The organism is Streptomyces sp. CB02056 (assembly GCF_001905545.1).
In the GTDB taxonomy this organism is placed as follows: domain Bacteria; phylum Actinomycetota; class Actinomycetes; order Streptomycetales; family Streptomycetaceae; genus Kitasatospora.
Genome location: NZ_LIPD01000004.1, coordinates 456,545 through 681,671, shown reverse-complemented (window position 1 = coordinate 681,671; position 225,127 = coordinate 456,545). Strand labels below are relative to the sequence as shown.

Here is a 225,127-nt window from a genome sequence, read left to right as displayed (position 1 = left end):
GCCTTCGACGAGGCGCAGCACCTGCCGGGCCTGCGGATGGTGGCGGCGATGGAGCGCAGCGCCGACGGGCTGCTGGAGGTCGCGGACACCTTCACCCGGGGCGCGGGGGTGGCGACCGTCGGCTCGGGTGTGCTGGGCGGCCTGATCGGGCTGCTCGGCGGGCCGGTCGGCGTGCTGCTGGGCTTCGCGGCCGGCGCGGCGCTCGGCAACGCGGCCGAGGAGCACCAGGCGAGCGAGGGCGGCGCCGGGCTGATCATGCTCTCGCCCCGGGTGCCGGACGGCGGGGCGCTGCTCGCCGTGGAGCTCCGGGAGTCCTCGCCCGCCCCGGCGGACGAGCTGGCCGCCCGGCACGGGGCCTCGGTCGAGCGGATCGACGCGCGCGAGTTCGCCGAGCAGGTCCGGGCGGCCGAGCAGAAGGCGGACGACGCGGGGGCCTCCTGAGCGGCACGGGGCCTTCTGAGCCGCGCGGGGGCCTCCTGAGCCGCGGGGGCCGTACGGGACCGGGCGTCCGGTCCCGCACGGCCCCCGCCGTCACTCCGCCCGCAGCGCGTCCACGGTGCGCGCCCGCGCCGCCCGTACGGCCGGGAGCAGCGCGCCGAGCAGGGCGATCGGCACGCCGCCGAGGCCGAGCAGGACCAGCGCCGGGGTACCGAAGACGTCCAGCGCGGCGGGCGGGAAGTTCAGCCCGGCGCTGTGGCCCATCGCGGGCACCGTCAGGCCGTGCAGCAGCAGCCCCACCGGCAGGCCGAGCGCACCGCCGACGGCACCGGTCAGCAGGACCGAGGCGAGGACGACGCCCACGGTCTGGGCCGGGGTCATGCCGAGCGCCTTGGCGACGCCGGTGTCCCGGGTGCGCTCGCGGATCTCCAGGACGACGGTGTTGAACACCCCGAGCCCGGCGACCACGAGCAGCAGCAGGGTGAGCGTGGCGGTGAGCGAGTTCAGGGCGGCGATCGAGCCGCTGGAGCCGTGCGGCCCGCCGGTGTCGGCGGTCATGTGTGCCGGGGCGAGCGCGGCGGTGAGGGCGGCGGCGTAGCCGGCGCGGTCGGTGCCCGGCTTCAGCTTGACGAACCAGAAGTCGGGGGTCGGGGCCGTTCCGGGCGGGTAGCTGCCGGCGTCGGTGAGCAGTTCGTTGGTCTGCACGTGCGGGTCGAAGACCTCGCCGACGATCCGGACGGTGACGGCCCGGCCGTGGGTCGTGAAGGTCACCTGGTCTCCGAGGTTGACGGAGGCCTCGGTCAGGAAGGTGGACGGGGCGACGGCCTCGCCCGGGCCCCGGTACCAGCGGCCGCTGACCATCTTGTAGCCCGCCCAGGACGAGTCGCCGTCGAAGGCGGTCACCGTGGTGGCGCCGGCCACCCCGGGGACGGTGACGTCCTCGGTGCCGTTGCCGAGGTACCCGGCGGTGCCCGGCTGGGCGTCCAGCGCGGCGGTGACGACGGCCCGGTCGGCCGGGACGGGCCTGGCCGGCACCGTTCCGGGCGGGCCGTCCGGCCGGACCGGGTGCACCGCGACGTCCCCCGCGTCGCGGGTCTTCGCCTCCTGCACCCAGCTCATCGTCCCGCCCATGCCCACCGCGAAGACGGCCGCCGCCGTGCCGAACAGCACTGCCGCGAGCATTCCGGCCGCGCGGGCCGGGCGGGCGAAGGGCTGGGCGAGGCCGAGGCTGAGCGGCCTGGGCAGCGGCAGCCGGGCGGCCAGTGCGGCGGCGCGGGCGGCCAGGACGTCCCGCCGGGTGCCGCCCGCGGTCCGGCCGACGGCGAGCGCGTCCACCGTGCGCAGCCGGCCGGCCCGGGCGGCGGCGGCCCAGGCGACCAGCGCGACGGCGGCCAGGGTGCCGCCGGCCACCGCGACGTCCACCCAGGGGACGAGGCCGGAGGTGTCGGTGCCGTACAGCGAACCGGTGGTGGCGAGCACCGGGACGGTCAGCGCGTTGCCCACGACGACCCCGAGCAGGGTACCGGCGGCGGCCGGGACCAGCGCCTGGGCGACGTACGCCCGCACCACCTGGGCGGGGGTGCAGCCGAGCGCCTTGAGCACGCCGATCCGCCGGGTGGCGGTGCCGACCGCGCCGGCCACCACATTGCCCGCGACCAGCACGGACATCGCCATGCCGAGCAGGCCGAAGGCGACCATGAAGGGCAGGAACAGCGCGGTGTTGCGGTCCGATCCCTGTTTGGCGGTGAGCCAGGACTGGGCGCCGGTGAGCGCCCCGGCGGGGGCGGCGGCGGTGACGGCGGCCCGGTCGGCGGCCATGGCGTCGGCGCTGCCGGCGTCGCTGAAGCGGTAGAGCATCTGGTAGCCGGGGGTGCTGCCGGGCGCGGTGAGGGCGGTGACGGTCTCCGGGGTCACCCAGGCGTCGGCGGTACGGCTGACGGAGCGGGCGAGGCCGACGACCTTGAGGGTCGGCGCCCCCGGCAGGCCGGGCACCCGCAGGCTGCCGCCCAGGCCCCTCGGCTGGTCGTGGTATCCGGCGTCGACCACCACCTCGCCCGGCCGCTGCGGCCAACTCCCTTGGACCAGGGTGACGTTGTCGACGCCGACGGCGGCCGAGCCACGCCCGGCGACGGTCATCGGCCCCATCGTCACCCCGGGCGGCATGCCCAGGCCGGGGCCCGGCTCGGGGTCGACGGTGACGGTGCGGTACGGCCCGGCGGCGGCCGCCACCCCGGGGGCGTGCGCGGTGGCGGCGAGCTGGTCGGCGCTCGCCCGGGCGCCGTCGAAGCGCGCGGTGAGGTGGGCGCCGCGCTGGTGGTCGAAGGCCTGGTCGAAGGGGTCCTGGGAGGCGACCAGCAGCGAGCCGCCGAGGACGGAGCAGGTGGTGGCCACCAGGGCGGCCAGCCCGACCGCGACGGACTGCGTCCGGCGCCTGCGCACACCGGCCCGGACGACCCTGCCGAGCGCGCTCATGCCGTCACCGCCGGGCCCGGAGCCGTACCCGAAGTCGAAGCCCCGGCCGCGGCCGCACCCGAGGCCACGTCCGGCCCCGAAGTCGACCCCGGACCCGAGTCCGCCTCGACCCGGCCGTCCCGCATCCGCACGGTGCGGGTGGCGCAGTCCTCGGCCAGGGTCAGGTCGTGGGTGACGAGCAGGACGGTCTGCCCGTCCTCGTGCAGTTCCCGGAACAGCTCCTTGACGTCCTCGCCCGAGGCCGAGTCCAGCGCCCCGGTCGGCTCGTCCGCCAGCAGCAGTGTCGGCCGGTTCATCAACGCCCGTGCCACCGCGACGCGTTGGCGCTCACCGCCGGAGAGCCGGCCCGGGTGGGCGCGGGCATGCCGGTCGATGCCGAGGCTCTCCAGCAGTTCGGCGGCCCGGCGCCGGGCCTCGGCACGCGGGACGCCGGCCAGTTCGCCGGCCAGCACCACGTTGTCGGCCACGGTGAGGTCGTCCAGCAGGTTGAAGAACTGGAACACCATGCCGATCGTGCCGCGCCGGTAGCGGGCCGAGGCCGCCTCGCCCAGCCGGTCCACCCGTACCCCGGCCACGGTGACCGTCCCGGCGCTCGGCCGGTCCAGCCCGGCGACCAGGTTCAGCAGGGTGGACTTCCCGCTGCCGGACGGGCCGAGCACGGCCACCGACTCCCCCGCCCGCACGCTCAGCGTGACCCCGTCCAGGGCCGCCCGGGCGCCCTCGTAGTGACGGCTCACCCCGTTCAGTTCGATCACCGGATCGCCGCTCATGTCCCCGCTCCTCGTCGTTGCCCGCCTGGTGACGAGGACGAAGGTACGAACGGGCGGCCCGCGCCCGCGTCAGCCGTCCGCCGCACCATCGCTACCGCGTCCGGCGGACCCGGGCGCGAGGTCATCCTTCCGACGTAGTCGCCGGATGTACCCGCCGCCCGCCACCCGCGGGGCTGTCCCCCGGCGCCCGCGCCCCCCACAATGTCCCGGTGATCAACCATCCGACGGTGCGGCGGCTGCGCGCGGCGGTCCGGCTGGCCGGCGGCCCGGGCATACCGCCGCCGCCCCGGCCGACCAGGCGCGGCCTGGCCTTCGACCTGGCCCTGGCCCTCTTCCTCGCGCTCACCGGCGGGCGCTACGCGACCATCGCGCAGAACCCCGGCCATCCGGACCGGCACAGCCTGTTGCTGCTGCTGGTGCCGCTCGTCCCGCTGCCGCTGGTGCTGCGCCGGCGCCACCCGCTGGCGGTCCTCTGGGTGGTCCTGCCCGCCGCGCTGCTGGTCCGGCACGAGTCGGAGGACATCGCGTACGCGGCGGGCGTGGCGGTGATCGTCGCCGCGTACAGCGCCGCCGCGTACGGGCGCCGAGCGACGGCCCTGCTGCTGAGCCTGCCGGCCGCGACCGCCGCCCTCGTGGTGCTCTTCGCCGCGGCCAAGCTGCCGCACTTCCCCAACGGGGTGATGGCCGTCCTGGTCCTGGTGCCGGTGTTCGCGGTCGCCTACGAACTGCGGATGTGGCGCCGCCGGGTGGACGAGGGGCGGGAGCGGCTCTCCGCCCTGGAGCGCGGGCAGCTGGCCGCGCTGGAGCGCGCGGTGGAGCTCGAACGGGCCCGGATCGCCCGGGAGTTGCACGACGTCGTCACCCACAACGTGAGCATGATGACGATCCAGGCCGGGGCGGCCCGCAAGATCCTGGACACCGCCCCGGACAAGGCCCGCGAGGCGATGGCCGCGGTGGAGTCCGGCGGGCGCGCGGCGATGACCGAACTGCGGCACGTGATGGGCCTGTTGACCATCGACTCGGAGAGCGCCGGCAACCCGGCCGCCGAGGCCGACCTCAGCCCGCAGCCGGGCCTCGGCCGCCTGGAGGCGCTGGTCCACGGCGTCCGGCAGGCCGGGCTGCCGGTCGAGCTGACCGTCCGCGGCGAGCGCCGGCCCGTCCCGCCCGGGGTCGAGCTGGCCGCCTACCGGGTGGTCCAGGAGGCGCTCACCAACACCGTCAAGCACGCGTCCGGCGCCGACGCCGCGGTGACCGTCGAGTACGCCCCCGACCGGCTGCTGGTCGAGGTCACCGACACCGGCGGCCGCCCCACCGGCGCCGCCGCCACCGGCAACGGACGCGGCCTGCTCGGCCTGCGCGAACGCCTCGCCGTCTACGGCGGCACCCTGCACACCGGCCCCCGGCCGCGCGGCGGCTACCGCGTCAAGGCCCTTGTCCCCCTGGAGAGTTCATGAACGAGCAGCCGCTGCGGGTGGTGGTCGCCGACGACCAGGCCCTGGTCCGCACCGGGTTCCGGCTGATCCTGGAGTCGGAGGGCATCGACGTGGTGGCCGAGGCCGAGGACGGCGAACAGGCCGTCGCCGCCGTCCGGCGCACCAGGCCGGACGTGGTGCTGCTGGACATCCGGATGCCCGGCCTGGACGGGCTGGAGGCCGCCCGCCGGATCCTGGCGGACGGGGCGCGGCAGCCGCCGCGGATCATCATGCTGACCACCTTCGACCTCGACCACTACGTCTACGCGGCGATGGCCGCCGGGGCCAGCGGCTTCCTGCTGAAGGACGTCACCCCGGAGCACCTGGCGGCCGCCGTCCGGCTGGTCCGCACCGGGGACGCGCTGCTCGCCCCGGCGATCACCCGCCGCCTGGTCGAGCGCTTCGCCCGCCCGGACGACCCGGGCGCCGCCGCCGTCGCCCCGCACCGGGAGCTGGGCACGCTCACCCCGCGCGAGCTGGAGGTGATGGCGCTGCTCGCCCGCGGCCTCAGCAACGCCGAACTCGCCGCCCGGCTGGGGCTGTCCGAGGCGACGGTGAAGACGCACGTGGCCCGGATCCTCGGCAAGCTGGGCCTGCGGGACCGGGCCCAGGTGGTGGTCGCGGCGTACGAGACCGGGCTGGTCAGCGTGGGGTCCGCGGACGCCGCCCGGTAGCGGCGGCGGGAGCCCGGCAACGACGGCGGGAGCCCGGGGTCGACACCCCGGGCTCCCGCCGCGTCAGCCGCGGGTGCGGATCACGCCAGGTCGAAGCGGTCCGCGTTCATGACCTTGGCCCAGGCCGCGACGAAGTCCTCGACGAACTTCTCCTTGGCGTCGTCGCTCGCGTACACCTCGGCGACGGCCCGCAGTTCGGCGTTCGAACCGAAGACCAGGTCGGCGCGGGTGCCGGTCCACTTCACCCGGCCCGACTCGTCCCGGCCCTCGAAGGTGTGCGCGTCCTCCGAGGTGGCCTTCCAACTGGTGCCCAGGTCCAGCAGGTTGACGAAGTAGTCGTTCGTCAGCACGCCCGGCGTCCCGGTGAGCACCCCGTGCGCGGACCCGCCGTGGTTGGCGCCCAGCACGCGCAGGCCGCCGACCAGCACGGTCAGCTCGGGGGCGCTGACGCCCAGCAGATTGGCCTTGTCGAGCAGCAGGTACTCGGCCGGCAGCCGGTTGCCCTTGCCGACCCAGTTGCGGAAGCCGTCCGCCTTGGGCTCCAGCGCGGCGAAGGACTCGGTGTCGGTCAGCTCCTGCGGCGCGTCCACCCGGCCGGGCTCGAACGGCACCTCGACCGCCAGGCCGGCCGCCTTCGCGGCCTGCTCGACGCCGACGCCGCCGGCCAGCACCACCAGGTCCGCGAGCGAGACCTGCTTCTCGCCGGCCTGCGCGTTGAACTCCCGCTGGACGCCCTCCAGGGCGCGCAGCACCGTGGCCAGCCGGTCGGGCTCGTTGACCTCCCAGCCGATCTGCGGCTGGAGCCGGACGCGGCCGCCGTTGGCGCCGCCGCGCTTGTCGCTGGAGCGGAACGAGGAGGCGGCCGCCCAGGCGGTGGAGACCAGCTCGGACACCGACAGGCCGGTGGCGGTGATCCGCCGCTTGAGGTCGGCGACGTCGGCCGCGCCGATCCGCTGGTAGGTGACCTCCGGCAGCGGGTCCTGCCAGAGCAGGTGCTCGGCGGGGACCTCCGGGCCGAGGTAGCGGACGACCGGGCCCATGTCGCGGTGGGTCAGCTTGTACCAGGCGCGGGCGAAGGCGTCGGCGAACTCCTCCGGGTTCTCCAGGAAGCGCCGGGAGATCGGCTCGTAGACCGGGTCGAAGCGCAGCGAGAGGTCGGTGGTGAGCATGTTCGGGGCGTGCCGCTTGCCCGGGACGTGCGCGTCCGGCACGGTGCCCTCGCCGCCGCCGTCCTTGGGCTTGTACTGCCAGGCGCCGGCCGGGCTCTTGGTGAGCTCCCACTCGTAGCCGAACAGCGTCTCGAAGAAGCTGTTGTCCCAGGTGATCGGGGTGGCCGTCCAGGTGACCTCCAGACCGCTGGTGATCGCGTCGGCGCCGACGCCGGTGCGGAAGCTGCTCTTCCAGCCGAGGCCCTGCTGCTCCATGGGGGCGGCCTCGGGGTCCGGGCCGACGTTGTCGGCCGGGCCGGCGCCGTGGGTCTTGCCGAAGGTGTGGCCGCCGGCGATCAGCGCGACGGTCTCCTCGTCGTTCATCGCCATCCGGTAGAAGGTCTCGCGGATGTCGCGGGCGGCGGCGAGCGGGTCGGGGTTGCCGTTGGGGCCCTCGGGGTTGACGTAGATCAGGCCCATCTGGACGGCGGCCAGCGGGTTCTCCAGCTGGCGGTCGCCGGTGTAGCGCTCGTCGCCGAGCCAGGTGGTCTCGGGGCCCCAGTAGACGTCCTCGTCCGGCTCCCACTCGTCGACCCGGCCGCCACCGAATCCGAAGGTCCGGAAGCCCATGCCCTCCAGGGCCACGTTGCCGGACAGGATGATCAGGTCGGCCCAGGACAGGGCGCGCCCGTACTTCTTCTTCACCGGCCACAGCAGGCGGCGGGCCTTGTCCAGGCTGGCGTTGTCCGGCCAGCTGTTCAGCGGGGCGAAGCGCTGCTGGCCGCCGCCGGCGCCGCCGCGGCCGTCGCTGATCCGGTAGGTGCCGGCGCTGTGCCAGGCCATCCGGATGATGAAGGGGCCGTAGTAGCCGAAGTCGGCCGGCCACCAGTCCCGCGACGTGGTGAGGGCCTCCTGGATGTCCCGCTTGACGGCCGGGAGGTCGAGGGTCTTGAAGGCCTCGGCGTAGTCGAACTCCGCGCCGAGCGGATTGGCCACGGCGGGATTCTTCGCGAGGATCTTCAGATTGAGCCGTTCCGGCCACCACTGGCGGTTCCCGCCGCCCTGGGTGGGGTGCGGCGCGCGCCCGTGGTTCACCGGGCAGCCCTCCGCGTTCGCCTCTACGCCGGTTGCATCGTGGTTGTCAGACATGGGAATCCTTCCCTCACAAGGCGGATCACGGTGTCTTCATCTGCTACCTACGGCACCTACTGCTGCGGTCTGGCCTGGTGCGCCCCGTGGTGTTCCCGCTCGGCACCGCGTCCGGCGGTGACGGGAGTGGTGACGGGAGTCACGTGCTGCTGCTGTCCAGGCTAGCGCCGGAGCCGATCCTACGGTGGACGGAATCCAAGTCAAGAAAGACACCAAGCCCATATCCGATCGGGATCCGGAGGGCGCCGGAAGCGCATTGGTAAACTCCGGTCCTCCCCATTACCTGAATAGGTGAACCGATATGAGTGACCTCCTGGAGCGGCTGCGCGGGCGCGGCTGGCGCCTCACCTCCCAGCGGCGTGTCGTGGCCGAGGTCCTGGACGGCGAGCACGTGCACCTGACCGCCGACGAGGTGCACGCCCGGGCCGCCGAGCGCCTCCCGGAGATCTCCCGGGCGACGGTCTACAACACGCTCGGCGAACTGGTCACCCTGGGTGAGGTCGTCGAGGTCGCCACCGACGGGCGCGCCAAGCGCTACGACCCGAACGCGCACCACCCGCACCAGCACCTGGTCTGCACGGGCTGCGGCGCCATCCGCGACGTCCACCCGCAGGGCGACCCGCTGGCCGACCTGCCGGCCGAGCAGCGCTTCGGGTTCGTCGTGGCGCAGGCGGAGGTCACCTACCGGGGGCTGTGCCCGGACTGCGCGGGCTGACCGCTCCGGCGGCCGGCCGTCTGCCCTGCCCGTACCCGCTGGCCGTACCCGCTGCCCGTACCCGCTGGCCCGCCGTGCAGCGATCGGGGGCCGGGATCGCTTAGGGTCGACCAATGGCGAAGTACTTCGACGTGCATCCAGAGTCCCCCCAGCCGCGCACCATCGGCTCCGTGGCCGCCGGCCTCCGCTCCGGGGACCTCATCGCGTACCCGACCGACTCCTGTTTCGCCCTGGGCTGCCAGCTGGACAACCGCGACGGCCTCGAACGGATCCGGTCGATCCGGCGCCTCGACGACCGCCACCACTTCACCCTCATGTGCATGGACTTCGCCCAACTGGGCCAGTTCGTCCACATCGACAACAACGTCTTCCGCGCGATCAAGGCCGCGACGCCGGGCAGCTACACCTTCATCCTCCCCGCCACCAAGGAGGTGCCGCGCCGCCTGCTACACCCGAAGAAGAAGACGGTCGGCGTCAGGATCCCCGACCACGTCGTCACCAGGGCCCTGCTCGCCGAGCTCGGCGAGCCCCTGGTCTCCAGCACCCTGCTCCTCCCCGGCGAGGACGAGCCGATGACCCAGGGCTGGGAGATCAAGGAGCGGCTCGACCACCAACTGGACGCCGTGCTGGACTCCGGCGACTGCGGCACGGTGCCGACGACGGTCGTCGACTTCTCCAGCGGCGAGGCGGAGATCACCCGGCGCGGGGCCGGCGACCCCGAGCGCTTCGAGTGACGCACCGGGCACACCGGGCACATCCGGAGGGCGGTCTCAACCCCACTGGACCCACAGTGACTTGAGCCCGTTCTGGAAGTTGGAGACCAGCCGCCGCGGCGGCCGCCCCGGCACGAGCCGGAGCCCCGGCAGCCGCTCGACCAGGCAGCGCAGCGCCGACCTCAGCTGCAGGCGGGCGAGTTGGGCACCGAGGCAGAAGTGCGGGCCGTACCCGAAGCTCACGTGGTCGTTCGGGCTACGGGTGGCGTCGAAGCGGTCCGGGTCGGGGAACACCGCCCCGTCCCGGTTCGCGGAGGCGTGGTAGACCACCACCTTGTCCCCCCGCCGGATAGCCCGTCCGCCCAGCTCCACGTCCCGCGTCGCGGTGCGGCGGAAGCCTTCGGGGACATCCACGGTCCGGGTGGCGCCGTCGGCGGCGAGGCTCGCCCTCCGCCTCGCCGGACACACTGCCATCGCCGCTGGCGTCCGCCACCACGCGCGCAACGCCACCCGTACCCTGGCCATCCTCGGTATCGCATGATCGAACCGGGGACGCACACTGAACGACGACGCCCCTGGGGCCGGGCGCCGACTGGTGCTACTTGCTGGTGCGGATTTCCAGGAGCATGAAATCGCGGCCCTGCGCATCCGCGGTCTCGCCGACAGCCGTCCAGGAGTTCTTGTCGACCGGGAAGGTCTTTTCCTCGGTGCCGGTGGTCATCGCGACCTGCGCGGCGTAATCGTTTCCCTTCACTCCGAAGACCGCAGGGATTTCGAGGCTCAGGTAGCCCTTGTCCCCAGTGACCCGGAAGCAGACCTTCTCGTTCTTGTGGGAGAAGACCTCCATCAATTCAGGTGCGCCCGTGCAGGGAGCGAGGAGGATGTGGCCGTCTCCTCTCTTGAGCTTGATCTTCTGCTCCGCGAGGATTCCGTCGGCATTCGGGTAGGCGAAGTCTTCAACCGCGTACCCGGGGCCTTCATCGGCAACCACCTGCGTCGCGAGCTTATCGGGGCCGCGTTCGCCAGTCGCTCCTCCAGCAACTGCAATCCAGGTCAGAGCGCCTGCACTCAGAGCTGTGACAGTGATCCGCAGAATGGTGCTACGTACCTTCATTTTCGTCCCAGGTGTCGATTCGGTGCATGTGAACGCGCATGAGTGCGCGATGGGAAAGAGAGGCGCGCAGATTTATGGGGTGCGCCTCGGCCAGGTCATAAGGATTCTGCCGGAACGGGAGTGTAGCGACATCATGCCCTGACTGGCGAGCTCCTGAATAGAAGCAGCCAGATGCCGCCAAGCCAAGCGGATATACCGGAACATAGTCGTGCAAACTCCATATTTGGAACGCGACGTGTGCCACTCCGTCGAATGGTTGTGGCAGTTTTGCGAAAATCTGAGGACCAGATCCAGCCATCTTCCGACCGGGACGTCACCTGGGCTCCAGCCAAGGTTTTAACGACGTGTTCGCTTACATAGGGTCAGGCCACCGCCACTCCGACGATACGTCCCGGGCGGGATTCGGCCTCACCCTCGAGGATTCGCAATCAGAGAGGTCCTTCTGTGCAGCAGACTTTTTGGAGCCGGCGCCGTTTCGCCACCGCCCTCGCGGCGAGCGCAGCCGCCGTCTCCACTCCCTGGCTGTTCACCACACCCGCACGAGCAGCCCCCGGCGCCGGCACGGCCGACCCCGCCGGTGACGCCCTGTCCCTTCCGGACACGGACCGCGCCCAGGTCGTCAAGGCCTGGATCCTGGGCGGCCGTTCGGTCAGGGAGGCGGCCTCCTACGCGCTGAGCGGCACTGACCAGGAGATCACCACGTTCCTCACCGAGCAGCTGCCGAAGGCGACGCGGATCGACAACCGTGTCACCGCCTTCACCTACCTCGGCTTCGGAGGCAGGAGCATCCGCAGGGACGTCACCGCCGCCCTCAACGACGGTGACGACGCGATATCGGCCTTCATCAAGGACGGATTCCGCTCCTCGGTCACCGAGGACATGCGGGTCTCGACCCTCTCGGTGATGGCCAACGGCGGAAAGAGCGTCAAGCGCGACGGCAACACCGCGCTCAGCGCCGGAACGGACCAGGCGCTGGAGCAGTTCCTGCTCACCACTCAGTACAGTGCCAGGCTGGAGGACATGCGGGTCGAGATCATCCGCAGCCTCGCTACAGCCGGCCCGGAGCTCAAGAAGTACGCGAACCGGGCCCTGAGCGGGACCGCGGACGACGTGCAGTGGTACCTCGACACCGGCCAGCACATCGCGCGGGCCCGTGACCAGGAAGCAGCCAACATCGGGCAGCTGGTCGCCATCGTCGAGCGTGAGAGCGCACGCGCACGGGAGCAGACCGACCTGGCCGTCGAGGCCTCGGCACGTGCGACGACGGCCGCGGGCAAGGCCAAGGAAAAGGCCGAGACCGCCGCGCTCGAAGCCGAGAAGGCGCGGGACGACGGCCGTCTGGCCGCCGACGCGGCCCGCTCGGCCGCCACCGCCGCCAGCGGCGCCGCGTCCGCCGCCGGGATCGCCATCAATGCCTCCAACGCCGCCATCCAGGCAGCGCAGCGGGCGTCCTGGGCAGCCACCGCGGCCTCGCAAGCGGCAACCGCCGCCGGCTCGGCGGCCACGCGCGCCTACAACGCCGCGATCGCCGCGTCGAAGGACGAGAAGAAGACCGAAGAGGCGAAGAACGCCGCGGTCGCCGCACGCGACGCCGCCGCGAAGGCCTACAACGCGGCCAAGGCGGCCGATGACGCGGCCCTCGCTTCGGACCAGTCCGCCGACGCCGGCCTGGCGGCCGCCGACGCCGCACGCGACGCCGCCGCCGCCGCGAAGGCCTCCGCCCAGGCTGCGAACGCCTCCGGTGCCGCCCAGAACGAGGCGGCCGAAGCCAAGCGCCAGGCCGAGATCGCCTCCTCCGCGGCCAACCAGGCGACCAACGCCGCCTCCACCGCCCGGGCACTCGCCTCCACCGCCGCCCAAGCCGCGCGCACTGCCCATGTCGCGGCCAAATCGGCCGCCGAACACGCCGAGAAGGCCGCCGACGCCGCAGAGGAAGCCGTCAAGTACGCCGGCCAGGCCATCGACTTCGCCAACAGGTCCACCGCCTACGCCGACGAGGCGGTCAAGGCGGCCAACCTCGCGACCCAGGCGATCGCGGACGCGATCGAGGTCGAGAAGAACGCCCGCGCCGCCGAGGCCGCCGCACTGGAGACCGACAGACTGCAAGGTATGAAGGAGGCGGCCCAACTCACCCTGCTGGACCAGAGCGAACGCGCGGCCGCCCTGCACAAGCGCACCCAGGCGCAGCGGACCGCCCAGGCCACCAAGGACCTCATCGCCCGGGCGGAGCAGGCCCTCAGGAACAACGACCTCGCCGCTGCCGCCACCCTCGGCCGACAGGCGGCGACCGCGTTCCTGGATTCCGCGGGCACCTGGAGCCGTCAGGCCGCCCGCTTCGCACTCGCCGGATCCGAGTACGACGTCTACTCCTGGATCGACCTGGACCGCGAGCTCGCCGCCTCCCAGGACGATCGCGAGACCATCCTCTTCATCGCCCAGGTCTCCGAGCCGGCCGTCGCGAGGGCGGCGGTCCAAGCCCTTGCCGGCGGCATCCCCGCGGAAGGCGACTTCAACACCAGCGGCGTCATCAAGTCACGGGCCGAGGACAACAGGGTCAACATCCTCAAGATCCTCAACGAGAGGCCCGGCAAGGCCGTGGTCCAGGCCGCCAACGACGCCCTCAACGCCAACACACCGGAAGCCCTCCAGAAGTTCTTCGACGAGGACCTGACCAACGCCATCAGGGAGGACGACGCCGTCTCCACCATGAAGGTGATCGCCTCCGGCAACGCCTACTCCAAGGCGTACGCCCAGGTCGCCATGGAAGGCCCGGCCTGGATGCGCCGGCGCTTCGTGGATTTCGTCCAGCACCGAGCCGCCCAGCTCGACTACGACTCCCTCAGCCACGCCGCCGCCATGCAAGCGACCATCGCGGCGGCAGCCAAGATCGCCCAGGAGGCGCAGAAGGACGCGGCACTCGCTTCCAAGGTCGCGGCCGAAGCCCGAGATGCGGGGGTCAAGGCCCAGGAGTGGGCCCAGAAAGCACTGGACTCGGCCACGTTGGCCGACGGCTACGCCACCCAGGCCCGCCAGTACGCGAGCGCGGCGGACAAATCCGCCGCCGACGCCCAGGCTTCGGCGGACAAGGCCAAGGACGCCGCCAACACCGCTCAGGGTGCCTCCCGCGCGGCGAACAACTCCGCCAACATCGCCGTCGACGCGGCCCGCAGCGCGCTGGCCTCCTCCTACAGCGCCGCAGCCTCCGCCGCCAGTGCCCACCAGGCCGAGCTCAACGCCGGCCGGGACGCCAAGACCGCTGCCACCGCAGCCGCCGAAGCACGCCAGACCGCGGCCGACAAGCGCACGGCAGAGGTGCAGGAAGCCGCGCGCGTCGCCGCCGAGCAGGCGCAGAGGGACCGCGATGCGAACCGCAATCCCTCCAACACGGCGACCAACGACACGGTCAACCCCAAGGGAACCCAACCCGGCAAGGACGGATCCCAGCCCGGCCAGGACGAATCGCCGAGCAACGCCAAATGGTGGGCTGACACCGCCGACAAGGTGAGCTCGGCCGCAGGACTCCTGGCGGTGGGTTTCGGCGTCGCCTGCGTGTTCTGGCCTGCCGCGCCCGTCCTCGGCAGCATCGCCGCGGTCTGCCTCGGCGTCTCCGTCGTCGCCTCTGGAATCAGCGCGATCGCCTCGGGATTCGAATACGGCTTCGGCAGCAGCCAATTCGCCATGGCCGCCGGGCGCACGGCGCTGCAACTCGTCACCCGTGGCGGCGGAAAGGCCGTCTCCACCGTGGCCAAGCCGGTCGTCAGGACGGTGGAGAAGCTCGCCGACGCCGGCTCCAAGCTCGTCGGCGCCTTCTTCTGACAGGTCCGCCACCGCCTTCCGCTCACCTCCCAGGCGTCGGCTGATCGGCTCGTCCGGCACGGCAGCGTCTCCGGCCGACCCGGGATGAAGTGCCCGCATCCAGCCGCAGCTCACTGATACTCACCCGCTGCCCCCACGGCACGGGCGCCGAGGGAAGTGAGAGCAGGCTCAACCAGTACCGAAACCGTGCCGGACGGTCAGTGACGGATAGCTCCCAAGGCGATTCCCGTAGCCGCACCCGCCGACCCGAACGACGGACGGCGGTGCGGCTCACCTCGTCACGCAGCCCACCACATGGCGCTTGGAACGATCCCCAGCCGAGAGAAGACATGATCTCATCACGCACAAGACGAATACTTCCCGGGCTCCTTCTCGTTTTCAGCCTCACCGCGACCGGCACCGCCGTCGCCGACCAGCACACCCCGTCGGCGCACGTGCCCACGGCGTCCGGCCTCAAGGTGGGCACGGTCGACCCCAGCGGTCCGGACCGCGTTCCCACCCCCGCCAAGACCCGGCCCTTCACGGCGACTTCCGAGGAGAACTGTGAGCCCACGCGCACAGGCTCCAGCGAGCGCGGGGCGGGAGCCGTGCAGGCCTGTGTCACCATGAGCGTCGCGCCGCCGACGCCGGCCGAGCGGCGGTCTCTCGCCGCTGCTCAGCCGACCGCGCTGGCCGCCGCCGACGACGCCACCTGTGCGACGACGACCCCCGGCAACTGGAGCTACGGCCGCTTCGGCTACTGCGTGAACGGCCTGAACGTGCTGTACACGCTCAAGGACGGCAACGGCAAGGAGCTCGGCACCGGCACCCTGACCGTCGCGACCAGTGCCCTCCTGCCCGCCGCGCGCACGACGTGGGACGAGGACATCACGGTGGCCATGACCGGCGCGACCGGGGCGGTCACGTCCCTCAGCGCGAAGTTCAGGGCCGAATGCTCGGCCGGCTGCAAGGTCACCAAGCCCGCCCCCTGGTTCGGCGGGGACCTGGTCAAGGGCCAGTCCGTCAGCGGCAACGTGTCCTACTCCTCCGCCCCCGCCGCCGGAACGTCCGTCGACTTCACGACGTCGTACAAGCTGTACGTGACCTCACCCGGCGCCCAGGCCGTCGACCCGAACGCCTCCTGGAGCAATCCGGAGAAGATCCGGTGCGACGACGACGTCCGGGACACCAGCAGCTCCACCAGCAAGCCCGTTGCCGGCTGCGCCGTCCCCAGCGTCATGCCCATCGTCCGGATGAGCACGTCGACCGAGGGAGCCGCGGCGGCCGGATACCAGTGGGCCCAGAACAACCTCTCCGACGGCTGGGGCCGCAACAAGCCACTGACCCGCGCGAAGAGCGGCATGGCCGACCGCACGAGCCGCACCTGCGAGGGCTCGCAACCCTTCGAGGCCCTACCGGACCTCGTCACCGACGACACCTGTGACGACTTCCCCTTCGGGGCCAGCCATGAAGGGGGAACCGACGGCGCCCAGTGCGCCGAGATCATCCCCAACCCCAGCACCGGAACATGGGACGTCTACCCGCTGCGGAGCGTGACGGGCAGCATGCCGTGCGTGCGCGCCCACGTTCCGGTCGCGGACAGCCAGTCCGCCCGGACGCGGCTCTCCGAGGGCTTCGCCAACCAGCGTGTGGTGGAGGGCGAGCGGTTCGGTCTGGAGGTCACCGGCTCGACCGCCCCGCCTCGGGCCGCCTGCCTTCAGACTCGGCCGACAGGGTCGCTCCCGAATGGCGACGGGTGGAACAGCAACACCACCGAACCGGTCGCGCAGCGCAACAAGGACACCAACCCGCCCGGCCCGGCCGGTACCCGGCCGACCAAGGCCGAAGCCTGTCTGGGGAAGAATCCGGGCAAGGGCACCGCAGCGTCGGGTGACATCACCGGCTGGGAGGACGCACAGGAATTCGCCCGCCCCCTGGCCTCTCCCGGCACCAAGGCTCCGTACGGACTCGCCCGGTGCCACCTGATCGCCAACATCGTCGGCGGAAAGGGCCAAATAAAGGACGGCGGGCAGGACAACCTCGTCCCCTGCTGGCAGTCGGGCATGAACACGGGAACCCCCAGCATGCGGACCTACGAGTACAAGGCTCAGGAACTGGTGAAGGACGCCAACTTCGGGGAGAACGACGCCATCTTCTACGAGGTCACGCCCCACTACGGTGACATCACCAGCACGATCCCCGACGGCGTCACGATGAGCGCGACCGTCCAGCGGGCGGACGGAACGTCGCAGCCGCTGTTCCCCGACGTCTACATCCCCAACACCAAGGGCAATACTGGGTTGTACAACCTCGGCAACTAAATCCGACCGACCAGTGCCATCGGGAGCCAGAATGAGTCGTACCACCCCACCGCGGCCGCTCGACGTCACCGCGCTGTTCCCTCGGCTGGCCCCCCTGGCACGCACGGCGACCCGGTTGCACCCGCACCCCGGATCACCGTCACCGCATGACAGTTCCGTCGGCGGGCCGCTGCTGTGGCCCGCCGACGAGCCCTGGCCGCACTGCGAGGGCCCGCACGTGTGGGACCAGGTCAACACGATCCTCTCACCGCAGGACGTACGGCAGCAGCGCAGCATCCGGGCGGCCGTGGCGAGCCGCCCGAAGGGCATTCCCGAGATGGTCCGGTTCACGCCCGAAGAGCGCGCGATCGACAGCCTGATCAAAGCCGGCCGCCCGTGGCCCGACGGCCCCGTCCCCATGCTTCCCGTCGCCCAGCTGTACACGCGTGACATCCCCCGGCTGCGCCCGCCCGGCACGGCCGAGGCCGATGTGCTCCAGGTGTTGTGGTGCCCCTTCGACCACCCGGAGCACCCCAGGACCGCACTGTTCTGGCGGTCCGCCGCGGCGGTCACCCCAGTTCTCACCGCACATCCCGAGCCGCCTGCGGTCCAGTTCCCCGGCTATGTGCCGCAGCCGTGCCTGCTCTCGCCGGAGGACGTCACCGACTACCCCAACCCCCTGGAGCTGGACGAGGAGGTGCAGCAGCAACTGGCGGAGTGGAGTGCCTGGCAGGCGGCCGGGCCCGCGGTGGACAGCTCCTACGCCATCGCCCCGCAGGAGTTCTACCTGAACAAGCTGTCCCACGCTCCCGGCTGGAAGGTCGGTGGCTGGACCCGTTGGGGCCTGACCGACCCCACCCCCCGCGACTGCGACGCGTGCGGCACCGAGATGGACCCGCTGCTGACCATCTCCTCGGCCGAATGGGATCCCAGCACCGAGAGCTGGATCCCCTACGAGGACCAGTCCCGCTCCACGCAGTCCCTCACCGATCCCGAACCGTGGAACCCGACCATGCTCGACCTCGCCCGCGGCTACGACCTGCAACTCCACGTCTGCCCGGTGTCCCCGGACCATCCGCACCTCGAACTGATCCAGTAGACGCCGAGGAGCCGCGCGGCCTGCGCCGGGTCAAGACCGAAGTGGGCGGGGGTCAGTAGCGACGGCGGCGGGCGGGTGGTTGTTACCCCGAAGAGCGTGCGGCCCAGGGCCGGGGTTGCCTAAAGCTTGTTGCGGAAGTCCGGGTGTGGGCAGGTCGGTGTGTGGTCTGGCCTGATGGTTCATGCGGTTCGGGCGAGGTTGTACATGTGGGCGACGGCCTGCACCGCGTGGTGCGGGCCGTCGCCTTTCTGTCGGCGGTCTCGGAGGATCTTGTAGTTGAACACCCGGGACGGCACCGGCGCCCCCGCCCAGCGGGTCGGCGCGGGCGGCGTGGTCAGCCTCCAGGTCACCGGCGTCAAGGGCGTCCCGGCGACCGGCGTCACCGCCGTCGTCATGAACGTCACCGCCGTCAACCCGACCGGCTCCGGCCACATCATCGTCTACCCCGACGGCCGGCCCCTGCCGAATGTCTCCAACCTCAACTACGAAGCCGGAAAGATCGTCGCCAACCTGGTGACGGTCCCGGTCGTCAACGGCAAGGTCGACCTGCGCAACAGCGCGGGCGACGTCGACCTGATCGCCGACGTCACCGGCTACTACGGCGACTCCGGCTCGACCTACTCCCCCACCACCCCCGTCCGGCTGCTGGACACCCGCAACGGTGTCGGCGCCCGAGCCGGAGCGGTGAGCGGCGGCGGCGTCGTCAGCATGCGGGTGACGGGCCTGGAGGGCGTGCCGGCCACCGGCGTCACCGCCGTGGTCCTCAACGTCACGGTCACCGAGCCGACGGCGGACGGCCACCTGATCGTCTACCCGCACGGCACCGACCGCCCCGGCGTGTCGAACCTCAACTTCACGGCCGGGCAGACCAGGGCCAACCTGGTCGTCGTCCCGGTCGTGGACGGCCGGGTGACGTTCTTCAACAACTGGGGTGACACCCACGTGATCGCCGACCTGAGCGGCTACTTCACGGCCTGACCCCGTCCCGCCCGTCACGAACGCTGCCGTGCCGCCCGATCCCCGGGCGGCACGGCAGCGCCGTTTCCGGCTCCCATAATGGAGGCCGGTTCAGCGGGTCGGCGGTGGGGGCAAGCAGGTGCAGGGCTGGCAGGTCAGGAACGGGATCGACGGCAGCACCACTGTGCACGGCGGCGTGCAGCAGGCCGGGGAGATGACCTTCCACCAGTACGCGGCGCCGGCCGCCCCGGTGGAGTGGCCGGTGGTGATCGGGCGGATTCCGCCGAAGGCGACCGCCTTCCAGCCCCGGGAGCAGCTGCGGGAGGCGATCGACGAGGCGCGCGGGCAGTACGGGACGGTCGTGCTCAGCCAGGTCCTGGCGGGCGGCGGGGGCGTCGGGAAATCCCAACTCGCGGCGCACTACGCGCGCGAGGCCGTCGAGGCGGGCACGGACCTGGTCCTGTGGGCCGACGCCGCCGAGCCCTCCGCCGTCACCGAGCTGTACGCCCGGGCCGCGATGGCGGTCCAGGCGCCCGGGACGAGCAGCGATGCGGCCGAGCAGGACGCCGAGCGCTTCCTGGCCTGGCTCGCCGCCACCGAGCGCGGCTGGCTGATCGTTCTCGACAACACCACCGAGCACACCCCCGAGGAGCTGTGGCCCGTCACCAGCCGGGGTGGCCAGGGGCGGGTCATCGCGACCACCCGCCACCGGGGCGCGGCCAGTACAGGCGGCGACCGGGCGCTGGTGGACGTCAGCACCTACTCCCCCGCCGAGTCGGCCGCCTACCTGGGCGAACGACTGGAACGCGCGAAATGCGCCCGCTTCCTCGACGAACACGCGGCCGAGCTCGCCGAGGAACTGGGCCACCTGCCACTCGCGCTGGCCCACGCCGCCGCCTATATGGTCAACACCCGCCGCAGTTGCGGCCGTTACCTCGAACTCTTCCGCGACCGCTCACGCAGCCTGGACACGGTCCTACCAGCCCGCACCGGCGTCGACGGCTACCGGGGACCGGTGACGGCGGCGCTGCTGCTGGCCCTGGACGCGGCACAGCAGGAGGAGCCGGTCGGGCTCGCCGGGCCGGCCCTCCAGTTGGCGGCACTGCTCGACCCGGCCGGGCACCCGCAGGGGCTGTGGAGCACCGAGGAGGTGCTGGAGCATCTCGGCAGCGTTCGCGGCACGCCCGTCACGGCCGACGACGCGCTGGACGCGCTCGCCGTACTGCACAACTACAGCCTCGTCACGCTCACGGAGACCGCCGACCGGGAGGTGACCCTGCACGCGCTCACCGCCCGGGCTGCTCTGGACATCGGTCCGGATGTGCCGGAAGCGTGGCTCGCGGCTGCCGATGCCCTCGCCGAACTGTGGCCGAGTGCGGATTACAGCGCGCAGGGCTTGGCCGCGACACTCCGGGCCAACACCGGCGTGCTTGCCGGGCACCGCACCTCCGACCTGATTCGACCGTCGCGGGGAATTCACCAGCTCTTGTTCTACTGCGGGATCAGCCTCATCGAGGCGGGCCTCTACACCGCCAGCATCCGGTACTGGAGCAGCCTTGCCGCAGCGAGCGAGCGGGTTCTCGGCATCGACCATCCGGACACCCTCACCGCCCGCAACAACCTCGCCGCCGCCTACTCGGACGCCGGGCACACAGACGAGGCCATGCGGCTCCAGGAGGAGGTCCTCGAAGACCGCCGGCGTGTCCTCGGCGACGACCATCCCGACACCCTCACGACCCGCAACAACCTCGCCGTCACCTACCGGGGTGCCGGACGTACCGACGACGCCGTCAGCCTCTTGGAACAGGTCCTCGAAGACCGCCGACGCGTCCTCGGCGACGACCATCCGGACACCCTCACCGCCCGCCACAACCTCGCCGTCACCGAGTCGGAGACCGGGCGGATCGACGACGCCGTCGTCCTCCTGGAGCAGGTCCTCGAGGACCGCCGGCGCGTCCTCGACGCAGACCACCCCGACACCCTCCTGACCTGCAACAACCTTGCCGTCATGTACTGGGAGGCCGGACTCCGGGACCGATCGCTGGAGATGCTCCGCCAGGCAGTGGCTGATCTGGACCGCGTCCTCGGACCGGACCATCCGGACACCGCACTGGCCACGGAGAACCTTCGTGACCTGACCCAAGGACCTCAGCCCGACGCCGCCCACGACAGCAGCACCCGCAGCCCGTCGTCCGAGGCCGAGCCCGGGTCGGCGGTGTAGGTGACCAGCGCCTGTCCGGAGTCGTCGGCGGGCCGCAGCGTGTCGTAGGCGAGGTCGAGCGTCCCGGCGAGGGGGTGGCGGAAGGACTTCCGGCCGGAGGTCTTGTCGGCGACCGGGTGGTCGGCCCACATCTGGCGGAACTCCTCGCTGCCGAGGCAGAGTCGGCCGACCAGTTCGGCGAGCAGGGGGTCGTCGGGGCGGCGGCCGGCTTCGAGGTGGAGGAAGGCGACGTTCTCGCGTGCGCAGCCCGCCCAGTCGGCGTAGAGCTCGCGGGAGGCGGGGTCGAGGAAGGTGATGCGGGCGATGTTGCGGTCCTCGACGGGCAGGGCGCCGTAGTCGCCGAACAGGGCGACGGCGGCGCGGTTCCAGGCCAGGATGTCCATCCGGTGGCCCATCACCACGGCGGGGGTGTGGTGGAGCTGTTCCAGCAGGTGCAGCAGGGAGGGGCGCGGCTGCTGGCGGACGGCGGGGCGGCGGCGCGGCCTGGGCGTGGGACGGGCGAGGCGGTGGAGGTGGCCGGACTCGTCGGGGGCGAGGCGCAGGGCGCGGGCGACGGCGTCGAGGACGGCGTCGGACGGGTTGCCGACGCGGCCCTGTTCGAGGCGGGTGTAGTAGTCGACGCTGACGCCGGCGAGGTGGGCGAGTTCCTCGCGGCGCAGTCCGGCGACGCGGCGGCGGCCGCCGTAGTCGGGGAGGTCGACGTCCTCGGGGCGCAGGCCGGCTCGGCGGGTGCGGAGGAATTCGCTCAGGGCGCTGCTCGGGTTCACGTCATGGATTCTCACCCGGACGGGTGCCGCCGTGCCTGGTCCTGCCAGGACCAGGCACGAAGAGGCACTCAGCCGGTCAGCGACGGGAAGGCCGGGACGAGCCCGCCGTCGATCACGACGTCCTGACCGGTGATGTATGAGGAGCGCTCGGAGAGCAGGAAGGCGACCGTCTCCGCGACGTCCTCGGCGGTGCCCAGCCGGCCGAGCGGGACGTGGCGGCGGATCGGCTCGTGGTCGGCCGGGTCGGGGACGGCCGCGTGGAACATCTCGGTGACGATGTAGCCGGGGCTGACCGAGTTGACCCGGATGCCGCGCCCGGCGAGTTCGCTCGCGAGGGTGCGGGCGAGGCTGAGGACGGCGGCCTTGCTGGCGGCGTAGACGGCGGCGCCGGGCAGGCCGCGGTGCGGGGTCCAGGAGGCGTTGAGGACGACCGATCCGCCGCCGGCGGCGTCCAGCAGCGGCAGGGCGTGCTGGACGGTGAAGAACACGCCCTTGAGGTTGGTGGCGACGATCCGGTCGAACTCGGCCTCCGCCACCTCGCCGACCGGTTGGAAGCCGGCCACGCCCGCGTTGGCGAAGACCCCGTCGAGGCGGCCGTACCGCTCACCCACGGTGTCGGCCAGCCGGGCGAGGTCGGCGGGTACGGAGGCGTCGGCGCGGACGGTGAGCAGCCGGTCGCCGGCGTCGAGGCGGGCCGCGGCGCGGGCGAGCCGGTCCTCGTCGCGGCCGGTGATGACGACCCGGGCGCCGGTGCCGAGGAGGTGGCGGGCGGTGGCGAAGCCCATGCCGCTGGTGCCGCCGGTGACGAGGACGGCGGGGGTGGTGGCGTCGGAGGAGATGTTGTTCATGGCGTCCACCCTCGTGACCGGCGCCGGGCCGGCACCAGGCCCGGTCCGACCGTGGGTCCCGGAGGACCACCCTCCGAAAGACACCTCTGGAGAACGGCTCCGGAAAACCGCCCTCCCGACCGGGAATCGGAGCGATCACCGGGTGGTTGGGCCAAGGCGACGGTCCACTACGGCACTCGCGAAGAAGGACTTCCCATGAAGATCGGCATCATCGGCGCGGGCAACATCGGCGGCAACCTGACGCGGCGGCTGACCGCGCTGGGGCATGAGGTGGCGGTGGCGAACTCCCGCGGCCCGGAGACGCTCAAGGCACTGGTCGACGAGACCGGGGCGACGGCGGTGACGGTCCCCGAGGCCGCCCGCGGGGCACAGGTGGTGGTGGTGACGGTGCCGCTGAAGAACGTGCCGGACCTGCCCGCCGGGCTGCTGGACGGCGCCGCCGAGGGCGTCGCGGTGATCGACACCGGCAACTACTACCCGAAGGAGCGCGACGGCCGGATCGACGCGATCGAGGACGGCGGGCTCACCGAGAGCCGGTGGACGGAGCAGCACATCGGGCACCGGGTGGTGAAGGTGTTCAACGGCACCTACGCCCAGGACCTGCTGGAGCGTCCGCGCCCGGCGGGCGACCCGGAGCGGTTGGCCGTGCCGGTCGCCTCGGACGACGAGGCGGCCAAGCGGGTGGTCCGGGCGCTGGTCGACGAGTTGGGCTTCGACACCGTGGACGCGGGCGGCATCGACGAGTCCTGGCGCCAGCAGCCGGCCACCCCGGTGTACGGGCTGCGCGCCGGTGTCGAGGCGGTCACCCGGGCGCTCGCGGAGGCGTCTCCGGAGCGCCCGGCGGCCCACAAGGCCTGACCCCGCCGAAGGAGGCGGAGCCGGCAGCTCAGTGGAGCCGGCGCGCCCCCTCCGCCGGGACGGCGGTGAGGGTGCGCGGCTCCGCGTACCCGGCCGCGCGGAACGCGGCGGTGACCTCGGCGGCGACGTGTCCGGCCGCGTCCGCGTCCACCAGGGCGATGACCGAGCCGCCGAAGCCGCCGCCGGTCATCCGCGCGCCGTGGGCGCCGGCGGCCACGGCGGCCTCGACGGCGAGGTCGGTCTCCGGGCAGGAGACCCGGTAGTCGTCGCGCAGCGAGGCGTGTCCGGCGGTGAGGATCGGGCCGAGCGCGGCGGGGTCGCCGGCGTCCAGAAGGGCGACGGCGGCCTCCACCCGGGCGTTCTCGGTGACCACGTGCCGCACCAACGGAACCAGCTCCGAGGGGAGTTGGGCGAGCGCGTCGGCCAGCCCGGACGGCTGGAGCGAGCGCAGCGCGGACAGCCCGAGCAGGGCGGCGGCCCGTTCGCAGCCGGCCCGCAGCGCGGCGTAGGCGCCGTCGCCGAGGTCGTGCTTCACCCGGGTGTCCAGGACCAGCAGGGCCAGGCCCGCGCCCGCCAGGTCGACGGGCACCTGACGCATCATCAGATCCCGGCTGTCCAGGAACAGCGCGGCCCCGGGGCGGCAGCACATCGAGGCCATCTGGTCCATGATCCCGCAGGGCACGCCGACGAAGGCGTTCTCGGCCCGCTGTGCGAGCACCGCCAGCTCGGCGGCCGAAAGGCCCAGCCCGTACAGGTCGTTGTAGGCGGCGGCGACGACGCACTCCAGCGCGGCGGAGGAGGACAGCCCGGCGCCGCTGGGCACGTCGCTGTCCAGCCGGAGGTCCGCCCCGCCGACCGGGTGCCCGGCCTCGCGCAGCGCCCAGACCACCCCGGCCGGGTAGCCGGCCCAGCCGGGCACGGAGCCCGGCGCGAGGTCGTCGACCCTGAGCGCGACGAGTTCCCTCCCCTGGGCGGACCAGAGCCGCAGCAATCCGTCCCCGCTGCGGGCGGCCTGGGCGCGGACGGTCTGCGGCAGGGCGATCGGGAGGACGAACCCGAGGTTGTAGTCGGTGTGTTCGCCGATCAGGTTCACCCGGCCGGGGGCGGCCCACTCCCCCTCGGACGGACGGCCGTACAGCTGCGCGAAGTCGTTCATGCGGTGGCCTCCCGCAGCCGGCGGGCCGCGTGCTCGGGGGTGACGTCGTTGACGAAGGCGTCCATGCCGGATTCCACCCCGGCCAGGTACTTGAGCTTGTCGGCGGTGCGGCGGATGGTGAACAGCTCCAGGTGCAGGGCGAGTTCGTCCCGCTGATCGGCGGGGGCCTGGTGCCAGGCGGAGATGTACGGGGTGCGGCCGGTGCCGAAGAGCCGGTCGAAGCGGCGCAGCAACTCCAGGTAGAGGGTGGGGAATTCGTCCCGCTGGTCGGCGTCCAGCGCGGTCAGGTCGGGCACCCGGCGGTGCGGGTACAGGTGCACCTCGTACGGCCAGCGGGCGGCGAAGGGGACGAAGGCCGTCCAGTGCGTCCCGGCGAGGACGACGCGCTCGCCGTGGGCGCGTTCGGCGGCGAGCAGGTCGTCGAAGAGGTTGCGGCCGGCAGTGGCGCGGTGCTCGGCGGCGCGTGCGGCCATCCGGGCGGTGCGCGGCGCGGTGAAGGGCAGGGCGTAGATCTGGCCGTGCGGGTGGGCGAGGGTGACGCCGATCTCGGCGCCCCGGTTCTCGAAGCAGTAGACCTGCCGCACGCCGGGCAGGGCGGAGAGTTCGGCGGTGCGGTCGGTCCAGGCGTCCAGGACCAGCCGGGCCCGCTCGGGGGTGAGGTCGGCGAAGGAGGCCTCGTGGTCGGCGGTGAAGCAGACCACCTCGCAGCGCCCGGCGCCGGGGCCGCTGGTCCACAGGCCCTCGGCGGCCCGGACGGGCTCCGCGGGCGGGCCGGCCAGCGAGGGGAAGCGGTTCTCGAAGACGGCCACCTGGTAGTCCGCGGCCGGGATCTCGCTGTGCCGCCCGTCCCGGGACGGGCAGAGCGGGCACTCCTCGGGCGGCGGCTGGTAGGTGCGCGCCTGGCGGTGGGCCGCGATGGTGACCCAGTCGCCGGTGGCCGGGTCGAGCCGGACCTCGGAGCCGGGGGCCTGCGGGTCGAGCGGCCGCTCGTCCACGGCGTCGCGGCGGGCGGCCGTGCCGCCGTCGCAGGTCGTGCCACCACCGCAGGCCGTACCGCCGTCACAGGCGGCGTCGCAGGCCGCGCCGCTGTCGTAGTAGATCAGTTGCCGACCGTCCGCGAGGGTGGTCACGGTCCTGACGGTGGGCTGGGTCAGGGACGTCCCGGGCATGGCCCTTCTTCCTCTGAGCTCTGAGTGGAACACCGGAATCAACAGAAAGCTACAATCTCAAACATTATCCACCAGGGCCACGCACCGGACGTGGTCGAAGGAGGCCTCCCGATGGCTGACAGCGCCCAACCGCTCGCCGGACAGCGCCGCGTGCTGATCCTGGAGCAGATCCGCGCGCGCGGCGGGGTCCGGGTCACCGAACTGGTCCGCGACCTCGGGGTCTCGGACATGACGGTCCGGCGCGACCTGGACGCGCTGGCCCGCCGCGGCCTGGTGCACAAGGTGCACGGCGGCGCGGTCCGGGTCGAGGCGCCGGCCACCGGCGAGCCCGGGTTCGAGGCCAAGGCGCACTGGGAGCTGCCCGCCAAGGAGGCGATCGCCCGGGCCGCCGCCGCGCTCGTACCGCCGGGCTCGGCGGTCGGGCTGGCCGGCGGGACGACCACCTACGCGGTCGCCCGGCGGCTGCGCTCGGTCGAGGGCCTCACCGTGGTGACCAACTCGCTGCGGATCGCCGAGCTGCTGGAACAGCCCGCCGAGGACGGCACCCCGTCCACCGCCACGGTGATCCGCACCGGCGGTGTGCGGACCCCCTCGGACGCGCTGGTCGGGCCGGTGGCCGACCAGGCGATCCGCTCCCTGCACGTCAACCTGCTGGTCCTGGGCTGCCACGGCCTCTCCCCCGAGGCCGGGCTGACCACCCCGAACCTGGCCGAGGCGGAGACCAACCGCGCCTTCCTCCGCTCGGCCCGCCGGGTGGTCGTGGTGGCCGACCACACCAAGTGGAACGCGGTCGGCCTGGCCTCCTTCGCCGACCTGGACCAGCTGGACGTCCTGGTCACCGACGACGCCCTGCCCGCCGAGCAGCGGGCGGCCGCCGCCGGACTGGTCGGCGAGCTGATCGTGGCCGCGACGGCGGACCACACGGGCCGAACCGGCTGACGGATCCGAAGGATTCAGCCGGGCCGGCCCGAACTCCCCCGCACCACCAGCTCGGTGGGCAGTTCCAGCCCTTCCCCCGCCGCCGCCTCCCCGCGCACCTGGTCCAGCAGCCGGCCGACCAGCGCCGTGGCGATCGCCCGCAGCGGCAGCCGGACCGAGGTCAGCGCGGGGTGGAGGTGGCGGCAGAGCGGCGTGTCGTGGAACCCGGTGACGGCCACCCCGCCGGGCCCGACCACCAGCCCCTCCGCCCGGACCGCCTCGTACACGTCCAGCGCCAGCAGGTCGCTGCCGGCCGCGAAGGCCGTGGGCCGGTCGGGCCCGCGCAGCAGCGCCCGTACGGAGGCCACCACGGAACCCGCGGCCGCCGTACCGGAACTCCCCGCCCCGGAAGCCCCCACCGCCACCGCGGACAGGCCCAACCGGCGTGCCTCGGCCAGGAATCCGGCCCGCCGCGCCGCCATCCAGGGCAGCTCCTCGGCGGCCCCGAGGTAGCCGATCCGGCGGTGGCCGAGCGCCGCGAGGTGCCGCACCACCTCGGCCATCGCCGCCTCGTTGCCAATGTCCACCCAGCGCTGGGGCTCGCCGGGCCCGGTCCGGCCGAAGCTGGCGAACGGGACGCCGAGCCGGGCCGCGTGGGCGATCCGGACGTCCTCGTGCAGGACGTCCGCCAGCACCAGTCCGTCCACCTGACGGGCCGCCACCAGTTCGTCGATGGCGGCCACCGGGTCGGCCGCGCCCTGCCCCGGCCGGAACAGCAGCACCCGCTGCCCCGCCGCCCCGGCCGCGTCGACCAGGGCCTCCAGGAAGCCGGCCATCAGCGGGTTGGGGTCGAGCGGGTCGTCCACCGGGGCGAGGTAGCCGAGGGTGCGCCGGGCGCCGCTGCGCAGCGAGCGGGCCGACTGGTCGGGCTGGTACCCGAGTTCGCGGATCGCCGCGTTCACCCGGTCCAGCGTCTCCGGGCGGACCCGCCGCGGCGCGTTGAGCGCGTTGGAGACGGTCTGCCGGGAGACCCCGGCCGCCCGGGCGACCTCCTCGATCGTGGTGGCGCCGCGGCGCGGCCGGTGCGGTCCCTCGGGCATGCGGTTCTCCAGACGTGGTCGGGTGCGCGGAGCGGGCCGGGGCCCGGGGGTCGGCCGGCGGCCCCGGAGGCGGTCAGCGACGCAGGGTCAGCAGCCCGCCGCGCGGCACCGGGATCACGTCCGCCCGGTCCAGCTCGACCTCGCCCTGCCGGACGATACGCCCCCGGGCGTCCTGCACCGTCACCGCCACCTGCCCGCGGCCGCCGGTGAGCCGGACGTCCGGGTCGGCGTCGGCGTTGGCCACCAGCAGGGTGCGCCAGTCGTCGCCGGAGGCGTCCACCGGCAGCGCGGCGTACCGGGCCACGGCCACCGTGCCGGTGTCGGTACCGGCGCCGGTCCCGCCGCCGGTGCCGCGCGCGGTGACCATCGGGTAGCCGAGGTCCGGGCGGGCCGGGAGCAGCTCGCCGAGCTGGAGGGTGTCGGCGTGCTCGCGGAAGACGCCGAGCCAGAAGGCGATCGCCTCGCGCTGCTCCTCGCTCTGGGCGGCGAGGTCGACGGAGATCTGCGGCACCGAGAACAGCACGTTGATCAGGTGGCAGGCGACCTGCTCGGCCGGTTCCTCCCGGTGCCACATCAGCATGTCGGCGTGGACCGGGACGGGCCCGGCGGCCAGCCGCACGTCGATGGTCCGCTGCCGGTTCTCCTGCGGGCTGAGCGGGCAGTCGGTGGCGCGGATCATGGTGGCGTACGGCCACAGGCCGGGGCTGACGTACGGCTGGCGGTGCTCGATCATCGCCTCCGGGTTCGCGGCGGTGATCCGGCCGCGGATCGCGGCGAGCAGCCGCTCCACGCCCTCGTCCACGCTCGCGCAGTCCGCGCCGGGGCGGGCCGCCGGGGCGTCGTCGCGCTCCGCGGCCCGGGCGAACCAGTCGACGAAGTCCACCTTGAGGCCGTCCATGCCCCACTCCTCGACGGCCCGGACGAGCCGGTCGGTGAGGAAGGCCCGGACCTCGGGGTGGCGCGGGTCGGCGACGATCGCGCCCATGTGGGCGGCGTCGGCCAGCGCGAGGTGGCCGATCTCCCGGTACGCGGCGCTGTCCTTGCCGATGAACGGCAGCGCGTACCAGAGCATGTAGCGCACCCCGAGCTCGTGCACCCGCCGGACGTGGGCGGCGGTGTCGGGCAGCGAGACCGGCTCCCAGTCGCCGCAGTGGGCGTAGCCGCGGGTGCGGTCGGCGGTCATCCAGCCGTCGTCCACGATGATCACGTCCAGGCCCAGCTCCTTGCCGAGCGCGGCCTGGGTCTCGACGCCCTTGGGGGTGATGTCCTGGTGCATCGAGTACCAGGTGGAGTACGCGGGACGGCGGGCGGCCTCCGGGATGTCGGCCGTACGGCCCTCGCCCCACCAGGCGGCCAGGTCGGCCAGGGCGCGCCCGAAGTGCCGGCGCGAGGTGTCGATCCGGACGGTGAGCCGGTCGGTGGCCTGGGCCCAGAACCGGAACTCGCCGGTCTCCTCGACCACTCCGGCCCCGGCCAGCACGTCCGGGCGACCGGCCGCGAAAGCGCTCAGCGCGACGTCGCCGGTGCCGACCAGCGCGGCGATCGGCGCGCCGTTGGCCAGCGAGGTGCGGCGCGGGGCGCTCCAGGCGGCGGGCAGCCAGCCGGTGCCGCGCGGCTCGGGGGTCCAGAGGGCGGTGGCGTCGACGCAGGGCACCCGCCACTCGATCCGGACCTCGCCCGGGCCCTCGGCGGTCACCTCCACCACGCCGTCGGCGACGCCCCGGGCCGTGCCCGTGCCGCTCACCCGCAGGTCCAGCCCGTCGGCGTACAGCGGGCGCAGGCCGCCGGCGGCGGTGGGGGCGTGCGGCTCCCAGACGTCGGCCGCCGCCGCGCCGGCCGTCGTCCCGCTCGTACCGGCCGTGGCGCCGGCCGTGCTCACGGTCGTGCCGGTGTCGTTCGTCTCGGTCATGGTCAGCCCTTCGTGGCGCCGGCCAGCAGGCCGGAGATGAACTGCCGTTGGAGGACCAGGAAGAGGACCATCATCGGCAGGGTGGACAGCGCGGTGCCGGAGAGGATCGCGCCGTAGTCGGTGTTGGACTTGTTGCCGTGCAGCGTCGCCAGGGCGACCGGCAGGGTGTGCATCTCGGGGCTGCGCAGGGCGATCAGCGGCCAGACGAACTGGTTCCAGGAGCCCAGGAAGAGGAAGATCGACAGGGCCGCCAGCACCGGCCGCATGACCGGCACCACCACGCTGAACAGCACCCGGAGTTCGCCCGCGCCGTCGACCCGGGCGGCGTCCAGGAGCTCGTCCGGCAGGCTGCTCAGCGACTGCCGCATCAGGAAGATGGCGAACGGCACGCACAGGCCCGGCAGGATCAGCGCCTGGTAGGTGTCCAGCAGGCCGAAGTCCGTCATCATCTTGAACAGCGGTACCAGCACCACCTGTTCGGGCACCACGAGGGTGGAGAGCAGCAGCGCGAAGAGCAGGGTGCGGCCGCGGAAGCGGAACTTGGCGAAGGCGTAGCCCGCGAGCAGCGCCACGACCAGGGCGCCCAGGGTCTGGACCCCCGCCACCAGCAGGGAGTTGCCGACCACCCGGAGCAGGCCGATCTTCTGTTCCAGGTGGCTCAGGTTCTCGCCGAGGCTCCCGCCGGGCAGCAGCTTCGGCGGCCAGTCGAAGACCTCGGTGTCCTTGCGGGTGGCGGAGACCACCAGCCAGTAGAAGGGGGCGATCGACAGCCCGGTGACGCCGGCCAGGAAGAAGGTCAGCGGCCAGCCGCGCAGTTTCTTGAGGTTCACTTGTCCTTCTCCCCCATCAGGCGCATCTGGACGGCGCCGAGCACCGACACGAGCAGGGTGAGCGCGTAGGCGATGGCGGAGGCGTAGCCGAAGTCGAAGTACCGGAAGCCGTTCTGGTACAGGTACATGGAGACGGTCAGGGTGGCGTTGTCCGGCCCGCCGCCGGTCAGCACGTACGGCTCGTCGAAGAGCTGGAGCGTGCCGATGGTCGAGAGCACGACGGTGAACAGCAGCACCGGGCGCAGCGCGGGGACGGTGATCGAGGTGAAGCGGCGGATCGGGCCGGCCCCGTCGACCATCGCGGCCTCGTACAACTCCCTTGGTATGGACTGGAGTCCGGCGAGGTAGATGACGGCGTTGTAGCCGGTGTAGTGCCAGGTGAGCACCACGACGACGGCCATCCGGGCCCAGACGGGCTGGCCCAGCCAGTCGACGGAGGGCAGGCCGACGGCGTTCAGCAGCCAGTTGACGGCGCCGTCGTCGGCCTTGAGCAGGTAGGCGAACATCACGCCGGTGGCGACCAGGCCGGTGACCGAGGGCATGAAGACGCCGAGCCGCCACACCGTACGCCAGCGCACCAGCGCGGAGTTGATGCCGACGGCCATCAGCAGGGCCAGGCCGAGCATCAGCGGGACCTGGACGACGAGGATCTCGCCGGTGTTGCGCAGGGCCGTCCAGAACAGCGGATCGTCCAGCAGGCGCTGGTAGTTGGCGAGTCCGGCGTCGCGGGTGGCGGCGCCGGAGCCGGTGGTGAAGGAGAGCAGCAGCGAGTCGATGACCGGGTAGGCCTTGAACACGCCGAAGGTGAGCAGGGCGGGGGCGAGCAGCAGGTACGGCACGGCGCCGCGGCGCCAGCGGGCGCGGCGGAGCCGGCCGGACCGGCCGGGCCCCGCGGATCCCTTGGACCCCTGTGACCCCTCGGGCCCCTTGGCGAGGGCGGCGGGCGGACTGGCGGCACTCATGCGATACCGCGTCCCGTCTGCTGGGCGAGCTGCTTGGCGGCGTCCTGGAGGACGGCGGCCGGGTCGGCGCCCTTGAGGAAGACCTTGGTCTGGGCGTCGCTGACGAGCTTGAGGGCGCGGGCGTAGTCGCCGGAGTAGTTGGTCGGGTCCCCGCCCTCGACGGCGAGGTCGGTGAAGGTCTTGAGCACCGGCTGGCCGCCGTAGAAGGCGCTGGGGGCGGCGTACATCGGGTCGGTGTACGCCTCGGTGAGGGCCGGGAAGACGCCGCCCGCGTTGAACATCGTGTTGACCGAGGCGGCGCGGGTGAGCGCGTACTCGACGAACTTCCAGGCGGCGCGGCGGCGCGGGCTGGAGGCGGCGACGGCCAGGTGGGTGGAGTTGACCAGGGCGGTGCGCTTGCCGCCGGGGGTGACCGCCGGGGGCTTGGTGAGGCGCCAGTTGCCGCTCTGGTCGGGGAACTTCTTCTCCAGGTAGTGCGCGACCCAGGTGGGCATCGCGGCCGCCCCGAGCTTGCCGGTCTTCATCACCGGCGGCCAGCTCTGGACGCCGGGGGTGTCGCCGATCAGCCCGGCCTCGTCCAGCCGCTTGATGATCGTCAGGGCCCGCACGGCCGGCTCCGAGGCGACGGTGATCTTGCCCTGGAGGTCGAAGTAGAAGGCGCCCTGGAGCTGCATCAGGCCCTGGAGGAAGTCCAGGTCGGGGGTGGGGTTGGCGGCCCGGTTGACACCGATCAGGGCGATGCCGGGGTTGGCGGCCTTGAAGCGGTCGGCGACGGCGAGCAGGTCGTCCCAGGTGGCGAAGGTCTCGGGGTCGATGCCCGCCTTGTCGAAGTAGTCCTTGCGGTAGAAGAAGCCGAGCGCGTTGACCTCCCAGGGCAGCGCGTAGGCGTGGCCGTCCTTGCCGGTGACGACCGGCCACAGGCCCTTGGCGAACCTGTCCTTGTACGCGTCGGCGCCGAGCGCGGAGAGGTCGGCCAGGCCGCCGGGGAACTTCTCCTGGTAGCCGGGCAGGTAGTCACAGCCGATGTGCAGGACGTCGCCGAGGCCCTGGCCGCCGGCCGCCAGTCCGACGGTGATCTTGTCCCAGATGGCGGGCTCGCCGATGTCCTGGACGTCGACCTTGATCCCCGGGTTGTCCTTCTCGAAGGCCGGGACGATGCCGCGCAGGGCGTCGGCGGCGGTGGCCCAGGACCAGACGGTGATCGTGCCGGTGTCGGCGTCCCCGCCGGCGGCGCCTCCCGAGCCGGAGCCGCCGCCGCAGGCCGCGAGGGAGCCGCCGGCCGCGACGGCCAGCAGGCCGGCTCCGGAGGCGCGGAGAAGGTCGCGTCGGGAAAGGTGTGACATTGCATTCCTCTCGGTGGGGTGGCGCCGGAAGGCTGTGGTGCGAAGGGGGGTGGCGCGAAGGGTGGTGCGAGGGGGTGCTGAGCGCAGGCGGGGGTTGCTCTGCTGTTTTGAACGTTCAAACACACAAAACAAACCAGAACCAAACAGGTTCCAACGAGCGGACACAGCAAACGCCCGCCCTCCCCGTGCCGTCAAGACCTGGAGAGGGGAACGACGGGCTCCGCAACCGTTCCGTTATCAGCCGGTGGCCCGACCCGGCGGGCTGGCCCCGGATCGGTTTCCGGCCAGATTTGTCATGCATCCATCCACTTTCGACCGGCCCCGCCACCCCTCCGACTAGGGTCGCTCCAGCTTCGCGGCACGGCGCCGTACGGCCATCGCGCGGCGCTCCGCGGACCCGTCGATTGGACTGGTGAGTAGTGAACATCAAGCATCGCCACGTGCCCGGTCGTTCATGGACGGCGACGGTCCGGGGCCGGCTCGCCGCCGCGGTGGGGGTGGTCACCCTGCTGGTGGCCGTCCTCACCGGCACGGCCGCCGGCACGGCCACCGCGGCACCGGCGGCGGCACCGGTCGCCGCCGCCCAGGCCTCCCCCGGCTGGGTCTGTCCCGGCACACCCATACCGGACGGCTACGTGATCACCCAGCGCCAGCCGAGCGGGTGCAACAAGGCCGGCGCCTGGTACATCCAACCCGTGCAGAACGGCATCTGGACCTGCGCCACCTCGCCGATTCCCCCCGGCTACGTGATCACCCTCCACAACGCCACCGGCTGCAGCGGCATCGACTACTGGTACCTGGAAGTGCCCCGCGACGGCCAGTACACCTGCGCGGGCTCACCGATCCCGCCCGGGTACGTGCTCACCGGCCACATGAACTCCGGCTGCGGCAACATCGGCTCGTGGTACCAGCAACTGGCCCGCGTCGGCGAGTACATGTGCCCCTACCAGCCCGTTCCGGCCGGCTTCCGCGCCGGCACCTACAACGCGAGCATGTGCAGCGGCCTCGGGGGCTGGTACCTGCTCGCCGCCTGATCCGACCGTCCCCGGCGGGCAGCGCGCAGCGCCGAGCGCCCGGTGCCCGCCGGGGAGTCCGACCGTCCCGCGTCCCGGCCGCCCGTCAGCCGCTCACCCGGACTCAGCCTTCCGCCGACGGCAGCTCCCCGTCGGCGCCGGGGAACCGCGTCCCCGGGGTGACCGGGATCCCGCGCGACATGGCCTCGAAGTCCAGGATCGGGTGGGTCAGGATCTCCTCGACCTCGTCGGTCAGGAGGTTGCCCAGGATGAACTCCTCCTCCGCCCCCGACCCGAAGGTGACGACCTGTCCGCTCGACTGGATCATCCAGTTGAGCAGCTCCCGCTCACTGCTCTCCGCGAGGTGGATCTCCCGGCCGGGGTGGTCGCGCCGGATGCCGTCCACGACCTCGCGGACGTCCTCGACCGCCACCCCGAGCCGGCGGACCGTGTCCGGCGACGCCCGTCGGCCCCACCACTGGAAGATCACCCACTGGGCGACCGAGGGGTGCGACATGATCTCGGCCGCGAGCTCCGGCAGTTGGTGGAGGTTCTCGGCACTCGCCACGGTGTGCACCCGCACCCGGTCGAAGCCCTCGGCGTCGCACAGCGCGAGGGATTCCAGCAGCGCGTCCAGCAGCTTGCTGTCCGGACTGCGACGGAACGCCCGCTGCACGTCCGCGGTGACGGCGTCCAGCGGCAGCCGCAGCGAGGACAGCCCCCGGAGCCGGGCGAGCTTCTCGGCGGTGAGCGTGTAGCCGGTGGTGTCGAGGCCGACCTTGAGCCCGGCGGCGATGGCATGGTCGACGACGTCGAAGATCGGCGGCCACAGCAGCGGGTCACCGCCGGCCAGGACCAGGTCGGTGGTCCCGTGCGCGGCCAGCTTCCCGATGATCCGGTCCGCCTGGGCGAGGTCGATCTGCTCGGCGGCGAACGGGTTGTAGCAGCCCTGGCAGGACATCGGACAACGGTTGTTGATCGACCAGTTGACCCGCCGCACGCGCCGGCCCGTACGCGGCTGGTCGGCCCGGCCGCGGATCCCGGCCACCAGCTGGGCCAGGCGCCGGGCCTGCGGGAGGGTGGCGTCCGCGAGCAGTTCCTCGGCCCGTTCGACGGCGGCCGCGGTGGCGTTGTTCTGGAGCAGCAGGAACGCCAGGCGCCACCGCATGGCCTCGTCCGCCGGGTCCCGGACCAGGGCCTGTTCGACCCGTGAGGTCAGGGCGCCGAGGTAGCCGGGGTTGAAGTGGGCCGGCTCCAGGCGCCGTTGGAAGTCGTCGGCGATCGACCCGCGCTCCAGGGCCCGGTCGTAGCCGGCCCGCAACGGGTGCGGGGGCAGGATCTCCACGTGCTGCCGAGTGGACATGGGATGCTCTCCGGTGGGGGGTCAGTTCGAGGCGGACGGCAGCAGGACGACCATCGAGTCGGCGGACGACAGCCCCATGCTCTCGACGAAGACCGCGTCGCGGACGCGCTGCGCGACGGCGGGGTGGGTGGGGGCGTCGAGGTAGCGGGCGGTGGATTCGAGCGGGGTCAGGCCCCGTTCGGCGATCAGGGTGCGCAGGGCCCGCGGGAGGTTGTCGAGGTCGTCGCGTATCCCGGCCAGGTCGAACCGGTCGGCCAGCCGCGTCGCGGCCCTGCGGGCCTTGGCCAGGTTGGTCGGAGGGTCCTGGACGGTCGCCTTCGCCAGGTAGTAGGGGACGGGCTGCATCATCCAGGACAGCGCCGCGCGCGGATCGTCCTCGTGGCCGGGCAGGTCGAAGGCCTCCGGCCCGAGCCCGAGGCCGTCGCAGAACCACTCGGGCCGCATGCTGATCCGGTAGTGGGCGTGGCCGGCCAGCCGGAACGCCGGAAGCCGGGCGATGACGGACGTCGTCTCGATCCCGAAGGTGTCGGAGATCCGCCGCATCCTCCGCCCCACCACGGCCCGGACGTCCGGCACGTGCGCGTCCTCGCCCACGAGGTGGATCAGGTCGAGGTTGGAGACGACGTCTCCGTCCGGCCCGGTGCGGTGGTCGCCACGCGCGAGTGAACCCGTCGCCGCCACCGACATGCCGGTGACGTCGGCGAACTCACGGGCCAACTCCTGGAACAGCAGGGGGACGTCTTCGGGTCTCACGTGGCTCCTCAGGTGTCGGCGGCGACGGCGAGGAAGAGAGCTTCACGCGCTCTTCCAAGTCCTTTTACATCGTGGAGAGTTCGTATTCAGGCGCGCAGCCTAACAGCGGATCACCACAAATGGTCACGTTCGCACCAACTGCCTCATGCGATATGACCGATACGCCGACAGAATCATTCATATCCGGTCAATCGAAGGCCACTCGACGCACGTAGACCGGGAACGGGTCGGGCCCGACGAACGCGACGGCCCCCACCGCGCCGAAGTGGTACAGCCGGTGGCCGATCTCCCCCGCGGCCCGGGGGCCGAACCGACTGTTGAGGTCGGCGGCCTGGTCCGCGTCCAGCGCGAGCAGAGCGAGTCCGGCCCGGACGCGGACTTCCTCGACTTGGACAGCGATGCCAGGTACATCCAGACGTGGCAACCGCTGGTTCTGCCTGGGCTCTTGCAGACCGAGGACTACGCACGCGCCTTGCTTGGAGCGCACCCGGCGGCTGTCCGCCCCGAACGCATCGACCAACTCGTCAAAGTGCGGATGGAGCGCAAGAGCGTCCTGGTCAAGTCAGAGCCTACGCGCTTCTGGGCGATCATCTGGGAGCCAGCTCTCCGATGCCCGGTCGGTGGAACCAACGTACAGCGCGCACAGTTGGACTACCTGGTAGAAGCCGCACAACGCCCCAACGTCACCTTGCAGGTCGTCCCGCTCGATGTCGGCGCAGTCGCTGGAGCGTGCGGAGCGTTCGTGATGTTCGGCTTCACCGATTCACCGAATCCGGGGGCAGTGTTTCTTGAGACCCTGACCAGCAGCCACTATCTGGAGCAGGAAGCGGAACTGGACGGCCATGGGCTTGTCTTCGACTACCTGAGGTCATCGGCCCTGAATCCGGCCCAGTCGATCGACATGATCACCGCCATCGCGACAGGGACGTGAGTGCGAGATCAGAGAAGAGGGTGAGCACATGACCATGCCGGAGATCTCCGCCCGCGGCTGGTACAAGAGCAGCTACAGCGCCCAGGCGAACGACTGCGTAGAGACCACGCTCGTCGCCAGCAGCGGCATGGCGGTCCGGGACTCGAAGGACCCGAACGGCCCAGCCCTCGCCTTCCCCATCGACACCTGGACGGCGTTCGTCACCGCCCTCAAGACCGGCGAACTTCCCAACACGTGAGCACACCCGCGCGAGAAGTCGGCCCAGCCGACTTCTCGCGCAACCACACCCACTCGCTCAAGCGAACGGGAACGCCACCCTCAGCACCTCGACGAGGCGGGCCTTGACTGCCTCCGTATAAGCAAGCAGGGTCCGCTGCCCGCCGTCTACGAAGTCGCCGCCCTGGAGAAGCGGGAGGCACTCGCGGCGCCTGCGCGCGAGGGCAAACCCTGGATGTGGCCTTCGATCGGCTTCGGACAGCAGCCCTCGATGTAGGGCCGACGCGGCGGCTCGTCACACAGATTGCAAAGGAACTCGAATGATCGACCCGAGTCGGGACAACCTGACGCACGCGGCTTGGCGAAAGAGCAGGTACAGCGCCAACCAGGGCAACTGCATCGAGGTCGCCGACGGCTTTACCGGCACCGTTCCCGTCCGGGACTCCAAGGACCCCAACGGCCCGGCGCTCGTCTTCCCCGCCGACGCGTGGTCCGCCTTCCTCAGCGCCCTCAAGGCCGGCGAGATCCCCAACATCTAAGCGAGAGGACCTGCGCGAGAAGTCGGCCCAGCCGACTTCTCGTGCAACCGATCAGCCAGGACGCCGCCCGCCGCACGACTGACCGGAGCAAAAGCCGGAGGGTCCTGCTCCGGCATGACCCGCCCCGGTGCGGCCCGGCGGCTTCAGGGGGCCGCCGGCGGGGCGAGGTCCTTCGTCATGAAGACCCTGCTGGTGCCCGGCGGGTCGCACGGGACGTCGCCCAGGCGTCGCCAGCCGTGCTTCGCGTAGAACCCGGGCGCCTGGAAGCTGATCGTGTACAGCACCGCCGTGCGGCAGCCGCGTGCGCGGGCCTCGTTCTCGGCCCGGCGCAGGATCTCGCTGCCCAGGCCGCCACCGCGCAGCTCGCGCGGCAGGAAGAACAGGTCGAGGAAGAACAGCCCGAGTGAGGTGCGACCGGTCAGACCGCCGATCACCCGGCCGGTTCGGGAGTCGCGCACCAGGACGGCCAGCGGGCGGCGGTCGTCGATGGCGGTCGTGTCGGTGTTGAACCGGTCCAGGGCATCGGAGACGAGCGATACGTCGGTGGGCTCCGGGGCATCGGTGACCGTGAGGCCGATGCCGGGCCAGGGGTTCGGTGGGGTGATGTCGGTGGCGGGCATGAGGTTCCCAGGGCGGTTGGCGGAAGAGGTACGGGCGGAGGACGCGGTGGCCTCGGCCGGTACGGGACGATAGGGCGCGGACGCTTCGGCCCGACCCGAATCGAGACCGACGACAATCGAAGGCATGGACGATCAGCGCGAGAGCCGGGACGTCGGCGTGGACCTGGCCGTCGTGGCCAGGCTGCTGGCCGACGGCACCAGGGCGGACTTCTGTCTGGCCCTGCTGGACGGCCGGGCCTGGACGGCCAAGGAACTGGCCCGCCACGCCGGTGTCGCGGCCTCGTCCGCGACCGAGCATCTGAACGTGCTCGTACGCGGCGGACTCCTCGTCGAGGAACGGCACGGACGCCACCGCTACCTGCGGATGGCCGATCCGCGCGTGATGGCCCTGATCGAGAGCCTCGCCGCGCTCGCGCCGCACCGCGCCCCCGGACCGCGTTCGCTGTCGGGCTCGGGGCGGCAGCGGGCCCTGGCCCGGGCCCGGCTGTGCTACGACCATCTGGCCGGGGAACTGGGCCTGGCCGTCACCGACTCGATGGCCGATCGCGGCCTGCTGGACTGGGGCGCCGATCCGTCGCTCACCGCCAAGGGGGCGGCCTGGCTCGGAGACCTGGGCATCGCACTGCCCGACGCCTCCCGCAGGCCGCTGGTACGCGCCTGTCTGGACTGGACCGAACGGCGCCCGCACCTGGGCGGGGCCGTCGGCGCCGCCGTCTGCGGGCACGCCCTGGCCGCGGGGTGGCTGACCCGGATCGGAACCACCCGTGCCCTCGCCGTCACGGATCTGGGCAGACGTGAACTGCGCGAGCACCTCGGACTGCCCGCGACCACCGACATGCCGTCCCGGGACCAGGAGGCGGACTAGCGACCCCGCGACGCACGGGCCGGGCACGAACGGGGCCCGCGCGAGGAGTCGGCCGGGCCGACTTCTCGTGCTCCCTGCCGCGCAGCGCTACGGGAGCACCGGGCGCAGGACCTCGGCCACCCGGGCCTTGACCACCTCACCGTGGACGAGCGGGACGGGCCGGCCCCCGCGCTCAACCGAAACACCGAGGTCCGCCAGCACGTACAGGGCGCGCAGGGTGCGCACCGTGTTGGAGGCCCAGACCGGCATCGGCCCGCGCTCGTACGGGGCGAGGGCCTCGGCGATCGGCGACAGCCAGGCGGTCGACCGCTCCGGCGTCAGGTCGGGGCGGGTGAGGACGAGGGCCACGGCCTTGGCGAGCCGGTCGTCCTCCCGCTCCGCGAACAGGTACTCCGTCGGGGCCAGCAAACGCTCGGCGGCGAGCGCGAGCAGCGGTTCGGGGTCGACCTCGGGCCGCAGGCCGAAGGCCCCCAGCAGGTCCGCGCCGTGCGCCACCGCGTGCAGCCACCCGAGCGCGTCGTCACGGCCCCGCAGGTCGGCCTCCGCGCGGTACCAGCCGGCGAACGCGTCGACCCACTCGGACCTGACCCCGTCCTGATCCACGATCATCCGCAACACGAGCGGGGCGAACGTCCTGGCCTCGATCCGCGGATCGCTGAAGCGCCCCGCCATCAGGTCCCCGAGCGCCAGACACCGCTCGCCGTCGATCACCCCGCCCCGTATCCAGGCGTCCAGCACCGCGTACGGGTAACCGTCCCTGACCTCCGGGTCCGGATCCCCCAGAGCCACCGCCAACTCCGCGGTCAGTTCGTCCAGCCCGCGCCCCGGGGGAAGAGCGCAGTCGTTCTCGTAGATCTCACGCCAGTTCGTCACGGCCGGACCCTATCCGTGGCCGCCGAGCCCTTTCACCTGCATTTTCGCCCTCGCCGGCAAGGCCCCGACCGCTTGGATCCGATCAGCACCCGCGCGAAAAGGATCATCACTCCGATAAAATCGAGTCCGTCGAGCACAGGGACGACAAGCGGCTGGACCTGTCCAACGACGCGAACAAGTTCACCGCCTCGGTCGTGATGGGCGATCCCGGCACGGCGCCGGACACCCTGCACCTGACCGTCGTCGCCCCCTGCGTCCCGCGCGGCGCCGGCCGGGGGGCCTCCGCGAGCGGCTGACGGCGAAGCCCCGCCCGGTCCCGTGTGGGAAGTCGGCCGGGCCGACTTCCCACGCGGCCGCCGTCCGCCGTCAGCGGCCGACCTCGCGCAGGCGGAAGTCCTCGACCGTCTCGCGCCGGATCAGCAGGCGGGCCCGGCCGTCCTTCACCGCGATCACGGCCGGGCGGCCGACCAGGTTGTAGCCGGACGCCATGGACAGCTGGTAGGCGCCGGCCGCCGGCATCGCCAGCAGGTCGCCGGGGCGCAGGTCGGCGGGCAGTGCGGCGTCCCGGACGAGCACGTCCCCGGCCTCGCAGTGGCGGCCGACCACGTCCGCCCGTGTCTCCCCCGCCTCCGAGCGGCGGCCGACCAGCCGCACCGTGTACGGCGATCCGTACAGGGCCGGGCGCGGGTTGTCGCTCATGCCGCCGTCCACCGCGACGAAGCAGCGGCCGTCCGCCGTGTGCTTGACGGACAGCACCCGGTAGACCGCCACGGCGGCCGGTCCGGCGATCGCGCGGCCGGGTTCGACGATCAGCCGGGGCACGTCCAGGTCGGCCTCGGCGCAGCGCACCGCCAGCCGGTCGGTGACCCGGACGGCGAACTCGGCGAGGTCCAGCTCCTCGTCCCCGGGCAGGTACCTGATGCCGTGGCCGCCGCCGAGATCCAGTTCGGGCAGTTCGACGCCGTGCCGGTCCCGGGTCTCGGCGAGCAGCCGCACCACCGCGTCCACCGCCTCCAGGTACGGCTCGACCGAGGTGATCTGCGAGCCCAGGTGGCAGTGCAGGCCCGCCAGTTCGAGCCCCGGCTGGTCGAGCACCCGGGCGATCGCGTCGGCCGCGTCGCCGCCCTCGACGGGGAAGCCGAACTTCTGCCCGCCGACCCCGGTCCGCACCGCCGCGTGGTGCCCGGCGGCGATCCCCGGGACGATCCGGACCAGCACCTTCTGCGGCGTGTCGGCGGCCACCAGGGCGGCCAGCCGCGCGATCTCCGCCGGGCCGTCGATGACGATCCGCCCGACCCGCAGCCGCCGCGCCAGCCGCAGTTCCTCCGGGGACTTGGCGTTGCCGTGCAGGAGGATCCGCTGCGCCGGGAAGCCTGCCGAGACCGCCAGCCACAGCTCGCCCGACGAGCAGACGTCCAGGCCCAGCCCCTCCTGCTCCACCCAGTCGGCCATCGCGCTGCAGAGGAAGGCCTTGGCCGCGTACAGCACCTCGGCGTGCGGCAGCGCCCGCCGGTACGCCCGGGCCCGCCCCCGGGCCTCGGCCTCGTCCAGCACGTACAGCGGGGTGCCGAACCGCTCGGCGGCCTCGGCCAGCCCGACCCCGCCGATCAGCAGATCGGCTCCCCGGCCGGGCCGCGCCGTGGCCGGCCAGGGGCCGCCGAGCACGTCGGCGGAGACGGCTCCAGGGGCGGTCCCGGGGGTGGTGGGGACGGGCGGGGCGATGAGCTGGGTCATGGCGGCTGCTCCTCTGGGTGGGCGCGTGGGCGGCGGACGCCCTGACGGGTGTCAGTCCTCGTAGTGCATCGCGAAGCGGCAGTTCGCCGGGCGGGTGCGGTCCCGGTCGGCGGCCGGGGACGGGTCCGGCGGCTCGGGGCGGTCCCGGCGCCAGGCGGCGGGCACGAGGCGGACCGTCCGCTCCAGCGGCTCGTCGACGTCGATGACGGCGGTGACAGTGGTCATGGCGGGGTCCCTCCAGACGACGGCCCGGGCGGCCGCACCCCTCCAGTGGAGACCCTCCGCACACCGACCGCACCCGCCCTTGACGCAGGGCGTACGGCCCGGGGCCCGTCCTTGACGCCTTCCTGACAGCCGTCCGGCGGTCGGCCGGCGGCGGTGTCAGAGCTCCGTCAAGGACGGGGGTTTCGCCGCCAATCCTGTGTCAAGAGCGGCATGTCCCCCGGTTCTCCGGTGGTGGGCTGTCCGCCGTCCCCGCAGCCCCACCCGAACCCGCCGCCCCCGACGAACCGGGGCGGCCCGGAAGGTCCCCCGAGACGATGCGCCGTTCGGCCCTCACCACCCCGGACAACACCCCCGACCAGCAGAACTGGTTCCGCCGCCCGGAGCGCACCGCGGCCCCCGCGCCCGAGCCGCCGCCGAGCCACCGGCCCACCTCGCCGGGCGGCCGCCGCCGGCTGATCACCCGCCGCCAGCTGGCCGAGGCGCTGCCCGCCGCCGTCCGCAAGCTCCATCCACGCACCATGATGCGCAACCCGGTGATGCTGGTGGTGGAGACGGGCTCCGCGCTCACCACGATCAGCGCCGTCCTCCACCCGGGCGTCTTCGCCTGGGTGATCTCCTTCTGGCTCTGGCTGACCGTGCTGTTCGCCAACCTCGCCGAGGCCGTCGCGGAGAGCCGCGGCAAGGCGCAGGCCGAGTCCCTGCGCCGCGCCCAGTCCGCCACCACCGCCCGGCGGCTGCTGCACTGGCGGGTCGGCACCCGCGATCACCGCCACGAGGTCATCCCCGCCGAGCAGTTGATGGTGCACGACATCGTGCTCGTTCCGGCCGGCGAGGTGGTCCCGCGGGACGGCGAGGTGGTCGAGGGCGTCGCCACGGTCGACGAGTCGGCGATCACCGGGGAGTCGGCTCCCGTCATCCGCGAGTCCGGCGGCGACCGCACCGGCGTCACCGGCGGCACCAGGGTGCTCTCCGACCACCTGGTCGTCCGGGTCACCTCCCGCCCCGGGCAGAGCTTCGTGGACCGGATGATCGCCCTGGTCGAGGGCGCCGACCGACAGAAGACGCCGAACGAGATCGCGCTCAACATCCTGCTGGCCTCGCTGACCATCGTCTTCCTGCTCTCGGTGGTCTCGCTCCAGCCGATGGCCGTCTACGCGCACGCGCCCCAGACCACCATCGTGCTGGTCGCGTTGATGGTCGCGCTGATCCCGACCACGATCGGCGCCCTGCTCTCCGCGATCGGCATCGCCGGGATGGACCGGCTGGTGCAGCGCAACGTGGTCGCCCTCTCCGGCCGGGCGGTGGAGGCCGCCGGGGACGTGGACGTGCTGCTGCTCGACAAGACCGGCACCATCACCCACGGCAACCGACGGGCCGTCGCCCTGCACCCGCTGCCCGGGGCGACCACCGAACAGCTCGCCGAGGCAGCCCAGTTGGCCTCCGTCGCGGACGGGACACCGGAGGGGCGGTCACTGGTCGAACTGACGAACCGTCAGTACTGGGTGCCGCCGCGCTCCCCCGGCGAACTCGGCGAGCAGCAGCCCGTACCGTTCACCGCCCACAGCCGGATGAGCGGCGTCGACCTCACCTGGCCGGACGGCACCACCTGCCTGGTCCGCAAGGGCGCGGCGAACGCCGTCGCCCGCTGGGTCGCGGACTCCGGCGGGCGGCTGCCGGCGGAGGCCGAACCCCTGGTGGACCGGATCGCCGGGGCCGGCGGCACCCCGCTGCTGGTCGCCGTCCACGACCGGCACGGCGCACGGGCGTTGGGCGTGGTCGAGCTCAAGGACGTGGTGAAGGAGGGCATCGCCGAACGCTTCGCCGAGCTGCGGCGGATGGGCATCCGTACCGTCATGGTCACCGGGGACAACCCGCTGACCGCGCGCGCCATCGCCGCCGAGGCCGGGGTGGACGACTTCCTCGCCGAGGCCACCCCGGAGGACAAGCTGGCCCACCTGCGACGCGAACAGGCCGCCGGGAACATGGTCGCGATGACCGGCGACGGCACCAACGACGCCCCCGCCCTCGCCCAGGCGGACGTCGGCGTCGCGATGAACTCCGGCACCCCGGCCGCCAAGGAGGCCGGCAACATGGTCGACCTCGACTCCAACCCGGCGAAGCTGATCGAGATCGTCCGGGTTGGCAAGCAACTCCTCATCACCCGGGGCGCGTTGACCACCTTCTCGATCACCAACGACGTGGCCAAGTTCTTCGCGATCATCCCCGCGATGTTCGCGAACGCCTACCCCGGGCTGCACCACCTCAACATCATGGAGCTGCACAGCCCCACCTCGGCGATCGCCTCCGCGATCATCTTCAACGCGCTGATCATCGTCGCCCTGATCCCGCTCGCCCTGCGCGGCGTGCGCTACCAGCCGGCCTCCGCGACCGACCTGCTCCGGCGCAACCTGCGGGTGTACGGACTGGGCGGGCTGGTGCTGCCGTTCCTCGGCATCAAGGCGATCGACCTGATCGTCCAGTTCGTCCCGGGGCTGGGCTGAGCGATCGGCCGGGGGATCCCGACCGGCCCGTCAGAGCGCTGTCAAAATGTGGGCGACCCGCGTCATGGTGGTGTCAGCGGCGGTACGGACGGCTCCGTTCCGGGGTTCACTGGAGACATCCGAAGCAAGGAGTTCCGAACCGGCGGAGCCCGATGGAGAGAGCCGCCGGAGAGACGGAGGCGAACGGCCATGACCGGGACCACCCGAGTGATCGTCGGCCTGAGCGGATCACTGAGCAGTCTGGCCGCCCTCTACCACGCCGTCGGCGAGGCGGCCCGGCACCAGGCGGTGCTGGTGCCCGTGGCCGCCTGGGCCGCCAACGAACGGGACGGCCTACGGCCGCTCTCCGAACTGGAACACGCCGCCCGGCGACGCCTCGACGTCGCCTTCGACCAGGCCTACGGCGGCTACCCGTCCGACCTGGTCATCCACCCGCTGGTGGTCAACGCCGAGCCCGGCCCCGCCCTGGTCGGCGCCGTCACCGGCCCGGCGGACCTGCTCGTCCTCGGCGCCGCCACCCGCCGCCGCCTGGACCGCCTGCGGCACGGCTCGGTCGCCCGCCACTGCCGCCACCGGGCCGGCTGCCGGGTGGTCGAGGTCTCGCCCTCGGCCCTCCTCACCCGCCTCGAACTCCCGGCCCGCACCGGCGCGCCACTCCCCCTGCTGGCCCGCTGACAGATCGTCACCGGCCTTCTGCTGAGGCCCACTTGTGCTACTCCGGGACGCGCAGGTGGGCGCTCAGCCAGCCGAGGGCGGGCGGGATGAGCCGGCCCCAGGTGGTGAAGTTGTGGCCGCCGGTGTCGACCGTCTCCTGGTCGACCACCAGCGGCGGACGGGCCGCCGCCGCGAAGGCGCTGGAGTCGGCGTAGGTGCTGCCGTCCTCCTTGCTGTCCGCGAGCAGCACCGCCAGGGGCGGCATCGGCAGGTGGGCCAGGCGCCAGTCGAGGTCGGCCTCGGCGCGGCGCTGCGGGTCGCCCGCGAAGAGGTCGCCCGTCGTGACGTCCTCCGCCGCCTTGAAGTAGCCGGAGAGCGAGACGGCCGCCGGGAAGGTCCGCGGGTGCTCCATGCCCAGCTTGACCGCGCAGTAGCCGCCGGTCGAGTCGCCGACGATCCCCAGGCTGCCGGTGCCGTCCAGCACCCGGTAGGAGGCCCGCAGGTCGGCGGGCACGTCGGTGGTGAAGTAGCGCTGCGCCTGCGGCCCGTTCGGGATGTCCTCGCACTCGCTGTCCCGGGGCATGGTCGGCGAGGGCCGCATCAGCACCAGGACGGTCGGCTGCATCGACCCCTTGCGCAGCAGGTCGAGTTCGGCCGCCGGGTAGCGCAGCTTGGTGACCAGGTTGGCGGCGTCGCCGGGGAAGCCGGTCAGCACCAGCACGGCCGGGAAGTGCCGCGCCTCGCCGCCGGGTTGGAAGTACTGCGGCGGCAGGTAGACGTAGCCGTCGGAGCTCAGCCCGGTGGTCGCCCCGGGCAGCCGCACCCGGTCGAGCCGCCCGATCCGGGCCGGATCGCGGCCGACCGCCCCCGCGCCGGTGATCTCCGCCGGACCGAGCACCTGCACGCCGGCCGCGCCCGCACCGGTGCCGCTGCCCGCCGCCGTACCACCGCCCCCCGTACCACCGCCCGTCCCCCGGATCACCCCCGCGCCGTGCTCGCGCCCCAGCAGGTCGGACCAGCTGCTGTAGAACACGAAGTAGTCGTTGACGGCGAGCCCCAGCGTGACCAGCAGGGCCAGCTGGGTGACGGCGATGGTGCCGAGCCGCAGGAACATCGCGGGCCAGCTCCGGACGGCCAGCCGGGGCCAGACCCACAGCGTGCCGAGCACCGTGAACACCGCGAGCAGCGCCATCAGCGCCAGCAGCTTGTGGTTGGTGAGCCCCATCGGCCCCGACCTCCCCTACCGCCGTGAATCCCGGCCGCGGAACCCGGCTGTGGCACCCGGCGCTGTGGAACCCTGCCGCGAAGGCCGGCCGTGGAAGCGGAGCTCCGTACTCAAAGTAGCCGGTCGGACACCTCCGGGCACGCCACCGCGAGCCCGGGTTCCGCAACTTCGACAAGCCTGTCGAAGTTGGCATGCCCAGGCTATGCTGACCCGAAGCCCGCCCCTGGTCGGGCCCCTCGCCCCGTCGACGCACGCACCGCCCAGGTGCGCCCGACCGGAAGGAGGTGCGGTCGCAGCCTCCGCCAGACGGCCCACCCGGCCGGCCCTTCCCGATCGGCCAACAAGCCGTCCACATCGTTTTCTTGACGGTCCGTCAATTCTCATCCGCGATTTCACCGCCTGAACCGTGACGCGTGCCCCGGGCCGCCCACCGCCCGTTGTACGGAAGGTGAATCGCCGCGCCCGCCCGAAACCCCCGGCCGCCCCGCCGAGGAAGAGGTTCCGCATGACGACGTCCCGGACCCACCCGCGCCCCGCCGAAGCCGCGGTGCTGCTCACCGTGCTCGGCCTGCTCGTCCTGGAGGAGATCGCCCTCGGCATGGCCGAGGAGGAGGACCGCCCCGTCATCGGCGGCATCCTGATCGGCGCCTCCGGCACCGGCCTCCTGGTGGTCGGCGCGGTCCTGCTCAGCCGCTGGATCGACCTCCGCCGCCCACTCCCGCTACCCCCACCCGGCCCCAACGGCCGCGAGTACAGCGCCCGCGCCCTCGAAGGCTTCCCGATGGAGGCCGTCCGCCCCATACTGCTCGCCGAGAACGCCCCCCAGCTCGGCCACCTGTACTCCGCCTGGATGCTCGCCCGGGCCGGCCGCCCCGCCCCCTGGATCGCCCGCCGCCTGGCCATCCCCCCGGACGCCGCCCAACTCCTCGTCGACGCCGCCCGCATGGCGAGACTCGATCAGCGCCGCTGACCAGGCGCCGCACTCGCCTGCGCCACCAGGTACGGCACCAGCCCGCGCTCCGCCAGCGCCGACCGCCAGGCATCCCGCGCCAGCACCAGCTCCCCCGGCCCGTCCGCCGCCTCCCCGGCCTCCGGCCCCCTCGCCCGGGCCGCCCCCAGCAACCCCAGCCCGCCCACCAGCAGACTCACCGCACCCGCCCCGGCCGACACCCACCCGGCATCCACCAGCGCGTGCGCCAGCACCTCCATGTCCTCGACCAGCCCCAGCACGGAACCCAGCAGCAGGAAGACCACCGCCGCCCCCACCGCGATGATCGGCACCACCACCCCCAGCACCCCCCACCACCCCGACGCCCGCTCCCTGGCCGGCACGTCCACCGGCAGCCGCGCCACCGCATCGGCATCCGCCCGCAACGCCGCGTACCGCTCGTACTCCGGCGCCGCCGCGGCCAGCACGAACTCCGCGTTCTCCCGCGCCGTCCGCCGCAACCGCTCCACCCCCCGGGCCTCCTCCCCACCCACCCGCAACGCCGCCCGCACCTCCGGCGCCGAGAGCGCCCGCCCGAGCTCCGTCTCGAAGTCCGCCCGATCCTGCTGCGGCAGCCGAAGCGGCCTGTCCATGCTCGTCCCCGATCGCCGTGCGTAATGTTCTACAGAACTGTAGAACAAGGAGGCACGTTGCAGCAGCCCTGTTCACGGGTGGATTCGGTGCTCAGGAGGGGTCGGCCATGGGCACCCGGGCGAGGGCTGCACGGATCAGTTCGGCCGCGCCGAGGGCCTTGATACCCCACTGGTGGTACCACTCGGTGATCTGTGCCATCCGCTGTCCTGTCTTCAGCGAGTGCTTCAACAGACCGGCCAGGGTGACTTCCTCGATCCACGGCGTTCCGATCGACCACGATCGCGATCGGTCGAGGAGGTCGAACGCCTGGTCCGACGTAACCCCCGCCGGCAGGTCGTCGCTGGAGGGAACGATCCCGCGAGACCTCAGATGGCGAGCCAGCTCTCCGGGATGACGCTGAAGCCTGCGGGCGGCCATGATCAAGCGAGCGAACGGCACAGGATCACCCACCCGCAGGTCACTCCAGTCCATGACGCTGTCGCGCGCGAAGAGTTCCTCGTCCAATCGGGTGAGACTCTCCGGCAAGGCGATCGGAACGTCCAGACCGTAGGCCCGACACCGCTCAATGACCTCCCACAGTGAGGAATTCCTCGACGCCACCAAGGCGAAGAGCCGCTCAAAGGTTAGGTCGGCCGCATCATGCCAATGCGGACCCCCATCCTGGAACAACTCGAGATCCGCGACACAGGCATCCTCCGGGACGCGTGACACGGTGAACCCGGCTGCCTCAAGAACCTCCGCGGCCCGCTCCACCGTGATTCCCAGATCCCGCACCGCGCGCAGGAGATGATCCGGCGGCACCATTTCCGATCGTTCCAGCCAAGGACCAGTGTCCTCAAGTTCCCAACTCAACAGTGCCACAGTCTCGTCGGAGGGAATTGGCGGCAGACCAGTCGTGTCCGCCTCAAGGCCGTAGTTCGCCATCGCCACACAGACCTGGTCAATCGGAATCCCCAACACCCGGCCGGCTTTGACCAGATGCCCTGGCGGCACCGCGCCTCCCGGCTTGGGCCCGTCCCAGCGGGCGCCTTTCCCCGACCGCTTCCAGAGGAAGACGGGGTCGGTGTCGACGGCTACAGCGAGATCCACGATCTCGGGATCAAGCTCCCAGCCCGAGCCGAACAACACATCCGCCGCCTCCTTTACCGAAATCCCGTTTCGATCCGCCATGGCCAACAACTCACTGACGGCCACGGACGGATAGTCGGAGACCTGCCGGAGACTCAAACCGCGACGACGAAGAATACCTAACTCAAAAGCCCTGGCGTGAGCGCTCTCAGGAGTGACACCGAGATTCCGCGCAATTTCCGAGATCGACCTCTCATTCAGGTACGAGGGGGCCCACATCCTTTGTCCGAAGTTCTGGTGCCTTGGTGCCAACACGGCGATATCGGACGGCATCGCCGGACGCACTGCCTGGGCTGCGGGCAACTCTGGGCAGAGGCTCGCCAGTTCCGGGACCGAATCGTCCAGCCCGTGAGCCAACATTCTCCAGAGCAGAACGTGATCAGGCACGTTGCCCAGAATCGTCCCGCTGGCGAAGTCATCCAGATTTTCGAACCACTTCAGAATTCCGGCATCCGCCAGGAAGCAACCCGTACGACGGGTTTCGTACTCGATCCCGAGGAACTCAAACCCATGGCCCTGCCGGATGGCCTCGGCGGCCACCAGATCGGCAAGGTGGCAGTTCCCCTCCGTCACCTGATGGATCCACTCCATGCTCAGCACAGCCGATCCGCTCACGAACTCACCCACTGCTGCCACCAACAGTTCCCGGACCGTCTCCGATAGGTCACTGATGACGCGCCGGCGATCAACGGACAACTTCTTCGATGACAGCTTTCCAGTGAGGTTCACAACAGCGCCGGACAATCCGCGCGGCGAGACGACCCCGCGAACGACCTCCGGCTCGACCACCAGCCCGTCCACCAGCAGGGCCCCGCCGTGCTCGCACCACGTCACCTGCGCGCCCTCCGGGGCACCCGACCAGGACATCATCCGGCCCCAGGCGCTGAAGCCGAAGGACTCGCCCTGAGGCGCCTTCCGCGTTTTCAGAAGCCCCGGCTCCCAAGCGACTTCCCGGTCCCCGTGCAGCGCCGAAACCGAGAACTCCGCGACGGCTAGGAGACGTTCGAGGACATCCACACACGACCACGACTCGGCCATCTCAATGTCATCCCGCAGGTACAGCCGTACGATGGTGCCCGGATCACGGCCCTGCTCCGACCGTTTGGCGATGCGGAAGAGGTGGCTCGGGCCGTAAATGGACACATCCAGTTGCGGACCCAACTGACCCGAGGCGTCCAGGCGGCAGGTGGTGACCTGGATCTCGTCGGCGAGCATGAAGTAGCTCAGGACGCCGATGCCGAATCGGCTGTTCGGATACAGCTCGACGGGCGGGTCGACCTTGCGCCACTCGGCGCGTTCGAGCTTGAAGTCCAGCTGCTCCGCGAAGCGGGCGCCGGCGTTGGAGAAGACGCCCCTCAGCTCCTCCTCCCCCATGCCGACGCCGTTGTCCTGGCACTCCAGGTAGGCGCGGCCGTTCTCGTCCACGCCCTGGCGGAACTCGATACGACCGTCGTAGGTGAAGGTCGCGATGGGGTTGGTGCGGTCCAGGTACTCCGTGCGGGCGCGGCGGTAGCGGCAGGCATCGAGGGCGTTCTGGTAGAGCTCACGGACGGCCAGATCTCGGTCGCGGTAGAGCTCTACGCCCATCAGTAGGCTGCGCACCCTCCGTTCATCCATGCGGAAGCGGGCCCAGCCGGTGAAGGCGCCGGCGGCGGGGGCGGTTTCGTCCGAGGCGAGACGAGTGGGAAGTGGGTGTGTGGTGAGGACCCGGCGGACGGCGTGGAGGAGTTCGTCGGCCCGGGCGGTGTACTCGCGCAGTCCTTCGACTACCGCCTCGTGGTGGCACTCGGCGCGCAGTACCGGCAGGTCGTAGGAGCCGCCCCACGCGGCCTCGTCCAACGTTCGGCGCAGGTCGGTGAGGTCGACCTCGTACGGGATGCCGAGGTGTTCGGCCACGATCTCGGGCAGGGCGGTCATCTCGATGGCGGTCCCGTACGCCAGCGCGAGCAGCAGGGCCAACCTGGGCTCCCGGACGTGCTGTTCGCCGGGGGCTCGCAGGTGGTCGTCGGCGCTGAGGCTTGCCAGGTAGTCGCGGTTGCCGACGTCAGGGCCCCGACGGAGACCGTGCAGCAGGGCGCAGACGCGCTTGAGGGCGAAGGTCTCGCCGAGGTCGGCGAGCATCGGCAACTGGTCGATGATCTCCTGGACGCCCTCGGGGTCGGCGAGGTCTTCGTGCTGGTCGAGCCAGCGATGGAAGAGCCACCAACCGAGCGTGGCGGCAGAGGCGGGTCGGGTTCGGGTGCGGCCCACGAGCAGGTCGTATGACTCGATGAACTGCTCGTACGCGGCCCGGTCGACGTCGGGTTCGGGCGAGGGCGCGAGATCGGTCGGATTGATAGCGGACCTCGCCGCAGCCAGACGCAGCGCACGGACCCGGTAGAGGAGCGGCAGCACAACCAATAGCGCGGCCTCGGCCGGGTACAGGTCGAGCCGATCGTCGCCGAGCAGCCAGTCGACCCGTGAAGCGAAGCGCACCGCGATCCCGGGGTCCTGCCACGGGTCTTCGGCGAGCACCGTCTCGTCCCGCAGTCGGGCCAGTTCACCGACGGCCTTCAGGACGACGCACCGGTACGGCTCGACGTCCCGGTCCTCCCGGACGTGCCTCCAGACCCGCGACTCGGCAGCGGCCCGTACCCACGCGTCGGCCCCTTCCGGTACGGCCGAGGGCTGGCTCCCGCCCACGTAGACAGCCCCGATGTGCCCGGCCTGCACGACCGGGCCGTTCGTCGTGCCGCTCATCGTGTTCGACGTGCTGTCGACCATCCCTCGTACCCTCCCCGTCCCCATGTGCAGGGGACGAGCGTAGGGCAATAGCCCCTCACGCCACGGTCAGAATCCCGCGCATGAAGTGGTGGAACGTACAGAGGTACGAGTACCCGCCCGGCTGGGTGGGAGCGGTGAGTGTCGCGCTGCCGCCCGGGGCGATCGGGCCGGTGTCGAAGGTGCCGTCCTGGGCGGTGAGGGTGTGGGCGGTGGTGCCGGTGTTGGTCACGGTGACCGCCGTGCCCGGGCGGAGGGTGAAGTCGGCCGGCTCGAAGGAGAAGTCGCGGATCGTCACCGTCCCCGTGAAGGGGCTGGGCGACGGCGGGGCCGTGGATGGCGACGACGGCGCGACGGTACTGCTGGTCTCCTCCGGGCCCGGCACCATGAACGAGCTGACGCAGCCGGTCAGTACGGGGCCCGCGGCGAGCAGGAGGGTCGAGGCCCGGAGGAGGGTCCGCATCAGTTGGGGGTGGCGAGCAGCCTGGCCCGCTTGGAGTCGGCGGCGGCCGACGGGGTGGCGCCGATGTTGGAGACGGTGGTGGTGAGGATGGCGTCGACATCCGGGATCCAGTTGGTGGTCTTGGACTGGACGAGGACCTTCCGTGTCTGCGGCGTGCCGTCGCAGATCACGTCCGCCTCCGCGGTCCGGCTGGAGCCGAAGGCGACGGCGGTGTTGTCCTCCGGGTCTCTCTGTTCGACGGAGACGGTGAGCGAACGGGCCTCGTCCGCGATCGAGCAGAGGTACTCGACCTGTACCCGGACCCGGCCGGGGAGCTTGGGGTCGATGACGGCGTCGCCGAGGGTGACGGTGGTGGGGACCGGCTCGTCGGCACGGGCCGGTACGGCGGCCCCCGCGGCGCCGGTGAGGCCGGTGAGGGCCGAGGTGAGTACCGTCAGGATGATCCACCGCTGCACTGAAACCTCCGGTCTGAGGACGTATGGGCGTACGAACGCATTGCGGCCGACGTTAACCGGCCGGAGATCCACCCGCGCGCCCAACCGTCCGAACGTCATACCAACAGCCCAGCGCCCCGTCCGCTGCCCTCCCCAGCCGGTCCCAACCGCCCCCACCCGACCCTCGCCCGCCTGGTCCTGCGGCGCTACGACGAGGCCCGGACGGCCGGCCCCGCCCGTTGGTGTGCGTGAGAAGTCGACCTGGCCGACTTCTCACGCACGCAAGGGGAATGACGCCGGCCCGTGCCCCGGGACACCTGGGGCACGGGCCGGAAGGGTGCACTCCGCGCAGGTCACGTCGTCAGGTGGTCGAACTCCCCGGCCTTGACGCCGCACAGGAGCGCGCCGAGCGCGCCCGGCGAAGTGGCGAGGACGGTGTCGGGGTCATCGCTCTCACGAATCCGGACAGTGGCGTCGGCAACTGCTGAGACGTAGATGCAGTTGGCGGTGTCGCCGCTGAACGAGGACTTCTGCCAGCTCTGAACGGCCATGGTTCTTCCCGTCTCACATGCTCTGGGCGGTACGGCGGATCAGGTCGCGGGACGCGTCGGGCTTGAGCGCACTCGCCTCCAGCCGATCCAATACGGCTCGATACTTGATCAGCTGCGGCTCGGTGTCAATGAACTCGAATCGGTCCCCATCGACCTGGACACTGTCCAACCGCGCGACCTCTGCTGCGAAGTACACGATCCCGGCACCGGAACTGGGGTAGCTACCGGTGCCGAACGGGATGACACGAAGATCGATGTGCGGGTGCTCACTCATGGTCAACAGATATTCGAGCTGATCACGGGTAACCTTGCGGCCCCCGAAACCCATCCGCAAGGCCGTCTCATGGACGACGGCCGACAGCGGCATCGGACGGTCACCGAAGAGCACCGCCTGTCGCTTGATGCGGTGGGATACCAGGTGCTCCACTTCGGGCGGGGACAACGGCGGGACTACGTCCCGGAACAGGGCACGAGCATGCTCAGGGGTCTGGAGAAGACCAGGGATGTGAACCACTGAGACGATCCGCATCGTCTGCGTGTGGTGTTCGAGTTCCGCCAGGTCGAGCGCGCCGGCCGGGAGGATCTCGCGGTACTCCTCCCACCAGCCGCGCGTGCGGCCGCCGGTCATGTGCGTCAGCGCCTCGATCAGGGCGTCGTCCGCGCAGCCGTAGAGACGCGCCAGGGTCCGTACGCGATCCGCGCTCACCGGGTACCCGCCGGATTCGATGTTGCTGATGCGGGACTGCGGGGTGCCGTGCAGTTCCCCGGCTCGTGTGACCGAGAGTCCCGCCTGCTCGCGCAACCGGCGCAGCTCCGCGCCGAGTCGCCGCTGCCGGATGCTCGGCGGAGTCTTGCTGGGCGGCATCCGCTGTCTCCTCGCTCTCGACCGCCGTCGTCGGCGCCCGTCACCCATGGGAGTGGTAGTGATACAGATTCCTCAAAGGCGGTGGACTACATACTACCGACTGGCTACTTTTGACCCTGCGTCATGGATGCCCGCTGCCGGCGGTGACAGCAGTGCGGCGTCCAACTCCCCTACATGTAGGAGACTTCCATGAGCACTACGCCCTCGCCAAACTCCCGCCCGGCCACGCTCCGCCCGCCGGTCGAACCGACCTTCGACCAGGAGCTGTGCGGGCTCGTGCTCGACACCGCACCCCGGCTGTTCGCCGTCGTCCAGGTGTGCGGCGAGAACGCCGACGGGTGGGTCGCGGCCTGGGGGCTCGCCGACTCGGACGGCCGGAGCCACGTGATCAGCATCAATGGGCGGACGCGGATGACCCTCCCCTCGCCCGAGCGGGCCGTGCGCCACTTCTCCGGACGGCCGGGCATCACCGCCCGGCTGATCTGGCTCTCCCCACCGAAGGCCGCCACCGTGAGCCGCGCCGCTGCGGCCTGAACCTCCCCCGTACCTCCCCCTACCCGCGCTCGACGAAGGCCAGCAGGCGCTCGTTGACCAGCTCGGGCTGCTCCAGATTGAGTCCGTGTCCGGCCTTCTCGACAACCTCCGCCCGCACGCCCGGGATCAGGCGGGTGACCCGCTCCACCACCTGGCGCGGCCTCAGCAGCGCGCTGCGCCTGCCCACCAGCACCAGCACCGGCAGCTCGATCGACGCCAACTCCCCGTCCGTGAACGGCCGGGCCGGCGGGCGGCTGCCCGGCTTGTAGCTCCGCATGGCGAGCATCAGCGGTGCGATCATCTCGCGCGGCGCGCTCAGTGCCGGGTTGGCCAGCAGCCGGCCGACCGCCGGGCGCAGCGGGCGCGGGGCGAGCATGCCGAACAGGCCGCCGACCATGTGGGCGTAGAACCGCGCGGGGACCTTCTCGATCCCGCCCGGGTCGAGCGGTGCGACCGAGGCCAGCCGCTCGGGCGCGTGGATCGCCTGGTTGAGCGCCAGCCAGCCGCCGTACGACACCCCCACCAGGTGGACCCGCCCCAACCCGAGGCCGGCCAGCACCTCCCCGAGCCAGGCCGCGTTCTCCTCCGACCCGGCTGCGACGGCGCGTTGCACGCTGCGGCCCGGGTCGTCCAGGGTGTCGATCGCGTAGACAGGGTGCCGCTCGCCGAGCGCCGCGATCTGCGGGTACCAGTTGGACGGGTGCCCGGCGTGGCCGTGCAGCAGCACGATCGGCTCGCCGGTCGTCGCGCCGTAGCGGTGGACGTGGACGCTCCCGTACGCGGTCTCGATGTCGAGTTCCCGGCGCGGGCCCGGCCAGAGTTCCATCGCCCGGTCGTACGCCTCAAGGAACTTCGCCCGAGCCGGCTCGCTGACGAAGTGTCCGACGCTGGTCCTGGTCATGATCCCTCCCTGTTTGATGGTATGGTTGTACCACAAAAAGATCCGGAAGGAACCCGATGCCGAAGCTGGTGGATCACGAGGAGCGGCGGGCCCACATCATCGACGCCCTGCTCCGCTCGGCGGCGAACAGCGGCCTGCACTCCGTCACCATGCGGTCGGTGGCCATCGAGGCCGGCGTCTCAGTGCGCCTCGTGCAGTACTACTTCGACACCAAGGAGCGGTTGCTGCTCGCCGCCATGACCCGGCTGACAGCCCGCATGAGCGAACGTGTCCAGCGGCGCGTCCGCGCGATCGGCGCCACCGACCCGCGCGGCATCATCGAAGCCGTCCTGCTCGAAGCCGTCCCCACCGACGAGGAGAGCCGGGCCTTCCACCTCATCCACACCGAGTACGCGGTGCTCTCCGTCACCGATCCGGCCCTCGGCGGGCCCCGGTTCCTCGCCGCGCCCAACGAGATGGAGGCCTTCCTCACCGCCCAGCTGACCGCCGCCCAACAGACCGGAACCGCCGACCCGCAGCTGGACCCCCGCCAGGAGGCCGTCGTCCTCCTCGCCGTCTCCGCCGGCCTCGGCCTCAGCGTCCTCCTCGGCCAGCGAACGGCGGAGGCCGCCACCACCGTCCTGCGCTACCACCTCGGGCGGCTCTTCCCCGGCTAGGAATCTGTCCGGTCGATCACGTGACTCACTAGACTCTCTCCTCATCCTGGAGGGGGTGGCTGAAGCAGTGATGACTCGTGAGTCGGCCCTTGCGATGGTGCAGAAGATCATGGATGGGGACTGCTACAACGACGCCGAGATCGACCGCACGCTGGAGGCCCTGGACAGGGGCCTTGGCTGTCCGAGTGGCTACGTCAGCGACTTGATCTACTCGGCCGACGGGCCGGAGCCGACAGCGGCCGAGGTCGTCGAACTGGCCCTGGCCCACCGCCCGTTCGCGCTGTGAGAACGACAACCGCTCGGACCTGCTTCAGCCAGTGCAGCGCATCGTCACGCGGGCGGGTGAGCCGACGGCCGACGCCCGTACGGGAACCGGTGCCGCTGGCAGGATGGCGGCCATGCCGAACACCAGGCGCGTGAAGCCGCCCACCAGTTCCCGGACCGCCCCGGGAACGTCCGTCCACACGATCAAGGTCACCCTGTCCGGTTCCAAGCCCCCGATCTGGCGTCGCCTTCAGGTGCCGTCGGGCACGGATCTGCGGCGGCTGCACGACCTGGTCCAGGCCTCGTTCGGCTGGGAGGACTACCACATGTGGGCCTTCGAGACCGGGCGGGAACGGTACGGCGTCACCGATCGGGACCTGGGGATCCGCAACGCGACGGCGATGCGCCTCGACCAGATCGCCCCCGGCGTCGGCACGCGGTTCCGCTACATCTACGACTTCGGCGACAACTGGGAGCACGACATCCTCGTCGAGGCCGTAGGAGACGCCGAACCCGGTGTCTCCTACCCGCACTGCCTCACCGGCCGACAGGCCGGCCCGCCCGAGGACTGCGGCGGGATCTGGGGATACGAGTACCTCGTCGAGGTTCTCACCGACCCCGGCCACGAAGAACACGAGGAACGACTCGAATGGCTCGGCCTCGACTCGGCCGACCAGTTCGACCCCGCCGCGTTCGACCCAGCCGAGATCAACACCGCCCTGGCCGACTACACGGCCGTACTCGTCCACGACTGAAACCGGACCGCGCCCAGCCGATCGCGCTCCCACCCCCGCCGGGGGGCGATCAAGACCCTCGCAGGATCAACGCGGTGCTGCACCGGTAGTGCTTTGTCAGGTCAGTGCTGGTCTTGGCCTGGGTCAAAGCACTACAGGAGCCTGACTCTTCGGTGGGTTGGTCAGTGGACGACGAGCCGGTTCTGCTCTCCGTCGAAGATGTCAGCCAGGACGTCGGCCTCCCTCCGGTGCCCTTCGAAGAGACCCCGCCGGTCGACGTGCACGACCAGGATGTCGTGGCTGTCGATCACCTCGGAGATGCCCCGGGTCTCGATCGTGTCCGACCACGCGTTCAGGTTCCGACCGAACCACTCCGGCAGCCCGCAGGGCTCGCTCACCGCGTCCCAGAAGTCGTTCAGTGTCTCGATCCGCCGACCGCGCAGGTCGACTATCAGCTCGCTGTCCGTCATCCCAGCAGGGTAGCGAGCCGACTGCCGGCCAAGAGACACACTCCGACCGAGGAAGCCTCGAGAGTGCTACCGGCCGGCGGTGATCGACGGCTGCCCGACGGATGCCGGACCGACCCGGTCGACGCGGTCGTCAGAAGTAGCCGAAGAAGCGGTCCGACCAGGTGGGCCGCTGGATGTACGAGGGCAGTCGGCTCGGCCCGTCGTAGTCGCTCTCCAGTAGTTCCTCGGCAACCACGACATAGCCGAGTTCGACCAGCGCCCGGTTGACCCTGGCGAGGTCCGCGTCGTCCAGCTCGCCCTCGGTCCGGGCTTCCTCCGTTCCGCTGAAGGCGCCCGGGTTGTCGGCGCAGACCAGCGCCAGTGAACCGAACTTGCTGACGCAGACGACGATCCGGGTTCCGCAGACGGTCGCGTCCCCGGGAACGACGACGCGTCCGTACTCGCTGGAGTCCTGGGCGTCCTGCTCAGCCGGGCAGGGAACAGCGAAGTCGGCTTCGAGTCGAGCCACCAGAGCACCGAAGCGAACCGCGGTCCCGCGACGGTCGTAGCGCTGCGGCCACTCCAGCCACTCCGGATCATCGAGCTCGCGCAGCAGCGCCGGCAGGTCCGCTTCACTCTCGGTCATGCGCTCATCCTGGCGCGGCTGCCGCCCGCGGAACAGTCCGGGGCACCGGCACACTCGGCGCTCCCCGACCTCACCCGCCCAGGTTCAGTAGCATCAGGGATTCCGATCGTGAAGGAGTGCCGACCGCGTGAGACTCGTCTGTGACCCCGTGTACGGCGAAGTGGATCTGACGGCGTCGGCGGAGGAACTGAACCGTCTGGCGGACGCGGTGGCCGAGGGCAAGGGGCTTCTCGGCTCTACCCCCTCGCCGGACGCCGACGCCCTGGCGGGGATCGAGGTGAAGGGGACCGCCGGCCCCGGTGTCCTTGTCCATCTGGACTCCGAGCGGCAGTTCCTCGTGATCAGCGGTGACTCCGCCGGCCGGGCGGTACTCGCGGACAACCTGCGCGGCATGGCCTCCGCCGAGGACGGCGGCCACCTCCACATCGACTACTTTCCCGGGCACTTCTACCTTGCCGAGGGTTCCCTGCCGCTGGTGGTCAACAGTCCGCACGGAGGCATGCCGACCCGCTGAACCGGCCGTTGGTTGTTCGTGGTGACCGAGGATCCGACCAGCGGGATGCCCGCCGGGGCGGTGGTCGCTTCGTCAGTCCTGGAGCCGGCCGAGCAGTCTCCTCCTGAGCGGAGGTAGCGGTCCCGGAGAAAATGGATTGCCTCGGGGGCGGCGCTCACGTTGGCTGGGCAGCATGGCTGAACTGCGTACCGATCGCCTCGTGCTCCGTCGATGGCAAGACTCCGACCTTGAACCGTGGGCGGCTATGAATGCCGATCCTGAGGTTCGGGAGCACTTGGGCGACCTGCTCACCCGTGAACGGAGCGATGCCTCCGTGGCGCGCTTCCAGGCCGAGTTCGACCGGCGAGGCTATGGATGGTGGGCGGTTCAAGTGCAGGCCACGGGCGAGTTCATCGGCTTCGCGGGCTTGGACCAGGTGGATGATGACATGCCGTTCACGGGGGTAGAGATCGGTTGGAGGCTCGCTCGCTCGGCCTGGGGCCAGGGTTACGCCACCGAGGCCGCCCTGGCTGGTCTTGCCTTCGGCTTCGAAACGCTTGAACTCCCCGAGATCCTTGCAGTGACGACTGCTACCAACATCCGTTCCCAAGCAGTGATGCGCCGGATCGGCATGACCCGCGACCCGGCTGACGATTTCGACGACCCCACCGCGCCCGAAGGGCCACTGCGTCCGAACGTGCTGTACCGAATCGCGCGTGGTGTGAGGGCCTGACGCTCTCCCTCCTGGTCGGTCGACCTGCGCACACGGACAGGCTCAGCCACCACACCCCCAACGGTCGCATCGGACGTTTCCGGACATCCAACCGCTCGAACCGCTGATCCGGCGAACCTTCCCGGTCAGTACAACTAGACCAAGGCCCCCTGCTCCGCGGGCTGGCGCGGGACGCCGTGGAACACCTGGCGCGTGTGCCACTGCCGGTGGCGGTCGGCGACCGGGGGGCGGCCGGGCTGGGGGCCGATGAGCGGGCGGCCGGAGAGTGCGAGCACGTGGCGGCGGCTGGCCTCGCTGCGGCCGACGAAGCGGTCGGAGACCAGGATGCGATGGCCCTCGCCGAGGCCCAGCACGCCCTTGTCGAAGAGCTTGTGGTGCAGTGAGCACAGGCACAGGCCGTTGTCGACCTCGTCCGGCCCGTCGTGCGACCACCAGCGCACGTGCGCGGCCTCCAGCCCGACCGGGCTCGCCCCGAGGGCGCCGTCGTAGCCGCAGAAGGCGCACTGGAACTCGTAGGCGGTGAGTATCAGTTCACGCATCCGCCGGTCGCGCTGACGCCGGGCCGCGGCCTCGGGCCCGCCCACGGCCCCGGTCTCGGCCCGCTCCAGGTCGAGGCCGACCGCCTCGCAGAGGTCGGCGTGCAGGGACGTCGGGAAGTGGGCGTCCAGCAGCACCCGGGCCATCCGGCCCAGCAGGGCCGGCTCCTCGCCGAGCGCGGCCCGCAGCGCGGGCGCGAGCCTGCCGGCGGCCCCGCTCGCCCGGAGGACCCCGACCCCGCTGCCGGGACTCCCCGGCCCTTGGTCGGTGCGGACCTCCCACACCCCGTCGCTGACCAGGTGGTGGAACGGGTAGGCGGGGGTCGTCGGACGCGGCGGGCCGTACTCGACGAGCAGCCGCTTCAGCTCCTCCTCGACCGCGCTGTACCGCAGTTCGCCGCCGGCGTCCCGCTGGTAGCCGCCGAGCGCGTAGAGCAGCAGCAGCGGCTTGTGCGGCGCACGCTCGCCGCCCTTCGTCCAGCGCCTCAGCCGCGCCACCCGATCGAGCCAGTCCATGCCGGCCAGCGTAGTTCGCGGCACGACGAAGGGATCACCCGGGCCGACGGGTCTGCCCCCGGCTCCCCGAGCCGGTCGAGGTCACTCCGGCCGGAATGCGCTGGCCTCGAGCGTGGCGGGTGAGCCACGATGCCCTCTCGTGCCGGTTGAACGGGGGAGAGTCATGGCTGAGGTGGCTCCGATGGATCTTGTCGTTCTCGCTGACGACGAGGGCAACGGCGTCGGCATCACGGTCCTGGGGCGGCACCCGCGATGGTCCGGCGGGCTTGCCGCCGAGATCGCCGTGGCGACGCCCTTCGTCAGTGGGCGCATCGACCTGGTGCTGTCGGCCTCGAAGTTGGAGGAGTGGGGCCTGGCCCTGGACAAGCTCGGTGCCGGCCAGGACATCGAGTGGATGGAGATGGACAGCGGACCGTCCGTCTTCATCCAGCTCACCGGTGAGCGCGGGTGCCCCGAGGTGGTTGTCGAGGACGAGTCGGGCTCGATGGTCACCGTGCGGGTTCCGATCGACCTGCCGGAAGGGTGGATCGCGGACCACCGCGAACGCCTCCGGAACCTGCTGGACTCCTGGAGCCCGATCCCGTCAGTGTAGGGATGGCAACGGCCCGGCCTGCTGTCGGCCGGAGGCGAACTGGTCGTACTGGTCGTACTGGTCGAGGAGTTCGGCCGTCGCGGCTTGGTCCGGCGCGACCTCCAGGGCTGCGGCGAGGTGGTGGCGCGGCGGGCGGGGCCGGGTCGAAGGATCGGTGGAATTTTTTTCCGGATCGACCGGATGCCAACCACCCAACGGCGGCAGGCATTGTCGGCATGCCATCCAAAAGTGCCCACGAGAGCGGCCCGTCCCGCAAAGTTCGGACTTGCGGGCTGGAACGGCGTCGAAATGTGGTGCGCTTCTTTCTGCGGCGATTTCACGAATTCGCAGGTGGAGATGTGTGCTCCGTAGACGAAACCATGGCTCTGACCTGCGGAGATCAGCAATAATTTATATCAATCTGCACTGCTCCAACGGCCCGCACAGGACCGTCGCTTCGGAATCAGGAGGCGGTCCACACTCTGCCCGAGCGTGGGTATCCTCGTCACCGGACCCGCAGGCGGAAATGAAAATGGGCGCCGCTCCCTCGCCGGAACGGCGCCCGTATGCCTCATCGGGTTCGAAATCCGTTATCCGATCCGGAAGGCATTGCCATGCTCTCACAGGAAACACCCGCACCGACCCCGTCCCGGTCCCGGCGACTGCACCTGCGGGTGACCGCCGGCGGTCTCGGCAGCCTGGCGACGACGGTCGACCTGGGCCTCGGGTGGCGTCTCGTCCGGGCCGGGATGGGCGCGCCCCAGGCCGGGGCGATCTGCTTCGGCCTCCTGGCCGTCCCGGTGTTGGTGGCGCTGGCCGCTGTCCTGTGGTCCGCGGACCGACTGGAGGCCTCGCCCCGGAGCTGACCGAACAGGGATGGTCCGAGCACCCAGTAACGTTACTGGGTGCTCGGACTGCCCTTGCCTGGAGGGGAGTTGTCACGGATCACGTGATCCGTGACATACCCGGCCCGCCGCACCGCTGCTGCGCCGTGCGCCAGGCGGCGGTGACGGCCCGGTGGGCGGCGGCGGTGGCCTCGGGGATGTCGCCGGGCAGGTGGAGCGGGGCGCCGAGGTGGACGTGCAGGGCGGGGCGGCGTACGGGGGCGGTGGCGAGTCCGGCGAGCTGTTTGGCGGTGCCGCCCGAGCTGAGGCGGCGGGCGCCGCACTGGCCGAGCGGCACCACGGGGGCGCCGGTCGCCGCCGCGAGCCGGGCGAGGCCGGTGCGGAAGGAGCCCGGTTCCGTGTCGCGGGAGTCCCGGTGCTTCGGCAGGCCGCCCTCGCCGTAGATGAGGACGACCCGGCCGGCCGCGAGCGCCGCGGCGGCCGCGTCGAGGGCTTCGGCCGCCCGGGCCGTGCCGCGGTGGACGGGGATGTGCCCGCCGGAGCGCAGCGCTCCGCCGAGCACCGGTACCCGCCACAGTCCGGCGGTCGCCATCACCACCGGCTCGGTGCCCAGGCGGCGCAGCGCGGCCAGCACCACGCCGGGGTCGGCGGCCGAGGTGTGGTTGGCCGCGACGACGCTGCCCGGGGCGACCGGGCCGGGTGTCTCGGAGGTGACGGAGAGGCGCCCGAGGACGGGCACCAGGGCGGCGGCGATCCGGCTGAGCATGGCGGGCCCTCCGTGGCCTCCGGCGTCGTGGGACCGCCATCGTCCCGGCACACCGGCCCCGCCCGCCTGAGTAGCGGTACTCAAACGGGACCGGGTGCCGGCCGCCGGGTCAGCCGCGCTGCACGGTGACCCGGTCCACGGCGGTGCCGTCCTCGGTGAGCGAGCGCACCTCCATCCGGGCGGGCCTGCCCGCGACGGCGGGGGTCACGTCGATGGCCACCAGGCAGTAGCCGGTGTATCGGACCCTGGACCAGGTGACCTTGACGGTCTGGTTGTGGCCGCTCCGGTCGGAGACCACCATCGGCACGGGCTTGTCGTTGGCGCTCTCGTGCCCGAGGTAGGTGTCGGCGACGGGGAAGGAGTAGAGCCCGCCGCCACCGCCGCCCGCGACGACGTAGGTGGTGCCGTCCTTGACCGGGTCGACGGTGTCGCCGGAGGCGACCTTGCGGGTGGGCTTGCCGGCCCGGATGGGGTCGGTCCGCTCGTAGACGTGGTTGTGGCCGCTGAGCACCAGGTCCACCTGGTACTTGTCGAACAGCGGGGCCCAGTCCTGCTGCGCGCCGAGTTCGGCCCCGTTGTCGTGGCAGGTGGAGTACGTGCACTGGTGCAGGTAGACGACGATGAAGTCGATGCCGGTGTCGGCGCGGAGCGCGGCGAGCCGGCTCTCCAGCCACTTCTTCTGCTTGCCCTTGGTGTAGTCGAGGTTGGCGGGGGTGTTGTAGCAGACGTCGTTGCCGTCGAGGCTGATCAGGCCGACGTTCTGGTAGCGCCAGGAGTAGATGCCGGTGGACTGGCTCCAGGCGTTGTCGGGCGTGGTGAAGCGGGCGCGCATGCCGCCGTAGCCGTCGGTCCCGTACCAGGGCTCCATCTCGTGGTTGCCGATCGCCGGCATCCACGGGGTCCGCGCGGCGACGGGTTCGTTCTGTACGAAGAAGGAGTCCCACAGGCGGGCGTCGTACGCGTCGCTGGTCTTGCCGCTGCCGCCGGCGTTGGCGTAGGAGAGGTCGCCCATGTGGAGGTGGAAGGCGGGGTCGAGGCCGGCGATCAGGTTTCCGGTGGCCGCCGCGTTGTACCCGATGCCCTGGTCGCCGAAGGCGGTGAAGGTGAATCCGGCGCCGCGGCCGGGGGCGGGCGCGGTGCGGAAGCTCGCCACGTCGCCGAGCCGGGCGCCCTGGCCGGCCGGGTCGTAGCCCTGGTGGCCGACGACGTAGTAGTAGGTGGTGTCCGGGATCAGCTGGTCCAGCCGGGCGTGCAGGTAGTACTGGGTGACGGTGGTGGGCTTGACGAGGGGCTGGTCCTCGACCGGCTTCTGCCAGGAGAGCTTGCTGACCAGGGTGCGGACCTCGGCGGCGATCGGGGCGCCGTAGTCGCCGGGCTGGACGCCGATGCGGACGAACGGCGCGGTCACCGCGTCCGGCACCTGCCAGGAGACGACGACCTGCTGGGACGGGTCGGCCCCGTAGGCGAGGTGCCGGCCGAAGGGCCGCAGCGCGGACCCGGCGGTCCGCTCGCCCCGGGGCGCGGGGACGGTCGGGGCGGTGGAGGAGGTCGGGGTGACGGGGGAGGTCGGGGTGACGGGGAGGGTCGGGGTGGCCAGGGCGGTCGGGCGCGGGGCCGCCAGGGCGGTGCCCGGCAGCAGCAGGCCGCCGGCCGCGAGGGCCGCTCCGCCCGCCGCGCCGGCTCGGAGGAGGTCGCGCCGGGAGTGCCGTGGGGTCTCGGTCTCGGACATGACATCAAGTTAGGAAACTTCCCTAACCTTTGACAAGAGGTCCGGCATCACCGGACGTGTTTTCGATTCCCTTTCACGGTAGGCGAGTTGGTACGACAGCGAGGGCCCGCCGCGCACCGGGCGGCGCGGCGAGCCCTCGACGACGGGTGCGCTACCGGCGGGCGCCGGCGACCGACCGGCCCTGCGAGCCCTCGCCCTGGGAGTCCTCACCCTGGTCGTCGTCGTCCCAGCCGTCGCTGCGGTCGCGGTAGAGGGTGAAGCGGTCGTACAGCACCGGCGTCGGGAGCGGGGCGGCGGCGGTGGCCGGGACGGAGTGGTAGTAGCTGACGGTGATGGCGGTCCGGCCGCCGGGCACCGACCCCGGGTCGACGTCGAAGACCGCGACGCCGTAGGGGTAGCGGGTGTCCGGGTCGGTGACGGCGGACCAGTGGGCCTTCTCCTTGGCGTCCGGGTCGGCCTTGTAGGTGAGGCGCTGGGTGCGGACGGTGGCTTCGCGGACGCCGTCGGCGTCGGCGGGCAGGTAGACGTCGTCGTGCCCGGCGGTGCCGCCGCCGCCCAGGATCAGGTGGACGGTGCCCTGCGAGGTGTCGATCTGCCGCAGGTCGTCGTCGGCGACGGCCGGGGTGAGCAGGCCGCCGGGGGCGGTGCCGCGCACCGGGTGGGTGCGCTCGTAGTCGTGGTCGTGGCCGGCCAGCACGAGGTCGACGCAGTGGCGGTCGAGCAGCGGCAGCAGCTTCTCCCGGAGGCCCATGTCGCCGCCGTGGCTCTGGGCGGAGGAGGACATCGCGAACTGGTGCAGGTAGACCACGATCCAGTCCACCGAGCTGCCGCCCCGCGCCCGCGACAACAGCCGGTCCAGCCAGCGGAGTTGGGTGCCGTCGCTGTAACCGCTGATGTAGATCGACTGCCCGGTGGCGGGGTCGATGCTGGCGTCGTCCTCGACCGCGATCTCGTTGCCGTCCAGGCTGACGAAGAGCACCGAGCCGATCTGGAAGCCGTACCAGGTGCCGCAGTGGTCGCGGGTGCCGTTGTCCGGCAGCTCGAAGCGGGTCAGGTAGGAGGCGTAGCCGAGCTCCCCGCCACCCGCCTCGACCTCGTGGTTCCCGGGCGTGGGCATCCACGGGCGGTGGGCGGCCGATCCGGACATGTTGTTCATGAACGCGTTCCAGGCCTGCGGCTGGCGCTGCGGGTTGTTGTTGGCGTACGCGAGGTCGCCGTTGAGCAGGTGGAACAGCGGGTCGAACCCCTCGACCTGACGGACCGCCGCCGCGCCGTGGATGGAGGACTTGCTGAACACGTTGTCGCCCGTGCCGAGGTCGCCGAAGCTGGTGAAGCGGAACGCGGCCCGGCCGGGCGCGGGAGCGGTGCGGAAGGTGCCGCGGACCGGCGGGGCGCCGTCGTGCAGCACCTCGTAGACGTACGTGGTGTCGGGCCGCAGGCCGTCCAGGCGGGCGTGGTGGGTGAAGGTCTCGACCTTGTTGAGGCCGTCCACGTAGCTGCGGCTGCGCGCGTGCACCGTCCGGCCGGCGCCTTCACGCGGGGTGCCGATCCGCACCCGGGGACGGTTCACGGACGCCGCCGTCGCCCAGGAGACCGTCATCTCGCGGGAGGGCTCGTCGCCCCACTGGAGGTGGAGTTGCTCCGGGCCGGGCGTGCCGGCCACCGCCGGCTGGGTCCACAGCAGGGTGGACGCGGGCAGCGCGGCGAGCGCACCGGCCGCCGCACCGGTGCGAAGGACCGTCCTTCGAGACGTACGGGATGTGCGGGAAGTACGAGAGGGTTGTGCCACCACTGCCGCCTCCTGGGCTCGGGGAAACGCCGAGGAGGCTCCCAGCCGCACCGCACGGCCGGGTCACGCCCAGCCGTGCGGACGGCGAACGGCAGCCGAACGGCGGGTGGCCGGGAACCCTCGGTGCACGACCTTGTCCGCGGTCGGCCGGGCGGCGTGGGAGCCCCGAGGTCGCGGCGCGCGGGCCGGGGCCGCGACGACGGCTGTCGGCGCCGGAAGCGGGCGGCAGGCGCACCAGCGGCGAGGTGACGAGGCACCAAAGCGACGAAACGGCAAGGCGACGAGGAGTACGGCCGGTCGGCCGCCGACCACCAGGGTGGCCCCGGGCCGCCGCGCGGGTGACCCGTCGGACGTGTCGTCCACGGAACGCACCGTCCGGCGTGCATGGGTGGGAGTGCGCCGCCCCCGTGGACGGCGCCGGTCTTGTCCCCGAGTCTGAGAGCCGCCCATGCCTCCCACCGTTCGCCTGCGCCGCATCGTCCCGACCGCGCTCTGCGCCCTCACCGTGGCCCTCGCCGCCCCCGCGGCCCACGCCGCGCCGCCAGGCCGCGACAGCCGGTCCGACCCCGGGAGGGAGGGCGGCGGCTCGTACGACTGGGACCGCGTGGCGGCCTGCGAGAGCAGCGGAAACTGGCGCATCAACAGCGGCAACGGCTACTACGGCGGCCTCCAGTTCGACCAGCCCACCTGGCGGGAGAACGGCGGCCTCGGCTACGCCCCGCGCGCCGACCTCGCCAGCCGCGAGCAGCAGATCGCCGTCGCCCAGCTCCTGGCCGAACGTCGCGGCCTCTCCCCCTGGCCCGTGTGCGGCGCCCGCGCCACCCACGGCCAGGGCCGCGACAACGCCCCGCCGCCCCCGGCCCACGCCCACACCCACACCCACGCCGCCCCGGTCGAGTCCGAGGACGGCACCTGGACGGTCCGCGAGAACGACACCCTCGCCGACCTCGCCGAGTCCCTGCGCGTCCCCGGCGGCTGGCCGGCGCTCTACGAGCTCAACCGCGACGCGGTCGGCGAGGACCCGGACCTCATCCATCCCGGACTGGTCCTCGAACTCCCCTCCTAGGACCGGTCGAACCCGACCGCCGCCCGCGCCCGCCCAGGCGCGGGCGGCGGTCCGTCGTTCCGCCCCGGACACGCCGCCGGCCCGTCCGCTCACCAGGAGCGGACGGGCCGGGGCGGACGGACCGGGGCGTGGGGGCCGCAGCGTACGGGCCTCGCAGCGGAAGCAGGCCGTCAGCCGACGTGGACGCGCGGGCGGCGCGAGCGGTCCGGCTCGGCCTCGCGCAGCACCTCGCGGGTGACGGGTGCGACCTCGCCCTGTCCGAACAGGAAGAACCGCAGGAACTGGGCGAAGGGGCTGCCCTCGGTCCACTCGAAGTAGAGGTGCGGCTGCTGCCCGGTGCGGTCCCGGATGTTGAGCGCCAGCGCGGCGAGCGCGTTCGGGATGCTGGAGCTCTCCAGGGTGAGCACCCGGTAGCGGCCGTGCAGCACCTCGCCGCGCACGGTCAGCGCGGCCTCGAAGTCGGAGGCGTCGCGGACGGTCACCTCGACGAAGACCAGGTCGTCCTCGCCGGGGATGTCGTTGTCGGCGCGGATCTGGTGGATCTTGTCGCGGTACTCGGCGAGGTCCCGGCTGTTCGGCTCGTTGGCGATCAGCCGCAGCGGCCGGTGGGCGTAGTCCCTGATGAAACGTTCCGCCACGTCGTCCAGGGCCACGCTGGTGACACGCAGCTCGAAGGCGCGGCGCAGCCGGGAGAGCAGCGAGACCAGGACGATCCCGGCGATGAAGCAGGCGCCGATCTTCAGGCCGTCCGGCCGCTCCAGGCAGTTCAGCACGGTGGTGTAGAGGAAGATCGCCGCGATGACCGCGAAGGCGACGGTCCAGCCGCGCTCGCGCTTCTTGTGCGCGGCGATGGTCACCGCGATGGCGGCGGAGCTGATCAGCACCAGCACGCCGGTCGCGTACGCGCCGCCCTGGGCGTCCACGTCGGCGTCGAAGATCCAGGTGACCAGGAAGCCGATCAGGGTCAGCACGATCACCATCGGCCGCACCGCGCGGGCCCAGTGCGGGGCCATGCCGTAGCGCGGCAGGTAGCGGGGCAGCAGGTTGAGCATGCCCGCCATGGCGGAGGCGCCGGCGAACCAGAGGATCGCGATGGTGGAGAGGTCGTAGACGCTGCCGAAGGCGCCGCCGAGGTACTGGTGGGCCAGGTACGCCAGGGCGCGGCCGTTGGCGTCGCCGCCGGCCTTGAACTGGTCGGCCGGGATGAGCAGCGTGGTGATGAAGCTGGTGGCGATCAGGAAGCAGCTCATGATCACGGCGGCGGTGGTCAGCAGCTTGCGGGTGCCGCGGATCCGGCCGGCCGGGTTCGCCTCGGTGTCGTCGGGGTCGCCCTTGATGTGCGGCATCACGGCGACGCCGGTCTCGAAGCCGGACAGGCCGAGCGCCAGCTTCGGGAAGGTCACCAGGGCCACGCCGACCATGACGATCGGGTTGCCGTGCTGGGCGGTCAGCGCGTCCGTCCAGTCGGTGACCACGTGCGGCGCCGAGACGATCTTCCAGAGGCCGACGGCCACCACGACCACGTTCAGCACCAGGTACGTCCCGACCAGGAAGACCGCCAGGCCGATCGCCTCACTGAAGCCCTTCAGGAAGACCGCGCCGAGCAGGGCCACCAGGACCAGCGTGATCACCACCTGCTTGCCGCCGAGGAAGCCGGTCAGGTGCGGGTTCTCCACCAGGTGCGCGCTCGCGTCGGCGGCGGACAGCGTGATGGTGATCAGGAAGTCCGTCGCCGCGAAGCCGAGCAGCGCGAGGACGAACAGCTTGCCCTTCCAGAACGACAGCAGCCGCTCCAGCATCGCGATCGAGCCCTCGCCGCGCGGGCTCTCCTTGGCCACCCGCCGGTAGACCGGCAGCGCGCCCAGCAGGGTGACCACCACCAGCACGATGGTGGCGATCGGCGACAGCACGCCCGCGGCCAGGGCGGCGATGCCCGGCTGGTAGCCGAGCGTCGAGAAGTAGTCCAGGCCGGTCAGGCACATCACCCGCCACCAGCGCTGGCCGGCGGGCGTGCCGTGCGCGGCGGAGTCCCCCGCCGCCGCGCCCCCGGTCGGCGCCTCCGGGGCGCCCTCGTCGGCGGACTGCCGCGCGGGCTTCTCCGCGGTCACGTCCTCCAGCAGCCAGCTGCGGAGGCGTATTCGCGCCGACGGCGCGTCCGACTCCGCCGTCTCCGTCGAACCCGACGAAACCACCTTGCACCTCTTGTTTAAAGACCCCGTAAAAACGCCGTCGGGCGACGGCAGTGCGTCAGGCTATGCGACCGGCGTTAAGGATCCGCTACCGGGCCGCGTTAAGAAATCGTCATGACGCCGCAGGTCGGTGCCGGTGGCACGCCGGAGTGCGCCGGGTGCCGGAGACGGCGGGACCCCGAACCGGCGGAGCGGTTCGGGGTCCTTTCGGGGTGGAACCCGGGCACTTTCGCGCGGGGGGGGGAGTCCGCGATCAGGCCCGGTAGCCGAGGACGGTCATCATGCCCGTCTCCGCGTGGTAGACGTTGTGGCAGTGCACCATCCACAGGCCCGGGTTGTCGGCGTCGAAGTCGACGGCCAGGGTCGTGCCCGGCAGCACCACCGCGGTGTCCTTGCGCGGGCCGTCGCCGGGCAGCGCGAAGCTGTGACCGTGCAGGTGGACGGGGTGCCACATGGCGGTGCTGTTGCGGAACTCCAGCCGCACCCGCTCGCCCGCCGCCACCGGGTAGCGCTGCGCCGGGTCGTACCGGCGGCCGTTGAACGCCCAGTCGGCCTTCGCCATCCCGCCGGTGAGCTCCAGCCTCACCGTGCGGTCCGGCGCCTTGGCGGGCAGCCGGACGTCCGGGGCGGCCTTGAGCTGCCCCGCGGTGAGCAGCCGGCCGTCCAGCTCGGCCGGGCGGACGGCGGCGTCGGGCGCGGCGCCGCCGCCGGTGCGCAGCACGGCCAGGGCGGTGGCGTTCTTGCCCTCGGCCAGCGCGGTCAGCGGGAAGGCGCCGTCCTTGGCGGTCACCAGCACGTCGTAGCGCTCGCCCATGCCGAGCAGCAGCGCCTGGGTGGTGGCCGGTTCGACCGGGAAGCCGTCGGTGTGGGTGACGGTCAGCTCGTGGCCGCCGAGAGCGACCCGGTAGGCGGTGTCGCCGCCCGCGTTGACCAGCCGGATCCGGATCCGGTCGCCGGGCTTGGCGGTGAAGGTCTCGGGCGCGGTCGCGAGCCTGCCGTTGACCAGGTGGAACGGGTACGCGACGTCACCGGCGTCGCCTCCCAGCAGCGGGCTCTGAGCGCCCATCAGCATCCGGGACGGGCCGGCGGCGTTCGGGGTGCTGCCCGCGCCGGGCGTCCCCGCCATGTCGTGGCCCGGCATCCCCGTCATCCCCGGCATGTCGTGGCCGGAGCCGCCCGAGTGGTCCATCCCGCCCATGCCCCGGGCGAGTTCGGCGAGGACGGCGTCCGGGGTGCTGCCGTCGACGCCGTCCACCCAGTCGTCCAGGACGACGACCCACTCCTTGTCGTAGGCCAGCGGCTCCCTGGGGTCCTCGACGATCAGCGGGGCGTACAGGCCGCGGTCCTGCTGGACGCCGGAGTGCGGGTGGAACCAGTACGTGCCCGGGTGGGCGAGCGCGAAGCGGTACTCGAAGGAGGCGCCGGGCCGGACGTCGGCCTGGGTCACGCCGGGCACGCCGTCCATGTCGTTGCGCAGCGCGAGGCCGTGCCAGTGCAGTGTGGTGGGCTGCGGCAGGTGGTTGGCGAGGGTGACGGCGAGCGTGTCGCCGAGGGTGGCGCGCACCTCCTGGCCGGGCAGGCGGTCGCCGTACGCCCAGCTGCGGACGGTGCGACCGCCGAGGTCCAGGGTGGTCTCGGTGGCGGTGAGCGCGACCTTCCGCTCCGGGCCGGGCTTGCGCCGGGCCTCGGCGGCGGCGACCTCGGGGCCGTTCGGGGCGAGGTAGCCGGCCGGGGCGGCGGCTCCGGTCGTGCCGCTCGTGGGGCCGTGGTTCATGGACCCGTGGTCCATGCCCTTCATGGAGCCGGAGGAGCAGGCGGTGAGCAGGCCGGTCCCGGCGGCGGCGAGCGCGGCGCCGAGGACGGTACGACGGGTGGGTGTGCGCATGGCGGAGTGCACCTCGTGCGGTGTGTGGGTGTGCAGGACGTCGCGTCGGCCGTTCCGTGCGCGGGCGCTGCGGGGCGCGAGCGGGCGCGTGGACGTGCGCGCGGGCGCTCCAGGGCGGGCGCGGGCACGGGACGGCGGGCGCGCGCCTACTGGCGCAGCACCGAAAGCCGGGTGAGGAGTATCCGCCCGCCCCCGGGCGGGGGCAGCGCGCGGACGGCCCGCAGCAGTCGGGCCCGTACCTCGGCGGCGGCGTCGCCGCTGCGGCGCAGCAGCGGGCCGGCGAGGAGCAGCACCAGGGTCCAGCCCGCCAGGACGGCGAGGCAGACCGCCATCGGGTCCATGCCGCCGGCGATGGTCGGGTCGACGGCGGAGGCGGCCGGGATGGCGGGGTCGACGGCGGAGGCGGCCTCCATGGGCGCGGCGGCCGGGCCGTGGTGGACCGCGGCCGCGGGGTGCGCCGGGTGCACGGCCGAGGCGTGCGTCCCCGCTCCCTCGTGCCCGCCGGAACCACCGTGCCCGCCGTACCCGCCGGAACCACCGTGCCCACCGCCCGGATGGCCGAGCGTGTGCATCGTCACGATGCCGAACAGCAGCGCGGCGAGCAGCAGCAGGCGCGGCGCCCACGGCACCGGCGGACCGAACGGCCGTGACCGCACCATCCTCCGCCTCCTGTCCCCAGCCGCCGCCATGTACCCCGGCAGGGTATCCCGGCCGGACACCGCGGACCGAGCCGGGGCGCACCCCCGCGGGGGGGCTACTCCGGCCCCAGCACCGCGGCCGCCACGTGCTCGCGGAACCAGCGGTGCCCCGGATCGGCCGAGTTGCGCGGGTGCCAGGCCATCCCCAGCTCCAGCAGGGCGAGTTCCAGCGGGATCGGGAAGGTGCGCAGGCCCAGCGCGGCGACGGTGTCCGGCAGCCAGTCCTCGGGGACGAGGGTGACCAGGTCGCTGTCCCGGGCGAGCAGCATCGCGCCGGTGTGGCTGGGCACGACCACCGCCACCCGACGCCGGAGTCCGAGTTCGGCGAGCCCGGCGTCGATCGGGCCGAGCCGCTTGCCGCGCCGGGAGACGCCGATGTGGTCGGCGGCGGCGAACCGGCGGACGGTGATCCGGCGGCCGTCGAACAGCGGATGGCCCGCCCGGGCGAGGCCGACCAGGGGAACCCGGAGGAGCTGCCGGGTGCGGACCTCCGTGTCCAGGTGGCCGAGCACGCCCAGTTCGACGTCCACCAGCCCCTGCCGCAGCGCCGGCCCGTCCTCCAGCGCCTCCGGCAGGAAGACCACGTCCACCCGCGGGGCCTCCGCCCGGACCCGCTCGACGAGGGCGCCCGCCGTCCGTACCAGCATCAGTTCACCGGCCTGCAGCGTGAAGGTGCGGTCGAGGTGGACGGGGTCGAAGCCGGCGCCGGGGCGCAGCACGTCGTCGCAGCCGCGCAGCAACGCGCCGACCTCCTCCCGCAGTTCGAGTGCCCGCGGGGTCGGGACGAGGCCCTGCCCGGCGCGCACCAGCAGCGGGTCCTCGACGGCGCGGCGCAGCCGGGCCAGCATCCGGCTGACGGCCGCCGGTGAGGTGCCGAGCCGCTCGGCGGCGCGGGTCACGCTGTTCTCCTGGAGCAGGGCGTCCAGCGCCCGCAGCAGGTTGAGATCCATTGGCCGTCCGCTCCTGACCTGGGTCTTTGCATTCTGGGCAACTATCCGATGCCGATCCTTGCATGGCTCCCGCCGCGGCTGCCGACGACAGTGGAAACGACCGCGAAACCGCGGAACCACGCAAACCTCACCGAGGAGTCCTCATGTCGCAGCCCACCCGTGCCGACCGCACCGACCGCACCGGCGACGTCCTCGCCATCGTCAGCCAGAGCGGCTCGAACGTCCTGTTCTTCGACGCCGCCACCGACCGGCACCTCGACACCGTCCGGGTCCTCGCCGAACCGCACGAGCTCTGCTTCGACCCGACCCGGCGGCTGCTCTGGTGCACCAGCGCCTACCGCTCGGGCTACTACGGCGCCAACAGCGGCCGCCGCACCGAGGTGACCGTCATCGACGCCGACACCCGGCGGGTCGTCGACGTGGTCGACCTCGCCCCCGAACACGGCCCGCACGGGCTGGCCCTGGACACCGCCCGCGGCCGGCTGTACGTCAGCGTGGAGGGCGGCCCGGACCGGCCCGGCGGCGTCGTGGTCATCGACACCGGGACCCGCCGCCCGATCGGCCGGATCGACACCGAGGCGCCCGGTCCGCACTGGTTCGCCATCACCCCGGACGGCCGGACCGGCTTCGCCACCAACAAGGAGGCACCCTTCGTCTCGGTCGTCGACCTCGACCGGGGCGTGCTGACCGCCAAGGTCGAGGTCCCCGGCAGCGAGGGCCTGGCCGTCTCCCCCGACGGCGCCCGGGTCTACGTCGCCGGCCCGTACTTCTCGACCACCGCCATGCCCGCCCCGACCCCCGGCATCCGCGTCATCGACGTCGCGACCGCGTCCGTCACGGACGTCCTCCCGACGGACTCCCCGGCCCTGCCGGTCCACCTCACCCCGACCGGCAGGCTGCTGGCCGGCGAGGTGCGCAGCGTCCCCGAGGCCGGCTCGCCCCTGGGGCGCCAACTCCCCGGCCGTCTCACGGTCTTCGCCGCCGACGGTCACCAGCGGCTCGGCTCGGTCGAGGTGGGCCTCTTCCCGCTCACCGTCACCTCCTCCCCCGACGGCCGCCTCGCCTACGTCTCCTGCGCCGTCTCCTCCACCGTCGACGTCATCGACCTGGAGGCGCTGGAGCCGGTGGCCCGACTGGAGGTCCCCCGGCTCGGCGAGGCGGGCGCGCACGGCCTGGCGTACCTGCCCCGCCCCGCCTGAACCCCGGGACGGACCACGGGAGTTCGAGGACCAGGGACTACGAGGCAGCTGTCAGGATGCGGCCGTCGGCGCCCACGGTCAGATCGAGGCGCACCGCCGGCTGCCCGGCGGCCGTACCCTCGCGGCGGTAACCAAGCGTGCGGGCAGCGCCGTTCGGGCCAGCGGGGGTGACGGTCGGGGTCAGGCCGGCGATCCGGTCGGCGAACCAGGTGTCGGCGAAGGCCCGGCCGGCGGCGACGACCTGCTCCGGGGTGAGGGCGGGCGAGCCGGCCGCGTCGGCGGAGGGCGTGGCGGCGGCGACGGCGAGCAGACGGCCGCTGGGCTGCTCGATCCGGAGGTCGCCGCGGTCGGTGCTGACGTCCATGATCTGCTGGGTGAGCCCGGGGTCGGCGGTGGTCGTGGTGGTGTCCACCAGCGTGCGCGGGCCGAACACGCCCTCCGCCACCCGCTGCGCCGTCGCGATGTCGTCGGACGGCGGGGCGAAGAGGCCCGGCGAGTCCCGGTACGTGCGGATCCCGAAGTGGACCACCAGCCCCGCCCCCGCCAGCCCGACGGCGCCCAGCACCAGCCCGTGGACCAGGTCCCGGCGCAGCCTGGGCAGCCCGCGCCGCCGCGCCAGCAGCCAGCCGGCGGCGAGCAGCGTCCCCAGTAGCGCGCCGGCCGCGTTGTCGACGAAGTCCGCAGCGTCGCAGGCGCGTCCGGTCCCGAGCAGGGTCTGGACGACCTCGGTGACGGCGGACAGCACCGCGCAGCCCGCGAGCACGGTGACCGGCCGTCGGAAGAGCAGCACGCCGAAGAACGCCAGTGGCAGGTAGAGCGCGATGTTCATCAGCCCCTGCTGCGCCGTCGCGTCGGCCCACATGCCGGGCCCGATCGCGCAACTCGGCGGCCCCGAGTACCCGGTGGCCGTCGGTGTCAGCGTCACCGCCAGTTCGCCCGCCAGGCTCAGTCCCCACAGCACCGCCGTCGGGACCGCCATGCCTCTCCGGCGGGCCCACCGGGCGGTTCCGAGGGCGAGCGCCGACCCGAGGACGGCGAACACGAGCAGGAGGGCGGGGACGGCCGAGTAGCTTGCTTCGATCATCAGGTCTTCCGGGTCAAGGGTAGGCAAAGGAACGCTACCCCAGCCGTGGCACCGGCCCGCTCCGGCCCCGGACCCACCCTCAGGTCCCTCGCGAGACCGAGCCGTCCACGCGAGGGACCTGCACGTATTCCCTCCCGGGGGCGGCCGCCGGCTGTCCGCATCGCGGAACGCGGGACGGCGGCGGGCTGACACCTTCCGCCTGACCGAAACCTGCCAAGTCGACTGCCGCGCAGCTCATCCGGGGTCGGCGCGACGTCCCCTTCCTGGCCCGAAGCTGCCACGCGTTTGGTGTCACCCTGAACCCGTGTGAGCGCACCGGGGCCCGTGCGAATCTTGGGACCACCGAGGCCGCGGACGAACGAGAGCGGCCCGAAACCCCCCAGGATTCGGAGGACTTCCCCATGTTCACCTCCGCGCGTTCCCGCGGCCCCGTACGCCGGACGACGACCGGGCTCACCACCGCGCCGGTCGCCCCGCTTCCCTTCCGCCCGCTCCCGCAGGCCTTCCCGGCCGCGGTGGGCAGCGGCTTCTCCTGGGGCTGACCGGCCGGTTCCCCCCAGAGCTCCCAGGACTTCCGGTGCACCTCGTCGGCGTGCTGCTGACCGCCGCGACAGGCGGGTCGGCGGGCGCCCGGCCGACCGTCGGGGCCGTGCTCTCGGCCCTGGACAGCGTCACGTCCGCCCGCGACGGCGTCGAGCACCTCCACGTCCACATCACCCCCCGGGGTGTCCGGTTGACCTTCTACCTCGCCGGCTGCGACCTGACCGACGCCGTCGGCCGCGCCATCGCGATCGCCCACCGGGCCGTCGCCGGCCCGACGGCACTCGCCCGGTTCGCCGTCGCGGACTTCAACGTGCTCGACCGGCCCGCCGGCCCGCGGCGCGACACCCACTGACGGCCACTGACGGCCGCTGACGACCGCTGACGCCCGCCCACGACCGCCGACAGGGCCCACGGACGGCCGCTGACGCCCGCCCGGACGGCACCGCGGCCGCTCCCCCAACGGTGGCTCCCCCCACGGCCGTTGCCTCTCCCCGGCCGCCTCCTCCTGAAGTCGCTCGACCGCCATTGGAGACTCATGCGCATCACATCCGTCGGCCACGCCGGCCTGCTCGTGGAGACCAGTGCCGGGCGCATCCTCTGCGACCCCTGGTTCAATCCGGCGTTCTTCGCCTCGTGGTTCCCGTTCCCCGACAACGAGGCGATGGACACCGCCCAACTGCACACCGCGGAGTACCTGTACGTCTCCCACCTCCACCACGACCACTTCGACGCCGAGTGGCTGCGGACCCGGATGTCCAAGGACACCGTCGTCCTGCTGCCGGACTACCCGGTCCGCGACCTGCGGACGTCCCTGGAGGACCTCGGCTTCCGCCACTTCGTCCAGACCCGGGACCTCGAACCGACGCAACTGGACGGCGGCGTCCAGGTGATGGTCAACGCCCTCACCTCGCCGACCGACGGCCCGATCGGCGACTCCGCGATCCTCATCGACGACAACGGCACCCGGATCCTCAACCAGAACGACGCCCGCCCGGTCGACGAGCCCCGGATCAGGTCCTTCGGGCCGCTCGCCGGGCACTTCCTCCAGTACTCCGGGGCGATCTGGTACCCGATGGTGTACGACTTCCCCGCCCGGATGAAGCAGACCGTCGGCCGCCGCAAGCGCCGCAACGGCATGGCCCGCGCCCTGAACTACGTCGAGCAGTACGGCGCCGAGCACGTCTTCCCGTTCGCCGGGCCGCCCTGCTTCCTGGACGAGGAGCTCTTCCACCTCAACGACCTGGACGGCGACGACGCCAACATCTTCCCCGACCAGTGGGTCTTCCTCGACTTCCTCCGCGAGCGCGGGGTGACCAACACCCACCTCCTCCTGCCGGGCACCGTGGCCGAGTTGGGCCCGGACCGCAGCTGCCGGCTGGAGCAGGTCGACGAGCGGACGGTCGCCCGGATCCGCGACGACCGCACCGGCTACCTGCGCGAGTACCAGGCCCGCCGGGCCGACCGGATCCGCGCGGAGAAGGCCGGCTGGCCGACCACCCGCACCGACCTGCTGACCGGCCTGCGGGAGTGGGTGGAGCCGCTGCTGCAGTACGCCGACCGCACCTGCGAGGGCATCAACGGCCGGGTCCTGGTCGAGGTGGTGGACACCCCGGACGCGACCGGAGCCGAGGAGGGAGCCGACGGCGGGACCGGAGCCGGGACCGGAGCCGGGGCCGCACCCACCGAGCAGATCCTGTTCGACTTCCTGGACCGCCGGGTGGCCCGCTGGGCGGGCGAGGAGTGCCGCTACCGCTTCGAGCTGCCCCGGCCGCTGGTGGAGCGGATGGTCGCCGAGCGCTGCCCCGACTGGGCGAACGAGCTGTTCCTGTCCTGCCGTTTCAAGGCCGCCCGCAAGGGGCCCTTCAACGAGTTCGTGACCACCTTCTTCGCCTCCCTCTCGACCGAGCGGATGGCCTATGTCGAGGGCTACTACGCGGAGTTGAGCCAGACCGAGGAGCGCGCCCGGGCCGGCGACCACGTCGTCCAGCGGCTCTGCCCCCACCTCAAGGCGGACCTGGTCCGGTTCGGCTCCCACCGGGACGGCATCCTCACCTGCCGCCTGCACGACTGGGAGTTCGACCTGGCCACCGGCCGCTGCCTGACCAGTGACGACCGGAAGATCATCAGCGAGGCGCGGGTCAACCCGTCCGACGATGACCCGGACCTGCCCGAGATCCCCGCGGCCTGAACAGGACAGACATGACCCTTCCCCTGGTGTCGGTGGTCATCCCGCTCTACAACGACGCCCGCACACTGCCCGCCTGCCTGGACGCGGTGACCGCCCAGACCTACCCCAACCTCGAGATCGTCGTGGTCGACGACGCCAGCACCGACGACTCCGCCCTGGTGGCGGAGAAGTACCCGTGCCGACTGGTCCGCCAGGAGCGCAACGCGGGGCCCGCCGAGACCCGCAACCGCGGCGCCCGGGAGGCCCGCGGCGAGATCGTGTTCTTCCTGGACGCCGACGTCGGCCTCTCCCCGACCTCGGTCGCCGCCGCGGTGGAGCGCCTCGCCGCCGACCCGGAGACCGGGTCGGTGTGCGGCATCACCGCCAAGGAGCCGCTGCTGCCGACCACCCGGGTCGGGGACTACCGGATCCTCCAGTCGTACTACTGGCGGATCAGCTCCGAGGGCACCGTCACCCCCTGGTTCTCGGCCCTGGCGGCCATCCGCCGGTCGCTGTTCCTGGACTCCGGCGGGCTCAACCCGGCCCTGCGCCAGACCGAGGAGATCGACTTCGGCGTACGGCTGTCGGCCACCCACCGGATCGAGCTCAGCTCCGCGGTGGTCGGGCGGCACAACGACGAGGAGCAGCTGTCCGGGCTGGTCCGCAAGCTGTTCCGCCGGGCGCGCCTGCGGGTGCCGCTCTACGTGGACCACCGGGGCTTCATGCGCGGGTTCGAGACCCGCTCCCGGGCCGTCGCCGCGCTCGCCGCGGCCGGCGCGGTGGCCTCGCTACCGCTGGCCCTGGTGTCCCGCCGGACACTGCCCGCCACCGCCGCCCTGGCGGCCGGCGCCGTGCTCGCCGACCGCGGCTTCCACGCCTTCCTGGTCCGCGAGCGCGGGGTCCCGACGGCGGTCGCGTACACCGCCCTGCACTTCGCGGCGGGCACCGCGGTGACGGCGGGCGCGGCGGTCGGGGCCGGCCAGTGGCTGCTGAGCCCGCGGTTCCGGCGGCTGTACCGGCGCCAGGTGCCGCCGGTGGGCGCCGCCCGTCCGCCGCTCGCCGGTGCCCCCGGCCCGACCACCCCGCCGGCAGGCCGCCCGTGACCACCGACAGCCCCGTGACGCCCGACGGCCCCCGCCCCACCGCCCGCCCCCAGCGCGTACTGCTCACCGGCGCGGCCGGCTTCCTCGGCAGCGCCCTGGTCCGACGGCTCGGCAGCTCGCCCGTCCACCGGGTGGTCGCCCTCGACCGCCGCCCGCTGCCGCCCGGACTCGCCGCCCTGCCCTCCGTGGAGGCGGTGGTCGGCGACGTCCGGGACCGCACCCTGCTCGGCCGGCTGGCGGCCGAGGCGGACGTGGTGGTGCACGGCGCCGCCGCCCTGCCGAGCCACCCGGCGGCGGAGATCCGCTCGGTGGACGTCGACGGCACCCGCACCGTCCTGGACGCCGCCCGGCGGGCCGGGACCGACCGGGTGCTGCACATCTCCTCCACCGCGGTGTACGGCCTGCCGGAGCGCACGCCGACCCCGGAGACCCACCCGCTGGTCCCGGTCGACCCGTACAACGCCGCGAAGATCGCGGCCGAGCGGCTGTGCGCCGACTACCGCGACCGGGGCATGTGCGTGCCCGTCCTGCGCCCGAAGACCTTCATCGGCCCGGGCCGGCTGGGCGTCTTCGCGATGCTCTTCGACTGGGCGCTCGACGGCCGGGGCTTCCCCGTCCTCGGCGGCGGCCACACCCTCAACCAGATGCTGGACGTCGAGGACCTCTGCGACCTGGTGACCGCGGTGCTGACCCTGCCGGGCGAGCGGGTCAACCGGGAGTTCAACGTCGGCGCGGCCGAGTACGGCTCGTTCCGCGAGGACTGCCAGGTCGTCCTGGACCTCGCCGGCCACGGCAAGCGGGTCGTCCCGCTGCCGCTCGGCCCGGCGAAGGCCGCCCTGCGGACGCTGGCCGCGCTGCGGCTGTCCCCGGTCTACGGACGCCTCGTCCAGAAGCTCACCCGGGACTCCTGCGTCGACATCACCGACGCCCGCGAGGTGCTCGGTTTCACCCCCCGCCACTCCAACGCGACCGCCATCGAGCGCAGCTTCACCTGGTACCGCGCGAACCGGTCCGCCGTGGCCGGCACCACCGGCCGGACGCACTCCGACCGCTGGCGCGAGGGTGCCCTGCGCACGGTCAAGGTCCTCTTCTGACAGCAGCGAAGGGAACGGAAGTGAGTACTGCGAGCGAGTACCGAAAGGGCCTCATCGGCCCGCCGGTGCATCCGCCCGACGGGGCCACCGGCCCCCCGCCCGCCGACCTGCCCGAGGAGCCCGGCGGGTCCGGGCTGCCCGGGGAGCCCCGGCGCGGCTCGCTGGTGCGCGGCCTGCTCCGGCTGGTCAGACCGTTCCAGTGGCCGAAGAACGCGGTCGTCCTGGTGCTGCCCCTGCTGGCGTCCGGCGCCTCGCCGTGGCCGGCCGTCGCCGGCGCCCTGCCCGTCCTGGTCCTGTTCGTCCTCGCGTCCTCGGCCACCTACGTCGTCAACGACCTCGCCGACCGGGAGCGGGACCGCCGCCACCCGGTCAAACGCCACCGCCCGATCGCCTCCGGGGCCGTCCCGGTCCCGGTCGCGATCGTGCTCGGCGCCGTCCTCTACCTCGCCCTGCTGGCCGGCTCGGCGGCCGCGGGGGCCGCCGCCGTCCCCGTGCTCGTCTACGCGGTCACCAACATCCTGTACAGCTTCGTCCTCAAGCACGTCTCGGTGGTCGACGTCTTCGTCATCGCCACCGGCTTCGTGCTGCGGGTCTGCGCCGGCGCGATGGCGGCCTCCGTCCCGATCTCCTCCTGGTTCCTGCTCTGCGTCTTCTCGGTCTGCATCCTGCTCGGCTTCGGCAAGCGCCGGCACGAGCTGACCTCGGTGCAGGGCGGGCCCTCGGAGCTGCACCGGCCGGCCCTGCGCGCCTACTCCGTCCCGTTCCTGAACAGCATGGTCACCTTCGCCGCCTCGGTGACCGTGCTCGCCTACGTGTCCTTCCTGCAGAGCGACGCCGCGGCCGGCGGCATGCGCCAGCTGCGGATCCTGCTCTCCACTCCGCTGGCGGTCTTCGCGATCGCCCGCTACCTGCAGATCCTGCTGGTCAGCGAGGGCGGCGGCGAACCGACCCGGACCCTCTTCACGGACCGGACCATGCTCGCCGTCGGCGGACTGTGGCTGACCGGCTTCGGACTCCTGCTGGCGGTGCAGTCGTGGTGACGGCCCCTCAGCCCGGGCGCTTCGCGCTCCCCCGGCCCCGGCGGTCCTGGTTCCTCGCCGACCGGGCCGCCACCTGGCCGGTCCGGCTGCTGGCCGCGGTGAGCGCCGGGTGGCTGCTGTTCTGCGCGCTCCAGGAGGCGCTGACCGGCCGGGCCTGGTTCTGGGTCGTCCCCGGGGCCGCCCCGCCCCCGGTCCTGCTCGGCGTCCCGCTGCTGGTGCTGCTGGCCGCCCTCGCCCTCCGGCTGCGCCGCGGCCGCGGCCGGGTGCGCTGGCCCGCCGTCATGGGCGTGCTCTCGCTCGCCGTCGGGCTGGACCAGTCGGGGCTGACGCTGGCCGCGGCGACGGCCGACCGGACGGTGCCGCCCGGCGCGATCCACGTCGTCGCGCAGAACACCGAGTACTGGGGCTCCGACGTGGACCCGGACCGGTTCTACGCCTACCTCAAGGCCCAGAACGCCGACGTGTACCTGCTCCAGGAGTACCTGCACTGGGACGACGCGGCCGGCGCCGACGGCGCCCGCGAGGTGGACGACACCGCCCGGCTGAAGCGCGAGTTCCCGGGCTACCAGGTGGTCACCCGGGGCGAGTTGGTGACCCTCTCCCGGTTCCCCGTGGTGGCGCAGCCGCCGGTCGGCCCGGACCAGGAGCTGCGGGCGCGCGGGGAGGGCGACTGGTCGCGCGTCTTCGCCGGGGCCAAGGTGCTGCGCACCGACCTCGCGGTCAACGGCTCGGTGATGTCCTTCTACAACGTCCACATGCTCGTGCCGGTCGCCTACGGGATGCCCCCGCAGGACTTCCCGGCCGACGTGCACCGCCGGCAGCGGGAGCGCCGGCAGCAGTTCGACGGGCTGGTCCGGGACGTCCGGGCCAACCCCGACCCCCTGTTCATCGCCGGCGACTTCAACACCAACGCCGGCATGGGCGACCTCAACGAGCTGCGCGGCCTCACCCAGGACGCGGCGGACGCGGGCGACACGGTCCTGCCGATGTCCTGGGACGCCGGCAGCTGGCACGACTGGTGGCGCTTCGACTGGGCGTTCACCGCACACGGCTCCCGGACCCACCGCTACTCGCTGAGCAGCCCCGAGGGCACATCCGACCATCTCCGCCAGGACGCCTGGATCACCGGGCCCGCAACGGGAGGCACACATGGCTGATCCGGAGGCACACATGACCGGTCCGGAGGCACCCACGGCCGACGCACGGCCCACCGTGTCGGTGATCATCCCCAACTACAACTACGAGAAGACCATCGCGGCGGTCGTCGAGTCCGCCCTCGCGCAGACGTACCCCGTGCACGAGGTGCTCGTCGTCGACGACGGCAGCTCGGACCGCTCCCCGGAGATCGTCCGGCGCTACCCCGTCCGGCTGATCACCCAGCGCAACGGCGGGGTGTCCGTCGCCCGCAACCGCGGGGCGGCCGAGAGCACCGGGGAGATCCTGTTCTTCCTGGACTCCGACATCGCGCTGGACCCGGACGCGGTCGCGAACGCCGTGGCCCTGCTGGCGGAGCAGCCCGACCTCGGCTGCGTCCACGGGGTGGTCGGCAAGCGGGCGCTGTTCGACGACGGCCCGGTCGAGCGCTACCGCGTCCTGCACGAGTACTGGTGGCGCCGGCGGGCCACCGGCCGGGTGCGCACCGTCTTCTTCGCCATGTGCGCCATCCGGCGGGAGGTGTACGAGGAGATCGGCCCGCTGGACGAGACCCTGCGGGAGTCGGAGGACGTGGAGTACAGCGAGCGGCTGGCGGCGAAGTACCCGATCCTGCTGACCGAGCGCATCACCGGCCGGCACGACGACGTGGAGCGGCTGGGCGCGCTGCTCGGCGAGCAGTACCGGCGCTCGCAGCTGCTGGTGGCGTTCGCCGGCGCCCACCGCTTCAGCCCCGGGGCGCTCAAGGCGAACCGGATGCCGGGCGTGCTGGCCACCGCCGCCACCTGGGGGAGCCTGCCGCTACTGCTGCTCACGCCCAAGGCGGCCGTCCTCCCGGCGCTGGGCGTGGCCTGGTTCGCGGTGGCGGACCCGGGGCTGGCCCGGTTCGTGGTGCGCGACCAGGGGCTGCGGTACTACCCGGTGTTCGTCGGCTACCACTTCCTGCTGCACACCGCGCTGGTGGCGGGCGTCGCCCGGGGCGCGGTGCGGGCGCTCACCGAACGCGGCTTCCGGCGGCCGCGGCACCCGGCGTCATGACGGACGGTGTCACGGCGGACGGCGTCGCGGCGGACGGCGTCACGGCGGACGCGTCCGGGGGCGGTCCGGCCGGCCCGCCGCGGGGCCGGCGGCGGCTGCTGACCGCCGTCCTGCTGGTCGCCGGCGTCGCGGGCCTGGTCGCGGTGGCCCGCAACGACGCCTGGAGCCTGGTCACCAGGATGGCGGACGGCTGGTCCCTGGCCCTGCTGGCGGTGTCCGTACTGACGAACGTCGGCGGGCTACTGCTCGGCCTGCTGTCCTGGCGGGCCGTCCTGGACGACCTGGGGCCGCCCGTCGGGCTGTTCGGCAGCGCCCGGATCTTCTTCTGCGGGCTGCTCGGCAAGTTCCTCCCGACCCCGGTCTTCGGGCTGCTCGCGCACATCCAGCTGGGCGCCGAGCACGGGGCCACGGCCGGACGGATGGTCACCACCTACGTGGTCAGCCTGGGCATCACCATGCTGACCGCCTGCCTCGCCGCGCTCGGCATCGCGCCCGCCGTGCTCGGCGGCAACACCTGGTGGCTGGCCCTGCCGGTCCTGGTGCTGCTCTGCTTCGTGGTCCGTCCGGGCCTGATCGGCGCGGCGGTGGAGCACGGCGCCCGGCTGTTCCGCCGACCGCCGCCGTCCGGGCGCAACTCGCCCCGCGCGGTGCGGGTTTCGCTCGCCCTGGCCCTGCTGTCCTGGTTCTCGGCCGGCCTGCACCTGTGGCTGATCGTGGTCGCCCTGGGCGGGCCGCCCGGCCGCTCGCTGGCGGCCTGCGTCGGGGGGTTCGCGCTCGCCACCGTCGCGGGCACGCTGACGATCGTCCTCCCGGACGGCCTGGGCGCCCGGGAGATGGTCCTGGTGCTGTCGCTGTCGACGGTCGTGCCGGTCTCCACGGCCGGCGCGGCCGCGATCGTCTCCCGGCTGGTCTGCACAGTGGCCGAACTGGGCACCGCCGGGGTAATGATTCTGGTGACCAGGTCGCGGCGGGGCACTGCCCCGGCCGCGCCCGGCGACACCACTGCCGATCCCCCTGGAGGGAAGACTGATGCGGTACCGCAGCCTCGGAGTTGACGGCCAGTCGGCCAGCGTTCTCTGTCTCGGCGCGATGACCTTCGGCACCACCGTCGACGAGGAGACCGCGACGGCGATCCTCGACCGGTTCACGGAAGCCGGTGGGACGTTCATCGACACCTCGAACAACTACGCCTTCTGGGCGCCCGGCGCGAACGGCTACGAGAGCGAGGAACTGCTCGGCCGCTGGACGGCCCGCCGCGGCAACCGCGACGACCTGGTGCTCGCCACCAAGCTCGGCGCCCGCCCGGTGCCCGGACTGCCCTTCCCCGAGCACATCGAGGGCCTGTCCGCCCGCGCGGTGCGGGAGGCGGCGGAGGGCAGCCTGCGCCGCCTCGGCACCGACCGGCTGGACCTGTACTACGCGCACGTGGCCGACCCGGCCACACCGGTCGAGGAGACCATGGGCGCCTTCGCCGGGCTGGTCGCCGACGGCAAGGTCACCGCCCTCGGGTGCAGCAACCACAGCGCCGCCCAGCTGGCCGACGCCAACGACCTTGCCGCCGACCGGGGTTGGCCCGGCTACCGGTGCGTCCAGCAGCGCCACAGCTACCTGCGGCCGAGGCCCGACGCGGACTTCGGCGTCCAGAAGCACGCCGACGAGGCCCTGCTCTCGTACCTCACGGCGCGGCCCTCGATGGCGCTGCTCGCCTACTCCCCGCTGCTCGGCGGCTCGTACTGCCGCCCGGACCGCCCGCTGCGCGCGGAGTACGAGCGGCCGGAGACGAAGGCCCGGCTGGCCGTACTGGCGGAGGTGGCCGAGGAGACCGGCGCCACCGTCAACCAGGTGGTGCTGGCCTGGCTGATCGGCCACCCCGTCCCGACCGTCCCGGTGGTCGGCGCCAGCTCCGTCGCCCAACTGGAGGAGAGCCTGGGCGCGTTGGACCTCGTCCTCGACGAGGAGCAGCGCCGACGGCTGGACACCGCGGCCTGACCGGACCTCCCGCCAGCCGTCGGGGCCTGTCGTGCGGGACAGGCCCCGGCCCCGTGCCCGTCGGTCAGAGCCAGCCCTCCTTCGCGGCGCGCACCCCCGCCTCGAACCGGCTGCGCGCGCCCAGCCGGTTCATCAGCTGGGAGCTCATCCGGCGCACCGTGCGCAGCGACAGCCCGAGCCGCCGGGAGGCCACCTCGTCGGTGCAGCCGATGCTCAGCAGGAGCAGCAACTCCCTTTCCTGGGGCGTCAGATCGTGCTCGTTGCGGCGCGGGTCCTGGCCGAACGGCGTGCCCGCCGCCCAGAACTCCTCGAACAGCAGGGCCAGCGCGCTCACCACCCCCGGGGTCCGGACCTCCAGCGCGCCCGCGCGGCCGTCCTGCGGGTCGATCGGCACCAGCGCGGTCTCCCGGTCCACCACCACCAGCAGCAGCGGCAGGAAGGGCACCGTGCAGGCCTGCCCGCCGAGCCGGGTGAACCAGCGGACGTACTCCAGCGTCGCCGGGTCGTTGCGGAAGCTCTCCTGGTAGACGCTCCTGATCCGCACCCCGCGTTCCAGCGCCTGCCGGTCCAGCGGCTCGCTGGCGTCCATGGTGTCCGGCAGCTGGGCGCCGCCGGGCAGCAGCGACAGGCACTCGCGCTCGGCGGTGGAGGCCAGGTCCTCCAGCCGCTTGCGGACCATGTCCAGCCCCTCCAGCCGGTGGATGACCTCGTACCGCGAGGCCCGGTTGGCGTTGAACCGGGCGCTCAGCGCCGTCACCGCCTGCTCGGCGGACTCGATCTGCCGCTGGCGCCGGCTGAGGTCGGCGGTGGCCCGCGAGAGCAGGAACCCGAACCCGACGTCCGGGTTGAACGGCACCGCGTCCCGGCAGCCGTCCTCCAGGTTCACCAGGTCCAGCTCGGCCAACCGGTTCAACGCGACCCGCACCCGTTCCTCACTCCACCCCAACCGCTCGGCCATGTCGACGACCCGGAACCCCGGCTCCTCCACGATCAGCCGGTACACCGCCTCCGCCGACGGTTCGATGCCCAGCACCTCAAGCACAGCAGATACCCCCGTATGGTCCCGCTCGTCACCACAGGGAGGCTAAGCCAGCTAGCCGACTAGGTCTATACCAATATTTCTCGGATGCCCACCGTCCCGCCCCGGGGGCCGACAGCACGGGTCACGCCCCGCCGGGCAGGCGCACGGCGGGGCGGACGCGTCCCGGGCCGCGGCCGGTCAGAAGCGCCAGGCGGGGTCGTCGGCGATCGCCAGCAGCTCGTCCGTTCCCAGGCCCGCGCCGGACGCGCCGGCCCACTGCTGGAGCGTCACCGTCCGACCGTCGGCACGCTGCACGCGGACGTACTGGGAGACGCGGCCGCCCTGCGGGAAGGTCAGCGTCATCGCCTCGCCCCGGGCGCCGCCCGGGAGTTCGGCCACCTGGCAGTTGGTGCGCGGGGCCGCCTCCTGCGGCGAGGGCACGCCGGGGCGCGGCGTGACCTTGGGCAGGGCGATCGTGGCGCAGAGCGGTACGTTCGGGGCGTCGGCGGTCCGGTCGGCGCCGCCGACGAGCTCCACCTGGCCCACCGGGGACGCCCAGTCGACCCGGAAGGTGCGGCCGGGAATGTCACCGCCGCGCACCGTCGTGCCGCCGCCCGCCGGAAGGAGCCCGGCCAGGGTGGCGCCCAGCTGCTCGCTGCTCCAGCCGGTGGGCCGGCCGCCGCCGGGGCCGAAGGAGTCCGGTCGCAGCGGTTGCGGGGCGTCGCCGGCCGCGCCGGCCAGGGTCAGCGGGCCGGTCAGCGGGTCGGCGGCCACCGCCGTGCCGCCCGGGTCGTGGGCGGCACCGCCGGTCGGCAGGCCCCCCAGCAGGGCGGTCAGAGCCGCGGCGGCTGCCACCCCGGCGCCGGCCCGCACGGCCAGCCGCACGCCGCTGCGGCGTCGTCCGGCGGCCACTGCCGCGTCCACCGAGTCGGCGGGCAGTGGCGGTTCGGTGCCGAGCCCGGTGGCGAGCAGGGCCCGCAGCTCGTCCTGCCCGTCGAGGGCGTGGTCATGTGTCACAGCAGTTCCTTCAGGGGGGTAGGGGTGACGGCCAGTTCGTCGAACGGGTCGGTCTCGCCGAGCAGCTCGCGCAGCCGGGCGAGAGCCCGGAAGGTGTGGCTCTTGACCGTGCCGGCGGTGCAGCCGAGCGCCTTGGCGGTGGCCGCGATGTCCAGGTCGACCCAGAACCGCAGGACCACCACGGCCCGCTGACGCGGCGGCAGCGCGGCCAGCGCGGCCCGGACCTGGAGGCCCAGCGAGGGGTCGGCTCCCTGGCCGGCCCGGTCGGGCAGCACGGGCGTCGGGTCCTCGCGCCGCCAGCGGCGCCGGGTGTGGTCGATGCAGGACCGGGTCAGCACCCGGTGGGCGTAGGCCTCCAGGTTGGCGATCCGGTGCCGCCTTCCCCACACCGCGTACAGCTTGGTCAGTGCGGTCTGCGTGATGTCCTCGGCGTGGTGCCAGTCGCCGCACATCAGGTACGCGGTCCGCCGCAGGTGCGGCAACCGGTCCTCGGCGAAGCCGCGGAACTCCTCCAGGTCTGCGCTACGCACAGGGCGTGCCCTCCGTTCGTCTCTGCCCTCTCCGACGGAGCGGACCCGCTGCCGGGATGTCACCGGAGGGGGAAAACCCGAGGGATCTTTCTGACGGGCCGTGACATCCTCTGCGGCCCCCTGCTCCGTCGATCCAGTGGCAGGGCCGGCGAGCGGCCCGCCGAATCCAGGGCGTCGCCCCACCGAGAGGACACTATGCAAGGCATACACAGAAAAGGCCCGAGGCGGGTGGGCCGGTGGCCGGCCGTCGCGCTGGGCGCGGTGCTGGCGGGCACGGCCGTCGCCCCGGCCGGCTGGGCGTCGCCGGCCGAGGCACCCGCCGGGGGCTCCGCACCGGCGGCGGGCCGGCCGGTCCGGGTGACCCTGGTGACCGGCGACCGGGTCACCGCCCTGGTCGGCACCGACGGCGGGGTGTCGCTGGTCGCCGTACAGCCCGGGCCCGGACGCGAGGACGTGACCTTCACCCAGCGCTCCGGCGCCCCGGGCACGCTCACCCTGCTCCCCGCGGACGCCGTCGAGCCGCTGAGCACCGGGCGGCTGGACCCGCGGCTGTTCGACGTCGCCGGGCTGATCGCCCAGGGCTACGACGACGCGGGCACCGCCGAGCTGCCGCTGATCCTCGGCTCGGACCGACCCGGCGCCAAGGGGTTCGCCGCCGCCGCGCCGCCGGCCGGGGCCACCGTCGTACGCACGCTGGAGAGCGTGCACGGCGTGGCCCTGCGCGCCCCGAAGGCCCGCACGGGCGAGCTCTGGCAGCAGCTCGCCCGGCCCGGCGCCGGGCTCGCCGCGAGCGGGGTGGACAAGGTCTGGCTGGACGGCAAGGTGACCGCCGCGCTCGACCGGTCGACCGCGCAGATCGGCGCCCCGCAGGCCTGGTCGTCCGGCTGGACCGGCAAGGGCGTCAAGGTCGCGGTGCTGGACAGCGGCATCGACCGCGGGCACCCCGACGTGGCCGGCTCCCTCGGCGAGAGCTCCGACTTCACCCTCGCCGACCCGGCCCGGGAAGGCCCCACCCCAGTGGCCTCCGACGCGGACGGCCACGGCACGCACGTCGCCTCGATCGTGGCGGGCACCGGCTCCGCCTCCGACGGCCGGTTCAGGGGCGTCGCCCCCGAGGCCCGGCTGCTGGTCGGCAAGGTGCTGGACGACGAGGGCAACGGCCAGGAGTCCTGGGCGCTCCAGGGCATGGAGTGGGCCGCGGCCCGCGCGCCGATCGTCAACACCAGCTTCACCGGCGCCGCCACCGACGGCACCGACCCGCTGGCCCAGGCCGTCAACACGCTCTCCGCCCGCTACGGCACGCTCTTCGTCGCCGCGGCCGGCAACAGCGGCCGGCCCGGCACCGTCGGCACCCCCGGCTCGGCGGACGCCGCGCTGACCGTGGGTGCCGTCGACCGCGACGGCTCGCTGGCCGGCCTCTCCAGCCAGGGCCCTCGCACCGGCGACCACGCCGTCAAGCCGGACCTCACGGCCCCCGGCATCGGCATCGTCGCCGCCCGCGCCGCCGGGACGGACGGCCAGAACCCGGTCGGCGACCGGTACACGGCCATCTCCGGCACCTCGATGGCGGCCCCGCACGTCGCCGGAGCCGCCGCCCTGCTCCTCCAGCAGCACCCGGACTGGAAGGGGCCGCAGCTCAAGGCCACGCTCGTGTCCTCCGCCGCCCCGCTGGCCGGGCGCGGCGCGTACGAGCAGGGCGCCGGGCGGGTCGACGTCGCCCGGGCCACCACCCAGGAGGTGTACGCGACCGCCGAGGGCACCGGGATCCGCCTGGACGACGCGTCCGACGCGGCCCCGACCAGCCGGACCGTCACGTACCACAACGCCGGCGGCACGCCTGTCACCCTGGACCTGGCCGCCTGGTCCACCGGGCCGGCCGGCGGGTTCACCGTCGCCCCCGCCCGGCTGACCGTCCCGGCCGGCGCCAGCGCACCGGCCACCGTGACCGTGGACCCGGCCCGGATCGCCGCGGGCGCCTCGCTGACCGGCCGGGTGACCGCGACCGGCCCCGGCGGCACCGCCGTCACCACCCCGTACGCGCTCACCCGCGAGGCCGTCCGGCACGACGTCACCGTCACCGCGGTCGACCGCGACGGCGCTCCGGTGGGACCGGGCACCTGGATGACCCAGTCGATGATCGGCCTGGTCAACCTGGACACCCGGGAGTCCTTCCCGCTCCGGTTCACCGGCGGCACCGCCACCGCCCGGGTACCCGAGGGCCGCTACAACCTCGGCGGCAAGCTGGTCACCCCCGGCGCCGGGACCGCAAGCCCGACGTCCACCCTGTTCCTCCAGCCCGAGCTGGAGCTGCGCGGCGACACCAGGATCGCCGTCGACGCCCGGCAGGGCAGGCAGCTGACCGTCACGGTGCCCGGCCGCGCCACCACCGGCTGGTCGCTCTCCGCGGCCTACTGCTACCGCACCGGCGGCGACGAGGGGTGCGCCGACTCCTTCGCGGCCATCGGCCGGCCCGGCAACCTGTACGTCATCCCAGGCGGCCGACCCGGCGCCGGCCGGCTGGACTTCACGGCGCAGAGCGTCCAGAACGGCCCGCAGCAGCAGAACGGACGGCTGCCGGACCGCTACGACCTGCTGGTGCACACCACCGGCGGGCTCCCGGACCCGGCCTTCACCGTCGACCCCGGCGAGCTGGCCACCCTCAACACCCGCTACTTCGCCCAGGCCCCCGGCACGGCGGGCGACTTCAGCAGCTTCGCGGAGGCCGGCGGCGTCGGCGGCCTCAGCATCGCGGAGCCGAACTTCGCGCTGCCGGCCGTCCGCACCGAGTACTTCACCGTCAAGGACCAGCGCCGCGAGACGACCTTCGGCCAGAACGCCGGGCCCGGCGGCGAGATGGTCCCCTCCACGGTGAGCCAGAGCGGTGCCCTGCGCTGCGCGGCCGGCGAGACCTGTGCCGAGCGCTGGAACGCCGCCGTCATCGGACCCGGCCTCGCCCCCGGCCAGGGCGGCGCGGCCACCATGGCCCGCACCAGCGACGGCTTCCTCACGCTGGCGCCGCAGCTGTTCAGCGACGCCTCACCCGGCCACATCGGCTCACCGTGGACGCGGCGGCTGGACGACACCGTCCGGATCGACCTGGAGCGGGACGGCAAGCGGATCGGCAGCAGCGCACGGGAGTCCGCCGACTTCGCCGTGCCGGCCGGCGACGCCACCTACCGGCTGACCGCGAAGGCCACCCGGTCCGAGCCGTGGGCCGCGCTGTCCGGCACCGTCGAGGCGGTCTGGACCTTCCGCTCGGGAGCCGTCGCACCGGGCCCCGGCGGCGCCCCGCGCAGCACCCCGCTGCCGATCCACGCGGTCCGCTTCACCGCCCCGGTCAACCCGGACAACCAGGCGCCGCGCAAGCAGCACACGCTGCTCGCCGCCGTGGAGCGGCAGAGCGGCGCGCCCGCCGCGACCGTCGCCAGCCTGGAGGTCCAGGTCTCCTTCGACGACGGCGCCAACTGGCGCAACGCCCCGGTGCAGCCGGGCGACAGCGGCTACCGGGTCACCGTCGACCCGCCGGCCGGGACGGGCGGCTTCGTCTCGCTCAGGGCCGTGGCCCGGGATGCCGACGGCGGCTCCGTCGAGCAGACCGCGCTCCGCGCCTACCGGCTGACACCGTGAAGCGGGCTCGGTGGCCCGGGGTCTCCCCCGCGCCACCGAGCCGTCGGGCCGCCTCGCACCCGGCCCCCTTCGGCGGGCGCCGAACCCGAAGGAGTCCCTGTCCGGGACTGCTACCCGGACCGATCCCTGAGGCGCGACCCCTAAGGGCGTAGACACGCTCACCAGCGGGCATGGCACGGTTGCAGTGCAACGTCATCAGCCGTGAGAAGGTACCGATCATGAGTGCAGTGAAGTTCATCCTCAATGTCATCTGGTTGGTTTTCTGCGGCATTTGGATGGCTCTTGCCTACGTGCTCGCCGGAATCATCTGCTGTGTACTGGTCATTACCATCCCGTTCGGCATCGCCTCCTTCCGGATCGCCGGCTTCATCCTGTGGCCGTTCGGGCGGACGGCGGTGGAGCGGCCGGACGCCGGGCCGGCGTCGTGCGTCGGGAACGTGATCTGGCTGGTCTTCGCCGGGTGGTGGCTGGCGATCGGGCACCTGATCACCAGCATCCCGCTGTTCCTGTCGATCATCGGCATCCCCTTCGGGTGGGCCAACCTGAAGATGATCCCGATCTCGCTGATGCCGCTCGGCCGCGAGATCGTGCCGACGGACCGGGAGTGGGGCGCGCGGTAACCGGGACACGGACCTCGACGGCCGGCGACGGGCAGCAGCCCGCGCCGGCCGTCCGCGTTCGCGCGCGGGGGGGCGGGCGTCAGCGGCCGAGGCGGGACTCCAGGGCGCGCAGGTCCGCGGTGAGGGCGGACCGCACCGGGCGGGACATCAGCGGGCCGGCCAGGCGGAGGCCGCCGCGGACCCGGATGCGGGCGAAGGTGCCGGTCCGGGTGGGCTCGAAGGTGTAGGTGACGCGCATGGGCATCGGCCCGGCGACGGAGACCATGTCGAGCACCGTCGGCGGGTCGTGGCGCGACACGCGCAGCACGTACGAGAAGGACCGGCCCAGGAAGTGCGCGGTCCGGGTGACCTCGGCGCCCGCGCCGAAGCCGCCGGTGTCGGCCTCCCGGGTGAGGGTGGCGCTGCGGATGCCCCGGGTCCACTCGGAGTCGTGGCGCCAGTCCATCGCGTAGGCGGCGACCGTGGCGGGCGGGAGGGGGATCAGGCGTTCCACTGTGACGTCGAGCATGATCACACTCTCCCGCCGGGCGAGCCGGCGCGCTCCCCGGACTCGCCCGGGCGGAGGCGGGCCCCGGTCAGAGCCCCAGGATCCGCTGGGCCTGCGCCCGCATCTCGACCTTGCGGATCTTCCCGGTGACCGTCATCGGGAACTCCTCGACGACGTGCACGTAGCGCGGGATCTTGACGTGGGCGAGCCGGCCCGCGCAGTACCCGCGGACGGCCTCGGCGGTGAGCGGCTCGGCGCCCTCCCGCATCCGGATCCAGGCCATCAGCTCCTCCCCGTACTTGGCGTCGGGGACACCGATGACCTGGACGTCGAGGATGTCCGGGTGGGTGTGGAGGAACTCCTCGATCTCGCGCGGGTAGAGGTTCTCGCCGCCGCGGATCACCATGTCCTTGATCCGGCCGGTGATGGCGAGGTAGCCGTCCTCGTCCATCACCGCGAGGTCCCCGGTGTGCATCCAGCGGGCGGCGTCGACGGCCTCGGCGGTGCGCTCCGGCTCGCCCCAGTAGCCGAGCATGACGGAGTAGCCGCGGGTGCAGAGCTCGCCGGGTTCGCCGCGCGGGACGGTACGGCCGGTGGCCGGGTCGACCACCTTGACCTCCAGGTGCGGGCCGACCCGGCCCACCGTGGCGACCCTCCGCTCGACCGGGTCGTCGACCCGGGTCTGGGTGGAGACCGGCGAGGTCTCGGTCATGCCGTAGCAGATGGAGACCTGCGCCATGCCCATCCGCCCGATGACCTCCTTCATCACCTCGCTCGGGCAGGGCGAGCCGGCCATGATGCCGGTGCGCAGGCTGCCGAGGTCGTAACGGTCGAAGTCCGGGTCGGCCAGCTCGGCGATGAACATGGTCGGCACGCCGTACAGCGAGGTGCAGCGCTCGGCGGCGACGGCGGCCAGGGTGGCGCCGGGCTCGAAGGAGGGGGCGGGGATGACCATGCAGGCGCCGTGCGAGGTGGCGGCGAGATTGCCCATCACCATGCCGAAGCAGTGGTAGAACGGCACCGGGACGCAGATCCGGTCCTGCTCGGTGTAGGCGAGCAACTCCCCGACGAAGTATCCGTTGTTGAGGATGTTGTGGTGGGAGAGCGTCGCACCCTTGGGGAAGCCGGTCGTCCCGGAGGTGTACTGGATGTTGATCGGGTCGTCGGGCGCCAACTCGCCCTGCCGTTCGGCGAGTCGGGCCGGGTCGGCGCGCCGTCCGGCGGCGGTCACGGCGTCCCAGTCGGGGCCGCCGAGCAGCAGGACGTGCTCCAACTCCGGACAGCGGGGCCGCACTTCAGAGATCATCCCGGCGTAGTCGGAGGTCTTGAAGCGCTCGGCGGCGACCAGCAGCCGGATGCCGGCCTGGTTCAGCACGTACTCCAACTCGTGGGCGCGGTAGGCCGGATTGACCGTGACCAGGATCGCGCCGAGCTTGGCGGTGGCGTACTGGGTGAGCGTCCACTCGGCGCAGTTGGGGGCCCAGATGCCGACCCGGTCCCCCTTGGCGATCCCGAGTTCCAGCAGGCCGAGCGCCAGGGCGTCGACGTCGGCGGCGAGTTCGGCGTACGTCCAGCGGCGGGCGGTGGCCCGGTCGACCAGGGCGTCGCGCCCGGGGAAGGCGCGCACCGCGCGGTCGAGGTTCTCCCCGATGGTGTCGCCGAGCAGCGGGACGTCCGAGGTGCCGGAGGCGTAGCTGCGCGGGGTCGGCGTGGTCGGCACGGGCGGGCTCCCTGGGGACGGCGGTGCGGGACGGGGTCCATGGTCGCGGGCGCCGGCCCCGCGCCGCCACCCCCGAACGGGGGTACGGACACGGCGCTGGGGCCGCCCGTCACGGTCGACGGACGGCCCCAGCGCGCGGGGTCACTTGTTGATGCAGGTGTTGCCGAACGCCGGGTTGAGGAGCCCGATGATGTCGATCGAGTTCCCGCAGACGTTGGCCTCCAGGTTGATCGGGACCTGGATCACGTTGCCGGACAGGATGCCGGGCGAACCGATGGCGGCCCCGTTGGCGGTGGCGTCGCCGGCGGACGCGGTGCCGGCCCCGGCGAGGACCGTCACCGCGGCGAGGGCGGTGGCGGCGAAGGTGGTACGCATACGCATTGCGTCACTCCTTGTGAGCAGAGCGGGTCGAAGTGTGACGATCACACCTCGCCCACGATCACAAGGGATGCGCTCCTCCGCACGCCGGATTCGCCCGTCTAGGGCGTGTCGCCCTCCCGACCCACCGGCTCCCCGCCCTCGGGACCGGCGCCACCGAGCGATTCCAGCAGGTCCCGGGCCGGACGCAGGCCCGGCTCGGCCGCCACCGCGCGGTGCAGCAGCCCGAGGGCGAGCGGCCCCTCCCCGGCCGCCAGGGCCTCCAGTGCGCGGTTGTAGTCGATCCGTCCGGCGTAACGCAGCCGGAACAGCACGGACAGGTCCTCCCGGCAGGACGGGCAGCGCAGGGTCACCGGGTCCGCCGGAACCCTGCACAGCGGGCACGGCACCGGCGGGGCCCCAAGGGCCGCGACAGCGCCCCCGGCGCCCGGGACGGACACGGCGTCCACGGCGCTCATCGCGGCCCCGCCTCCTCCGGCCGGACCGGGCCGAGCGACTCCTGGGCCGGCTCGCTGCCCAGCTCCCGCTGCGCCTGCGCGTACAGGGCCAGCAGGTTCGACATGTGGGTGTTCACGTCCGCCATGTTGGGCGCCTCCACGGCCTCGTCCAGGCCGCGCAGCTCGGCCATGATCAGCTGGGCCAGGGCGGGCGAGACCATGCTCTGGGTCACGTAGATGTTGCACATGGTCAGCATCCGCATGGTGTGCCCGAGCGAGTCGCACAGCTCGTCCGCCTTGCGGGCCGAGCGCACCGCGCCGTCCCAGTCGGCGGCCTCCCGGCGCAGCCGCAGCTCGGCGGCCACCGACCGCAACCGGTCCAGGTCGCTCGGGTCGAGGAGCTTCTCGCAGTAGTGGATGAACAGGCTCAGGTACGCCTCCGAGCCGCGCACCCAGCGCTGGGCCTTGAGCTGCTGCTGGGCCCGCTCCAGCGCCGCGTCCACCGACTGGCCGCGGGTCTGCCCGGCCGCCAGGTCGTCCAGGGTGTCCATCAGCCGCTGCGCCTCGCGCATCTCGGCCTCGGTCAGCTCGCCGCCCCAGCGGTCGGTGAAGGACTCGATCTGCCGCTGCTGCTCCTCCACCTGCACCTTCAGCTCCGGGTCGAGGGTGACCCGCTCCAGCTTGACGGTCTTCTCGGCGCCGCCCTGGATCCGCACCGACAGCGTGATGGTGCGGTCCCGGTCGAGGCCGAAGGCGACCTCCACCGGGGTACGGCCGCCCAGGCCCTCGGGCAGCCGCAGGGTGAGGTGGCCGATCAGCTCGTTCTGCTGGGCGATCTCGTGCTCGCCCTCGTAGACCGCGACCTCCAGCCGCTGCCGGCCGCTGCCGGAGACCACGAACTCCCGGCTGACCGGCGAACTCGTCGGGTAGCTGGTGTTCTTGGGGATGATGACGGCGAGGCGGCCGTCGTTCAGCTCGATGCCGAGGTTCTTCGGGGTGATGTCGAACGGGTTGGTGACCTGCGCCAGTTCGCCGCAGCCCGGGCAGACCTCGCAGCCCGGCGGGTTCACCAGGCCGCAGGAGGCGCAGCGCAGGCCGACGTCCTCGGCGGCGGTGGTGGCCACCCTGGTGTGGCCCGGGGCGGCCGAGTTGAGCGGCTCGCCGCACAGCTCGCAGGCGGTGACGCCGGGGGCGGCCGGGGTGCCGCAGCGCGGGCAGTTGCCGCCGTGCACCACGGCGGTGGCCCGGGTGGCCTGCCGCGGGACCGTCCCGCCGCCGCCCGAACCGTCCAGCGCCTGCTCGCACTTGGGGCAGGAGGCCGCCCCGGCGTCGACCGGGAGGTGGCAGGTCGGGCAGGAGACCCGGTCGCCGCCGAGCAGGCCGGCGGCGCAGTTGGCGCAGTTGGAGGCGGACAGGTCGCCGGGGGCCCGGCACTCGGGGCACTCCACCTCGCCGACCAGCGCGGACTGCACGGCCGCGCCGAGCGCCACGCACTGCATCGGGTTGACGCCGCGCCGGATCCGGCGGGGGCCGAAGACCTCGCCGAGCCGGCGGGCGACCAGCGGGATCGCGGTCGAGCCGCCGACCAGCACCACCTCGTCGATGTCCCCGACGGTCAGGTTGGCCTGCATGATGGCCTTGTGGGTCAGCTCGATGGTGCGCTCGATCCGGGCCTCGATCAGCTCCTCGAAGCGGGCCCGCTCGAACTCCGTCTCCAGCACCAGCTGTCCGGCGCCCAGGCCCGGCAGGATGACCTCGGAGGACTCCTGGTGGGAGAGCTCGATCTTGATGGTCTCGGCGGTGGCGGCGATCTTCGGACGGTCGCGCAGGTCGGGCTGGTACTCCGCGCCGTACTCCTCCCGGATGTCCTCCAGCAGCGCGGTGGTGATCCCCCGGTCGAAGTCGTCGCCGCCGAGCAGGTTGTCGCCCTCGATGCCGAGCACCGAGACCGAGCCGGGCACCAGCAGCAGGATGGAGATGTCGAAGGTGCCGCCGCCGAGGTCGTAGACCAGGACGGTCTTCCCCTCCTCGCCCGCCTCGGAGGTGATCCCGTAGGCGAGGGCGGCTGCGGTCGGCTCGTTGATGATCCGCAGCACGTGCAGGCCGGCCATCCGGCCCGCCTCCTGGGTGGCCGCGACCTGCCGCTCGCCGAAGTACGCGGGGACGGTGATGACGGCGCGGTGGAAGGGCTCGCCGAAGCGCTGCTCGGCGTCCTCCTTGAGGCGGCGCAGGATGATCGCGGAGATCTCGATCGGGGTGTACGAGCGGCCGTTGAACCAGACGTTGACGTCGCCGTCGGTGCCCGCGGTGACCTTGTAGTCCACCTCCTTCAGGGCCGCCTGGACCTGCGGGTCCTTGAACTTGCGGCCCATGAAGCGCTTGACCGAGCGGATCACGTTGGCGCCGTCGACGGCGATCCGGCTGCGCGCGGTGGAACCCACCAGCAGCTCGCCCTTGCGGCCGCTGCCGACCACGGAGGGCGTCGCCTCCTGGTTCTGCCGGTTGAAGATGATCTCCGGCTCGCCCCGGCGCAGGTGGGCGACCACGGAGTTGGTGGTGCCCAGGTCGATGCCGAGTGTGCGGTACATGTCGTTCCCCTCTTGCCCCTCGTGGTCCTGGCTACTTCTTGCGCTTCGTCTGCCTGGCCTGCTCGGCCACGGCCTTGGCCCGGCGGCGGGCCCGGGGCGGGGCCGCCTTGGGCTGGGCCCGGGTGACCGGCGTCGCGGCTTCGGGTGCGTCGTCCGCCTCGGGTGTCTCGGGTGTCTCGGGCTTGACGGCCTCGGTGGCTTCCGTTGTCTCGAAGGCTTCGACGGTCTCGACGGTCTCGGCGACCTCGGGTGTCTCCGGCTCGGAGACCGCGGGCTCCGGGTACGGGTCCGGGTGCGGCTCCGACTCCGGTGCGGCGACCACCACTTGGGCCCGGCGCAGCACCTCGTCCCCCCAGAAGAACCCGGTCACCACCGTCCGTACCACCGTCTCCGGCGCCACCCCGGAGCGGGCCTCGGTGCCCACGATCTCGGTCAGGTCCGGGTCGGCCGTCATGCCCTCCAGCCGCATCGGCCGCACCCTGGCCTTGGCGAGCTGCCCGAGCAGCCGGCGCCGGGTGGCCTCCAGGCCGGCGCCGCGCCCGAGCGCCACCAGCTCGCGGTCCAGGCCGAGGGCGGCGAGCGCGTCGTCCACCTCGACCAGGATGCCCAGCAGTTCGCGCTGCTCGGCCCGGGCGGCCTGCTTCTGCTCCGTCAGCTTGCTCCCCAGCAGGGACGCCCGGAAGAGCAGTCGGCCGAACGCCTGCTCCAGGTCGACGTCCTCGACGCCGGGCGGGATCTCCAGCGGCCGGTGGCCGTCAACCAGGGCTTCGGCGGGTGCGTCGGTGGGTGCGTCGGTCATTCGGGGACCTCGATCTGCGGCAGCACGGACAGGTCCGCCGCGTAGCGGGCGGGGACGGGCGGTTCGGGGTCGGCGCCGCCGGGGGCGGGCTCGGTGAAGTCGGCGGCCAGCTCGGCCCGGTGGAGGGCGGGCAGGGCGGCGGGCGGCAGCGGCGGGCGCTCGATCACCAGGAGCGGCTCGACGAGTGCGGGGGCGAGCAGCTCGGCGGCCTGGTCGACCGGCTCCGGCGGGAGGGGCCGCTGGAGGTCCGCCTCCAGGCGCCGGTCCGGGTTGCGCAGCAGCGCGGCGGCCTCCTGGATCTGCTGCCGGGTGTACCGGCCGGCCCGCATCGCCGGTCCGACGGCGAGGTTGATCTCGCGCACGCCGGCCGTGAGCGGGATGCCCAGGACCTCGTACGGCGACGGTTCGTGCAGTGGCATGGCGGGCGGTCTCTCTCCTCACGGTGGCGGTGGCGGTTCGGTCGGCGCTTCGGGTGACGGCTCGGCCTGCGGCGTACGGTCTTCGGCGTACGGTCCAGGACGCTCCCGACTGCCGTGCGGTTGCCGTCAGTAGAGCGACCTGATCCGCATCTGCATGGCGTGCAGCTCAGGGTCGTCCGGGCTGTACTCGACGGCCGTGCGGGCCAGCTCCTTGGCCTCGCGCAGTTTCCGGGCGTTGGCCTGCTGGACGGCGAACGAGCCGTAGACGATGCCGAGTTCGCGGCACAGCTGGTCGGTGTCCTCCTGGGTGCCGGACAGTTCGAGCGCCTCCTCCAGCAGCTTGATCGCCGCCCGGTAGCGGCGGGCCTCGTAGTGGCTGATGGCCTTGCCGCGCCAGAGGCTGACCATCAGGCGGCGGATGTCGGTCGAGTCGTCGTAGGACCTGGCCTTCTCGAGCATCGCGGCCTGGTCCGCGAACGGCTTGTCCTGCATCGCATCCACCACGTGGTTGGCGATCAGCACCGAGACCCGGCGCGGGGCCTCGTGCTCGACCCCGCCCTCCCACTCCGGGTCGGCGCGCAGCGCCTCGGCCATCCACGCGACGGCGCGCCGGTGGTCGTCGGCGAAGGCGGCCGAGCGGGCGAGCTGGCGCAGGACGAAGATCAGGCCGATCCGGTGGTCGGGGTCGGGGTTGAGTTCGACGAGCGCCCGCCAGGCGCCGGCGGCCTCCTCCAGTTCCGCGTCGGTGGCGTCGGGGTGGCTGAGCTGGCCGGCCCGGTTGCCGAGGGCGGCCTCCAGGAAGTGCCGGGCGGTCGGGTCGCCGGGGACCAGCTCCAGGCTCTTCTCCAGCAGCCCGAGGGCGCGGGAGTAGTCCTTGTCCTCGTTGTTGATCTTGCGCGCCCACTGCGCGTAGGTGGCGCCGAGGTCGCCCCGCACCTCGGGGTCGTCGGGGGCCAACGCCAGGGCCTTCTCCAGGAGTTCGGCGGCTCCGGCCTGGTCGTCCAGGCTGTTCTTGAGCAGCGCGCGGGCGGCCCGGACCCCGGACTCGGCGGCGATCGCGGCGGCGTCGGCGGGCAGCCTGGCGCCGGGGACGGCCCGGGCGCGGGAGAGGCTGTCCAGGGCCTCGCGCCAGTCCTGGTTGCGGTGGTGCTCGCGGGCCTGGCTGACCAGGGACTCGCCGAGCAGTTCCTGCCAGTCCTCGCCGCGCCGCTGCTCGGGCACCGCGTCCAGGGCGGCGACGGCGGCGGCCTGCCGGCCCTGGAGCTGCAGGTAGCGCTGCGGGCCGAGTTCGCCGAACAGGCCGAGGGCCCGGGTGGGAGCGGGCGCGTCGGGGCCGGCCGGGCGCTGCCGCCAGGGCCGGACGGCCTGCTCGAAGGCCTCGGCCCAGCCGTCCGCTCCGGGCTCGGCGCGCAGCAGCCGGTCGAGGGTCGGGCCGAGCGCGAGGCGGCGGGCCGGGCGGCCGGGCAGGGTGATCCGGACGTCCTCCTGGGCGAGCGCGTCCGCGCAGTGGGTCTCCAGGCCGAGGCGCAGCGTCCAGGCGGTGACCTCGTCCCCGCTGCGCCCGGCGGCCCGGTCCAGGGCGCGCAGGTCGTCGCGGAGGCGGTCGAGCAGTCCGGTACGGGCGGCGGCCAGCCGCTGGGGCTCGGCGGTGCGGCCGGTGGTCCGGGCGGACTCGGCCCACAGCTCGGGCTGGTGCAGGGCGGCGACGAGGCTGCCGATCGTCCAGGCCCAGACCTCCTGGCCAAGGGCGTCAGGACCGTCGGCGGCGGCGTCGGCATCGGAGGCGGCATCGGCGGTTTCGGCAGCATCGGAGGCACCGGCGGCGAGCCGGTAGCCGGCCAGGCCGAGCGCGTGCAGCACCCGGGGGTGGGCCGGGTCCCTGAGCAGCAGCTCGCGGTAGGCCTCCCAGGCCTCGCGGTGGCGGCCGTCGAGGACGGCCTGGTGCGCCTCGTGCTCGGCGAGCAGGGCGAGCGCGCCGGCCACCCGCTCACGGCCCGGCACCTCACGCCCCGGCACCCCGTCGCCGGGGACGGGCTGGAGCGCCTGGCGCAGGTCGACGGCGGCCTGGCCGAGCCGACCGGCGGCGAGGGCGGCGCCGGCCCGGCGGACCAGGACGGCCGCGCGGGCCGCCCCGGCCTCGGCGGGCACCCCGGCCAGGGCCTCGTCCAGGCGGCCGAGTTCGGCGCGCAGCAGGGCGAGGTCGGTCCGGACGGGCACGGCCGCGGCGCCGTCGCCGAGCGCCACGGCCCAGCGGGCGAGCACCGGTTCGGCCTGCTCGGGGGTGCCGGCCCGGCGGGCGCAGTCGAGGACGGCGCGCAGCGCGGGGGCGGAGCAGCGGACGCAGCGGGGCGGGGCGGCGGCCTCGGGGGCGTGCTGGTGGTCGGGGCAGGCCTCGCGGCCGCAGCCGCCGCAGGTGCCGGTGGCGGGGCGGTCGCAGAGCGCGCAGTCGCCGGCCGGCTCCGCCGCGGCCGTGCCGGAGGTGAGGAAGTGCCGGTACCAGTCCAGGGCGGCGGCCCAGTTGCCGGCCCGTTCGGCGAGCAGGGCGCGCAGCCGGGCGGTCGCCGGGTCGCCGGCCGGGTCGGGCGGGCCGAGCAGGGCGATCGTCCGGGCCGGGCGGCCGGCCAGCAGGGCGACGGCGGCCAGGTGGTAGCGGTCGCGCGGGCCGTGGTCGGCGTCGAGCAGGGCGGCGACCGGCTCCGGGGTGCCCTCGGCCAGGGCGAGGGCGGCGCGCAGCCGGGCCTGGCGGTGGGTGAGGGCGCCGGGCAGGGTGTCGGCGAGGGCGAGTGCGGCGGCGGCGCGGCGGCGCGGTTCGGCGTGGTCGCGGCCGGTGACCAGCAGGTGGGCGGCCTCGCGCAGGGCGGCTTCGCGCAGCGCGGCGCGGTAGCCGGGGGCGTCCGGGTGCTCGGCGGTGGCCCGCTGCCAGAGTTCGCGGGCGGCCGTCGGGTCGGTGTCCAGCCGGGTGCGGGCGAGCCGGTCGCGGGCCAGGGCCCGGCGGGGGCGCAGGTCCTCGTCGTCCAGTGCCTCCCAGCGGGTGAGGGCGCCGGCCGGGTCGCCGGTGCGGGCGAGGGCGAGGCCGTGGTGGAAGGCGGCGACGGCGGTCCAGCGGGTGCCCGGTTCGGTGCCGGCCCGGGTACCGGCGGCGGCCCCGGCGGCGGCCCCGGTGTCGGCCTCGGCGCGCAGGAGCGGCTCGGCCTCCTCGGCCCGCCCGGCGGCGAGCAGGGCGGCGCCGAGCCGGACCCGGGCGGGGCGCCAGTCGGGGGCCGCGCCGAGGCCGGCCCGGTAGTCGGCGGCGGCCTCGGCGGGGCGTTCGGCGCGCTCGTGCACCAGGGCGAGGCCGAACCGGGCCGGGGCGAAGCCGGGCCGGACGGTCAGGGCGGCGGTGAACTGCTCCCGGGCCCGCTCGTCGGCGCCGAGCAGCAGGGCGAGCCGGCCGAGGGCGTAGCGGGGGCGGGGGTCGGCCGGGCTCTCGCCGGCGGCGGCCGCGAGGTCGGCCCAGGCCGCCTCGGTGGCGCCGAGGCGCTGGCGGGCCAGCCCGCGGAAGAGCAGGCCGTCGGTGCGCAGGGCCGGGCCGCGCCCCCACGGGGAGGGTTCGCCGGGGCCGCGGCGCAGCGCCTCGTCGAAGGCGGCGACGGCGGGTTCGTCGCGGTGCAGGGTGTAGAGCTGGGCGCCCCAGCGGAACCAGAGTTCGGCGCTGCCGGAGGGGGCCGCGGCGGCGAGCAGGGCCTCGGCCTCGGCGGCCCGGTCGGTGGCGCGCAGCAGGGCGGCCCGGGCGAGCACCGGCCAGTCCCGGCCGGGCAGGGCGGCGAGGGCGCGGGCGGTGGTGTCCTCGCGCTGCTCGGGGGCGCCGTCGCGGCAGCGGTGCTGGAGCCAGTCGACGGTGCGGGCGACGGTCTCGGCCTCCGCGCCGGGCTCGGGGCCGGCGGCGGTGGCCTGGAGGTGGGCGAACAGCGGGCCGAGGTCGCCGTCGGGGGCCCGCAGCCGCTCCTCGGCGAGCAGGCGCAGGCTCCACCGGGGCAGTTGCCGGGCCGGGTCGGCGAGCAGCGGGTAGGCCTCGCGGTGCAGGGCGAGGGTGGCCTCCTGGTCGCCGGTGGGGACGGTGGCCTCGGCCTGGCCGAGCAGGGCGAGGCCGCGCTGCGGGCCCAACTCCCCTGGCGCGTCGGCGAGTCGGCGGGCCAGCCGGGCGTAGCGGCGGCGGGCCTGGGCGTCCCGGCCGGCGGCGAGCCGGGCGGCGGCGGCGGCCAGTTCCCTCGCCACCGTCGCGGCGTCCAGGGCCCGACGGCGGCGGGCCAGCACGACGGCGGCCGCCGCACCGGCCAGCGCCACCACGACCAGCAGCACCGCTAACAGCGCCATGCACCGTCCCCCTGGGTTCGGACACCATCCATCCCATGACCAACTGGCTTCTGGAGATCATGAGTTGACGTCGTGTCGTGATGTTGCTCGGGCGCCATCAGAATAGGCCCTCGATCGGACAGCCGAACAGGAAAGCGCACTATCCTGGGCAGCGCGGCAGCCGTACGACAGCAGCACAGCAGCAGCTCGTCGGGAGCGGAACGGCAGCACAGCCAGCAGCGCACCGGCGGTACCTGAACCGGCGCGTCAACAGCGGTCAACCGTCGGGGGTCGAGTGTCGGAGTCGCGTTGGGTGCCCGGGCTCCGGTTCGGGCCGGAGTTCGACCCCGAGCAGTACGAACTCCTGGAGTTCCACCACCGGGGCGGCGAGGCCGAGGTGTGGCGGGCGGTCCGCACCGGGCACAACGGGCGCAAGGAACTGGTCGCCGCGAAGATCATGCTGGAGCGCGACCCGGGCGAGGTGCGGCGCTGGCTCGGCCGCTGGGACGACGTCTCGCACAACGCGCACCGGCTGGGCGTCACCGACCTGGTCGTGCCCAGCTTCCTGCTCGGCCCCTCCCCGCACCGGCCCGGCACCCCGCCCGGCGGCGCGCTGCTGGGCTACCAGATCTCGCCCTGGGTCGAGGGCGTGCCGCTGCACACCTGGGCGCGCGGCCAGCGCGGCGGCCCGCCGGCGGTGGCCGAGGTGCTGGCCCGGCTCTGCCGGATCGTCGACGAGCTGCACCGCAAGCGCTGGGTGCACCGCGACATCTCCCCCGCCAACGTCCTGGTGGACGGCCAGGGGCAGGTCAAGCTGATCGACCTGACCTTCCTCGCCCCGCTGGACCACGCCCTGACCGTCGCGGTGTTCACCCCCGGGCACGTCCCGCCGGAGGCCGAGCAGGTCGGCGGCTTCCCGACCACCGCCAAGGACCTGTTCGCGGTCGGCACCCTCGCCCGTACCCTGTTGCTGCCCGACCACGGCCGCCTGGACCACCGGCTGGCCGCCGAACAGGCCCGCGCCGAACTGCTGGCGGCGGGCTACGGCGAGGAGTTGGCGCGCTGGGCCTGCGAGCCGCTGGCCCGCGACCCGGACCGCCGCCCCGCCCCGCTCGGCCCGTGGGCCGCCCGGGGCCGTGAACTGCTGCGCGCCCACCGGCCGGTGGCCCGTACCGCAGGCCTGGCCGTGCTGCCCGACCCGGCCGGGCGCCCGCTGGTGGTCACCGGCGGCGCCGACGGCACCGCGCTGACCGGGCCCGGCAGCCCCGGCCGGGCCCTCCCGGCAGGCCAGGGCCTCTCCGCCGTACGGGAGTTGACGGCCGGCTGGGCCGGACACCCGGGCGAGCTGGTGGTCTGCGCCGAGGACCGCGGCGGCACCCTGTGGGTCGGTACGGCCGCGGGCTGGTGGGAGGCCGCGCGCGGGGTCAACGGCCTGGCGGGCGCGGTCGGTTCGGCCGGGGAGATGACGGTGTGGGCGGCCGTCGGCGGCGCGCTGCGCTCGTACCGCTGGGCGCCCGGCCGCACCCTCACCGGCCAGGAGCACCCCGGCTGCCCGGCCGACCGGGTGCTCGCCGCCGAGGAGGAGCGGCCCGGCAGCTGGCTGCTGCTGGTCGAGCACCGCGAACGGCTGCTGAGCTGGCGGCCCGGCGCCGCCCGACCGCCCGTCCCGGTGGGCCCGGCCGGTCCGCTGCGCGCCGGGGCGCTGGCCCGCACCTCCGCCGGACCGCAGGCCGCCGTGCTGCGGGCGGACGGCTCCGTCCAGCTGCACACGCTGGGCGCGGGGGCGGGGACAGCCGGGGCGGGAACGGAGGCCGGAACGGAGATCGGCGACGGCGAGCCCTCGCTCGGCCTCGCCATGGTGGGCCACCGCGGCGGCCCGACCGTCGCACTGGCCGGAGCGGGCGGCGTACGGCTGCGGCTGCCGGCCGGCGGCGCGTCCCGCCGGCCGCGCTGGTGGCGGCCCACGCTGCGCCCGGCCACCCGGGTCGCGCTGGCCATCGGCGACGACTGGCGGCTGTGCCTGGCGGCGGTGGTGGAGGGCGAGTTGCAGGTGTGGCAGGAGGACGCGGCGTACCGCTGGCAGGCGGTGGAGCTGCCGGAGGAGGGTTAGCGTCGGTGCGCTTCCGGGCAGCCCTGGAGCAGTTCGTCGGAGGGGTCAGGCCGTGGCTTCCGGGCAGCCGTGGAGGAGCTCGGCGAAGGCCGCCCTGGCGGCGTCCCGCGGGAGGATCCGTTCCGCCCGGCGGCCGTCCGGCGTGCTGATCACGTAGCGCTCGGCGTGGTACGAGAAGTCGTCCCAGGGCTCCCAGGTGTGGGCGCGCAGCAGGGTCCGGCCGCAGCGGGTGCACCCGATCCACGGGACGAGGACCAGGTCGGCCAGCTCCGGTTCGCTCCATCCCGTCACCACCTCGGCCTCGTCGCGCTCGCCGTCCAGCAGCCGTACCGGGGCGGGCGCGCCGTCGCCCGGGCAGCGCAGCAGGCCGGGGGCGAGCCGCTCGCGCTCCCCCCACTCCTCGGTGAGCACGGAGATCTGCGCCCGGTCCGTGCCGCCGATCGGGATCTGGCGGGCGAGCAGGCCCTCGACCAGCAGGCCGAGCCCGCTCTCCTGCTCGCCGACCGCCCGGCAGTCCTTGACGCCCTGGGCGGCGTCGGCGGGCAGGAGGTCGGCGATCCGGTGCCAGAGCGCGGTGTCTTCGTCCATGGGTCGGACTCTAGTCGCGGGCGATCGGCGCTGGTCGGCCAGGGTCTGCGGCGGCGGCGCGCACCGAGGCCCCGGAACCCTCGTGGGGTTCCGGGGCCTCGGCCCGGCGGTGGGAGCGGCCCGGCGGTGCGGACCGGCCCGGCGGCTCCGCGGCTCAGCTGCTCAGCGGAAGCGGCGCAGCCGGAGGCTGTTGCCGACCACGAAGACCGAGGAGAAGGCCATCGCGGCCCCCGCGATCATCGGGTTGAGCAGACCCGCCGCGGCCAGCGGCAGGGCGGCGACGTTGTAGCCGAAGGCCCAGAACAGGTTGCTCTTGATGGTGGCCAGGGTCTTGCGGGAGAGCCGGATGGCGTCCGCCGCGGCCAGCAGGTCGCCACGGACCAGGGTGAGGTCGCCGGCCTCGATGGCGGCGTCCGTGCCGGTGCCCATCGCCAGGCCCAGGTCGGCCTGGGCGAGCGCGGCCGCGTCGTTGACGCCGTCGCCGACCATCGCGACGACCTTGCCCTCGGCCTGCAGCCGCTTGACGGTGTCGACCTTGTCCTGCGGCATGACCTCGGCGATCACGTGCTCCGGCCCGATGCCGACCTCGGCCGCCACGGCCTCGGCGACCAGCCGGTTGTCGCCGGTGAGCAGCACCGGGGTCAGGCCCAGGGCCCGCAGCCTGCCGATGGCCTCGGCGCTGGTCGGCTTGACCGCGTCGGCGACCTCCAGCACGGCCCGGGCCTCGCCGTCCCAGCCGACCGCGATCGCGGTGCGGCCGGCCGCCTCGGCGGTGCGCTTGGCCTCGGCCAGCGCCTCGGGCAGGTACTGCGACCACTCGTTCAGCAGGCCCTCCCGGCCGGCCACCACGGCGTGGCCGTCCACCACGCCCTGGACGCCCAGGCCCGGGACGTTCTCGAAGCCCTCGACGGCGGGCAGTTCGCCGGCCTTGGCGGCGGCGGTGGCGATGGCCCGGGCGATCGGGTGCTCGGAGGCGTGCTCCAGGGCGCCGGCCAGGCGCAGCACCTCGGCCCGGTCCACGCCCTCGGCGGTGTGCACGGCGAGCAGGGTCATCTGGCCGGTGGTGACGGTGCCGGTCTTGTCCAGGACGACGGTGTCCACCGTGCGGGTGGTCTCCAGCACCTCGGGGCCCTTGATCAGGATGCCCAGCTGGGCGCCGCGGCCGGTGCCGACCATGAGCGCGGTCGGGGTGGCCAGGCCCAGGGCGCACGGGCAGGCGATGATCAGCACGGCGACGGCCGCGGTGAAGGCGGCGGTCCAGCCTTCGCCGGTGCCCAGCCAGTAGCCGAGGGTGGCCAGGGCGAGCATGATCACGATCGGGACGAAGACCGCGGAGATCCGGTCGGCCAGCCGCTGGGCGGCGGCCTTGCCGTTCTGCGCCTCCTCGACCAACCGGGCCATCCGGGCCAGCCGGGTGTCCGCGCCGACCCGGGTGGCCTCGACCACCAGCCGGCCGCCCGCGTTGACGGTGGCGCCGGTGACGTTGTCGCCGACCCCGACCTCGACCGGGACGGACTCGCCGGTCAGCATCGAGGCGTCCACCGCCGAGGCGCCCTCGACCACCGTGCCGTCGGTGGCGATCTTCTCGCCCGGCCGGACCACGAAGCGGTCGCCCACGGCGAGGTCGGCGATCGGGATGCGCACCTCGGCCCCGCCGCGCAGCACCGTCACGTCCTTGGCGCCCAGTTCCAGCAGCGCCTTGAGCGCGGCCCCGGCGGTGCGCTTGGAGCGCGCCTCGAAGTAGCGGCCGGCCAGGATGAAGGCGGTGACCCCGGCCGCCGCCTCCAGGTAGATGTTGGACGAGCCGTCGCCGCGGGCGATGGTGAACTCGAAGCCGTGCCGCATGCCCGGCATCCCGGCGTCGCCGAAGAACAGCGCCCACAGCGACCAGAGGAACGCGGCGGTGGTGCCGAGCGAGACCAGGGTGTCCATGGTCGCGGCGCCGTGCCGGGCGTTGGTGAACGCGGCCCGGTGGAACGGCCAGGCGGCGTAGGTGACGACCGGTGCGGCGAGGGTCAGCGACAGCCACTGCCAGTTGTCGAACTGGAGGGCCGGCACCATCGCCATCGCGATCACCGGCACCGCGAGCGCCACGGCGGTGAACAACCGCTGGCGCAGCGGGGCCAGTTCGTCGGCCGGCTCGGCCTGCCCGGCGCCCGAACCCCCTTCCGCGGCCGGGGGCTTGGGCAGCGCGGCGGTGTAGCCGGTGGCCTCGACGGTGGCGATCAGGTCGGCGACCTCGACCCCGCCCTCGAAGGAGACCTTCGCCTTCTCCGTGGCGTAGTTGACGCTGGCCGTGACCCCGTCCATCCGGTTGAGCTTCTTCTCGATCCGGGCCGCGCAGGAGGCGCACGTCATGCCGCCGATCGAGAGTTCCACCTCCGCTGAGGCGGGTGCCTGCGTAGTCATCGTCGCTCCTCGTGACGTCGTCGTGCGGTACGTTCGGCGGCCGGGCCCTCGTACCCATGGGGGGTATCGGGCGGTGCCGGGTTCATTTATACCCCTGAGGGGTATCGTCCGCAAGACCTGACGGATACCCCCTGCCCGTATTTTTCGGGGGCGGCGACTGCTTGACTTGATACCCCCATGGGGTATTCACTCGTGGGCATCGAGCGGCGTCGAGCCGCATCGAGACGCACCAAGGCGCACCAAGGCGCGTCGAGCCGCATCAAGTCGCATCACGTCGCACCGAGCCCCCGCCGGAACCCGAGGAGGACCCCATGGCCGGCTACCACAACGACAAGGACCAGCTCCTGCGCCGCCTGCGCCGCGTCGAGGGCCAGATCCGCGGCCTCCAGCGCATGGTCGACACCGACACCTACTGCATCGACACGCTCACCCAGGTCTCCGCCGCCACCAAGGCCCTCCAGTCCGTGGCGCTACAGCTGCTCGACTCCCACCTCGCCCACTGCGTCCACGACGCCATCGCGGGCGGCGGGGCCGAGGCGGACGCCAAGGTCGCCGAGGCCACCCAGGCCATCGCCCGGCTCATGCGGGCCTGAGCGCCCGGCCCGTCCCCCTTCTGTCCTGCCGTCCTGCCGTCCCGCATCACGAGGAGAAACGCCGCCATGAACACCCCGCTGCGCATCACCGCCTTCACCGCCGGGCTCGCCGCCGCCTTCGGCCTCGCCCTCGGCGTCGGCCACGCCACCGGCAACGGCCCCTCCCCCAAGCCCGCCACCGCCGCGCACGGCGGGCACGCCGGGCACGGCGCGGAGCCGACGGACGGCGGCGCCGAGCACCTGCCCGGCGGGCTGCAGGTCTCCGAACGCGGCTACACGCTCAGCGTCGAGAACCCGTTCGTGACCGCCGGCTCCCCCACCGACCTGCGCTTCCGCATCCTCGGCACGGACGGCAAGCCCGTCACCGCCTACCAGCAGCAGCACGAGAAGGACCTGCACCTGATCGTCGCCCCGCGCGACCTGTCGACCTTCCAGCACCTGCACCCGACCCTCGCCGCCGACGGCACCTGGAGCGCCCAGACCGCCGTCCCCGCCGCCGGGGAGTACCGGGTCTTCGCGGACTTCACCCCGGCCGGGGCGACCGAGGGGCTCACCCTCGGCGCCGACCTGCACGCCGCGGGCGACCTGCGGCCCGCCCCGCTGCCGGAGACCGGACGGACCGTCACCGTCGACGGCTACACCGTCACCCTCGGCGGCGACCTCACGCCCGGGCGCAGCGGCACGCTCACCCTCGGCGTCAGCAAGGACGGCCGGCCGGTCACCGACCTCCAGCCCTACCTCGGCGCGTACGGCCACCTCGTCGCCCTGCGCGCCGGCGACCTCGCCTACCTGCACGTCCACCCGGACACCGGCACCCCGGGCCCGGAGATCGGCTTCACCACCACCGCCCCGAGCCCCGGCAGCTACCGCCTCTTCCTGGACTTCAAGCACCAGGACACCGTCCACACGGCGGCCTTCACCGTGACGACGGAAGGCGCCGCCGCCCCGGCCGGCCACCAGCACTGAGCGGGCCCGTACGAGAGGTGCCGGGCGATCCCGCGGGGGGATCGCCCGGCACCTCTGCTGTTCACCCGATCGGGTGTGGAGCGGCTTGCCGGAGCACGGCGAGGAGAGAGGTTCCCGGGTGGATCTCGACTACGACCTTTCAGTACCCCACCGTGAAGCGGCGCTGGACGAAGCGCGGCAGCTCCGCCTCGTCGACCAGGGCGATCGCGGCGTCCTCCACCGATATGCGACTGCGTCCGTCCGCGTCCAGGACGAATTGGTCACCACCGGTCCGGAAACGGCCGGTACGCTCGCCGGGAGCGATGTCCTCGGCCGGGCTGAAGTAGGTCCACAGCCGATTCGAGGTTCGCAGGACGGTCAGGGCGTCCCGGTGGCCGCGCACGGCGGCCGCGTACTCCCGGGGCAGTCCGAGCGCGTCGAGGCTCTCATGGATCAGCTCGTCATGGTCGGCGCGCACCACGCCCGGTTCGACCTCCAGGCTTCCGGCACCGCCGATCACGAGCAGGCGCGTCCTGGGGTGGCTCTCCAGTGCCGTCAGCAGCGCGCGGGCGGCAGTCGCGTAGACCGTGGGGTCGGCGATGGAGCGACGGACGGTGTCGGCGAAGTCCTTGGCGGCGTTGCCCGGCTGGAATCCGCTGATCAGCACGTCCAGGCCGGGCAGCACGGCCGCGATGCTCGCCGCGTCGAGGACGTCGACGTCGGCCCAGGTGATGTTCTCGCGGGTCTCCTTGATCCGTGAAGTGTCCCGACCGAAGGCCGAGACCAGGTGTCCGCGCTGAAGCGCCTCGGTGACGACCCGGCTGCCGATGCCGCCAGTGGCGCCGATGACTCCGATGTGCATGGTTCTCCCCTCAACCCACCTGCGAATACGGCGACATGACGGACCGTCGGTCGCCACGGCGAAAACTATACGGCGTGAAGTTTCGATACGCCAACCAATCTGGTGACACTGTAGAGTGTCCGCATGGCGGCTACCGGGACCACAGGACGACGCGAGCGGCTGCGCGCCGAGACGACGGCCGAAATCAAGAGCGTGGCATTGGCGCTGATGGCCTCAGGCGGCCCCGACGCCATCACGCTGCGGGCCATCGCCCGAGAGATGGGCATGACCGCCAACGCCATCTACGGCTACTTCGCCACCCGCGACGATCTGGTCACCACGCTCATCAACGACGTGTACACCGCGCTGGCCGACGCCGTGGACGCGGCCTGGGAGGCCGCCCCCGCCAAGGACCCGGCGGTCCGGATCCAGGCATGGGCCACCGCCTTCCGGAACTGGGCCGTCGCCAACCCCGAGGGCTTCCGCCTCGTCTACGGTGACCCGGTCCCCGGCTACCACGCCCCCGAGGGCGGCGCCGCCCCGGACGCCGCGCGCCGGGTGTGCACAGGACTCGCCGCACTCGCGGCGGCTGCCTGGCCCCACACCGAACACCTCTACCGAGACAGCACGTTCGAGTGGCCCGACTTCGACCCCGGGCTCCGCGACAAGGTGCGCGAGGCCTTCCCGGATCTGCCCCCCGCCGCCGTCGCACTCGCCCTGCGCATCTGGGGACACCTGCACGGCCTGGTGTCACTGGAGATCTACGGCCACCTCCACACTCAGATGGCCAGCCCGGACAAGCTCTTCCGCGAGGAACTGGCCCAGCTCGTCCGAGCACTGGGCATCCCCCACCAGGGCTGAGCGGCTCCGCCGCACAGCCCGGATCGGGCTTGTCCCGCGGCCCGGTGAGGTGAGGAGGAGCGGAACACCGGCTCAGGACCTCGTGCGGGTCGGGGGCCTCACACCTGTCCACAACCACCAACACCTGAAAGCAGTTGCGCGAGAAGTCGGCCAGGCCTACTTCTCGCGCAAACCTTCCCGCCTCACACCACCTGCCCTTTGACGGGCCGGAACCTCCGATCCACTCCCGTCCGGCCCTCAGGCGCAGTCAGCGCTGGATCTCGGCCCGCGCCCGCTCGTCCGGCGTGCCGATGTCCCAGAAGCGGACGATTCCGTGCGCGCCGGCATAGGCGCCCGTACCACCGGTGACGGCCATGTCGAGCGGGGCGCTCGTTCCCTTCGTCCAGAGCGACTGCATGGTCAGGGAGCCGCCCTCGACCTCCATGGTGATGAGGCACTGCTTCGTCACCTCCCCACCGTGGAGCTGGACGACCTGGCACGATCCGCCCCCGCGTCCGACGCTGCGGCCGCCCTGAACGGTGGCGCCGGAGTAGACGTCCATGTCGCCCAGGCTCGGCCCGGCCTGGCCGAGGTCCAGAACCTCGTACTGGTCGTTCTGGACCTTGAGTTCGAGCACCTCGACGCGCCCCCTCCGCAGGCTGTCGGCGTCCGCGGTGCCCACTGCGGCGAATCCGATCGCGGCCGTGGCCAGCACGGCGGCGACGAACCTCCTGGCCGTCAGGTACCTGCTGCTGCTTCCGTTGGTGCCCATGGAGGCTCCCCCTTCGCTGTGAACTCGTGCGCGAACTCCCTCGACGCTATGACCCGCGAGCCGGCCTTTTCCAAGACCAATCCCGTTATCGCGCCATACCTTCGCGGGCATGATCGGCTCACAGCGGAGCCGGTCCGGTCCGGTCCGAGCGGCGGTCAGCCGGAGGACTTCACCGACTCCTCCGACAGGTCCCAGAGCCTCCGGGCGTTCTCGCCGTCCAGCGCGTAGCGCGCGACGCCTTGCAGCGGGACGCCTCGGCGGTCGAGCACCTCGGCCTCGTCGCAGGCGGCGAAGTAGCGGCCGCCGACGCCGTCCAGGAGGGGTGAGACGGCGAGCAGGACGGAGGTCGCCGCTCCCTGGGCGACCGTCTTCATCAGCTCGGGCGGGATGGTCCCGCTGCCCCGGCCGTCGGTGTGGCGCTGGAGGTTGGTGAGGATCGCGCCGGGCATCAGGGCGTTGGCGGTGATGCCGTCGTCGGCCCAGCGGCGGCTCGCCTCGACCGCGAACAGGACGTTGGCGGTCTTGGACTGGGCGTAGGCGAGCCACGGGTCGTACGGGCGGAAGGCGAAGTGGACGTCGTCCCAGACGATCGGCGACCGCTGGTGGGCGCTGGAGCTGACCGAGACGATCCGGGCGGCGCCGTCGGCGGCGAGCGCGCGGTGCAGGCCGGTGGCGAGGGCGAAGTGCCCCAGGTGGTTGGTGGCGAACTGCCACTCCCAGCCCTGCTCGGTGTACCGCTCCGGGCAGGCCATCACGCCGGCGTTGTTCACCAGGATGTGCAGCGGGCCCTGCCAGGCCTCCGCGAACGCGGCGACGGAGGCCAGGTCGGTGAGGTCCAGTCGGCCGACGTGCACCTCCCGGTTGCCGGTGGCCGCGGTGATCTCCTCGGCGACCCGCCGCCCGGCCGCCACGTCGCGGACGGCCAGGGTGACGGCGGCGCCGGTGCCGGCCAGCACCCGGGCGGTCTCCGTGCCGAGGCCGGAGGCGGCGCCGGTCACCACGGCGCGGCGGCCGGTGAGGTGGACGCCCTGCGCGACCTCGGCGGCGGTGGTCGCGAAGCCGTACGGCGTGCTGATCGCGTTCATCGGTGAACTCCTCTTCGGGGGACGGGTGTTGTCGACGCCCTCACGGTACGAGCAGGCGGTCCTGCTCGGTCGGCGGCGTGCCGCCGTACCAGTCGAGCGGGCGGCCCGCGCGGACGAGTTCGCCGTACAGGGCCGGGTCGACGGGCTCGGCGAACACCAGGTCCAGGATGTCCGCGGCCGCCACCGCCGGCGGGCGCGCCTCGCGGTAGTCGCCGAACCAGGGGCGCGAGGTCGCGGTGTCGACCATGCCCGGGCAGACGGAGGCGATCAGGATGCCGGCGGCGAGGTCGCGCTCGCGCCGCTCGGCGGCGACCGCCCGGACGGCGGCCACCTGGGCCACCTTCGAGGGCACGTTCAGCCAGCGCGGCCAGCCCGCCTCCTCGGCGGTGCCGTGGTGGATCGCGGTGCGCCAGGACTCGACGGCGTACTCCACCTGGTCGAGGGTCGCGCCGTCGAACAGGTGCCGCAGCCGGGGGTCCAGGTGACCGAGGGTGCCCAGGCTGCTGGCCACCACGAGCAGCCGGCCGCCGGGGCGCAGCACCGGGGCGAAGTCGCGCAGCACGGCGTGGGTGGCGGTGTTGGAGACGTCGATGAACTCGTCGGCGCGCTCGGACTGCGACTCGCCGGGGAGCAGCCGGGCGACGGCGTTGGACAGGACGATGTCGACGCCGCCGTGTCGCTGCCGGAGTTCGTCGGCGAGGCGGGCGAGGGCCTCGGTGTCGGTGACGTCCAGGACCCGCCCTTCGACGCGGCCGCGGGTGCCGGCCGACCGGGCGACCTGGCGGGCGGCCTCGGTGACGCGCTGCTCGCTGCGGCCGGTGAGCAGGACCAGGTCGGCCGGCCGCAGGCGGGCCGCCAGTCCCTCGGCGAGGGCCCGGCCAAGGCCCTGGTTGGCCCCCGTGACGAGGGCGGTGCGGGGATCGCTCATACCGACCACGGTAGGAACCGGCGCCTCCATGAGTCCAACGAAACTCTCGCACCTCTGCTATGCGTAGACGTCATGGACTTCACGGACGTCTCGCTGACCGCGCTGCGGGTGTTCCGGGCCGTGGCCGAGCAGGGCACCTTCACGGCGGCCGCGCAGGCGCTGGGGTACACCCAGTCGGCGGTGTCCCGGCAGATCGCCTCGATCGAACGGGCCGCGGGCGCGGAGCTGCTGGAACGGCGCCGCGAGGGCGTCCGGGTGACGGCCGCCGGGCGGGTGGTGATGCGGCACGCGACCGTCGTGCTGGAGGAGATCGACGCGGCGGCCCGCGAACTGTCCGGTCGGCCGGAGGAGGGCGGGACGGTCCGGCTCGGCTGGGTGCCGACCGCCGGCACCACGCTCGTCCCGCAGGCCCTCGCCGCGCTGCGGCGCAGCGCCCCGGGGGTACGGGTGACCAGCCGCGAGGGCGGCACCGCGACGCTGGCGCGGGCCCTGCGGGCGGGCGGCATCGACCTCGCCCTGCTCTCCTCGGCCCCGCCGTTCCGCGCCCCGGACACCGAGTCGCCGCCCCTGGTGCTGCAGACCCTCACCGAGCGCGCCCTGTGCCTGGCCGTGCCCGCGGCGCACCCGCTGGCCCGCGGGGAGTACGTCGACGTGGCCGACCTGCGCGGGCAGCGGTGGATCGCCGGGCCGTCCGCCGGGGCCGACCGGCTGATGGGGGTGTGGCCGGGGCTGGACGAACGGCCCGAGATCGCCCACACCGCCCGCGACTGGCTCGCCAAGCTGCACCTGGTGGCGGCCGGCGGCGGGCTGACCACCGTCTCCCCCGCCATGGCCGCCGCCGCACCACCCGGCGTACGCGTCCTGCCGGTACGCGGCGGCCCGCAGGAGGTGCGGCGCCTGCTGCTGGCCCGCCTCCCGCAGCCGCCCACCGACCCGGTCCGCCGCCTGGCGGCGGCGCTGCGCGCGGCGGCGGTGGCGGAGGCGAACGGCGGGCCGGAGAACGGCCGTTGAGCCCCGCGCGGGTCAGTCCGCGGGTCAGTCCGCGGCTCGTCGGTCCGCCCCGGGCGGCGGGACGGGCCCGAGGTCGGCCTCGGGCTCGCGGGTGAGGACGGCGAGCAGGGCCGGGTCCGCGTACACCTCGGCGCTGTGCTGCCACTGGGTGAGCAGGAGCTCCACCGGGGCGAGGTCGTCCGGGGCCACCGCGCCGCGCGCCGTGTCGGCCAGTTCGGTGATCAGGGTGTCGAGGTCCCCGTCGGGCAGGACGGTGCACCAGGGCAGGGCTACGGGCAGAGCCTGCCGCAGTGCGGCGGCGTCTCCGGCCCGCGCGAGCTCGGCGAGTGCTTCGGGGGTGAAGTCCACGACCGAGGAGCGTACGTGAGGAGCGGAGGATCGAGTGCGGGCGCGAGTGGTCAGCGGCCCGGGCGGCAGGGGGCGGGGGTGCCACGGGCCGGGTCGGCGGTGACGGCCGCCGCGACGGTGCCGGCCAGACAGGCGATCAGGCAGCGGGTGACGGGGTGGCGTACGGCGCGCAGCAGGGCGGGCGGGCGTGTGGCGGGGGCCGGGTGGTGCGTCATCGAGGGCTCCTTCGTGGGGGGGGTACGGCCGTCGGGGGCCGCGTCGGTGGACGCGGCCCCCGACGGGGCGGACGGGGTGGTGGGCGGCCTCACGCGGCCGTCGCGGACTTCGTCCCGGCCGCGTCCGCGCGCCCGGGGCGCGGGGTGCGCAGGGTGGCCGCCGCGAGCAGGCCCCCGGCCACCGCGATCGCCGCGGCGCCGAGGAAGGCCGCGGAGAAGCCCGAGGTCAGACCCTGGACGGTGGCGTCCGGGGTCCGGGCGCCGGCCAGTGCGGTCATCGCGGCCAGGCCGAGCGCCGAGCCCACCTGGTAGCCGGTGTTGACGATGCCGGAGGCGAGGCCGCCGTCCTCCGGGGGCGCGCTGGAGATCGCGGTGCCGAGGGAGGGGATGAAGGCGAGCGCCATGCCGGTCGCGGCGAGCAGGGAGGCGGGCAGCACGTCGGTCCAGAAGTTGCCGTCCGGGCGGGCCAGCGAGAGCCCGGCCAGGCCGGCGCCGAGGGCGAGCATGCCGGTGACGACCAGCGCCTTGGGGCCGAAGCGGGCGATCAGCCGGGGCGCCAGGGTGATCATGATGCCCATGATGGCGACGGTCATCGGCAGCAGGGCCGCGCCGCTGGCGAAGGCGCCGAGGTGGAGGACCTGCTGGAGGTAGAGGTTCAGGAAGAACCACATCGGCACCCAGGCCGCGGCCAGCAGGAACTGGGCGAGGTTGGCGGCGCCGAGGTTCGGCACCCGGAAGATGCCCAGCCGCATCAGCGGCTCGCGGCGCCTGCCCTGGACGACCAGGAAGGCGGCCAGCAGCAGGGCCGCGCCGGCCAGGGTCAGCAGGGTCGACGCGGAGGCCCAACCCGCCTCCGGGGCGCGGACGACGGCGTACACGGCGGCGGCCAGTCCGGCGGTGACGGTGAGCGCGCCGACGAGGTCGATGCCGCCGCGGCGCCGGGGCGCGGAGGGCATCAGCGCGGGAGTGGCGAGCAGCGCGACCGCGGCCACCGGGATGTTGATGTAGAACACCCAGGGCCAGTTGACGTACTGGGTGATCAGGCCGCCGAGGAAGACGCCCGCGGTGCCGCCGGCCGGGGCCGCCGCGCCGTACAGGGCGAAGGCCTTGGTCAGTTCCTTCGGGTTCCCGCCGAAGAGCGTCATCAGCAGGGTGAGCGCCGAGGGGGCGATGAGGGCGGCGCCGAGGCCCTGGACGCCGCGGCCGGCCAGCTCGGTGGGCACGTTCCCGGCGAGGCCGGCGAGCAGTGAGCCCGCGCCGAGGACCGCCCAGCCGGCGCTGAACAGGCGGCGGGCGCCGAGCAGGTCGGAGAGCCGTCCGCCGAGCAGGAGCAGGCCGCCGAAGGCGACCACGTACGCGTTGAACACCCAGGACAGGTCCTCCTGACCGAAGCCGAGGGCGTCCTTCATCCTGGGCAGGGCCACCCCGATGATCGAGGTGTCCATGATCACCACGAACTGCGCGGCGGCGATCAGCGCCAGTGCGCGCCACCTCCGGGGGTCGGGCCCGGTGCTGTCGGTTGCCATCTCTTGCTCCCTTTCTGTGAGGGGTATCGGCCGGAGGCGGTGCCTCGCGGCGATCGCCGGGGATCGTCAACTCGCAGGACGGGCACGGTGGATGTGCCGGTCGACGACCCCGGTGAGGACGACCGAGAACATACCCTAGGGGGGTAGGGTTTAGTCAACGGAGCCGGGGCGGCGGGGAACGGGGCCCGGCGGCGGGAGGCAGCCCGCGAGGGCGGGGAATCCGGCGTCCACCGGCGGGGTTTCACCAGGCGTCAGCACCCGCCTCGTGAAGGGCCCTCCGTGCGCGCCATCCAGATCGACCGTTTCGGCACCCCCGAGGTTCTCGACCTCGTCGAGACCCCCCGGCCCGCGCCCGGCCCCGGGGAGGTGTTGGTCCGGACCGTCGCGAGCGGCATCAACCCCGTCGACGACAAGACCCGGGAGGGGGCCATCGGCGAGGGCACTCCCCCGCTGCCGACGACGCTCGGCTGGGACCTGGCCGGCGTCGTCGTCGACGGCGGCGACAGCCCGCTGGAGGCGGGGGAACGGGTCATCGCCATGTCCCACCAGCTCGGCACCACCCGCGGCACCTGGGCCGACCTGGTCGTCCTCCCCGCGGCGGCGGTGGCCGTCGCGCCGCGGGCGGTCAGCCTGGTCGAGGCCGCCACGCTGCCGCTGCCCGGGCTGACGGCCCTGCAGACGCTGGACTGGCTGGCGGTGTCCGCCGGCGAGCGGCTGCTGATCGCCGGTGCCGCCGGCGCGGTCGGCGGACTCGCCCTGCAGATAGCCCGGGCGCGGGGCGTCGAGGTCGACGCCCTGGTCTCCCGCGACGCACAGGCCGGCTTCGCCCGCGAGCACGGCGCGGGGCTCGTCTCCACCGACCCCGCCGCCTTCCGGGGCGGCGGCTACGACGCGGTCTTCGACACCTTCGGGGCCTTCGTCACCGACGCGGTCGCGGACGGCGGCCGCTACGCCTCGATCGCCACCCAGGCCGGCCCCGTCCCGGACCTCTCCGCCCGGGGCGTGCGCACCACCGTCCACCAGGTGCGCGAGGACGGCGCCGGGCTGGCCGAGTTGGCCCGGCTCGTCGACGCCGGCGCCCTGCGGCCGCGGGTGCACGCCACGTACGGGCTCCAGGAGATCCGGGCCGCGCACGAGCGGTTCCGCGAGGGCGGCCTGGCCGGGAAGATCGTCGTGACGTTCTGACCGCCGCCCTCGGCCGCCTCACCCGCGAGCGGCCCTCGGCCGGGCCGCGCCCACCGCACCGGGGCCCTCGTGGAGGAACCCGGCGGGGGTGGGCCGGCACCGGACTACCGTACTGGCGGCGGGAGTTCGCCGACGCGGTCGGCGGCGGCCCGGGCGAGGACCGCGGAGGTGCCGACCACCGTCCCGGCCGGGCCCGCCTCGCCGTCCTCGGCGAGGACCGTGCGCTCGCCGAGGAAGGCGTACGTGCTCCGGTCGAAGACCCACTGCGTCTGCCGCCCGTACGCCGTACGGGCCACGGCGACGCCCTCGCGCCCGGCGGCGTCGACGGCCGAGGCGACCACCGTGACCCCGGGGATCCGCTCGGCCGCCCGGTAGAGCGCGGCGCCGACCTGCGGCGGCGCCCAGGTCTCGGCCAGCAGGTCGCCGATCGCCGTGAACGCCCGCTGGTCCGGGTCCTGGCCCTGGCCCCGGGTCTGCTCCCTGACCAGCCGCAGCAGGGCGTCCGGGTCGGTGGGCAGCGCGGCGACGAAGGCGTGGGTCGGTTCGCCGACCGACGGGCCGACTCCCCCGCCGGGCGCCTCGGGCCGGGCCGTCGCCCCCGGCTGGTCGAGGTGGAGGACCGGCCCGTCCTCGCCGAGCCGGGTGTCCGGCCCGCCCTCCTCGCGCAGCAGGCCGGGGCGACTGCCGTCGGCGGACAGCCACACCTGCCGGGTGTGCGCGGGCGCCATGGTCACGGGGCCGCCGCCCGCGCTCTGCGCCGCGTAGGCGACCCTGCTCTCGATGTAGACGAACTGGTCGGCGCGGACCGCCGGTTGCTCCGATCCGGCGGCGGCGAGGGCGATGCGGTCGAGCAGCCGTACGGCTTCGGAACCACCGGTCGCACCGCCTCCCGCCACCGCCGCGTGGTCGCGCCCGGGCGTTCCCGCGCCCCCGAGGTCCGACGCCACGACGCCGACCACCGCCAGGGCGCAGGCGAGCGCAGGCACCGCGATCCGGAACCGGGCCGAACGCCTGGCCGAGCGCCGGACCGGGCGCCCGGCCGGACGCCGGAGCGGGGCTCGCGGAGCGGGGCGGCCCTGCGGCTCGGCGGCCTGGCGCAACAGCGCTTCCCTCAACAGCAGTCGGCGGTCCGCGTCCAGGCCGGGCACCGCCGGCGGGGGCAGCAGCCCGGCGAGTTCGCGGCGCTCCGACTCCTCGGACGCCGGGCGCTGCGCGGCGCGCCGCGGGGTGGCGTTCATCCGTGGCTCTCCTGGGTCGACGGCCGGAGCGCGGGGAGGCGGCCCGGTACGGGCAGGGCGGGGGCGGGAGCGGGAGCGGCGGCGCGGGCCCTGGCTTCGGCCTTCGCCTTCACCTTCGCCTCCGCCCTGGCCTCGGCCTCGGTGAGTTCGCGCAGCCGGGCCCGCGCCCGGGACAGCCGCGAGCGGACGGTCCCGACCGGCGTGCCGAGCGCCTCCGCCGCGCTCGCGTAGTCCAGCCCGGCCCACACCACCAGCGTGAAGACCTCCCGATCCCGGCGCCGGAGCCGGGCGAGCGCCCGGCGCGCGGCCCGCAGCTCCTCGACGTCCGCGAGGTGCGCGACCAGGTCGTCGGAGAAGTCCGGGACGGCGCCGCGCTCCGGGATCCGGGCGAGCGCGAGGTCGCGGCGCCGCCGGGCGCGGGCGTTGCGGCGCATGACGTTGGTCGCGATCCCCAGCAGCCACGGGCACAGGCCGTCGCCGTCGGGGTGCAGCCGCTCCCGGCCCCGCCACGCCTCCAGGAAGGTCGTCGAGACGACGTCCTCGGCCTCCGCCCAGTCGCCCGTCACGCGCAGGGCGTAGCGGTACAGCACCTGGGCGTGCTCGTCGTAGAGCTCGCCCAGGACGTCGGGGTCGCCGCGGCGCAGACGCGTTCTCATGAGTGCTTCCACACTCTGCCCTGCCCGGTCCGGCACCCGGGTTCCGGTGACGTGCGTCACAGCCATCACTGGTGTGTGGCCCGGCTCACAGGAACTCCGGTGCCCCTCCGAGCAGTACAGGACATGACCACTGCTTCCGCTCCCCGTTCCGCTCCCCGCCGGAACGCCCTCCGGGCCCTGGCCGTCGCCGTCGCCCTGGTCGGCGCCTCGACTCCCGCCCTCGGCGGCCCGGCCTTCGCCGCCGAGCCGGAGACGTACACCCTCACCGTCCGGCACCTGGACCGCGCCGGCCACCCGACCGCGCCGTACCGGACCAGCGTCACCGGGATCTCCGGCCCCGGCGCCGACACCTCGGTCCGGCTGGACGCCCCCTCCGGCGTCACCACCGTGCGGCTGCCCAAGGGCCGGTACGTGCTGGACAGCAACCTGACCTCGGGCCTGGAGCCGGGCGGGACGATCTGGACGGACTGGATCGTCCAGCCGCGCCTCGACCTCGACCACGACACCACCATCACCGTCGACGCGCGGACCACCGCCCTCGTCGACGTCCGGCCCCCGGACGGGTCCGCGCGCTTCCGGCACAGCGGGATGTTCGTCGAGGTCACACACGAGGGTGCCACCAGGACCGTCAACGTCGCCAACGGGTCGCCGAACCTGCGCGTCGCCCACCTCGGGCCGCAGACCGAGGCCGGGGCGGTCAAGCAGTGGTTCGACGTCAACTGGGACACCGACACCGGCGGCTACCTACTCGGCCGGACCTCCACCGGCACCCGCGCGCTGACCGGGCTCAGCAAGCACTACTCCGCGCAGGAGCTGGCCACCGTGAACATCCGCGGCGCCGCCGGACCGGGCGGCGCCGGGACCGCGCTCGTCAGCCTCCAGCCGAGCGACGGAGCGAGCATCGGCGAATCCCGGAGCGTCACCACACCCGGCACCGCCACCTTCCACGTCGCACCCGAACGCGGCACCTGGGACATCGGCGTCACCGTCCCCCGCGCCGACGGCAGCCGACCGACCTACTACACCGAAGACCGCGTCGCCGTACGGGCCGGGGCCACGACCACCCGGACCTTCGACGGCCCGGTCTTCGGCCCCGCGCTCACCGACCGCCCCGCCGTCTCCCGCGACGGCGACCGGATCACCGCGGACGTCCCGCTGCTCGCCGACGGCGACGGCCACGTGCCGTGGACCCCGTCGTTCGACACCGCCTACACCTCGCTGTACCGCGACGGGGTGCTGGTCGGCGCCGCCTCCGACGCGGCCGGGCGCGGCGAGTTCACCGTCACCCCGGGCACGGCGGGCTACCGCCTGGCCACCACCGTGACCCGCAAGGCCGCGGCCGGCGCGACCACCCGGGTGACCGCGTCCTGGACCTTCGCCTCCGCCACCACCGCCGCCCCGACCGCACTCCCCGTCAGCGCCGTACGGTTCGCCCCCGGGCTCGACCCGACCGGCACCGCGACGGCCGGCAGCGCGCTGCGCATCCCGGTCACCGTGCAGGGCGCCGCCGCGGACGGCCGCGTCCGCTCGCTCACCGTCTCCTCCTCCACCGACGGCGGCGCCTCCTGGACCCGCCTCCCCGTCGAGGCCGGCGCCGTCACCGTCCACAACCCCCCGGCCGGCACCGCCGTCTCCCTGCGCGCCGAACTGACCGACACCGACGGCAACACCCTCGACCAGACCATCACCGAGGCCTACCGCACCCGCTGACCGTCCCGTTGCGACGAACCCTGAACGATCCTCACCGAAGCCTGACGGATCACACCGCGTCTCGTCGGAGGTCAAGCGCGCAGGGCAGGGCCCTGTTGTGCCTACCGGATCCGCGATCGGCTCGGCCGGGATCCCGGCCGAGCCGATCCGCTCACGCCGCCGGCCGCGGTGGAGTCGGTGGCCAGGGGTCCGCACGACTGCCGCCCCACAGTCGGTCGGCCTCGTGGTCCTTGAGAAGATCTCGTTCATGAGCGAGGATCCGAGGGCCCGAGAAGCCGTGTGGGCGGATGGAAGGAACCTGTACGACGTCGTCCCCGCTCTCGACGCTGTCATCGGGATCATCGGGCGGGATCTGGTCCTGGGCGAGTACTCGCTGGCGCATGCCACGGCGCACATGGCAGCGGAAATGATCGTGGAGCAAAGGGAATCGACAGGGATCCACGACGAGGGGACGGCATTGCTCGTCGTCCGTGCACTCGCCGAGTCGGCGGCTGCTACGGAACGCGCGAATGATGGACTCCGTTCCTAGCGAGGCGCCCTCCGGCCTGTGGCACAGCCAGTGCTCGGGCTTCGGTGAGACTGCCGAGGTTCCGTGCAACAGGACACTGACCCCGGCCCACAGCCGACGCCTGACCGCCTGCCGGGAACCGTAGGTCGGCACCGGCTCGCACGGGCCTGATCGCACACGCCTCGTTGGTGGTCGGACCACTCCCGGGTCCGGCCACCAACGCGTGGGAGCGGATCTGTAGTCTCTGCCGCATGTCGGCCGATCTTGGATTCACCTGCACCTGCTGCGGCGAACGTCACGCAGAGACACCCATGAACTTCTCCAGCCCTGCGCCCGCCTACTGGCAGCCGGACATGGAACAGGTGCGGGACTGCCTCCTCTCGTCCGACCAGTGCGTGATCCAGGGCGAAGCCTTCTTCGTGCGAGGACTGATCGAGCTGCCCGTCATCGGCCGGGACGACGTCTTCTCCTGGGGCGTGTGGGTCTCGCTCAGCGAGAAGAACTTCGAGCGGGCGAGCGAGCTGTGGGAGACCCCCGGCCGCGAGTCGGAGCCCGCGTACTTCGGCTGGTTGTCGACCGACCTGCTCCCGTACTCTCCGTCGACGATCAACCTGAAGACCATGGTCCACACGCGTCCCGTGGGCGAGCGCCCCTTCATCGAACTGGAGCCGACCGACCACCCGCTCGCGGTCGAACAACGCACGGGCATCACGATGGACCGCGTACGGGAACTCGCCGAGGCTGTCCTGCACCCCAAGCACTGAAGCCCTACCGTCGCCCTGTCCCGCTCCCCCGCTGAACCTGCTGTCGAATCGGACGGACATGACCGTGTACTGGACCGGCGAGGCCCCCTGGGTCCACCACCTCGGAGCGGACACCCGGCCCTCCGGACCCGACCTCCTGCCGCCCTCCGGCACCACCTTCGTCGCCCGCCTCGACGGCGCCGAACTCGTCGACGAGCAGCGGCTCTTCGAGCAGCTGAGCATCCACCTCCGCCTCCCGGCCTACTTCGGCTGGAACTGGGACGCCCTCGCGGACTGCCTGCGCGACCTGGCCTGGGCGCCCGCCGACCACTACCTGCTCGTCATCGAACGGTCGGCGCTGATGCTGCGGGACCACCTCGAGGACCGCGCCACCCTGCTCAGGATCCTCGACACCGCGGGCCGCCACTGGGGCCACAGCCTCGACCGGCCGGGCCGGTCCTTCAACACCCTGCTCCTGTAGGCGCGGCCACCGACGGGAGACCGGCCGAGCGGAACCCCTGGTCATCGGACGGCCCGCTCGCGTCGACGCACGGCTCGAAGCGTCGCGGATCGCTCGTCGTGTCAGGTGGGCTGGTCCGCAGGCGGGTTACCGACGGCCGTCGTGCCGAAGAACCGGCCCTGTTCGCAGAGGGAATCGATCTCGGCGTTCTCCTCCTCGCTCAGCTGCGCGTCGAGCGCCACGCTGATGACGTGCCGGGCGTGAGCCAGTCGTCGGGCGACGTCCCAGTCGGCGATGAACTTCCCGACGGTGGAGTCGTCGGCGGCGCCGCAGGCCTGACGGGATCCGAGTCGATCGAGGGAGACCACGAACTCGTTCAGGTCGTGCAGGATCGCCACAGCGTCACCGAGGGGCATGCGGACCTCCCGCGAGGACATGTCCATCGGTCGCTTCACCTCCGTTCCTGGGCCTTCGCGACCTTATCGGAATCATCTGGCGCGCCGGCCTCCTCGGGTGGGGAGGCCGGCGCCGGACTGGTTCGGCTTCGCCGTTCGCCGCAGGGGTCAGGCTGCGGTGGGGGTCAGGGCGCGGGGGGTCGGGGTGGTGAGGGCGAGGTTGCGGTGGATCTCCAGGGCGGCGGTGGAGCGGTTCAGGGTGATGTAGTGGAGGCCGGGCGCGCCCTCGAGGAGGAGGCGTTCGGCCATCCTGGTGGCGTGGTCGACGCCGATGCGGTGGGCGGTCGCCCGGTCGCCGCGGGCCGCCTCCAGTTGTCGGGCCAGTCCGGCGGGGAAGGAGGCGCCGCTGAGTTCGGCGAAGCGGCGGATCTGGCGTACGTCGGTGGCGGGCATGATCTCGGGGATGACCGGGGTCGCGCAGCCGGCCGCGGCCAGCCGGTCGCGCAGCCGCAGGTAGTGCTCGACGTCGAAGAACATCTGGGTGACGGCGTAGTCGGCGCCGGCCCGGCACTTGGCGACGAAGTGCCGGATGTCGTCGTCCCAGTCCGCCGAGCGCGGGTGGCGCTCGGGGAAGGCGGCGACGCCGACGGTGAACGCGCCGCACTCCTTGACGAGTCGGACGAGTTCGGCCGCGTAGCGCAGGCCCTGCGGGTGGGGCTCCCAGCGGCCGTTGGGGTTGCCCGGCGGGTCGCCGCGCAGGGCGAGGACGTCGCGGATGCCGACGTCGGCGTAGCGCCGTAGGACGGCCTGGAGTTCGGCGGTGGAGTGGCCGACGGCGGTGAGGTGGGCCACCGGGCGCAGGGTGGTCTGGGCGGCGATCAGTTCGGTGGTGCCGATGGTGCGGTCGCGCGAGGAGCCGCCGGCGCCGTAGGTGACCGAGACGAAGGTCGGCGCGACCGCCTCCACCCGCCGGATCGCGGCCCACAGGGCGCGTTCGCCGGCCTCGTCCTTGGCGGGGAAGAACTCGAAGGAGTAGGTCCGTTCGCCGGCCGCGAGGATGTCGCGCAGGCCGCGCGGGGTGCGCCGGGTGGTGTGGTCCATGGGTTCACCTCAGGTGGTGGGGTCGGTCGTCCGGGGATGCGGGGGAGCTCCTCCACCCTGCCCCGGCACCCGCAACAGGACTGTCACAGCGGGTCGTTGACGGCCCCGTCCGGGCGGTGGAAGGTGCCCCGGCAGCTCTAGTAATTACCCTAGGGGGGTATGGTATGTTCGAAAGGAAGCAGCCGCCCGGGCAGTCCGGCCGGCGCCGGGCACCACGACAGGAGCACACCCATGAGCGAGACCACCGTCACCGTCGAGTCCGCCGCCGCCGAGGCCACCTCCTGCTGCGGCTCGTGCGGCACCGGCGCCGGCGCGGCCCCGGCCGCCGAGTCCGGCCGGACCTCGGTCTTCCAGGTGAAGGGCATGACCTGCGGCCACTGCGTCTCCTCGGTGACCGCCGAGTTGAAGAAGCTCGACGGCGTCGAGGAGGTCGCCGTGGACCTCGCCACCGGCCGGGTCACCGTCGGCAGCACCCTGCCGCTCGCCGACTCCGCCGTGGCCGCCGCCGTCGACGAGGCCGGCTACGAGCTGGTCGGCCGCGTCGAGGCCTGAGCCTCCGACGTCGGACCGGACGGGAGGGCGCCACCCCGCCCGTCCGGTCCGACTCCCCCTCGGCACGCCCCCGGTAGAGTGAGCGCACGCCTCACCGCACAGGAACCGGAGACGGCCATGGCCGGCTACAGCTCGCACAAGGACGACTTCCGCAAGCGGCTCCGCCGCATCGAGGGCCAGATCCGTGGCCTCCAGCGCATGGTCGAGGAGGACACCTACTGCATCGACGTCCTCACCCAGGTGTCCGCCGCCAGCCGCGCCCTCCAGTCCTTCGCCCTCCAACTCCTCGAAGAGCACATCGAATGCTGTGTCCGGGACGCCATCGCCGAGGGCGGCCAGGAGGCGGGCACCAAGATCCGCGAGGCCAACCAGGCCATCGCCCGCCTGGTCAGGTCCTGACCGCGTTCCAGCGGTGACGGTTCCTCCGACGGCCCCCGGGGGCCGTCACCTTTACGGGGTGGGGGTATCTCGCCGGGGCATTCCAGGAGGGGATCAGCCGTGTCCGCGATCGAGTTCGTCCGCCGCCTGGACGACCTGGTCTACCGCTTCGACCTGAACGGCACCGCCAACGGCCGCCCGTCCTACAAGCGGCGGGACCTGGACCTGTGGTGCCGGTGGACGCCGGAGCGGGGCTGGTGCGTCGTCGACGCCGAGGGCGTTCCCAACTCCGGTCCGCTGCTGGGCGAGGACCGGCACCGGGAGCTCCCGCCGACCGGGCCGTGGCGCAGCTGGAAGGCCGGCCGGTCGTACCTCTACGACCTGCGCCGCGTCGACGGGCACCCGGACGACAACGCGCCCTGAGGTGCGCCGTCCTCAGACCCGGTCGAGCGGGCGGTGCGGGCCGTCCGGCAGCTCGACCGCGACGGCGTCGCCGGGCCGGACCGGGCCGCCGGTGCGGACGACGCCCATGATGCCGGCGCGGCGCACGATCGTGCCGTCCTCGGCGCGACCGACGACCTGCTTGAGCAGGCCGGGCCGGTAGGCGTCGATCTGGGCGCACGGGTTGCGCAGGCCGGTGATCTCCACCTCGGCCTCCGGGCCGATCCGCAGCACCGCGCCGACCGGCAGGCCGAGCAGGTCGACGCCCTCGGTGGTGATGTTCTCGCCGAGGGCGCCCGGCGTGACGTCGAAGCCCGACTCGCCGAGTTCGGTGAGCAGTTCGCGGTGGATCAGGTGGACCTGGCGCAGGTTGGGCTGGGTCGGGTCCTGGGCGACCCGGGACCGGTGCCGGACCGTCACCCCGGCGTGCACGTCCCCTTCGACGCCCAGGGCCTGTCTTCGAACTCCCGTCGTCCGCCCGGAGGGCGGGCGGGGCGGCGTTGGGGTGCGTGCATCGCAAGGCGGAGGAGGGAGCCACTGCGGAGCATTGGCGACCGACGACAACGCGGCGAGGTGCGTGCCCCGGCGTCGCCCCGCAGACGCGAGTTCGAAGACAGGCCCTAGCCGGCGAGCAGGGTGATGCCGTCCCTGTTCGGCTTGGTGAACGAGTACTCGGCGTTGCTGCTGACCGCCACCACGGTGCCGCTCATGCTCCGGACCCTCCTCGCGGACGTACGTTCGATCGCAGGGGCAGCATAGCCTCCGCCGTCGACCGGCCCCCGATGACGGAACCGGGGGAGCTCAGGACCGCCGCTCCGCGTGCGCCCGCTCGTCCGCGTCGGCGAGCCACAAGTACACGGGTGCGAGCCCGAGTTCGATCCCCATCAGCACCAGCTGGAACCAGTGCGGACGGCCGTCGACGACGAGCGACAGCACCCGCGCGAGGCCGCCCAGCAGGAGGACCGCCGCCAGCCACCGCACCGGCCGGGCGGGCACCGGCGCCTGCCGGGCGGCGTGGATCCAGGCCGCCCCGTACCCGGCGAAGACCGCGCCCATGAAGCGGCCGAAGCTGCCGACCGTCGGGCCGGCGTCCGCGATCCCGGGCATCGCGGAGTTCCCCAGCAGGATGTGGAGGAAGCCGATCGCCACGCAGGCGATCCCCATCGTCCACGCGAGCACCCGCAACGCCTTGGCCATGGCCCGTCCACCCCTCACAGAGGTCTGGTTGACACGTGTCTACTACGTTGCCCACCACGCTAGCGCCGGCAAGTAGACACGTGTCAAGTAGCCTGGCCCGCATGCCAGTCCACGAACGGCGCCGCCGGCTCTCCCCCGCCGAGCGACGCGCCCAGCTGCTCTCCGTCGGTGCCCGGCTGTTCGCCGAACGGCCGTACGAGGGGGTGCTGATGGAGGAGGTCGCCGAGCGGGCCGGGGTCTCCCGCGCCCTGCTCTACCGGCACTTCGCGAGCAAGCACGAACTCTTCGCCGCCGTCTACCGGGAGGCCTCCGCCGACCTGCTCGCCAGGAGCCGGTTCGACCCGGGCGACACCCTGGTCGAGCAGCTGGTCGAGGGCATGGACGCCCACCTCGACTACTTCATCGCCAACCGGCACGCCGTGCTCGCGGCCAACCGCGTGCTGGCCGGGGACCAGGTGATCCAGACCATCATCACCGAGGAGCTCGACGCCCTGCGCGGCCGACTGCTCGGCGTCCTCCCGCTCGCGGACGAGCGGGCGCGACCGGCGGTGTCGCAGGTCCTGCGCAGCTGGCTGGTGTTCGTCCGGGTGCTGGTCATCGACTGGCTGACCGAGGAGAGCTGCTCCCGCACCGAGCTGCGGGACGCCTGCATCGGCGCCGTGCTGGGCGCGCTCCGGCCGCTGCTGCCCGTCGATCCGGCACCCGGCTGGGGGCACCGAGGGCATACCATCGGGACGTAAGGGGAGAAGCTCCGCAAGCGCCCAATTCCTCATGAACATATGACAATTGGATGCTCTGACTCCCCTCGACCAGTCGGACCTCCGAACCCCGCGAAGGGACCCATGGACTCCGCCGCAGCCGACACCGGGACCACCCTCCCCCCACTCCACCGGCTCCCCACCACCCCTGCCCAGCCGCCCCACCCCACCACCCTCCCGGACGGCACCCCCGCGTGGCTGATCACCCGCTACCACGACGTCCGGCAGGTCCTCGGCGACCCCCGGGTCACCCGGGCCGACCTGCATGACGTCGGCACCGCGGGCGCCACCGCCGACGTGGCCGCCAACCCGGCGTCCCTGTTCAACCAGGACGGGCCCGCCCACCGCCGGCTGCGCGGCACCGCCCAACGGGCCTTCACCCCGCGCGCCATCGCCGGCTGGCAGCCGTGGGTCGCCGCCGCCGTCCAGCAGTCCGTGGACCGGCTGGTCGCCGCCGGCCCGACGGCCGACCTGGTCCCCGCCTTCGCCCGGCCGGTGCCGTTCGCCGTCACCACCCGGCTGATGGGGCTCGACGGGGACGGGCCGGACCACCTGGACGAGGAGCGGCTGCAGCGCTGGACCCGCGCCCTGCTCGCCCAGGGCGAGGACCAGGGCGGCGAGCCGGCCGGCGGGCAGGACGGCGGGCAGCAACCGGGCACGGACCCCGACCACGACGCCACCCTCGCCGAATTCGGCTCCTTCATGGGCGAGTTGGTCGCCCGCCGGCGCCGCGAGCCGGGCGACGACCTGGTCAGCCGGCTGGTCCGGGCCGCCGACCAGGACGGCGGCGTCCCCGAGGAGTCCCTCGTCTTCCTGGTCGCCGGGCTCACCGCCAGCGGCAACGAGAGCGTCGCCGGCGCCCTCGCCAACGCCCTGGTCTACGTGCTCGGCGAACGCCCCGAGCACTGGCCGCGCCTCGCCGACCCGGACACCGCCGAGCGCACCGCCGAACGGCTGCTGCACTACATCCCGCTCGGCGACGACGAGGCCACCATCCGCCGCACCACCGCGCCGGTCGAGGTCGGCGACGTGACCATCCCGGCCGGCTCGGTCGTCGCCGTCAGCCTCGGCAGCGCCAACCGCGACCCGGCCGTCTACCCCGAGGGCCTCGACGCCGACCTGGGCCTCCCGCTCCCCGCCCCGACCCTCGCCTTCAGCTCCGGCCCGCACTACTGCATCGGCGCCTGGCGGGTCCGGCTGGAGATGCGGGAGTCCCTGCACCGGCTCGCCACCGCCCTGCCGGGCCTGCGCCTCACCACCCCGGTCGCGGAGCTCGCCTGGCAGCTCGGCGGCACCACCCGGAGCCCGGCCCGCCTCCCGGTCGACTGGTAGGTCGAACGGGAGGCGGCACCGGTGATCGGCCGGTAGCCGGCACCGGCGGTCGGCCGCCCGGCCTCAGCCGGCGGGCGGGGCGGCCGACCACCGCCCCCGGCTCACCCGAACAACCCCTCCCCCAGCGTCCCGCCCTCCGGCGCGCCCGGCAGGACGTAGGCCACCGCCGAGGCGGTGTGCTCGATGAAGGTGTTGAGGGCGTCGCGCGCCGCCAGGCGGTTCTGGACGCGGGTGAACTGGGCCGGGTCGCGCATGAAGGCGCAGAACAGCAGGCCGCGGTCGCCCGGGCCGTCGTCGTAGTTGTAGCCGCGCCGCAGCATCCGGGCGCCGCCGTCCAGCCGGGGGCTGGAGAGGCGGACGTGCGCGGTGGCCGGGATGAGGTACGAGCCGTCCGGGTTCTTGGCGTAGATGTCCGGCTCGTCATGCTCGGCCGTGCCGGTGAGCGGGGCCCCGTCGCCGGCCCGGCGGCCCATCACCTGCTCCTGGTGGTCGACGGGGAGGGCGGCGAAGGCGGCGGTGTCCATCCGGATCCGGCGGTAGACCAGCACCGTCCCGTGCTCGTACGGCCCCGGCGGGCCCCAGACCCACTGCCCGCTCTCGGTGCCGTCCGGGTTGGCCGTGCCGTCCTTGAAGCCGAACAGGTTGCGCGGGGTGGCGCCGCCGGCCGTCCGGGCCAGGAAGCCGGACTGCGTCCACCGCGCGGTCGCGCCCGCCGCCCGGGCCACCGCGTCGACCTGTTCGGCGACCACGGACAGCGGCCAGCGGTCGGCCGCGCACAGCTGGACCACCAGGTCGCCGCCGCCGCGCGCCGGGTCGAGCCGGTCCCCGGGGAAGGCGGGCAGCTCGGTCAGCAGGGCCGGCGGGACGTTCAACCCCAGCCGGGCGGCGAGGCCCGGGCCGACGCCCACCAGGCTGCTGAGCCGGGCCGGTTGGCCGCCCTGCAGCCGGGCGTCGGCCGGGCTGCCGCCGGTCGCCCCGGCCAGCACCCGGGTCAGCTCGCCGAGCAGGCCGCGCAGGGCGGCCCGCCCGTCCGAGGTCGCGGCGGGCGCCAGGTCGAGGGCCAGCAGCTGGGTGGCCGGCTGCTGCGCGGTCGTCACCCCGGCCTGCCGTTCGCCGTGGAAGGGGATAGCCGGTAGTTCCGGTGCCGCCGCCGGTCGGGCGCCGCGGCCGTGCCCCCGGACGCCGCCGGTGCCCATGGCCAGTGCCGTGACCCCCGCGCCGAGCCCGGCGGCCACCACCGCCCCGCCCGCGAGCAGCCCCCTTCGATCCACCCCGGCGCCCCGCGCGGTCGGTGGCTGGTCCTGCGCCTTTCCGGTTTCGGCATGCATGGGCGACATTGGAGACGATAGAACACGCCGTATGCAACTTTTGACCACACGTCACCCGCGGTCCGGCACGACGCCCCCGCCCGGGGCCCGCGTCGCCAGGCGCCTGCCCGCCCTGCTCGCCGCCGCCGTCCTGGCGCTGGCCGGCTGTTCCTCGGGCGGCTCGTCCTCCTCCGACGCCAAGCACCCGGACGGCACGGTCATCCGCGTCCCGCAGCACTTCCCGACCATCCAGCAGGCCGTGGACGTCGCCCGCGAGGGGGACACCGTGCTGGTCGACCCGGGCACCTACCGGGAGAGCGTGCGCCTCACCAAGCCCCGGATCGTGCTGCGCGGCACCGACCGCAACACCGTGGTGCTGGACGGCGGGCTGCGGCTGGTCAACGGCATCACCGCCTCCGGCCCCGGCTCGGTGGTGGAGAACCTCACCGTCCACGGCTACCTCGCCAACGGCGTGCTGTTCACCGGCGTCACCGACGAGAAGCTCCAGCAGCACGGCGCCGGCGGCTCCGCCTACAACCCGCTGGACACCGTGCGCTTCCCGGTGGTCGAGGGCTTCCGCGCCAGCAGTGTCACCGCCTACAACAACGGCCTGTACGGGATCTACGCCTTCGACGCCCGCGGCGGTGTCATCGAGGACTCGTACGCCTCCGGGGGCGCCGACTCCGGCATCTACGTCGGCCAGTGCAAGCCCTGCGACACCCTGGTGCGGGGCAACACCGTCGAGCGCAACGCCGTCGGCATCGAGATCACCAACGCCTCCGACGGGCTCACCGTGGTCGGCAACCGGGTCACCGGGAACCGGGTCGGCGTCACCGTCAACTCCAACGACCTCGAAGCCCTCGCCCCGCAGCACGGCGCGGTGATCGTGGGCAACGTCGTCACCGACAACAACGCCACCGACACCCCCCAACAGGCCGACGGCGCCTACGGGATCGGGATCGGGATCGGCGGCGGCACGGCGAACCAGGTGCAGCGCAACCTGGTCCAGGGCAACCGCGCGGCCGGCATCGTCATCACCGACCCGCCCGGGCACCCGGCGAGCGGCAACCGGGTCGAGGGCAACCGGGCCACCGGCAACGGCACCGACCTGGTGCTGGCCTCCGTCGACCCGGGCAACTGCTTCACCGGCAACCAGCCGGCCGTCCAGAGCCCGGACGGCCTGGAGACGCTGGCGGGCTGCGCCGCCCAGGGCCGGAGCGCCCCGCCCTTCGGCCGGACCAGCCCCGTCCAGGCGCCGCCCGGCATCCCGTTCAGCCAGGTGCCCGTCCCGCCCGCGCAGCCCTCGCTGCCGGACCCGACCGCGCCCGGCCGCCCGGCGACCGACCTCCCGGGGCCGGTCGACCCGGGTGCCTACCTGCTGCCGGAGTCCGCGGACGCCGTCCCGAAGCACTGAACCGGCCGCGCCGGGCGGGCCCGCGGAGTCCTGCTCCCCGCGGGGCCGCCCGGCGCCGGTCACCGGTCGTGCGGCAGCCAGGGGCCGGGGATCAGCCGGTTGACCACCGTCACCGTGATCCCGTCGCCGAGGTTGTCGCAGGTGAGCACCAGCGGCCCGAAGACCGTCCGGTCCGCCGCGTAGCCCTCGGGCGGCCTCAGCTCCACCCAGTAGTACGTCCCCGGCCCGCCGCGGCCCCGGCAGATGCCGTCGGCCCCGGTCGTGCAGGGCTCGCCGACCGGCGTGTCCCCGCGGCCGGGGCCCGGCCAGCCGAGCCACCCCGGCCACCCCGGTCCGCCGCTGACCCGCCACAGCTGGAACGTCGCCCCGGCCAGCGGCCTGCCGTCCTGGTCCACCTTGACCAGGGTCAGCACGCCCCTCGTCGGGCGGAAGCCGAAGTCGAGGGTGTGGTCGTTCTCGCCCGGTCCGCCGGTGGTCAGCTCCCGTTCGGCGTACTTCCCGCCCCTCGGGACGACGCCCTTGGAGTTGACGAACGGGTCGCCGCCGACGTCGTGCCGGGTGGGCGCCCACTCGTACAGCGGGCCGCCCTCGGCGTAGTCGGCCGGCTCGTCCAGCCGGAGGGTGTACCGGGTGTGCGGCGCGAGGCCGCCGGTGACGTTCGAGTCGTCGAAGTAGTACTCGCCGCGCGCCGAGGTCCTCGTCGTGCCGACCAGCGCGCCCGCCCCGTCGTACAGGTGCACCGTCACACCGGGGACCGGGCGCCCGCCCGGCCGCTGGATGCCCGTGCGCCCGGGGTCGTACCAGACCCGGTTGCCGATCTGCAGCGGCGCCCGGTCGCAGAGCACCTCCAGGTCGCCCATCGAGGCGCCCTTGCCGAACGGCGCGGGCACGTCCGCCGGGTTGAGCCGCAGGCCGGTCCCCGGGGCCTGCCGGCCGTCCGCCCGCTGGACGAAGGCCGTCCCGTAGCCGAAGGCCGTGTTGTTCGGGTCGTACCCGGAGATCCCGATGGTGCTCTCGACCTTGGACAGCGCCATCCCGGCGTAGTCCGCGTTGTGGTGGACGCCGAACCGGCTGGTGTCGAAGAAGCGGGTGCCCCGGGGCGAGAGCCCGCACCCGTTGTTGGTGTCCAGCACGTACGTGCCGTTCTCCGCGCAGGCCTTGTCCAGGTCACCGCCCGACAGCACCTCGCCGACCGCGGCGCCCGAGGCCGACTGGCCCGTCGCCCGGTCGGCCAGGCGGTCGCGGAAGGCCAGCAGCATCGAGCCGTCCGTCTCGAAGCCGACCTCGGCCAACTCCGGTTCCGGCTGGGCCCGGTAGCCGGAGCAGGCCTGGCCGTTCTGCGAGGTCGGGTAGGTGTCCGTCCACGGGAACCAGCCCGCGCCGTCGCACGGGCCGCTGCCCACGGTCGACTGCCGCGGGTAGTCCAACGGCTGGTCCAGGACGGCCGGTTGGAACAGCCCGGTGGCGGGGTCGAAGGGCAGCACGACCGCCCGCAGGTCCGAGGCCCGGCCCGTCGACTCGCCCGAGCAGACGCCGCCCAGGTAGCCGACGCCGTCCTGGAGGCCCAGGCCGAACGGCCGCCAGTCCCCGGCCGAGGGGCAGCCCGGGTCCGGGACCGGGTAGACGGCCGTCGGCGCCGCGGCCGTCGCCGCGGTGGCGTCGTAGCGGTACAGCGCACGGGAGTTGAGGTTGACGACGAACAGGTCCCGGCCGTCCTCGGTGACCTTGAGCCCGCCGAGGCTCTCCCTGCCCGGCACGGCCAGGAACGCGTCGTCCGACCCCGGCGCGTGCGCCGTACCGCCGGCGTCCGGGACGGTGGCGAACAGCGTGGTGGTCTTCCGCGCCGGGTCCGTCACGTAGATCCCGCCGGCGCCGCCCGGACCGTAGTCGGTGGTGCGCTTGGCCGCCGCCGAGGAGAACACCCGCCGGTCGGCCTTGTTCCACGCGATGCCGAACAGCGTGCCCGTCTGCGCGTCGGTGGCGATGCCGGTGACGTCGACGTCCACGCCGTCCTGGCCGCGCGCGCCGTACGGGAACGACACCAGCGTGCGCTGCTCCCCGCCCTGCCAGGTGGTGTTCTGACAGGTCGTCACCAGCGGGGCGTTCTTCTGGCAGTAGTCGCCCGGGTACCAGAACCCGGTGGTGTACGCGACGTTCCGGCCGTCGGAGAGGTCGACGAACTCCTCGTTGGAGCTCAACCGGTTCGGCGCGCCGTCCAGGCCCTGGCGCGAGGCGAAGGCCGGGAAGAGCGTGCCCGGCTTCGGATTCACCACCCGGACGCGGTACTTGCCGTCGGTCGCCGTGCTCGCGGCCGGGGCCAGCGTCACCGTGCCGTCGGCGCCCGTGGTGCCCGCGGTCCTGGTGCCCGCGTCATCCGTGAGCGTCACCGTCACGCCCGCGATGCCCGGCTCCAGCGCGGGCGTCCACACGCCGGTGGCGTCCACCGCCCGGACCACCCGGACCGTCACCGCCCCGACACCGCCCTGCGCGGAGGCCTGAGGGGCCGCCACGAGTCCTCCGCCGGCCAGCACGACGGCGAAGGCCGCCGTCAGCGCGGCCCGGCGCGTCCGTCTTCTCGTCCTCTTCAAGGTTCCGTCTCCCCTCACCGACGGGCGCAGGCCCGATCCGGACAGGACCCCCAGGACAGCGGCCACCGGTCGTCCACGTCCCGCCCTCATCGCACATTCACCGGCGCGGGTGACGGAAAGCGCCGGGAAATCGCATCGAGGTCGGACACGGCCTCACTAGTTCGCATACTTCCCGACCACATCTCCGGGCCGTCCCCGATGAGACCGACGGCACGCCCGACCCGCCTGTGCGGCATGATCGGTACGCACCGCCCGCCGACGGCGGAGCCCGCCGAGAGGGAGGCCGCGCCCGATGCCCGACGGCTTGACCACCGACCTCGTACTGGGCTGCACCGTCCTGCTGGGCGCCTCCGTCCAACGGCTCGCCGGAATCGGCTTCGCCCTGGTCGCGGCGCCCGTCCTGGTGCTGCTGCTCGGGCCGGGCGACGGCGTCACGCTGTCGAACCTCGCCGCCGGGGCCATCAGCGCCGTCGGCCTGCTGGGCAGCTGGCGGCAGGTACGGCTGGCGGCGATGCTGCCGCTGATCCTCGCCGCGGCCTGCACGGTGCCGGCCGGGGTCTGGGTCGCGGCGACGGTTCCGACGCCCGGACTGCTCGTCGGCATCGGCGCACTGGTCACCCTGGCCTCGCTGCTGGTGCTGCGCGGGGTCCGGGCGGCCGCGCTGCGCGGGGTCGGCGGCGCCCTGGTCGCGGGCGCCACCAGCGGGTTCATGAACTCGGCCGCCGGGGTGGGCGGTCCGGCCGTCTCCCTGTACGCCGTCAACACCGGCTGGACGGCGCGCGAGTTCCTGCCCAACGCCCAGTTCTACGGCGTGGTGGTGAACGCCTTCTCCCTGGCGGGCAAGGGGCTGCCCGCGCTGTCCGGGACCGCCTGGTGGCTGGTGGCCACCGCGCTCGCGGGCGGCGCGGCGATCGGCCGGCTGCTCGCCGCCCGGGTGCCGGAGGCCCGCGCCCGGCTGGTCGTGCTGGGCCTGGCCCTGGCGGGCGGGCTGACCACCCTCGTCAAGGGCGTCTCGGGGCTGGACTGAAAACACCCGGCCCTCCACCGCCGTTCGACGAACCACCGGAAACCGGCCGAAACCCACCGGACACTCCGGACGCCCCCGGACGAGCCCGACACCCGTACCGACACGGACAGTTCGGGACGCCCCGGGCACTTCGGAAACCGCCCGAACGGCCCTCCGCGGACATGACATACTGCCTCGGTGACCTCAGCAGACCTGGCCGCGAAGCCGTCCAAAAGCCGTCCCCAACTGGGCCGGAAGTTCAACCTGCTGTGGTCCGCGTCGGCGATCTCATCGGTCGGCGACGGCATGCGGGACTCCGCCCTGCCGCTGCTCGCGGTGGCCGTCTCCGACTCCCCCAGCGCGGTCTCCGTGGTCTCCGTCTCCGCCTCGCTGCCCTTCCTGCTGATGTCCCTCTACGGCGGGGTGCTCGCCGACCGGGCCGACCGGCGGCGGCTGATGTGGACCATCGACGCCGCGCGCGCCGTCGTCGTCCTCGGCTTCGCCGCCTGGGTCTTCCTCGCCGACCCGCCGCTGGTCGCGCTCGCCGCCCTGGCCTTCCTGCTCGGCTGCGGCGAGACGGTCTTCTCCAACGCCGCCACCTCCGCCGTCCCCGAGCTGGTCCGCCCCGACCAACTCGACGCCGCCAACGGCCGGATGCAGGCCAACATGCTGGTCGGCGGCAATCTGATCGGCCCGCTGCTCGGCTCCGCGCTGTTCGCCGTCGCCGCCGCCCACCCCTTCGCCGTGGACGGCGTCTCCTTCGCGCTCGCCGCCGTCCTGGTCGCCGCCACCGGCCGCTCCACCGCCCCCAGCACCCGGGCCGACCCCCGACCGGTGCTCACCGAGATCCGCGAGGGCGTCGACTGGCTGCTCCGCCACCGCGACGTGCGGATGCTCGCCGTGCTCTCCACCCTCGGCGCGCTGGCCTGCTTCATGGGCACCACCATGATGGTCCTGATGGTCACCAAGGTCATCCACGCACCCGCCGCCTCCTACGGCATCGTGCTCGCGGCCGGCGCCATCGGCGGCACCGCCGCCAGCACCCTGGCCGGCCGGCTCAGCCGGCTGCTCGGCCGGGGCACCCGGATCGCCCTCGCCTTCCTGCTGATGGGCGTCTCGCTGATCCTGATGGGCCTGAGCACCTCGGTGGCCGAAGTCGCCGCGCTGTACGGCGTGATCGGCTTCGGGATCGTCACCTGGAACATCCAGGCGATCTCGCTGCGCCAGCAGGCCGTACCGAAGGAACTGCTCGGCCGGGTCAACAGCTGCTACATGCTGCTGAGCCGCCTCGGCATCATGGCCGGCGCCGCCCTCAGCGGCTGGATCGCCTCCGTCGTCAGCATCCGCACCCCGCTGCTCGTCGGCGGCGGGCTGCTGCTGGTCCTGCTGGTCGCGGTGCTGTTCCTGCTCCCGCGGATGACGGCGCTGGAGACCGTCCCGGCCGCCTCGGAGCCGTCCGACGCCGAGTAGTCTCCGCCGGGCCGTTGCGCGTCCTCCCGCCCAACGGCCGCTGTCCGCCGGTATGGTGACCGCGGGGGGTGTGCCGGGAAGTCTGGTCGGCGGGCAGCTGCTCGCCCGTCCTGAGGAGAGCCATGAACACCGACCGCCCCGCCGCCTCCGGTACCGCCGCGCCGCCCGTCGGGGCCGGCCGCGACCTCGGTCCCGGGCTCGGCCCGCTGGTGCGGGTCGACGGCAGCTGGTACATCGGCGACCACGAGAGCAAGGCGTATCTCGCCGTCCTCCCCGAGGGGTTCGAGCACCGCGTCACCGGGCGGGAGCCCTTCCTGGTCCCGTGGAAGCGCCTGATGAGCCTGAAGCTCGGGGTCACCAGCGGCCGGTTCCTCAGCACACCGGCCGGCGGACTCCTGACCGGTCACCACGCGCCCCACGAGGCGATCGGCACCCACGGCTCCTGCCTGAGCGCCATGGTCCGGCACCCCTACGACCTGTGGAGCCCCCGGTTCGTCCACCACCGGCGGTGGTACCCGGCGCCCGAGATCACGCTGCTGCACCAGCTGCTGGGGAACATCGTCGACCTCGGCCGGGTCGAACGGCTCGGCGACGACGCCTGGCTGACCTCCGTCGTCGAGGAACTGGCGGCGGACCGCCTCCTCCGGAAGTGGCGCACCAGCAAGGCCGTCGCGGACGGCGTACGGGAACTCATCGCACGCGGGGCGTGACCGCCGGGTTCGAGCGCCGCTCCGTCCCCCGATGCGCCGCCCAGGCCCCGGAGGCCGCGCGGGCGGGTGCTGCCGCCCGCGCGGTGGCCCGGCATCAGGCGGGCAGGTGGTCGGGCGGGGTGGTGGGACGGGGCCGGGCGGTGCTGAGGGCGGCCAGGGCCGGGGTGGCGGCGAGGGCGAGGCAGAGGGGCAGCGGCAGGTGGTCGGCGAGCAGGCCGGCCAGCGCGGTGCCGCCCGAACTGCCCGCGTTGAAGCACGTGTTGACCCAGGCGCCGGCGCGCGTCCGGTGGCCGGGCTCGGCGAGTTCGTCGGCAAGCAGGTAGGCGGTGGTGAGGGTCGGGGCCACGGTGAGGCCGGCCAGGGCGGCGACGGCCGCGAGGAGCGGGACCGTCGGGGCGAGGGAGGTCAGGGTCAGAGCGCCGGCGAAGGCCGCGGTGAGGACGGCGAGCCGCCGCCGGGCCGGGGCCCGCCAGTCGAGGGCGCCGAGGGCGAGGCCGCCGGTCGCGCTCCCGGCCGCCAGCGCCGCCTCCACCCAGGCGGCGTCGGCCGCCTGCCCGTGCCGCCGGGCGAAGACCACCGTCAGCAGGGCGAACGCACCGAGTCCGGCCCCGGCCCCGGCAGCCGCGGCGAGCGGCAGGCCGGTCCGGGCCGGCGGCCGCCAGGGGCGCGAACGGCCGCCGGTGGCGGCGGAGTCGGCCTCGGCGCGGTCCGGCCCGACACCGCGGACCGAGGCGGCCAGGGCGAGGGAACCGGTCAGGACGAGGGCGGCGCCCAGCACCAGTCCGAGCGCCGGGCGGGCCGTCGCCGCGATCACCCCGGCCAGCAACGGGCCGGTGACGTACAGGAGTTCCTCGGCGACGGTGTCCAGACTGTAGGCCCGGCGGCGCAGCCCGGGATCGGACAGCAGGGCGCTCCACCGCGCCCGGGTGACCGGGCCGAGGGGTGGCGCGAGCACGCCGGCCGCCACGGCGAGGGCGAGCAGGACGGGGTACGGGACGCCGGGGCGCCAGGTGGCGGCGGCCAGGCCGAGCAGCACCAGCGCGTACCCGGCCGCCATCGGCGGCAGTGTCCGGCGCGGGCCGTGGCGGTCGACCAGCCCGGCCCGGGCGGGTGAGAGCAGCACGTTGGAGGCGGCGAACAGCGCCGTCAGCCAGCCGGCCCGGGCGTACGAGCCGGTCGTGGCGGTGACGGCCAGCAGGAGCGAGAGCGGGACGACACCGTAGGAGAGGCGGCCGGTCAGGGACGCGCTGAAGAGCCGGACCGCGCCGGGGGTGCGCAGGACCGTCGCGTAGGACGAAGACATGGAGGGGTTCCTCTGGAGCTGGCGCGCGCCGCGCGCCGGTGGACCGGGACGCCGAAGGACCGCACCACCGGGGTGCGGTCGCCGCGCGGGGCCCTAGTCACGGAAGAGGAACACGGGGCCATGGTAGGGCACGTCCGTGCGGGGGCCGTCCGTTCAGGGGCACGTCCGTGCGGGCGCCCGTCCGGGACGTCGGCCGCACCGGCTCCCCGGCCGGGCTCCGCGCCGCCGGCCGCAACGGTGCGGAACGCCGGTATCTGAACGGACGTTGTGTCATATTCGTTGTGACCAAGGAGAGTTCACCGCCCCTTCCCGAGTCCCGGCGGGCTCGCCGGGATCCCATCAGGGTGCGGTCAGCACCATGTCAGCGAGCCGAGGGAGCATGTGCGGAGCGGGTCCACCCGGTTGTCCCGCGTGCGCCGATGACCCGAGGGCCGCACCGCGCCCTACCCGGAATGGAGTGTGCGACATGTCGAACCCCTTTGACGACGCGGACGGGACCTTCCTGGTGCTGGTGAACGACGAGGGCCAGCACTCGCTGTGGCCCGCGTTCGCCGAGCGGCCGGACGGCTGGGCGGTGGCCCTGGCCGAGGGGCCGCGCGAGGAGGCGCTGGCCTACGTCGAGGCCAACTGGACCGACATGCGCCCGCGCAGCTTGCGCGAGGCCTCCGCCGCCCGGGCCTCGTAGCGGCGACGTCCGATCCATCCGAGGAAGGGCCCGGCCTGCCCGCGTGGCGGCGGCCGGGCCACGTCGATTTCTCCCTCATCGACACGGAAACGGGGACCTTCATCGTGCAGAGGATTCACTTCACCGCAGCCGACCTCGCCAGAACCCGACTGAAGAGCACCATGGGCCCGCTCGTGGAATCGGCCTTCGCCTGCGACCTGCTGGACCGCGGCGTGAGCGCGCCGTACGCCCGGTGGCGAAAGCAGGTGAACGAGCGCCTCCCCCGGCGGCCGGTGCCCCGCCCGCGCAGCCGTCCCGAGCACGACGTGGACTCGCTGCTCCGGCAGGCGCTGCGGTACGCGGAGGCGCCCGACGCGCCGCCCGAGCCGTCCGGGCCGTTCGACGCGTCCGAGGCCGCCGAGCTGCCGCAGCGGCCCGGGGCGGGCGTGGACGCCTGCCTGCTGGAGGCCTGGCAGCTGGCCGTGGCGCCGTTCTGGCAGCACCTGCACGCCTACCTGGTGGCCGAGTGCGAGGCGCGCGGCCGGATCGTGATGGCCGGCGGGGTGGAATTGCTGCTGTCCACCGCGCACCCCCGGATGACCTGGCGGGCGCCGGTCCTGGAGATCCCCGGCGGGCCGGACCAGGACATCCGGCTGGGCGGCCGGGGCCTGGTGCTCACCCCCTCGGTGTTCCTCAACCACCGGCCGGGCCTGGCGATCGACGCCGAGGGGCCGGACGCGCAGGTGGTGCTGGTGTTCGCGGCCCCGCCGCACGCCCGCAAGGGGGCCCAGCTGTGGCAGGAGCGGGACAGCGGCTCGCGGCCGCTCGGCGCCCTGGTGGGCCAGACCCGGGCGGCCGCCCTCCGTACGCTGCGGGCGAGTTGCACGACCAGCCAGCTCGCCGACCGGCTGGGCATCTCGGCGGCCAGCGCCAGCCAGCACGCGGCGGTGCTGCGCCGGAGCGGGCTGATCACCACCCGCCGGGTGCGCAACACCGTGCTGCACTCGGTGACGCCGCTCGGGATGGCGCTGCTGGACGGCGGGCCGGTACGGCCGGCGGCGACGGGCTGCGAGCGGTCCGAGCGGCCGGCCCGCGGGGCCCGGCCGCGGAGCGCCTCGCACCTGCTCGCCTCGTAGGCACAGCGGGCTGGACCCCCGGCCGCCGTCCGGTGCCGGGGGTCCTCACCCTTCCCGCCGTTCCGGGATCAGCTCCGCGGCCAGGCCCGGAACTGGCGCAGCCCGTACAGCAGCGGCCGCGGGTGGTGGCGCCGTACGACCCGGCGGATCTCGCCGTAGACGGTGACGTGGTCGCCGACCCGCTGGGCCAGCACCACGTCGCAGTCGGCCACCGTGTGGGCGTCGCGCACCAGGTGCGGGCCGGCCGCCTCCGGGGCCTGTTCCCAGGGGAGCAGCTGGAACCGGTCCGGGTTGCCGGAGGCGAACAGTTCGGCGGTCCCCTGGGCGTCCTCGTGCAGCAGGTTGACCGCGAACAGGCCGCTGTCGGTGACCGCTTCGAGTGTGGGGCTGCCGTCGCGCAGGCAGACCAGGAGGGTGGGCGGGTCGAGTGAGACGCTGCACACCGCGGAGCAGGTCATGCCCCTCGGGGCGCCGTCGGGGCCGGTGGCGGACACCACGCTCACGCCCGTGGGGAACCCGCTCATCATGGCCCGGAACTCGTCGGGGGTGGCTCCCGCCGTCCCCACGGCTCCGGACGCCCCGGAGGCCCCGGCCGGTAACCGGGCCCGGTCGCCCGCGTACTCGGTCATCTCGCACCGCTTTCTGTCTCGACGGACTCCACCGGCGCCATGGCCGTCGCGCTGATCCCCTCGGCCGCCGGGCGGCCCTCCATCCGGTCGAACAGCTCCAGCAGCGGCCCGGTGGCCGCCGTGGTGACCAGTGCCATCACCACCAGGGCCAGGACCAGCGGCGCGGGCAGCACCCCGGAGGCGAAGCCGGCCTGGAGGACGATCAGTTCGGTGAGGCCGCGGGTGTTCATCAGCGCGCCGATCCGCCGGGCGGTCCGGGGCGGCTGGCCGCCGATCCGGGCCCCGAGGTAGCCGCCGAGGCCCTTGCCGAGGAAGCCCAGCAGGACGGTGCCGGCGATCAGCACCCCGGAGGTGGCGGAGAAGGCGCCGGTGAGCACGGTGACCCCGGTGACCACGAAGAAGGCGGGGGTCAGGAACTGCCCCGACCGGGAGACCGTGGACACCACCCGGGTCCACGGGCCGCCGTCGTCGTGCGGGACCGCCAGCCCGGCCAGTGCCGCGCCGAGGATCGACGTCATGCCGAGGTGCTTCATGGCGAAGGCCACCGCGAGGGCGGCCACCGCGACCAGGACCGCCATCGCCCGGGGCGAGCGGCCGCAGAGCCGGGACGCGGTCCGGGTGCCCAGCGCGTAGCGGATGGCCAGCGCGCAGACCACGCCGACGGCCAGGGCGCGCAGCGAGTGCAGCGAGCGTGCCGGGTCCCCGGCGCCCAGGCTGATGGCCAGGGAGAGCAGCAGCCAGCCGCAGGCGTCGATGACGACGGCGGAGGCCAGCGAGAGCCGGCCCGGGACGCCGTCGCTCATCCCGCGGTCGGCCAGGATGCGGGCCATCACCGGGACGGCGGTGATGGCCATGGTGACCGCGACCATCAGGAGGAAGGCCGGCAGCGGGGCGCCGCCGCGGGCCGCCCGGTCGCCGGTGAGGGCGATCAGCCCGACCAGCAGGCCTCCGGTGGCCAGCGGCGGCACCAGCGCCCCGACGGTGATCCAGGTGGTGGCGCGCCGGGGCAGCCGGTCCCGGCCGCGGCGCAGTTTGTGGGCGAGGCCGACCAGGAAGAGCACCAGGGCGGCCTCGGCGACGGTCTTGACGAGGTCGAACACCGGCCCCGGCAGCACGGCGTCGAAGGCGGGCCGGCCGGCCAGGGCGATCACGGCGGGCCCGGCCAGCAGGCCCCCCGTGATCTCCCCGATCACCTCCGGCTGCCGGAGACGGCGCGCGACTCTCCTGCCCGCCACGGCGATCAGCAGCACGACGCCGAGGACGGCGGCCGCGTGCACGACGCGTGTCAGGAGCTGGAGGACGTCCATGACGAACGGGCCCCTTTCCCGGGATCGTGGTCAGCGCATCCGGGCGAAGTAGTCGTACGCCTTGGGCAGCGTCGCGACGAGCCGTTCGGTCTTCTCCCGGATCTGCGCGAACTCCCGTTCCGCGGCGGCGCCGTCGGAGAGGTCCAGGGCCGGGGAGTGCGCCACCTCGATGCCGCCCATGCCCAGCAGGACGCTCATGTAGGAGTACGGCGGCAGGCCGTGGTAGTAGGGGAAGACCGTTTCGGAGTCCGGGAGTTGGGCCTTCCAGAGTTCGAGCCGCTCGGCCAGCGAGTCGGGGATCTTCCGGGTCTTGGTGTCCCGCCAGTACTGGGTGTCGGTGCGCTTGGCGGCGACGTAGTGCAGGACCAGGAACTCCCGTACCCCGTCCATGACATGGGCGACGGCCCGGTTGTAGAGGTCGCGCCGGACCGGGTTCCAGTCCTGCGCCGGGAAGTACTTGACCAGTTGCTCGATGGCGTGGTGGATGAAGAAGATCCCGGTGGACTCCAGCGGCTCCACGAAGCCGCTGGCGAGGCCGACGGCCACGCAGTTGCGGGACCAGGAGTTGCGGCTGCGGCCGATCCGCATCCGGATGTGGTTGGCCTCGACGTCGGCGGCGGCGGGGCCGACGAAGGCGCGCAGGGTCCGCTCGGCCTCCTCCGGCGAGAGGTAGTCCTTCGCGTAGACGTACCCGGTGCCGACCCGGCCCATCAGCGGGATCGTCCAGATCCAGCCGGCGTCCTGGGCGGTCGCGGTGGTGCAGGGCAGCACGCCGCGCTTCGCCATGTCCATCGGCACCTGGAGGGCGACGGCGCTGTCGTTGGGCAGGGTGTCCTGGTAGGAGATGAACGGCTCCTCCAGCGCCTTGTTCAGCAGCAGCCCGCGGAAGCCGGTGCAGTCGATGAAGAGGTCGCCGGTGAGCTCGCCGTGCTCGGCGGTGCGCAGTCCGCTGATCCAGCCGCGGTCGTCGAGCCGGACGTCCTGGACGTCGTCGACGATGCGCTTGACGCCTCTGTCGGTGGCGTACTGCGTCAGGTACTTGGCGAGCAGCGCGGCCTCGAACTGGTAGGCGTACGGGAACTGGGTCTTGCCCTGGTGCTCGGACATGGTGAGGCCCTGCATCTCGTCCGCGCCCTCGTCGAAGGGCTGGTCGATGAGGGCGCCGTCGAGGTGGCGGGGGCTGAGGCCGGCGTCGATGACCGAGGCCATCACGAAGCAGTCCTTGTCGAACCGGCTGGTCGGCCCCTGCTTGAGCCACCAGTCGGTGAGCGGGAAGCCGTTGACCGAGCGCATCTGCTCGAACGGGTGGTAGAAGTAGTGGCCGGGCTCGCGCCAGTCCTCGAAGCGGACGGCGAGCTTGTACGTCGCGTTGCAGGCCGGCATCCAGTCCTTCTCCTTGAGTCCGAGGAACTCGAAGAAGTGGCGGATGTCGCTGAAGGTGGCCTCGCCGACGCCCACGGTGGAGATGTTGCCGGATTCCACGAGGGTGATGTCCACCCGGTCCTCGAACGCGGCCTTCAGGTACGAAGCCGTCATCCAACCCGCTGTTCCGCCGCCTACGATCACAACCCGGTCGAGCACTGGTGACTCCTCTTCGGTGGTCCACGTGTTTCCGGCAGGGGAGGTGCCGGATACCGGCCGAGGTGGCGCCGTCGGTCGTCACCCCGCTGGTAGAAGCTGAGGGCGGCGCCACCAGAGAGTGACTCTAGGCATCCTCGTAAGGTCCGACCAGGTCATTTGGCACTGGTCGAAAGTCGCAGGTCGGATTGACCCGTACCTGTCGGACCATTCGAACGCCTGACGGGCCATCAGCGCGGTGTCAGCGCAGGTCAGCCACACTGCTGTGGCCAGATCTCCCCCGAGACGGAGCCACTCATGACGCAGCAGAGGCAGATCCCGCAGTTCGCCGTCGTCCCCGGCGCGCAGGTGCACGGCGTGCTGTCCGGCAACGAGAAGCAGACCGTCGACCTGGTCGCGGCGACCTACCGGGTGCACGGCGAGGGGGACACGGTCAACCCGCCGTCGTACTTCCTGCGCTTCCCGGACCGGCCCAGCTCGCGCATCATCGCGCTGCCGGCCTCGGTGGGCGGCGGCACGCCGGTCGACGGGATCAAGTGGATCTCCAGCTTCCCGGAGAACGTGGCCGCGGGCCTCCCCCGGGCCTCCGCGGTGCTGGTGCTCAACGACCCCGCGACCGGCTACCCGATCGCCTGCCTGGAGAGCTCGATCATCAGCGCCGCCCGCACCGCCGCCTCGGCCGCGCTCGCGGCCGACCGGCTCTCCGCCGGCCGGCCCCGGCCGCGGCGGGTCGGCTTCATCGGCACCGGGCTGATCGCCCGGCACATCCACACCTATCTGGCCCGCACCGGCTGGGAGTTCGACGAGGTCGGGGTGCACGACCTGTCCGCCGAGCACGCGGCCGGCTTCCGCTCCTACCTGGAGCGCGCGGACCCGGAGCGGGCCGACCGGGAGCAGGCCGGCGCCTCGCCCCGGATCACCGTGCACGGGAGCGCCGAGGAGCTGGTCCGCGCCTCGGACCTGGTGGTCCTGGCGACCGTCGCCGCGAAGCCGCACCTCACCGACCCCTCGTGGTTCTCCCACAACCCGGTGGTGCTCAACGTCTCGCTGCGCGACCTGGCGCCCGAGGTGCTGCTCGCCTCGGCCAACGTGCTGGACGACGTCGAGCACTGCCTGAAGGCCGAGACCTCCCCGCACCTGACCGAACAGCTCACCGGCAACCGGGACTTCATCGACGGCACGCTCCACGAGGTGATGGCCGGAAAGGTCCGGGTGCCGACCGACCGGCCGGTGGTGTTCTCTCCGTTCGGGCTCGGCGTGCTCGACCTCGCGGTCGGCCGGTACGTCTACGACTCGCTGGCCGCGCGGGGTGAACTCGCCGTCGTGGACGGCTTCTTCCACGAGCTGGACCGCTACGGCCGGGGCGCCGGGCAGTCGTAGCCGCACCTCCGACTTCCCATGGACAGCTCAACCCGCCACCTGTAGCATTCTTCTGACAGGTCGACAGATACGGGCCCGCCGTCACGGTGCGTCCCCGTCGGCCCGTCCCGGGTGGCGCGGCGAGGCCGCACCCCCGCCTCCGAGCCGGGCGCCGGATCGCTCCCCCGTCGATCCGGCGCCCCTCCGGGTGTCATGCACAGGGCGTGTCATACCATCCGCCCCCGGCCGCCCCGCCCGGCTGGTATCTCCCGGTCCGCACCGGCGTCGCGCAGACTCACCTGGACGGCTCGGAAAATCATGGGGTGCTGCTGTGGAAATCAAGCTTCTCGGTCCGCTGCTCCTGTCGCACGAGAACGTGCACTACACCATGGCGTCGAAGCGGACCAGCGTCGTGCTGACCCTGCTGGCGACCTCACCGGGGATCCCGGTCCCGTTCGACGAGATCGTGGACGAGTTATGGGGCGACCAGCCGATGGCCAATGCCCGCAACGCCCTCCAGGCGAATGTCGGCCGACTGCGCCGGCTGCTGGAATCCGTGACCGGCCGCAAGGGCGACGAAACCCTCCGCACCGCCAACGGCGGCTATCTCCTCGACGTCCCGACGGACGCGATCGACGCGCACCGTTTCCTGCGGCTCGCCGACGCGGGCGGCGATCTCGCCCGGCGCGACCCGGACCGCGCCATCGCGACCCTGGAGGAGGCGCTCGGCCTGTGGCGCGGCGGCGCCCTGATGGACTCCTGCGACGGGCTGCGCTGCCGGATCCGGGCGGCGCACCTGGAGGAGCGCCGGATCAGCGCGTACGAGGACCTGACCGCCGCCAAGCTCGCCGTGGACTCGGCCCGGGTCCCGGTGTCCGAACTGCGGCAGCTCGCCGTCGAGCACTCCGAACGGGAGCGCCTGAGCGAGCTGTTGATGCTCGCGCTCTACCGCGACGGCCGGCAGGCCGAGGCGCTGGAGGTCTTCCACAGCACCCGCCGCCGGCTCGCCGACGACCTGGGGCTGGAGCCCGGCCGCGCGCTGCACCACGCCTACCAGGCGATCCTCCGGCAGGCCGACCTGCTCGGCGAGCCGCGGCGGGTGCTCGACTTCGCCGGACCCGTACCGGCCTGATCCCGCTCGGCATATGCCCGTTCCGGAAAATCCCGGAATACCGGTTTCCGATCACCGGCCGCGCCGCGCATTCCCCCCTCCCGACCCCCGTCCCGTTCCGGCCCGTTCACGCCGCTTCCGACTGTGGACGGTCAAGGATCACTCTGTTAGCGTGGCGACCGCCTTGGATTTTTCCTGGTGGCTACGCGAGGAAGTCGGAATCGCGGACGGGGGCCCAGTGGACGTTGAGTTGAGGCATGCCAAGATCGTTACCACCATCGACCGGCTGGGCAGCATTTCCAGAGCCGCCGCCCAATTGAGCCTTCCCCAATCGAGCCTCACCGCACAATTGAAGCGGATCGAAAGAGCCGTGGGCGGCGAGCTGTTCGTACGGACCAGAACCGGAACCATTCCGACCGCCTTGGGGGAAAGGCTCATCCCGATTCTGGCCGAACTCGTCCAGCACGCGGACCGGGTGATCGCCGAGGCGGCCGCGCACTTCTCGGAGGTGTTCCGGTTCGGGAACGCCGAGTGGACGCCGCCGTCGCTGCGCAGCGCGCTCAAGTCCGCGCTGCCGGTCAAGGAGGTGCAGACCGAGACGCTCAGCCCCGACGCCGCCATCGCGCAGGTGTCCCGCGGCGCCCTGCACGCCGCGATGGTGCCCGGGGTCGCGCTGGCCGCCTCGGCCGAGGCGGACGAACCCGCCCTGGCCAGTACGGTGATCGTGCGGGAGCCCGTCTGGGTGGCGCTCCCGCACGACCACCACCTGGTCGGCCAGGAGGCGGTGAGCCCGGCGCAGCTCGCCTCGCTGCGGTGGGTCCGCTACACCCGCGACCACTGGTTCCACCCGATCGAGAAGCAGCTGTTCGCCGCCGTCGGCCGGGCCGACCTGGAGGTGCTGCACTACGTCGACGGCCACCACGAGGCGATGAACTGGGTCCGGGACGTCCGGGCCGCCGCGCTGACGCCGCCCACCGGCGTCACCCGCGAGGTGCGGCTCGTCCCGGTCTCCGTCGCCGAGGGCACCGACATGCTGCTGGTGTGGCGCAGCGACTCGGTGACCGACGACATCCAGCGCAGACTGCTCACCACGCTCCGGCGCTACTACTGCGAGTACGCCCGCACGATCCCCGGGTACTGGTCGTGGGTCACCCGACACCCGGACCAGTTCGCCGAGTTGGAGTCCTTCCTGCCGCCCCGGGTGCAGTGGGGCGGGGCCGGCCGGGCGGGCCCGGAGTGGTCCGGGCCCGGGGCCGGTCACAGGGTGGCGAGCGCCTCGGCCGGCGGCGTCCGCAGGGCGGCGCCGGTGGCCGAGACACTGGCGAGGGCGGTCAGCGCCCCGACGAACCCGACGATCGAGAGGTAGATCCAGACCGGTCCGCGGGGCAGCCAGGAGCCGTCCAGCGCCATCCGGAAGGGGGCGAGCGTGGCCGCGGCGACGAAGGTGCCCAGCACCGTGCCGACGATGGTGACGAGCAGCGACTCGATGCCGGTCATCGCCAGGATCTGGCCGGGAGTGGCGCCGACCAGCCGTTGCAGGGCGAACTCCCGGCGGCGCTCGGCGGCGGCCACCACCAGGGTGTTGACCAGGGAGATCACCGCGTACGCGATGATGCTGCCGGCCAGCAGGTAGTCCACCCAGGCGCCGACCCCGTCGCCGCCCTGGCCGGCGGAGAGCGTGGTCTGGAGGTAGATCAGCGCGGTGGACAGCCCGGTGGCCAGCATCACCGGGCTGACCGCGCCCGCGATCCGGATCCGGCGGGCCCGGGCGTTGTCCATCGCCAGGTCCCCGGTCAGGCCGAACAGCGCGCGCAGCGGGCGGTGGAACACCCCGGTGAGCACCTTGGTCAGCCCGGGGCCGAGCAGGGCGATCCCGCCCGCCCAGAGCATCGCCGAGGGGCCGGCCGTACTGGCGGCGACCTCACCGTTCATCACGGTGCCGGTGACCACCGCCAGCGCGGTGCCGCCGGCCAGGCAGAGCACCGCGAAGGCCAGCCGCGGGCCGCTCAGCCAGCGGTGCTGGAGGCGGGACTCGGCGAGCGCGTCGGCGGGCCGGGAGAGCGCCGCCCGCCGGGAGGCGATGAAGGCCGCGGTCAGCGCGGCGAGCATCGAGGTGCCGCCCGCGGTGACCATCGGGATCCAGCCGGCGTGGTAGGTGATCCCCTTCGTGACCACGCCGCTGGCCGCGATCTGCTCCAGCATCCACCCGCCCGCGAGGTAGCCCGGGACGAGGGCGAGGGCGACGGCGACGAGCGCGACGACCAGGGTCTCCACCACGATCATCCGGCGGAGCTGGCCGGGCAGGGTGCCGATCGCGCGCAGCAGCGCCATCTCGCCGAGGCGCTGCTGGACCACCAGGGCCAGCGTGGAGCCGACGATGAAGACGGTGACCATCGCGGCGATCCCGCCGAACACCGCGGACATCGAGATCAGCCGGCTGGCCGCCTGCTGGGTGCCCGGCGGGACGGCCGCGAACGGGGGCACCCGGTGGCGGATGCCGGTCTCCATCAGGCCGCCGCAGGCGGTGAGGATCACCGCGCCGAAGAACAGCGCGACGGTGGAGGCGATGAAGCTCGTCCTGCGGAACCGCAGGGTCTGCAGGGCCAGGGCGAACATCAGCGGGCCGCCTCTCCGCCGCGGGCGACGGGGGTGCCATGGGCGCCGGACGTCACCGGGGTGTCCGGGCCGTCGCCCCAGGCGCCGAGCCGGGTCATCCGCTCGGCGATGGTGTCGGCCGAGGCGCCGCTCAGCTCGTCGACGATCCGCCCGTCGGCCAGGAACAGCACCCGGTCGGCGTAGGAGGCGGCGACCGGGTCGTGGGTGACCATGACGGCGGTCTGCCCGTCGTTGTGGACGGCCTGGCGCAGCAGCCGCAGGATCTCCACCGCGGTGCGGGTGTCCAGCGCGCCGGTCGGCTCGTCGCCGAAGAGCACCGCGGGCCGGGTGATCAGGGCCCGGGCGATGGCGACCCGCTGCTGCTGGCCGCCGGACAGCTCGCCGGGCCGGTGGTTGCTGCGCGAGCCGAGGCCGACCTGCTCCAGCACCCGCTCGACGCTCTCCCGGCCGGGCCGGCGCCCGGCCAGCCGCAGCGGCAGGGCCACGTTGTCGGCCACGCTCAGCGCGGGCAGCAGGTTGAAGGCCTGGAAGATGAAGCCGATCCGGTCCCGGCGGAGCCTGGTGAGCTCCTTCTCGCTGAGCCCGGCGAGTTCCATGCCGTCCAGCGAGACCGAGCCGGAGTCCGGCCGGTCCAGCCCGGCGGCGCACTGCAGCAGCGTGGTCTTGCCGGAGCCGGACGGGCCCATCACCGCGGTGAAGGTGCTGCGGCCGAAGCCCACCGACACGTCGTCGAGGGCGACGACCCGGTTGCGCTCGTTGCCGTAGCCACGGCAGACGTTCCTCAGTCGCACGGCATCGTCGATGCCGTGCACGGTGGCGGTGGTCATGGCGACTCCGTGGGTGACCAGGACGGATGGGACGGGATGGCGCCGGACGGCGCGGATGGAACGGGTGGGACGGGTGGTTCAGAGTTCGTCGACGCTTCGCAGCAGGTCCTCGACCGATGCCAACCTGGCGGTCAGCGCCCGTAGTTCACCCCGGAGCGCCTTCTGTCCGGTCAGCGTCTCCTCGGCCAGCTGCCGGTAGGCGGCCATCGCGGCGGCGTCCGCGCGGTGCCGCTGGAGGGTGAAGTACGAGACGATGCTGACGCTGATCCCGCCGATGACGATCAGTGTGATGACGATGGCGATCACGCCGCCGCTCATGAGGGTCCCTTCTGTTCCTTCGGGCGTCGCGCCTTCCTCCGGGCGGCGCCTGGTTCAGGCGTCGCTGCCTTCGGGCGTCGCGTTGCGCCCGTCGACCTGCGCCCGGTCCTCCCGGAGGGCGGCGATGACGGTGTCGACCGTGACGCGGATGTCGAACGGAGTGAGTTCGAAGAACTTCATGGCCTTGCCGTCATCGGAGAGCTCCAGCGCGCCGGCGACCAGGCCGGCGTGTTCGAGCCGCTCCAGGTGCATGTAGAGCAGCGGCCTGGACATGCCCAGCCGCCGGGCCAGTTCACTGACGTGGACCCGGCCCTGCGCCAGTTCGCCGATGATCCGCAGGCGCTGGGTGTGCCCGACGGCGGCGAGCAGGGCCAGTAGTTCCGCGCTTGTCGGCACCCCCACCCTCTTCCTCCTACCTGAAAGTTGAGACTGACAGGTGTTGGCGAGCACTGTCAAGCCGATCAACGACCGTCAGTTGCACGTCAGTTGTCCGTCAGCGCGGGCGAGAAGAATTCAGATCATCATCTGTCGCACCCACCCCCTCACCGGGAGGCGAAATGCCCAGCACCGCGGTCGTCACCACCGAACAGCGCGCCCAGATCAAGGAGATCGTCTGCGACATCCTCGAACTGGAGGCCGACGAGGTCACCGACACCAGCCGGTTCAAGGAGGACCACAACGCCGACTCGCTGGGCGCCATCGAGATCCTCTCCTCGCTGGAGCGGACCTTCTCGATCGAGATCGACCAGGCCGAGCTGATCCGGATGGTCAACCTGGACGGTGTCGTCGCCGTCGTCCAGGAGAGCCTGTCCAAGTAGCCCGCCGCAGCGCCGAGTCGACAGAACGGAGTCAGCAATGGTGGGCAGCGGAGACCGGGAACCGCGCCGGGTCGTCATCACCGGGCTGGGCGCGGTCACCAGCATCGGCACCGGGGCGGCCGAGTTCCTCGGCGGGCTCCGCAGCGGCCGCAGCGGCGTCAAGCCGATCACGTCCTTCGACACCACGGGCTACGCCCACGCGAACGGCTGCGAGATCGACGACTTCGACCCGGCCCAGTGGATCGAGCACGGGGATCCCGAAGAGCTGGGCCGGGCCAGCCAGTTCTCCGTCGCGGCGGCGAGGATGGCGGTGGCCGACGCGGGCCTCGCCCTGGAGGAGCTCCGCGCCAGGCGCGTCCTGGTCTCGGTCGGCACCACCGACGGCGAGTCGCGCGACCTCGACGCCCTGACGGAGCACCAACTCCACCACGGCCCCGAAGGGTTGCCCCCCGTGGTGGCCCGCCGGTCGGCGGCCGGCCTGCTGTCCAGCAGCGTGGTGCGCGAACTGGAGCTCACCGACGTGGAGGCCGTCACCATCGCGACCGCCTGCGCCGCGGGCAACTACGCCATCGGCTCCGGCTTCGACGCGATCCGCTCGGGCGAGGCGGACGTCGCCCTGTCCGGCGGCGCCGACGCGGTCTGCCGCAAGACCTTCACCGGCTTCTACCGGCTCGGCACCATCGCGCCGGAGCTGAGCCAGCCCTTCGACGTCGACCGCAAGGGCATCCTCACCGGCGAGGGCGCCGGCATCCTGCTGATGGAGAGCCTGGAGTCGGCGCTGGCCCGCGGCGCGGGGATCTACGCCGAGGTGCTCGGGTACGGGCTCAACTGCGACGCCCACCACCCGGTCGCGCCGGACCGCGACAGCCTCGCCGCCTGCATCGAACTGGCCCACCGCAACGCCGGGGTGAAGCCGGAGGACATCGACTTCATCTCCGCGCACGGCACCGGCACCAAGGCCAACGACGTGACGGAGGCGGGCGCGATCCGGCAGGTGTTCGCCACCCCGCCGCCGACCGTCTCCATCAAGTCCATGCTCGGCCACACCATGGGCGCGGCCAGCGCCCTCGCCTCCGCCGCCTGCGCGCTGGCGATCAAGGAGGGATTCATCCCGCCGACGATCAACCACCGGCAGACCGACCCGGAGTGCGGCCTGGACCCCGTCCCCAACCGGGCCCGCCCCGCCGAGGTGCGCATCGTGCAGAACAACGCGCTGGCCTTCGCCGGCAACAACGCGGTGCTCATCCTCGGCGCGTACCGAGCGCACCCGGACGCATGAGCGCGCCCACCCCCCGGCTGCGCAGGGCCGCCGAGGGCCCCGACCCGGTCCGGGTGCTGCTGCTGCACGGCCTGGGCGGCAAACCCTCGGTGTGGAGCCCGCTGGTCCGGCGGGCCGGGGCCGCCTTCGAGCTGTGGGACGTCGAACTGCCGTGGCGCGCCCAGTCCGAGGGCGACGGCTGGGGCGCCCGGCCCGACCCCGGCCGGTTCCTGGTCGAGCTGCTGGACGAGCGCTTCGACGCCGTCGTGGCCCACTCGTACGCGGCGAACCTGGTCGTCGAGGCGACCGCGGCCGGCCGCACCGCGCCCCGGCCGACCGTGCTGATCAGCCCCTTCTACCGGCCCAGCCCCAAGGACTTCGACTGGTCGGTGATCTCGTACTACCTCAACGACTTCCACCGCGTCTTCGAGGAGGCGCTGGAGGTCGGCGAGACCGCGCGGTTCGCCCGGTCCCACCGCGACTGGATGGCGCGCCAACTGCGCGACCAGGTCGGGCCGTACGGCTGGATGCGGTTCTTCGAGGCCTACCTGCGCTCCCCCACGCTCGACCTCGGCGCCGTCGGCTCGCCGCTGCTCGTGCTGTCCGGGCAGCGGGACACCGCCGCCCGGCCCGAGGACGGCCGGGCCCTCGCGGCCCGGGTGCCCGGGGCGCGGTACGAACTGCTGCCGGGCTGTCGGCACTTCCCGATGGTCGAGCGGCCCGACCTGGTCACCCGGCTGGTGTGCGAGTTCCTGCGCGCCGCCGTGCCCGGGGCGCCGCACGCCGACGTCACCACCCTCTCACCCCAGGAGTTGCCATGACCAGCAGTGCCCCCGCCGCCGACCCGACCACGCGGGTGCGGCTGCGCCCCCGCTACGAGGGCTCGAACATCTGCACCTGGATCGGCTTCAAGCACGTCAACTACCTGGTCGAGGAGGCGGTCTACGACCACGCCCGGCAGCACGGGTTCCCGCCCGGGGAGCTCTTCGAGCGGTACGGCCTGGGCGTCGACCTCACCGATCTCGACACCAAGATCCTCACCGCGCTGCACATCGACGACGTGGTGACGGCCACCGTGCGCCGGCTGCCCGCCCAGGACGACGGCGGGCTGCGCCTGGGCGTGGAGCTGACCGTGGAGCGCTCCGGCGAGACCGTGAAGGCCGTCGCCGCCAAGGCCACCGTCCACCTCCGCTCCGACCCGCGCGGCCACGCCGTCGCCGAACCGCCCGCCGAGCTCGTCGGACTCACCGTCGACCGGCTGGGCGCGGGCGCGGCGCCCGTCCCGCTGGAGCCCGGCACCGACCCGCTCGAGCAGCTGACGGCGGGCCGCAACGCCTTCGGCTGGGCGTGGCGGATGCCGTACTTCTACTGCCACTTCACCGAGCGGGTCCAGATGTCCGGGTACCTGCGGCAGATGGAGGAGGTCGTCGACCTCTTCCTGGCGGACCGCGGCGTCTCCATCAAGACCCTGCTGGACGAGCAGGACTGGATCCCGGTCGTCCCGCACTCCCGGATCACCCTCCTCGACGAGGCGCTGATGGAGGAGACGCTCTACACCGTCTACACCGTCGAGAGCGTCTTCAAGCGGCTGACCTACACCGCGCGGATGGACGCCTACGTGCTGCGCGACGGCGTCCTGGTGCCGACCGCCACCGGCCGGATCACCCACGGCTGGGCGGTGATCGAGAACCGCCGCGACTGGAGCCTGGTCGACTTCGACGACCGGCTGACCGACGCCCTGACCGGCAAGGCGGGCAAGGCCCTCGGCCGGGGCCGGGCATGACGGCGACCGACAGCCGGGCCCGGGCCCGGCCGGCCGGCCCGGACCGGGCGGTGCCCGAGCCGGTGTTCTCCGCCTGGTCGGCGGTCTCGCCCTTCGGGGTCGGCGCGCAGGCCTTCGGCGCGGGGCTGCGCGCGGGCGCCGGCGCCGTCGCCGCACTGGACCGCACCGCGTACCCCGGCCCCTACGAACAGGCCGCCCTGGTACCGGACTTCAGCGCCGCCGCGGCCCTCGGCCGCAAGGGCACCAGGACCATGGACCGGGTCACCGCGCTCGCCGTGCACACCTTCGGCACCCTGCTCGACGGCTGCGGGCCCGGCCTGCTGGACCGCCCCGAACGGGTCGGCCTGGTCCTGGGCACCGGCTCGGGCAGCGTGCAGAGCATCATGGACTTCACCAAGGACTCGCTCACCGGCGACCGCCCCTACCTGGTCGACCCGGCCAGGTTCCCGAACACCGTGATGAACCGGGCCGCGGGCCAGTGCGCGATCTGGCACGGCATCAAGGGGCCCAACAGCACCATCGCGGGCGGCTGGTCGGCCGGCCTGCTCGCCCTCGGCTACGCCGCCCGGCTGTACCGCGGCGGGCACTGCGACCGGGTGCTGTGCGGCGCCGCCGAGGAGTACTCGGTCCAGCGCGCCTGGCTGGAGTGGCACAGCGCGGGCGAGGACGGCCGGACCCCGCTCGGCGAGGGCGGCGTCGCCTGGCTGCTGGAGTCCGCCGAGCAGGCGCGCGCGGCGCACCGCCCGGTCCTGGCGCGGCTGCTCGGCACCCGCTTCCGCGCCTACCACCGGCCCGAGCAGGCCGCCGGGGCGCTGACCGACTGCGTGCGCGCGGCGCTCGCCGAGGCCGGCGCGGACGGCCGGGACGTACGCCTGGCGGCCCCGCTCGGCGGACCGGACGAGGAGGCGGCGGTGCGCGCGGCCCTGCCCGCCGGGGCGGAGCCGCAGTGGCTCCGCTGCCGGCCGCTGCTCGGCGACGCCTCGGCGGCCGCGACCGGCCTCCAGCTGGCGGCGGTGCTGGCCGCGGCCGGCGAGGGACGGCTGCCCGAGGGCGGGCTGGCACTGGTGACCTGCGTCGACCGGGACGGCACGGTCGGCTGCGCGCTCCTGGGCGGCTGACCGCGGCGGCCCGGACACGGCGGGGCCCGGTCCCGGCAGGCCCGGTCCCGGCAGGCCCGGACGGCCCCGACACAGAGGAGGGACAGACCATGATGCTCACAGCGTTGACCGTGGCGGAGCCGGACGGCCGCCCGGAACCCCCCGGCGCGGCCGGCGAACCGGTGGCGCGGCACGTCCGGGGCACCGTCGTGCTGACCGCGGCCGAACCGTTCCTGCGCGGGCACTACCCCGGCCTGCCGGTGGTCCCCGGCTTCGGCCTGGTGCAGTACGTCCACGAGCTGGCGGCCGCGGCCGCCGTCCCCGGCCCCGGCCGGGCCGAGCTCACCCGGGCGCGCTTCCTGAGCCCGGTGCGGCCCGGCGACGAGATCGCCGTCGACGCCCGGATCCAGCGCGACCACGACGGGGCCCGGGTCTGCGCCCAGGTCCACGCCGACGACCGACTCGCCGCCGAGATCACCCTGTTCTACCCCCGGGAGGCCCTGTGAAGGACATCGCCGCCATCACCTCGGTCGTCCCGCACCGCCACCCCGCGCTGCTGGTCGACCGGATCGCCGAGATCGAACCGGGCCGCCGGCTCGTCGCGTACAAGGCGGTCACCCTCGCCGAGCCCGCCTACCGGGACGTGCCCGAGGACGCCGCCAACGAGGAGTACGACTACCCGCTCGGCCAGCTGCTGGAGTCCTGGGCGCAGTGCGCGGTGCTGCTGTCCTGTTGGGAGCGGCCGAACGCCAACGTGCTGGACGGGCAGGTCGTGCTGCTGGCCAGGACCCGGGACGTCCGGGTGCTCGGCCCGGTCCGCCCCGGCTCGGTCGTGGTGCACGAGGTCACCATGGTCCGCGCCCTCGGCGACTCCTTCATCACCTCCGGCCGCAGCACCGTGGACGGCCACCCGGTGCTGGAGGTCGGCCAGTTGACGCTGGCACTGCGCCCGGCGGAACTCCTCCGGGCCCCTGGAAGCACGACCGACGGGAGGTCCTGATGTCCGCACGACGGGTCGCCCTGGTGACCGGAGGGTCCCGGGGCATCGGACGCAGCGTGGTGGCCCGGCTCGCCGCCGACGGCTACGACGTGGCGTTCTGCTACCAGTCCCGGGAGGAGGCCGCGGCGGAGACCGCCAAGGAGGCCGAGGCGGCCGGCGCCCGGGTGCTGGCCCGGCGGGTCGACGTGGCCGACCGCGCCCAGGCCGAGGCCTTCGTCAAGGCCGCCGAGCAGGAGCTGGGGCCGCTCCACGCGGTCGTCTCCTCGGCCGGCATCGTCCGGGACAACCCGCTGGTGCTGCTCACCGAGCAGGCCTGGCAGGACGTCATGCGGGTCAACCTGGACGGCACGTACCACGTCTGCCGGGCGGCGGTGTTCGCGATGATGAAGCGCCGCGCCGGCGCCCTGGTGACGATGTCCTCGGTGGCCGGCGTGTACGGCAACGCCACCCAGACCAACTACTCGGCGTCCAAGGCCGGGATCATCGGGTTCTCCAAGGCGCTGGCCAAGGAGGTCGCGCCGCGCGGCATCCGGGTCAACTCCGTGGCGCCCGGCTTCATCGAGACCGACATGACCTCCGCCCTCGCCGAGGGCGCCGACCTCACCGGACGCATCCCGCTGGGCCGCCTCGGCCGCCCCGAGGAGGTCGCCGACCTGGTCTCCTTCCTGCTCTCCGACCGCGCCTCGTACATCACCGGGCAGGTCTTCGGCGTCGACGGCGGGCTGGTGCTGTGAGCGGGTCCGGCAGGGCTCCGCGGTTCTACTTCTCGCTGCGCAGCCCGTACTCCTGGCTCGCCTACCGCGAGCTGCTGGAGCGGCACCCGGACGTCGCCGGGGCGGTGGAGTGGCGGCCCTTCTTCGAGCCGGACGGCACCAGCGAGCGGCTGCTGGCCGAGCTGGGCGGCTCGTTCCCGTACACCGCGATGTCCCGCGCCAAGCACCTGTACGTCCTCCAGGACGTGCGGCGCCTCACCGACGCGCGGGGGATCGCGTTCCGCTGGCCGGTGGACCGCGACCCGGTCTGGGAGGTCCCCCACCTGGCCTATCTGCGGGCCCTGCGCGGGGGTCTCGGCCCGCAGTTCGTCGCGGCCGCCTACCGGGCCCGCTGGGAGCAGGGCCGGGACATCTGCGACCGGACCGTCATCGCCGGGATCGGGGCCGAACTGGGCCTCGACCCGGCGGAGTTGGCGGGTGCGAGCGACGACCCGGAGCTGCGCCGGCAGGGGGCCCTGCTGCTCAAGGACATCTGCGACGACGGGGTGTTCGGCGTCCCGTTCTTCGTCCAGGGCTTCAACCGCTTCTGGGGGCTGGACCGGCTGCCGGACTTCGTCGCCCACCTGCGGGCCCGGGCCGGCGGCGACGGGGCGCTGCCGCCGCCGGCCGCCCCCGCGGTCGGGCTCGGCGCCCGGGCCGTCGACGACGGCCACGCGGGCGGCTGCGGCTGACCGGCCCGCACGCGTACGGCACGGCCCCGGCGGAGGAACGCCGGGGCCGTGCCGTACGCGTACGCGCGCCTCAGGACCGCACCGGAACGCTCCGGTACAGCTCGGCGATGCAGGCCCGGGAGAGCGCGGCCAGGCTGGAGACCATCAGCTCCGGCGGCAGGCCCGCGCTCCGGTAGGCGAGCGGGAGTTCGGTGCAGGCCGCCACCACCGGCAGCCGCCGGCGCCGCCAGAGCCGTCCGACGGCCTCCCGGAAGGCGGCGCCGGCCTCCTCGGCCCGTCCGGCCTTCACCCGTTCGGCGGCCCCGTGGACCGCCTCCTGCGTCCCGCCGTCGGGCACCAGCAGCCGGTAGCCCCGGGCCGCGGCCCGCCGCTGGTAGAGGCCGCTGCGCACGGTCCCGGTGGTCGCCGTGAGCCAGCCGCCGTCCGGGCTCAGCCGGACGGCCTCGTCCAGGGTGGCGTCGACGATGTCGACCACCGGGACGGGCGAGGTGGCGGCGAAGCCGTCCAGGAAGACGTGCGCCGTGTTGCAGGGGACGGCCAGCAGGTCCGCACCCCAGCCGGCCAGCGTGCGCAGGCACTCCCGCACCCGCCGCCCGGGCTCGTCGTCGCCGCCGAGGATCGCGGCGGTGCGGTCCGGGATGCCCGGCTCGGACAGCAGCAGCAACCGGGGGTGCTGCTGGTCCCGGGAGGCCGGCGCGTCGGCCGCGAGCAGCCGCAGGAACTCCGCGGTCGCCGCCGGGCCCATGCCGCCCAGTACGCCCAGGGTCCGCTCGGGAGCCCGTGCCGTCAGCGCTGTCATGCCTCGACTCTGGACGGCTGCGCTGACCCGGAACTGACATTCGCCTGACATCCACCGTTTGGGGGAACTCCCCCTCAGGAGACGGGGGTTAGCCCCATGGTCCCCGGCTTTCCCAGCGGGATAGCTTCGTGGGGTCCGCCCCGCGACGGGGCCTGTCCAGGAACGTCCTTCAGATCTGGGGAATGACATGCGCCAGCAGTCCGGCCGTCTCGCGTCCTTCGTCGTCCTCGCGGCCGCCGTGGGCGGTCTCAGCGCGTGCGGGTTGGCTCCCGACAACAACTTCGACGACGACGCCACGGTGAGCGACAAGATCACCGCCGTACGGCTCGACACCACCTCCGGCGGCGTGACCCTGCGCGGCAAGGACGGCCTCGACAAGGTCTCCGTGCACCGGTCGGTCAGCTACAAGAACGACAAGCCCGGGGTGACGAGCCGGGTCGAGAACGGCGTCCTGGTGCTGGGCGGCTGCGGCCAGTACTGCTCGGTCACCTACACCGTCGAGGTCCCCCCGGGCCTGCCGGTCAGCGGCCAGACCAACTCCGGCTCGGTCAACCTGACCCAGGTGGGCAACGTGCAGGTGTCCACCCACTCCGGGGCGGTCAGCCTGGACGGGGTGAACGGCACCACGGAGGTGAAGACCACCAACGGCGCCATCACCGGGCGCGGGCTGAACGGCAGCCGCATCCAGACCGAGACCCACAACGGGGCGATCGACCTCGTCTCGACCAAGCCGCAGGACGTCTCCGCGTCGACGTCCAACGGCGCCATCACCCTGGTCGTGCCGAGCGCCACGTACAAGGTGTCCGCGAAGACCGGCAACGGCCACAAGGACATCGGGGTCTCCGACGACCCGTCCGGCCGCTACCAGCTCGACCTGAGCACCAGCAACGGGCGCATCCAGGTCAAGCAGGCCTGACAACCCGCGCAACGGGCTGCCGTCCGGCGATCAGCCGGGCGTCAGCAGCCTGTCAGCGTTCCCGGCGAATCTGGTGGGGCTCCGATCCTTGTCGCGAGGAGGCCCCGTCGCATGACGTCGATAGAAGCGGTATCGAGCTACCTGCCACCGACGGTCTCGGTCGAACAGCTGCGGGAGCCGCTGGGGCTGACCGACCAGCAGGTGCGCCGGTTCACCAGGCTGTACGGCCTCGACCGGATCTGCCAGGCGCCCGACCAGTCCGAGGCGGAACTGCTGGCCACCGCGGCGGGCAAGCTCGACGCCCTCGCCGGGCAGGAGGACCGGATCCGGTACGTGGTGCGCGCCAAGGGGCTGCGCACCACCGCACCGTACCCGGTCAGCCCGCTGCGGACGGTCTGCGAGTCGCTGGGGCTGCGCCGGGCGAAGGTCTTCTCGGTGGCCGACCACGGCTGCGCGACCGGACTGCTCGCGGTGGACGCGGCCGGCACCCTGCTGGCGGCGGACGGCGACCCGGACGCGCTCGCGCTGGTGCTGGCCGGGGACAAGACGCTCACCCCGTTCTCCCAGTGGGTCGAGGACGTCTCGATCATGGGCGAGGGCGTCACCGCCGTCCTGGTGGGCGCCGGCGGCGACCGCAACCGGGTGCTCGGCTACCACGCCCGCATCCACGGCCGCGAGGACGGCGTCATCGACCTCGACGCCGAGGGTGCCCGCGAGGCCAAGCGGATCTACCAGGACGCGATGGCCGAGGTCATCGACGGCGCCCTGGCCGCGGCCGGCCTGGCCGTCGGCGACCTCGACCTGGTGCTGCCGCACAACGTCAACCGGGTCTCCTGGACGGTCGCCGCCAACGCGCTCGGCATCGACCGGGACCGCATCTTCCTGGAGAACATCGGCCGGACCGGCCACTGCTTCTGCGCCGACCCCTTCATCAACTACCAGTCGGCGCTCGAACTCGGCCTGCTGCGGCCCGGGGACACCTACCTGATGACCTCCGCGGGGCTCGGCCAGTCCTTCGCCGCGATGGTCGTGAGGCACTGATGGGCGCCCGCGACGGGGGCCGGACCCCCGATGCCGCCGATGCCGCCGATGCCGCCGACCGGCTGGCCCTCGCCCTGACCGGCTCCCCCGACGCCCGGCTGCTCTTCCTGGGCAACTTCGAGGTGGAGCAGCAGTGGGCGCTCGGCGAGCACACCCTGCCCCGGCTCTCCGCCGCCACCTCCAGCGCCGTGGTCAACCGGATGGACGAGTTCGCCCTGCTGCTGGCCGGCGGCCGGGACCACGTGGTGCTCAAGACCCGGCCGGACGGCGACTACCTCGGCTACCTGGCCGGGCTCGGCCTGGACCTGCCGCACGTCCACGTCCCCGCCGCCCAGGACCCGCAGCGCACCGTCACCGAGGACGCCCTGGCCGACCCGGCCCTGCTCGCCGAACTGGCGGACCTGGCCGCCGATGGCTGCCGGATCGCCGCCCACGGCGTGTCCGAGCCGGAGGAGCGCCTCGCCGCGGCCACCGGGCTGCGCCTGGCCGGACCGGACGCGGCCACCTGCAAGGCCGTCAACAGCAAGGTCTACAGCCGCCGGATCGCCGACGAGCTCGGCCTGCGCCAGCCCCGCGGCTGGGCCTGCGAGACGCTCGCCGAACTCGCCGACGCCTTCGCGGCGGTGGACGCCGAGCTCGGCGACGGCCGGGCCGTGGTGAAGGAGGCGTTCGGCGTCTCCGGCAAGGGCATCGCCCGGCTGACCAGCCGGCGCCGCGGCGAGCGGATCCTCGGGCTGATCGCCAAGCAGGTCGAGGCCTCCGGCCGGCCGCGGATCGCCATGGTGGTCGAGGAGTGGGTCGCCAAGAGCACCGACCTCAACTACCAGTTCACGGTGGGCCTGGACGGCTCGGTGGCGTTCGACTTCGTCAAGGAGCAGCTCACCGAGGACGGCGTCCACAAGGGCCACCGGATGCCCGCCCGGCTCGGGGCCGACCAGGTCGACGAGCTGCGCACCGCCGCGGACCTGCTCGGCAAGCGGCTGGCCGCGGACGGCTTCCACGGTGTGGTGGGCGTGGACGCCATGGTGGACCCGGACGGCGGGATCTACCCGGTCGTGGAGATCAACGCCCGCAACAACATGTCCACCTACCAGATCCGTCTGCAGGAACGGTTCGTCAAGCCGGAACAGGTCGCCGTCGCCCGCCACTACCCGCTGCGGCTGACCGAACCGCTGGCCTTCGACGAGCTGCGCCGGCTGCTCGACGGCCTGCTGCTCGACCCGGCCGGCGGCACCGGCCTGCTGGTGAACAACTTCGCCACCGTCAACGCGGCGTTCACCGGCGGCGGCGCCCCGGTCGACGGCCGGCTGTACGGGATCGTCCTCGCGGACTCGGCGGAGGAACTGACCACCATCGACGCGGAGATCGCCGACCGGCTCGACCGGCGGGAGAGAGGGGACCGGCCATGAGCGACGTCTTCGAGATCCAGGGCACACCCGTCACCGAGATCGCCCAGCGGTACGGCACCCCGCTCTTCCTCTACGACGGGGACGCCCTGACCGGGCGGATGCGCGACCTGCGCGAGCACCTGGACCCCAGGCTCCAGGTGTTCTTCTCCCTCAAGTCCAACCCCAACCTCGCCATCTGCGCCCTGCTCCACGCCCACGGCGCCCGCGCCGAGGTCTCCTCGCTCACCGAGCTGCGCACCGCCCGGCAGGCCGGGGTGGCCGGCCGGGACATCCTCTTCCTCGGGCCGGGCAAGAGCCGGGAGGAACTGCTCGCCTGCCTGGACGAGGAGATCGCGGCGATCGTCTGCGAGTCCCTCCAGGAACTCGCGCTGATCGACGAACTCGCCCGCGAGCGCGGCACGGTGGCGCCGGTCGCGCTGCGGGTCAACCCGAGCTTCTCGGTCAAGGGCTCCGGCCTCACCATGGGCGGCAAGCCCCGCCAGTTCGGCATGGACGAGGCCCAACTCCTGGCCGACCCGGGGCTGGTGGCACGCCACCCGGCGGTGCGGGTGATGGGCGTCCAGGTCTACATGGGCACCCGCATCCTGGTCGAGGACACCATCGTCGAGAACACCGAACGGATCTTCGACCTGGCCGAACGCCTCAGCGCCGCCCTGGACTTCGAGCTGGAGCTGGTGGACGTCGGCGGCGGCCTCGGCGTCGCCTACTTCGACGGCGAACGGGACCTCGACCTGCCGAAGCTAGCCGCCGGGATCAACCCGCTGGTCGCCGCGTTCGCCGAACGCCACCCCGGCACCCGGCTGGTGATGGAGCTCGGCCGCTACCTCACCGCGCTGGCCGGCACCTACGTCACCCGGATCCGGTACGTGAAGGAGTCGCTGGGCGAGCGCTTCGCGGTCGCCGACGGCGGCACCCACCACCACATGGCGGCGGTCGGCATCGGCTCCTTCGTCAAGCGCAACTTCCCGATGCTGCTGCTCAACCGGCTCGACGAGCCCGCCACCGAGGTGTGGAACGTCACCGGCCCGCTCTGCACGCCCAACGACACCCTGGCCAAGAAGGCCGAGCTGCCGCCGGTGCGGCCGGGCGACCTGCTCGGCGTGCTGCGCTCCGGCGCGTACGGGCCGACCGCCTCCCCCGTGCACTTCCTCAGCCACGGCTACCCGGCCGAGGTGCTGGTGCTCGACGGCGAGGCGCACCTGGTCCGCGAGCCCGACCGCCCGGAGGACCTGCTGCGCCACCAGCGCCCGATCGCCCCCGAACTCCTCGGCCGCTCCAGCTAGTTGCCGCACGTCCCCACCCCCAACCCCCGGAAGGAGTGCCGACCATGACCGGAGCCACCGGCACGGACCGCGCGCGGATCGTCACCGAGATCTCCGCCGCCCTCGGCGAGGTGCTCGACTACGACCTGCCCGAACTCACCGAGGAGTCCCGGCTCTTCGACGAGCTCGGCCTCGACTCCACCGGCGTCTTCGAGCTGCTGATGCGGCTGGAGGAGTCGCTGGACGTCGAGTTCGACACCGACTCGCTGGAGATGGCCCACTTCGCGAGCGTCCGCTCGCTGGCCGACTTCGTGGCCACGGAACTGGGCGGCTGAGCATGCCGGTCCGGACCGTACCGACGAAGGGCCCCTGGGAGGCGCCCGCCGTCTTCCCGCTCGGGCTCGCCGCGATCACCCACCGGAGGTTCCCACCGGGCCGGGCACGGATCGACGACGCCTTCTCGCTGCGCCACTTCGCCGACCTGACGGCCGCCTACGGCGTCGACCACCGGCCGGAGCTGGTCCGGGAGGCGGCCGGGAACACCTTCGCCGACATGGCCGGGGAGCTGCTCGCCGCGCTCGACCCGCAGGACCGACGAACGGCAGCGGCCACGCAGGCGCCGCCGATCGACCTGGCCGTGGTCGCCCACGCCACCCCGGACCTGGACTGCCGGCTCGCCGCCGTCACCAGCCTCTCCGAGCGCGTCCCCGGCGGGCCGCTCTCCTTCGCCGTCTCCGAGTGCGGCTCCAACGCCCCCTTCGCCGCGCTGCGCCTGGCCGACGCCTACGCCCGGCGGCACGACCTGCGCAGCGTCGCGGTGTTCGTGCTCGACCAGGCCACCTTCCCGTACGGGACCGGACGGGACCTCGCCGGGGACGCCGGCCTGGCACTGCTGCTGACCGACAGCGGCGCCCTCGGCCGGCTCACCCTGTGGCAGCGCACCGGCACCGGACCGGACGACGTGCCGGCCGCCGTCCGCACCGCCCTGGCCGAACTGGACGCCACCGGCTGCCCGTTGGTCCTCGGCGCCGCCCTCGACCCGGCGCGCGACCTGCCCGGCCACCCCGGCCGGATCGTGCGCACCCCGCCGGGCCACCCGGCCTCCGGCACCCTCACCGCCCTCGCCGCCGACCCCGCCTGGGCGGCCGGGAGGGAGGAGCGGATCGCCGTCGTCGACCACGAGCCCGACACCGGCGACCTGGCCGTCTGCCTGATCGAACGGGGCGGGCGGTGACCACCGTGACGCACCGGGACACGGACCTGTGGCCCCGCTGCCAGGACGCCGCCCGGCAGCGGGGCCTCGCCCCGGCGCTGCGGCTGCTCGCCTCCGCCCTGACGCCCGGCCTGCTGCCCTGCGGGCCGGGCGGGCACACCGTGGCCGACGCCCGGACCTTCGCCGAGGCCGGCGGGCTCTGGGTGGCCGGCGCCGCCCGACCGCGCCGCCCCGCCGACGAGGCCGTGCTGTCGCGCACCGCGCTGCCCGGCGGCGAGGTGGTCGCCGCCACCGTCACGACCGCGCCGCCGGCCCGGCGCGGCGCGGCCGAGCGGGAGGCCGGCGCCGCCTTCGTCCTGGGCCTGGCCTGGGTGCGGCTCGGCCTGTCGGAGTCGCTGCGCTCGGCCTGCCTGGGCTACCTGGGCCGACGCCGCAGCGGCGACTCGTACCTGTTGCAGCAGCAGCTGGTGAAGGGCACCGTCGCCGAGGCGGTGGCCGACCACCTGGAGGTCCGGGCGGTGCTGTCCGGCGCCGGGCCGGGCGACCTGGCCGCCGCGGTGCTGGCGGACGTCCACGCCCGGATCACCGCGGCCGACCGGGAGCAGGTCCGGCTGCTGGGCGCCAGCGGCTACCTGCGGGACGGCCCCGGGATGCCCTGCTACCTGTCGGAGCTGCTGGCGGAGGTCCACGTGACCGGGGAGGAACCGCGATGACCGGGCCGGACGGGCACCTGGCCGCGCTGCGCGCCAGGGCCCGCGAGTGGGGCGCCGGGCTGCGCCCGCTCGCGCTGGAGATCGACCGCGACCCGGAGGCCATCCGGCAGCACCTGGACCTCCCGGCCGTGCGCTACCTGGCGACGATGGGCATCCCGGCCGCGTACGGGAACGAGCCGGAGAAGATCGACGGGCAGCGCCACTGCGGCGACTCGGCACTGGAACGCGCCGTCGTCATGGAGGAGCTCGCCCGCGCCGACGTCGGCGCGATGGTCGCCTCGCCGGGCCCGTTCCTGGCCGGCGTCGCGGTCGGCCTGTGCGCCGACGAGCGGCAGAAGGAGTGGTTCTACGGCCGGATGCTGCGCGAACCCCTGTGGACCTGCTTCGCGCTGACCGAACCGGACCGCGGCTCGGACGCGACGGCCCTGACCACCGCGCTGACCCCCGCCCCGGGCGGGGCGCTGCTCAGCGGCGAGAAGCGCTACGTGGGCAACGCCTCGCGGGCCCGGCTCGCGGTGGTCTTCGCCCGCACCCGGCCCGGCCCGCTCGGCATCACCGCCGTCCTGGTCGACACCGACACCCCCGGGTTCCACGCCGAGCCGCTGGACATGCTGGGACTGCGCGGCGCGCGGATCAGCGCGGTCCGCCTGGAGTCGGTGGCCGTCCCCGAGGAACACGTCCTCGGCCGCCACCTCCCGGCCAGCCGGCGCGGGGTCTGGTCCTTCGTCCAGATCTTCAACCAGCTGCGCCCGGGCGTCGCGGCGATCGCGGTCGGGATCGCCCGCGCCGCCCACGACTACGTGACCGCGCACCGCGGCCCGCTGCGCACCGCCGAGCAGGAGCGGCTGGACGCGATCGGCCGCCGGATCGACGCCGTCCACCGCCTGGTGCTGGACGCCGCCGCGACGGTCGACGCCCGGCCGGCCGACGGCCACCTCGCCTCGGCCGCCAAACTGCGCGCCGCCCGGCTCGCCGAGGACGTGACGCTGGCGGCCTGCGGCTTCTTCGGGCCCGGGGCCCGGCTGGCGCACCCGCTGCTGGACAAGCTCGCGCGCGACGCCCGGGCGATGGAGTTCCTCGAGGGCGCCGCCAACATCCACCGGCTGAACCTCTTCCAGGGACTGCTCACCGGCAAGGTCGGGCGCGCCTAGCAGCGCCTCCCGGGGCCGCCCCGGCAGGCGCCCCCGGCGGCGCCCCGGGGCCCGTCCCGGGCCTCTGACCAGGGCCTTCGCCCCATCAGTTGCGAATCAGTGCGACGTCAGTGTGTTCGGAAACCATGGGGCCATCGCTTCGGACCGATTGGGCACCCGCTACCACGGAACGACCGGGTGGGAGTAGACGCATGCCAGTTATCACGACACCGCAGGAATTCGACGTCGAGGACCTGTACGTCGACCTCCGACGGATGATCGGCCGTCCGCTGTACCTCAAGTGCGAGGGCTTCAACTTCGCCGGCTCGGTCAAACTGCGGGCGGCGGGCGAGATGGTGGACTCCGCCTTCCGGTCCGGGGCGCTGCGGCCGGGGATGACCATCGTGGAGAGCTCCTCCGGGAACCTCGGCGTGGCGCTGAGCCTCGTCGCGGCGAGCCGGGGGCTCACCTTCGTCTGCGTCACCGACTCCCGCTGCACCACCGTCTCCCGGCGGCTGATGCAGCGCCTGGGCGCCGACGTGCGGGTGGTGACCGAGCCCGACCCGCAGCGCGGCCTGCTCGGCGCCCGGCTCGACCTGGTCGCCCGGCTGTGCGCCGAGCACCGGGACTTCCACTGGCTCAACCAGTACGCCAACCCGGGCAACTGGACCGCCCACTACCGCACCACCGGGCCGCAGATCGCCAAGGCCTTCCCGGAGCTGGACGTGCTGTTCGTCGGCGCCGGGACCACCGGCACCCTGATGGGCTGCGCCCGGTACTTCCGGGAGAACAACCCGGGGGTGACGATCGTCGCGGTCGACGCCGTCGGCTCGGTCAACTTCGGCCACGAGCCGGGCGGCCGGCTGATCCCCGGCATCGGCACCAGCGTCCGGCCCGCCATCCTCGACGAGTCCTACGTGGACGACACCGTGCTGGTCGCCGAGACCGACACCGTCCGGGCCTGCCGCGCCCTGCTGCGCGAGGGCTTCCTGCTCGGCGGCTCGACCGGCACGGTGCTCAGCGGCGCGGCCCGCTGGCTGGGCGCCAACCGGCCGGACGAGGAGCTGACCGCCGTGGCCATCGCGCCCGACCTCGGCGAACGCTACCTGGACACCGTCTACGACGACGCGTGGGTGCTGGAGTCCTTCGGCCCCGACGCCCTGGCCGCCGAGGCGGCCGCCCCCGGTACCGGCCTCGCCTCGATCGGCCCGACCTCCGTTGGGAGCCTGTGATGACATCGGTCCTGGGGACCTCGCTGCCGCTCACCGCCGGCCAGACGGAGATCTGGCTCGACGTCAACGGGGCCGGCGGGAGCAACGCGTACAACTCGGCCGGCTACCTGGACGTCCGCGGCCCGCTGGACCGGGCCCGCTTCCGCACCGCGCTGGGCCGGCTGGTCGAGGAGGCGCAGTGCCTGCGCGCCCAGTTCCTCGACGTCGACGGCGAACCCCGCCAGCGCCTCCGCGAGGTCGCCGAACTCCCGCTCGACGAGCTGGACTTCGGCGCCGAGCCCGACCCGTCCGCGGCGGCGCTGGACTGGATGCGGACGGACCTGGCGAAGCCCTACGACCCCGCCGGGTTCCCGCTGTTCCGGCTCGCCGTCCTCACCCTGGGCCCGGACCGGGCGCTCTTCTACCTCTCCGTCCACCACCTGCTGTGCGACGGCTTCAGCCAGGTGGTGCTCTGGCGCCGGCTGGCCGAACTGTACGAGGCCGACGGCGGGGACGCCGGCCCGGCCCTGCCCCCGCTCGCCGACCTGCTCGCCGCCGAGGCCGCCTACCTCGGCTCCTCCCGGGCCCGGCGGGACGCCGAGTTCTGGCAGCGCCGGTTCCCCGAGCCGCCCGAGCCCGCCGACCTCTCCCACCGGGAACCCGCGACGGCCGCGCCGCAGGGCTTCCTGCGCCGCACCGCCGCCCTGTCCGCCGGCACCAGCGCCCGGCTGCGCGCGGCCGCCAGCCGCGCGGACGTCACCTGGCCGACCGCGGTGATGGCGGCGGTCGCGGTGTACACCCAGCGGATGACCGGGGTCGAGGACGTCCTGCTGACCCTGCCGGTGACCGCCCGGCCGACCGCCCACGAGCGGTCGATCCCCGGCATGCTGGCCAACTACCTGCCGCTGCGGGTGCCCGTCCGCCCCACTCTGACCAGGGCCGGGCTACTGCGCCACACCTCCAAGGAGCTCGCCCAGGCGCTCCGCCACCAGCGCCACCGGGTCAGCGCGATCCGCCGCGCCATGGGGCTGCGCAGCGACGACCGGCGGCCCTTCGGACCGTTCGTCAACCTGCTGCCGCAGCAGGCCGAACTGGCCCTCGGCCCGTGCACGGCGCGGGTGGTGAACCTGTCGACCGGGCTGATCGACGACCTGATGGTCACCGTGGTCGAGACCACCGGGGCCGGCATCGAGCTGCACCTCAACGGCAACCCGGACCGCTACACCGACGCGGAGATCGACGGCCACCTCGCCCGGCTGGTGGAGTTCCTGGACCGCTTCGCCGAGGCCGGGGACGAGCAGCCGGTCGGCGGCCTGGCCGTGGACACCGGGGACCGCGCCGCCTGGGTGCGGGAGTCGAGCGGGCCCGAGCGCCCGGCGGGCTTCGACTGCGCGGTGGCCCGGATCCGCGAACTCGCTGCCCGACGGCCCGAGGCCGTGGCGGTCGCCGAGGACGGCGGCACGACCACGTACGCCGAGCTGGTCGGCCGGGCCAGCGCCCTCTCCCGCCGGGTCGGCGACGCCGGCCTGGTGGCCCTGCTGGTCACCCCGGGCTCCGACTTCATCGCCTCGGTGCTCGGCGTGATCGGCGCCGGCGCGGCCTACGTCCCGCTGGACCCGGGCGCGCCCGAGGCCAGGACCGTCGCCCTGCTCGCCGACAACGGGATCACCACCGTGGTCGCGGACGCCGCCCACCGGCCGCTCGCCGAACGGGTGGCGGCCGCCGCTGGCCGTCCGGTCCGGCTGCTGGAGGTCTCCGCGCGGGAGCGGGACGCCGCCGACGACCTCGCGCCGGTCCTCGGCACCCCGCTGGACCTGGCGTACGTGATCTTCACCTCCGGGTCCACCGGGGCGCCCAAGGGCGCCATGGTGCACCGCGCGGGGATGGTCAACCACCTGCTGGCGAAGGTCGACGACCTGGCGCTGGACGCGGCCGACAGCGTGGTGCAGAACGCCCCGGTCACCTTCGACGTGTCGGTGTGGCAGATGCTCGCGCCGCTGGTGGTCGGCGGCCTGGTCCGGGTGGTGCGCCGGGAGACCGCGGCCGACCCCGACCTGCTGTTCGCCCTCGCCGACACCGAGGACGTCACCGTCCTGGAGGTCGTCCCCTCACTGCTGCGCGCCGCCCTGGACGCCTGGGACCTGGGCGCCGGCGCTCCCGTGCTGGCCGCGCTGCGCCACCTGGTGGCGACCGGCGAGGCACTGCCCGCCGACCTGTGCCGGCGCTGGACGAGCCGCTACCCGCTGGTCGGGCTGGTCAACGCGTACGGGCCCACCGAGTGCTCGGACGACGTCACCCACGCGCACCTCGGCCACGGGCTGCCGGAACACGGCGCCGTCCCGATCGGCCGCCCGGTCCGCAACACCCGGCTCTACGTGCTCGACGACGCCCTGCTCCCGGTCCCCCAGGGCGCGCCCGGCGAGCTGTACGTCGGCGGCGCCGGCGTCGGCCGCGGCTACCTGGCCGACCCGGCCCGCTCCGCCGCCGCGTTCGTGCCCGACCCGTACGGCCCGGCGGGCAGCCGGATGTACCGCACCGGCGACCGCGTGGTGCGCGGCGCGGACGGGCAACTGGTCTTCCTGGACCGCCGGGACAACCAGGTGAAGGTGCGCGGCCACCGGATCGAGCTCGGCGAGATCGAGGCGGCGCTGCGAGCGCTGCCGGACGTCTCCGACGCGGCGGTACGGGCGGTCGGCGGCACCGGCGGGAGCACCCGGCTGGTCGGCTACTGCGTCCCGCGCGCCGGGGCCGCGCTCGACCCGGCCGGGGTCCGCGAGCGCCTGGCCGCCGTCCTGCCGGAGTACATGGTGCCGCCGAACGTCCTGCTCCTGGACGCCCTGCCGCTCACCCCGCACGGCAAGGTCGACCGCCGGGCGCTGCCCGACCCGGCACCCGCCGGCGCCGAGGCCCCGGCCCGGCCGGACACGCCGCGCAGCCGGGCCGAGGAGATCGTCTGCGCCGCGTTCGCCGAGGTCCTCGGCGTGCCGGAGGTCCGCCCCGGCGACAACTTCTTCGAGCTGGGCGGGGACAGCATCAGCGCCATCCTGGCGGTCGGCCACGCCCGCCGGGCCGGACTGACCGTCACCCCGCTGCAGATCCGCACCCACCACACCCCCGCCGCCATCGCGGCGCTCGCCGCACCGGGCGGCCCGGCCCGCCCGGCCGCTGCGCCGGACGACACCGGCGAGGTCGAACTCCTGCCGATCGCCCACCAGTTGCGCGAGGACCTCGGCGTCCTGGACGAGCGGACCAGGGAGTACAGCCAGTACCAGGTGCTCACCACCCCGGCCGGCCTGGACCTCGACCGGCTGACCGCGGCCACCGCCGTCCTGCTGGACCACCACGCCGCGCTGCGGTCGCGGCTGACCGTGGTGGCGCCGGGCCTGTGGTCCCTGGAGGCCCTGCCCAGGGGCGCCGTCCGGGCCGCCGACGCCGTCCGCCGGGTCGACGTCTCGGCGCTCGCCGACGACCCGGCCGCGCTGGCCGCCGCCGTCGACGAGCAGATCGCCGCGGCCCGCACCGGGCTGGCCCCCGAGACCGGCGCGGTGACCCGGCTCGTCCTGCTCGACGCCGGCCCCGGCCGCCCCGGCCGGCTGGTCTGGCTGACCCACCACCTGTGCGTGGACGGGGTCTCCTGGCGGGTCCTGGTCGCCGACCTCGCCGCCGCCTGCCGGGGCCTCACCCCGGAACCGGTCGGCACCTCCTACCGCCGCTGGTCGCAGCTGCTCGGCGAGCAGGCCCGCACCGCCGAGCGGGTGCGCGAATTCCCGCTGTGGGCCGAGCAGTCGGCGGCCTCGGAGCCGCTCGGCTCCCGACCGCTGGACCCCGAGCGGGACGTGTACGGCTCCGCCCACCGGCTCCGGCTGGAGCTGCCCGCGGCCACCACCGCGACGCTGCTCGCCGCCGCCCGCCGGGTCTACGGCGGGGAGATCAACGACCTGCTGCTGACCGGCCTCGCGCTCGCCGTCGCCGACTGGCGCCGGCACCGCGACCGCCCGGCCGGCGCCGTCACCGTCGAACTGGAGGGCCACGGCCGCGAGCCGTTCACCGACGAGGCCGAACTCTCCCGTACGGTCGGCTGGTTCACCAGCGTCTTCCCGGTACGGCTGGACCCGGGCGACGCCGGGCGGGAGCCGCTCGACGCGGCCGTGCGCCGGGTCCGGCAGCAGCTCGGCCGGCTGCCCGACCACGGGCTCGGCCACGGGCTGCTGCGCCACCTCAACCCGCAGACCGTCACCGCCCTGGCCCGGCACGGCGTACCGGAGCTCGGCTTCAACTACCTCGGCCGGTTCCGGACCGACCGGGACGAGAGCGCCGGGGACTGGCTGCCGGACGCCCGGCACGCCGTCGTCGGCACCGGGGTGCACCCGAGCATGCCGCTGCGGCACGTGCTCGCGGCCACGCCCGTCACCGAGGACCGGCCGGACGGGCCGCACCTGGTCGCCGACTGGCTCTGGGCCCCGGAGGCACTGGCCGACGCCGATGCCGAGCACATCGCCCGCGCCTGGTTCCGCGCCCTCGAAGCCCTGGCCGCCCACGCCTCCCACACCGAGCAGGCCGTCCCCGGCGAGCAGGACGGGGCGGCGGACGGCGAGGCGCTGGAGCTGTCACCGCTCCAGAAGGGCCTGATCTTCCAGACGGAGTTCGACAAGCAGGGCATGAACTCCTATCTGATGCAGGCCGTCCTCGACATCGAGGGGCCCTTCGACCCGGCCGCGCTGCGCACCGCGGCCGCCGCGCTGCTGGCCCGGCACGCCGGCCTGCGGGTGCACTTCCCCGAGCGGCCCGCCGAGGACGCCCGGCAGGTCGTGGCCGCCTCGGTGCCGGTGCCCTGGGAGGAGGTCGACCTGTCCGGGCTCCCCACCGAGGCGGAGCGGACGGCCGAGGCCGAACGGCTGACCGACGCGGACTGGACCCGTGGCTTCGACCTGGCCCGGCCCCCGCTGCTGCGCTTCACCGTGCTCCGGCTGGCCCCCGACCGGGTCCGGCTGCTCTGGACCCTGCACCACCTGCTGGTGGACGGCTGGTCGATGGGCGTGATCGCCCAGGAGCTGTTCACCCTGTACGCCACCGGCGGCGACCCTGCCGCCCTGCCCCCGGCGCCCTCCTACCGGGCGTACTTCGACTGGCTCGCCGCCCAGGACACCGAGGCCGCCCGCGCGGCCTGGCGGCAGGCACTGGACGGGCTGGGCGAGCCGCTGCGGCTCGGCACGGCCGACCGGCCGGGCGACCCGGGGCTGCCCGAGGCCGTCGACCTCGCCCTGCCCGAGGAGCTCACCGCCCGGCTGGTCGCCTGGGCCCGCGCGGAGAACCTCACCCTCAACACCGTCCTCCAGGGCTGCTGGGCGCTGCTGCTCGGCCGGCTCACCGACGCCCCGGACGTGGTGTTCGGCGCGGTCAACTCGGTGCGGCCGCCGGAGCTTCCGGGCATCGAGTCGCTGGTCGGACTCTTCCTGAACATGCTCCCGGTACGGGTGCGGCTCGACCCGGACCTGCCCGTCGCCGCGCTCCTCCACCGGATCGACGAGCAGCAGACCGCCCTGCTCGACCACCGGCACCTCGGCCTGGCCGAGGTGCAGCGGATCGCCGGGGCCGGCGAGCTGTTCGACACCGTGTTCAGCTACCAGAACCAGCCGCAGGCCGACGTCGGCCGGCTCAACGCGCTGGTGCCCGAGCTGCGGCTGGGCAACGCCCGCACCCGGCTGGCCGGCGAGCGCGGCCTCGCGGTGCTCGCCTACCCGGACACCCGGCTGACGCTGAGCGCCCAGTTCCGCCCCGACCGCTACGACCGCGACGAGGTCGTCCGCATCCTGGACCGCTTCGCCCACGTGGTGGAGAGCGTCCTGGCGGCCCCGGACGTCCCGCTCCGCCGGCTGCCCCTGCTCACCGACGAGGAGCACCACCGGATCCTCGGCGACTGGGCCGGACAAGCCAGTGCCGCCCCGCGCACCGTCGTCCCCGCGCTGTTCGCCGCCCAGGTCGCCCGGGCGCCCGAGGCCGTGGCCGTGGTCTTCGAGGACCGCGAGACGACCTACCGCGAGCTGGACGAGCGCTCCAACCGGCTGGCCCGGCTGCTGATCGCCCACGGCGTCGGACCGGAGCGGATCATCGCGCTGGCCGTACCCGACCCGGTCGAGATGACCTGCGCCGTCCTGGCCGCGCTCAAGACCGGCGCCGCGTACCTGCCGATCGACCCCAAGTACCCCGCCGACCGGATCGCCTTCATGCTGGCCGACAGCCGGCCCGCCGTCCTGCTCACCACCGCCGCCCTCGCCCCACAGCTCGCCGGGGCCGACTGCCGCACGGTGCTGCTCGACGACCCGGCCACCCTGGCGGAGCTGGCCGGCCTCCCGGCGCACGCCCCGCAGGACGCCGAGCGGACCGCCCCGCTGCTGCCCCGGCACCCGGCGTACGTCATCTACACCTCCGGATCGACCGGCCGGCCCAAGGGCGTGACGGTCGACCACTCCGGCTTCGCCGCGATGGTGGCGAGCTTGATCGAGCGCTTCGGCGTCGGCCCGGACACCCGGGTGCTGAAGTTCGCCTCGTTCAGCTTCGACGCCTCGGTCTGGGAGCTGAGCCTGTCCCTGCTCGGCGGCGGCACCCTGGTGGTCGCCGACGAGGAGTGCCGGGTCCCCGGCCGGCCGCTGGTCGACCTGATCCACCGCCACCGGGTGAACCTCGCCGGGCTGCCGCCGGTGGTCGCCGCCGCGCTCCCGGACGGCACCCGGCTGCCCGCCGACCTGACCATGGTCGTCGCCGGGGAGGCCTGCCCGCCGCACGTGGTGGACCGCTGGTCCGGGCAGCTGCAGATGATCAACGGCTACGGGCCCACCGAGGCCGTCCTCGCCTCGACGGTGAGCGAGCGGCTGGGTGGCGGCGAACGGCTCAGCGAACGGCTCAGTGGTGGCGAACGGCCGGGTGGCTCGGGCCGGCCCCCGATCGGCCGGCCCACCCGGGCCCACCGGGTCTACGTGCTCGACTCCGCGCTGCGGCCCGTCCCGGCCGGGGTGGTCGGCGAACTCTACGTCGGCGGCAACCTGGCCCGCGGCTACCTGGACCGGCCCGGCCTGACCTCCGAACGCTTCGTCGCCGACCCCTTCGGCCCCGCCGGCGAGCGGATGTACCGCACCGGCGACCTGGCGAGCTGGCGCCCCGACGGCCAACTCGACTACGCCGGACGGGCCGACGACCAGGTGCAGCTGCGCGGCTTCCGGATCGAACTCGGCGAGATCGAGTCCGTGCTGACCGGCCGGCCCGAGGTGGCGCAGGCCGCCGTCGTGGTCCGCACCGACGACGGCGAGGACCGGCTGGTGGCCTACGTGGTCGCCCGGCCCCCGGCCGTACCGGACCCGGCCGCGCTGCGGGAGCGGGTCGCCGAGGCCCTGCCCGAGTACATGGTCCCGGCCGCCGTCGTCGTGCTCGACGCGCTGCCGCTCACCCCGCAGGGCAAGCTGGACCGCCGGGCCCTGCCCGCCCCCGACAGCGCCCCCGCCCCGGCGGGCCGGCTGCCGCGCACCCCGGTCGAGGAGATCCTCGGCGGGATCTTCGCGGACGCGCTCGGCCGGACCGCCGTCGGCATCGACGACGACTTCTTCGACCTCGGCGGCCACTCCCTGCTGGCCACCCAGGTGATCAGCCGGGTCCGCTCCGCCCTGGGCACCGAGGTGCCGATCCGTACGCTCTTCGAGCAGCGGACGGTGGCCGGCGTCGCCCGGGAGCTCGCGGCCGGCGGCGCGGTCCGGCCGCCGCTGCGGCCCGCCGTCCAGGGCGACCGTTCCGGGCAACTCTCCTTCGCCCAGCGGCGCTTGTGGTTCCTGAACCGACTGGAGCCCGGCTCGGCGGCCTACAACGTGACCTTCGCGGTCCGGCTCTCCGGGGCCCTGGACACCGCCGCGCTGGACGCGGCGCTGGCCGACCTGGTCGAGCGGCACGAGGTGCTGCGCACGGTCTTCCCGGAGACCGACGGCGAACCCCGCCAGGAAGTGCTGGGTACGGAGGCCTGGACCGGGCTCACCGTCCGGGAGGCCGCCGAGGCCCCGGCGGAGGCCGCCCGCGGCTTCGACCTGTCGACCGAACTCCCGCTGAGGGCAGCCCTGTTGCGCACCGGTCCGGCGGAGCACCTGCTGCTGCTGATCGTCCACCACATCGCCTGGGACGGCTGGTCCGCCGCACCGCTCACCCGGGACCTCTCGCGGGCGTACGGGGCGCGGGCACGCGGTGCGGCCCCCGCATGGGAACCGCTGCCGGTGCAGTACGCGGACTACACCCTCTGGCAGCAGGACCTCCTCGGCGAGGACCACGACCAGACCTCCCTGGCCGCACAGCAGTTGGCGTACTGGACGGAGAACCTCGCCGACCTCCCCGAGGAACTCGCCCTGCCCTTCGACCGCCCCCGCCCCAAGGTCGCCACCCACCGCGGCGGCACCGTCCCCTTCCGCGTCCACCCCGACACCCACGACCGCCTCGCCCACCTCGCCCGCGACAACGGCGCCTCGCTCTTCATGATCCTCCAGGCCGCCCTCGCCGCCCTCCTCACCCGCCTCGGCGCCGGCCACGACATCCCCATCGGCTCCCCCATCGCCGGACGCACCGACGACGCCATGGAAGACCTCGTCGGCTGCTTCATGAACACCCTCGTCCTGCGCACCGACACCAGCGGCGACCCCGCCTTCACCCAACTCCTCGACCGCGCCCGGGAAACCGCCCTCAAGGCCTACGAACACCAGGACATCCCCTTCGAACGACTCGTCGAAGTCCTCGACCCCGCACGCTCCATGGGCCGCAACCCGCTCTTCCAGGTCATGCTGGTGCTCCAGAACAACACCCGTCCCGAGCTGGCCCTGCCCGGCGTCCGGGCGGCCTTCGAGCCGCCGGCCGCCGACTCGGTCAAGTTCGACCTGAACTTCTTCCTGGCCGAACAGCAGGACGCCGGCGCGGCCCCGGCCGGCATCGACGGCTTCCTGGAGTACAGCGCGGACGTGTTCGAGCCGGCCACCGCCGAGGCCCTGGTCACCCGCCTGGTCCGGCTGCTCGACCAGGTCGCCCGCGACCCGGAGCTCCCGCTGGGACGGCTCGACCTGCTCTCCGAGCGCGAGCACCGGCAGGTCCTCACCGAGTGGAACGACACCGCCGGCGGCCACCCGGGCACCACCGTCGTCGCCCTCTTCGAGGCCCAGGCCGCCCGCACCCCCGAGGCCGTCGCCGTCCGCAGCGACACCACCGCCCTCACCTACGCGGAACTCGACGCCCGGGCCAACCGGCTCGCCCGCCACCTCATCGGCCGGGGCGTCGGACCGGAGAGCACGGTGGCGCTCGCGGCACCCCGGTCGCCGCACATGGTCGTCGCCCTGCTGGCCGTGCTCAAGGCCGGCGGCGCGCACCTGCCCGTCGACCTGGCGTACCCGGCCGACCGCGTCCGGCTGATGCTCGACGACGCCGCGCCCGCCCTCCTGCTGACCGACAGCGCGACCGCCGGACAGCTGCCGGAGACCGGCCTGCCCCGCCTGCTGCTGGACGACCCGGCACTGGAGCGCGCCACGGCCGCCCTCCCCGGCACCGCCCCCACGGACGCGGACCGCACCTGCCCGCTGCTGCCCGACCACCCGGCGTACGTCATCTACACCTCGGGCTCCACCGGCCGGCCCAAGGGCGTGCTCGGACTGCACCGCGCCCTGGTCAACCGGCTGACCTGGTTCGCCGAGGAGCTCCCCGAGCAGCGGGAGGCCGCGATCCTGGCGAAGTCGCCGGTCAGCGTCATCGACGGGATCACCGAGCTGCTGGCGCCGCTGCTGTCCGGCGGCTCGACCGTCCTGGTCGACGCCGACACGGCCCGGAGCGTGCCCGAGCTCGCGGCGGCCACGGCCCGGCACGGCATCGCCCGGCTCACCGTCGTACCCAGCCTGCTGAACGCCTTCCTGGACAGCGCCGAGCCAACCGCCGTCGCGGGCTGCGCGGTCTGGATCTGCAGCGGCGAGCAGCTGCCCGCCGCCACCGTCCGGGCGTTCCGGCAGGCCCTGCCCTCGGCCCGGCTGCTCAACTTCTACGGCGCCTCGGAGGCCGGTGCCGTCGCGACCCGGGGCGAGGTGTGCGCCGGGCCGGACGGCGCCGACACCCTGATCGGCCGTCCGATCTGGAACATGCGGGCGTACGTGCTGGACGACGGGCTGCGGCCGGTGCCCCCGGGCGTGGCCGGCGAGCTGTACCTGGCCGGCGCCGGACTCGCCCGCGGCTATGCCGGACGACCCGGCCTCACCGCCACCCGCTTCCTCGCCTGCCCCTACGAGCCCGGCTCCCGGATGTACCGCACCGGCGACCTCGTCCGCTGGACCCCCGACGGCCAGCTCGGCTACCTCGGCCGCGCCGACACCCAGGTCAAGATCCGCGGCTTCCGCGTCGAACCCGGCGAGATCGAAGCCGTCCTCACCACCCACCCCACCGTCCGCACCGCCGTCGCCATCGCCCGTACCGACGGCCCCGCAGGCGCCGCCCTCGTCGCCTACGTCACCCCCACCCCCGGCACCGCCCCCGACCCCGCCGCCCTGCGCGACCACACCGCCGACCACCTGCCCGACCACATGGTCCCGGCCGCCGTCCTCGTGCTCGACGAACTCCCCCTCACCCCGAGCGGCAAGATCGACCGCAACCGCCTCCCCGCCCCCGACTTCACCCCCGTCGCCGCCCGGCCGCCCCGCACCCCGGCCGAGGAGCGCCTCTGCGCCCTCTACGCCGAGGTCCTGGCCCTGCCCCGGGTCGGCATCGACGACAGCTTCTTCGACCTCGGCGGCCACTCGCTGCTGGCGACCAGGCTGGTCAGCCGGATCCGTACGGCACTGGGCTCGACCGTCTCGATCCGGGACGTGTTCGAGGCGCCGACCGTGGCCAGACTGGCCGGCCGCCTCCACCGGGACCGCTCCGCGCGGCCCGCGCTGCGGCCCGGACCGCGCCCGGCCGCTCTGCCGCTGTCCTCCGCCCAGCGGCGGCTGTGGTTCCTGAACCGGCTGGAGCCCGGCTCGGCGGCCTACAACATGGCCTTCGCGGTCCGGCTCTCCGGGGCACTGGACGTCACGGCGCTGGACGCGGCGCTGGCCGACCTGGTCGAGCGGCACGAGGTGCTGCGCACCGTCTTCCCCGAGACCGACGGCGAGCCCCGCCAGGAGGTCCTCGGCACCGAGGCCTGGACCGGACTCACCGTCCGGGAGACCTCCCCCGCCGAGGCCCCGGCGGAAGCCGCCCGCGAGGCCGCCCGCGGCTTCGACCTCGCGACCCGGCTCCCCGTCCGCGCGACGCTGCTGCGCACCGGCCCGGCGGAGCACCTGCTCCTGCTGGTGGTCCACCACATCGTGGCCGACGGCTGGTCCGCCACCCCGCTGGCCCAGGACCTCTCACGGGCGTACGCGGCCCGGTCCACCGGCACCGCGCCGGACTGGTCGCCGCTGCCGGTGCAGTACGCGGACTACACCCTCTGGCAGCAGGACCTCCTCGGCGACGACCACGACCAAACCTCCCTGGCCGCACAACAGTTGGCGTACTGGACGGAGAACCTCGCCGACCTCCCCGAGGAACTCGCCCTGCCCTTCGACCGCCCCCGCCCCAAGATCGCCACCCACCGCGGCGGCACCGTCCCCTTCCGCGTCCACCCCGACACCCACGACCGCCTCGCCCACCTCGCCCGCGACAACGGCGCCTCCCTCTTCATGGTCCTCCAAGCCGCCCTCGCCGCCCTCCTCACCCGCCTCGGCGCCGGCCACGACATCCCCATCGGCTCCCCCATCGCCGGACGCACCGACGACGCCACCGAAGACCTCGTCGGCTGCTTCATGAACACCCTCGTCCTGCGCACCGACACCACCGGCGACCCCGCCTTCACCCAACTCCTCGACCGCGCCCGGGAAACCGCCCTCAAGGCCTACGAACACCAGGACATCCCCTTCGAACGACTCGTCGAAGTCCTCGACCCCGCACGCTCCATGGGCCGCAACCCGCTCTTCCAGGTCATGCTGGCCCTCCAGAACAACACCCAACCGTCCCTGGACCTCCCGGGGTTGACGGCGACAGAGCAGCCGGTCGGGGCGGACGGCGCCAAGTTCGACCTGTCCCTGGCCGTCACCGAGCGCCGCCGCCAGGACGACTCCGCGAGCGGCTCCCCGGGCGACTCCGCAGACGACTCCACGGGCGACTCCGCGGCCGGTCTCGTCGGCACCCTGGAGTACAACGCCGACGTGTTCGAGCCGGCCACCGCCGAGGCCCTGGCCGCCCGCCTGGTCCGGTTGCTCGACCAGGTCGCCCGCGACCCGCGGACGCCGCTGTCCCGACTGGACGTCCTCACTCCGGAGGAGCACCGGCAGGTCCTCACCGAGTGGAACGACACCGCCGCCGACGACGCTTCTCCCGCCGGCACCGCCACCACCGTCGTCGCCCTCTTCGAGGCCCAGGCCGCCCGCACCCCCGAGGCCGTCGCCGTCCTCACCGACACCACCGCCCTCACCTACGCCGAACTCGACGCCCGGGCCAACCGGCTCGCCCGCCACCTGGTCGACCGCGGGGTCGTCCCGGACCGGCCGGTGGCCCTGTCGCTGCCCCGGACGGCGGAGATGGTGGTGGCGCAGCTGGCCGTCCTGAAGAGCGGCGCCGCCTACCTGCCGGTCGACCCGGCGCTCCCGGCCGACCGCGTCCGGCTGATGCTCGACGACGCCGCGCCCGTCCTCCTGCTGACCGAACTCGCCATCGCCGCACGGCTTCCGCGCACCGGCGTGCCCACGGTCGTGCTGGACGACCCCGAGGTCGACGCCGCGCTGGCCGCCCTCGACGGCCGGCCGCTGACCGACGCCGAGCGGGCCGCCCCGCTGCACGGCTCCCGGCTGGCCTACCTGCTCTTCACCTCCGGCTCCACCGGGCGGCCCAAGGGCGTCATGGTCGAGCACCGGTCACTGCTGAACCTGCTGGTGTCCACCCGGGAGCGCTTCCCGCTGGAGGCCCACGACCGGCTGCTGGCCGTCACCACCTGGTCCTTCGACATCTCCGGCCTGGAGGTCTACCTGCCGCTGCTGTCCGGCGCCGGGCTGGTCGTCGGCGCGGAGGGCGTCGCCCTGGACCCGGCCGCGCTGGCCGCCTCCCTCGAACGCGACGGCATCACGATCATGCAGGCGACCCCGGCGCTCTGGCAGGAACTCGTGCTCCACCGCCCCGAGTCGGTGCGCGGCCTGCGCGTCCTGATCGGCGGTGAGGCGGTCCCGCCCGCCCTGGCCGACGCCCTGGCCGCCCGGGCCGACACGGTCACCAACCTGTACGGGCCGACCGAGACCACCATCTGGTCCACGGCGGCCGGGCTGGCGGGCGACGGGGTCGTGACGCTGGGCCGCCCGATCCGCAACACCCGGGCGTACGTGCTGGACGACGGGCTGCGGCCGGTGCCCCCGGGCGTGGCCGGCGAGCTGTACCTGGTCGGTGCCGGACTCGCCCGCGGCTACGCCGGACGCCCCGGCCTCACCGCCACCCGCTTCCTCGCCTGCCCGTTCGCACCCGGCGAGCGCATGTACCGCACCGGCGACCTCGTCCGCTGGACCCCCGACGGCCGACTCCTCTACCTCGGCCGCGCCGACACCCAGGTCAAGATCCGCGGCTTCCGCGTCGAACCCGGCGAGATCGAAGCCGTCCTCACCACCCACCCCACCGTCCGCACCGCCGTCGCCGTCGCCCGCACCGACGGCCCCGCCGGCCCCACCCTCGTCGCCTACGTCACCCCCACCCCCGGCACCGCACCCGACCCCGCCGCCCTGCGCGACCACACCGCCGACCACCTGCCCGGGTACATGGTCCCCGGCGCGGTCGTGGTGCTCGACGAACTCCCGCTCAACCCCAACGGCAAGATCGACCGCAACCGCCTCCCCGCCCCCGACTTCACCCCCGCCGCCGCGCGCCGCCCCCGCAACCCCGTCGAGGAGGCCCTCGGCGCGCTCTTCGCCGAGGTCCTCGGCCTCCCCGAGGTCGGCATCGACGACAGCTTCTTCGACCTCGGCGGCCACTCGCTGCTGGCGGTCCGGCTGGTCGGCCGGGCCCAGTCGGCCGGGCTCCGGCTGGCGGTGGCGGACGTCGTCCTGCACCGCACCGTCGCGGAACTGGCCAAGCGGGCCCGCCCGACCGCCTCCGCCGAACAGTCCGCGGACGCGTTCGCGCCCGTCCTGCCGATCCGGCCGGACGGCGACGCGCCCCCGCTGTTCCTGGTGCACAGCGGACTCGGCTTCAGCCTGCCCTACCTGGGCCTGGCCCGGTACCTCGATCCGCGCTACCCGCTGTACGGCCTCCAGTCGCCCGCGCTGGACGCCGCCGCCCCGCTGCCCGAGTCCATCCGGTCGGTGGCAGCGGACTACGTCCGGACGATCCGGCGGCTGCGGCCGCACGGCCCGTACCGGCTGCTCGGCTGGTCCTACGGCGGCGTGCTCGCCCACGAGATCGCCGTCCGGCTCCAGGAGGCCGGCGAACAGGTCGACTTCCTGGCCGACCTGGACGGCTACCCCGGCCGCACCGGCCGCGACGAGAGCGGCCAGGACGACCGCGAACTCCTGCTGCGCGCCCTGGAGGCGCTCGGCCACCGACGCGACGAACTGGCCGGCCCCGGCCGCACCCGCGCCGCCCTGCTCGACCTGCTGCGGCGCGAGGCCGGCCCGCTGGCCGACCTCGACGAGGAGTCGCTGCTGCGGCTGCTGCGGCTGTCGCGCCACCACGGCGCGCTGATGGAGCGCTTCACCCCCGGCCGGTTCACCGGGGACCTCCACCTGTTCGCGGCCGCCGAGGAGTGGACCGCGGACCAACTCGCCGACCAGACCGGCCGATGGGAGCAGCACGTGAACGGACGGGTGGTCGTCCACCGGATCGCCGCCGGCCACGAGTACCTGATGCACGCCGGGCCGCAGGCCGTCATCGGACGGCTCGTCGACGCCGAGCTGCGCCGCCTGGACGGGAGCCCGGAATGCTGACCGCCGTCACCCCCCGCCCCCGCTCGGCGCCGCTCGCCCTGCTCCTCGAATCCGTCACCGTCGCCGGACGGCGCCTGCGGCGGCTGCGCCGGGCACCCGGCCGGCTGATCGGCATCGTGATGAACCCGCTCATCTCGATGATCGTGCTCGGCTACCTGTTCCAGGGCTCGCTGTCCTTCTCCGGCCGCGGCAGCTACCAGGAGTACATCTTCGCGGGCGCGGCCGCCCAGGTCGGCCTGGCCGGGATCGGCCCGACCGCGGTCGCCGTCGCGGCGGACCTGCGCGGCGGCCTGGTCGACCGGTTCCGCAGCATGCCGATCTCCAGACCCGCCGTCCTGGTCGGCCACACCCTCGGCGACCTGGTCGTCGGGCTGATCGGCCTGGCCGTGGTCACGGCGGCCGGCCTGGCGTTCGGCTGGCGCCCGCACAGCGGCGTGCTGCCCTTCCTCGCCGGACTCGCCCTGCTCACCGCCTTCATGTACGCGATGCTCTGGGTCGGCCTGATGCTCGGGATGTTCTCCCGCACCATGGAGACCATCAACGTCGTCGCCGGGCTGGTCACCGTCCTGCTGACCTTCCTCTCCAACGCCTTCCAGTCCGTCGACCGGCTGCCGGGCTGGCTGCGGCTGGTCGCCGAGTGGAACCCGGTCAGCGCCGTGGTGACGGCCCTGCGGCGGCTGTGGGGCAACCCGGACGCGGCCGGCAGCGCCGCCACCCCGAGCCTCTCGCTCACCATCGCCGCCTCGCTCGGGACCGTCTTCGTCGTCACCGTGCTGCTGAGCCTGCGCCGCTACCGGTCCGCGGTCTCCTGACCCCGCCGTCCCGGCGCCGTCCTCCTGACCCGCCCCCGTCACAGAAACGGCCGACCATGCCCCTCCAGCCCCCGACGGTCGACGGAGCCTCCCCGCCCGTCGACCTGGCCACCGTCGACCTCGCCACGATCGACCTCACCGACCCGCACACCTACCTCGACCTCGACGTCCGCGCGATGTGGGCCCGGTTCCGCGCCGAACAGCCCGTCCACCTGCACCCGGCGACCGACCAGGGCCCGCCGTTCTGGGCGGTCTCCCGCCACGCCGACGTGCTCGCCGTCTACCGCGACAACAAGCGGTTCACCTCCGAACGCGGCAACGTGCTCGCCACCCTGCTGCAGGGCGAGGACTCCGCCTCCCGCCGGATGCTCGCCGTCACCGACGGGCCGCGGCACCGGGAGATCCGCAACCTGATGCTCCGGTCCTTCTCGCCCCGGGTGCTGGCCCCGGTGGTGGCCGGCGTGCACGAGCGGACCGCCGCGCTGCTCCAGGAGGGCCTGGCCCGCGGCTCCTTCGACTTCGTCACCGACCTCGCCGACCACATCCCGATCAACACCATCGGCGACCTGATGGGCGTCCCGGTCGAGGACCGCGAGCGCCTCGTCCACTGGAACACCCAGACCCTCTCCCGCACCAGCGCCGAGCACACCGCGACCGAGGAGTGGCTGGCCCGCAACGAGATCCTGCTCTACTTCTCCGACCTCGCCGCCAAGCGGCGCAAGCACCCCGGCGACGACGTGATCAGCGCCCTGGCGACCGGCACCGTCGACGGCGAGCCGCTGAGCCAGGAGGAGGTCGTCTTCAACTGCTACAGCCTGATCCTCGGCGGCGACGAGTCCAGCCGGATGTCCTCCATCGGCGCGCTCATCGCCCTCTCCCGGCACCCCGAGCAGTGGCGGGCGCTGAAGGACGGCTCGGTCGGGCTGGAGCCGGCCGTGGAGGAGGTCATGCGCTGGACCACCCCGGCCATGCACTTCGGCCGGCGCGCCCTGACCGACGTCGAACTCGGCGACCGGACGATCCGGGCCGGCGACGTCGTGACGCTCTGGAACAGCTCGGCCAACTTCGACGAGGAGGTCTTCGACCAGCCGAACCGCTTCGACCTGGCCCGCACCCCGAACAAGCACGTCGCCTTCGGCTACGGCCCGCACTTCTGCCTGGGCGCCTTCCTCGGCCGGACCCACGTCGAGGCGATGCTCGCCGCCCTGCGCGGCACCGTCGGCGGGATCGAGCTGCTCGGCGAACCGGTCCGGCTCTACTCCAACTTCGTCCACGGCTACAGCAGCCTCCCCGTCCGCCTCACCGCCTGACCCTCCCTCCCCTTGCTCCCCCGCCCCTCCTCCCTTGCCCCTCTTGCCTCGCCCCTCCTCGCCACCGACCGGGAGCCCCACATGGACATGGCCATCCGCGCCGAGGGCCTGCACAAGCGCCACCGGGACGTCGTGGCGATCGCCGACATCCACCTCGGCGTCCGGACCGGCACCGTCCTCGGCCTGCTCGGACCGAACGGCGCCGGCAAGACGACCACCGTGCAGATCCTCACCACCCTCACCACCCCGGACGGCGGCCACGCCGAAGTGGCCGGCTACGACGTCGTCCGCCAACCGCACGAGGTCCGGCGCCGGATCGGACTGGCCGGCCAGTACACCGCCGTGGACGAGGTCCTGACCGGCCGCGAGAACCTCGTCCTGCTCGGCACCCTGCTCCACCTCGGCCGCCGCGAGGCCCGCCGCCGGGCCGACGAACTCCTGGAGCGCTTCCGCCTCGCGGACGCCGCCCACCGCCCCGCCCGCGCCTACTCCGGCGGCATGCGCCGCCGCCTCGACCTCGCCAGCTGCCTGATCACCGCACCCCCGGTGCTCTTCCTCGACGAACCCACCACCGGCCTCGACCCGGTGAGCCGGATGGAACTCTGGGGCCAGGTCCGCGAACTCGTCGACGGCGGCACCACGGTGCTCCTCACCACCCAGTACCTGGAGGAGGCCGACTACCTGGCCGACCAGATCGTGGTCGTCGACTCCGGCCGCGTCATCGCCGACGGCACCCCCGACGAACTGAAGCGCAAGGTCGGCAGCGAATGGCTGGAGCTGACCGTCGCCTCCCCCGCCGACGTCGCCCCGGCCCTCGCCGCCCTCCGCCCCGCCCTCACCGCCGAACCCACCGTCGACACCCAGAAGGGCCGGCTCTCCATCCCCCTCGACGACGGCCTCAACGACATCGCCACCGTCGCCGCCGTCCTGCGCCGCGCCGACATCCCCGTCGCCGACTTCACCATGCGCCGCCCCACCCTCGACGACGTCTTCGCCCACCTCACCGGCCACCCCACCCCCTGACCACCCCGACTCGGGCACTACTCCGCCTCGGGCACCCCCCGGTGGATCTCGCTGATCACCGCCACGGTGGGTGTGGTCGGTTCACACGTCCGCCTGCGGGATGTCGGGGCTGCGGAGCTACGGGGCCAGGTCGACGGCCAGGCAGTTGTAGAAGGTCCAGGAGCGCTCGGGGTCGTGGGCGGTGTTCGCCGCGCTGCCCGGGCCGGTTGCCGCCTCCTCGGTCATGTCCTCGAAGCGGATGCGCTCGGGAAGGGTTCCGTAGCGTGCGTGCCGCGCTTCGGCGGCGGGATCGACTGCGGGCCGCTCGGCCATGGCCACTCTCCTCGTCGGCGATCGCGGGCGGCTTTCAGGGTGCATTCCGCACAGTCACCTGTCAAGGCGGTGACGAGAACGCGCCTATCGCTCCCGCCTGCGCGCGCTTGGCCGATTCTGCCCTCGCGGCGCTTTGTTGAAGATGCAATGATCTTCCCTCGAGCCGGAACCGCCCGACGAGCCACCGGCCGATCCGGCAGTTCCCTCCCACCCGAGAAGGCGGATCGCATGTTCACACCCGAGACGAAACTCCGCGGCCCAGCCGTCGCCGCAGCCCTGGCCGCGACCCTGGTCGGGCTCGGCGCCGGGACGGCCGACGCCGCGGGCTGGCCACCCCTGCAGCCGGGCGCGCGCCTCTACTCCTCCACCTACGGGCAGGGGTTCGCCACCACCGTCGACCTCACCGACCTCGGCACCTGCCACACCCTGTGGCCCGGCGCCCGCTCGGTGCAGATCGCCAACGGGGGCACCACGCTGGCGCTGTACGCCGAGGCCGACTGCAACGGCCCCGGGTGGCTCAGCGGAACGCTGGCCCAGGCCAACCTCCCGCGGACCGCCCTGAGCTACCGGGTCCTCCAGGCGTAACACCTCCCGGCGCGGCGCCCGCCTCCTCGGGCGCCGCGCCCACGCATGTCCTGATGTCGTCACCCCTTTGACAGGTGACGCAGGCGCGTGGAAACCTGTCGTCACCGGCTGGAGCAGTTACTTACCGATGAGGACACCCACCATGGCAGTCGTACGCTTCCATCTCGTCTCCACGCTCGGCACGGAGGACGTCCTGGCGGTGCTGACCGACTTCGGCCCCTCCCGCGCCGAGGCCTGGCCGACGATCGACACCGAACACTTCGAGGTCCACGCGCTCGGCGACACCTGGGCCGAGGTCACCGAGGGAACCGCCGCCGCCTGGGAGCGCACCCGCTACGAGTGGGAGCCCGGCGGCCGCACCGTCACCGTCACCACCCTCGACTCCAAGCTCTTCGGCCCGGGCGGCGGTTGGGTCTTCCGGATGACCCCGGAGGGCGAGGGCACCCGGGTCGACGTCCAGCTGACGCGGCAGCCGAGCACCCTCAAGGGCAGGATGCTCGCCGCGCTGCTCCCCGTCGCCGCTCCGCCGGCCCTGCGCAAGTCCTTCGCGGGGCCGCTGCGGGTCCGGTGATCCACCGCACGGACCGATCCACCCCCGAAGGGGCCGACAGCACCCGCTGTCGGCCCCTTCGCCGTCCCCCGCCCACCCCCGCACGACGTGCGAAGGCCCGGCCCGCGCCGTCGGGCGCGGGCCGGGCCGGGGCGGCACCGGAGGGGACCGGCGCCGGGCAGGGATCAGTGCCGGGAGGGGAGGACGCAGCGGAAGCTGGAGGCGGCGGCCGGGTCGCCGTGGCCCCGGTAGCGGGACACCTCGGGGTAGCGGCACAGGTCGCGGTCGACGCTCCGCCCGGTGGCGTCGAGCAGCGTGGCGGGCAGTGTCCGCGGCGCCTTGCCCTGCTCGACCCAGGCCGTCAGGGCGGCGAGGTCGTCGGTCGTGCCGCCGCCCTTGTTGAGGCCGCAGTGGGCCGTGCCCGGGGCGAGGAAGAGCCGGTAGAAGTCGTCGACCCGCTTGCCGCCGCCCATCGTCCGCTCGACCTGCCGGCGGTAGTCGACGGTGCCCTGGGCGGGGATGAACTGGTCGGCCTGGCCGTGCCAGGTCAGGAGTTTGCCGCCGGCGTCGCGGAAGGCGGACAGGTCGGGGTCGTCGGTGCCGATGATCCGGCCGTACTCGGTCCGCGACTGCTCGAACAGCCGGGTGAACCGGTCGTAGGTGATCGTCGAGACGTCGAACGCGGGCTGCTTCTCCAGCCAGTTCGTGACCCAGAGCCGGGGCACCGGGAACGGCGCGCCCCGCACCTGGCCGTCCGCGTCGGGCGCGGTGGTGCCGGCCAGCCCCGCCAGGTCGGCACCGACCGGGACGCCGGACCAGAGCCTGCGGCCCGAGGCGGTGCGCGGACCGTCCCAGATCTTGCGGACGACGGCGGCGTCGGCGGCCGTGATGGTCAGCTCCTTCCCGTCACAGACCACCGTGGTGCCGATCAGCCGGCGCGGGTCGAAGTCGCACCGCGACGCGTCGTTGACCAGCTTGTCCTCGGCTCCGTCGAGCGGGTCGCAGGCAGCGACGGCGGCGTCCGTGAAGGCCTTGAACGCGCAGGCGGACGGGTAGGTCCTCTCGTTGTTCATGACCACCTGCGGCCACAGGGTGGCGACTTCGAACTCGTCCCAGCTGACGGCGGGCGCGTTGGCGAGGATGCCGTCGAAGTCGTCGGGGTAGCGCTGCGCCTCCAGGTAGCCCTGGCGCCCGCCGGTGGAGCACCCGTTGAAGTAGGAGTAGGAGGCCGGACTGCCGAAGTGCGTGGCGACCACCTGCTTGCCGACGATCGCCGCCTCGTGCTGGGAGCGGGACGCGAGGTTGTTCAGCAGCGCGGTGTCGACCTCGCCCTTCGCGTTCAGCGCCCAGCCGGCGTCCACGGCATCGGCGAGCCCGCCGTCGGTGGTGGTCGCGGCGTAGCCGTTCTTGACCGCGGTGCCCATCCCGACGCCGTTGTCCCCGGCGGCGAAGGCGCTTCCGCCGAGCGCCTGGAAGCGGCCGTTCCAGCCGCTGACGGGCAGCCAGGTCCGCACCCTCGCATGGTCGTTGTCGCCCGGGTGGGTCAGGGCGACGGTCACCTCGCAGAAGGCGGGGACACCGGTGACCGTGCCGCCCACCACCCCGGTTCCGTCGATGGTCCCGCCCTCCCGGTGGGCCGCCGTCACGGACTCCACCGCCGTACCGGCGGGGGCCGACACGGCCGGCGCCGAACAGCCGGACGGCGCGGGCAGGGAGCCGTACGGGGTCTCCGCCACTGCCGCCGGCAGGTGCACCACGGCCAGCGCCGCGCCGGTCGCGAGCACGATCAGGAATCTCTTCATGGGTATCCGTCCAGGAAAAAGGTGGGCATGCGCCCGGCCGCCAAGGAGCGCGTGCGGGGCGTACGGGCAGGGCTGGTCGACGTACAAGATGTGTCCGGTCGAGATGGTGACGGTTCGATCGCTGACGACTGCGGGCCGATGCCCCTCGGGCAGTCGCCGCAAGTGGCGGTGATCAGCCGAGATTTGGCTCAAGCAGTCGGTGCGCAGGGGCGGCTCTCCCGTGTGCGCCGGGTCGGGCTGTTCTCATGTCCGTCACCGGTTCAGCCGGTGACGATGCTGGCACGGTCGCGCCCGGCCTGTCAACGAGACGGCGAGGGGAGCCCGGCGGCACCGGCCGGCGCGGGAGCCGGAGCGAAAGGAGCCGTGGCAGAGGGCAGTTGCCGGCCGCCGCCCGCTGGGCGCGCACATATCCGCTGCCGGCTGTCGGCGGTGCCTGCTACAGTCGCAGCGACCTGTAGTCGTGTGATCGAGGAGTGGCAGACGTGGCGGGTGACGACGACATCTCCGGGTGAGATCCGGATCTGACGGCCACCGGCCGGTGCTTCAGGAGCGCCGCCGAGGTGGTCCGTTTCGTCGTACCCCTTCTCCGCATGTCTGCCCAGGGCAGAGGTCTACCTTCCTGCCCTCATCCTTTCGAGGTCATCCCCATGTCCAACGTGTCCAACGCCGCCGTCGTCTGCTCGAACCTCTCCTTCGCCTGGCCCGACGACACCCCGGTCTTCCAGGACCTGTCCTTCACCGTGCCCGCGGGCCGGACGGGCCTGGTCGCCCCCAACGGCGCCGGCAAGAGCACCCTGCTCAAGCTGATCGCCGGCGATCTCAAGCCCGCGACCGGCTCGGTGTCGGTCACCGGGCGGCTCGGCTACCTCCGCCAGAGCCTGCCCCTGACCTCCGACCTCACCGTCGCCGAGGTGCTCGACGTCGCCGCGGTCATCCGGGCCATCGACGCCGTGGAGTCCGGGGACGTCGACGAGCGGCACTTCACCACCATCGGCGACGACTGGGACATCGAGGAGCGCACCCGCGCCCAGCTCGACCGCCTCGGCCTGACCGACCTCACCCTGGACCGCGGCCTGAGCACGCTCAGCGGCGGCCAGATCATCTCCCTCGGCCTCGCCGCCCAGCTGCTCAAGCGCCCCGACGTGCTGCTGCTCGACGAGCCGACCAACAACCTCGACGCGGAGGCCCGGCACAAGCTCTACGACGTGCTGGGGGAGTTCAACGGCTGCCTGCTGCTGGTCAGCCACGACCGCGCGCTGCTCGACCGGATGCAGCACATCGCCGAGCTCGGCAACGGCGAACTGCGCTTCTACGGGGGCGACTTCACCGCGTACGAGGAGGCCGTCCGGGCCGAGCAGGAGGTCGCCGAGAAGAACGTCCGCAACGCCGAGCAGGAGCTGAAGCGGGAGAAGCGGGAGATGCAGCAGGCCCGCGAACGCGCCGAGCGCCGTCAGAGCAACGCCGCCCGCAACCTCAAGAGCGCCGGCCTGCCCCGCATCTTCGCCGGGAACATGAAGCGCGGCGCCCAGGAGTCCGCGGGCCGGGCCGGCCAGATGCACGCGGCCCGGGTCGGCGAGGCCAAGGCCCGGCTGGACGAGGCCGGGCGCGCCCTGCGCGAGGAGCAGCGGCTCTCGCTGGAGCTGCCCGACACCCAGGTGCCCGCCGGGCGCAACCTCTTCCTCGGCGAGGGCCTGCAGGTCCACCACGCCGGCCGCCCGGTGTTCGCCGACGGCGGCGTCGACCTGAGCGTCCGCGGCCCCGAACGCATCGCGCTGACCGGGCCCAACGGCGCGGGCAAGAGCACCCTGCTGCGCCTGGTCACCGGCGAACTCACCCCGGACAGCGGGGAGATCAAGCGCAACGACGGGCGGATCGCCTACCTCTCGCAGCGCCTGGACCTGCTGGACCTCGACCGCACCGTGGCGGAGAACTTCGCCGCGTTCGCCCCCGAGCGGCCCGAGACGGAGCGGATGAACCTGCTCGCCCGCTTCCTGTTCCGCGGCGCCCGCGCCCATCTGCCGGTCGGGGTGCTCTCCGGCGGCGAGCGGCTGCGCGCCACCCTGGCCTGCGTGCTGTGCGCGGAGCCGGCCCCGCAGCTGCTGCTGCTCGACGAGCCGACCAACAACCTCGACCTGGTCAGCGCCGGGCAGTTGGAGAGCGCCCTGAACTCGTACCAGGGCGCCTTCCTGGTGGTCAGTCACGACGAGCGCTTCCTCGCCGAGATCGGGGTGAACCGCTGGCTCCGGCTGGCCGACGGCACGCTGCGGGAGACGGGGGCGCCCGCGGTGTGAACCGCCGCCGTGTGACGCGGCCCGCCCGAGGCCCGGTGCCCGGGCGGGCCCACCCCCTCACGTCGGAAGGTTCCCCGTGTTCCCCCTGTCCCAGAACGCCCTGCTCGCCCATGACCTCGTCCGCGTCCTCGGCGGTCGTCGCGTCCTCGACGGCGTCGGCCTGACCGCCGCCCCCGGCCACCGGATCGGCCTGATCGGGGAGAACGGCGCCGGCAAGTCCACCCTGCTGCGGGTGCTCGCCGGCGTGGACGAACCCGACGCGGGAAGCGTCTCCCGCCCCGATGACCTCGGCTTCCTGCACCAGGAGATGCCCTTCGACCCCGCCGCGACCGTCGCCGCCGTCCTGGACGACGCGCTGCGCGAGGCCCGCGAGGACCTGGTGGAACTGGACCGGCTCGGCGCGGAGATCGCCCGGCTCCCGGAGTCCGACCCCGGGCACCCGGAACTCCTGGACGCCTACGGCAGGCGGCTGGAACAGGCCCGGCACCGGGAGTCCTGGGACGCCGACCGCCGTGCCGCCCTGGTCCTCGACGGGCTGGGCCTCGGCGCACCGGCCCTCGGCCCGCTCGGGCACGACCGCACGCTCGGCTCGCTGTCCGGCGGACAGCGCGGCCGGCTGGCCCTCGCGGCGCTGCTGGTCCGACGGCCGTCCGCGCTGCTGCTGGACGAGCCGACCAACCACCTCGACGACGGCGCCGCCGCCTTCCTGGAGGAGCAGGTCCGCGCACTGCCCGGCACCGTGGTCGTCGCCGCCCACGACCGGGCGTTCCTCGACGCCGTCTGCACCCACCTGGTCGACCTCGACCCGACGGTGGACGGACCGGTCCGCTACGGCGGCAACTACAGCGCCTACCTGGGCGAGCGGCGCGCCGAGCGGGACCGCTGGGAGCGGCGATTCGCCGAGGAGCAGCAGGAGTTGGCGCAGCTGCGCCACGCGGCCGGCGTGACCGCGCACCTGGTCGCACCGGACCGGGGGCCGCGCGACAACGAGAAGATGGGCTACGGCCACCGGGCCGGCCGGGTGCAGAACCAGGTCTCCCGACGGGTGCGCAACGCCGCCCGCCGACTGGAGGAGCTGGAGCGCGCGCAGGTCCCCGAACCGCCGCGCCCGCTGCGGTTCGCCGTCGAATCCCTGGCGGCGGACGCCCACACGCCGTCCGACACCGGCGAGGGCCTCCGGCCCCTGGTGTCGCTCCGGGACCTCCGGGTGCCCGGCCGGCTCGCGCTCGAAAGCCTGGACGTCGCCCCGGACGACCGGCTGCTGGTCACGGGCGGCAACGGGACGGGCAAGTCCACACTGCTCGCCGTACTCGCCGGCCACCTCACGGCCGAGGGCACGGTGCACCGGCACCCCGGACTGACGGTCGGACTGCTCACCCAGGACACCGAGTTCGACCGGCCCGACCGCACCGTCCGCGACACCTACGAGCAGGCGCTGGGCGCGGCGCGCGCCGAGCGGGTGCCGCTGGGATCGCTCGGCCTGCTGCACGCGGCGGACCTGGACAAGCCCGTCGGCCGGCTGTCCGTCGGGCAGCGCCGCCGGCTCGCACTGGCGCTCCTGGTGGCCGAACCGCCCCGGCTGCTGCTGCTCGACGAACCCACCAACCACCTCTCCCCGCGCCTCTGCGACGAACTGGAGGAGGCCTTCGGCACCGGTCCCGGCGCGATCGTCCTCGCGAGCCACGACCGCTGGCTGCGCCGACGCTGGCAGGGCCGCGAGCTGCGGCTCGATCCGGCGGGCGCCACCCGTCATTGCCCCCCGGCACAGTCACCTGCCAGCATGGTGATGTGAACCTTGACCATGTCTTCGTCTGCGGGCACCCCGCCCTGGACTTCGCCGCTACGCTCCGTGCACGGCGCACGGTCCGGTTCGAGATGTTCGTGACGCCGGAGCGCCTGAACGCCTGGTACCTGGACTGCGGCCTGGTGGACACGATCACGCCCGGTGACGAGCAGGACGTCCGCGAGGCGACGACCGTCCGCGAGGCCGTCTACCGGCTGATCACCGACCGCCGGCTCGGCGAGGCCTTCGATCGCGAGGCACTCGCCGTGCTCAACGGCGCCGCGCGCAAACCGCCCGTGACACCGCAGCTCACCCTGACCGGACGGCACAACGAGGCGACCCCCGAACAGGCGCTGGCAACCGTCGCGCGCCAGGCGGTCGAACTCCTCAGCGGCCCGGACGTCCCCCTGCTGAAGGAGTGCGGCAACCCGGAGTGCACCCGGGTCTACATCGACCGCTCCCGGGGCATGCGCCGCCAGTGGTGCGGCATGGACTCCTGCGGCAACAAGATCAAGGCCGCCGCCTACCGCGCCCGGAAGAAGACCCCGTCCGCCACGACCGCCCGATAACCCCGCCGATACCCCTCCGGCCACGGCCACGGCCCCGCAGCGCGGGCCCGTGGCCGTTCGGCGTCGAACGCGCTCGGCGGGGCTGTCCGACCAGTCAGGTCCCCTCAGGCCCGGCGGCGGCCGCCGCCGGCGAGGCGGCGGTCCCGGCGGCTGCGGCGGACGGACGCCCCGAAGGTGACGATGGAGATGCTGATGATGGTGACGCTGACGACCAGCAGGACGAGGTCGGCGTTGGGCACCTGGGTCATGGCGACGGTGACGGCCGCCAGGAGGATGCAGACGCCCAGGCCTTTGAAGACGTTCATGGTGTTCTTTCGGGCTACTTCCACGCGGAGACGCGTGTCATGTACGACTTGATGACGGAGGAGACGAGCCAGTAGGTGCGGACCACCGTGAAGACGAGTTCCGGGATCAGCAGGGCCTCGACGATCATGGCCTTGGGGCCGAGCTTGCGGACCCGGAGCGCCGGGTAGAGGACCCAGAAGCCGATCATCGCCCAGAACAGCGGCGCGTGGCTGACGCCGAACCGCGCCATCGCGGCCACCTGCTTGGTGCCCCAGCCGAGGATGTAGGCGGAGGCGATGAGCCCCATGATCAGGGTGCTGATCGAGTGCCAGGTGAACTTCGTCCAGCCGCGGGCGCGCAGGGTGTCGACGGTGCCCCGGGACCAGCGTTCGCGCTGCTGGATCAGCTCGCGCAGGGTGGGCATCAGGTCGGTGTAGGCGATGCACAGCTCGTTGGCGGTGACCTTCCAGCCGGACTCCTTGAGCGCCAGCGTGGTCTCGTAGTCCTCGACGAGGTTGCGGTGGTCCTCCCAGAAGACCTCGCCGCGCCAGTCGATGAGGGTCTGCAGCGCCTCGGCCCGGTAGAAGCTGCCGGCCCCGGACATGGTGTGCACGTCGGCGCGGTAGCGGGCGCTGGCCGCCCGGCCGTACTCGATGATCTGCATGCCGAGCAGGTAGCGCTGCCAGGGGTTGCGCCACAGGCCGGTACGGCCGAGGCAGGAGGCGCTGACGCCGCCGAGCTCGGGGTCGGAGGAGATGACGTTGCGGGCCCGCTCGATGAACCGGTGGTGCAGTTCGGTGTCGGCGTCCATCACCAGGACGTGGCGCACCGCGCCGGTGAGGCGTCCGCCGACCGCCTCCCGCAGCCACTCCAGTCCGTGATTGAGGGCGCCGGCCTTCTTGTGCGGGTTGTTGTCCAGGTTGAGCACCACGGTCGGCGGGGTGCGCTCGTCGTCCGCGAACCGCTGAGCGAACTCCCGTGTGCGGTCGGTGGAGTTGTTGACGACCACGATGATGAGGTCGGGGCGCCGGCTCTGCTTCGCCAGGGAGTCCAGCGACGTGAGGACGCCGACCTCCTCGTTCCGGGCGGGAACGAGGATCACCGTGTCGTAGAGGGCGGTGCCGGCCGCGGGGGCCACCCGACCCCGACGGTGCCGGCTGCGCGAGGACCGGGCCTCCTCGATGGGCGCGCTGGGCGCGGCGGTACCTGACACGGTACGAACTCCCCCGTTTTGACGGCGCGGTAGTCAACGCCGTTCACTCTGTGTGCATCCTGTGATGGTCCGGGAGAGGATATCGCCCCAAAATGTAGATGGTTCAACGGCCCGGCGCGACACACCCCAGCAGGGGAAACGCAGCGCGACCACACGCTCCCCCACCGTGATACCGACTGCTCAGACGCTCAGCTAAAGGACGCCAAATCGGACAGATCACCCCCGGCGTTAACGTCCGCGAACGTGGCCGACACCACATATCCATTCCTTCCCCCACCTGCCTCTGGGAGGCGTTAATGCCGATCCAACCTCGTTCAAGCACCTTAAAAGAGGAGTCAAAGGCATGGATAAGATGAGCCCGAATTGATCGATCCGATGCGAAGCGTGTACGTACTGACGCCTTCCGCATCCCCCTGTGCATCCCCCTCGGAGGAGCAGTCGTGACCCGCCCCACCCCGCACACCCGCACGCGGGCCGCACTCGGGACCGCCCTCCCCCTGGTCATGCTCGCCGTCGGCGCGGGCGCCTGCGCGTCCGACGGCAAGCCGTCCGGACCGGCGGCCGCCCACGGAGCGGAGAAGCAGCAGGCCCCTGCCGCGACTCCCGTCCCCACGCCCACCGCCCCGCCCGGCCCGCCCGGCGTCCTGTTCGACGCCTTCCACTACACCGGTGCCGAGGACCCGGCCCTGGCCTCACACGGCTGGACCGTCCGCACCGACGGCGGCGGCCCCGGCGTCCGCGACACCTGGTCCAAGGAAGGCCTCTCCTTCCCCACCGTGGCCGACGCCCAGAGCGGCCAGGCCATGCGGCTGCGCGTCACCACCGACGGCACCCCCAAGGGCACCAAGCAGGTCGAGGTCGGACGCACCGCGGGCGAGTCCCTCAACGGCACCATCGCCGCCCGGGTCTTCTTCAGCGACAAGCCCACCGACGGCCGCGACGGCGACCACATCATCCAGACCGTCTATGCGATCTCGCCCGACCACAACTCGAAGAAGTACAGCGAGTTGGACTTCGAGTACATGCCCAACGGCGGCTGGGGCGCCCCCGGCCCCCGGCTCGACACCACGAGCTGGCGCAGCGCCGCCCAGAACGACCGGGACACCCTCGCCACGAACAAGAGCGTCGCCGGCTGGCACACCCTGATGCTCACCGCCGACGCCGGGAAGGTCACCTACTCCGTCGACGGCAAGACCCTCTACAGCAGCGGCAGCAAGTCCTACCCGCGCGAGCCCCTGAGCATCCGGTTCAGCTCCTGGTTGATCGACCTCCCCACGACGCCGTCCGGCACCCGGACCTGGGACATGAACGTCAACTGGCTCTACTACCAGGCCGACAAGAAGGTCCCCCTCCCCGAGGTCGAGAAGGCCGTCGGCGGCTTCTACGCCGCCAACACCACGTTCGTGAACACCCTCCCCAAGAACTGATCCCCTGTCCGAAATCCCCGGCCAAGAAGAGACAAAGGCCGGGCACGCCACGCGGCCGACCTGACGAAGGACAGCAGGGGACGAGGCCGCCCGCATGGGCGGCCTCGTCCCCTACATGTGCCCCGCGGGTCGGCAGGAGCCTTGACCCGGAACGCCACGGAAGCGTCAACGACGCCGGTGAATCCCCCTCGTATTACGGCATTCCGCCGTTCAGACCTCCGTAGTTGGCGGTCAGGGCCGCCGCGAAGGCGTCCGGGATGCCATGGAGCCAAAAGGCCATCGAGACATACGACTCCAGTGCGCCCGACACCTCGAGGAAGGGTCCGAACCGCTCGCGCCATTCGTTCCGCGTGGCCTCATCCGGAAAACCCCGGAAAACCGCGACCTCGGGATCTCTCTCGCCCCAGCACCCCCACCGTCCGGAAGGGCCGGTCACCGCGATGACATTGGCGGAAACCGCGATCGACTCCGCGAAATCATCGTCCGACGTGAAGCCGATCCTCTCCCAGTAGTCGTCCATGCCCGCGTCGACGGACAGCGACACCGCCGGGTACGTCCCACACTCCGGAAGGTAGAACTCGTCGGCACCGGGCTTGAGAACCAGCAGGTCGATGCGGTCGTCGCCGTGCCACCGGGCCATCGCGCAGAGCGTCGGCCAGAACTCCCGGGTGAGGACCGCGTCGAACTCGCAGAACAGCGAATCCCCCGCGTCCTCCCGGAAAACCTGGCCGGGCAGTCTGGCGTCGAGGTCGAAGACGGACGCGCTGCGGGAGCGGACATCGAGGTAGGCGTCGCGATCGACCATGGCCGAGTCTTCCGTTGCCGCCATTCGTCCCCCACCCTGATCCTGATATCCGCGTTCTTGCATTCCGCATTGTAGTAGTCGGCCGACGGAAATCAGGCCGCCCGCACCCCCAGCCGACGCCGTCCCCGTCGGTTCCGGCCGCGAACGGCGCCCTCGCCCACCGCGTTGACCGCCGGGTCAGCGCTCGCGCCCCCGGGCCTTGAGGGGGACGTTGGGGAGTTCCGGGGCGGGGAGGCGGGCGCCGGCGTAGCCGTGGACCTCGCCGAAGCGGGTGCCGGTCATCCAGTCGGTGCGGGCCTGGGCGATGTCGTCGGTGGTGCGGCCGATGAAGTTCCACCACATGACGATCTTCTCGTCGAAGGGCTCGCCGCCGAGGAGGAGGACGGCGGCGTCGGCGGCGGCGCGGAGGGGGAGGTCGGGGCGGCCGCAGCCGAGGTAGAGCATGGAGCCGGGCTCGACCGGGACGTCGTCGACGTCGACGCGGCCGGACATGGCGAGGACGGCGTACTCGAAGTCGGGGACGAGCGGGAGGCGGAGGTCCGCGCCGCCGGTGAGGGCGAGGTCGGCGCCGACCAGCGGGGTGTGGGTGGTGCCGGGCGAGGTGGCGGTGTCGAGGGTGCCGAGGATGACGGTGGCGCGCAGGCCCGGGGCGGTGACCACGGGCAGGTCGGGGTGGTGCTCGAAGGCGGGGGCGAGGTGGCGGCCGGCCTCCGGGAGGGCGACCCAGAGCTGGGCGCCGTGCAGGTGGCGGACGTGCGGGCGGGGGGACTCCTCGGAGTGGGAGATCGCCCGGCCGGAGGTCATCAGGCCCAGCTCGTACGGCCGGACGGTCTGGAGGCTGCCCAGGCTGTCGCGGTGCAGCACCTCGCCCTGGTGGAGCCAGCTGACCGTCTGGAGGCCCATGTGCGGGTGCGGCGGGACCTGCATGCCGGGCTCGTCGGCGATGTCGTCGGGGCCGTAGTGGTCCACGAAGCACCAGGCTCCGACCATCCGGCGGCCGAGGTTGGGCAGCAGGCGGCGGACCACCGTGCCTGCGCCGAGCGGGAACTGACGGGCCGTCAGCAGGTCCTTCGCCGGGCCGGTGCCGGCCTCGCGGCCGCAGCTGGTCGGGGCCGGCTTGAGGTCGAGGTTGCTCATCGCGGTTCCACCACCGTACGGAGAGGGGCCGGGCGGGGTCCTCGGCTCCTCGGAGGACACCGTCACCGATCACGGAGGGCACCGTCACCGATCATCCGCCACGGTGCGGGGTTCCTCCACCCCTGCCCGGCCATCCGGCGAAACCGGCGACGGCCCGGCGCACCAGTAGGCCGCCGGGCCGCCGCCCCCGGGGTGCTCAGTGCCCGCAGGCCCACCAGGCGTCGGCCGCCGCCTTCTCGGCGAGCCCCCGCAGGTTGCGGACCGCCTCGGCCGGGTCCTCGGCCCCGTACACCGCCGAGCCGGCCACGAACACGTCCGCGCCCGCCTCCGAGCAGCGCTCGATCGTGCTGGCCGCGACGCCGCCGTCCACCTGGAGCCACAGCTCCAGGTCGTGCTTGGCGATCAGCTCCCGGGTGCGGCGGATCTTCGGCAGCATGATGTCCAGGAAGGCCTGGCCGCCGAAGCCGGGCTCGACGGTCATGATCAGCACCATGTCGAGCTCGGGCAGCAGGTCCTCGTACGGCTCGATCGGGGTGCCGGGCTTGAGCGCCATCGAGGCGCGGGCGCCCTTGGCGCGGATCTCGCGGGCGAGGCGGACGGGCGCGGCGGCGGCCTCGACGTGGAAGGTGACCGAGCCGGCGCCGGCCTCGACGTACTGCGGGGCCCAGCGGTCCGGGTCCTCGATCATCAGGTGGAGGTCGAGCGGGATGTCGGTGGCGCGGGCGAGCGACTCGACCACCGGGACACCGAGGGTGAGGTTGGGCACGAAGTGGTTGTCCATGACGTCCACGTGCAGCCAGTCGGAACCCCGGACGGCCTCGGCCTCGTCGGCGAGCCGGGCGAAGTCCGCGGACAGGATGCTGGGGTTGATCTGGGCCATGACCGACTACCTTCGTACGAGGGCTTGCGAGGGCTCGGCGCCCCCGGAACGGGCACCTCATCCCATCATCCCGTGCCGTACCGCCGCCGACCGCACGGCGCCGCCCCCGCGTGACCGTCATCACACCCCCTCGGGGGTTACCGGGGCCTTCCCCGTGGTCATCAGCCCTTGTACGGTCCACGCACCTGCCAGGTGAACGGTCCACGCTCCTGCCGCGTGAACGGTCCACGCATCCGCCGCGGCTCCCGCCGGGCCGTCGTCCCGACCAGCCGAGCGCCCCGGCCCGCCCGGGGCTCCGTCCGAGGAAGGTCCCTCGATGACCGATCTCGTCCACCCCGCCCGCGCGTTGTGGTGGCTCTTCGAGCCGGTGCACGCCGTCACCTACTTCCTGCCCGAGGGCCGATCCGCCTTCGAGGAGGCCGGTCTGCACGGCAGCCTGCACGGCTACTTCGCCACCCGCGCGGCCCCGCTCGGAGCGGTGGACGCCCCGCCGGTCACCGCCGCGTTCTTCAACTTCGCTCCGGCGATGGTCGAGCGGGCCCTGCCGGAGGTGTGGAACCACGCGAGCCCGGAGGAGGCGCTGGCCGTTCGACTGAAGGCCTCGGCGACGATCCTGGGCCGGCTGCTGGAGCACGTGGACAAGAACCAGGTGGAGCTGGTCGCCGAGACCCTGGAGCAGGCCGCCACCCGGCTGGACTGCGCCGGCCGGGTGCTGGCCGCCGCCAACGCCGCGCTGCCCCGCCCGAGCGGCCTGTACGAGCGGCTCTGGCAGGCCGCCACCGTGATGCGCGAGCACCGCGGCGACGGCCACGTGGCCGCCCTAGTGGCGGCCGGGCTGGACGGCTGCGAGGCGCTGGTGGTCCGCTGCACGATGGACATGCGGCGCGAGATGATCCAGCCGCTGCGCGGGTGGACGGACGCCGAGTGGGAGGCGGCCGCCGAGCGCCTGGTCGAGCGCGGCTGGCTGACCGCCGAGGGGACGGTCACCGAGCTCGGCCGGATCCGCCACCAGACCCTGGAGGCCGCCACCGACCTGGCCGCCGCCCGGGTCTGGGACGACTACCCGCGCGCCGAACTCGACCGGCTGGCGGCGGCGTTGAAGCCGATCTCGGCGCTCTGTCGCAGCGAGCTGCCGATCAACCCGATGGGGCTCCCGGACAACCAGTGACGGCCGGCCCGCCCGGCCCGCCCGGTCCGCGACGTCGGGCCGAGGACGCCGCCAGGGCCCGCCTGCGGCCTCAGGACGAGGACGCCGCCAAGGCCCGTCCTCGGCCTCAGGACGAGAGCGCCCCGGGCGGGCCGAGCACGATCGCCCGCCCGGCGTAGAACCGCCCGAACGACCGCCACGGCACGCGCGCGAAGGCCTGCGACTCCCCTGGGAACCCGGAGGGGTTGTGGACCAGCAGCGCCGTGTCCGTGGCGCCCACCGCCAGCACCAGGTGCCCGCCGCGCCGCACCGGCTCCGGCCCGTACGGCTCCCGGATCGACGGGTGCACCGAGAGCATCACCAGCCGGCCGCCGACCACCTCGGCCGACACCTCCTCGGGCGTCAACTCCCGGGCCCGCGCGGCCAGTCCCCAGCGCCGCTCGACGTACCCGGCGAACGGCGCGTGGATCAGCCCGCGCAGGCCGTCGCCGTCCCGCAGGTACGCGCCGGCCGCCAGGCACTCCTCCGCGAGCGCCATCGCCGCCGGGTTCACGCCCCACCAGTGCGCCAGTGCCATCCGCAGGCAGGCCACCCCGCACAGCCGCCAGGACCACCACGCGTACTCCTCCGCGGTGGCCGCTCCGGACTGCCCCCAGCGCGGGTCGGCGGACGCGTCCAGCCGCCCGTCGACGATCTCCCGCACCAGCTCCGCCGACTCCCACTGCGCGCGGTACGGCACCTCGTGCACCACCCGTACCGGCCGCGCCGGCGCCTCCGGCCGCGCGTCGCCCCGATCCACCATCCCCCGACGCTCTCACGGCACGGCGGCCGGGCGGCTCACGACACTCCCTGCGCGGCCGTACTCAGGCGCCGGGCCCGGCCTCGGCCGGCTCCACCCCACCGGACTCCGGCTCCCGGTAGGCCAGCCGCTGGGACGCCCGCCGGCCGCGCGCCTCCAGCGGCAGCGAGCCGGTGGCACCGGCCAGGCCGAACGGCGGCATGTCGAAGTAGATCGCCTCGTACCCGCCCTGCGGCACGATGTACGTCTCGTGCCAGAGCCCGACGTGGCCGCGCGTCTTCCCCTGCCGCAGCTTGCGGTTGACGATGCCCCACACGGTGTGGTGGAAGCCGTCCGGCGCGCTCGCGTAGCCGTACAGCTTCTCCTTCGATTCCCAGTACTGGACGACGTAGTAGGTGCGCGGCGAGGCGGTCAGCAGGATGCGGCCGCGCAGGCCGCGCTCGGGGGCGCGGCCCAGCTCGTACAGCATCCGGAGCATCGAGAACATCACCGGGCCCCAGTGGTGCACGGCCCAGAAGCGGTTGATCCGCATGCCGATCAGCAGCACCACGGTGTCGCCGGTGGCGGCGGCCGTGGTGTAGCCCGGCTGCGGCTTGGCGAACAAGGACATCTCTGCCTCCCGTGCCCGTGCCGATGTAATCGGTGATTACATCAGCGCGGAATGGCCCGGTCAAGGCTCGTCCAGCGCACAATTCGGTTACGGCGAAGGCTGGTTGGCGATCCCCTGGCCGAAGGTGTCCATCACCTGGCAGGCCAGCTCCTCCGCCGCCGCGGCCGGCAGGTAGCCGTCCAGGATCATCTGCGCCAGCCCGTACACCAGCGCCTGCCCGGCCAGCCCGACCAGCGCCGGATCCCCGGGGCGCAGCAGGCCCGCCTCCTGGTCCGCGACGATCAGGTCCGTGAACACCCGGTCGATGCCGTCCAGCCGCTCGCTCAGCTCCGGATCCCGCGAGGCGGCGAATACCCGCGAGCGCACCAGCTCGAACCGCCGCGGATGGCGCAGCACGTACCGGACGACCCCCAGCCCGATCGCCCGCATCACCGACCTGCCGTCCGGCCCGGCGGCCGCCACCTGGGCCTCCTGCCAGCGCACGAAGTCCGCCAGAACCCGGTCCGCCAGCGCGGTCAACAGCGCCTGCCGGTCGGCGAAGTGACGGAACGGCGCCCCCGCCGACACCCCGGCCCGGCGCGCCACCTCCCGCACGCTGACCTTCTCCTGCCCCTGCTCGTCCAGCACCTCGAACGCCGCCGCCACCAACGCCTCCGGCAACGCCCCGTGGTGGTACGCCCCCCGGCCCCCGCCCCGCTTCCGCGCCCGCTCCCGCTCCCGCTCCTTCATGCCTGCCTTGCTACCACAGCCGCGCCCCCGGCCAGGCCGTCTTCCACGGCCGCCGGGGGCGCGACGGAGGCACCGGCCGGGGCCGGGGTACGGGGACCGATGATGTGGGCGGGCTACCAGGCGTAGTCCTCCGGGGCGGGGCGGTGGCCCGGAAAGAGCTCGTCGAGGTGGTCGAGGGTCTTCTGGTCGAGCTTGAGGTCGAGCGCGCCGACGGCGGCGTCGAGGTGGGCCCGGGTGCGGGGGCCGATGATGGGGGCGGTGACGACGGGGCGGGAGAGGAGCCAGGCGAGGGCGAGGTCGGCGGGGTCGGCGCCGAGTTCGGCGGCGAGGTCCTCGTAGGCCTGGATGCGGTCGCGGTGCTTGGCGAGGAGTTCGCTCGCGAGGGCCATGCCGCTGCGGTCCTGGGTGCCCTCGCGCTCCTTGCGCAGGACGCCGCCGAGCAGGCCGCTGCGCAGCGGGGACCACGGGATCAGCCCGAGGCCGTAGTGCTGGAGGGCGGGGACGACCTCGAGTTCGACCGCCCGGTCGAGCAGGTTGTAGAGGGACTGCTCGCTGACCAGGCCGAGGAAGTGGCGGGCGCGGGCGGTCTCCTGGGCCTGGGCGATGTGCCAGCCGGCGAAGTTGCTGGAGCCCACGTAGACGACCTTGCCCTGGGCGACCAGGACCTCCATCGCCTGCCAGATCTCCTCCCAGGGCGTGGCCCGGTCGATGTGGTGCATCTGGTAGAGGTCGATGTGGTCGGTCTGGAGGCGGCGCAGGCTGGCCTCGACCGCCTTGCGGACGGCGACCGCGGAGAGCCTGCTCTCGTTGGGCCAGTCCCCCATGTCGCCGTAGACCTTGGTGGCGAGGACGGTGCGCTCGCGGCGGCCGCCGCCCTTGGCGAACCAGCGGCCGATGATCTCCTCGGTACGCCCGCGCAGCCGGCCCTCGCGGTCGCGGCCGTACGTGTTGGCGGTGTCGAAGAAGTTGATGCCGTGCTCGTGGGCGGCGTCCATGAGGCGGTGGGCCTCGGCCTCCTCGGTGTGGGGGCCGAAGTTCATGGTGCCGAGGCAGAGGCGGGAGACGGTCAGGCCGGTGCGGCCGAGGTGGGTGTACTCCATGGCGCCCCACCCAAGACCACACCGGCCCCGCTGTCCAGCACATTAGGGGGGCGTGCCGCAAGCTGGCGGATCACCGCCCGTGGGTGGCGAACTTCCGTACGGCGAGCGGCATGCAGCCCGCGAGCAGCACGGCGCTCCAGAGCAGCGCGGCGAGCACGGCGTGCTGCGTCGGCCAGGCGGACCCGGCCGCCGAGGGGTTGCCGAACAGCTCCCGGCAGGCCTGGACGACGGAGCTGACCGGGTTCCAGTCGGCGAGGAACCGCAGCCAGCCGGGCATGCCGCCGGTCGGCACGTAGGCGTTGGTGACCATCGCCAACGGGATGACCGCGGCGGACAGCTGGCCGGCCGCCTCCTCCTTGCCGATGGTCAGGCCGAGCACGGTGCCGACCCAGGTCATCACGAAGCGGAAGAGCAGCAGCAGCGCGAACGCCCCTGCCGCGTCGGCGAGTCCGTGCCGGACGCGCCAGCCCGTGGCGAGCCCGACCAGCGCCAGCAGCGCCAGGACGACGACGCTGACCAGCAGGTCGGCGAGGGCCTGTCCGAGCAGCAGTCCGGTGCGGGAGACGGGCATGGAGCGCAGCCGGTCGGTGACCCCGCGCCCGACGTCGCGGGCGGCGCCGACCATGGTGGGCATGACGCCGTTGGTGGCCACCATGGCGAACAGGCCGGGCATCAGGAACTCCCGGTAGCCGCCGCCCCCGGGGACCTGCATGGCGCTGCCGAAGACGTACCCGAAGACCACCACCATCACCACCGGCACGCCCAGCGAGGCGGCCAACAGGCCCGGCGAGTGGCGGTAGTTGAGCAGGACGCGGAGCATCGAGGTCCAGGTGCCGGAGGCGAGCCGCCGGGCGGTGGACGGGCGCGGGACGGCGGACGGGCGCGGGGGCGCGAGTGCGGCGGCGGTCATCAGGCGGCCCTCCCGGCGTCCGCGGACTCCTGGGTGAGCGCGAGGAACACGTCGTCCAGCGAGGGCGCCCGCACCGCGACATCCTCGGCGACGACCCCCGCGCCGTCCAACTCCCGTACCAGTGAGGGCAGCAGGACGGACACGCCGGGCGTCGTCAGCACCGTGACGGTCCGCTCGGCGACGTCCACCCGCGCGTCGCCGCCGGTCATCGAGGACAGCACCACGGCGGTGGCGGCGAGCTGCCCGGGGTCGGCCAGGGTGACGGAGACCTGGCTGCCGATCGCGGCCTTGAGCCGGTCCGGCGGGCCGGTGGCGATGGCGGCGCCGTGGTCGATCACCACGATGTCGTCGGCGAGCCGGTCGGCCTCCTCCAGGTACTGGGTGGTGAGCAGCACGGTGGCGCCGGCGTCCGCCAGCTCCTTGACGGTGTCCCAGATCGCCTGCCGGCTGCGCGGGTCGAGCCCGGTGGTGGGCTCGTCCAGGAAGAGCACCGGCGGGCTGGTGACCAGGCTGGCGATGAGGTCGAGGCGCCGGCGCATGCCGCCGGAGTAGGTGCGCACGAGCCGGTCGGCGGCCTCGGTGAGGTCGAAGCGGGTGAGCAGTTCGTCGGCGCGCTCCCGGGCCCGGCGGGCGCCGAGGTGGTGCAGCCGGCCGAACAGCCGGAGGTTGTCGCGGCCGGTGACGCCCTCGTCGACGGCGGCGTGCTGCCCGGCGAGGCCGATGGCGCGCCGGACGTCCTCGGCGGCGCGGACGACGTCGTGTCCGGCGACCCGGGCGGTGCCGCGGTCGGGGGCGACCAGGGTGGCGAGGACGCGGACGGCGGTGGTCTTGCCGGCGCCGTTGGGGCCGAGCAGGCCGCAGACGGTGCCGGCCGGGACGGTGAGGTCGAGGCCGCGCAGGGCCTCGGTGGCGCCGAAGCGTTTCCGCACGCCCGTCATCTCGATGGCGGGCGCCGCGCCGGCGGCGGGTCGGGCGGTGTCGGACATGGCTCTGCCCTTCTCTGGCCTTCTCTAGGTACAGCGTACGTAGAAGCGCGCTTGGGCGCCATCGTACTACGTACGCCGTACGTATCTAAGATGGGAGGGCGAGGTGATCTTCCAGTGCCGTCCAGCAAGTCCCCCACCGGCCCCGACCAGCCGGAACAGTCGGAACAGCCCGACAGGCCCACGCCCCCCGAGGCCCCCGAAGTGATCTGGCTGCGCCCCGAGCGCACCGGCCGCGGCCCGCGCCCGGCCCACAGCCGGGACTCGATCGCCGCCGCGGCCATCGCGATCGCCGACGCCGAGGGCCTGGACGCGGTCTCCATGCGCCGGGTCGCGGCGGCGCTCGGCGCGGGCACCATGTCGCTCTACAACTACGTACCGAAGAAGGAGCACCTGCTCGACCTGATGCTCGACGCGGTCGCCGGCGAGTACCGCTTCCCGCCCGCGCCGAGCGGCGACGTCCGGGCCGACCTCGCCGACCTGGCCCACCAGCAGCTCGGCCTCTCCCGCCGCCACCCCTGGCTGCCCGCACTGGTGCTGGTCCGCCCCAGCATCGGCCCCAACGCCCTGCGCTACACCGACCACTTCCTCGCCGTCACCGCCCCCACCGGCCTCGGCGGGGGCGCCCGGATGGAGGCGATGGCGCTGTTCAACGGCTTCGTCGGCCAGTTCGCCCAGTACGAGCAGACGGCCGCGGCGGGCGCCAAGTGGCAGGCGGAGCTGGTCGGTTACCTCGGCCAGGCGGCGGCGAGCGGCGAATTCCCGCACCTGGCCCAGGCGTTCGCCACCACCGGCCCGCCCGCCGACCCGGACCGGGCCTTCGACCGCACCCTGGACCGGGTGATCTCGGCGATCCTGGCGCCCGCCGAAGGAGGCGCCCAGGAGAAAGTCGAAGGGGGTTAGGCCACCGCCTCCCTCGGCAGCACCCCGGCCACCCGACCGTCCACCAGGACCATGACCGCCCGGTGCGTCTTCCCGAGCACCGTCCGCGCGTCGGCCGCCGACTGCCCGACGCCGACCGTCGGCAGCGCCGGCCCGATCAGCCCGCCCAGCGGGTCGCCCGGCTTGGCGGCGCCGTCCGCGAGCGCCGCCGCCAGCGCGGCCCGGGACACCGAGCCGACCACCTCCGTCGCGGCCACCCCGTACGGGCGCGCCGCCCGCGCCAGCACCGCCGGGGCCACGCCGCCCGGCGCATCGCCCAGCGCCTCCAGCGCCTCGCCCACGGTCGCGCCGGCGGCCACCGTCACCAGCGGCGCGGCGGCGTCGAGCAGCGGCCGCAGGCCGTCCGCCGCCTCCTCCAGGAAGCCCCACTCCCGCATCCACGCGTCGCTGTGCACCTTGGACAGGTAGGAGCGCCCCGAGTCCGGCAGCACCACCACGACCAGGTCGTCCGGCCCGAGCCGGCGCGCCACCCGCAGCGCCGCCGCCACCGCCGCGCCGGAGGACGGGCCGGCCAGCAGGCCCTCCTCGCGGGAGAGGCGACGGGCGGCCAGCAGCGCCTCGCGGTCCGGGATCCGCTCGTAGGAGTCGATCAGCTCCGTACGCAGGGCCTGCGGCATGCGGTCCTCGACGGTGTCGGGGTGGAGGTAGTGCCCGATGCTCTCGACGTACCACGGGCTGCCGTCGCCGCCCCCGTACGTGGAGGACTCCGGGTCCGCGCCGACCACGGTCACGGCGCCGCCGGAGGTCTCCTTGAGGAAGCCTCCGGTGCCGGTGATGGTGCCGCCGGTACCGACGCCGGCGACGAAGTGGGTCACCCGGCCGCCGGTCTGCTCCCAGATCTCGGGGCCGGTGGTCCGGATGTGGGCGTCCGGATTGGCCAGGTTGTCGTACTGGTTGGCGAGCCAGGCGCCGGGGATCTCCTCGGCCAGCCGCTGCACGACGTTGAACAGGTGCCTCGGGTCCTCGGCCGGCACGGCGGTCGGCGCGAGGACGACCTCCGCCCCGTACGCCCGCAGGATGTCGGACTTCTCGGCCGACGACTTGTCGGCCACCCCGGCGATCACCCGGTACCCGCGCTGCCGCCCGACGATCGCCAGGCCGATGCCGGTGTTCCCGGAGGTCGCCTCGATGATCGTCCCGCCCGGCTTCAGCAGGCCGTCCCGCTCGGCGGCCAGCACCATCGAGAGCGCGGCGCGGTCCTTGACGCTGCCACCGATGTTGAGGAACTCGGCCTTGGCGTAGATCGGCGCGGCGATCCCGGCGCCGAGCCGGGCCAGCCGGATCAGCGGCGTCCCGCCGATCGCGTCGAGGACGGATTCGTGAACTGCGGCCATCGTCGGCCCCTTTCGCTAGCACTGTCAGCCCGAGCCTGCCCAGGCCACGGGCTCGGTAGACGGTAGCGACACCGTTCCTCATCCGGCCGAAACATTGTCCGACGGCCGGGATCGGGTACGGGCCGGTGCGAGCAGGGACGGGCGAGCGCACGCGGGGACGGGCGAGCGCACGCGGGGACGGGCGAGCGCAAGCGGGGACGGGCGTCGATCAAGCGGGCAGCCGGCGGGGTCCCCCCGGGGTCCTCCCCCGGTTCCGGCGCCGCACCGCCTCCGCCGCGAGCAGCGCCGCCGGGACTGCCGCGGCCGGCACCGTCCACCACGGCAGGCCGGTCACGGACGCGAGCACCGCGGGCACTCCGCAGGCGAGCAGCGTCCACAGGACGAGCGACCGGGCGAGGTCGAGGGTGACGTCGCCGGGGCGGCCGGTGAACCGCAGCGCGCCCAGGACGGCGGCGAGCACCGCCAGCAGCGCGGCGAACGTGCCCACCCCGGCGGTGAACTGCCCCTCGTCGCGGGGCTCGTCGTACGAGGCCTGCGCGACACCGGCCCGCTCCAGGCGCATCACCCGGCCGCGCCACACCGTGCCGTCCACCCGGTCTCCGGGCTTCAGTCCGTCCAGCAACGGCCCGCCGTCGGCGAACCCCACCTCGCCGGTCCAGAACGGCGCGCCGTCCAGCGTCGCCCGGAACTCGGAGCTCTTGCCCGCGTTCCGGACGACCGTGCCGCTGACGGTGAACGGCACGGTGCGCACGCACTCCTCGACCCCCGCGCCCGGGCTCCCGGCCGGGCAGGCCACGGCGGCCGTGTACGAGCGGTACCGCTCGGCGTCGTCCGGCAGCACGACGGTGAACACGTACCAGGCGGCCGCCGCCGGGGCCAGCGCCGCGACGGCGAGCAGCGCGCCGCCGGTGCGGGTCCATGGTGAGGGACGGTGGGTCATGACGGTTCTCCCCCCGGTCCGATGCGCGGCCGGAACCCCCGGGTCGCCGTCGCCGGGGCGTGCCGCCCCGCCCCTTCCGGGGTCGGACGGTACCGGGCGGCCGGAACGCCGGACGGTGTCGCGGTTCTCGGAGTCTGTCCGGAGCTCGCCGAAGCCCCATGAGCGGTGCGTACGGCCTGAGCGGGTCCGCGCGAGGAGCGGCGGGTACCCAGCCGCGGCCGGGCCGGCGGCGCGCCGGCGGACCTCCCGTCGAGCGCCACGCACACCACCCCCGGACCGGCTCGCGGACACAGCTGTCCCTCGATCGCCGACCAGGCTTCCCGGCACTCCTTCGCGCACGCTACCGGACTCCGACCCGGCCTGGCACGCCGGTTCGCCAAGGCGCCGGGCGAGCAACCCCCCTCCAGGGCCGGCGCGATCGACCGGGCAAGTCCTGGCACTCCGGCAGGACTTCTCCGTTCCCGCCGGTCGCCCGGCGGGCGCTCAGCCGGCGGCCTCCCGAACCGGCGGGCGGAGGAGGGCGAGGCGACTGGCGGTGCGGTCGAGGTCGCGCATGAGGGTGGAGCCGGTGGCGAGGCCGGCGAGCGGATCGGCGCCGATCAGGACCAGGCGGACGTCGCGGTCACAGCAGACGTCGACCAGGTTGGCGAAGCGCCGACGGCCGTCGGGGGACGCCTCGGCGAGCGGTGGGACGCCGTCGAGGACGACGGTGGGGAAGCGGTCGACGAGTGCGAGGTAGTCCGCGACGGAGGTGAGGCCCTCGCACAGCTCCTGGAAGCCGAACCACACGTGGTCCTCGCGGACCGCCCGGGCCGACAGCTCACGGCGGTGGGCGACCACCGGACCCGCTTCCTCGGGCCGGGGCGGGGTGAGACCGGCCGAGGGCTCGTCGCCGGGGCGGAGACGGGCGCCGAGGTCGAACCCGTGAGCGCGCTCCGACCGGGGCTGCCGCCGGAAGTCGACCGGCCCGGAGACGTCGAGCACGTCCATCCGCTCCTCGATCAGCCTGATCGTCGGCTCGAAGAGGTGGTGGTACAGCGGGTCGGGCATCAGCCCGGCGGGCGGGTAGTTGGACGTGGTGACAAGGGTGATCCGCCGGTCCAGCAGGGTGCGGAGGAGACGGGCGACCAGCATCGCGTCACCCGCGTCGTGGGCGTGGAACTCGTCGAAGACGAGGATCCGGCAGTTGCCGAGCAGCTCGTCCACGGCCCGGTCCACCGCCGCGCCGTCCGCGCTCCGGCTCTCGGAGTGGTGGGCGACACCCTCGTGCAGTCGGCGGAAGAAGTCGTGGAAGTGCAGCCGCCGCTTGCGCGGGGTCGGCAGCCCGTCGAGGAAGGTGTCCACCAGCCAGCTCTTGCCGCGGCCGACCGGGCCCCAGAGGTAGAGGTGCCGCGGACTGCGGCGCAGCCGCCAGGCCGGGTGGGCCAGCTCGCCGGCCAGCCGACTGAGTCGTTCGACCGGGAGCTCCTGGGCGGGGTCGAGCGTGAATCCCTGCTGCCCCGCGGCCCGGTGGAAGTGCCCGCGCATCGCCTCGTACTGGTTCCGCACCCCGTCCGTCACGGATCCGGACCATAGCAGGGCGTCAGAACCGTCGGGATCACCGGGAGTTGCCCGGTCCGTGGCACCGCCGAAACACCGGCGCTCCGGCGGTTCGACCACGGTATTCCGGCGCTCCACCGCCGGCCGGAACGGCCGGGGCGAATATGACGCCCAGTCATCGGAAAGTCACGCATTTCCGTGCCGGGCGCATACCCGCGATATTCGCGGCCCGATTCCCGCGGGCGGATCTCCGTAGCTGCCTCGTCACGCCGCGCATTCGCTCCGTCCGGAATTCCGCGCGCGAAACGCGGCCCGCGCGGGCCTTCGGGCAGGGCATCCGGGCAGGGCGTCCGGACGGGGCGAGGACACCCGGGCGGCCGGCCCGGCCCCGCTAGATGTCGAGAGCGGCCTCGATGCGCTTGAGACCGTGCCGGGCGAGCGCGAGGTTGGCCCGCGAGCGGTCCAGCGCCATGTAGAGGAAGAGCGAGCCGTGACCGCGGGTCAGCGGGCGGATCAGGTGGTACTGGGTGCCGAGGGTGATCAGGACGTCCTCGATGACATCATCGATCGACAGCGCGGCCAGGGCGCGTATCTTCGCACGAACGACCTCGGTGTTGGCCGCGGCCGCAATCTCCAGGTCGAGCTGCTGCCCCCCGCCGAGGAACCCGAGTGACATACCGCTCTCGTGGTCGGCCACGGCCACTCCGATGGCCCCCTCGATGGCCATCGCGTCCTTGAGTGCCTCGTCAATGTTCATGCGCTGTTCGTCCTTTGCGTGACTTCCGGGCAGAACTCCCGTGTGCGGGAACAAAATAGCAAGAAGCCGCCGGTTGTGGTCGCCTCGTGAAAATGATGGAATAAAGTACGCTGCCGGGGTTCAGAACGTGAAGGGGTACTGGTGCGCGCACTCGACGCTTCCCTCTCCGATGTGCTCGGCTCCCCCGGAGTGGTCGGTGCCGCGCTCGTCGACGCCGTCACGGGTCTCAGCTACCAGTCCGCCGGGGACCACCGGCTGCTCGGGACCGGGGCCGAACTCGCCGAGCTGACCAACCTGATCGGCGAGCGGCTGTACGAGGCAGGGGCGGAGAGCGAGTTGGAGAGCCTGGTGGTCACCAGCACCCGCCATCACCAGGTCGTCCAGGTGCTGTCCCGGAAGGGCGACCCCCTGCTGCTGGCCACCGTGCTGGACCGGGAACGGACCAACCTGGCACTGGCCCTCCGCCAGACCGCCGACCGCGCGCAGGACTTGCTGGCATGACCGACCCGTCCCACGGCACGGCGCCGCCCGCCGTGCCCGCGACTCCCACGACGCCGGCTCCACCCACCGCGCGCAACGTGCCCGCGCTGCTGCTCGCGCTGCGCCGGACGGAGTTCACCGGCTCGGTCACCGTCTCCAGCGCACCGGGCGGCACGATCCACCTGGAGCAGGGTCTGGTCGCGGCGATCGAGACCCCCGGGGCCCCGACCGCCGCGACCCTGCTGCTGAAGTCCCGGCGCGTCGGCGAGGAGGAGTGGGCGTCCGCCGAGACGGCCGCGTCCATCGGCCGACCGACCGACGCTCCCCCGACCTGGGGCGGCGACCTCGGCGCGGCCCTGGTGGCTCAGGGGTCGATCGGCGCCGCCGAGCTCGAAGCCGTCTGCGCCGCCGCCGCCTTCGACGGGGCCTTCGCCCTGGTGCTGAGCCCGCCCGGCAGTTGGGAGACGGCCGAGGCGGCGCCGCCTGCCAGGATCGCGCTGCGCCCGGGCATCGAGCCGGAGCGGCTCTTCGAGGAGACCGCCCGGCGGACGGCCCTGCTGACCCGCCTCTGGGGACCGCCCGGCGAACTGGCCCGCCTCCGGATCCGTCCTGCCGCCGGGGCCGAGTCCGGCGCGCTGCGGATCCCGGTCCGCTACCGGGAGATCCTGGCCGCCGCCACCGGCCGCCGCACCGCGCGCGACCTCGGCTTCGCCCTGGGACGCGGTGTGTTCGCCGTGCTCCTCGACGTCGTACGGATGGACGCCCGGCACCTGCTCCACCGGGAGCCGGCTCACCCGGGGCCCCTGGCACCGAGCGTGGCCCCGCGCACGCCGACGAGCGAACCGCCGCCGGCCGACACCGGGCCGCTGCCGCGCCGCGTCCGCAGCGGACGCGGCGCGGGTGCTCCGGGCGGCCCCGGCGGCCTGCCCGCCCGATCCGAGGGAGCGGCGGCCGCTTCCGACGGTCCACCGAACGCACACCGCGCCGAGCACACCGCGCGTACCGAGACGACCGAGCAGAGCGAGAAGAGCGCACCATGAGCAGCCAGACACCGACCGCCGTGCTGGTCGACGAGTTGAAGTCCCTCCGCGACCGGGTCATGGGCATCTCGGAGAGTGTCATCTCCACCACCGACGGCCTGTTGGTGGCCGCCGACACGGCCGCCGTCCACCCCGAGTCGGCCGCCGCCCTGTCCGCCGCCATGCTCGGCCTCGGTCGGCGCACCGCGGCCGAGGTCGGCGTGGGCGGCCTGCGCGACGTGGTCACCCGCTGCACCAGCGGCTACGTCGTGGTGCTGGCGATCGGGGAGCAGGCGCTGCTGATGATTCTGGGAGACGAGGGCCTCGACATCGCCGGCCTGCACCGCGAGTCGCCCGCCACGGTCCGCCGCCTGAGCGAGCTGCTCGGGATGGTCCCCGCGGTCTAGGCCCTCTCGTTCGGATCATGCCGGGCGCACGGCGTGATCCGGAAGAGAGCGCCTGGCCCCGACGCCGTCGGGTTACCGACCGCGGCGGCCCCGCTTCCCCAGTCCCTCGGTCAGGGTGGCCCAGAAGCCCCGGCGCTGCGGCCGCTCCTCGGCCGCGGCGCCGACCGGCGCCCGCAGCGCCGGGCCGTCCGGGACGATGCCCTGGGCCCGGGCGGCCACCAGCCAGCTCGGCAGCTCGGTGAGCAGCAGGTCGTACAGCTCGTCGTCGGAGACCGTCCGGGGGTCGCGCCCCAGGTGGACGAAGCCGGCGTTGTCGATCGGCCGCTTCTCCGGGACGGGCAGTTCGTCCAGCTTCCGCAGGAAGTCGAACTGCCGGCTGTCCGGGTCGCCGAAGCCGATGAACTGCCAGAAGATCGGCAACGTCGCCGCCTCGCAGAGCTTCTTCTCCGCCGCGGGCTTGCTGATCGGGCCGCCGTCCGTCTGGAACAGCACGAAGGCCGGGTCCGTGGCTCCGCTCTCCCGGTAGTGCCGGATGACCGCGTCCATCGCCAGGTGGTAGCTGGTCCTGCCCATGTGGCCGAGGCCCGCGACGATCCGGTCGATCCAGCCCGCGTGGTCCTCCAGGGCGATCTCGGCCTGGGCGTCGACCTCGGTGGAGAAGAAGACGACCGGCACGGTCCCGTCGTCGTCCAGGTGGGCCGACAGCCCCAGGACCCGGTCCGCGAGCGCCTGGACGCTGCCGTCCTTGTAGTAGGGCCGCATCGAGCCGGAGTAGTCGACCACCAGGTACACCGCCACCCGCTGGCCGTTCAGCCCGCGCCGCTCCACCGAGGCGCCGGCCGTCTTGTAGAGGCTCACCAGCGCGGGCGCGCTCTGCTCGACCTTGCTCAGACTGACGGCCATGTGTCGCTCCCTCACTCGCTGCGGCAGCCGGGCTGCCGGGGCGCGTGATCGTCAACGCGCCCCGGACACTGTGCGCGGCGGACGGCGGTGAGGGCAAGCCGTCCGCCCGGCGCGGCCGCTCACAGGCCGTTCGGGTGCCCCGACAGCCACCCGGCGTGCCGCTCCTTCAGCCGGTCCCGCTCCTCCGTCGACGCCAGGTAGACGTCCGCCCCGCCGTCGTACGGGTGGTACAGCCGCCGCAGGCCGGGGCCGGCGAGTCTGCCACATCCGTCCCACCCGTCCCGGCCTGGTGAAATCCCCTCGTCAGGGGCGCCGGGCTCCCGTAGCGTGGTTCGGTCGATCTTGAGGGCGGAACTGGGCAGAACGGGGCACCACATCATGCAGCAGCACCAGGGCTGGGCCGACGAGCGCTTCGGCGCCGTCGCGGACGTCTTCGCCGCCAACTTCGCCGGGTTCCCCGAGCTGGGCGCCGCCGTCACGGTGTTCGCCGGGGGCCGGAAGGTGGTCGAGCTGTGGGGCGGCACGGCCGACGAGCGCACCGGGCGGGCCTGGGCGCAGGACACCCTCGTGCCCGTCTTCTCCTGTGCCAAGGGCCCGGTGAGCATCAGCGCCCACCTGCTCGCCGAGCGGGGCCGGCTCGACCTGGACGCGCCGGTCGCCCGCTACTGGCCGGAGTTCGCCCGCAACGGCAAGCAGGACGTCACCACCCGGATGATCCTCGGCCACCGGGCCGGCATCCCCGCCCTGGACGCGGTGCTCTCCTTCGAGGAGGTCGCCGCCTGGGATCCGGTGGTCCGGTCGATCGAGGCGCAGCAGCCGCTCTGGGAGCCGGGCACCGCGTACGAGTACCACGGCCATGTGCTCGGCTTCGCGGTCGGCGAGGTGATCCGCCGGATCACCGGGCTGACCCCGGGCGCGTTCCTGCGCAAGGAGATCGCCGAGCCGCTCGGCCTGCCGGTCTGGATCGGCCTGCCGGAGAACGAACTCCCCCGCCTGGCCCGGCTGGTGGAGGCCGAGGGCCGCCGTCCGATGCCCGGCCCGGAGCACCTGCTGACCCGGATCGTCACCATGAACGGCGCCCTGGTCTTCCCCGGCCTGGATGTGCCGCACGGCTGGAACGACCCGGCGCTGCACGCGATCGAGCTGCCCGGCGCGGGCGCCGTCGCCTCCGCCACCGGCCTGGCGGGCCTCTACGCGGCGGCGGCCACCGGACTGGACGGCGCGCCCCGCCTGCTCTCGCCCGACACGGTGACCGGCGCGGTGCGCGAAGTCTCCTCCGGGGCGGGCTTCCTGGGCTTCGACATGGGCGCCCGCTGGGGCTCCGGGCTGCTGCTCGACTCCCCGGCCTTCCGCCCGCTGCTCGGCGCGCGCAGCTTCGGCAACGACGGCGCCGGCGGCCAGTTCGCCTTCGGGGACGACGAGTTCGGCGTCGGCTTCGCCTATGTCGCCAACCGGATGATCGGCCACGGCGACGCCCGGGCGAACCGCCTGATCGAGGCGGTGCGCGAGTGCCTGGGCTGACCGGCTTCCTCCCGCTCGTCACCGTCCTGGCCACCACCGGCGGCCTCGGCGAGCTGCGCTACGGCGCCTCGCTGCCCGAACTCGCCGTCCACTACGGCGATCCGTGGGACGGCGGCGGCATCCACCGGGGCGACCGGTGGCCGCACGCCTTCTGCTGGGGCGACGTGCGGACGGTGTTCTGCCGCTGCCGCCGGCTCCACTCGCTCTCCCTGCCGGTCTGGCAGGGCGAGCTCGACCTCCCGCAGCCGGGCGGCGGTTCGGCGACGCTCGACACCCACGTCTCCGAGGCCGACCTGATGGCGGCGCTGACCGCCACCGGCCACAGCTGGCAGACGGTGACGTACGAGAACCTCCCGGACCAGCGGAACCTTTTGTTCTCGCCGGCCGAGGAGGTCCGGGTGGAGCTGGTCCTGACGAACCGGGCGTCCCAGGACGGGCCGCCGCTGGAGGCGTGGGCGCTGCACAAGGCGTTGCTGTGGGGCTACGAACACCTCGACTGCCCCGAGCCCGACCGCTCCCTGCCCGACGACGGCTGGGGCGCGGCCGGGCCGTAGCGCGGCGGTGGGCCGTTCCGTCCCCTGCTCGGAACGGCCCACCGCCGGCGGCGGTCCACCGTCGGACGCAACCCGCCGACGGCCCCCGCTACTTGAGCAGGAAGTCGTACACCGCCTGCCGCCCGGCCGGGTCGGCCGCCCGGGTCTGCACCGAGTGCGCCGCACCCGGGACGATCACGACCTGCGGGTCGTGCGCCAGCTCCGCCTGCTGGTACAGCCACTCGTTCGGCGTGGACAGGTCCCGGTCGCCGCCGAGCAGCAGCACCGGCACGTTCGGCAGCCTGCGGTGCGCCGGCGGGATCGGCGGCACCTGCTCGCGCGGCCAGTCCAGGCAGACCAGCTGGCTGCCGAGCCCGGTCGCGGTCGCCGCGTCGTACGGCCAGGTCTGCTCGGCGGTCAGCCGCTGCCGGGTGCGCTCCAGCGCGGCCGCCCGGCCCGCGACCGGGGTGTCCGTGCTGCCCCACGGGAAGCGCGAGTCCGCGCAGACGGTGGCGGCGTGCAGGCCCTGGCTGAGCGCCTCGGCCGGGGCCGCGTCGTCCCGGTGGACGGTCTCGATGAAGGCCTGGAGCTTCTCCGGCTGGCCGGCGGCGGCCTCGTGCAGCGCCTCCGGGACCCCGCCGTAGTTCGGGTCGGTGAACTCGTAGCTGGTGAGGGCGTCCAGGACCTGCGCCCCGTTGCCGTACCGTCGGACGGTGGCGGCGAGGTCGGCGGCCGGGTCGGTGGTGCAGCCGGTGGCCTGGCAGGCGGCCCGCAGCACCCGGGCACTGGCCGGCAGGGCGGCCAGGTCGAGCGGGTCGTAGCCCTGCTGCGGCACCACCGAGTCGAGCACCAGCCGGGCCACGTGCGCCGGGTGGGCGAGCGCGTACCGCTCGGCGACGAGGGTGCCGTACGAGACGCCGTCGAGGGTCAGCCGCCGGTCGCCGAGGGCACCGCGCAGCCGGTCGATGTCGGCGACGGTGTCCGCGGTGCTGTAGAAACGGGCGTTGGGGCCCAGGGTGGCGGCGCAGTCGGCGATCGACTGCCTGCGCGGCACAGCGAGGTCGGAGGAACCCATGTCCTCCTGGAGGCCCGGGCACTGGAGCGCACGGGCGCCGGTGCCGCGCTGGTCGTACATCACCAGGCGGTAGTCCTTGAGGACGGGCGCCATCTTGCCGGCGATCCGCTTCATCAGCGGGACGCCGGGCTGGCCGGGGCCGCCGGTGAGGAACAGCAGGTCGCCCTTGGGGGCCTTGGTGTTCCCGGCGACGGCCACCGCGAGGTCGAGGGTGCCGGGGACGGCGCCGCTGTGGTCGAGCGGGACGGTGAGGGTCCCGCAGGTGAACTCGGGCGCGTCCGGGCAGGGCGCCTGCCCGGTGATCCCGCCGCCTGGCCTGGCCGTGGCGGGTGTGTCGGCCGTGGCGGCCGTGGCGGCCGCGGGAGTGGCCAGCGTGGTGCCGGCGACCACCGCGACGGCGCCCAGCAGGGCGGCGATGCGGCCGCGCGTGCTCGTCATGTGAGTCCTTCCGCTCGCACCGCGTCCGTACTGACGCGGGCACGGAAGTAGCCTGCGCCCGGGACGACGGCGAAGGCGAGCGGTTATCCGGGGATTCGACCAGGGGCGAATCCCCGACGGAGCCAGCGACGGTGACGGACCGTCACATCAATCGCGGAAACCGCGGCAGTCTCAGAGCAGCGCCCGCGGCAGCACCACCCGCACCCACTCCTCCGGCTGCGACAGGTGCGGGGCGTGCCCGGCGCCGCCGTACAGGTGGCGTTCCGCCTTGGGCAGGGTGAGGTCGATGAGGTCCAGCACCTCGCCGAACATCGGCGCGCTCTCGTCGCTCTGGGTGAGCAGCGCGGGCTCGCCGAAGCGGGCGAGCCCGATGAGGTCGAGGTCGAGCGCGTCCGGGTCGCGCAGCTCGTCCAGGTAGGTGGGCGCGTTGCGGATGTAGCTGTGCCGGACCGGCGCGGGCAGCTGCTCCCAGGCGCCGGGGCCGAAGGCGAGGCTGTCCACGTACAGTTCGGCGGCGGCCGCCGACTCGGCCTGTTCCAGCAGCTCCCGGACGGCGGCGATCCGGTCGGCGAAGCCGGTGCCGAGCGGTCGCAGGTCCGGGTCGGCGAGCAGGATGCCGGTGCCCGGCGGCTCGTGCACGGCGATCCCGCGCAGCAGGTCGGGCCGGGCGGCGGCGAGCCGGAGGACGACCAGGGCGCCGTAGGAGTCGCCGTAGGCGAAGGCGGGCGCGAGGCCCAGCTCGTGGATCAGCCCGGCCAGGTCGGCCGCGTCCTCGTGCACCGAACCCTGGGTGAGCGGGTCCTCGCTGCGGCTGTGCCCCCGGCGGTCGTAGGCGACCGCGGTGGTGGACTCCGCCAGGCCGGGCAGCACCCGCGCCCAGGAGTCCGCGTCGCTCCAGGAACCGTGCACCAGGACGACGCCGGGGCCCTCGCCACGGGCCTCGTAGTGCAGCGCCACCCCGTTCACCCTGATCTCGGCCATCACGAGTCTCCCGGTCTCGGCGGTGCTCCCCCACCAGACTGACACAACCACCCGAAAGGGTCAGGTCCGTCGGCGGCGGACCCCGTCAGCTCATCGCCCGCACCGGCGGCTCGTCCCGCGTCCCGTCCTCCGCGACCACCGTGAACCGCTCCGCGTCCGACACCGACAGGTCCACCGGATAGAGCGACGCGGTGTCGTTGACGTCCAGCACGGCGCTCTGCCGCCCGGTCGCCGCCTCCACCCTGGTCACCCGGCCCCGGGTCATCGCCCACACCGAGCCGCCGTCCACCACCAGGCCGGTCACCTGGTCGTCCAGCCCCGCCGTCCACCGCTTGCCGCCGTCCGTCAGCGAGTACGCCAGCAGCCGGCCGGTGGCGGTGCGGCTCGGGTGCTTGCCGCCGCTGATGCCGATGTCGCCGGGCTTCTCCCCCGGTACGACGAACAGGTCCCCGACCACCACCCCGCCGAACAGCGGCCGGGCGCTGAACTCGTCGAAGGCGTGCAGCCCGCCCAGCATCACGTCCAGGTCGTACTCGTCCCCGGCGACCGGTATCACCGCCCGCTGCCGGCCGGTCCGGTCGTAGCTGAGCACCGCGTGGGTGCCGCGCTCGGCCTGGGCGTCCACCCACACCGCGAGCGGGTCGACCGAGACCACCGCGAGGTTCTTCAGCCCGCCCGCCGCGGGCAGCGCGATCCGCTGCTGCTCCCGGCCGTCCGCCGGGGCCAGCGAGCGCAGCACGGGCGGCGCGGCGCCGCACTGCGCGACCGTGACGGCGTCCCCGGGCCCGCCCGCGACCTGCAGCGGGGTGCAGCCCGGGTCGGCCGTGCCGCGCCAGACATCCCGGCCGTCGGCCAGCCGTACGGCGCGCCAGCCGGCCTTCTCCTGGAGGAGGGCCTGCTGCCCGGCCACCGCGACCACGTCCGGAGTCGCGTCGTCCCCGTCCCGGGCGGGCGCGTCCACGGCGGCGGTCCAGCCCTCCCTGCCGTCGGAGAGGTCGAGCGCGGTGACGGCGGAGCACGGCTTGTCGTGCGGCGCGTGGCCGATCAGGCCGAGGGCGCCGCCGCGGCCCGTGCCGTCAGGCCCGGTCGTCCGGCTCATCGCGCACACCGTGTCCTCCCCGGGCGGGGCCCAGTGCCAGGCGACGGCCCCGGTCGTCCGGCGGTACGCCACCACCAGGTCCGGCCGGGCCCGGACCACCAGGTCCCCGCTGGTCCAGCTGCCCACCGCGCGGATCGTCGACGGCCGGTCCAGCGGCGCCTTCCAGGAGTCGTTGAGGCCGTCCCCGGCGAAGCCGACGAAGATCCCGAGCCCCAGTACCGCCCCGACGGCGGCCGACGGGAACCCGGCCCTCGGGTGGATCAGCGCCCAGACGAAGCCCGCACCGCAGGGCATCAGCCCCAGGATGCTGATGATCCCCATGTACGCGAGGCTGTCGCCGCCGAACCCGTTCGCCGGGCCGAACAGCACCGCCAGCCCCATGCTCGCGAACAGCGCCCCCAGCACCCCGCCGGAGACCACCATCCAGGTCTCCCGGTCCCAGGCGGACCACACTCCCCACTTCGCCCGGACGACACTGTCCTCGGGCCGAACGGCCATGCCGGTCTCTCCCCTGCGACGCGCCGCCCACCGCGTCGGGGCGACGATCATCGGATCGTCGCAGAGCGCGCCATGATCCGGAACAAAGAGCAGGGAAAACCCCGGCCATGACCCGCACATACCGGGCCCGGGGCGCCGGTGGCACCTGCTGTCCACGGCGCGCGCCGGGCGCGGAAATCGATTGCCCGCCCCTGGGCCGCTGACTAGCGTTGCCCGCCATGACCACGCCATCCACCACCCCCGACTGGCGCACCGCCAACCGCGCGAACTGGGACGAGCGCGTCCCCGTCCACGCCGCCGGCCCCTTCTACGACCTGCCCGGCTTCGTCGCGGGCCGTGACACCCTCCAGGACTACGAGCCCGCCGAGGTCGGCGACGTCACCGGCCGCGCCCTGCTCCACCTCCAGTGTCACCTCGGGCTCGACACCCTCTCCTGGGCCCGCCGCGGCGCCGTCGTCACCGGGCTCGACTTCTCCGCCCCGGCCGTCGCGGCCGCCACCGACCTCGCCGCCCGGATCGGCGCCGCCGACGCCCGCTTCGTCACCTCCGACGTCTACGCCGCCGCCGAGGCGCTCGACGGCCGGACGTACGACATCGTCTACACCGGCTTCGGCGCGCTCTGCTGGCTCCCCGACCTCACCCGCTGGGCCCGGACGGTCGCCTCGCTCATCACCCCCGGCGGCTTCCTCTACCTCGCCGAGTACCACCCGGTGGCCGACGTCCTCGCCGACGACGGGCGCGGCTTCGCGGAGGACTACTTCGAGCGCACCCCGATCGTCGTCGACTACCCCGGCACCTACGCCGACCCGGACGCCCGGCTCGACTCCACCGTCACCGTCCAGTGGCAGCACGGCCTCGGCGAGGTCGTCACCGCCCTGGCCGAAGCGGGCCTGCGCCTGGACTTCCTCCACGAGCACGCCCACGCCCACTTCCGCGTCCCCGCCGGCGCCCCCGCCCCGCAGACCTACTCCCTCCGCGCCACCCGGCCCCGATGACCCCGCCGGGGCGGCTCCGCCCCGGCTCCCAGCGCCTCCCCCTCCCCGCCCTCTCCACCCGCACCGCCCTCGCCGCCGTCGAGACCCCCGTCCCCTACGCCGACGCCCTCCCCGCGCGGTGCCGTCGGGCGCGATCCCGCCCGTGCTTGCGGCGGGCACATTTTGGCCCCTCAGCTCCAGCCCGTGTCCCCGCCCCTGCCCGCGGTCCGGTCCCCGCCAGGCACCCTGTCCCCGCCCGGCACCCAGTTGCCGTGCAGGCCCAGGGGCACCCGCACCGGCAGGTGGATGCGGGCCAGGGGCTCGCCGGTGAAGTCCTGGGCGGCGAGGACCACCAGGTCCGCCGCTCCCCGCTCCGGGTCGTGGACGTACGCCATCAGGTACCCGTCGTCCTCCGCCGTCGGCGACTCGGCGGCGACGAACACCGCCTCGCCCACCGCCCCGTCGCGCCCGAACTCGTGGGCCTCGACGGTCCCCCGGCTCAGGTCGTGCTTGAGCAGGGCGTTGCTGAAGCCCTCGTCCGGGCGGTCGTCCCCGGGGCCGGTCGGCGGCGCGTAGAGCTCGACGGCGGCCGCGTAGCCGTAGCGGTAGGGGCGGCCGGTGTGCCGCGGGTTGAGGCGCGGGAACTCCTGCACCCGGTCGTCCAGCCGCTCCTCCCGGACCGTCCCCGCCGCCAGGTCGACCGTCCAGCGGTCGAGCGTGGGCCGGCTCGCGCCGATGTTCCGCAGGTCCATGCCCGGCGGGTGCCGCACGACGTCGACCACCAGCTCGTCCGCCGTCCGCTCGTACGCGTTGAGGGTGTGCCCGACCAGGTGCGGCGCGAGCTCGAACCACCGCACCGCGCCGCCCTCTCGCGGCATCACCCCGACCCGGGCGGCGTGCCGCCCGTCCCAGGTGAAGGGCACCCCGGTGGCCAGGTGCGCCGGGCTGAACACCACCTGGGTGTCGTACAGCAGCACGAACCGCTCGGTGAGCGCGAAGTCGTGCATGTACGGGTTCCCGGGCACCTCGATCAGCGTGCTGCGCCGGACGGTGCCGGCCGCGTCCATCACGATGTGCTGCACCTGCTCGGAGCCGTACCGGAAGGCCAGCGAGTGCAGTTCCCCGGTGTGCGGGTCGACGACCGAGTGGGCGTTGGCGCTGTACCCCTCCGGCGTGGCGCCCAGCCCGCACGGCCCCACCGTGTCCAGCTCGTAGGTGAGTTCGTACGGGCGGATGCCGCCTTCGAGCAGCGCGTAGGTGCGCCCGGCGAGGCCCGCGACCTGCACGTTGGGGGAGATGTCCATCCGCTCGTCGACGGGCGTGCCGCGCCGGGGCTCACCGAGCCGGTCGGCGACCGCGCCGGAGCGGACCCAGCGGTTGCGGTACCACTCGGCGCGCCCGTCCCGGATCCGCACGCCGTGCACCATGCCCGCACCGAGGGTCCACAGGTGTGCGCCCGGGTCGTCGATGCCCAGCGGGTTGGGGCCGTTGCGCAGGTAGCGGCCGTCGAGGTGGGCGGGGATCCGGCCGGTGACGGGCAGGTCGTAGGCCGTGACCTCCTCGGTCACCGGGGCGAAGTTCCCGGAGACGTAGCGGCTGCGCCTCGTACCGTTGTTGCTGTTGCCGTTGCTGTTGCTGTTGCTGATCGCGCCGTTGCCGTTGCTCTTGCCGATCGTGCCGTTGCGGATCGGGTCGCCTGGGCTCATCGTCTCGGCCTCTCGTCAGGTGATGGGGTGTCCGGACTCGTTCACGAACCGGCGCCGAACGCCCGCCCCAGTGCGGCCATCAGCGCCTCGTAGCGCGCCCCGGCCTCGGCCGACGCGAAGTGGCCGGCGAGCTCCAGGCTCACCGCGCCGTGGGTGGCCGCCCAGAAGAGGTTGGAGACCTCCAGGGCGTCGCCGGGCCGGAAGACCCCGGCCGCCATGCAGGCCTCGACGGCGGCCACCGAGGCGCCGAACGCGCCGTCGGCCAGGGCCAACGCCTCGGCGCTGGGCCGGAATCCGGGCACCGGCTGCTCGAACATCACGCGGTAGTAGGCGGGTTCGGCGACCGCCCGCTCCCGGTAGGCGCGGCCGAGCTCGGTCAGGTACTCCAACGGGTCGCTCCCGCGCGGGACTTGCTCCTGCGCCCGGCGCAGTCGCGCGAAGCCCTCCCGGTACAGCGCGTCGAGCAGCCCCTCCTTCCCGCCGAACATCGTGTACAGCACCTTGGTCGAGGAGCCGATCTCGGCGGCGATCCGGCGCACGGTCAGCGCGGCGGGGCCTTCGGCGACGAGGAGGGAGATGGCGCGGTCGAGGATCACGGCGCGTACGGCATCCTGGCCGACCCGCTGCGCGTCCTGGTAGGGCGTGCTCATGGGTAACAACGTAACCGATCGGAAACAGTGTTACCAGCCTTTGCGGGCAAGGGATTTCACCACCCACCCGGCCCGACCGCCCGGCCGCCCCGACCGGCTGTCCGACCGCCCTGACTAGACTGGCGCGCTCCACAGCCGAGGGGAGTCAGCGATGAGTGGTGCCACCCGCTGCGACGAGGTCGCGGCCGAGGCGGGCCTGGGCGAACGGCGGCGGCTGTACCGGACGAGCCGCCGGATCGGCGACGGCGTGGGCAAGTGGGGCCTGGGACTGCCCGGCATCCTCGTCCTCGCCGCCTCCGGCTGGACCTGGTGGGGCGCCGTCCTCGCGGTCGCCGCCGTGGCAGCGGCCGCCGTGGCCTACCAGAAGGTCCCGCCGCGCTCCGGGCTGGTCGCCGTGGCGCGCTACCAGGGCGGCCTCGTCCTCCACCACGCCGGCGGCGACTTCCGCGCCCTGCCCTGGGACGCC

General features: G+C 73.6%; 202 protein-coding genes and 5 pseudogenes (2 of these 207 cut by a window edge). 104 read left to right on the top strand and 103 right to left on the bottom strand.

Translation table 11 applies throughout. The features are described 5' to 3' along the window. Positions 1-441, top strand: the 3' portion of a protein-coding gene (locus AMK13_RS15000) for a hypothetical protein (RefSeq protein ID WP_049649979.1). The gene continues 60 nt to the left of window position 1, outside the view; only the last 441 of its 501 coding nucleotides appear in the window; the start codon falls outside the window, past its left edge; it ends in the stop codon at positions 439-441. Positions 442-531: 90 nt separating this feature from the next. Here the strand turns inward: AMK13_RS15000 and AMK13_RS14995 are convergent, their stop codons facing one another. Together AMK13_RS14995 and AMK13_RS14990 are read right to left on the bottom strand one after the other, a co-directional pair. Then, positions 532-2,910: an ABC transporter permease gene (locus tag AMK13_RS14995; RefSeq protein ID WP_074002542.1), complete on the bottom strand. Its 2,379-nt coding sequence runs from the start codon at positions 2,908-2,910 to the stop codon at positions 532-534. Next, on the bottom strand, positions 2,907-3,680 hold the full coding sequence (locus AMK13_RS14990) for an ABC transporter ATP-binding protein (protein WP_074002541.1): 774 nt from the start codon (positions 3,678-3,680) through the stop codon (positions 2,907-2,909). Before AMK13_RS14990 ends, AMK13_RS14995 begins: the two co-directional genes overlap by 4 nt. Positions 3,681-3,889: 209 nt before the next feature. On the opposite strand from AMK13_RS14990, the gene AMK13_RS14985 reads away from it, so the two are divergent. Then, positions 3,890-5,134, top strand: coding sequence for a histidine kinase (locus tag AMK13_RS14985; protein WP_107418740.1), 1,245 nt, complete (start codon positions 3,890-3,892; stop codon positions 5,132-5,134). Next, entirely contained in the window at positions 5,131-5,826 is a 696-nt protein-coding gene (locus AMK13_RS14980; protein ID WP_049650744.1) for a response regulator, read from the top strand. Before AMK13_RS14985 ends, AMK13_RS14980 begins: the two co-directional genes overlap by 4 nt. 80 nt (positions 5,827-5,906) lie before the next feature. On the opposite strand, the gene katG is transcribed toward AMK13_RS14980, so the two are convergent. Then, positions 5,907-8,123 (bottom strand): catalase/peroxidase HPI, encoded by a 2,217-nt coding sequence (gene katG / locus AMK13_RS14975; protein WP_074002540.1) that lies wholly within the window; start codon positions 8,121-8,123, stop codon positions 5,907-5,909. Between the two features lie 301 nt (positions 8,124-8,424). Here katG and AMK13_RS14970 point away from each other — a divergent pair, with 301 nt between their 5' ends. After that, positions 8,425-8,838: a Fur family transcriptional regulator gene (locus tag AMK13_RS14970; RefSeq protein WP_049650746.1), complete on the top strand. Its 414-nt coding sequence runs from the start codon at positions 8,425-8,427 to the stop codon at positions 8,836-8,838. Between the two features lie 113 nt (positions 8,839-8,951). Further along, the gene (locus AMK13_RS14965; RefSeq protein ID WP_049650747.1) at positions 8,952-9,572 is read left to right on the top strand and encodes an L-threonylcarbamoyladenylate synthase; all 621 of its coding nucleotides are present in this window, start codon (positions 8,952-8,954) and stop codon (positions 9,570-9,572) included. 36 nt (positions 9,573-9,608) lie between these two features. On the opposite strand, the gene AMK13_RS44810 is transcribed toward AMK13_RS14965, so the two are convergent. Together AMK13_RS44810 and AMK13_RS14955 are read right to left on the bottom strand one after the other, a co-directional pair. Beyond that, on the bottom strand, positions 9,609-9,965 hold the full coding sequence (locus AMK13_RS44810; RefSeq protein WP_380718504.1) for a cytochrome P450: 357 nt from the start codon (positions 9,963-9,965) through the stop codon (positions 9,609-9,611). Between the two features lie 184 nt (positions 9,966-10,149). After that, positions 10,150-10,665, bottom strand: a complete 516-nt coding sequence (locus tag AMK13_RS14955) for a hypothetical protein (RefSeq protein ID WP_074002539.1) — start codon at positions 10,663-10,665, stop codon at positions 10,150-10,152. A gap of 444 nt (positions 10,666-11,109) precedes the next feature. On the opposite strand from AMK13_RS14955, the gene AMK13_RS14950 reads away from it, so the two are divergent. From AMK13_RS14950 to AMK13_RS14940, 3 genes are all read left to right on the top strand, one after another. Next, the gene (locus tag AMK13_RS14950) at positions 11,110-14,481 is read left to right on the top strand and encodes a hypothetical protein (RefSeq protein WP_074002538.1); all 3,372 of its coding nucleotides are present in this window, start codon (positions 11,110-11,112) and stop codon (positions 14,479-14,481) included. A 605-nt stretch (positions 14,482-15,086) separates the two neighbouring features. Further along, complete coding sequence (locus tag AMK13_RS14945) at positions 15,087-16,781, top strand: DNA/RNA non-specific endonuclease (protein WP_074002537.1); 1,695 nt, start codon at positions 15,087-15,089, stop codon at positions 16,779-16,781. Positions 16,782-16,812: 31 nt separating this feature from the next. Continuing rightward, positions 16,813-17,859 (top strand): hypothetical protein, encoded by a 1,047-nt coding sequence (locus AMK13_RS14940; RefSeq protein ID WP_074002536.1) that lies wholly within the window; start codon positions 16,813-16,815, stop codon positions 17,857-17,859. Positions 17,860-18,038: 179 nt separating this feature from the next. On the opposite strand, the pseudogene AMK13_RS44805 reads toward AMK13_RS14940, so the two are convergent. Further along, positions 18,039-18,149: pseudogene (locus tag AMK13_RS44805) on the bottom strand (IS5/IS1182 family transposase); the annotation flags it as partial. On the opposite strand from AMK13_RS44805, the gene AMK13_RS44800 reads away from it, so the two are divergent. Next, complete coding sequence (locus tag AMK13_RS44800; protein WP_074002535.1) at positions 18,136-18,837, top strand: hypothetical protein; 702 nt, start codon at positions 18,136-18,138, stop codon at positions 18,835-18,837. The pseudogene AMK13_RS44805 and the gene AMK13_RS44800 overlap by 14 nt on opposite strands. A gap of 118 nt (positions 18,838-18,955) precedes the next feature. Then, positions 18,956-21,037 carry a tetratricopeptide repeat protein gene (locus AMK13_RS14925; protein WP_074002534.1) on the top strand — a complete coding sequence of 694 codons (2,082 nt, stop codon included), beginning with the start codon at positions 18,956-18,958 and terminating at the stop codon, positions 21,035-21,037. On the opposite strand, the gene AMK13_RS14920 is transcribed toward AMK13_RS14925, so the two are convergent. Together AMK13_RS14920 and AMK13_RS14915 are read right to left on the bottom strand one after the other, a co-directional pair. Then, the gene (locus AMK13_RS14920) at positions 20,965-21,804 is read right to left on the bottom strand and encodes a helix-turn-helix domain-containing protein (RefSeq protein ID WP_241852881.1); all 840 of its coding nucleotides are present in this window, start codon (positions 21,802-21,804) and stop codon (positions 20,965-20,967) included. The genes AMK13_RS14925 and AMK13_RS14920 overlap by 73 nt on opposite strands. A gap of 68 nt (positions 21,805-21,872) precedes the next feature. Then, positions 21,873-22,652: an SDR family NAD(P)-dependent oxidoreductase gene (locus AMK13_RS14915; RefSeq protein WP_074002532.1), complete on the bottom strand. Its 780-nt coding sequence runs from the start codon at positions 22,650-22,652 to the stop codon at positions 21,873-21,875. 195 nt (positions 22,653-22,847) lie between these two features. On the opposite strand from AMK13_RS14915, the gene AMK13_RS14910 reads away from it, so the two are divergent. After that, complete coding sequence (locus tag AMK13_RS14910) at positions 22,848-23,510, top strand: NADPH-dependent F420 reductase (protein ID WP_049650753.1); 663 nt, start codon at positions 22,848-22,850, stop codon at positions 23,508-23,510. A 28-nt stretch (positions 23,511-23,538) separates the two neighbouring features. Here AMK13_RS14910 and galK read toward each other — a convergent pair whose 3' ends face one another. Together galK and galT are read right to left on the bottom strand one after the other, a co-directional pair. Continuing rightward, entirely contained in the window at positions 23,539-24,666 is a 1,128-nt protein-coding gene (gene galK / locus AMK13_RS14905) for a galactokinase (protein ID WP_074002531.1), read from the bottom strand. Beyond that, positions 24,663-25,835, bottom strand: coding sequence for a galactose-1-phosphate uridylyltransferase (galT, locus tag AMK13_RS14900; protein ID WP_049650754.1), 1,173 nt, complete (start codon positions 25,833-25,835; stop codon positions 24,663-24,665). The genes galK and galT overlap by 4 nt, the downstream gene beginning before the upstream one ends. Before the next feature lie 111 nt (positions 25,836-25,946). Here galT and AMK13_RS14895 point away from each other — a divergent pair, with 111 nt between their 5' ends. After that, complete coding sequence (locus AMK13_RS14895; RefSeq protein ID WP_074002530.1) at positions 25,947-26,774, top strand: DeoR/GlpR family DNA-binding transcription regulator; 828 nt, start codon at positions 25,947-25,949, stop codon at positions 26,772-26,774. Between the two features lie 14 nt (positions 26,775-26,788). On the opposite strand, the gene AMK13_RS14890 is transcribed toward AMK13_RS14895, so the two are convergent. The 5 genes from AMK13_RS14890 to AMK13_RS14870 all read right to left on the bottom strand — a co-directional run bounded on the left by AMK13_RS14890 (position 26,789) and on the right by AMK13_RS14870 (position 32,897). After that, the gene (locus tag AMK13_RS14890) at positions 26,789-27,853 is read right to left on the bottom strand and encodes a LacI family DNA-binding transcriptional regulator (RefSeq protein WP_074002529.1); all 1,065 of its coding nucleotides are present in this window, start codon (positions 27,851-27,853) and stop codon (positions 26,789-26,791) included. 73 nt (positions 27,854-27,926) lie between these two features. Then, the gene (locus AMK13_RS14885; protein ID WP_079272123.1) at positions 27,927-29,762 is read right to left on the bottom strand and encodes a glycoside hydrolase family 36 protein; all 1,836 of its coding nucleotides are present in this window, start codon (positions 29,760-29,762) and stop codon (positions 27,927-27,929) included. Between the two features lie 2 nt (positions 29,763-29,764). After that, positions 29,765-30,592: a carbohydrate ABC transporter permease gene (locus AMK13_RS14880; RefSeq protein ID WP_053111977.1), complete on the bottom strand. Its 828-nt coding sequence runs from the start codon at positions 30,590-30,592 to the stop codon at positions 29,765-29,767. Beyond that, positions 30,589-31,554, bottom strand: a complete 966-nt coding sequence (locus AMK13_RS14875; RefSeq protein ID WP_079272122.1) for a carbohydrate ABC transporter permease — start codon at positions 31,552-31,554, stop codon at positions 30,589-30,591. Before AMK13_RS14875 ends, AMK13_RS14880 begins: the two co-directional genes overlap by 4 nt. Continuing rightward, positions 31,551-32,897, bottom strand: coding sequence for an extracellular solute-binding protein (locus AMK13_RS14870; RefSeq protein ID WP_074002528.1), 1,347 nt, complete (start codon positions 32,895-32,897; stop codon positions 31,551-31,553). The genes AMK13_RS14875 and AMK13_RS14870 overlap by 4 nt, the downstream gene beginning before the upstream one ends. A 440-nt stretch (positions 32,898-33,337) precedes the next feature. Between AMK13_RS14870 and AMK13_RS14865 the strand changes: the two genes are divergently transcribed. After that, a complete protein-coding gene (locus tag AMK13_RS14865; protein ID WP_049650074.1) occupies positions 33,338-33,931 on the top strand; it encodes a hypothetical protein in 594 nt (197 codons plus the stop codon). Positions 33,932-34,034: 103 nt separating this feature from the next. Here AMK13_RS14865 and AMK13_RS14860 read toward each other — a convergent pair whose 3' ends face one another. Both AMK13_RS14860 and AMK13_RS14855 read right to left on the bottom strand, forming a co-directional pair. Further along, positions 34,035-35,273 (bottom strand): radical SAM protein, encoded by a 1,239-nt coding sequence (locus AMK13_RS14860; RefSeq protein ID WP_074002527.1) that lies wholly within the window; start codon positions 35,271-35,273, stop codon positions 34,035-34,037. 21 nt (positions 35,274-35,294) lie between these two features. Then, positions 35,295-36,026 (bottom strand): hypothetical protein, encoded by a 732-nt coding sequence (locus tag AMK13_RS14855; RefSeq protein ID WP_074002526.1) that lies wholly within the window; start codon positions 36,024-36,026, stop codon positions 35,295-35,297. A 145-nt stretch (positions 36,027-36,171) separates the two neighbouring features. Here AMK13_RS14855 and AMK13_RS14850 point away from each other — a divergent pair, with 145 nt between their 5' ends. From AMK13_RS14850 to AMK13_RS14840, 3 genes are all read left to right on the top strand, one after another. Then, positions 36,172-36,957 carry a DUF5753 domain-containing protein gene (locus tag AMK13_RS14850; protein ID WP_079272121.1) on the top strand — a complete coding sequence of 262 codons (786 nt, stop codon included), beginning with the start codon at positions 36,172-36,174 and terminating at the stop codon, positions 36,955-36,957. A 28-nt stretch (positions 36,958-36,985) separates the two neighbouring features. Continuing rightward, entirely contained in the window at positions 36,986-37,195 is a 210-nt protein-coding gene (locus AMK13_RS14845; RefSeq protein WP_074002525.1) for a DUF397 domain-containing protein, read from the top strand. Positions 37,196-37,493: 298 nt separating this feature from the next. Then, entirely contained in the window at positions 37,494-37,712 is a 219-nt protein-coding gene (locus AMK13_RS14840; protein WP_074002524.1) for a DUF397 domain-containing protein, read from the top strand. A 143-nt stretch (positions 37,713-37,855) separates the two neighbouring features. On the opposite strand, the gene AMK13_RS14835 is transcribed toward AMK13_RS14840, so the two are convergent. Continuing rightward, the gene (locus tag AMK13_RS14835) at positions 37,856-38,332 is read right to left on the bottom strand and encodes a GNAT family N-acetyltransferase (RefSeq protein WP_074002523.1); all 477 of its coding nucleotides are present in this window, start codon (positions 38,330-38,332) and stop codon (positions 37,856-37,858) included. A 124-nt stretch (positions 38,333-38,456) separates the two neighbouring features. On the opposite strand from AMK13_RS14835, the gene AMK13_RS14830 reads away from it, so the two are divergent. Next, a complete protein-coding gene (locus tag AMK13_RS14830) occupies positions 38,457-39,197 on the top strand; it encodes an ArsR/SmtB family transcription factor (RefSeq protein ID WP_074002522.1) in 741 nt (246 codons plus the stop codon). 87 nt (positions 39,198-39,284) lie between these two features. On the opposite strand, the gene AMK13_RS14825 is transcribed toward AMK13_RS14830, so the two are convergent. The 3 genes from AMK13_RS14825 to AMK13_RS43485 form a co-directional block, all read right to left on the bottom strand. Further along, on the bottom strand, positions 39,285-40,070 hold the full coding sequence (locus tag AMK13_RS14825; RefSeq protein ID WP_074002521.1) for a DUF2785 domain-containing protein: 786 nt from the start codon (positions 40,068-40,070) through the stop codon (positions 39,285-39,287). 366 nt (positions 40,071-40,436) lie between these two features. Beyond that, entirely contained in the window at positions 40,437-41,804 is a 1,368-nt protein-coding gene (lysA, locus tag AMK13_RS14820) for a diaminopimelate decarboxylase (protein WP_074002520.1), read from the bottom strand. A 51-nt stretch (positions 41,805-41,855) separates the two neighbouring features. After that, positions 41,856-42,029, bottom strand: coding sequence for a hypothetical protein (locus tag AMK13_RS43485; protein ID WP_158077702.1), 174 nt, complete (start codon positions 42,027-42,029; stop codon positions 41,856-41,858). A gap of 314 nt (positions 42,030-42,343) precedes the next feature. Here AMK13_RS43485 and kdpB point away from each other — a divergent pair, with 314 nt between their 5' ends. Together kdpB and AMK13_RS14810 are read left to right on the top strand one after the other, a co-directional pair. Beyond that, the gene (kdpB, locus tag AMK13_RS14815) at positions 42,344-44,530 is read left to right on the top strand and encodes a potassium-transporting ATPase subunit KdpB (RefSeq protein ID WP_079272120.1); all 2,187 of its coding nucleotides are present in this window, start codon (positions 42,344-42,346) and stop codon (positions 44,528-44,530) included. Between the two features lie 189 nt (positions 44,531-44,719). Further along, positions 44,720-45,205, top strand: a complete 486-nt coding sequence (locus tag AMK13_RS14810) for a universal stress protein (RefSeq protein ID WP_049650056.1) — start codon at positions 44,720-44,722, stop codon at positions 45,203-45,205. Between the two features lie 37 nt (positions 45,206-45,242). Here AMK13_RS14810 and AMK13_RS14805 read toward each other — a convergent pair whose 3' ends face one another. Beyond that, on the bottom strand, positions 45,243-46,409 hold the full coding sequence (locus AMK13_RS14805) for an alpha/beta hydrolase (protein ID WP_074002519.1): 1,167 nt from the start codon (positions 46,407-46,409) through the stop codon (positions 45,243-45,245). Positions 46,410-46,914: 505 nt separating this feature from the next. On the opposite strand from AMK13_RS14805, the gene AMK13_RS14800 reads away from it, so the two are divergent. Further along, on the top strand, positions 46,915-47,379 hold the full coding sequence (locus AMK13_RS14800; RefSeq protein ID WP_074002518.1) for a hypothetical protein: 465 nt from the start codon (positions 46,915-46,917) through the stop codon (positions 47,377-47,379). Here the strand turns inward: AMK13_RS14800 and AMK13_RS14795 are convergent. From AMK13_RS14795 to AMK13_RS14770, 6 genes are all read right to left on the bottom strand, one after another. Next, on the bottom strand, positions 47,367-47,990 hold the full coding sequence (locus AMK13_RS14795; RefSeq protein ID WP_074002517.1) for a hypothetical protein: 624 nt from the start codon (positions 47,988-47,990) through the stop codon (positions 47,367-47,369). The genes AMK13_RS14800 and AMK13_RS14795 overlap by 13 nt on opposite strands. Positions 47,991-48,081: 91 nt before the next feature. Next, positions 48,082-51,882 (bottom strand): HD domain-containing protein, encoded by a 3,801-nt coding sequence (locus tag AMK13_RS14790; protein WP_074002516.1) that lies wholly within the window; start codon positions 51,880-51,882, stop codon positions 48,082-48,084. Positions 51,883-51,937: 55 nt separating this feature from the next. Next, positions 51,938-52,342, bottom strand: coding sequence for a cupredoxin domain-containing protein (locus tag AMK13_RS14785; protein ID WP_241852880.1), 405 nt, complete (start codon positions 52,340-52,342; stop codon positions 51,938-51,940). Then, a complete protein-coding gene (locus AMK13_RS14780) occupies positions 52,342-52,797 on the bottom strand; it encodes a hypothetical protein (RefSeq protein WP_074002515.1) in 456 nt (151 codons plus the stop codon). The genes AMK13_RS14785 and AMK13_RS14780 overlap by 1 nt, the downstream gene beginning before the upstream one ends. A 332-nt stretch (positions 52,798-53,129) precedes the next feature. After that, the gene (locus AMK13_RS14775) at positions 53,130-53,327 is read right to left on the bottom strand and encodes a DUF397 domain-containing protein (RefSeq protein ID WP_074002514.1); all 198 of its coding nucleotides are present in this window, start codon (positions 53,325-53,327) and stop codon (positions 53,130-53,132) included. Positions 53,328-53,340: 13 nt separating this feature from the next. After that, positions 53,341-54,192, bottom strand: a complete 852-nt coding sequence (locus tag AMK13_RS14770) for a helix-turn-helix domain-containing protein (protein WP_074002513.1) — start codon at positions 54,190-54,192, stop codon at positions 53,341-53,343. Positions 54,193-54,381: 189 nt separating this feature from the next. Here AMK13_RS14770 and AMK13_RS14765 point away from each other — a divergent pair, with 189 nt between their 5' ends. Further along, positions 54,382-54,726, top strand: a complete 345-nt coding sequence (locus AMK13_RS14765; RefSeq protein WP_074002512.1) for a hypothetical protein — start codon at positions 54,382-54,384, stop codon at positions 54,724-54,726. A gap of 19 nt (positions 54,727-54,745) precedes the next feature. Here AMK13_RS14765 and AMK13_RS14760 read toward each other — a convergent pair whose 3' ends face one another. Further along, the gene (locus AMK13_RS14760; RefSeq protein ID WP_074002511.1) at positions 54,746-55,627 is read right to left on the bottom strand and encodes an alpha/beta fold hydrolase; all 882 of its coding nucleotides are present in this window, start codon (positions 55,625-55,627) and stop codon (positions 54,746-54,748) included. A 56-nt stretch (positions 55,628-55,683) separates the two neighbouring features. Here AMK13_RS14760 and AMK13_RS14755 point away from each other — a divergent pair, with 56 nt between their 5' ends. The 3 genes from AMK13_RS14755 (at position 55,684) to AMK13_RS14745 (ending at position 57,302) form a co-directional block, all read left to right on the top strand. Next, positions 55,684-56,283 carry a TetR/AcrR family transcriptional regulator gene (locus tag AMK13_RS14755; RefSeq protein WP_074002510.1) on the top strand — a complete coding sequence of 200 codons (600 nt, stop codon included), beginning with the start codon at positions 55,684-55,686 and terminating at the stop codon, positions 56,281-56,283. Positions 56,284-56,338: 55 nt separating this feature from the next. Beyond that, complete coding sequence (locus tag AMK13_RS14750) at positions 56,339-56,569, top strand: e9imm peptide (RefSeq protein WP_310593110.1); 231 nt, start codon at positions 56,339-56,341, stop codon at positions 56,567-56,569. Positions 56,570-56,681: 112 nt separating this feature from the next. Then, positions 56,682-57,302, top strand: coding sequence for a plasmid pRiA4b ORF-3 family protein (locus AMK13_RS14745; RefSeq protein WP_074002509.1), 621 nt, complete (start codon positions 56,682-56,684; stop codon positions 57,300-57,302). 161 nt (positions 57,303-57,463) lie between these two features. Here AMK13_RS14745 and AMK13_RS14740 read toward each other — a convergent pair whose 3' ends face one another. Together AMK13_RS14740 and AMK13_RS14735 are read right to left on the bottom strand one after the other, a co-directional pair. Then, complete coding sequence (locus tag AMK13_RS14740) at positions 57,464-57,751, bottom strand: barstar family protein (RefSeq protein WP_074002508.1); 288 nt, start codon at positions 57,749-57,751, stop codon at positions 57,464-57,466. A 130-nt stretch (positions 57,752-57,881) separates the two neighbouring features. Next, positions 57,882-58,376: a hypothetical protein gene (locus tag AMK13_RS14735; RefSeq protein ID WP_074002507.1), complete on the bottom strand. Its 495-nt coding sequence runs from the start codon at positions 58,374-58,376 to the stop codon at positions 57,882-57,884. Positions 58,377-58,503: 127 nt separating this feature from the next. Here AMK13_RS14735 and AMK13_RS14730 point away from each other — a divergent pair, with 127 nt between their 5' ends. Then, entirely contained in the window at positions 58,504-58,890 is a 387-nt protein-coding gene (locus AMK13_RS14730) for an Imm32 family immunity protein (protein ID WP_074002506.1), read from the top strand. Positions 58,891-59,062: 172 nt separating this feature from the next. Further along, positions 59,063-59,602, top strand: a complete 540-nt coding sequence (locus AMK13_RS14725; protein ID WP_049650069.1) for a GNAT family N-acetyltransferase — start codon at positions 59,063-59,065, stop codon at positions 59,600-59,602. 134 nt (positions 59,603-59,736) lie between these two features. On the opposite strand, the gene AMK13_RS14720 is transcribed toward AMK13_RS14725, so the two are convergent. Next, on the bottom strand, positions 59,737-60,654 hold the full coding sequence (locus tag AMK13_RS14720) for a phosphorothioated DNA-binding restriction endonuclease (protein WP_074002505.1): 918 nt from the start codon (positions 60,652-60,654) through the stop codon (positions 59,737-59,739). 181 nt (positions 60,655-60,835) lie between these two features. Between AMK13_RS14720 and AMK13_RS14715 the strand changes: the two genes are divergently transcribed. Next, entirely contained in the window at positions 60,836-61,246 is a 411-nt protein-coding gene (locus tag AMK13_RS14715) for a DUF5959 family protein (RefSeq protein ID WP_143204540.1), read from the top strand. Here the strand turns inward: AMK13_RS14715 and AMK13_RS42850 are convergent. Next, entirely contained in the window at positions 61,238-61,441 is a 204-nt protein-coding gene (locus AMK13_RS42850; protein WP_143204539.1) for a hypothetical protein, read from the bottom strand. The genes AMK13_RS14715 and AMK13_RS42850 overlap by 9 nt on opposite strands. Positions 61,442-61,839: 398 nt before the next feature. On the opposite strand from AMK13_RS42850, the gene AMK13_RS14710 reads away from it, so the two are divergent. Next, on the top strand, positions 61,840-62,091 hold the full coding sequence (locus AMK13_RS14710) for a hypothetical protein (RefSeq protein WP_074002503.1): 252 nt from the start codon (positions 61,840-61,842) through the stop codon (positions 62,089-62,091). Between the two features lie 79 nt (positions 62,092-62,170). Here AMK13_RS14710 and AMK13_RS14705 read toward each other — a convergent pair whose 3' ends face one another. The 3 genes from AMK13_RS14705 to AMK13_RS14695 form a co-directional block, all read right to left on the bottom strand. Then, positions 62,171-62,836, bottom strand: a complete 666-nt coding sequence (locus AMK13_RS14705) for a lysophospholipid acyltransferase family protein (RefSeq protein ID WP_074002502.1) — start codon at positions 62,834-62,836, stop codon at positions 62,171-62,173. Positions 62,837-62,945: 109 nt separating this feature from the next. Beyond that, entirely contained in the window at positions 62,946-64,565 is a 1,620-nt protein-coding gene (locus AMK13_RS14700) for a purple acid phosphatase family protein (RefSeq protein WP_074002501.1), read from the bottom strand. A gap of 151 nt (positions 64,566-64,716) precedes the next feature. Continuing rightward, the gene (locus tag AMK13_RS14695) at positions 64,717-66,228 is read right to left on the bottom strand and encodes a purple acid phosphatase family protein (RefSeq protein ID WP_074002500.1); all 1,512 of its coding nucleotides are present in this window, start codon (positions 66,226-66,228) and stop codon (positions 64,717-64,719) included. 574 nt (positions 66,229-66,802) lie between these two features. Between AMK13_RS14695 and AMK13_RS45880 the strand changes: the two genes are divergently transcribed. Next, positions 66,803-67,420: a LysM peptidoglycan-binding domain-containing protein gene (locus AMK13_RS45880; protein ID WP_074002499.1), complete on the top strand. Its 618-nt coding sequence runs from the start codon at positions 66,803-66,805 to the stop codon at positions 67,418-67,420. A gap of 170 nt (positions 67,421-67,590) precedes the next feature. Here AMK13_RS45880 and AMK13_RS14685 read toward each other — a convergent pair whose 3' ends face one another. The 4 genes from AMK13_RS14685 to AMK13_RS14670 all read right to left on the bottom strand — a co-directional run bounded on the left by AMK13_RS14685 (position 67,591) and on the right by AMK13_RS14670 (position 73,142). Next, positions 67,591-69,612: an APC family permease gene (locus AMK13_RS14685; protein ID WP_074002498.1), complete on the bottom strand. Its 2,022-nt coding sequence runs from the start codon at positions 69,610-69,612 to the stop codon at positions 67,591-67,593. Between the two features lie 250 nt (positions 69,613-69,862). Further along, positions 69,863-71,494, bottom strand: a complete 1,632-nt coding sequence (locus AMK13_RS14680) for a multicopper oxidase family protein (protein ID WP_074002497.1) — start codon at positions 71,492-71,494, stop codon at positions 69,863-69,865. Positions 71,495-71,640: 146 nt separating this feature from the next. Next, a complete protein-coding gene (locus tag AMK13_RS14675; RefSeq protein ID WP_107418736.1) occupies positions 71,641-72,153 on the bottom strand; it encodes a hypothetical protein in 513 nt (170 codons plus the stop codon). A 95-nt stretch (positions 72,154-72,248) separates the two neighbouring features. Then, on the bottom strand, positions 72,249-73,142 hold the full coding sequence (locus AMK13_RS14670) for a LysR family transcriptional regulator (RefSeq protein WP_074002496.1): 894 nt from the start codon (positions 73,140-73,142) through the stop codon (positions 72,249-72,251). A 143-nt stretch (positions 73,143-73,285) separates the two neighbouring features. On the opposite strand from AMK13_RS14670, the gene AMK13_RS14665 reads away from it, so the two are divergent. Further along, a complete protein-coding gene (locus AMK13_RS14665) occupies positions 73,286-74,341 on the top strand; it encodes a YncE family protein (protein ID WP_074002495.1) in 1,056 nt (351 codons plus the stop codon). Positions 74,342-74,378: 37 nt separating this feature from the next. Here the strand turns inward: AMK13_RS14665 and AMK13_RS45875 are convergent, their stop codons facing one another. Further along, positions 74,379-75,425, bottom strand: a complete 1,047-nt coding sequence (locus AMK13_RS45875; protein ID WP_074002494.1) for a VanZ family protein — start codon at positions 75,423-75,425, stop codon at positions 74,379-74,381. Positions 75,426-75,826: 401 nt separating this feature from the next. Here AMK13_RS45875 and AMK13_RS43480 point away from each other — a divergent pair, with 401 nt between their 5' ends. From AMK13_RS43480 to AMK13_RS14615, 10 genes are all read left to right on the top strand, one after another. Then, entirely contained in the window at positions 75,827-75,967 is a 141-nt protein-coding gene (locus AMK13_RS43480; RefSeq protein ID WP_158077701.1) for a hypothetical protein, read from the top strand. A 35-nt stretch (positions 75,968-76,002) separates the two neighbouring features. Beyond that, the gene (locus tag AMK13_RS14655; RefSeq protein WP_074002493.1) at positions 76,003-76,320 is read left to right on the top strand and encodes a hypothetical protein; all 318 of its coding nucleotides are present in this window, start codon (positions 76,003-76,005) and stop codon (positions 76,318-76,320) included. Between the two features lie 183 nt (positions 76,321-76,503). Next, positions 76,504-78,156: an MBL fold metallo-hydrolase gene (locus AMK13_RS14650; protein ID WP_074002492.1), complete on the top strand. Its 1,653-nt coding sequence runs from the start codon at positions 76,504-76,506 to the stop codon at positions 78,154-78,156. Positions 78,157-78,167: 11 nt separating this feature from the next. After that, positions 78,168-79,238 carry a glycosyltransferase family 2 protein gene (locus AMK13_RS14645; RefSeq protein WP_074002491.1) on the top strand — a complete coding sequence of 357 codons (1,071 nt, stop codon included), beginning with the start codon at positions 78,168-78,170 and terminating at the stop codon, positions 79,236-79,238. Continuing rightward, positions 79,235-80,332, top strand: a complete 1,098-nt coding sequence (locus AMK13_RS14640; protein ID WP_241852879.1) for an NAD-dependent epimerase/dehydratase family protein — start codon at positions 79,235-79,237, stop codon at positions 80,330-80,332. The genes AMK13_RS14645 and AMK13_RS14640 overlap by 4 nt, the downstream gene beginning before the upstream one ends. Before the next feature lie 20 nt (positions 80,333-80,352). Beyond that, a complete protein-coding gene (locus AMK13_RS43475; protein WP_074002490.1) occupies positions 80,353-81,372 on the top strand; it encodes a UbiA prenyltransferase family protein in 1,020 nt (339 codons plus the stop codon). After that, positions 81,369-82,529, top strand: a complete 1,161-nt coding sequence (locus AMK13_RS14630) for an endonuclease/exonuclease/phosphatase family protein (RefSeq protein WP_206745847.1) — start codon at positions 81,369-81,371, stop codon at positions 82,527-82,529. The genes AMK13_RS43475 and AMK13_RS14630 overlap by 4 nt, the downstream gene beginning before the upstream one ends. After that, positions 82,522-83,562 (top strand): glycosyltransferase family 2 protein, encoded by a 1,041-nt coding sequence (locus AMK13_RS14625; RefSeq protein ID WP_241852878.1) that lies wholly within the window; start codon positions 82,522-82,524, stop codon positions 83,560-83,562. The genes AMK13_RS14630 and AMK13_RS14625 overlap by 8 nt, the downstream gene beginning before the upstream one ends. After that, positions 83,559-84,617 carry a lysylphosphatidylglycerol synthase transmembrane domain-containing protein gene (locus AMK13_RS14620; protein ID WP_074002487.1) on the top strand — a complete coding sequence of 353 codons (1,059 nt, stop codon included), beginning with the start codon at positions 83,559-83,561 and terminating at the stop codon, positions 84,615-84,617. The genes AMK13_RS14625 and AMK13_RS14620 overlap by 4 nt, the downstream gene beginning before the upstream one ends. Then, positions 84,592-85,551: an aldo/keto reductase gene (locus AMK13_RS14615; protein WP_074002486.1), complete on the top strand. Its 960-nt coding sequence runs from the start codon at positions 84,592-84,594 to the stop codon at positions 85,549-85,551. The genes AMK13_RS14620 and AMK13_RS14615 overlap by 26 nt, the downstream gene beginning before the upstream one ends. Before the next feature lie 64 nt (positions 85,552-85,615). On the opposite strand, the gene AMK13_RS14610 is transcribed toward AMK13_RS14615, so the two are convergent. The 3 genes from AMK13_RS14610 to AMK13_RS14600 all read right to left on the bottom strand — a co-directional run bounded on the left by AMK13_RS14610 (position 85,616) and on the right by AMK13_RS14600 (position 88,119). Further along, positions 85,616-86,593: a helix-turn-helix domain-containing protein gene (locus AMK13_RS14610; protein WP_049656999.1), complete on the bottom strand. Its 978-nt coding sequence runs from the start codon at positions 86,591-86,593 to the stop codon at positions 85,616-85,618. A gap of 177 nt (positions 86,594-86,770) precedes the next feature. Continuing rightward, entirely contained in the window at positions 86,771-87,589 is an 819-nt protein-coding gene (locus tag AMK13_RS14605) for a hypothetical protein (protein WP_074002485.1), read from the bottom strand. Next, entirely contained in the window at positions 87,586-88,119 is a 534-nt protein-coding gene (locus tag AMK13_RS14600) for a SigE family RNA polymerase sigma factor (RefSeq protein WP_049661368.1), read from the bottom strand. Before AMK13_RS14600 ends, AMK13_RS14605 begins: the two co-directional genes overlap by 4 nt. Before the next feature lie 228 nt (positions 88,120-88,347). Here AMK13_RS14600 and AMK13_RS14595 point away from each other — a divergent pair, with 228 nt between their 5' ends. Together AMK13_RS14595 and AMK13_RS14590 are read left to right on the top strand one after the other, a co-directional pair. Continuing rightward, the gene (locus AMK13_RS14595; protein WP_079272116.1) at positions 88,348-91,746 is read left to right on the top strand and encodes a S8 family serine peptidase; all 3,399 of its coding nucleotides are present in this window, start codon (positions 88,348-88,350) and stop codon (positions 91,744-91,746) included. Positions 91,747-91,964: 218 nt separating this feature from the next. Then, positions 91,965-92,366, top strand: a complete 402-nt coding sequence (locus AMK13_RS14590; RefSeq protein ID WP_074002484.1) for a YccF domain-containing protein — start codon at positions 91,965-91,967, stop codon at positions 92,364-92,366. Between the two features lie 79 nt (positions 92,367-92,445). Here the strand turns inward: AMK13_RS14590 and AMK13_RS14585 are convergent, their stop codons facing one another. From AMK13_RS14585 to AMK13_RS14550, 8 genes are all read right to left on the bottom strand, one after another. Further along, entirely contained in the window at positions 92,446-92,877 is a 432-nt protein-coding gene (locus tag AMK13_RS14585; protein ID WP_049656735.1) for an SRPBCC family protein, read from the bottom strand. A 64-nt stretch (positions 92,878-92,941) separates the two neighbouring features. Further along, positions 92,942-94,573, bottom strand: a complete 1,632-nt coding sequence (locus AMK13_RS14580) for an AMP-binding protein (protein ID WP_074002483.1) — start codon at positions 94,571-94,573, stop codon at positions 92,942-92,944. A gap of 141 nt (positions 94,574-94,714) precedes the next feature. Further along, positions 94,715-94,954 carry a chaplin gene (locus tag AMK13_RS14575; RefSeq protein WP_079272115.1) on the bottom strand — a complete coding sequence of 80 codons (240 nt, stop codon included), beginning with the start codon at positions 94,952-94,954 and terminating at the stop codon, positions 94,715-94,717. 98 nt (positions 94,955-95,052) lie between these two features. Further along, positions 95,053-95,409, bottom strand: a complete 357-nt coding sequence (locus AMK13_RS14570; protein ID WP_074002481.1) for a hypothetical protein — start codon at positions 95,407-95,409, stop codon at positions 95,053-95,055. Continuing rightward, complete coding sequence (locus tag AMK13_RS14565) at positions 95,406-97,976, bottom strand: Hsp70 family protein (protein WP_074002480.1); 2,571 nt, start codon at positions 97,974-97,976, stop codon at positions 95,406-95,408. The genes AMK13_RS14570 and AMK13_RS14565 overlap by 4 nt, the downstream gene beginning before the upstream one ends. Before the next feature lie 31 nt (positions 97,977-98,007). Next, the gene (gene grpE / locus AMK13_RS14560) at positions 98,008-98,775 is read right to left on the bottom strand and encodes a nucleotide exchange factor GrpE (protein WP_074002479.1); all 768 of its coding nucleotides are present in this window, start codon (positions 98,773-98,775) and stop codon (positions 98,008-98,010) included. Beyond that, positions 98,772-99,194, bottom strand: a complete 423-nt coding sequence (locus AMK13_RS14555) for a hypothetical protein (protein WP_049656716.1) — start codon at positions 99,192-99,194, stop codon at positions 98,772-98,774. The genes grpE and AMK13_RS14555 overlap by 4 nt, the downstream gene beginning before the upstream one ends. Positions 99,195-99,320: 126 nt before the next feature. After that, a complete protein-coding gene (locus tag AMK13_RS14550; RefSeq protein WP_143204536.1) occupies positions 99,321-103,547 on the bottom strand; it encodes a hypothetical protein in 4,227 nt (1,408 codons plus the stop codon). A 292-nt stretch (positions 103,548-103,839) separates the two neighbouring features. On the opposite strand from AMK13_RS14550, the gene AMK13_RS14545 reads away from it, so the two are divergent. Beyond that, positions 103,840-105,636 carry a protein kinase domain-containing protein gene (locus tag AMK13_RS14545; RefSeq protein WP_074002477.1) on the top strand — a complete coding sequence of 599 codons (1,797 nt, stop codon included), beginning with the start codon at positions 103,840-103,842 and terminating at the stop codon, positions 105,634-105,636. 45 nt (positions 105,637-105,681) lie between these two features. Here the strand turns inward: AMK13_RS14545 and AMK13_RS14540 are convergent, their stop codons facing one another. Further along, the gene (locus AMK13_RS14540; RefSeq protein ID WP_074002476.1) at positions 105,682-106,224 is read right to left on the bottom strand and encodes a hypothetical protein; all 543 of its coding nucleotides are present in this window, start codon (positions 106,222-106,224) and stop codon (positions 105,682-105,684) included. 162 nt (positions 106,225-106,386) lie between these two features. Continuing rightward, on the bottom strand, positions 106,387-108,633 hold the full coding sequence (locus AMK13_RS14535; RefSeq protein ID WP_074002475.1) for a heavy metal translocating P-type ATPase: 2,247 nt from the start codon (positions 108,631-108,633) through the stop codon (positions 106,387-106,389). 311 nt (positions 108,634-108,944) lie between these two features. Here AMK13_RS14535 and AMK13_RS14530 point away from each other — a divergent pair, with 311 nt between their 5' ends. Both AMK13_RS14530 and AMK13_RS14525 read left to right on the top strand, forming a co-directional pair. Further along, a complete protein-coding gene (locus tag AMK13_RS14530; RefSeq protein ID WP_049651130.1) occupies positions 108,945-109,226 on the top strand; it encodes a metal-sensitive transcriptional regulator in 282 nt (93 codons plus the stop codon). 66 nt (positions 109,227-109,292) lie between these two features. Continuing rightward, positions 109,293-110,192, top strand: coding sequence for a hypothetical protein (locus AMK13_RS14525; RefSeq protein WP_074002473.1), 900 nt, complete (start codon positions 109,293-109,295; stop codon positions 110,190-110,192). A 139-nt stretch (positions 110,193-110,331) separates the two neighbouring features. Here the strand turns inward: AMK13_RS14525 and AMK13_RS14520 are convergent, their stop codons facing one another. After that, entirely contained in the window at positions 110,332-111,033 is a 702-nt protein-coding gene (locus AMK13_RS14520) for an NAD(P)-dependent oxidoreductase (protein WP_074002472.1), read from the bottom strand. Positions 111,034-111,156: 123 nt separating this feature from the next. On the opposite strand from AMK13_RS14520, the gene AMK13_RS14515 reads away from it, so the two are divergent. After that, on the top strand, positions 111,157-111,873 hold the full coding sequence (locus tag AMK13_RS14515; RefSeq protein WP_074002471.1) for a TetR/AcrR family transcriptional regulator: 717 nt from the start codon (positions 111,157-111,159) through the stop codon (positions 111,871-111,873). Positions 111,874-112,120: 247 nt separating this feature from the next. On the opposite strand, the gene AMK13_RS14510 is transcribed toward AMK13_RS14515, so the two are convergent. The 3 genes from AMK13_RS14510 to AMK13_RS14500 all read right to left on the bottom strand — a co-directional run bounded on the left by AMK13_RS14510 (position 112,121) and on the right by AMK13_RS14500 (position 114,637). Continuing rightward, on the bottom strand, positions 112,121-112,624 hold the full coding sequence (locus AMK13_RS14510; RefSeq protein ID WP_074002470.1) for an allene oxide cyclase barrel-like domain-containing protein: 504 nt from the start codon (positions 112,622-112,624) through the stop codon (positions 112,121-112,123). Between the two features lie 155 nt (positions 112,625-112,779). After that, positions 112,780-113,709: an SDR family NAD(P)-dependent oxidoreductase gene (locus AMK13_RS14505; RefSeq protein ID WP_074002469.1), complete on the bottom strand. Its 930-nt coding sequence runs from the start codon at positions 113,707-113,709 to the stop codon at positions 112,780-112,782. Between the two features lie 40 nt (positions 113,710-113,749). Beyond that, positions 113,750-114,637: an SDR family NAD(P)-dependent oxidoreductase gene (locus AMK13_RS14500; protein ID WP_074002468.1), complete on the bottom strand. Its 888-nt coding sequence runs from the start codon at positions 114,635-114,637 to the stop codon at positions 113,750-113,752. 72 nt (positions 114,638-114,709) lie between these two features. On the opposite strand from AMK13_RS14500, the gene AMK13_RS14495 reads away from it, so the two are divergent. Next, on the top strand, positions 114,710-115,648 hold the full coding sequence (locus AMK13_RS14495) for a LysR family transcriptional regulator (protein WP_074002467.1): 939 nt from the start codon (positions 114,710-114,712) through the stop codon (positions 115,646-115,648). A 24-nt stretch (positions 115,649-115,672) separates the two neighbouring features. Here the strand turns inward: AMK13_RS14495 and AMK13_RS14490 are convergent, their stop codons facing one another. From AMK13_RS14490 to AMK13_RS14485, 3 genes are all read right to left on the bottom strand, one after another. Next, on the bottom strand, positions 115,673-115,996 hold the full coding sequence (locus AMK13_RS14490; protein WP_241852877.1) for a hypothetical protein: 324 nt from the start codon (positions 115,994-115,996) through the stop codon (positions 115,673-115,675). A gap of 50 nt (positions 115,997-116,046) precedes the next feature. Beyond that, positions 116,047-116,211 carry a hypothetical protein gene (locus AMK13_RS43470; protein WP_158077700.1) on the bottom strand — a complete coding sequence of 55 codons (165 nt, stop codon included), beginning with the start codon at positions 116,209-116,211 and terminating at the stop codon, positions 116,047-116,049. An 89-nt stretch (positions 116,212-116,300) separates the two neighbouring features. Further along, complete coding sequence (locus tag AMK13_RS14485) at positions 116,301-117,737, bottom strand: MFS transporter (RefSeq protein WP_074002465.1); 1,437 nt, start codon at positions 117,735-117,737, stop codon at positions 116,301-116,303. 279 nt (positions 117,738-118,016) lie between these two features. Between AMK13_RS14485 and AMK13_RS14480 the strand changes: the two genes are divergently transcribed. Next, a complete protein-coding gene (locus AMK13_RS14480; protein ID WP_074002464.1) occupies positions 118,017-118,922 on the top strand; it encodes an NADP-dependent oxidoreductase in 906 nt (301 codons plus the stop codon). 104 nt (positions 118,923-119,026) lie between these two features. On the opposite strand, the gene AMK13_RS14475 is transcribed toward AMK13_RS14480, so the two are convergent. Both AMK13_RS14475 and AMK13_RS14470 read right to left on the bottom strand, forming a co-directional pair. Beyond that, positions 119,027-120,160, bottom strand: coding sequence for a CU044_5270 family protein (locus AMK13_RS14475; protein WP_074002463.1), 1,134 nt, complete (start codon positions 120,158-120,160; stop codon positions 119,027-119,029). Next, positions 120,157-120,816: an RNA polymerase sigma factor gene (locus tag AMK13_RS14470; protein WP_074002462.1), complete on the bottom strand. Its 660-nt coding sequence runs from the start codon at positions 120,814-120,816 to the stop codon at positions 120,157-120,159. Before AMK13_RS14470 ends, AMK13_RS14475 begins: the two co-directional genes overlap by 4 nt. Before the next feature lie 123 nt (positions 120,817-120,939). Between AMK13_RS14470 and AMK13_RS14465 the strand changes: the two genes are divergently transcribed. From AMK13_RS14465 to AMK13_RS45870, 4 genes are all read left to right on the top strand, one after another. Continuing rightward, on the top strand, positions 120,940-122,526 hold the full coding sequence (locus tag AMK13_RS14465) for a hypothetical protein (RefSeq protein ID WP_074002461.1): 1,587 nt from the start codon (positions 120,940-120,942) through the stop codon (positions 122,524-122,526). A gap of 223 nt (positions 122,527-122,749) precedes the next feature. Continuing rightward, complete coding sequence (locus tag AMK13_RS14460; RefSeq protein ID WP_074002460.1) at positions 122,750-123,055, top strand: hypothetical protein; 306 nt, start codon at positions 122,750-122,752, stop codon at positions 123,053-123,055. Between the two features lie 290 nt (positions 123,056-123,345). Further along, positions 123,346-123,798: a DUF2199 domain-containing protein gene (locus tag AMK13_RS14455; protein WP_241852876.1), complete on the top strand. Its 453-nt coding sequence runs from the start codon at positions 123,346-123,348 to the stop codon at positions 123,796-123,798. 58 nt (positions 123,799-123,856) lie between these two features. Next, positions 123,857-124,258, top strand: coding sequence for a barstar family protein (locus AMK13_RS45870; protein ID WP_079272114.1), 402 nt, complete (start codon positions 123,857-123,859; stop codon positions 124,256-124,258). Between the two features lie 101 nt (positions 124,259-124,359). Here the strand turns inward: AMK13_RS45870 and AMK13_RS14445 are convergent, their stop codons facing one another. Then, positions 124,360-124,653 carry a hypothetical protein gene (locus AMK13_RS14445; protein ID WP_143204535.1) on the bottom strand — a complete coding sequence of 98 codons (294 nt, stop codon included), beginning with the start codon at positions 124,651-124,653 and terminating at the stop codon, positions 124,360-124,362. Positions 124,654-124,800: 147 nt separating this feature from the next. Further along, positions 124,801-125,733: a methylenetetrahydrofolate reductase [NAD(P)H] gene (gene metF / locus AMK13_RS14440; protein ID WP_079272113.1), complete on the bottom strand. Its 933-nt coding sequence runs from the start codon at positions 125,731-125,733 to the stop codon at positions 124,801-124,803. Between the two features lie 231 nt (positions 125,734-125,964). Between metF and AMK13_RS14435 the strand changes: the two genes are divergently transcribed. The 3 genes from AMK13_RS14435 (at position 125,965) to AMK13_RS14425 (ending at position 127,086) form a co-directional block, all read left to right on the top strand. Next, complete coding sequence (locus AMK13_RS14435) at positions 125,965-126,285, top strand: heavy-metal-associated domain-containing protein (RefSeq protein WP_074002457.1); 321 nt, start codon at positions 125,965-125,967, stop codon at positions 126,283-126,285. A 78-nt stretch (positions 126,286-126,363) separates the two neighbouring features. Further along, on the top strand, positions 126,364-126,684 hold the full coding sequence (locus AMK13_RS14430) for a metal-sensitive transcriptional regulator (protein ID WP_369808334.1): 321 nt from the start codon (positions 126,364-126,366) through the stop codon (positions 126,682-126,684). 99 nt (positions 126,685-126,783) lie between these two features. Further along, positions 126,784-127,086: a hypothetical protein gene (locus tag AMK13_RS14425; protein ID WP_079272112.1), complete on the top strand. Its 303-nt coding sequence runs from the start codon at positions 126,784-126,786 to the stop codon at positions 127,084-127,086. Positions 127,087-127,098: 12 nt separating this feature from the next. Here the strand turns inward: AMK13_RS14425 and AMK13_RS14420 are convergent. From AMK13_RS14420 to AMK13_RS14415, 3 genes and pseudogenes are all read right to left on the bottom strand, one after another. Continuing rightward, a pseudogene (locus AMK13_RS14420) lies at positions 127,099-127,554 on the bottom strand (MOSC domain-containing protein); the annotation flags it as partial. Between the two features lie 173 nt (positions 127,555-127,727). Continuing rightward, a pseudogene (locus tag AMK13_RS41830) lies at positions 127,728-127,814 on the bottom strand (MOSC domain-containing protein); the annotation flags it as partial. Positions 127,815-127,905: 91 nt separating this feature from the next. Continuing rightward, positions 127,906-128,301 carry a DUF4345 domain-containing protein gene (locus AMK13_RS14415; protein ID WP_074002455.1) on the bottom strand — a complete coding sequence of 132 codons (396 nt, stop codon included), beginning with the start codon at positions 128,299-128,301 and terminating at the stop codon, positions 127,906-127,908. 101 nt (positions 128,302-128,402) lie between these two features. Here AMK13_RS14415 and AMK13_RS14410 point away from each other — a divergent pair, with 101 nt between their 5' ends. Together AMK13_RS14410 and AMK13_RS14405 are read left to right on the top strand one after the other, a co-directional pair. Then, entirely contained in the window at positions 128,403-129,041 is a 639-nt protein-coding gene (locus AMK13_RS14410; protein ID WP_074002454.1) for a TetR/AcrR family transcriptional regulator, read from the top strand. Between the two features lie 102 nt (positions 129,042-129,143). Continuing rightward, a complete protein-coding gene (locus tag AMK13_RS14405) occupies positions 129,144-130,391 on the top strand; it encodes a cytochrome P450 (protein WP_074002453.1) in 1,248 nt (415 codons plus the stop codon). 101 nt (positions 130,392-130,492) lie between these two features. Here AMK13_RS14405 and AMK13_RS14400 read toward each other — a convergent pair whose 3' ends face one another. Then, positions 130,493-131,719 carry a Dyp-type peroxidase gene (locus AMK13_RS14400; RefSeq protein ID WP_198959346.1) on the bottom strand — a complete coding sequence of 409 codons (1,227 nt, stop codon included), beginning with the start codon at positions 131,717-131,719 and terminating at the stop codon, positions 130,493-130,495. Between the two features lie 31 nt (positions 131,720-131,750). Between AMK13_RS14400 and AMK13_RS14395 the strand changes: the two genes are divergently transcribed. Continuing rightward, complete coding sequence (locus tag AMK13_RS14395; protein WP_079272110.1) at positions 131,751-133,112, top strand: right-handed parallel beta-helix repeat-containing protein; 1,362 nt, start codon at positions 131,751-131,753, stop codon at positions 133,110-133,112. Positions 133,113-133,171: 59 nt separating this feature from the next. Here the strand turns inward: AMK13_RS14395 and AMK13_RS14390 are convergent, their stop codons facing one another. Then, positions 133,172-135,700 carry an SdrD B-like domain-containing protein gene (locus tag AMK13_RS14390; RefSeq protein ID WP_241852875.1) on the bottom strand — a complete coding sequence of 843 codons (2,529 nt, stop codon included), beginning with the start codon at positions 135,698-135,700 and terminating at the stop codon, positions 133,172-133,174. A 292-nt stretch (positions 135,701-135,992) separates the two neighbouring features. Here AMK13_RS14390 and AMK13_RS14385 point away from each other — a divergent pair, with 292 nt between their 5' ends. The 3 genes from AMK13_RS14385 to AMK13_RS14375 all read left to right on the top strand — a co-directional run bounded on the left by AMK13_RS14385 (position 135,993) and on the right by AMK13_RS14375 (position 138,886). Beyond that, complete coding sequence (locus tag AMK13_RS14385) at positions 135,993-136,727, top strand: sulfite exporter TauE/SafE family protein (protein WP_074002451.1); 735 nt, start codon at positions 135,993-135,995, stop codon at positions 136,725-136,727. A 177-nt stretch (positions 136,728-136,904) separates the two neighbouring features. Continuing rightward, positions 136,905-138,176 (top strand): MFS transporter, encoded by a 1,272-nt coding sequence (locus AMK13_RS14380; RefSeq protein WP_074002450.1) that lies wholly within the window; start codon positions 136,905-136,907, stop codon positions 138,174-138,176. A gap of 122 nt (positions 138,177-138,298) precedes the next feature. Then, complete coding sequence (locus tag AMK13_RS14375; protein WP_074002449.1) at positions 138,299-138,886, top strand: hypothetical protein; 588 nt, start codon at positions 138,299-138,301, stop codon at positions 138,884-138,886. 94 nt (positions 138,887-138,980) lie between these two features. Here AMK13_RS14375 and AMK13_RS14370 read toward each other — a convergent pair whose 3' ends face one another. Further along, the gene (locus AMK13_RS14370) at positions 138,981-140,189 is read right to left on the bottom strand and encodes an MFS transporter (protein ID WP_074002448.1); all 1,209 of its coding nucleotides are present in this window, start codon (positions 140,187-140,189) and stop codon (positions 138,981-138,983) included. Between the two features lie 466 nt (positions 140,190-140,655). On the opposite strand from AMK13_RS14370, the gene AMK13_RS14365 reads away from it, so the two are divergent. Further along, on the top strand, positions 140,656-140,874 hold the full coding sequence (locus tag AMK13_RS14365; protein ID WP_074002447.1) for an MbtH family protein: 219 nt from the start codon (positions 140,656-140,658) through the stop codon (positions 140,872-140,874). A 104-nt stretch (positions 140,875-140,978) separates the two neighbouring features. Next, positions 140,979-141,989, top strand: coding sequence for an ArsR family transcriptional regulator (locus tag AMK13_RS14360; protein ID WP_079272109.1), 1,011 nt, complete (start codon positions 140,979-140,981; stop codon positions 141,987-141,989). Between the two features lie 68 nt (positions 141,990-142,057). Here the strand turns inward: AMK13_RS14360 and AMK13_RS14355 are convergent, their stop codons facing one another. The 3 genes from AMK13_RS14355 to AMK13_RS14345 are packed head-to-tail and all read right to left on the bottom strand — an operon-like array spanning position 142,058 to position 145,506. Continuing rightward, positions 142,058-142,618, bottom strand: a complete 561-nt coding sequence (locus AMK13_RS14355; RefSeq protein ID WP_079272108.1) for a flavin reductase — start codon at positions 142,616-142,618, stop codon at positions 142,058-142,060. After that, positions 142,615-143,925 (bottom strand): cation:proton antiporter, encoded by a 1,311-nt coding sequence (locus AMK13_RS14350; RefSeq protein WP_074002445.1) that lies wholly within the window; start codon positions 143,923-143,925, stop codon positions 142,615-142,617. The genes AMK13_RS14355 and AMK13_RS14350 overlap by 4 nt, the downstream gene beginning before the upstream one ends. A gap of 30 nt (positions 143,926-143,955) precedes the next feature. Continuing rightward, positions 143,956-145,506: a tryptophan halogenase family protein gene (locus tag AMK13_RS14345; protein WP_074002444.1), complete on the bottom strand. Its 1,551-nt coding sequence runs from the start codon at positions 145,504-145,506 to the stop codon at positions 143,956-143,958. A gap of 294 nt (positions 145,507-145,800) precedes the next feature. On the opposite strand from AMK13_RS14345, the gene sbnB reads away from it, so the two are divergent. The 4 genes and pseudogenes from sbnB to AMK13_RS14330 all read left to right on the top strand — a co-directional run bounded on the left by sbnB (position 145,801) and on the right by AMK13_RS14330 (position 149,339). Continuing rightward, a complete protein-coding gene (sbnB, locus tag AMK13_RS14340; RefSeq protein WP_074002443.1) occupies positions 145,801-146,883 on the top strand; it encodes a 2,3-diaminopropionate biosynthesis protein SbnB in 1,083 nt (360 codons plus the stop codon). Positions 146,884-147,193: 310 nt separating this feature from the next. Beyond that, positions 147,194-147,994: an AfsR/SARP family transcriptional regulator gene (locus tag AMK13_RS14335; RefSeq protein ID WP_234348407.1), complete on the top strand. Its 801-nt coding sequence runs from the start codon at positions 147,194-147,196 to the stop codon at positions 147,992-147,994. A 13-nt stretch (positions 147,995-148,007) separates the two neighbouring features. Continuing rightward, positions 148,008-148,391: pseudogene (locus AMK13_RS44775) on the top strand (helix-turn-helix domain-containing protein); the annotation flags it as partial. A 3-nt stretch (positions 148,392-148,394) separates the two neighbouring features. Beyond that, on the top strand, positions 148,395-149,339 hold the full coding sequence (locus tag AMK13_RS14330) for a substrate-binding domain-containing protein (RefSeq protein ID WP_241852889.1): 945 nt from the start codon (positions 148,395-148,397) through the stop codon (positions 149,337-149,339). On the opposite strand, the gene AMK13_RS14325 is transcribed toward AMK13_RS14330, so the two are convergent. The 4 genes from AMK13_RS14325 to AMK13_RS14310 all read right to left on the bottom strand — a co-directional run bounded on the left by AMK13_RS14325 (position 149,231) and on the right by AMK13_RS14310 (position 152,130). Continuing rightward, a complete protein-coding gene (locus tag AMK13_RS14325) occupies positions 149,231-150,589 on the bottom strand; it encodes an ABC transporter permease (protein WP_049652161.1) in 1,359 nt (452 codons plus the stop codon). The genes AMK13_RS14330 and AMK13_RS14325 overlap by 109 nt on opposite strands. Continuing rightward, complete coding sequence (locus AMK13_RS14320; protein WP_074002441.1) at positions 150,589-151,416, bottom strand: ABC transporter ATP-binding protein; 828 nt, start codon at positions 151,414-151,416, stop codon at positions 150,589-150,591. Before AMK13_RS14320 ends, AMK13_RS14325 begins: the two co-directional genes overlap by 1 nt. 78 nt (positions 151,417-151,494) lie before the next feature. Continuing rightward, complete coding sequence (locus AMK13_RS14315; protein ID WP_049652159.1) at positions 151,495-151,734, bottom strand: hypothetical protein; 240 nt, start codon at positions 151,732-151,734, stop codon at positions 151,495-151,497. A gap of 54 nt (positions 151,735-151,788) precedes the next feature. Next, complete coding sequence (locus AMK13_RS14310) at positions 151,789-152,130, bottom strand: ArsR/SmtB family transcription factor (protein WP_049652158.1); 342 nt, start codon at positions 152,128-152,130, stop codon at positions 151,789-151,791. 161 nt (positions 152,131-152,291) lie between these two features. Between AMK13_RS14310 and AMK13_RS14305 the strand changes: the two genes are divergently transcribed. The 9 genes from AMK13_RS14305 (at position 152,292) to AMK13_RS14265 (ending at position 159,134) form a co-directional block, all read left to right on the top strand. After that, entirely contained in the window at positions 152,292-152,552 is a 261-nt protein-coding gene (locus tag AMK13_RS14305) for an acyl carrier protein (protein WP_049652157.1), read from the top strand. 37 nt (positions 152,553-152,589) lie between these two features. Next, a complete protein-coding gene (locus tag AMK13_RS14300; RefSeq protein ID WP_074002440.1) occupies positions 152,590-153,831 on the top strand; it encodes a beta-ketoacyl-[acyl-carrier-protein] synthase family protein in 1,242 nt (413 codons plus the stop codon). Continuing rightward, positions 153,828-154,631, top strand: a complete 804-nt coding sequence (locus AMK13_RS14295; RefSeq protein ID WP_074002439.1) for an alpha/beta fold hydrolase — start codon at positions 153,828-153,830, stop codon at positions 154,629-154,631. The genes AMK13_RS14300 and AMK13_RS14295 overlap by 4 nt, the downstream gene beginning before the upstream one ends. Next, entirely contained in the window at positions 154,628-155,593 is a 966-nt protein-coding gene (locus tag AMK13_RS14290; protein WP_074002438.1) for a hypothetical protein, read from the top strand. Before AMK13_RS14295 ends, AMK13_RS14290 begins: the two co-directional genes overlap by 4 nt. Beyond that, positions 155,590-156,711 (top strand): beta-ketoacyl synthase N-terminal-like domain-containing protein, encoded by a 1,122-nt coding sequence (locus tag AMK13_RS14285; RefSeq protein WP_198959343.1) that lies wholly within the window; start codon positions 155,590-155,592, stop codon positions 156,709-156,711. The genes AMK13_RS14290 and AMK13_RS14285 overlap by 4 nt, the downstream gene beginning before the upstream one ends. Before the next feature lie 89 nt (positions 156,712-156,800). Then, on the top strand, positions 156,801-157,196 hold the full coding sequence (locus AMK13_RS14280) for a hypothetical protein (RefSeq protein WP_074002437.1): 396 nt from the start codon (positions 156,801-156,803) through the stop codon (positions 157,194-157,196). Further along, the gene (locus tag AMK13_RS14275) at positions 157,193-157,690 is read left to right on the top strand and encodes a 3-hydroxyacyl-ACP dehydratase FabZ family protein (protein ID WP_049655093.1); all 498 of its coding nucleotides are present in this window, start codon (positions 157,193-157,195) and stop codon (positions 157,688-157,690) included. The genes AMK13_RS14280 and AMK13_RS14275 overlap by 4 nt, the downstream gene beginning before the upstream one ends. Further along, a complete protein-coding gene (fabG, locus tag AMK13_RS14270; protein WP_049655090.1) occupies positions 157,690-158,424 on the top strand; it encodes a 3-oxoacyl-[acyl-carrier-protein] reductase in 735 nt (244 codons plus the stop codon). The genes AMK13_RS14275 and fabG overlap by 1 nt, the downstream gene beginning before the upstream one ends. Further along, a complete protein-coding gene (locus AMK13_RS14265; protein WP_074002436.1) occupies positions 158,421-159,134 on the top strand; it encodes a 2-hydroxychromene-2-carboxylate isomerase in 714 nt (237 codons plus the stop codon). The genes fabG and AMK13_RS14265 overlap by 4 nt, the downstream gene beginning before the upstream one ends. 70 nt (positions 159,135-159,204) lie before the next feature. On the opposite strand, the gene AMK13_RS14260 is transcribed toward AMK13_RS14265, so the two are convergent. Further along, complete coding sequence (locus AMK13_RS14260) at positions 159,205-159,933, bottom strand: aspartate/glutamate racemase family protein (protein ID WP_053112228.1); 729 nt, start codon at positions 159,931-159,933, stop codon at positions 159,205-159,207. Positions 159,934-160,120: 187 nt separating this feature from the next. Between AMK13_RS14260 and AMK13_RS14255 the strand changes: the two genes are divergently transcribed. The 13 genes from AMK13_RS14255 to AMK13_RS14195 all read left to right on the top strand — a co-directional run bounded on the left by AMK13_RS14255 (position 160,121) and on the right by AMK13_RS14195 (position 186,948). Continuing rightward, positions 160,121-160,849: a DUF4097 family beta strand repeat-containing protein gene (locus AMK13_RS14255; protein WP_049655082.1), complete on the top strand. Its 729-nt coding sequence runs from the start codon at positions 160,121-160,123 to the stop codon at positions 160,847-160,849. Between the two features lie 111 nt (positions 160,850-160,960). Then, complete coding sequence (locus AMK13_RS14250) at positions 160,961-161,890, top strand: 3-oxoacyl-[acyl-carrier-protein] synthase III C-terminal domain-containing protein (protein ID WP_049655080.1); 930 nt, start codon at positions 160,961-160,963, stop codon at positions 161,888-161,890. After that, on the top strand, positions 161,890-163,299 hold the full coding sequence (locus AMK13_RS14245; protein WP_074002435.1) for an ATP-grasp domain-containing protein: 1,410 nt from the start codon (positions 161,890-161,892) through the stop codon (positions 163,297-163,299). Before AMK13_RS14250 ends, AMK13_RS14245 begins: the two co-directional genes overlap by 1 nt. Next, positions 163,296-164,582: a type III PLP-dependent enzyme gene (locus tag AMK13_RS14240; RefSeq protein WP_074002434.1), complete on the top strand. Its 1,287-nt coding sequence runs from the start codon at positions 163,296-163,298 to the stop codon at positions 164,580-164,582. The genes AMK13_RS14245 and AMK13_RS14240 overlap by 4 nt, the downstream gene beginning before the upstream one ends. Positions 164,583-164,626: 44 nt before the next feature. Beyond that, on the top strand, positions 164,627-164,896 hold the full coding sequence (locus AMK13_RS14235; protein WP_049655074.1) for an acyl carrier protein: 270 nt from the start codon (positions 164,627-164,629) through the stop codon (positions 164,894-164,896). Positions 164,897-164,898: 2 nt separating this feature from the next. Then, positions 164,899-165,795, top strand: a complete 897-nt coding sequence (locus AMK13_RS14230) for a hypothetical protein (RefSeq protein ID WP_074002433.1) — start codon at positions 164,899-164,901, stop codon at positions 165,793-165,795. Continuing rightward, a complete protein-coding gene (locus AMK13_RS14225) occupies positions 165,792-166,487 on the top strand; it encodes a hypothetical protein (protein WP_074002432.1) in 696 nt (231 codons plus the stop codon). Before AMK13_RS14230 ends, AMK13_RS14225 begins: the two co-directional genes overlap by 4 nt. Then, the gene (locus tag AMK13_RS14220; protein ID WP_074002431.1) at positions 166,484-167,638 is read left to right on the top strand and encodes an acyl-CoA dehydrogenase family protein; all 1,155 of its coding nucleotides are present in this window, start codon (positions 166,484-166,486) and stop codon (positions 167,636-167,638) included. The genes AMK13_RS14225 and AMK13_RS14220 overlap by 4 nt, the downstream gene beginning before the upstream one ends. 191 nt (positions 167,639-167,829) lie before the next feature. Then, the gene (gene sbnA, locus AMK13_RS14215; RefSeq protein WP_049658253.1) at positions 167,830-168,849 is read left to right on the top strand and encodes a 2,3-diaminopropionate biosynthesis protein SbnA; all 1,020 of its coding nucleotides are present in this window, start codon (positions 167,830-167,832) and stop codon (positions 168,847-168,849) included. After that, positions 168,849-183,803 carry a non-ribosomal peptide synthetase gene (locus AMK13_RS14210; protein WP_074002430.1) on the top strand — a complete coding sequence of 4,985 codons (14,955 nt, stop codon included), beginning with the start codon at positions 168,849-168,851 and terminating at the stop codon, positions 183,801-183,803. Before sbnA ends, AMK13_RS14210 begins: the two co-directional genes overlap by 1 nt. Beyond that, positions 183,797-184,615 carry an ABC transporter permease gene (locus AMK13_RS14205; protein ID WP_049649277.1) on the top strand — a complete coding sequence of 273 codons (819 nt, stop codon included), beginning with the start codon at positions 183,797-183,799 and terminating at the stop codon, positions 184,613-184,615. Before AMK13_RS14210 ends, AMK13_RS14205 begins: the two co-directional genes overlap by 7 nt. A 56-nt stretch (positions 184,616-184,671) precedes the next feature. Continuing rightward, positions 184,672-185,925, top strand: a complete 1,254-nt coding sequence (locus AMK13_RS14200; protein WP_049649278.1) for a cytochrome P450 — start codon at positions 184,672-184,674, stop codon at positions 185,923-185,925. Between the two features lie 81 nt (positions 185,926-186,006). Next, a complete protein-coding gene (locus AMK13_RS14195) occupies positions 186,007-186,948 on the top strand; it encodes an ATP-binding cassette domain-containing protein (RefSeq protein WP_074002429.1) in 942 nt (313 codons plus the stop codon). A 117-nt stretch (positions 186,949-187,065) separates the two neighbouring features. On the opposite strand, the gene AMK13_RS14190 is transcribed toward AMK13_RS14195, so the two are convergent. Continuing rightward, entirely contained in the window at positions 187,066-187,260 is a 195-nt protein-coding gene (locus tag AMK13_RS14190; protein WP_074002428.1) for a hypothetical protein, read from the bottom strand. 228 nt (positions 187,261-187,488) lie between these two features. Here AMK13_RS14190 and AMK13_RS14185 point away from each other — a divergent pair, with 228 nt between their 5' ends. Both AMK13_RS14185 and AMK13_RS14180 read left to right on the top strand, forming a co-directional pair. Next, on the top strand, positions 187,489-187,845 hold the full coding sequence (locus tag AMK13_RS14185) for a hypothetical protein (RefSeq protein ID WP_074002427.1): 357 nt from the start codon (positions 187,489-187,491) through the stop codon (positions 187,843-187,845). Positions 187,846-187,987: 142 nt separating this feature from the next. Then, entirely contained in the window at positions 187,988-188,416 is a 429-nt protein-coding gene (locus AMK13_RS14180; protein ID WP_074002426.1) for a hypothetical protein, read from the top strand. A gap of 164 nt (positions 188,417-188,580) precedes the next feature. On the opposite strand, the gene AMK13_RS14175 is transcribed toward AMK13_RS14180, so the two are convergent. Beyond that, positions 188,581-190,197: a tannase/feruloyl esterase family alpha/beta hydrolase gene (locus tag AMK13_RS14175; protein ID WP_074002425.1), complete on the bottom strand. Its 1,617-nt coding sequence runs from the start codon at positions 190,195-190,197 to the stop codon at positions 188,581-188,583. 656 nt (positions 190,198-190,853) lie between these two features. Here AMK13_RS14175 and abc-f point away from each other — a divergent pair. The 3 genes from abc-f (at position 190,854) to AMK13_RS14160 (ending at position 194,840) form a co-directional block, all read left to right on the top strand. Then, positions 190,854-192,488, top strand: coding sequence for a ribosomal protection-like ABC-F family protein (abc-f, locus tag AMK13_RS14170; protein ID WP_074002631.1), 1,635 nt, complete (start codon positions 190,854-190,856; stop codon positions 192,486-192,488). Positions 192,489-192,573: 85 nt separating this feature from the next. After that, positions 192,574-194,280, top strand: coding sequence for an ABC-F family ATP-binding cassette domain-containing protein (locus tag AMK13_RS14165; protein WP_074002630.1), 1,707 nt, complete (start codon positions 192,574-192,576; stop codon positions 194,278-194,280). Continuing rightward, positions 194,277-194,840 carry a CGNR zinc finger domain-containing protein gene (locus AMK13_RS14160; protein ID WP_074002424.1) on the top strand — a complete coding sequence of 188 codons (564 nt, stop codon included), beginning with the start codon at positions 194,277-194,279 and terminating at the stop codon, positions 194,838-194,840. Before AMK13_RS14165 ends, AMK13_RS14160 begins: the two co-directional genes overlap by 4 nt. A 104-nt stretch (positions 194,841-194,944) precedes the next feature. Here AMK13_RS14160 and AMK13_RS14155 read toward each other — a convergent pair whose 3' ends face one another. Beyond that, the gene (locus AMK13_RS14155; RefSeq protein WP_074002423.1) at positions 194,945-195,145 is read right to left on the bottom strand and encodes a hypothetical protein; all 201 of its coding nucleotides are present in this window, start codon (positions 195,143-195,145) and stop codon (positions 194,945-194,947) included. Positions 195,146-195,159: 14 nt separating this feature from the next. After that, complete coding sequence (locus AMK13_RS14150) at positions 195,160-196,338, bottom strand: glycosyltransferase family 2 protein (protein ID WP_079272107.1); 1,179 nt, start codon at positions 196,336-196,338, stop codon at positions 195,160-195,162. Between the two features lie 440 nt (positions 196,339-196,778). Here AMK13_RS14150 and AMK13_RS14145 point away from each other — a divergent pair, with 440 nt between their 5' ends. After that, complete coding sequence (locus AMK13_RS14145) at positions 196,779-197,765, top strand: glycoside hydrolase family 16 protein (RefSeq protein ID WP_074002421.1); 987 nt, start codon at positions 196,779-196,781, stop codon at positions 197,763-197,765. Between the two features lie 193 nt (positions 197,766-197,958). On the opposite strand, the gene AMK13_RS14140 is transcribed toward AMK13_RS14145, so the two are convergent. From AMK13_RS14140 to rpe, 3 genes are all read right to left on the bottom strand, one after another. After that, a complete protein-coding gene (locus AMK13_RS14140) occupies positions 197,959-198,594 on the bottom strand; it encodes a hypothetical protein (RefSeq protein WP_241852873.1) in 636 nt (211 codons plus the stop codon). A 153-nt stretch (positions 198,595-198,747) separates the two neighbouring features. After that, positions 198,748-199,707 carry a pirin family protein gene (locus AMK13_RS14135; RefSeq protein WP_074002420.1) on the bottom strand — a complete coding sequence of 320 codons (960 nt, stop codon included), beginning with the start codon at positions 199,705-199,707 and terminating at the stop codon, positions 198,748-198,750. Positions 199,708-199,903: 196 nt separating this feature from the next. Continuing rightward, positions 199,904-200,587 (bottom strand): ribulose-phosphate 3-epimerase, encoded by a 684-nt coding sequence (gene rpe, locus AMK13_RS14130; RefSeq protein WP_049649291.1) that lies wholly within the window; start codon positions 200,585-200,587, stop codon positions 199,904-199,906. 316 nt (positions 200,588-200,903) lie between these two features. Here rpe and AMK13_RS14125 point away from each other — a divergent pair, with 316 nt between their 5' ends. After that, the gene (locus AMK13_RS14125) at positions 200,904-201,755 is read left to right on the top strand and encodes an SCO6745 family protein (RefSeq protein WP_074002419.1); all 852 of its coding nucleotides are present in this window, start codon (positions 200,904-200,906) and stop codon (positions 201,753-201,755) included. A gap of 106 nt (positions 201,756-201,861) precedes the next feature. On the opposite strand, the gene AMK13_RS14120 is transcribed toward AMK13_RS14125, so the two are convergent. The 6 genes from AMK13_RS14120 to AMK13_RS14095 form a co-directional block, all read right to left on the bottom strand. Then, positions 201,862-202,536 (bottom strand): C39 family peptidase, encoded by a 675-nt coding sequence (locus AMK13_RS14120; protein ID WP_074002418.1) that lies wholly within the window; start codon positions 202,534-202,536, stop codon positions 201,862-201,864. Positions 202,537-202,597: 61 nt separating this feature from the next. Further along, positions 202,598-203,143 carry a DUF4188 domain-containing protein gene (locus tag AMK13_RS14115; RefSeq protein WP_107418735.1) on the bottom strand — a complete coding sequence of 182 codons (546 nt, stop codon included), beginning with the start codon at positions 203,141-203,143 and terminating at the stop codon, positions 202,598-202,600. An 87-nt stretch (positions 203,144-203,230) separates the two neighbouring features. Continuing rightward, a complete protein-coding gene (locus AMK13_RS45865; RefSeq protein WP_074002417.1) occupies positions 203,231-203,872 on the bottom strand; it encodes a TetR/AcrR family transcriptional regulator in 642 nt (213 codons plus the stop codon). Between the two features lie 113 nt (positions 203,873-203,985). Further along, a complete protein-coding gene (locus AMK13_RS14105) occupies positions 203,986-204,972 on the bottom strand; it encodes an aldo/keto reductase (RefSeq protein WP_074002416.1) in 987 nt (328 codons plus the stop codon). Positions 204,973-205,042: 70 nt separating this feature from the next. Then, on the bottom strand, positions 205,043-205,882 hold the full coding sequence (locus AMK13_RS14100) for an ABC transporter permease (protein ID WP_079272106.1): 840 nt from the start codon (positions 205,880-205,882) through the stop codon (positions 205,043-205,045). Then, positions 205,882-206,868, bottom strand: a complete 987-nt coding sequence (locus tag AMK13_RS14095; protein WP_079272105.1) for an ATP-binding cassette domain-containing protein — start codon at positions 206,866-206,868, stop codon at positions 205,882-205,884. Before AMK13_RS14095 ends, AMK13_RS14100 begins: the two co-directional genes overlap by 1 nt. 114 nt (positions 206,869-206,982) lie before the next feature. Between AMK13_RS14095 and AMK13_RS14090 the strand changes: the two genes are divergently transcribed. Further along, a complete protein-coding gene (locus tag AMK13_RS14090; protein ID WP_241852872.1) occupies positions 206,983-207,768 on the top strand; it encodes a TetR/AcrR family transcriptional regulator in 786 nt (261 codons plus the stop codon). Here AMK13_RS14090 and AMK13_RS14085 read toward each other — a convergent pair. The 4 genes from AMK13_RS14085 to AMK13_RS14070 form a co-directional block, all read right to left on the bottom strand. Continuing rightward, positions 207,765-209,141 carry a pyridoxal-phosphate dependent enzyme gene (locus AMK13_RS14085; protein ID WP_074002415.1) on the bottom strand — a complete coding sequence of 459 codons (1,377 nt, stop codon included), beginning with the start codon at positions 209,139-209,141 and terminating at the stop codon, positions 207,765-207,767. The genes AMK13_RS14090 and AMK13_RS14085 overlap by 4 nt on opposite strands. A gap of 208 nt (positions 209,142-209,349) precedes the next feature. Next, on the bottom strand, positions 209,350-210,081 hold the full coding sequence (locus tag AMK13_RS14080; protein ID WP_079272103.1) for a hypothetical protein: 732 nt from the start codon (positions 210,079-210,081) through the stop codon (positions 209,350-209,352). Positions 210,082-210,564: 483 nt separating this feature from the next. Then, positions 210,565-211,641, bottom strand: coding sequence for a cell division protein ZapE (zapE, locus tag AMK13_RS14075; RefSeq protein WP_241852871.1), 1,077 nt, complete (start codon positions 211,639-211,641; stop codon positions 210,565-210,567). Positions 211,642-212,011: 370 nt separating this feature from the next. Next, positions 212,012-212,377, bottom strand: coding sequence for a hypothetical protein (locus AMK13_RS14070; RefSeq protein WP_074002414.1), 366 nt, complete (start codon positions 212,375-212,377; stop codon positions 212,012-212,014). A gap of 141 nt (positions 212,378-212,518) precedes the next feature. Between AMK13_RS14070 and AMK13_RS14065 the strand changes: the two genes are divergently transcribed. From AMK13_RS14065 to AMK13_RS14055, 3 genes are read left to right on the top strand one after another with little or no spacing between them, the layout of a single operon-like run. Further along, a complete protein-coding gene (locus AMK13_RS14065) occupies positions 212,519-212,878 on the top strand; it encodes a hypothetical protein (protein ID WP_049654212.1) in 360 nt (119 codons plus the stop codon). Continuing rightward, positions 212,875-213,897 carry a hypothetical protein gene (locus AMK13_RS14060; RefSeq protein WP_074002413.1) on the top strand — a complete coding sequence of 341 codons (1,023 nt, stop codon included), beginning with the start codon at positions 212,875-212,877 and terminating at the stop codon, positions 213,895-213,897. Before AMK13_RS14065 ends, AMK13_RS14060 begins: the two co-directional genes overlap by 4 nt. Next, the gene (locus AMK13_RS14055; protein WP_074002412.1) at positions 213,894-214,283 is read left to right on the top strand and encodes a roadblock/LC7 domain-containing protein; all 390 of its coding nucleotides are present in this window, start codon (positions 213,894-213,896) and stop codon (positions 214,281-214,283) included. Before AMK13_RS14060 ends, AMK13_RS14055 begins: the two co-directional genes overlap by 4 nt. 192 nt (positions 214,284-214,475) lie before the next feature. On the opposite strand, the pseudogene AMK13_RS14050 reads toward AMK13_RS14055, so the two are convergent. After that, positions 214,476-215,186: pseudogene (locus AMK13_RS14050) on the bottom strand (vWA domain-containing protein); the annotation flags it as partial. 119 nt (positions 215,187-215,305) lie between these two features. Next, complete coding sequence (locus tag AMK13_RS46410; protein WP_443333951.1) at positions 215,306-215,563, bottom strand: DUF3885 domain-containing protein; 258 nt, start codon at positions 215,561-215,563, stop codon at positions 215,306-215,308. Between the two features lies 1 nt (position 215,564). Here AMK13_RS46410 and AMK13_RS14040 point away from each other — a divergent pair, with 1 nt between their 5' ends. Together AMK13_RS14040 and AMK13_RS14035 are read left to right on the top strand one after the other, a co-directional pair. Continuing rightward, positions 215,565-216,707 carry a serine hydrolase domain-containing protein gene (locus AMK13_RS14040; RefSeq protein ID WP_074002411.1) on the top strand — a complete coding sequence of 381 codons (1,143 nt, stop codon included), beginning with the start codon at positions 215,565-215,567 and terminating at the stop codon, positions 216,705-216,707. Continuing rightward, positions 216,695-217,261 carry a hypothetical protein gene (locus AMK13_RS14035; protein WP_074002410.1) on the top strand — a complete coding sequence of 189 codons (567 nt, stop codon included), beginning with the start codon at positions 216,695-216,697 and terminating at the stop codon, positions 217,259-217,261. The genes AMK13_RS14040 and AMK13_RS14035 overlap by 13 nt, the downstream gene beginning before the upstream one ends. 88 nt (positions 217,262-217,349) lie before the next feature. Here the strand turns inward: AMK13_RS14035 and AMK13_RS14030 are convergent, their stop codons facing one another. The 3 genes from AMK13_RS14030 to AMK13_RS14020 form a co-directional block, all read right to left on the bottom strand. Next, a complete protein-coding gene (locus AMK13_RS14030; RefSeq protein WP_107418734.1) occupies positions 217,350-218,753 on the bottom strand; it encodes an alpha/beta hydrolase in 1,404 nt (467 codons plus the stop codon). 171 nt (positions 218,754-218,924) lie between these two features. Continuing rightward, entirely contained in the window at positions 218,925-219,734 is an 810-nt protein-coding gene (locus tag AMK13_RS14025) for an alpha/beta fold hydrolase (RefSeq protein ID WP_049654204.1), read from the bottom strand. An 85-nt stretch (positions 219,735-219,819) separates the two neighbouring features. Continuing rightward, positions 219,820-221,331, bottom strand: a complete 1,512-nt coding sequence (locus tag AMK13_RS14020) for an outer membrane protein assembly factor BamB family protein (RefSeq protein WP_158077699.1) — start codon at positions 221,329-221,331, stop codon at positions 219,820-219,822. A gap of 218 nt (positions 221,332-221,549) precedes the next feature. On the opposite strand from AMK13_RS14020, the gene AMK13_RS14015 reads away from it, so the two are divergent. After that, positions 221,550-222,326: a class I SAM-dependent methyltransferase gene (locus tag AMK13_RS14015; RefSeq protein WP_074002621.1), complete on the top strand. Its 777-nt coding sequence runs from the start codon at positions 221,550-221,552 to the stop codon at positions 222,324-222,326. 170 nt (positions 222,327-222,496) lie between these two features. Here AMK13_RS14015 and AMK13_RS14010 read toward each other — a convergent pair whose 3' ends face one another. After that, the gene (locus AMK13_RS14010) at positions 222,497-224,011 is read right to left on the bottom strand and encodes a carotenoid oxygenase family protein (RefSeq protein ID WP_079272100.1); all 1,515 of its coding nucleotides are present in this window, start codon (positions 224,009-224,011) and stop codon (positions 222,497-222,499) included. Positions 224,012-224,052: 41 nt separating this feature from the next. Further along, positions 224,053-224,661: a TetR/AcrR family transcriptional regulator gene (locus tag AMK13_RS14005; RefSeq protein ID WP_074002408.1), complete on the bottom strand. Its 609-nt coding sequence runs from the start codon at positions 224,659-224,661 to the stop codon at positions 224,053-224,055. A gap of 151 nt (positions 224,662-224,812) precedes the next feature. Between AMK13_RS14005 and AMK13_RS14000 the strand changes: the two genes are divergently transcribed. Continuing rightward, positions 224,813-225,127: the beginning of a hypothetical protein gene (locus AMK13_RS14000; RefSeq protein ID WP_074002407.1), read on the top strand. 483 nt of this gene lie beyond the right edge of the window; the window shows 315 of its 798 coding nt (coding positions 1-315); its start codon is at positions 224,813-224,815; its stop codon lies beyond the right edge, outside the window.

What these genes read in the sequence shown, in the direction of transcription:
- AMK13_RS14995 (WP_074002542.1), bottom strand. Translation starts at nt 2,910, where the DNA reads ATGAGCGCGCTCGGCAGGGTCGTCCGGGCCGGTGTGCGCAGGCGCCGG.
- AMK13_RS14990 (WP_074002541.1), bottom strand. Translation starts at nt 3,680, where the DNA reads ATGAGCGGCGATCCGGTGATCGAACTGAACGGGGTGAGCCGTCACTAC.
- AMK13_RS14980 (WP_049650744.1), top strand. Translation starts at nt 5,131, where the DNA reads ATGAACGAGCAGCCGCTGCGGGTGGTGGTCGCCGACGACCAGGCCCTG.
- katG (WP_074002540.1), bottom strand. Translation starts at nt 8,123, where the DNA reads ATGTCTGACAACCACGATGCAACCGGCGTAGAGGCGAACGCGGAGGGC.
- AMK13_RS14970 (WP_049650746.1), top strand. Translation starts at nt 8,425, where the DNA reads ATGAGTGACCTCCTGGAGCGGCTGCGCGGGCGCGGCTGGCGCCTCACC.
- AMK13_RS14965 (WP_049650747.1), top strand. Translation starts at nt 8,952, where the DNA reads ATGGCGAAGTACTTCGACGTGCATCCAGAGTCCCCCCAGCCGCGCACC.
- AMK13_RS14955 (WP_074002539.1), bottom strand. Translation starts at nt 10,665, where the DNA reads ATGAAGGTACGTAGCACCATTCTGCGGATCACTGTCACAGCTCTGAGT.
- AMK13_RS14945 (WP_074002537.1), top strand. Translation starts at nt 15,087, where the DNA reads ATGAGCGTCGCGCCGCCGACGCCGGCCGAGCGGCGGTCTCTCGCCGCT.
- AMK13_RS14940 (WP_074002536.1), top strand. Translation starts at nt 16,813, where the DNA reads ATGAGTCGTACCACCCCACCGCGGCCGCTCGACGTCACCGCGCTGTTC.
- AMK13_RS14915 (WP_074002532.1), bottom strand. Translation starts at nt 22,652, where the DNA reads ATGAACAACATCTCCTCCGACGCCACCACCCCCGCCGTCCTCGTCACC.
- AMK13_RS14910 (WP_049650753.1), top strand. Translation starts at nt 22,848, where the DNA reads ATGAAGATCGGCATCATCGGCGCGGGCAACATCGGCGGCAACCTGACG.
- galK (WP_074002531.1), bottom strand. Translation starts at nt 24,666, where the DNA reads ATGAACGACTTCGCGCAGCTGTACGGCCGTCCGTCCGAGGGGGAGTGG.
- galT (WP_049650754.1), bottom strand. Translation starts at nt 25,835, where the DNA reads ATGCCCGGGACGTCCCTGACCCAGCCCACCGTCAGGACCGTGACCACC.
- AMK13_RS14895 (WP_074002530.1), top strand. Translation starts at nt 25,947, where the DNA reads ATGGCTGACAGCGCCCAACCGCTCGCCGGACAGCGCCGCGTGCTGATC.
- AMK13_RS14890 (WP_074002529.1), bottom strand. Translation starts at nt 27,853, where the DNA reads ATGCCCGAGGGACCGCACCGGCCGCGCCGCGGCGCCACCACGATCGAG.
- AMK13_RS14885 (WP_079272123.1), bottom strand. Translation starts at nt 29,762, where the DNA reads ATGACCGAGACGAACGACACCGGCACGACCGTGAGCACGGCCGGCGCC.
- AMK13_RS14875 (WP_079272122.1), bottom strand. Translation starts at nt 31,554, where the DNA reads ATGAGTGCCGCCAGTCCGCCCGCCGCCCTCGCCAAGGGGCCCGAGGGG.
- AMK13_RS14870 (WP_074002528.1), bottom strand. Translation starts at nt 32,897, where the DNA reads ATGTCACACCTTTCCCGACGCGACCTTCTCCGCGCCTCCGGAGCCGGC.
- AMK13_RS14860 (WP_074002527.1), bottom strand. Translation starts at nt 35,273, where the DNA reads ATGTCCACTCGGCAGCACGTGGAGATCCTGCCCCCGCACCCGTTGCGG.
- AMK13_RS14850 (WP_079272121.1), top strand. Translation starts at nt 36,172, where the DNA reads ATGCGATATGACCGATACGCCGACAGAATCATTCATATCCGGTCAATC.
- AMK13_RS14845 (WP_074002525.1), top strand. Translation starts at nt 36,986, where the DNA reads ATGACCATGCCGGAGATCTCCGCCCGCGGCTGGTACAAGAGCAGCTAC.
- AMK13_RS14840 (WP_074002524.1), top strand. Translation starts at nt 37,494, where the DNA reads ATGATCGACCCGAGTCGGGACAACCTGACGCACGCGGCTTGGCGAAAG.
- AMK13_RS14835 (WP_074002523.1), bottom strand. Translation starts at nt 38,332, where the DNA reads ATGCCCGCCACCGACATCACCCCACCGAACCCCTGGCCCGGCATCGGC.
- AMK13_RS14830 (WP_074002522.1), top strand. Translation starts at nt 38,457, where the DNA reads ATGGACGATCAGCGCGAGAGCCGGGACGTCGGCGTGGACCTGGCCGTC.
- lysA (WP_074002520.1), bottom strand. Translation starts at nt 41,804, where the DNA reads ATGACCCAGCTCATCGCCCCGCCCGTCCCCACCACCCCCGGGACCGCC.
- AMK13_RS43485 (WP_158077702.1), bottom strand. Translation starts at nt 42,029, where the DNA reads ATGACCACTGTCACCGCCGTCATCGACGTCGACGAGCCGCTGGAGCGG.
- kdpB (WP_079272120.1), top strand. Translation starts at nt 42,344, where the DNA reads ATGCGCCGTTCGGCCCTCACCACCCCGGACAACACCCCCGACCAGCAG.
- AMK13_RS14810 (WP_049650056.1), top strand. Translation starts at nt 44,720, where the DNA reads ATGACCGGGACCACCCGAGTGATCGTCGGCCTGAGCGGATCACTGAGC.
- AMK13_RS14805 (WP_074002519.1), bottom strand. Translation starts at nt 46,409, where the DNA reads ATGGGGCTCACCAACCACAAGCTGCTGGCGCTGATGGCGCTGCTCGCG.
- AMK13_RS14800 (WP_074002518.1), top strand. Translation starts at nt 46,915, where the DNA reads ATGACGACGTCCCGGACCCACCCGCGCCCCGCCGAAGCCGCGGTGCTG.
- AMK13_RS14795 (WP_074002517.1), bottom strand. Translation starts at nt 47,990, where the DNA reads ATGGACAGGCCGCTTCGGCTGCCGCAGCAGGATCGGGCGGACTTCGAG.
- AMK13_RS14790 (WP_074002516.1), bottom strand. Translation starts at nt 51,882, where the DNA reads ATGGTCGACAGCACGTCGAACACGATGAGCGGCACGACGAACGGCCCG.
- AMK13_RS14785 (WP_241852880.1), bottom strand. Translation starts at nt 52,342, where the DNA reads ATGCGGACCCTCCTCCGGGCCTCGACCCTCCTGCTCGCCGCGGGCCCC.
- AMK13_RS14775 (WP_074002514.1), bottom strand. Translation starts at nt 53,327, where the DNA reads ATGGCCGTTCAGAGCTGGCAGAAGTCCTCGTTCAGCGGCGACACCGCC.
- AMK13_RS14770 (WP_074002513.1), bottom strand. Translation starts at nt 54,192, where the DNA reads ATGCCGCCCAGCAAGACTCCGCCGAGCATCCGGCAGCGGCGACTCGGC.
- AMK13_RS14765 (WP_074002512.1), top strand. Translation starts at nt 54,382, where the DNA reads ATGAGCACTACGCCCTCGCCAAACTCCCGCCCGGCCACGCTCCGCCCG.
- AMK13_RS14760 (WP_074002511.1), bottom strand. Translation starts at nt 55,627, where the DNA reads ATGACCAGGACCAGCGTCGGACACTTCGTCAGCGAGCCGGCTCGGGCG.
- AMK13_RS14755 (WP_074002510.1), top strand. Translation starts at nt 55,684, where the DNA reads ATGCCGAAGCTGGTGGATCACGAGGAGCGGCGGGCCCACATCATCGAC.
- AMK13_RS14745 (WP_074002509.1), top strand. Translation starts at nt 56,682, where the DNA reads ATGCCGAACACCAGGCGCGTGAAGCCGCCCACCAGTTCCCGGACCGCC.
- AMK13_RS14740 (WP_074002508.1), bottom strand. Translation starts at nt 57,751, where the DNA reads ATGACGGACAGCGAGCTGATAGTCGACCTGCGCGGTCGGCGGATCGAG.
- AMK13_RS14735 (WP_074002507.1), bottom strand. Translation starts at nt 58,376, where the DNA reads ATGACCGAGAGTGAAGCGGACCTGCCGGCGCTGCTGCGCGAGCTCGAT.
- AMK13_RS14725 (WP_049650069.1), top strand. Translation starts at nt 59,063, where the DNA reads ATGGCTGAACTGCGTACCGATCGCCTCGTGCTCCGTCGATGGCAAGAC.
- AMK13_RS14720 (WP_074002505.1), bottom strand. Translation starts at nt 60,654, where the DNA reads ATGGACTGGCTCGATCGGGTGGCGCGGCTGAGGCGCTGGACGAAGGGC.
- AMK13_RS14715 (WP_143204540.1), top strand. Translation starts at nt 60,836, where the DNA reads ATGGATCTTGTCGTTCTCGCTGACGACGAGGGCAACGGCGTCGGCATC.
- AMK13_RS14710 (WP_074002503.1), top strand. Translation starts at nt 61,840, where the DNA reads ATGCTCTCACAGGAAACACCCGCACCGACCCCGTCCCGGTCCCGGCGA.
- AMK13_RS14705 (WP_074002502.1), bottom strand. Translation starts at nt 62,836, where the DNA reads ATGCTCAGCCGGATCGCCGCCGCCCTGGTGCCCGTCCTCGGGCGCCTC.
- AMK13_RS14700 (WP_074002501.1), bottom strand. Translation starts at nt 64,565, where the DNA reads ATGTCCGAGACCGAGACCCCACGGCACTCCCGGCGCGACCTCCTCCGA.
- AMK13_RS45880 (WP_074002499.1), top strand. Translation starts at nt 66,803, where the DNA reads ATGCCTCCCACCGTTCGCCTGCGCCGCATCGTCCCGACCGCGCTCTGC.
- AMK13_RS14680 (WP_074002497.1), bottom strand. Translation starts at nt 71,494, where the DNA reads ATGCGCACACCCACCCGTCGTACCGTCCTCGGCGCCGCGCTCGCCGCC.
- AMK13_RS14675 (WP_107418736.1), bottom strand. Translation starts at nt 72,153, where the DNA reads ATGGTGCGGTCACGGCCGTTCGGTCCGCCGGTGCCGTGGGCGCCGCGC.
- AMK13_RS14670 (WP_074002496.1), bottom strand. Translation starts at nt 73,142, where the DNA reads ATGGATCTCAACCTGCTGCGGGCGCTGGACGCCCTGCTCCAGGAGAAC.
- AMK13_RS14665 (WP_074002495.1), top strand. Translation starts at nt 73,286, where the DNA reads ATGTCGCAGCCCACCCGTGCCGACCGCACCGACCGCACCGGCGACGTC.
- AMK13_RS45875 (WP_074002494.1), bottom strand. Translation starts at nt 75,425, where the DNA reads ATGATCGAAGCAAGCTACTCGGCCGTCCCCGCCCTCCTGCTCGTGTTC.
- AMK13_RS43480 (WP_158077701.1), top strand. Translation starts at nt 75,827, where the DNA reads ATGTTCACCTCCGCGCGTTCCCGCGGCCCCGTACGCCGGACGACGACC.
- AMK13_RS14650 (WP_074002492.1), top strand. Translation starts at nt 76,504, where the DNA reads ATGCGCATCACATCCGTCGGCCACGCCGGCCTGCTCGTGGAGACCAGT.
- AMK13_RS14645 (WP_074002491.1), top strand. Translation starts at nt 78,168, where the DNA reads ATGACCCTTCCCCTGGTGTCGGTGGTCATCCCGCTCTACAACGACGCC.
- AMK13_RS14625 (WP_241852878.1), top strand. Translation starts at nt 82,522, where the DNA reads ATGGCTGATCCGGAGGCACACATGACCGGTCCGGAGGCACCCACGGCC.
- AMK13_RS14620 (WP_074002487.1), top strand. Translation starts at nt 83,559, where the DNA reads ATGACGGACGGTGTCACGGCGGACGGCGTCGCGGCGGACGGCGTCACG.
- AMK13_RS14615 (WP_074002486.1), top strand. Translation starts at nt 84,592, where the DNA reads ATGCGGTACCGCAGCCTCGGAGTTGACGGCCAGTCGGCCAGCGTTCTC.
- AMK13_RS14590 (WP_074002484.1), top strand. Translation starts at nt 91,965, where the DNA reads ATGAGTGCAGTGAAGTTCATCCTCAATGTCATCTGGTTGGTTTTCTGC.
- AMK13_RS14575 (WP_079272115.1), bottom strand. Translation starts at nt 94,954, where the DNA reads ATGCGTATGCGTACCACCTTCGCCGCCACCGCCCTCGCCGCGGTGACG.
- AMK13_RS14570 (WP_074002481.1), bottom strand. Translation starts at nt 95,409, where the DNA reads ATGAGCGCCGTGGACGCCGTGTCCGTCCCGGGCGCCGGGGGCGCTGTC.
- AMK13_RS14565 (WP_074002480.1), bottom strand. Translation starts at nt 97,976, where the DNA reads ATGTACCGCACACTCGGCATCGACCTGGGCACCACCAACTCCGTGGTC.
- grpE (WP_074002479.1), bottom strand. Translation starts at nt 98,775, where the DNA reads ATGACCGACGCACCCACCGACGCACCCGCCGAAGCCCTGGTTGACGGC.
- AMK13_RS14555 (WP_049656716.1), bottom strand. Translation starts at nt 99,194, where the DNA reads ATGCCACTGCACGAACCGTCGCCGTACGAGGTCCTGGGCATCCCGCTC.
- AMK13_RS14550 (WP_143204536.1), bottom strand. Translation starts at nt 103,547, where the DNA reads ATGGCGCTGTTAGCGGTGCTGCTGGTCGTGGTGGCGCTGGCCGGTGCG.
- AMK13_RS14540 (WP_074002476.1), bottom strand. Translation starts at nt 106,224, where the DNA reads ATGGACGAAGACACCGCGCTCTGGCACCGGATCGCCGACCTCCTGCCC.
- AMK13_RS14535 (WP_074002475.1), bottom strand. Translation starts at nt 108,633, where the DNA reads ATGACTACGCAGGCACCCGCCTCAGCGGAGGTGGAACTCTCGATCGGC.
- AMK13_RS14530 (WP_049651130.1), top strand. Translation starts at nt 108,945, where the DNA reads ATGGCCGGCTACCACAACGACAAGGACCAGCTCCTGCGCCGCCTGCGC.
- AMK13_RS14525 (WP_074002473.1), top strand. Translation starts at nt 109,293, where the DNA reads ATGAACACCCCGCTGCGCATCACCGCCTTCACCGCCGGGCTCGCCGCC.
- AMK13_RS14520 (WP_074002472.1), bottom strand. Translation starts at nt 111,033, where the DNA reads ATGCACATCGGAGTCATCGGCGCCACTGGCGGCATCGGCAGCCGGGTC.
- AMK13_RS14515 (WP_074002471.1), top strand. Translation starts at nt 111,157, where the DNA reads ATGGCGGCTACCGGGACCACAGGACGACGCGAGCGGCTGCGCGCCGAG.
- AMK13_RS14510 (WP_074002470.1), bottom strand. Translation starts at nt 112,624, where the DNA reads ATGGGCACCAACGGAAGCAGCAGCAGGTACCTGACGGCCAGGAGGTTC.
- AMK13_RS14505 (WP_074002469.1), bottom strand. Translation starts at nt 113,709, where the DNA reads ATGAACGCGATCAGCACGCCGTACGGCTTCGCGACCACCGCCGCCGAG.
- AMK13_RS14500 (WP_074002468.1), bottom strand. Translation starts at nt 114,637, where the DNA reads ATGAGCGATCCCCGCACCGCCCTCGTCACGGGGGCCAACCAGGGCCTT.
- AMK13_RS14495 (WP_074002467.1), top strand. Translation starts at nt 114,710, where the DNA reads ATGGACTTCACGGACGTCTCGCTGACCGCGCTGCGGGTGTTCCGGGCC.
- AMK13_RS43470 (WP_158077700.1), bottom strand. Translation starts at nt 116,211, where the DNA reads ATGACGCACCACCCGGCCCCCGCCACACGCCCGCCCGCCCTGCTGCGC.
- AMK13_RS14485 (WP_074002465.1), bottom strand. Translation starts at nt 117,737, where the DNA reads ATGGCAACCGACAGCACCGGGCCCGACCCCCGGAGGTGGCGCGCACTG.
- AMK13_RS14475 (WP_074002463.1), bottom strand. Translation starts at nt 120,160, where the DNA reads ATGAACGCCACCCCGCGGCGCGCCGCGCAGCGCCCGGCGTCCGAGGAG.
- AMK13_RS14470 (WP_074002462.1), bottom strand. Translation starts at nt 120,816, where the DNA reads ATGAGAACGCGTCTGCGCCGCGGCGACCCCGACGTCCTGGGCGAGCTC.
- AMK13_RS14465 (WP_074002461.1), top strand. Translation starts at nt 120,940, where the DNA reads ATGACCACTGCTTCCGCTCCCCGTTCCGCTCCCCGCCGGAACGCCCTC.
- AMK13_RS14455 (WP_241852876.1), top strand. Translation starts at nt 123,346, where the DNA reads ATGAACTTCTCCAGCCCTGCGCCCGCCTACTGGCAGCCGGACATGGAA.
- AMK13_RS45870 (WP_079272114.1), top strand. Translation starts at nt 123,857, where the DNA reads ATGACCGTGTACTGGACCGGCGAGGCCCCCTGGGTCCACCACCTCGGA.
- AMK13_RS14445 (WP_143204535.1), bottom strand. Translation starts at nt 124,653, where the DNA reads ATGCCCCTCGGTGACGCTGTGGCGATCCTGCACGACCTGAACGAGTTC.
- metF (WP_079272113.1), bottom strand. Translation starts at nt 125,733, where the DNA reads ATGGACCACACCACCCGGCGCACCCCGCGCGGCCTGCGCGACATCCTC.
- AMK13_RS14435 (WP_074002457.1), top strand. Translation starts at nt 125,965, where the DNA reads ATGAGCGAGACCACCGTCACCGTCGAGTCCGCCGCCGCCGAGGCCACC.
- AMK13_RS14415 (WP_074002455.1), bottom strand. Translation starts at nt 128,301, where the DNA reads ATGGCCAAGGCGTTGCGGGTGCTCGCGTGGACGATGGGGATCGCCTGC.
- AMK13_RS14410 (WP_074002454.1), top strand. Translation starts at nt 128,403, where the DNA reads ATGCCAGTCCACGAACGGCGCCGCCGGCTCTCCCCCGCCGAGCGACGC.
- AMK13_RS14405 (WP_074002453.1), top strand. Translation starts at nt 129,144, where the DNA reads ATGGACTCCGCCGCAGCCGACACCGGGACCACCCTCCCCCCACTCCAC.
- AMK13_RS14400 (WP_198959346.1), bottom strand. Translation starts at nt 131,719, where the DNA reads ATGCATGCCGAAACCGGAAAGGCGCAGGACCAGCCACCGACCGCGCGG.
- AMK13_RS14395 (WP_079272110.1), top strand. Translation starts at nt 131,751, where the DNA reads ATGCAACTTTTGACCACACGTCACCCGCGGTCCGGCACGACGCCCCCG.
- AMK13_RS14385 (WP_074002451.1), top strand. Translation starts at nt 135,993, where the DNA reads ATGCCCGACGGCTTGACCACCGACCTCGTACTGGGCTGCACCGTCCTG.
- AMK13_RS14375 (WP_074002449.1), top strand. Translation starts at nt 138,299, where the DNA reads ATGAACACCGACCGCCCCGCCGCCTCCGGTACCGCCGCGCCGCCCGTC.
- AMK13_RS14370 (WP_074002448.1), bottom strand. Translation starts at nt 140,189, where the DNA reads ATGTCTTCGTCCTACGCGACGGTCCTGCGCACCCCCGGCGCGGTCCGG.
- AMK13_RS14365 (WP_074002447.1), top strand. Translation starts at nt 140,656, where the DNA reads ATGTCGAACCCCTTTGACGACGCGGACGGGACCTTCCTGGTGCTGGTG.
- AMK13_RS14355 (WP_079272108.1), bottom strand. Translation starts at nt 142,618, where the DNA reads ATGACCGAGTACGCGGGCGACCGGGCCCGGTTACCGGCCGGGGCCTCC.
- AMK13_RS14350 (WP_074002445.1), bottom strand. Translation starts at nt 143,925, where the DNA reads ATGGACGTCCTCCAGCTCCTGACACGCGTCGTGCACGCGGCCGCCGTC.
- sbnB (WP_074002443.1), top strand. Translation starts at nt 145,801, where the DNA reads ATGACGCAGCAGAGGCAGATCCCGCAGTTCGCCGTCGTCCCCGGCGCG.
- AMK13_RS14325 (WP_049652161.1), bottom strand. Translation starts at nt 150,589, where the DNA reads ATGTTCGCCCTGGCCCTGCAGACCCTGCGGTTCCGCAGGACGAGCTTC.
- AMK13_RS14320 (WP_074002441.1), bottom strand. Translation starts at nt 151,416, where the DNA reads ATGACCACCGCCACCGTGCACGGCATCGACGATGCCGTGCGACTGAGG.
- AMK13_RS14315 (WP_049652159.1), bottom strand. Translation starts at nt 151,734, where the DNA reads ATGAGCGGCGGCGTGATCGCCATCGTCATCACACTGATCGTCATCGGC.
- AMK13_RS14305 (WP_049652157.1), top strand. Translation starts at nt 152,292, where the DNA reads ATGCCCAGCACCGCGGTCGTCACCACCGAACAGCGCGCCCAGATCAAG.
- AMK13_RS14300 (WP_074002440.1), top strand. Translation starts at nt 152,590, where the DNA reads ATGGTGGGCAGCGGAGACCGGGAACCGCGCCGGGTCGTCATCACCGGG.
- AMK13_RS14295 (WP_074002439.1), top strand. Translation starts at nt 153,828, where the DNA reads ATGAGCGCGCCCACCCCCCGGCTGCGCAGGGCCGCCGAGGGCCCCGAC.
- AMK13_RS14290 (WP_074002438.1), top strand. Translation starts at nt 154,628, where the DNA reads ATGACCAGCAGTGCCCCCGCCGCCGACCCGACCACGCGGGTGCGGCTG.
- AMK13_RS14285 (WP_198959343.1), top strand. Translation starts at nt 155,590, where the DNA reads ATGACGGCGACCGACAGCCGGGCCCGGGCCCGGCCGGCCGGCCCGGAC.
- AMK13_RS14280 (WP_074002437.1), top strand. Translation starts at nt 156,801, where the DNA reads ATGATGCTCACAGCGTTGACCGTGGCGGAGCCGGACGGCCGCCCGGAA.
- fabG (WP_049655090.1), top strand. Translation starts at nt 157,690, where the DNA reads ATGTCCGCACGACGGGTCGCCCTGGTGACCGGAGGGTCCCGGGGCATC.
- AMK13_RS14260 (WP_053112228.1), bottom strand. Translation starts at nt 159,933, where the DNA reads ATGACAGCGCTGACGGCACGGGCTCCCGAGCGGACCCTGGGCGTACTG.
- AMK13_RS14255 (WP_049655082.1), top strand. Translation starts at nt 160,121, where the DNA reads ATGCGCCAGCAGTCCGGCCGTCTCGCGTCCTTCGTCGTCCTCGCGGCC.
- AMK13_RS14250 (WP_049655080.1), top strand. Translation starts at nt 160,961, where the DNA reads ATGACGTCGATAGAAGCGGTATCGAGCTACCTGCCACCGACGGTCTCG.
- AMK13_RS14245 (WP_074002435.1), top strand. Translation starts at nt 161,890, where the DNA reads ATGGGCGCCCGCGACGGGGGCCGGACCCCCGATGCCGCCGATGCCGCC.
- AMK13_RS14240 (WP_074002434.1), top strand. Translation starts at nt 163,296, where the DNA reads ATGAGCGACGTCTTCGAGATCCAGGGCACACCCGTCACCGAGATCGCC.
- AMK13_RS14235 (WP_049655074.1), top strand. Translation starts at nt 164,627, where the DNA reads ATGACCGGAGCCACCGGCACGGACCGCGCGCGGATCGTCACCGAGATC.
- AMK13_RS14230 (WP_074002433.1), top strand. Translation starts at nt 164,899, where the DNA reads ATGCCGGTCCGGACCGTACCGACGAAGGGCCCCTGGGAGGCGCCCGCC.
- AMK13_RS14220 (WP_074002431.1), top strand. Translation starts at nt 166,484, where the DNA reads ATGACCGGGCCGGACGGGCACCTGGCCGCGCTGCGCGCCAGGGCCCGC.
- sbnA (WP_049658253.1), top strand. Translation starts at nt 167,830, where the DNA reads ATGCCAGTTATCACGACACCGCAGGAATTCGACGTCGAGGACCTGTAC.
- AMK13_RS14210 (WP_074002430.1), top strand. Translation starts at nt 168,849, where the DNA reads ATGACATCGGTCCTGGGGACCTCGCTGCCGCTCACCGCCGGCCAGACG.
- AMK13_RS14205 (WP_049649277.1), top strand. Translation starts at nt 183,797, where the DNA reads ATGCTGACCGCCGTCACCCCCCGCCCCCGCTCGGCGCCGCTCGCCCTG.
- AMK13_RS14200 (WP_049649278.1), top strand. Translation starts at nt 184,672, where the DNA reads ATGCCCCTCCAGCCCCCGACGGTCGACGGAGCCTCCCCGCCCGTCGAC.
- AMK13_RS14195 (WP_074002429.1), top strand. Translation starts at nt 186,007, where the DNA reads ATGGACATGGCCATCCGCGCCGAGGGCCTGCACAAGCGCCACCGGGAC.
- AMK13_RS14190 (WP_074002428.1), bottom strand. Translation starts at nt 187,260, where the DNA reads ATGGCCGAGCGGCCCGCAGTCGATCCCGCCGCCGAAGCGCGGCACGCA.
- AMK13_RS14185 (WP_074002427.1), top strand. Translation starts at nt 187,489, where the DNA reads ATGTTCACACCCGAGACGAAACTCCGCGGCCCAGCCGTCGCCGCAGCC.
- AMK13_RS14180 (WP_074002426.1), top strand. Translation starts at nt 187,988, where the DNA reads ATGGCAGTCGTACGCTTCCATCTCGTCTCCACGCTCGGCACGGAGGAC.
- AMK13_RS14175 (WP_074002425.1), bottom strand. Translation starts at nt 190,197, where the DNA reads ATGAAGAGATTCCTGATCGTGCTCGCGACCGGCGCGGCGCTGGCCGTG.
- AMK13_RS14155 (WP_074002423.1), bottom strand. Translation starts at nt 195,145, where the DNA reads ATGAACGTCTTCAAAGGCCTGGGCGTCTGCATCCTCCTGGCGGCCGTC.
- AMK13_RS14140 (WP_241852873.1), bottom strand. Translation starts at nt 198,594, where the DNA reads ATGGCGGCAACGGAAGACTCGGCCATGGTCGATCGCGACGCCTACCTC.
- AMK13_RS14135 (WP_074002420.1), bottom strand. Translation starts at nt 199,707, where the DNA reads ATGAGCAACCTCGACCTCAAGCCGGCCCCGACCAGCTGCGGCCGCGAG.
- rpe (WP_049649291.1), bottom strand. Translation starts at nt 200,587, where the DNA reads ATGGCCCAGATCAACCCCAGCATCCTGTCCGCGGACTTCGCCCGGCTC.
- AMK13_RS14125 (WP_074002419.1), top strand. Translation starts at nt 200,904, where the DNA reads ATGACCGATCTCGTCCACCCCGCCCGCGCGTTGTGGTGGCTCTTCGAG.
- AMK13_RS14120 (WP_074002418.1), bottom strand. Translation starts at nt 202,536, where the DNA reads ATGGTGGATCGGGGCGACGCGCGGCCGGAGGCGCCGGCGCGGCCGGTA.
- AMK13_RS14115 (WP_107418735.1), bottom strand. Translation starts at nt 203,143, where the DNA reads ATGTCCTTGTTCGCCAAGCCGCAGCCGGGCTACACCACGGCCGCCGCC.
- AMK13_RS45865 (WP_074002417.1), bottom strand. Translation starts at nt 203,872, where the DNA reads ATGAAGGAGCGGGAGCGGGAGCGGGCGCGGAAGCGGGGCGGGGGCCGG.
- AMK13_RS14105 (WP_074002416.1), bottom strand. Translation starts at nt 204,972, where the DNA reads ATGGAGTACACCCACCTCGGCCGCACCGGCCTGACCGTCTCCCGCCTC.
- AMK13_RS14100 (WP_079272106.1), bottom strand. Translation starts at nt 205,882, where the DNA reads ATGACCGCCGCCGCACTCGCGCCCCCGCGCCCGTCCGCCGTCCCGCGC.
- AMK13_RS14095 (WP_079272105.1), bottom strand. Translation starts at nt 206,868, where the DNA reads ATGTCCGACACCGCCCGACCCGCCGCCGGCGCGGCGCCCGCCATCGAG.
- AMK13_RS14085 (WP_074002415.1), bottom strand. Translation starts at nt 209,141, where the DNA reads ATGGCCGCAGTTCACGAATCCGTCCTCGACGCGATCGGCGGGACGCCG.
- AMK13_RS14080 (WP_079272103.1), bottom strand. Translation starts at nt 210,081, where the DNA reads ATGACCCACCGTCCCTCACCATGGACCCGCACCGGCGGCGCGCTGCTC.
- AMK13_RS14070 (WP_074002414.1), bottom strand. Translation starts at nt 212,377, where the DNA reads ATGAACATTGACGAGGCACTCAAGGACGCGATGGCCATCGAGGGGGCC.
- AMK13_RS14060 (WP_074002413.1), top strand. Translation starts at nt 212,875, where the DNA reads ATGACCGACCCGTCCCACGGCACGGCGCCGCCCGCCGTGCCCGCGACT.
- AMK13_RS14055 (WP_074002412.1), top strand. Translation starts at nt 213,894, where the DNA reads ATGAGCAGCCAGACACCGACCGCCGTGCTGGTCGACGAGTTGAAGTCC.
- AMK13_RS46410 (WP_443333951.1), bottom strand. Translation starts at nt 215,563, where the DNA reads ATGTGGTGCCCCGTTCTGCCCAGTTCCGCCCTCAAGATCGACCGAACC.
- AMK13_RS14040 (WP_074002411.1), top strand. Translation starts at nt 215,565, where the DNA reads ATGCAGCAGCACCAGGGCTGGGCCGACGAGCGCTTCGGCGCCGTCGCG.
- AMK13_RS14030 (WP_107418734.1), bottom strand. Translation starts at nt 218,753, where the DNA reads ATGACGAGCACGCGCGGCCGCATCGCCGCCCTGCTGGGCGCCGTCGCG.
- AMK13_RS14025 (WP_049654204.1), bottom strand. Translation starts at nt 219,734, where the DNA reads ATGGCCGAGATCAGGGTGAACGGGGTGGCGCTGCACTACGAGGCCCGT.
- AMK13_RS14020 (WP_158077699.1), bottom strand. Translation starts at nt 221,331, where the DNA reads ATGGCCGTTCGGCCCGAGGACAGTGTCGTCCGGGCGAAGTGGGGAGTG.
- AMK13_RS14015 (WP_074002621.1), top strand. Translation starts at nt 221,550, where the DNA reads ATGACCACGCCATCCACCACCCCCGACTGGCGCACCGCCAACCGCGCG.
- AMK13_RS14010 (WP_079272100.1), bottom strand. Translation starts at nt 224,011, where the DNA reads ATGAGCCCAGGCGACCCGATCCGCAACGGCACGATCGGCAAGAGCAAC.
- AMK13_RS14005 (WP_074002408.1), bottom strand. Translation starts at nt 224,661, where the DNA reads ATGAGCACGCCCTACCAGGACGCGCAGCGGGTCGGCCAGGATGCCGTA.